This window comes from Spirosoma sp. KCTC 42546, assembly GCF_006965485.1.
In the GTDB taxonomy this organism is placed as follows: Bacteria; Bacteroidota; Bacteroidia; order Cytophagales; family Spirosomataceae; genus Spirosoma.
Map to the genome: position 1 here is coordinate 6,473,056 of NZ_CP041360.1, position 230,686 is coordinate 6,703,741.

168 protein-coding genes, 1 pseudogene and 1 riboswitch (2 of these 170 running past the window's edge) are annotated in these 230,686 nt (G+C 49.1%); of the genes and pseudogenes, 96 read left to right on the forward strand and 73 right to left on the reverse strand.

Annotated elements, in window-relative coordinates:
* A protein-coding gene (locus tag EXU85_RS26595) for an alpha/beta hydrolase (protein WP_142774993.1) crosses the window boundary here: on the forward strand, positions 1-442 show its 3' portion. The gene continues 374 nt to the left of window position 1, outside the view; the window shows 442 of its 816 coding nt (coding positions 375-816); its start codon lies beyond the left edge, outside the window; it ends in the stop codon at positions 440-442.
* 250 nt (positions 443-692) lie between these two features.
* On the opposite strand, the gene EXU85_RS26600 is transcribed toward EXU85_RS26595, so the two are convergent.
* The 6 genes from EXU85_RS26600 to EXU85_RS26630 all read right to left on the reverse strand — a co-directional run bounded on the left by EXU85_RS26600 (position 693) and on the right by EXU85_RS26630 (position 11,388).
* Entirely contained in the window at positions 693-977 is a 285-nt protein-coding gene (locus EXU85_RS26600; protein WP_142774994.1) for a hypothetical protein, read from the reverse strand.
* A 34-nt stretch (positions 978-1,011) separates the two neighbouring features.
* Positions 1,012-3,255 carry a tetratricopeptide repeat protein gene (locus EXU85_RS26610; protein ID WP_246859256.1) on the reverse strand — a complete coding sequence of 748 codons (2,244 nt, stop codon included), beginning with the start codon at positions 3,253-3,255 and terminating at the stop codon, positions 1,012-1,014.
* 155 nt (positions 3,256-3,410) lie between these two features.
* Positions 3,411-3,821, reverse strand: a complete 411-nt coding sequence (locus tag EXU85_RS26615) for an AraC family transcriptional regulator (protein ID WP_142774995.1) — start codon at positions 3,819-3,821, stop codon at positions 3,411-3,413.
* A 14-nt stretch (positions 3,822-3,835) separates the two neighbouring features.
* The gene (locus EXU85_RS26620; protein ID WP_142774996.1) at positions 3,836-4,948 is read right to left on the reverse strand and encodes an FKBP-type peptidyl-prolyl cis-trans isomerase; all 1,113 of its coding nucleotides are present in this window, start codon (positions 4,946-4,948) and stop codon (positions 3,836-3,838) included.
* 113 nt (positions 4,949-5,061) lie between these two features.
* On the reverse strand, positions 5,062-7,164 hold the full coding sequence (locus tag EXU85_RS26625) for a M13 family metallopeptidase (RefSeq protein WP_142774997.1): 2,103 nt from the start codon (positions 7,162-7,164) through the stop codon (positions 5,062-5,064).
* A gap of 135 nt (positions 7,165-7,299) precedes the next feature.
* Positions 7,300-11,388, reverse strand: coding sequence for a two-component regulator propeller domain-containing protein (locus tag EXU85_RS26630; protein ID WP_142774998.1), 4,089 nt, complete (start codon positions 11,386-11,388; stop codon positions 7,300-7,302).
* 395 nt (positions 11,389-11,783) lie between these two features.
* Here EXU85_RS26630 and EXU85_RS26635 point away from each other — a divergent pair, with 395 nt between their 5' ends.
* The 3 genes from EXU85_RS26635 (at position 11,784) to EXU85_RS26645 (ending at position 16,203) form a co-directional block, all read left to right on the forward strand.
* Positions 11,784-13,088 carry an SGNH/GDSL hydrolase family protein gene (locus EXU85_RS26635; protein ID WP_142774999.1) on the forward strand — a complete coding sequence of 435 codons (1,305 nt, stop codon included), beginning with the start codon at positions 11,784-11,786 and terminating at the stop codon, positions 13,086-13,088.
* A 124-nt stretch (positions 13,089-13,212) separates the two neighbouring features.
* Complete coding sequence (locus tag EXU85_RS26640) at positions 13,213-14,937, forward strand: FAD-dependent oxidoreductase (RefSeq protein WP_142775000.1); 1,725 nt, start codon at positions 13,213-13,215, stop codon at positions 14,935-14,937.
* A 327-nt stretch (positions 14,938-15,264) separates the two neighbouring features.
* The gene (locus EXU85_RS26645; RefSeq protein WP_246859257.1) at positions 15,265-16,203 is read left to right on the forward strand and encodes an alpha/beta hydrolase; all 939 of its coding nucleotides are present in this window, start codon (positions 15,265-15,267) and stop codon (positions 16,201-16,203) included.
* A gap of 37 nt (positions 16,204-16,240) precedes the next feature.
* Here EXU85_RS26645 and EXU85_RS26650 read toward each other — a convergent pair whose 3' ends face one another.
* Positions 16,241-19,096, reverse strand: coding sequence for an alpha-L-rhamnosidase (locus EXU85_RS26650; RefSeq protein WP_142775002.1), 2,856 nt, complete (start codon positions 19,094-19,096; stop codon positions 16,241-16,243).
* Between the two features lie 233 nt (positions 19,097-19,329).
* On the opposite strand from EXU85_RS26650, the gene EXU85_RS26655 reads away from it, so the two are divergent.
* The 8 genes from EXU85_RS26655 (at position 19,330) to EXU85_RS26690 (ending at position 33,719) form a co-directional block, all read left to right on the forward strand.
* Entirely contained in the window at positions 19,330-19,935 is a 606-nt protein-coding gene (locus EXU85_RS26655; protein WP_142775003.1) for an RNA polymerase sigma factor, read from the forward strand.
* Positions 19,936-20,044: 109 nt separating this feature from the next.
* On the forward strand, positions 20,045-21,163 hold the full coding sequence (locus tag EXU85_RS26660; protein ID WP_142775004.1) for a FecR family protein: 1,119 nt from the start codon (positions 20,045-20,047) through the stop codon (positions 21,161-21,163).
* A 292-nt stretch (positions 21,164-21,455) separates the two neighbouring features.
* The gene (locus EXU85_RS26665; protein ID WP_142775005.1) at positions 21,456-24,917 is read left to right on the forward strand and encodes a TonB-dependent receptor; all 3,462 of its coding nucleotides are present in this window, start codon (positions 21,456-21,458) and stop codon (positions 24,915-24,917) included.
* A 41-nt stretch (positions 24,918-24,958) separates the two neighbouring features.
* Entirely contained in the window at positions 24,959-26,689 is a 1,731-nt protein-coding gene (locus tag EXU85_RS26670; RefSeq protein ID WP_142775006.1) for a RagB/SusD family nutrient uptake outer membrane protein, read from the forward strand.
* A 152-nt stretch (positions 26,690-26,841) separates the two neighbouring features.
* Positions 26,842-27,828: a hypothetical protein gene (locus EXU85_RS26675; RefSeq protein WP_246859258.1), complete on the forward strand. Its 987-nt coding sequence runs from the start codon at positions 26,842-26,844 to the stop codon at positions 27,826-27,828.
* Positions 27,829-27,966: 138 nt separating this feature from the next.
* A complete protein-coding gene (locus tag EXU85_RS26680; protein ID WP_142775007.1) occupies positions 27,967-30,153 on the forward strand; it encodes a PQQ-binding-like beta-propeller repeat protein in 2,187 nt (728 codons plus the stop codon).
* A 297-nt stretch (positions 30,154-30,450) separates the two neighbouring features.
* Complete coding sequence (locus tag EXU85_RS26685; RefSeq protein WP_210422506.1) at positions 30,451-31,767, forward strand: enolase C-terminal domain-like protein; 1,317 nt, start codon at positions 30,451-30,453, stop codon at positions 31,765-31,767.
* The gene (locus tag EXU85_RS26690) at positions 31,764-33,719 is read left to right on the forward strand and encodes a GDSL-type esterase/lipase family protein (RefSeq protein WP_246859260.1); all 1,956 of its coding nucleotides are present in this window, start codon (positions 31,764-31,766) and stop codon (positions 33,717-33,719) included. Before EXU85_RS26685 ends, EXU85_RS26690 begins: the two co-directional genes overlap by 4 nt.
* 308 nt (positions 33,720-34,027) lie before the next feature.
* Here EXU85_RS26690 and EXU85_RS26695 read toward each other — a convergent pair whose 3' ends face one another.
* Together EXU85_RS26695 and EXU85_RS26700 are read right to left on the reverse strand one after the other, a co-directional pair.
* Positions 34,028-34,225, reverse strand: a complete 198-nt coding sequence (locus EXU85_RS26695; RefSeq protein ID WP_371731954.1) for a response regulator — start codon at positions 34,223-34,225, stop codon at positions 34,028-34,030.
* Positions 34,226-34,388: 163 nt separating this feature from the next.
* A complete protein-coding gene (locus EXU85_RS26700) occupies positions 34,389-34,589 on the reverse strand; it encodes an ATP-binding protein (protein ID WP_246859261.1) in 201 nt (66 codons plus the stop codon).
* Between the two features lie 339 nt (positions 34,590-34,928).
* On the opposite strand from EXU85_RS26700, the gene EXU85_RS26705 reads away from it, so the two are divergent.
* On the forward strand, positions 34,929-38,159 hold the full coding sequence (locus EXU85_RS26705) for a TonB-dependent receptor (RefSeq protein WP_142775010.1): 3,231 nt from the start codon (positions 34,929-34,931) through the stop codon (positions 38,157-38,159).
* A 35-nt stretch (positions 38,160-38,194) separates the two neighbouring features.
* Entirely contained in the window at positions 38,195-39,763 is a 1,569-nt protein-coding gene (locus tag EXU85_RS26710) for a RagB/SusD family nutrient uptake outer membrane protein (RefSeq protein WP_142775011.1), read from the forward strand.
* 61 nt (positions 39,764-39,824) lie between these two features.
* Here the strand turns inward: EXU85_RS26710 and EXU85_RS26715 are convergent, their stop codons facing one another.
* A complete protein-coding gene (locus EXU85_RS26715) occupies positions 39,825-40,673 on the reverse strand; it encodes an AraC family transcriptional regulator (protein ID WP_142775012.1) in 849 nt (282 codons plus the stop codon).
* A gap of 112 nt (positions 40,674-40,785) precedes the next feature.
* Here EXU85_RS26715 and msrA point away from each other — a divergent pair, with 112 nt between their 5' ends.
* Positions 40,786-41,448: a peptide-methionine (S)-S-oxide reductase MsrA gene (gene msrA, locus EXU85_RS26720; protein ID WP_142775013.1), complete on the forward strand. Its 663-nt coding sequence runs from the start codon at positions 40,786-40,788 to the stop codon at positions 41,446-41,448.
* Between the two features lie 85 nt (positions 41,449-41,533).
* Positions 41,534-42,742, forward strand: a complete 1,209-nt coding sequence (locus EXU85_RS26725; protein WP_142775014.1) for an MFS transporter — start codon at positions 41,534-41,536, stop codon at positions 42,740-42,742.
* A 153-nt stretch (positions 42,743-42,895) separates the two neighbouring features.
* On the opposite strand, the gene EXU85_RS26735 is transcribed toward EXU85_RS26725, so the two are convergent.
* The 10 genes from EXU85_RS26735 to EXU85_RS26780 all read right to left on the reverse strand — a co-directional run bounded on the left by EXU85_RS26735 (position 42,896) and on the right by EXU85_RS26780 (position 52,406).
* A complete protein-coding gene (locus tag EXU85_RS26735) occupies positions 42,896-43,699 on the reverse strand; it encodes a ThuA domain-containing protein (protein WP_142775015.1) in 804 nt (267 codons plus the stop codon).
* A gap of 133 nt (positions 43,700-43,832) precedes the next feature.
* A complete protein-coding gene (locus EXU85_RS26740; protein WP_246859262.1) occupies positions 43,833-45,323 on the reverse strand; it encodes a gliding motility-associated C-terminal domain-containing protein in 1,491 nt (496 codons plus the stop codon).
* Positions 45,324-45,512: 189 nt separating this feature from the next.
* The gene (locus EXU85_RS26745; RefSeq protein ID WP_142775017.1) at positions 45,513-46,082 is read right to left on the reverse strand and encodes a YdeI family protein; all 570 of its coding nucleotides are present in this window, start codon (positions 46,080-46,082) and stop codon (positions 45,513-45,515) included.
* Complete coding sequence (locus tag EXU85_RS26750) at positions 46,079-46,633, reverse strand: pyridoxamine 5'-phosphate oxidase family protein (RefSeq protein ID WP_142776846.1); 555 nt, start codon at positions 46,631-46,633, stop codon at positions 46,079-46,081. The genes EXU85_RS26745 and EXU85_RS26750 overlap by 4 nt, the downstream gene beginning before the upstream one ends.
* A 114-nt stretch (positions 46,634-46,747) precedes the next feature.
* Entirely contained in the window at positions 46,748-47,737 is a 990-nt protein-coding gene (locus EXU85_RS26755; protein WP_142775018.1) for a phosphotransferase, read from the reverse strand.
* Positions 47,738-47,801: 64 nt separating this feature from the next.
* Complete coding sequence (locus EXU85_RS26760) at positions 47,802-48,005, reverse strand: hypothetical protein (RefSeq protein ID WP_142775019.1); 204 nt, start codon at positions 48,003-48,005, stop codon at positions 47,802-47,804.
* A 61-nt stretch (positions 48,006-48,066) separates the two neighbouring features.
* Positions 48,067-48,729 carry a hypothetical protein gene (locus tag EXU85_RS26765; RefSeq protein ID WP_142775020.1) on the reverse strand — a complete coding sequence of 221 codons (663 nt, stop codon included), beginning with the start codon at positions 48,727-48,729 and terminating at the stop codon, positions 48,067-48,069.
* A gap of 80 nt (positions 48,730-48,809) precedes the next feature.
* Entirely contained in the window at positions 48,810-49,862 is a 1,053-nt protein-coding gene (locus EXU85_RS26770; RefSeq protein WP_142775021.1) for a sugar phosphate isomerase/epimerase, read from the reverse strand.
* Between the two features lie 122 nt (positions 49,863-49,984).
* Positions 49,985-51,130 carry a Gfo/Idh/MocA family protein gene (locus EXU85_RS26775; protein WP_142775022.1) on the reverse strand — a complete coding sequence of 382 codons (1,146 nt, stop codon included), beginning with the start codon at positions 51,128-51,130 and terminating at the stop codon, positions 49,985-49,987.
* Between the two features lie 142 nt (positions 51,131-51,272).
* Positions 51,273-52,406, reverse strand: a complete 1,134-nt coding sequence (locus EXU85_RS26780) for a Gfo/Idh/MocA family protein (RefSeq protein ID WP_142776847.1) — start codon at positions 52,404-52,406, stop codon at positions 51,273-51,275.
* A gap of 62 nt (positions 52,407-52,468) precedes the next feature.
* On the opposite strand from EXU85_RS26780, the gene EXU85_RS26785 reads away from it, so the two are divergent.
* The 4 genes from EXU85_RS26785 (at position 52,469) to EXU85_RS26800 (ending at position 57,396) form a co-directional block, all read left to right on the forward strand.
* The gene (locus EXU85_RS26785) at positions 52,469-52,744 is read left to right on the forward strand and encodes a hypothetical protein (RefSeq protein ID WP_142775023.1); all 276 of its coding nucleotides are present in this window, start codon (positions 52,469-52,471) and stop codon (positions 52,742-52,744) included.
* Positions 52,741-53,991, forward strand: coding sequence for a sugar MFS transporter (locus EXU85_RS26790; protein WP_142775024.1), 1,251 nt, complete (start codon positions 52,741-52,743; stop codon positions 53,989-53,991). The genes EXU85_RS26785 and EXU85_RS26790 overlap by 4 nt, the downstream gene beginning before the upstream one ends.
* Before the next feature lie 197 nt (positions 53,992-54,188).
* Entirely contained in the window at positions 54,189-55,739 is a 1,551-nt protein-coding gene (locus EXU85_RS26795; protein WP_142775025.1) for a DUF1800 family protein, read from the forward strand.
* Between the two features lie 85 nt (positions 55,740-55,824).
* Positions 55,825-57,396: a DUF1501 domain-containing protein gene (locus EXU85_RS26800; RefSeq protein ID WP_142775026.1), complete on the forward strand. Its 1,572-nt coding sequence runs from the start codon at positions 55,825-55,827 to the stop codon at positions 57,394-57,396.
* Positions 57,397-57,404: 8 nt separating this feature from the next.
* On the opposite strand, the gene EXU85_RS26805 is transcribed toward EXU85_RS26800, so the two are convergent.
* Positions 57,405-58,319 carry an LEA type 2 family protein gene (locus tag EXU85_RS26805; protein WP_142775027.1) on the reverse strand — a complete coding sequence of 305 codons (915 nt, stop codon included), beginning with the start codon at positions 58,317-58,319 and terminating at the stop codon, positions 57,405-57,407.
* 214 nt (positions 58,320-58,533) lie between these two features.
* Here EXU85_RS26805 and EXU85_RS26810 point away from each other — a divergent pair, with 214 nt between their 5' ends.
* The 4 genes from EXU85_RS26810 to EXU85_RS26825 all read left to right on the forward strand — a co-directional run bounded on the left by EXU85_RS26810 (position 58,534) and on the right by EXU85_RS26825 (position 65,570).
* Entirely contained in the window at positions 58,534-59,304 is a 771-nt protein-coding gene (locus EXU85_RS26810; protein WP_142775028.1) for an META domain-containing protein, read from the forward strand.
* 158 nt (positions 59,305-59,462) lie between these two features.
* On the forward strand, positions 59,463-62,894 hold the full coding sequence (locus tag EXU85_RS26815; RefSeq protein WP_142775029.1) for a ThuA domain-containing protein: 3,432 nt from the start codon (positions 59,463-59,465) through the stop codon (positions 62,892-62,894).
* A 116-nt stretch (positions 62,895-63,010) separates the two neighbouring features.
* Entirely contained in the window at positions 63,011-64,648 is a 1,638-nt protein-coding gene (locus tag EXU85_RS26820) for a CotH kinase family protein (protein ID WP_142775030.1), read from the forward strand.
* Between the two features lie 52 nt (positions 64,649-64,700).
* Positions 64,701-65,570: a glycosyltransferase family 2 protein gene (locus tag EXU85_RS26825; protein WP_142775031.1), complete on the forward strand. Its 870-nt coding sequence runs from the start codon at positions 64,701-64,703 to the stop codon at positions 65,568-65,570.
* 85 nt (positions 65,571-65,655) lie between these two features.
* Here the strand turns inward: EXU85_RS26825 and EXU85_RS26830 are convergent, their stop codons facing one another.
* A complete protein-coding gene (locus tag EXU85_RS26830) occupies positions 65,656-66,537 on the reverse strand; it encodes a hydroxypyruvate isomerase family protein (protein WP_142775032.1) in 882 nt (293 codons plus the stop codon).
* Positions 66,538-66,630: 93 nt separating this feature from the next.
* Positions 66,631-67,398, reverse strand: coding sequence for a DUF1080 domain-containing protein (locus EXU85_RS26835; protein WP_142775033.1), 768 nt, complete (start codon positions 67,396-67,398; stop codon positions 66,631-66,633).
* A 165-nt stretch (positions 67,399-67,563) separates the two neighbouring features.
* Here EXU85_RS26835 and moeB point away from each other — a divergent pair, with 165 nt between their 5' ends.
* The 7 genes from moeB (at position 67,564) to EXU85_RS26870 (ending at position 72,483) form a co-directional block, all read left to right on the forward strand.
* Complete coding sequence (gene moeB, locus EXU85_RS26840) at positions 67,564-68,703, forward strand: molybdopterin-synthase adenylyltransferase MoeB (RefSeq protein WP_142775034.1); 1,140 nt, start codon at positions 67,564-67,566, stop codon at positions 68,701-68,703.
* 150 nt (positions 68,704-68,853) lie between these two features.
* Positions 68,854-69,906 carry a lysylphosphatidylglycerol synthase transmembrane domain-containing protein gene (locus EXU85_RS26845; RefSeq protein WP_142775035.1) on the forward strand — a complete coding sequence of 351 codons (1,053 nt, stop codon included), beginning with the start codon at positions 68,854-68,856 and terminating at the stop codon, positions 69,904-69,906.
* A 29-nt stretch (positions 69,907-69,935) separates the two neighbouring features.
* The gene (locus tag EXU85_RS26850; protein ID WP_142775036.1) at positions 69,936-70,187 is read left to right on the forward strand and encodes a hypothetical protein; all 252 of its coding nucleotides are present in this window, start codon (positions 69,936-69,938) and stop codon (positions 70,185-70,187) included.
* On the forward strand, positions 70,171-70,497 hold the full coding sequence (locus EXU85_RS26855) for a type II toxin-antitoxin system RelE/ParE family toxin (protein ID WP_142775037.1): 327 nt from the start codon (positions 70,171-70,173) through the stop codon (positions 70,495-70,497). Before EXU85_RS26850 ends, EXU85_RS26855 begins: the two co-directional genes overlap by 17 nt.
* 9 nt (positions 70,498-70,506) lie before the next feature.
* Positions 70,507-70,986, forward strand: a complete 480-nt coding sequence (gene rfaE2, locus EXU85_RS26860; protein WP_142775038.1) for a D-glycero-beta-D-manno-heptose 1-phosphate adenylyltransferase — start codon at positions 70,507-70,509, stop codon at positions 70,984-70,986.
* Between the two features lie 194 nt (positions 70,987-71,180).
* Positions 71,181-71,603 carry a DUF2147 domain-containing protein gene (locus EXU85_RS26865; protein WP_142775039.1) on the forward strand — a complete coding sequence of 141 codons (423 nt, stop codon included), beginning with the start codon at positions 71,181-71,183 and terminating at the stop codon, positions 71,601-71,603.
* Positions 71,604-71,817: 214 nt separating this feature from the next.
* Positions 71,818-72,483 (forward strand): zinc metallopeptidase, encoded by a 666-nt coding sequence (locus EXU85_RS26870; RefSeq protein WP_111350688.1) that lies wholly within the window; start codon positions 71,818-71,820, stop codon positions 72,481-72,483.
* A gap of 88 nt (positions 72,484-72,571) precedes the next feature.
* Here EXU85_RS26870 and EXU85_RS26875 read toward each other — a convergent pair whose 3' ends face one another.
* The gene (locus EXU85_RS26875; RefSeq protein ID WP_142775040.1) at positions 72,572-72,970 is read right to left on the reverse strand and encodes a phage holin family protein; all 399 of its coding nucleotides are present in this window, start codon (positions 72,968-72,970) and stop codon (positions 72,572-72,574) included.
* 77 nt (positions 72,971-73,047) lie between these two features.
* Here EXU85_RS26875 and EXU85_RS26880 point away from each other — a divergent pair, with 77 nt between their 5' ends.
* Both EXU85_RS26880 and EXU85_RS26885 read left to right on the forward strand, forming a co-directional pair.
* Positions 73,048-73,776, forward strand: a complete 729-nt coding sequence (locus tag EXU85_RS26880; protein ID WP_142775041.1) for a class I SAM-dependent methyltransferase — start codon at positions 73,048-73,050, stop codon at positions 73,774-73,776.
* Between the two features lie 95 nt (positions 73,777-73,871).
* A complete protein-coding gene (locus tag EXU85_RS26885; RefSeq protein ID WP_142775042.1) occupies positions 73,872-74,681 on the forward strand; it encodes a hypothetical protein in 810 nt (269 codons plus the stop codon).
* Between the two features lie 37 nt (positions 74,682-74,718).
* On the opposite strand, the gene EXU85_RS26890 is transcribed toward EXU85_RS26885, so the two are convergent.
* On the reverse strand, positions 74,719-76,383 hold the full coding sequence (locus tag EXU85_RS26890) for an amino acid permease (RefSeq protein ID WP_142775043.1): 1,665 nt from the start codon (positions 76,381-76,383) through the stop codon (positions 74,719-74,721).
* A gap of 144 nt (positions 76,384-76,527) precedes the next feature.
* On the opposite strand from EXU85_RS26890, the gene gldA reads away from it, so the two are divergent.
* Entirely contained in the window at positions 76,528-77,445 is a 918-nt protein-coding gene (gene gldA, locus EXU85_RS26895; RefSeq protein WP_142775044.1) for a gliding motility-associated ABC transporter ATP-binding subunit GldA, read from the forward strand.
* A gap of 79 nt (positions 77,446-77,524) precedes the next feature.
* Here gldA and EXU85_RS26900 read toward each other — a convergent pair whose 3' ends face one another.
* From EXU85_RS26900 to EXU85_RS26915, 4 genes are all read right to left on the reverse strand, one after another.
* On the reverse strand, positions 77,525-78,058 hold the full coding sequence (locus EXU85_RS26900) for a DUF4136 domain-containing protein (protein ID WP_210422410.1): 534 nt from the start codon (positions 78,056-78,058) through the stop codon (positions 77,525-77,527).
* 120 nt (positions 78,059-78,178) lie between these two features.
* Positions 78,179-79,219, reverse strand: a complete 1,041-nt coding sequence (gene aroB, locus EXU85_RS26905; RefSeq protein WP_142775045.1) for a 3-dehydroquinate synthase — start codon at positions 79,217-79,219, stop codon at positions 78,179-78,181.
* 134 nt (positions 79,220-79,353) lie between these two features.
* Positions 79,354-80,163 carry a hypothetical protein gene (locus EXU85_RS26910; protein ID WP_142775046.1) on the reverse strand — a complete coding sequence of 270 codons (810 nt, stop codon included), beginning with the start codon at positions 80,161-80,163 and terminating at the stop codon, positions 79,354-79,356.
* Positions 80,164-80,168: 5 nt separating this feature from the next.
* On the reverse strand, positions 80,169-83,981 hold the full coding sequence (locus EXU85_RS26915; protein ID WP_142775047.1) for a tetratricopeptide repeat protein: 3,813 nt from the start codon (positions 83,979-83,981) through the stop codon (positions 80,169-80,171).
* A 173-nt stretch (positions 83,982-84,154) separates the two neighbouring features.
* Between EXU85_RS26915 and EXU85_RS26920 the strand changes: the two genes are divergently transcribed.
* The 6 genes from EXU85_RS26920 to EXU85_RS26945 all read left to right on the forward strand — a co-directional run bounded on the left by EXU85_RS26920 (position 84,155) and on the right by EXU85_RS26945 (position 92,682).
* A complete protein-coding gene (locus EXU85_RS26920) occupies positions 84,155-85,396 on the forward strand; it encodes an MFS transporter (RefSeq protein ID WP_142775048.1) in 1,242 nt (413 codons plus the stop codon).
* Between the two features lie 39 nt (positions 85,397-85,435).
* Positions 85,436-85,948, forward strand: a complete 513-nt coding sequence (locus tag EXU85_RS26925; protein ID WP_246859263.1) for a hypothetical protein — start codon at positions 85,436-85,438, stop codon at positions 85,946-85,948.
* Between the two features lie 264 nt (positions 85,949-86,212).
* Entirely contained in the window at positions 86,213-86,905 is a 693-nt protein-coding gene (locus tag EXU85_RS26930; RefSeq protein ID WP_142775049.1) for a response regulator transcription factor, read from the forward strand.
* Between the two features lie 106 nt (positions 86,906-87,011).
* A complete protein-coding gene (locus EXU85_RS26935) occupies positions 87,012-88,280 on the forward strand; it encodes a TolC family protein (RefSeq protein WP_142775050.1) in 1,269 nt (422 codons plus the stop codon).
* Between the two features lie 91 nt (positions 88,281-88,371).
* Positions 88,372-89,451 (forward strand): efflux RND transporter periplasmic adaptor subunit, encoded by a 1,080-nt coding sequence (locus tag EXU85_RS26940; protein ID WP_142775051.1) that lies wholly within the window; start codon positions 88,372-88,374, stop codon positions 89,449-89,451.
* A 105-nt stretch (positions 89,452-89,556) separates the two neighbouring features.
* Entirely contained in the window at positions 89,557-92,682 is a 3,126-nt protein-coding gene (locus EXU85_RS26945) for an efflux RND transporter permease subunit (protein WP_142775052.1), read from the forward strand.
* A 97-nt stretch (positions 92,683-92,779) separates the two neighbouring features.
* Here EXU85_RS26945 and EXU85_RS26950 read toward each other — a convergent pair whose 3' ends face one another.
* Positions 92,780-93,922: a histidinol-phosphate transaminase gene (locus EXU85_RS26950; RefSeq protein ID WP_142775053.1), complete on the reverse strand. Its 1,143-nt coding sequence runs from the start codon at positions 93,920-93,922 to the stop codon at positions 92,780-92,782.
* A 403-nt stretch (positions 93,923-94,325) separates the two neighbouring features.
* Here EXU85_RS26950 and EXU85_RS26955 point away from each other — a divergent pair, with 403 nt between their 5' ends.
* On the forward strand, positions 94,326-94,694 hold the full coding sequence (locus EXU85_RS26955; protein WP_142775054.1) for a hypothetical protein: 369 nt from the start codon (positions 94,326-94,328) through the stop codon (positions 94,692-94,694).
* Here the strand turns inward: EXU85_RS26955 and EXU85_RS26960 are convergent.
* Complete coding sequence (locus tag EXU85_RS26960) at positions 94,689-95,699, reverse strand: glycosyltransferase family 9 protein (RefSeq protein ID WP_142775055.1); 1,011 nt, start codon at positions 95,697-95,699, stop codon at positions 94,689-94,691. The two genes, EXU85_RS26955 and EXU85_RS26960, sit on opposite strands and share 6 nt — an antisense overlap.
* A 43-nt stretch (positions 95,700-95,742) precedes the next feature.
* On the opposite strand from EXU85_RS26960, the gene EXU85_RS26965 reads away from it, so the two are divergent.
* Positions 95,743-96,978: a pitrilysin family protein gene (locus EXU85_RS26965; protein WP_142775056.1), complete on the forward strand. Its 1,236-nt coding sequence runs from the start codon at positions 95,743-95,745 to the stop codon at positions 96,976-96,978.
* Positions 96,979-97,093: 115 nt separating this feature from the next.
* Positions 97,094-97,420: a nucleotide pyrophosphohydrolase gene (locus EXU85_RS26970; RefSeq protein ID WP_142775057.1), complete on the forward strand. Its 327-nt coding sequence runs from the start codon at positions 97,094-97,096 to the stop codon at positions 97,418-97,420.
* A gap of 89 nt (positions 97,421-97,509) precedes the next feature.
* Here the strand turns inward: EXU85_RS26970 and EXU85_RS26975 are convergent, their stop codons facing one another.
* The 3 genes from EXU85_RS26975 to bshA form a co-directional block, all read right to left on the reverse strand.
* Complete coding sequence (locus EXU85_RS26975) at positions 97,510-98,157, reverse strand: sterol desaturase family protein (protein ID WP_142775058.1); 648 nt, start codon at positions 98,155-98,157, stop codon at positions 97,510-97,512.
* Between the two features lie 85 nt (positions 98,158-98,242).
* A complete protein-coding gene (locus EXU85_RS26980) occupies positions 98,243-99,580 on the reverse strand; it encodes an NAD(P)/FAD-dependent oxidoreductase (RefSeq protein ID WP_142775059.1) in 1,338 nt (445 codons plus the stop codon).
* Between the two features lie 155 nt (positions 99,581-99,735).
* Entirely contained in the window at positions 99,736-100,875 is a 1,140-nt protein-coding gene (gene bshA / locus EXU85_RS26985; RefSeq protein WP_142775060.1) for an N-acetyl-alpha-D-glucosaminyl L-malate synthase BshA, read from the reverse strand.
* A gap of 181 nt (positions 100,876-101,056) precedes the next feature.
* On the opposite strand from bshA, the gene EXU85_RS26990 reads away from it, so the two are divergent.
* The 3 genes from EXU85_RS26990 (at position 101,057) to EXU85_RS27000 (ending at position 103,347) form a co-directional block, all read left to right on the forward strand.
* Entirely contained in the window at positions 101,057-101,932 is an 876-nt protein-coding gene (locus EXU85_RS26990; protein WP_142775061.1) for a geranylgeranylglycerol-phosphate geranylgeranyltransferase, read from the forward strand.
* Between the two features lie 173 nt (positions 101,933-102,105).
* Positions 102,106-102,810 (forward strand): hypothetical protein, encoded by a 705-nt coding sequence (locus EXU85_RS26995; RefSeq protein WP_142775062.1) that lies wholly within the window; start codon positions 102,106-102,108, stop codon positions 102,808-102,810.
* 156 nt (positions 102,811-102,966) lie between these two features.
* Positions 102,967-103,347: a MerC domain-containing protein gene (locus EXU85_RS27000; protein WP_142775063.1), complete on the forward strand. Its 381-nt coding sequence runs from the start codon at positions 102,967-102,969 to the stop codon at positions 103,345-103,347.
* Here the strand turns inward: EXU85_RS27000 and EXU85_RS27005 are convergent.
* The 3 genes from EXU85_RS27005 to EXU85_RS27015 all read right to left on the reverse strand — a co-directional run bounded on the left by EXU85_RS27005 (position 103,344) and on the right by EXU85_RS27015 (position 106,318).
* Positions 103,344-104,450: a cytochrome-c peroxidase gene (locus EXU85_RS27005; RefSeq protein WP_142775064.1), complete on the reverse strand. Its 1,107-nt coding sequence runs from the start codon at positions 104,448-104,450 to the stop codon at positions 103,344-103,346. The genes EXU85_RS27000 and EXU85_RS27005 overlap by 4 nt on opposite strands.
* Positions 104,447-105,250 (reverse strand): MbnP family protein, encoded by an 804-nt coding sequence (locus EXU85_RS27010; RefSeq protein ID WP_142775065.1) that lies wholly within the window; start codon positions 105,248-105,250, stop codon positions 104,447-104,449. The genes EXU85_RS27005 and EXU85_RS27010 overlap by 4 nt, the downstream gene beginning before the upstream one ends.
* 222 nt (positions 105,251-105,472) lie before the next feature.
* Positions 105,473-106,318 carry a sugar phosphate isomerase/epimerase gene (locus EXU85_RS27015; protein ID WP_142775066.1) on the reverse strand — a complete coding sequence of 282 codons (846 nt, stop codon included), beginning with the start codon at positions 106,316-106,318 and terminating at the stop codon, positions 105,473-105,475.
* Between the two features lie 678 nt (positions 106,319-106,996).
* Here EXU85_RS27015 and EXU85_RS27020 point away from each other — a divergent pair.
* The 3 genes from EXU85_RS27020 to EXU85_RS27030 all read left to right on the forward strand — a co-directional run bounded on the left by EXU85_RS27020 (position 106,997) and on the right by EXU85_RS27030 (position 109,843).
* Positions 106,997-108,007: a ScyD/ScyE family protein gene (locus tag EXU85_RS27020; protein WP_142775067.1), complete on the forward strand. Its 1,011-nt coding sequence runs from the start codon at positions 106,997-106,999 to the stop codon at positions 108,005-108,007.
* A 302-nt stretch (positions 108,008-108,309) separates the two neighbouring features.
* Positions 108,310-109,161 (forward strand): helix-turn-helix domain-containing protein, encoded by an 852-nt coding sequence (locus tag EXU85_RS27025; protein ID WP_142775068.1) that lies wholly within the window; start codon positions 108,310-108,312, stop codon positions 109,159-109,161.
* Positions 109,162-109,231: 70 nt separating this feature from the next.
* Positions 109,232-109,843, forward strand: a complete 612-nt coding sequence (locus EXU85_RS27030) for a hypothetical protein (protein WP_142775069.1) — start codon at positions 109,232-109,234, stop codon at positions 109,841-109,843.
* A 7-nt stretch (positions 109,844-109,850) separates the two neighbouring features.
* Here EXU85_RS27030 and EXU85_RS27035 read toward each other — a convergent pair whose 3' ends face one another.
* Genes EXU85_RS27035 through EXU85_RS27045 form a run of 3 tightly spaced genes read right to left on the reverse strand, consistent with a single transcriptional unit; the run spans position 109,851 to position 113,660 of the window.
* Positions 109,851-111,314, reverse strand: coding sequence for a TolC family protein (locus tag EXU85_RS27035; protein ID WP_142775070.1), 1,464 nt, complete (start codon positions 111,312-111,314; stop codon positions 109,851-109,853).
* The gene (locus EXU85_RS27040) at positions 111,311-112,663 is read right to left on the reverse strand and encodes an HlyD family secretion protein (RefSeq protein ID WP_142775071.1); all 1,353 of its coding nucleotides are present in this window, start codon (positions 112,661-112,663) and stop codon (positions 111,311-111,313) included. Before EXU85_RS27040 ends, EXU85_RS27035 begins: the two co-directional genes overlap by 4 nt.
* On the reverse strand, positions 112,656-113,660 hold the full coding sequence (locus EXU85_RS27045) for an ABC transporter transmembrane domain-containing protein (protein ID WP_142775072.1): 1,005 nt from the start codon (positions 113,658-113,660) through the stop codon (positions 112,656-112,658). Before EXU85_RS27045 ends, EXU85_RS27040 begins: the two co-directional genes overlap by 8 nt.
* A gap of 119 nt (positions 113,661-113,779) precedes the next feature.
* Here EXU85_RS27045 and EXU85_RS27050 point away from each other — a divergent pair, with 119 nt between their 5' ends.
* Positions 113,780-114,490, forward strand: a complete 711-nt coding sequence (locus EXU85_RS27050) for a TetR/AcrR family transcriptional regulator (RefSeq protein ID WP_142775073.1) — start codon at positions 113,780-113,782, stop codon at positions 114,488-114,490.
* Positions 114,491-114,590: 100 nt separating this feature from the next.
* Here EXU85_RS27050 and EXU85_RS27055 read toward each other — a convergent pair whose 3' ends face one another.
* Positions 114,591-115,892 carry an alpha/beta fold hydrolase gene (locus EXU85_RS27055; protein WP_142775074.1) on the reverse strand — a complete coding sequence of 434 codons (1,302 nt, stop codon included), beginning with the start codon at positions 115,890-115,892 and terminating at the stop codon, positions 114,591-114,593.
* Between the two features lie 111 nt (positions 115,893-116,003).
* Positions 116,004-116,106, forward strand: a riboswitch (TPP riboswitch).
* 46 nt (positions 116,107-116,152) lie between these two features.
* Between EXU85_RS27055 and thiM the strand changes: the two genes are divergently transcribed.
* The 4 genes from thiM to tenA all read left to right on the forward strand — a co-directional run bounded on the left by thiM (position 116,153) and on the right by tenA (position 119,185).
* The gene (gene thiM / locus EXU85_RS27060; RefSeq protein WP_142776850.1) at positions 116,153-116,959 is read left to right on the forward strand and encodes a hydroxyethylthiazole kinase; all 807 of its coding nucleotides are present in this window, start codon (positions 116,153-116,155) and stop codon (positions 116,957-116,959) included.
* Positions 116,956-117,597 carry a thiamine phosphate synthase gene (gene thiE, locus EXU85_RS27065; protein WP_142775075.1) on the forward strand — a complete coding sequence of 214 codons (642 nt, stop codon included), beginning with the start codon at positions 116,956-116,958 and terminating at the stop codon, positions 117,595-117,597. The genes thiM and thiE overlap by 4 nt, the downstream gene beginning before the upstream one ends.
* A 123-nt stretch (positions 117,598-117,720) precedes the next feature.
* Entirely contained in the window at positions 117,721-118,527 is an 807-nt protein-coding gene (thiD, locus tag EXU85_RS27070; protein WP_142775076.1) for a bifunctional hydroxymethylpyrimidine kinase/phosphomethylpyrimidine kinase, read from the forward strand.
* Between the two features lie 7 nt (positions 118,528-118,534).
* Positions 118,535-119,185 (forward strand): thiaminase II, encoded by a 651-nt coding sequence (tenA, locus tag EXU85_RS27075; protein ID WP_142775077.1) that lies wholly within the window; start codon positions 118,535-118,537, stop codon positions 119,183-119,185.
* A gap of 40 nt (positions 119,186-119,225) precedes the next feature.
* Here tenA and EXU85_RS27080 read toward each other — a convergent pair whose 3' ends face one another.
* Together EXU85_RS27080 and EXU85_RS27085 are read right to left on the reverse strand one after the other, a co-directional pair.
* The gene (locus EXU85_RS27080; RefSeq protein ID WP_142775078.1) at positions 119,226-119,693 is read right to left on the reverse strand and encodes an RES family NAD+ phosphorylase; all 468 of its coding nucleotides are present in this window, start codon (positions 119,691-119,693) and stop codon (positions 119,226-119,228) included.
* A gap of 4 nt (positions 119,694-119,697) precedes the next feature.
* Positions 119,698-120,222 carry a DUF2384 domain-containing protein gene (locus EXU85_RS27085; RefSeq protein WP_142775079.1) on the reverse strand — a complete coding sequence of 175 codons (525 nt, stop codon included), beginning with the start codon at positions 120,220-120,222 and terminating at the stop codon, positions 119,698-119,700.
* 329 nt (positions 120,223-120,551) lie between these two features.
* Here EXU85_RS27085 and EXU85_RS27090 point away from each other — a divergent pair, with 329 nt between their 5' ends.
* Together EXU85_RS27090 and EXU85_RS27095 are read left to right on the forward strand one after the other, a co-directional pair.
* Entirely contained in the window at positions 120,552-121,148 is a 597-nt protein-coding gene (locus tag EXU85_RS27090) for a cupin domain-containing protein (RefSeq protein WP_142775080.1), read from the forward strand.
* A 122-nt stretch (positions 121,149-121,270) separates the two neighbouring features.
* Positions 121,271-122,113 (forward strand): helix-turn-helix domain-containing protein, encoded by an 843-nt coding sequence (locus tag EXU85_RS27095; RefSeq protein WP_142775081.1) that lies wholly within the window; start codon positions 121,271-121,273, stop codon positions 122,111-122,113.
* Positions 122,114-122,461: 348 nt separating this feature from the next.
* Here EXU85_RS27095 and EXU85_RS27100 read toward each other — a convergent pair whose 3' ends face one another.
* The 4 genes from EXU85_RS27100 to EXU85_RS27115 all read right to left on the reverse strand — a co-directional run bounded on the left by EXU85_RS27100 (position 122,462) and on the right by EXU85_RS27115 (position 127,974).
* Positions 122,462-124,546, reverse strand: coding sequence for an acylase (locus tag EXU85_RS27100; protein ID WP_142775082.1), 2,085 nt, complete (start codon positions 124,544-124,546; stop codon positions 122,462-122,464).
* A 73-nt stretch (positions 124,547-124,619) separates the two neighbouring features.
* Positions 124,620-127,022, reverse strand: coding sequence for an ABC transporter permease (locus EXU85_RS27105; protein WP_142775083.1), 2,403 nt, complete (start codon positions 127,020-127,022; stop codon positions 124,620-124,622).
* Between the two features lie 56 nt (positions 127,023-127,078).
* Positions 127,079-127,576 (reverse strand): hypothetical protein, encoded by a 498-nt coding sequence (locus tag EXU85_RS27110; protein WP_142775084.1) that lies wholly within the window; start codon positions 127,574-127,576, stop codon positions 127,079-127,081.
* Between the two features lie 44 nt (positions 127,577-127,620).
* Complete coding sequence (locus tag EXU85_RS27115; protein ID WP_142775085.1) at positions 127,621-127,974, reverse strand: PadR family transcriptional regulator; 354 nt, start codon at positions 127,972-127,974, stop codon at positions 127,621-127,623.
* A 353-nt stretch (positions 127,975-128,327) separates the two neighbouring features.
* Between EXU85_RS27115 and EXU85_RS27120 the strand changes: the two genes are divergently transcribed.
* From EXU85_RS27120 to EXU85_RS27150, 7 genes are all read left to right on the forward strand, one after another.
* Positions 128,328-129,029 (forward strand): RNA polymerase sigma-70 factor, encoded by a 702-nt coding sequence (locus EXU85_RS27120; RefSeq protein WP_142775086.1) that lies wholly within the window; start codon positions 128,328-128,330, stop codon positions 129,027-129,029.
* A complete protein-coding gene (locus EXU85_RS27125; protein ID WP_142775087.1) occupies positions 129,026-130,027 on the forward strand; it encodes a FecR family protein in 1,002 nt (333 codons plus the stop codon). Before EXU85_RS27120 ends, EXU85_RS27125 begins: the two co-directional genes overlap by 4 nt.
* Before the next feature lie 34 nt (positions 130,028-130,061).
* Positions 130,062-133,562 (forward strand): SusC/RagA family TonB-linked outer membrane protein, encoded by a 3,501-nt coding sequence (locus EXU85_RS27130; protein ID WP_210422411.1) that lies wholly within the window; start codon positions 130,062-130,064, stop codon positions 133,560-133,562.
* Positions 133,563-133,580: 18 nt separating this feature from the next.
* On the forward strand, positions 133,581-135,044 hold the full coding sequence (locus tag EXU85_RS27135) for a RagB/SusD family nutrient uptake outer membrane protein (RefSeq protein WP_142775088.1): 1,464 nt from the start codon (positions 133,581-133,583) through the stop codon (positions 135,042-135,044).
* A gap of 62 nt (positions 135,045-135,106) precedes the next feature.
* The gene (locus EXU85_RS27140) at positions 135,107-136,168 is read left to right on the forward strand and encodes a glycoside hydrolase family 2 TIM barrel-domain containing protein (RefSeq protein WP_142775089.1); all 1,062 of its coding nucleotides are present in this window, start codon (positions 135,107-135,109) and stop codon (positions 136,166-136,168) included.
* Between the two features lie 117 nt (positions 136,169-136,285).
* On the forward strand, positions 136,286-138,001 hold the full coding sequence (locus EXU85_RS27145; RefSeq protein ID WP_142775090.1) for an arylsulfatase: 1,716 nt from the start codon (positions 136,286-136,288) through the stop codon (positions 137,999-138,001).
* Between the two features lie 108 nt (positions 138,002-138,109).
* Positions 138,110-138,646: a pyridoxamine 5'-phosphate oxidase family protein gene (locus EXU85_RS27150; protein ID WP_142775091.1), complete on the forward strand. Its 537-nt coding sequence runs from the start codon at positions 138,110-138,112 to the stop codon at positions 138,644-138,646.
* Positions 138,647-138,698: 52 nt separating this feature from the next.
* Here EXU85_RS27150 and EXU85_RS27155 read toward each other — a convergent pair whose 3' ends face one another.
* Positions 138,699-142,337 carry a M1 family aminopeptidase gene (locus EXU85_RS27155; protein ID WP_142775092.1) on the reverse strand — a complete coding sequence of 1,213 codons (3,639 nt, stop codon included), beginning with the start codon at positions 142,335-142,337 and terminating at the stop codon, positions 138,699-138,701.
* 5 nt (positions 142,338-142,342) lie between these two features.
* A complete protein-coding gene (locus EXU85_RS27160) occupies positions 142,343-143,242 on the reverse strand; it encodes an ABC transporter ATP-binding protein (protein WP_142775093.1) in 900 nt (299 codons plus the stop codon).
* A 508-nt stretch (positions 143,243-143,750) separates the two neighbouring features.
* Between EXU85_RS27160 and EXU85_RS27165 the strand changes: the two genes are divergently transcribed.
* Genes EXU85_RS27165 through EXU85_RS27185 form a run of 5 tightly spaced genes read left to right on the forward strand, consistent with a single transcriptional unit; the run spans position 143,751 to position 148,124 of the window.
* Positions 143,751-144,617 (forward strand): STAS domain-containing protein, encoded by an 867-nt coding sequence (locus EXU85_RS27165; protein WP_142775094.1) that lies wholly within the window; start codon positions 143,751-143,753, stop codon positions 144,615-144,617.
* Positions 144,618-144,629: 12 nt separating this feature from the next.
* The gene (locus EXU85_RS27170; protein ID WP_142775095.1) at positions 144,630-145,031 is read left to right on the forward strand and encodes an STAS domain-containing protein; all 402 of its coding nucleotides are present in this window, start codon (positions 144,630-144,632) and stop codon (positions 145,029-145,031) included.
* Entirely contained in the window at positions 145,012-145,425 is a 414-nt protein-coding gene (locus tag EXU85_RS27175) for an anti-sigma regulatory factor (protein ID WP_142775096.1), read from the forward strand. The genes EXU85_RS27170 and EXU85_RS27175 overlap by 20 nt, the downstream gene beginning before the upstream one ends.
* On the forward strand, positions 145,418-146,458 hold the full coding sequence (locus EXU85_RS27180) for an ATP-binding SpoIIE family protein phosphatase (protein ID WP_142775097.1): 1,041 nt from the start codon (positions 145,418-145,420) through the stop codon (positions 146,456-146,458). Before EXU85_RS27175 ends, EXU85_RS27180 begins: the two co-directional genes overlap by 8 nt.
* A complete protein-coding gene (locus EXU85_RS27185; protein ID WP_142775098.1) occupies positions 146,442-148,124 on the forward strand; it encodes an ATP-binding protein in 1,683 nt (560 codons plus the stop codon). The genes EXU85_RS27180 and EXU85_RS27185 overlap by 17 nt, the downstream gene beginning before the upstream one ends.
* 64 nt (positions 148,125-148,188) lie before the next feature.
* On the opposite strand, the gene EXU85_RS27190 is transcribed toward EXU85_RS27185, so the two are convergent.
* The 4 genes from EXU85_RS27190 to EXU85_RS27205 form a co-directional block, all read right to left on the reverse strand.
* Positions 148,189-149,895 carry a tetratricopeptide repeat protein gene (locus EXU85_RS27190; protein ID WP_142775099.1) on the reverse strand — a complete coding sequence of 569 codons (1,707 nt, stop codon included), beginning with the start codon at positions 149,893-149,895 and terminating at the stop codon, positions 148,189-148,191.
* A 27-nt stretch (positions 149,896-149,922) separates the two neighbouring features.
* Positions 149,923-151,434 carry an alpha/beta hydrolase-fold protein gene (locus EXU85_RS27195; RefSeq protein ID WP_142775100.1) on the reverse strand — a complete coding sequence of 504 codons (1,512 nt, stop codon included), beginning with the start codon at positions 151,432-151,434 and terminating at the stop codon, positions 149,923-149,925.
* 250 nt (positions 151,435-151,684) lie between these two features.
* Positions 151,685-152,560, reverse strand: a complete 876-nt coding sequence (locus EXU85_RS27200; RefSeq protein WP_142775101.1) for a hypothetical protein — start codon at positions 152,558-152,560, stop codon at positions 151,685-151,687.
* Between the two features lie 309 nt (positions 152,561-152,869).
* On the reverse strand, positions 152,870-155,500 hold the full coding sequence (locus tag EXU85_RS27205) for a HEAT repeat domain-containing protein (protein WP_142775102.1): 2,631 nt from the start codon (positions 155,498-155,500) through the stop codon (positions 152,870-152,872).
* A 283-nt stretch (positions 155,501-155,783) separates the two neighbouring features.
* Here EXU85_RS27205 and EXU85_RS27210 point away from each other — a divergent pair, with 283 nt between their 5' ends.
* Positions 155,784-156,338, forward strand: coding sequence for an RNA polymerase sigma factor (locus tag EXU85_RS27210; RefSeq protein ID WP_142775103.1), 555 nt, complete (start codon positions 155,784-155,786; stop codon positions 156,336-156,338).
* Between the two features lie 21 nt (positions 156,339-156,359).
* Here the strand turns inward: EXU85_RS27210 and EXU85_RS27215 are convergent, their stop codons facing one another.
* The 6 genes from EXU85_RS27215 to EXU85_RS27240 all read right to left on the reverse strand — a co-directional run bounded on the left by EXU85_RS27215 (position 156,360) and on the right by EXU85_RS27240 (position 166,395).
* Positions 156,360-157,841, reverse strand: a complete 1,482-nt coding sequence (locus EXU85_RS27215; RefSeq protein ID WP_142775104.1) for an NAD(P)/FAD-dependent oxidoreductase — start codon at positions 157,839-157,841, stop codon at positions 156,360-156,362.
* Positions 157,842-158,061: 220 nt separating this feature from the next.
* Positions 158,062-159,780, reverse strand: coding sequence for a hypothetical protein (locus EXU85_RS27220; protein WP_142775105.1), 1,719 nt, complete (start codon positions 159,778-159,780; stop codon positions 158,062-158,064).
* A 13-nt stretch (positions 159,781-159,793) separates the two neighbouring features.
* A complete protein-coding gene (locus tag EXU85_RS27225; RefSeq protein WP_246859264.1) occupies positions 159,794-161,179 on the reverse strand; it encodes a DoxX family protein in 1,386 nt (461 codons plus the stop codon).
* A 94-nt stretch (positions 161,180-161,273) separates the two neighbouring features.
* Entirely contained in the window at positions 161,274-162,617 is a 1,344-nt protein-coding gene (locus tag EXU85_RS27230; RefSeq protein ID WP_142775106.1) for a RagB/SusD family nutrient uptake outer membrane protein, read from the reverse strand.
* Positions 162,618-162,833: 216 nt separating this feature from the next.
* Positions 162,834-165,902, reverse strand: coding sequence for a TonB-dependent receptor (locus tag EXU85_RS27235; protein WP_142775107.1), 3,069 nt, complete (start codon positions 165,900-165,902; stop codon positions 162,834-162,836).
* A gap of 226 nt (positions 165,903-166,128) precedes the next feature.
* A complete protein-coding gene (locus EXU85_RS27240) occupies positions 166,129-166,395 on the reverse strand; it encodes a hypothetical protein (protein WP_142775108.1) in 267 nt (88 codons plus the stop codon).
* Between the two features lie 512 nt (positions 166,396-166,907).
* Here EXU85_RS27240 and EXU85_RS27245 point away from each other — a divergent pair.
* From EXU85_RS27245 to EXU85_RS27265, 5 genes are all read left to right on the forward strand, one after another.
* On the forward strand, positions 166,908-167,360 hold the full coding sequence (locus EXU85_RS27245; protein WP_142775109.1) for an Rrf2 family transcriptional regulator: 453 nt from the start codon (positions 166,908-166,910) through the stop codon (positions 167,358-167,360).
* Between the two features lie 313 nt (positions 167,361-167,673).
* Positions 167,674-168,012 (forward strand): PadR family transcriptional regulator, encoded by a 339-nt coding sequence (locus EXU85_RS27250; RefSeq protein WP_142775110.1) that lies wholly within the window; start codon positions 167,674-167,676, stop codon positions 168,010-168,012.
* The gene (locus EXU85_RS27255) at positions 168,009-170,681 is read left to right on the forward strand and encodes an ABC transporter permease (RefSeq protein ID WP_246859265.1); all 2,673 of its coding nucleotides are present in this window, start codon (positions 168,009-168,011) and stop codon (positions 170,679-170,681) included. Before EXU85_RS27250 ends, EXU85_RS27255 begins: the two co-directional genes overlap by 4 nt.
* Before the next feature lie 222 nt (positions 170,682-170,903).
* Positions 170,904-172,013 carry a sensor histidine kinase gene (locus tag EXU85_RS27260; protein ID WP_142775111.1) on the forward strand — a complete coding sequence of 370 codons (1,110 nt, stop codon included), beginning with the start codon at positions 170,904-170,906 and terminating at the stop codon, positions 172,011-172,013.
* Entirely contained in the window at positions 172,010-172,768 is a 759-nt protein-coding gene (locus EXU85_RS27265) for a LytTR family DNA-binding domain-containing protein (RefSeq protein ID WP_142775112.1), read from the forward strand. Before EXU85_RS27260 ends, EXU85_RS27265 begins: the two co-directional genes overlap by 4 nt.
* A gap of 165 nt (positions 172,769-172,933) precedes the next feature.
* Here the strand turns inward: EXU85_RS27265 and EXU85_RS27270 are convergent, their stop codons facing one another.
* Positions 172,934-173,503 carry a type 1 glutamine amidotransferase domain-containing protein gene (locus tag EXU85_RS27270; RefSeq protein ID WP_142775113.1) on the reverse strand — a complete coding sequence of 190 codons (570 nt, stop codon included), beginning with the start codon at positions 173,501-173,503 and terminating at the stop codon, positions 172,934-172,936.
* A 170-nt stretch (positions 173,504-173,673) separates the two neighbouring features.
* Positions 173,674-179,550 carry a hypothetical protein gene (locus EXU85_RS27275; protein WP_142775114.1) on the reverse strand — a complete coding sequence of 1,959 codons (5,877 nt, stop codon included), beginning with the start codon at positions 179,548-179,550 and terminating at the stop codon, positions 173,674-173,676.
* Between the two features lie 487 nt (positions 179,551-180,037).
* On the opposite strand from EXU85_RS27275, the gene EXU85_RS27280 reads away from it, so the two are divergent.
* Positions 180,038-180,934, forward strand: a complete 897-nt coding sequence (locus tag EXU85_RS27280; RefSeq protein WP_142775115.1) for a cyanophycinase — start codon at positions 180,038-180,040, stop codon at positions 180,932-180,934.
* 89 nt (positions 180,935-181,023) lie between these two features.
* On the opposite strand, the gene purQ is transcribed toward EXU85_RS27280, so the two are convergent.
* From purQ to EXU85_RS27295, 3 genes are all read right to left on the reverse strand, one after another.
* Positions 181,024-181,725 carry a phosphoribosylformylglycinamidine synthase subunit PurQ gene (purQ, locus tag EXU85_RS27285; RefSeq protein WP_142775116.1) on the reverse strand — a complete coding sequence of 234 codons (702 nt, stop codon included), beginning with the start codon at positions 181,723-181,725 and terminating at the stop codon, positions 181,024-181,026.
* Between the two features lie 110 nt (positions 181,726-181,835).
* On the reverse strand, positions 181,836-182,795 hold the full coding sequence (locus EXU85_RS27290) for a bifunctional UDP-sugar hydrolase/5'-nucleotidase (RefSeq protein ID WP_142775117.1): 960 nt from the start codon (positions 182,793-182,795) through the stop codon (positions 181,836-181,838).
* Positions 182,773-183,513 (reverse strand): 5'-nucleotidase C-terminal domain-containing protein, encoded by a 741-nt coding sequence (locus EXU85_RS27295; RefSeq protein WP_142775118.1) that lies wholly within the window; start codon positions 183,511-183,513, stop codon positions 182,773-182,775. The genes EXU85_RS27290 and EXU85_RS27295 overlap by 23 nt, the downstream gene beginning before the upstream one ends.
* 256 nt (positions 183,514-183,769) lie before the next feature.
* On the opposite strand from EXU85_RS27295, the gene EXU85_RS27300 reads away from it, so the two are divergent.
* The 16 genes from EXU85_RS27300 to EXU85_RS27370 are packed head-to-tail and all read left to right on the forward strand — an operon-like array spanning position 183,770 to position 207,196.
* Positions 183,770-184,393: a DUF4255 domain-containing protein gene (locus tag EXU85_RS27300; RefSeq protein ID WP_142775119.1), complete on the forward strand. Its 624-nt coding sequence runs from the start codon at positions 183,770-183,772 to the stop codon at positions 184,391-184,393.
* Positions 184,394-184,404: 11 nt separating this feature from the next.
* A complete protein-coding gene (locus tag EXU85_RS27305; RefSeq protein ID WP_142775120.1) occupies positions 184,405-185,220 on the forward strand; it encodes a hypothetical protein in 816 nt (271 codons plus the stop codon).
* 24 nt (positions 185,221-185,244) lie between these two features.
* The gene (locus EXU85_RS27310; protein WP_142775121.1) at positions 185,245-187,038 is read left to right on the forward strand and encodes a phage tail sheath C-terminal domain-containing protein; all 1,794 of its coding nucleotides are present in this window, start codon (positions 185,245-185,247) and stop codon (positions 187,036-187,038) included.
* A 13-nt stretch (positions 187,039-187,051) separates the two neighbouring features.
* Positions 187,052-187,486: a phage tail protein gene (locus EXU85_RS27315; RefSeq protein ID WP_142775122.1), complete on the forward strand. Its 435-nt coding sequence runs from the start codon at positions 187,052-187,054 to the stop codon at positions 187,484-187,486.
* 3 nt (positions 187,487-187,489) lie between these two features.
* Positions 187,490-187,939, forward strand: coding sequence for a phage tail protein (locus EXU85_RS27320; RefSeq protein WP_142775123.1), 450 nt, complete (start codon positions 187,490-187,492; stop codon positions 187,937-187,939).
* A gap of 3 nt (positions 187,940-187,942) precedes the next feature.
* Complete coding sequence (locus tag EXU85_RS35510) at positions 187,943-188,107, forward strand: DUF5908 family protein (protein ID WP_168207874.1); 165 nt, start codon at positions 187,943-187,945, stop codon at positions 188,105-188,107.
* Positions 188,108-188,130: 23 nt separating this feature from the next.
* On the forward strand, positions 188,131-188,838 hold the full coding sequence (locus tag EXU85_RS27325) for a LysM peptidoglycan-binding domain-containing protein (RefSeq protein ID WP_142775124.1): 708 nt from the start codon (positions 188,131-188,133) through the stop codon (positions 188,836-188,838).
* 5 nt (positions 188,839-188,843) lie between these two features.
* Positions 188,844-190,646, forward strand: a complete 1,803-nt coding sequence (gene vgrG, locus EXU85_RS27330) for a type VI secretion system tip protein VgrG (RefSeq protein ID WP_142775125.1) — start codon at positions 188,844-188,846, stop codon at positions 190,644-190,646.
* A 22-nt stretch (positions 190,647-190,668) separates the two neighbouring features.
* Positions 190,669-191,112: a GPW/gp25 family protein gene (locus EXU85_RS27335; protein WP_142775126.1), complete on the forward strand. Its 444-nt coding sequence runs from the start codon at positions 190,669-190,671 to the stop codon at positions 191,110-191,112.
* Positions 191,113-191,137: 25 nt separating this feature from the next.
* Positions 191,138-194,311: a baseplate J/gp47 family protein gene (locus tag EXU85_RS27340; protein ID WP_142775127.1), complete on the forward strand. Its 3,174-nt coding sequence runs from the start codon at positions 191,138-191,140 to the stop codon at positions 194,309-194,311.
* Positions 194,312-194,327: 16 nt separating this feature from the next.
* Positions 194,328-197,105, forward strand: coding sequence for a hypothetical protein (locus EXU85_RS27345; RefSeq protein WP_142775128.1), 2,778 nt, complete (start codon positions 194,328-194,330; stop codon positions 197,103-197,105).
* A 4-nt stretch (positions 197,106-197,109) separates the two neighbouring features.
* A complete protein-coding gene (locus tag EXU85_RS27350; protein WP_142775129.1) occupies positions 197,110-200,115 on the forward strand; it encodes a hypothetical protein in 3,006 nt (1,001 codons plus the stop codon).
* An 11-nt stretch (positions 200,116-200,126) separates the two neighbouring features.
* The gene (locus EXU85_RS27355; protein WP_142775130.1) at positions 200,127-201,569 is read left to right on the forward strand and encodes a contractile injection system tape measure protein; all 1,443 of its coding nucleotides are present in this window, start codon (positions 200,127-200,129) and stop codon (positions 201,567-201,569) included.
* Complete coding sequence (locus EXU85_RS27360; protein WP_142775131.1) at positions 201,566-204,928, forward strand: DUF4157 domain-containing protein; 3,363 nt, start codon at positions 201,566-201,568, stop codon at positions 204,926-204,928. Before EXU85_RS27355 ends, EXU85_RS27360 begins: the two co-directional genes overlap by 4 nt.
* 8 nt (positions 204,929-204,936) lie before the next feature.
* Positions 204,937-205,845 carry a WD40 repeat domain-containing protein gene (locus EXU85_RS27365; RefSeq protein WP_142775132.1) on the forward strand — a complete coding sequence of 303 codons (909 nt, stop codon included), beginning with the start codon at positions 204,937-204,939 and terminating at the stop codon, positions 205,843-205,845.
* Positions 205,838-207,196: an ATP-binding protein gene (locus EXU85_RS27370; protein WP_142775133.1), complete on the forward strand. Its 1,359-nt coding sequence runs from the start codon at positions 205,838-205,840 to the stop codon at positions 207,194-207,196. Before EXU85_RS27365 ends, EXU85_RS27370 begins: the two co-directional genes overlap by 8 nt.
* 19 nt (positions 207,197-207,215) lie before the next feature.
* Here EXU85_RS27370 and EXU85_RS27375 read toward each other — a convergent pair whose 3' ends face one another.
* The 5 genes from EXU85_RS27375 to EXU85_RS27395 form a co-directional block, all read right to left on the reverse strand.
* Positions 207,216-208,361, reverse strand: coding sequence for a hypothetical protein (locus EXU85_RS27375; protein ID WP_142775134.1), 1,146 nt, complete (start codon positions 208,359-208,361; stop codon positions 207,216-207,218).
* Positions 208,362-208,403: 42 nt separating this feature from the next.
* Positions 208,404-208,982, reverse strand: coding sequence for a Uma2 family endonuclease (locus EXU85_RS27380; protein WP_142775135.1), 579 nt, complete (start codon positions 208,980-208,982; stop codon positions 208,404-208,406).
* Positions 208,983-209,123: 141 nt separating this feature from the next.
* Positions 209,124-210,434, reverse strand: coding sequence for an adenosylhomocysteinase (ahcY, locus tag EXU85_RS27385; protein ID WP_142775136.1), 1,311 nt, complete (start codon positions 210,432-210,434; stop codon positions 209,124-209,126).
* 227 nt (positions 210,435-210,661) lie between these two features.
* Positions 210,662-212,524, reverse strand: coding sequence for a PQQ-binding-like beta-propeller repeat protein (locus tag EXU85_RS27390; protein WP_142775137.1), 1,863 nt, complete (start codon positions 212,522-212,524; stop codon positions 210,662-210,664).
* A gap of 32 nt (positions 212,525-212,556) precedes the next feature.
* Entirely contained in the window at positions 212,557-213,051 is a 495-nt protein-coding gene (locus EXU85_RS27395) for a RidA family protein (RefSeq protein WP_142775138.1), read from the reverse strand.
* A 140-nt stretch (positions 213,052-213,191) separates the two neighbouring features.
* Here EXU85_RS27395 and EXU85_RS27400 point away from each other — a divergent pair, with 140 nt between their 5' ends.
* Positions 213,192-213,689, forward strand: coding sequence for a MarR family winged helix-turn-helix transcriptional regulator (locus EXU85_RS27400; RefSeq protein ID WP_142775139.1), 498 nt, complete (start codon positions 213,192-213,194; stop codon positions 213,687-213,689).
* Between the two features lie 4 nt (positions 213,690-213,693).
* Entirely contained in the window at positions 213,694-214,170 is a 477-nt protein-coding gene (locus EXU85_RS27405; RefSeq protein ID WP_142775140.1) for a GNAT family N-acetyltransferase, read from the forward strand.
* Positions 214,171-214,256: 86 nt separating this feature from the next.
* On the opposite strand, the gene EXU85_RS27410 is transcribed toward EXU85_RS27405, so the two are convergent.
* The 4 genes from EXU85_RS27410 to murF form a co-directional block, all read right to left on the reverse strand.
* A complete protein-coding gene (locus EXU85_RS27410) occupies positions 214,257-215,924 on the reverse strand; it encodes a beta-N-acetylhexosaminidase (protein WP_142775141.1) in 1,668 nt (555 codons plus the stop codon).
* A gap of 36 nt (positions 215,925-215,960) precedes the next feature.
* Positions 215,961-216,578 (reverse strand): GDSL-type esterase/lipase family protein, encoded by a 618-nt coding sequence (locus EXU85_RS27415; protein ID WP_246859267.1) that lies wholly within the window; start codon positions 216,576-216,578, stop codon positions 215,961-215,963.
* Between the two features lie 46 nt (positions 216,579-216,624).
* Positions 216,625-217,206: a hypothetical protein gene (locus EXU85_RS27420; protein WP_142775143.1), complete on the reverse strand. Its 582-nt coding sequence runs from the start codon at positions 217,204-217,206 to the stop codon at positions 216,625-216,627.
* A 106-nt stretch (positions 217,207-217,312) separates the two neighbouring features.
* Positions 217,313-218,638 (reverse strand): UDP-N-acetylmuramoyl-tripeptide--D-alanyl-D-alanine ligase, encoded by a 1,326-nt coding sequence (murF, locus tag EXU85_RS27425; RefSeq protein WP_142775144.1) that lies wholly within the window; start codon positions 218,636-218,638, stop codon positions 217,313-217,315.
* 144 nt (positions 218,639-218,782) lie between these two features.
* Here murF and EXU85_RS27430 point away from each other — a divergent pair, with 144 nt between their 5' ends.
* The 3 genes and pseudogenes from EXU85_RS27430 to EXU85_RS36255 form a co-directional block, all read left to right on the forward strand.
* Positions 218,783-221,032: an FG-GAP-like repeat-containing protein gene (locus EXU85_RS27430; RefSeq protein ID WP_142775145.1), complete on the forward strand. Its 2,250-nt coding sequence runs from the start codon at positions 218,783-218,785 to the stop codon at positions 221,030-221,032.
* 1,577 nt (positions 221,033-222,609) lie between these two features.
* Positions 222,610-229,443 (forward strand): DUF11 domain-containing protein, encoded by a 6,834-nt coding sequence (locus tag EXU85_RS27435; protein ID WP_142775146.1) that lies wholly within the window; start codon positions 222,610-222,612, stop codon positions 229,441-229,443.
* A 344-nt stretch (positions 229,444-229,787) separates the two neighbouring features.
* Positions 229,788-230,686, forward strand: a pseudogene (locus EXU85_RS36255) (ISAs1 family transposase) (it continues 188 nt past the right edge of the window).

Here is a 230,686-nt window from a genome sequence, read left to right on the forward strand (position 1 = left end):
GGTTGGCCTTACAGCCTGGTGCCAGCACCTGCTAGGCGTAGACTACACGCCCCTGGACGCGCAGGTTTCAGCGGTAATCGATGAATCGGGGCCCATTAACTTTTTGACCATGGATGATCAGAAACTGGACGATGGGTTACCACACAATACGCCGGACTCACCAGAATCTCTATTCATGGGCAACCCAATTCAAGAGATACCCGAATTAGTCAAAACCGCGAATCCGATTCAGTACCTGAATGCCGCCTTTGTGCCCCGGTTTCTGGTGGTTCACGGAAATCAGGACAAACATGTGCCCTACCAGCAAAGTGTGGAACTGGTCGATGCGCTAAACCAATGCGGTGCATCGGTGGCTTGGCAACTGCTCGACGCTGTGGGCCATTTTGATATTGACCGGACTAAGAATACGTCGCTGATCGATTCATTTCTGGGAAAGCGCTGAGTTTTGCTAATGCTGATAGAGTAGTGCATATATCATCAGATTGGGCGTATTATAAAAAAATGGTGTGGATAGAAGTCAAAAGCGTGCAGACTCGCTACTTTTCTAATGCATCAAAGGTGGTCTGTTATCAGTCTATGCGCTTTCATATTCGGGGCAGATGTCGTCGAATTCGGGACAGTTTGGGCGCGGGAAGGGAAAAAGTACAGGAATTAGGCGATTTTCTTCTGGTAGGTAATGAACTCGGGCCAAACTAGTTGTTGGGCTTTATGACCCAATGTCCTAGACCGGGGCTGTTATGGGCGCCTTCCTTTACGATGAAAGCCCATTGGTAGCCCGATCCCACTGAGATGAGCAAACCGTAGACAGCGTCAGTATCCTGTAATGATTCAGGCGGTGCATCAATCACTGGATCGGCAGGTTGCTGGGGGAATGATTTACTCAATCGGCTGGCCTGCAAAACCGATGAACAGGCGACTAAACTGCTGAACGAAGCCAGTAGTAGCGAACGAGACAGTACACTAAAGGATGTTTTCATGGTTGAAAGGGGTACAAAAAGAGGTTGGGTAATACTAAACGTACATCGGAAGGGAAATAACAAATGTCGTCCCTTCTCCTTCCTGACTTTCCACCGTCAGGCTTCCTGCGTGTCCCTTAGTGATAATGTCATAACTCAATGACAAGCCTAGCCCCGTTCCTTCACCCGTGGGCTTGGTGGTAAAAAAGGGCTGAAAAATCTTGGCTTTGACCGATTCGGGCATGCCCATGCCGTTGTCGCTGACACGGATTTCGATCCGGGGGGCGTCCACTCCCGTGACACGTGCGCCTATCACGCCCGTTCCCATCACACGCGCTCCCATGATATTCGTTCCCACGACACCCGCGCCCGTTCCCAGCCCGTTGGACTGGGCTATAGATGTGCCCCCTTCAGGGTGGTTCGACGGTTCGACTTTTTGGCGGATGAGTTGGGTGCTGATGATTAGTGTGGACTGGTAGTCAGGTGGGGCAGCTTTCTGTTTTTCTTTAACGGCGTAAAAGGCGTTGTTGTAGAGGTTCAGCAACACCCGCCCGATCTCTTGTGGCAAAACTTCTATTCGAGGTAAGTCCGGGTCGAAATCCGTTTTCAGTTCGAAGGTCAACTCTTTGTCTTTACCCCGCAAACTCTGGTAGGCAACCTTGAGGTATTCATCGGCCAGGGCGTTGAGGTTGGTGAGTTGCTTATTCCCGGTTTCGGTACGGGCGTGTTCTAACATGCCGCGTACAATGGCCGAGGCACGACCGCCGTGATGCGCGATTTTCTGAAGGTTTTGTTTCAAGTCGACCAGGATTTCAGTTTCCAGTTCGGTGTCTCGGTCGGGTTTTAGTTGTTCCTCTTCGAGTTCAGTGACTAGCTCGGCACTCACTTCCGAGAAGTTGTTAACGAAGTTGAGGGGATTCTGAATCTCGTGGGCGATGCCTGCCGTTAACTCCCCTAGGCTGGCCATCTTCTCTTTTTGGATGAGTTGGGTTTGGGTGGCTCTGAGTTCTGTAAGGGCGTTTTCGGCTTTGGTACGTTGGGTATTGATTTCCTCTTTTTGCCGCTGCAAAACGAGATTGGCTTTTTGTTTCTGAGCATACCCATACACAATGAGGCTCAGCAAAGTCAGCAGCAATCCAACGCCACCCAGCAGATAGGTTCGTTGCTGTTTCTGCTGTTGGAGCTGGACGGCTGATAGCTGCTGCTCATAGCGGAGGGCCGTTTCTTTTTTGTCGAAATCATATTGAAGAGTGGCTGCCGCAATATTGCCGGTGTTTTGCTGGTTGATGATCAGCTCTTTGGTTTTGATAAAGTCCTGATAACTGGCTAAAGCGGCCTGTGGATCACCCAGTGCGTCCTGGATCTGACTCTGGGTTTGATAGGCTCGATATAAGGCTATTAAATCGCCCCGTTCTTTGGCCAGCACTACGGCACTGTCGGCATAGGCGTTGGCTTTTTGTAACGTATGAGCTTTATCATTTCTTAGTAGCGTCGTTAAGAAGGTGGAGTTGCTGTCAATAGCAATTTTTAAATACAGTTTACCAAGGTTGTTATAACTTCTTACTAATATTTGTTTATTTCTATTGGCTTTACTCAGCTTCAGCCCTCTTTGCAGATAGGTGAGCGCTTTGGGATAATCGGCTAAGTTGAGATAGGCCTGTCCCACGTTGTCGAAGTTGTATTCACTGGCCGGACCTTGAACCCTGCTTAGTTTCAACGATTTTAGCTGGTAGTCCAGCGCTTTGGCATACTTACCTTGCTCGCTGTATACTTCACCTATAAGATTTAACCAAAGTACCACTCCGCTTTTATTTCCTAATTCCTCATGACCTTTCAGGGCTTTTTCATAATAGGTTAAGGCCTGCGGATAATTGGCCAGGTTAGAATAAAGGTAACCTATATTGCCTTTTATGCCAACAATCTGGCTTTTATCTTTTATTTCTTCCGCTATTTTCAAGCCACTCAAGTAAGCCGTCAGGGCTGGAGGATTATCAGACTTAATTGCGTAAATATTTCCAAGAACTTTATACGCGACTACCATGCCTTTTTTCCACATCAACTGCCTGGCCAGCGTCAAGGCTTGATTAGCATAGTTGATACTTTCGTTAAAGTTACTGTTACTATAACCATAATAAGCATAGCTTATATCGATGAGGAGATTGACGCGATTGGTGTCGGGTTTGGCACGGGGCAATTCGGCCAGTAGCGAATCCAGCAGAGCTTGGCCTGCTTTGGGTTGGGCAAAGGCGGGAGCTACGGTTATAGTGCATAGCAGGCAAATCAGTTCAAGTCGGGACATGGGTGGAGGTTACGTTACAGGAAGTGATCTGGCCTTTTTGAATCGAGTGCTTTAGTTGGGCAAAGATGGGTTCCTCACGACCGATGCCCTGTCAGATTGGGGGCAGATGTCGTCGGATTTGGGGCATTCTGGCAATGGAAATGAAAAAGTGCGAATCAGGCCTTTGTCACGCAACTGGCCATGAATTCGGTCGGCGTTTGCTGGTAGAATTCATTAAAGACAGTCGTGAAATGAGAAGGTGTGTTGAAACCAACCAGGTAAGCCGTTTCGGCCACGGTATAGCCCGCACCCAGCAACTTGACGGCTTTCTGTAGGCGAAACTGGCGGATCAGCTCGGTTGGCGAGCTTTGAATCCGGTGCTTCAACTGGCGATACAGCGTTTTTCGATTTATACCCAGTTGGTCGGCCAGCCAGGCAACATTGACCGAGGGATCTTCCAGATTTCGCTCAAGCAGGCCATAAATCCGCTTGAGAAAAGCCGTTGGGCTTCGGCTAGGTGGCATACGGCCAGCAGCCATCACCAACGACGGGCGATCGTGATGGCCAGTTTTCAGTCGACGAATCATTTTTGTAAACTGAGTTAGTTGGTGGCCGGTTTTACGTCAAGCAAGTCCACCTCAAAAACAAGGGTACTGTTGGGGTAAAACCAAGAACTATTCGTCGCTATATTGTAGGCGTACAAAGACGGAATAACCAGCTTGATTTTGCTCCCAACCCGGCACAAGGGTAGGCCAAGCTGGAACCCTTTGATTAATTTGGAGAGTGGATACGTGGCAGGCTTGTCGAGTTGCTGCATAAACAAAGCCTTGTTATGAAACAGATACCCATTAAGGAACACGACAATAGAATCTGTCAGGCTGACCTGTTTGCCCGTGCCTTCCCGCATGATGGCGTAATATATACCGTCTTTATAGGTAAGCTTTTCTGATTTACTTTCGGCAACAGCGTTCTCAATCTGCTTCGTTTCCCGCTTGTACTGCTCATCGCTGTCAACGTAAGCATCCTTGAAGGTAATTACGGGTGCTGGCATAGCGGTACTCAACAGATTTTTCCAGCTACGATTGGTCCGCCGGAGCCATACCTCTGTGAATCGGGCTACTGAATCCGTTTCGTCGTTACCTGAAGCAAAGGTGGCTGGTTTTTTAAGGGTAGTGCGTTGTCCGTTAAGCAGGCAACTACCAATTAGTTTCCACTTATTCTCGTCCGGTAGAAACAGGTAGCCTGAGTACAGCATTTTTTTGTCAGTCGTGTCAGAAAGGGCTACTATCAGCATGAGTTGATAGGTAGTATTGGGCTTCCAGGCGAAATTCCAGGATAGTTCTCCCCGGCCTGATTCCTGTACATTGATTCCTTTGGCTACAACCTGCGCGCCAACCGGAAAGCTAAAGGAAACGTTTTTCTGTTGACCGCTGCCCTTTAATGAGAGAGTGCCTAAGGTGGATCGAAGGCCAACTTCAAGAGGTTTGCGACTCTGAAAACCGCCAACTGATACTTTTGCCAGTAAATGGCTAATTTCAACACTGTCTGGCTGGGGATACTCAGTCACTGACGGGTTGGGCTGCGATTGGGCCACCAATTCTGTAGTTAGAAAGGTGAGCAGACAGAGGGTAGCGAGTGTAAATGATTTCATTGGGTTTGTGGCCACAATGGTCAGCACTAAACTGGTCTGCCTGATTAATCGGGGAATGAACATGGTGATTTGGGAATAACTAGTGATTTGAGGGTAAGAGGATGCGAAATGAGCGCCGACGCTATTGATTGGGCTTAACGACCCAATTTCCGAGGCCAGGACAGGCACTTAGTGGCTTACCAGACCTTGATCCGCTGATCGGGGGCCTTATACATGGTCTGGCCCGGTTGCACATTGAAGGCTTTGTACCACGCATCAATGTTGCTCAGCGGGCCATTGCAGCGGTATTGAGTGGGTGCGTGGGGGTCGACCAGTATCTGCTGAGCCTGGGTTTCGGGTAGTATATTTCTACGCCAAACCTGCGCCCATGACAAAAAGAACCGCTGGTCGGGGGTGAATCCGTCAATCTCGGTTTTACCTTGACCCTGTTTGGTTTTCTTAAACGCATCATAGGCAATGGCCAAACCACCAAGGTCGGCGAGGTTTTCGCCCAGTGTCAGTTGCCCATTCACTTTCAGCGAATCCAGTACCTTAAATCCAAAGAACTGCTCTTTCACTTTATCGGCGCGTTGCTTGAAATTGGTCGCATCGTCTGTTGTCCACCAGTCGCGCAGGGTTCCGTCGGCATCATATTGGCGGCCCTGATCGTCGAAGCCGTGGGTCATTTCGTGGCCAATTACAGCACAAATACCGCCGTAGTTAATGGCATCGTCGGCTTCGGCATCGAAGAATGGGAACTGCAAAATAGCCGCCGGGAATGCAATCTCATTTTTTACCGGGTTGTAGTAGGCGTTTACCGTGGGTGGAGTCATGCCCCATTCCGTTCTGTCAACTGCCTTCCCAAATCGGTTAAAATTGTCTTTATACCACCACTTATCGGCGGCCTTCATATTGCCGTAGAAATCGTCGCGCCGGATGGTTACACCGTCGTAGTTTTTCCATTTATCGGGGTAGCCAATCTTGCGTTTGAATGAGGTGAGTTTGGTCAGTGCACGTTTTTTGGTGTCAATGCTCATCCAGTCGAGTGCGTTGATGTGCTCTTTAAATGACGCTTCGAGATTATCGATCAGGACAAGAATTCGTTGTTTGGCTTGCGGCTTAAAGTACTGCTGTACATAGAGTTGGCCTAATAAGTCACCCAATGATCCGTCGATCAGCATACTCATGCGCTGCCAGCGGGGCGTTAGTTCTTTCTGTCCCGACAGCACTTTGTTGAATGCAAAGTTTTGGTTCACAAACGAATTGCTCAGATATGGAGCTGCGTTTTTAAGCAGATTCCAGCGCATATACGTTTTCATATCCTCAACCGACGTAGCGGTCAGCAAACTATCCATAGAGCGGTAGAACGCAGGGTTTTGTACGAGCACCGTGTCTTGTCCATGAATACCCATTTTAGGCATCAAGTCACTCCAGTTTATACCGGGAGTCTGCTTCGAGAAATCGGCCACCGTCAGTTTGTTATACGTTTTGATTGGATCACGCAATTCCACTCGGGCCATTTGCGCGTTGGCCAGTGCCGTTTCAAGCCGCATAATCAGGTCAGCGTTTTGCGAAGCCTTGCTGGGTTGCTCGCCAATCAGGCCAAATAGTTTAGTCAGGTAATCGCGGTAGGCCTCCCGGACTTTCTGGCTACGCGGGTCGTTTTTGAGGTAATAATCACGGTCGGGCAGCGTAGTACCTCCCTGAACAAATTGACCTATATATTTGGTGACGTTTCGGCTATCCTGGTCCACAAAAAAAGGAAATAGCATACTGTTACCCTGAGTGCGCTGGTAGGCAATTTCGTTCAGTACATCCGCTTTGCTATGCACCTGTTCTACGCGGGCAAGATCGGCCTTGATTGGATCGAAGCCTTTTTGCTCAATAGCGATACTATCCATCCCGCTGGCGTAGAAATCGCCTACCATCTGGTATAACCGTCCTTTTTTGGTGTTTTGAGTAGCCTCTTCGAGCAGTGACTTCATGGCATCGAGGCTTTTCTCACGTAAGACGTTGAGGCTACCCCAACTGGTTTTTGAAGCCGGTATGAGGTTTTTCTTTAACCATTCGCCGTTGGCATACTGGTAAAAATCATCGCCGGGTTTCACGGCGAGGTTCATATTCTGCCGGTTGATGAAGGGCGTTTTTGGTACTGGGGGTTTAGGGTCAGGTCGGATTGCGTTTGGCTGGGATACGCTTGGCTGGGGCAGTGGTTTAGCTAGTTTGCCTGGTGGGGGCGTAGCGGCCATCAGGCAACTCATTAACATGACCGAAGTAAGGAACGTAAGTTGTTTGTTCATTGGAAAATCTGGAATGAGTCGGCAAGTTTTGCCAGCTCAAAAGTCTCTCAATATCTGCGGATCCCCTGTCAGATTGGGGGCAGATGTCGTCAGATTCGGGGCATTTTAGGCGCAGAAAGGGGAAAAATGCAGAAATTAGGCGTTTTTCACGCGGCTGGCCATGAATTCGGAAGGCGTTTGCTGGTAGAACTCTTTAAACACAATGGTGAAATGAGAGGGTGAATTGAAGCCGACCAAATCGGCGGTTTCGGCTACATTATTCCCCAATCCCAGCAATTCGGTCGCTTTCCGAAGTCGATACTGACGAATCAGATCGGCGGGGGATAATTGGATGAGTTGCTGCACTTTTCGGTACAGCGTCTTTCGGTTCATGGCCAGTTGGTCGGCCAGCCAGTCGACACTGATCGAGGGATCGTCCAGATGCTGTTCCAACAGGGCATAAATCCGCAACAGAAACGGATCGGCTACCACTTCCTGGGCTTTTACATTGGACACGGGGCTACTGACAGGCAAAGCAAACTGCTGCCGATAGTGCTCACCCAGTTTCTGCTGACGGGAAACCAGATTACGCAGGCGTAGATGCAGTTCGTCCAGACTAAAGGGCTTGGACAGGTAATCATCGGCTCCCTGCTGTAGCCCGTCAATCCGGCTCTGGGGGGCCGTTTTAGCCGTTAACATCACGACCGCAATATGGTCGGTATCGGCATGGCTCTTGATCAGGCGGGTGAGTTCAATCCCATCCCGTCGGGGCATCATCACATCGGTCAGCACCATATCGGGTAGTTCGGTTTGAACGAGCGCCCAGCCAGCTTCTCCATCTACTGCCTGGAGCACATGGTACAACGATGCCAGCTCCCCCATCAGGAATTCCCGCAACTCGTCATTATCTTCTACGATCAGAATACTCGGAAGCGAAGTCCCCGCCACAGAAAGCGAACTACTAAGCCGGGGGGCCAGTGACGTTCGTTGATCGAGGGTCTCAAGTTTAGGGGCTACCAACCTAATTTTAGGGTTCTCGCTCGTTGCTGCCGATACAGGCTGCACAGGAAGTAGCAGGTGAAACGTAGTTCCCACTGTCAACTGACTCTCTACGGTAATGGAGCCACCCAGTAAGCCAACGAGCTCGTGAACCAGTGCCAGCCCAATACCTGTACCTTCATAAGCGCGGGTACTGGAGGTATCGGCCTGATAAAATCGGTCGAAAATATGGGGAAGCGGCTCTGGCGCAATCCCGATCCCCGAATCGACCAGCCGGATAGCCAGCGTATTCATCTCACTGCCTGTCCAAACGGGCGTACCCGTAAGCGTTACCTGGCCACCGTCGTCGGTGAACTTGAGCGCATTCGACAACAGATTGGTCAGAATTTTTTCCCACTTATCGGCATCGAATACGTACTCCTGAGCCGGTAAACCAGCCACCTCACACGTGAGGGTTACCCCTTTTTGCTCCGCCATCCGCTGGAATACGCCAACAATCGGGTCAATAAACTCCGATACGTTCCCCTGCATAAGCGAAACAGCCATGTAGTTCCCTTCCAGCTTAGACAAGTCTAAAAGCTGGTTGATGAGCCGCAGCAGTTGCTCGGCATTACGGTGAACCAGCGTCAGCATCGGTCTATCAAACCGATTTTCCTGAAGCAGTTTTTCCACCGGCGATAGAATCAGGGATAAAGGCGTCCGAAACTCATGGGTAATATTGGAAAAGAAGCGAGTCTTCAGTTCATCGACAGCTTTGAGTTGCTCAGCCTCCCTCCGATTGAGCTCAAGCTCCTGTCGTTGCCGGAGTCGATTGGTATAAAACCGGATGTAGCCCCAAATAGCCCCTCCGGCCAACAACACATACAGCCCATACGCCCACCAGGTAGCCCACCAGGGAGGCATAACGATCACCTGAACCGACGCTTCATTTTTGGTCCAGAATCCACTGCTATTAGCGGCTTTTACCCGAAAAGTGTAGGTGCCTGGCGCCAGACTGGTATAGGTAGCTACGCGCCGGTTTCCATTCTGAACCCAGTTCGGATTGACCCCAACGAGTTGGTAGGCATACTGGTTTTGACCGGGCTGCTCATAGGCCAGAGCCGAAAACCCAATCGACAGCATGGTCTCGTCGTGTTTCAGGCGAATTATGTTGTCAGTGATGACTCGGGGCTTATCCATGACGGTCAGGTCGGTGATATAAACCGGGAACGGGCGGGTATCCGTCAGAATTTGATTGGGATTGAATTGAACGATACCGTTCTCGGTCCCAAAAATCAGTTGGTTGGCTTGCCGAAAGACGGCGTTATGCTTGAAGTCATTACTGGGCAATCCATCCGAAACCTCATAACTATGAATGGCTCGGGTTATGGGGTCAACCTGACAAAGTCCCTCATTGGTACTCAGCCAGAGTTTGCCCGTCCCATCGCTGGTAATACCGACAATGCTGGTTCCCGGTATGCCCTCTTCGCGAGAGATTACCGAAAAGATACCCGTCCGCCAGTTAAACCAGTGCAAACCGCCCAGATGGGTACCAATCCAGATGGCACCTTCCTTGTCTTCGTGAATGGACAGCACGTCGTTGGTGGTCAGTTTGCCTTTACCCCCCGCCATATAGCGAATAAGCTGACCCGTTTTCGGATTCAGCCGACAGATACCCAACCGGTTAACCAATATCCACACCTCTCCGAACTGGCTTACCATAAGCCCATAAATTGCCTTATCGGGAATGCCGCCCGTATCACCGGGCTTGTATTTATAATAGGTGTACTGATGCGTGCGCGTGTTGAACGAGGCCACACCGCCATCCCCCCCGATCCAGAGATTGTCTGCTGGCTTACCATCAAGATACTGAAGATCAATAAATTGGGTCGGGATGTCGGATGGATACCGGGTGTACTGACCAGATGTCTGATTGAGGTGATATAGCCCGTCGTTAGTACCGAACCAGATGCCATCCGTCCCGTCAGACAGGAAACTAGTTACGGGATTTGTATGGGTTCCAACCCATCCCAGCTTGTCCATCTGGATACGGTCGAGCTGCTGCCGATTAGGCGATAGTCGGTAAACAGTGGATAAGTTGCTAAACCAGAGCTGTCCCCGCTTGTCCCTGAATACCGCGTTGGCTCTGTTCTCAGGCATCGTGGCCATGCGCTCATTTGGCCTTACCCGATACGTCTGAAACGGTTTTGTGTTGACCGCCTGCCGGTCAATTCCGTTATCGGTCCCTACCCAGAGCATGCCCGCCCGGTCGTGGTATACAGCCTGCGCGTTGCTGCTGCCAAGTCCCTTCAACAGGTTTGGATCGGTCTGGTACGTAACAACTTTATCCGTAGTGGGATCAATTCCCTGAAGGCCATTGGTGGTACCCACCCACACAATCCCCGACGAATCCCGATGGATTGTATTTCGCCAGATATACGGGTTAAGCTGTCCCCCCGGATTATAGGGAACCGGGTGCCAGGGCTGGTTACGAAGGTCCAGTTTAAACAGACTGTACCCCGCCGTGGCCGCACCAATCCAGAGTACGTCTTCTTTATCGAGGTAAAACGAAAGAAACGAAGGCTGAGGGCCTGCCAGCCCAGGAACCGGCACCAGCGTATAACGCCCGGTTGCCCGATCAAGGAGGTACAGACCCTGATGGGAGGCTACCCAAAACCGATGCTGTCGATCTTCAAATGCCGTTTTAATCGGCATTTCTGTTTTGGGTGAAGGATATAATCTGAAGTTATGGCGTGCAGGATCATAGCTGGCCAGCCCTGCAAACGTCCCGATCCAGAGCAGGTTCCGGCTATCTTTATAAATGGTAATCTGGTTATTCCATTGATTGGCCCTTGCCGCTCTAATAGGATGTGGCGTAACAAGCCCGGTTTTCGTGTTTAGTTCATGCAAGCCTCCCCCTTCCGTAACCGCCCACAACTGGTTGGAATCGCCCTCGCACAAGCTCGTAATGATACTATTTTGGAAACTATGGGCTGGCTGTTGGGGATTGGGTTGAAAGACGGTAAAGGTAGCGCCGTCGTATTTGGTCAGGCCTTCGTGGGTGCCAAACCACATGTAGCCAGCCCGATCCTGAAGAATACAGTTTATTGAATTACTGGGTAACCCATCTTTACTCGACAGGTGCTCAAATTGGTTAGCGATGGGGTATTGAGGTAACTTCTTATAATAGCTATCTGGAGAAGGATAGGACTGAGCAAGTGCCTGCATAAGTGGAATAAGCAGGAACGCAAGAAAGTATGGGCGCATTTTAAATGTTAACGAGTGGGTATGCTCCTCTAAAGCTAAGTATATTTACTCAACTACCATATAGACTTATAGTTATTTATCAATATTCTATAATTTATCCAGTATAGCTTTATATAATATGCGTTCATCGATATATAGTACACTTAATATATAATCCAGTTCGGGACTGGCCTTATGGTAACTACCTGCACCAGACTTGAATGGTTGGCACATCAGATCCTATTAACTACGGTAAACGTTTCCCAAAAAAGTCTTTTCATCAATAAGCATGCGGCATCTGTTCAGGAAAAATCGGCTCCGATGCAGTTGCGAATGCCATTGGCTGAGATTTTGTACGATTCCAGCCTATTCCAGAACCCCGACAACGAAGCCATAGTAGCCTCATAATCAACGAAATGAAAAAATCCGTTCTGCTAGTACAAGCATTCATTATCACAGTAGTAATCAGTTGGGGCTGCCAAAAACCCCTGTCAACGAGCGTTCAATCTTCCTCAAAAAACAGCTCGACGGGGGCTCCCGAATTTCACCAGAGGGGCGGCTTACCGAATTTTTTTCAGAAAATTAATGAAGGGCAGGACGCTAAGGTAGCCTACTTTGGGGGCAGCATCACCGAAGCGGGCGACGGTTGGCGGAGCCTTACCTTTAACTGGCTCCGCATCAACTACCCACATACACCATTCACCGAAATCAACGCAGCTATTGGGGGTACGGGCTCTAACCTGGGCGTCTTCAGACTGGAACGCGACGTGCTGGCCCAGAAGCCCGATCTGGTCTTCGTGGAATTTGCCGTCAATGATTTCGGGCGGACCACTCAGCAAATTCAGCAGTCCATGGAGGGAATCGTTCGGAAAATCTGGAAAGCAAATCCTACTACCGACATCTGTTTTGTGTATACCGTAGCCGAAAACGTATTACCCGATCTGCTGGCGGGCAAATTTCAGGCATCAGCCCAGGCCATGGAAGCCATAGCCGAGCACTACCAAATTCCCTCTATTCACATGGGCGTGGAAGTAGCCCGGCTATATAAAGAAGGCAAGCTGGTGTTTACCGGAAAGCCAGACGAAAATCCCGGAAAAATTGTGTTCACAACGGACAAAACGCACCCCTTGTCCCGGTCAGGCCACCCCATTTACGCGAGTGTGGTACGAGGCCATTTTGAGGAAATGCAACGAGTTTCTGGTGCAAAACCCCATGCGCTACCAACCCCGCTGGTTGCCGATAATTGGGAAGGCGCTCAACTGATTTCGCTCTCTGAACTGCCTTCCTCAGCGCATTGGCAGAAACTCCCGGCGGAGAACGAGCTTGCCCGATCGGTTTCTAAATTCATGCCAGCCCTCTACAAAGCATCGTCGCCAGATGCGGTCCTGCGCATTAAATTCAAGGGAACCACCCTGGGATTTTATGATGTGGTAGGGCCGGGCGTAGGGATTCTGGATGTAACACTGGACGGAGACAAAAAGGAAGTTCAACGCTTCGACCAGTATTCTCACTATTACCGAAAATTTAGCTTTTACCTGGAAGGACTACCGGATACAACCCATGAAGTAACCATCCACGTATCGGGCAAAGCATTCGACAAAGCAAGTATTCTCCAAAAGCGAAACATCAAAATCGACGACCCCAGCCGCTATGCCGAAACGAGCTGGTATCTCAGCAATTTACTACTGGTGGGTACGTTAGAATTCATTCAATGGAATTGAGTGTGGTTCCTTAAACGGCTACATACGCCATATCTTGGAGATATGGCGTATGTAGCCGTTTAAGGAACCACACAATAACTAACTCATTTTTAATAAATTATCACCAAACCCAATACTCCTCCTCATGCTTTCACCTGCACAGCTCTTTCCAGTATCGCTTAGCCGATTTAGCCGAAACTGCTCGGTAATTATCGGGTTGGCAGGCCTTCTTATTGTCCTTCCTGGCTACCGAAAACCCGCAAAATTCCCACAGGCGGTGGTGCAAAATGCCGAGGTGCGGCACTCCGATGTGATCATTTACGGCGGTACATCGGCGGCTGTGATTGCGGCTGTCCAGGTGAAGAAAATGGGTAAATCAGTTATTGTAGTTTCGCCCGATAAACACCTGGGCGGACTGTCGGCGGGTGGGCTTGGATTTACGGATACGGGCAACAAAGAAGTTATTGGCGGCCTATCCCGCGAGTTTTATCAGCGACTCTACCAGCACTACCAAAACGACAAATCCTGGCCGTGGCAGCAACGCAGTGAGTATGGTAACAAAGGTCAGGGAACGCCCGCTATTGACGGCACCAACCGAACCATGTGGATTTTTGAACCCCATGCTGCCGAGCAGGTATTCGAGGACTTTGTGAAGGAAAATAAGCTGACCATTTATCGCGACGAATGGCTGGACCGCTCGGCAACAGGCATTCAGAAACAGGACGGTGCCATTCGTTCGTTCCGAACACTAAGTGGTACGGTATACGAAGGAAGTGTATTCATCGATGCCACCTACGAAGGCGACCTGATGGCGGCTGCGGGTGTTCGTTACCACGTGGGTCGGGAGGCCAACAGCGTGTATAATGAGACCCATAATGGTGTGCAGGTAGGTATTTTTCAGCACGGCCACTTTTTCAAAAAAGATATCAGCCCTTACAAGGTGGCGGGCGATGCAAAAAGTGGACTCCTGCCCGAAGTATCGGCTGATGAACCAGGCCCGAACGGCACGGGCGACCACAAAATTCAGGCCTATTGTTTCCGTATGTGTCTGAGCAATCATCCTGACAATCGGGTTCCATTTGCTAAGCCTGCGGGCTACGACCCCAATCGCTATGAACTGCTGGCGCGTGTTTTTGCCTCGGGCTGGCGCGAAACCTTCGATAAGTACGATCCCATCCCCAATCGTAAAACTGACACCAACAACCACGGCCCGTTCAGTACCGATTACATCGGCAAAAATTACGATTACCCCGATGCTACCTACGAACGCCGGAAGGCGATTATTCGGGATCATGAACTATATCAGAAAGGGTTGCTCTATTTTTTGCAGAACGACACACGCGTACCAGTCGATGTCCACGAAGCCATGCAGCAATGGGGATTACCTAAGGATGAGTTCAAAGACAATGGCGGCTGGCCGCACCAACTCTATATCCGCGAAGCCCGCCGGATGCTGGGTGAGTTTGTCATGACCGAAGCAGACGCACTTGGGAAAACCAATGTACCAAATCCGGTGGGCATGGGCTCCTATGCGCTGGATGCTCATAATTCCCAGCGATTCGTAAAAAAGGACGGCTTTGTCCAGAATGAGGGCGACATCGGCGTTCATCCCGACAAGCCTTATTCCATTGCGTATGGCTCTATTCTGCCGAAGGCAGCGGAATGTACTAACCTGCTGGTACCGGTTTGTGTATCGAGTTCACATATTGCCTACGGTTCCATCCGCATGGAGCCCGTGTTTATGATTCTGGGCCAATCGGCCGCAACAGCCGCAGTGCTGGCCATTGACGGTAAGACTTCCGTTCAACAAGTCCCTTATGATAAATTGAAAGAGGTGTTGCTCAAAGAAGGTCAACGGCTTACTTTGTGAAGAAATCAAGTATTATTAACCACAGAGCGGTCCGCCGGTGCGGCACAGAGTACACAGGGATTGAAAAATTAATAATAAAGAACCTGTTTAAACTTATTTTCTTATAGCTCTAAGCTTTTGCTTAACCGCAGAGAACGCTAAAACAACTCCGCAGAGGTCTCAAAGAAATTCACTCAACTACTTCGCGCACTTTGCGGAGTTACCTTTGCGGTTAAATTGAAAAGTTTAAACAGACTCAACTATTCATATCCGCACTGGTGATCCAGTCTGTGTTCTCTGTGCCGCAACGGCGGACCGCTCTGTGGTTAATAATTTCACCAAACAACTATGCAAATTCACTCCCATTTCTGCCGTACCATGAAATTCAGTTTTTCTATTTTCCTACTGACAGTAGCTGGTACGGTTACAGCTCAACAAATTATCCCCTTGTATTCAGGAGCCATCCCGAACGCTACGTCGTATACGATGAAGGAAATAGCGTCGGAAAAAGACGGTAAAGTTTCCTGGTACCAAAAAGTGTCGAAACCCACAATGACTATCTTTTTGCCTCCTAAAGAAACAGCCAGTGGCGCGGGGGTGGTTATTTTTCCGGGTGGGGGTTATTCGGGGGAAAGCTACGAGGGAGAAGGCATTTTAATCGCTGAAACCTTTGTCAAACATGGGGTTGCTGCCTTTGTGGTAAAATACCGGTTACCCAGTGACTCGATCATGGTCGATAAAAGTATTGGCCCGCTCCAGGATGCCCAGCGAGCCATAAAAGTAGTGCGGGAGCGAGCAACAGAATGGGGCCTTAAACCCGACAAAATAGGGATCATGGGGTTCTCGGCGGGTGGCCATCTGGCGTCTACCGCCGGAACGAAATTCGGTGAACCGCTTATCGACAATACCAACAAAACCAGCTTACGACCCGATTTTATGATTCTCATTTATCCCGTCATTTCCATGAACGAGACCCTAAGTCATAAAGGGTCAAGAACGAATCTGTTAGGGGCCAAACCAACTGCCGGGCAAATAGAACGATTCTCCAATGAACTGCACGTAACCAATCAAACCCCGCCCACCTACCTCACCCATACCGGTGATGACAAAGTTGTGGATGTAGACAATAGCCTAACGTTTTATGAAGCCCTCCGCCACCATAACGTACCCACCGAGCTGCACCTATACCCCACCGGCGACCACGGCTTCATCCTAAAACTCCCCACCGAAGAATGGATGCAACCCCTGTTTGTCTGGATGGTCAAAAACAGCTGGGCAACCCGATGATCTCCCCTAAAAATAAGCAGACCGAACTGACGTCAGCCTAATGCTGGGCCGTGAATTGATACCCTCCCGAACCAGCTTCCAGCTGTAAATACCCGTCTTTAAACTCCTTTACGGTAATACCTGGGCTCATCTTTATTGCTTTCTTGTTGACCAGAACGGTAGCTGGATTTGTGGTCGGGATGAACACGCTGGCAATGGTATTTACGGGTATTTTAACGGTCAGCGTAACCGTTTTTCCGGACTTTTTCCAGGCTGATTCAATCGGCCCGTTGATCGAGTGATAGGTAGCTTTTACGTAAGTCAGGCCCGTGTTGGCTATTTCCGGTCTGATCGTGAATGTTCTATACCCGGCTTCCCCAACTTTGAGGCCTGCCGCATTACCAAACAACCATTCATTTACCGCGCCAAAAGCGTAGTGGTTGAACGAGTTCATACCGGCATTATTTTCAAACCCTTTTCCCTTGATATAGCTGTTCCAGCGCTCCCAGATTGTATTGGCTCCATTAACCACTTCAAATCCCCAGGATGGGTATTCTGTGCTCAGCAGTAATGTATAGGCTTCATTGCTATGTCCCGTACTTGATAACGCTGGCAATAAGGGTTTTACGCCCAGAAAGCCCGTTGAGAGTTTGTTATTGTTTGTCTTAATGAGATCAACCAGCCAATTGCCCGCTTGCTGGTACTGATCAGGTTTGAGCATATGCATGTAAATGGCATTGGCATAAGCCGTTTGAGTATGCCCCTCAAAGCCCATTTCCCCATCTACATAGCCGTTTCCATCGCCGTAGGCCGCGCTATTCGTTTTGAACTTCCCGGTTGCGTCGGTATAGTGGGCTAAACAGGCCTGTTTAACCTTGCTAAAAATGGCTTCGTAATACGCCGATTCCTCCTGCTTACCAATCGCCTTGGCCATGTCGGCCATCATGGAAGCCACATAGCCATAATAGAGAGTTGCCAATAGATCGGGCGGTGTTTTTTTTCCAACAGAGAGCCAGTCGCCAAATCCACCTTTCGGTGAAATATCCTCGAAACTGGCCTCTTTATATACATACTGGCCCTTGCTCTTGTCCTCCATGAACTTCAGATAGGCAACCATATTTGGCCAGAACTCCCGAATCACACGGGTATCTCCATACGTTTTGTAAATCGTATAGGGACAAATGATACCAGCCTCCGACCAGCCCGGCGAGTACGTATCCGTTTTCCGAACGTTGGGTGCGGGCGCATAAATCGGGTACGACTTATCAGCGCGTTGGGCATCATTCAGGTCGACCAGCCATTTTGTAAAAAAGGCCGAGATGTCGTTGTTGAAGGTGGCGGATTGAATATAAGCCTGTGCATCGCCTGTCCAGCCGAGCCGTTCATCCCGCTGTGGGCAATCTGTAGGCACATCGAAATAGTTGGACCGTTGCGTCCAGACAATATTTTGGTAGAGTTTATTCACCAGTTTGTTATCTGTTTCGAAAGCACCGGTTTCGGGGGTGGCCGACGTTAACACGATACCCATTATCGCATCCAGGCTGGGGGCTGTTCTGAACCCGGATACTTCCACGTACTGAAACCCGTGATAGGTGAATTTAGGCGTCCAGGTTTCACCCTGTTTGGCTCCTTTCAGTATGTAGGTGTCGGTGGCTCTGGCTTTCCGAAGGTTCTCCGTCATGATGTCTCCATTCGGGAATAACACCTCGCCAAACCGCAGTCGAATGGTATCGCCTTTGTTTCCTTTTACCTTAAGTTGTACGATGCCAGCAAAATTCTGGCCCAGGTCAAAAAGGTATTTTCCGCCTGATTTTGGCATAACGGATTTGGCTTTTAACGCCTGAAAAACCTGAATTGGATTACCAGGATAAGCGTCAAGCCGACGGTCTGCCTTATCGGGGAAAATGCGGCTCGTCTTCCAGTTCGAATCGTCAAATCCAGCTTTACTCCAATTGTCAAATTCCAGATTGGCGTTATAGGTTTCGCCATTCAGGATATCCGCTTCAATGATCGGTCCGTGATTCGTTTTCCAGCTTTGGTCGGTCGCAATCGTTTGTTTTTCGCCATTGGTATACTCAATGTCCAGTTGAGCTTTCAGCAGGGGAACAGTACCATAGAAATTTTTCACGACCGGGTTCCCCACCAGCAACGCATAACCCAGATAGCCAGCGTACCAGCCATCCGAAATAATGGCTCCAAAGGCATTTTCGCCCGCTTTTACGTCGGCCGTGACATCATACGTCTGGTAATAGACTCGCTTGGTATAATCGGTCCAGCCGGGCGTAAAGTAGTCGTTTCCAATGCGCTTGCCGTTGATCTGAAATTCGTACAAACCTAAGGCCGTCACGTGCAATCTCGCTCGTTTAATGGGGCCTTTTAGTTTCGCTTCTTTCCTGAAAAAAGGGGCAGGTGGCAAGTGATAGGTTTTCCCTTTCCCCAAGGCAGTCAGGTCATTACCTATCCATTCGGCCTGCCAGTCAGCTTTGTTCAGCAGACCCATTTCCCAGCTGGCGGTTGCACTCCATGGGCCAGGCTGGCCGCTTTTATCCCAACTCCGGACTTTCCAATAACACATTGTTCGAGAGGAAAGGGGCTTTCCGGCATAGTCGATTTGATTGGTGGCATTCCCAGGCACTTTCGCTGAATTCCACAGATCGGCCTTGTCGGAAGCCAGCAAGTTCGGTGATGACGCGACCATGATCTGATAGGCCGTTTGTCGTTGACCGCTTACAGTAGAGGTTAGCTCCCAGCTTAAACGTGGCTTCTGGGCGTCAGTTACTGGATTTACTTTATATTCCGTCCGCAGGTTAACTGGTTTTATATCCGCTGAACGGGCAATCGATTGGCAGCAGGTGATGAGCATACTAAAAATTACCAGTGACAGCACTTGGATGGCAAACGGACTAACTTTCATAGAGCAGGTAGTGATTTGAGTAGAAAGACCTTTTCCGGTAAAGTCTAACGGGGCAATGCTCCACGAGCAGGCTATTTCAACATGTTGCTTAAACTTTTGTTACGTATCGTACTACGGTCCACGGTCCGGCAAACGTTTACGATCAAGCCTGTTTTTTCAAGAAATACGTTATCCGATCAATATAAAAATATACTTGTGGTCTTTACCCATTCGTAAACTCATCGTCTAGTCCGTTGGATACGACAACTGGTTATCGGGATTTAGCTCCTCAGGAGCTGTGGCAACGCTTCAAAGCCGGCGACGAACGGGCTCTGGGAGAATTAGCGCGGAAGCACTACCCGAGCCTGTATAACTATGGCCTTCGCTTGACTACGGATTCCGAACTGGTTTGGGACACGATTCAGGATCTGTTTCTGGAATTGTGGGACCGTCGGGAAGCGGTGGGTGACGCTGTTTTCGTAAAAACCTACCTCTTAAAAGCCCTTCGCTACAAATTATTGAAAATTCGGGGGCATCATCCCTCCATTCATCTGGACGAGTCTGAACCGGCGCACATGCCATTTACGGGCTCAATCGAGGAAGAAATTATTGACAATGAGCTGCACTCGGAACAGGAACGCCTGTTACACCAGTTAATGGCAACCCTGACCAAGCGCCAGCAGGAAGTGCTGTATCTGCGCTTCTACCAGAATTTAGATAACCACGAAATTGCCCAGATTATGGGCATGGAGCGACAAAGTGTGGCTAATCTGCTGCACCGAACGTTCAAAGAACTCCGAAGCCAATGGTCGTCTGATTTGCTCCTTTACCTATTGGTCTTTGTTCTGCCGAAACGATAGTTAGCAGAAATTGCACTATAGGCGAAAAAATTTTTCCTTTTTTTTGAGTATTGCCAAACGAAGAATAGCACTATAAGAGTAAAGGTCCTCCTCTGCTAGTTGCTTCGTTATGAATTACAGGATTTACAACGCCGAAGACTTTCTGTTCGACGAGTCATTTCGCCAGTGGGCAAGTGGAAGTTCTCCCCAGTCGGCTGCTTTTTGGGAGCAGTGGCTGATACAAAATCCAGATCGGGCGGAGGTGGTCAAACAGGCCCAGGAGCTTGTCCGTGCCCTGAATGAGCACTACCGTGATGACGCCACCGATGCCCGCTTTACCAGTGAGCTCAACCGGCTGATGCAACTGGCGGCCGAACATCGGGATGCCGAGCTGGAAACCCCAGTCATTCCCCTTCAGCAACAATCCTGGTGGCGATGGGCTGCGGCTGCGTCCATTATTCTGGTGGCAGGTCTGGGGATCTGGCTCTACAGGTATACAACTACCTCAACGTCAAGTCCCGAATCGTATGCTCACCTAACGAAGACGGCCTCCCTGCCACTTCAGGAAAAAGTCAATACCAGCAACCAGCCCATCAATGTCCTGCTCTGCGATGGAAGTCTTATTACGCTACGGCCAAAGAGCCGGGTAAGTTATCCGAAACACTTCGCCAAGACCAGCCGGACAGTTTACCTGAACGGAGAAGCTTTCTTCGACGTGGCTAAAAATCCAGCAAAACCGTTCCTGATCTATGCGAACCAAACCGTAACCAAAGTATTGGGCACCAGCTTTTTGGTTCGGGCTTTTGAAGAAGAAAAGGCGGTAACAGTAACGGTGCGAACCGGGCGTGTATCGGTGTACACGCGACAGGATTTTGAAAAAGCGCAGCAGTCAGGTTTGCGACGGATAGAGGGAATCATTCTGACGCCCAACCAGCAAATGACGTATAATCTGGAGGAGAAACATCTACTGAAGGCACTGGTAGAGAAACCAACCGCACTCATGCCCGAAGCCGTCAGTCGCGAGCAGGTGTTTGAAGATGCTCCTGTTACAAAAGTCTTTGCCACCATTGAACGAACCTATGGTGTGAAATTAATTTACAATGAGGATGATCTGTCGGCTTGCCTGGTCAATCTCACCTTTTTAAATGAAAATCTGCTGGAGCGGCTGGATATAATCTGCCAGACTATCGGGGCCTCGTATGAGGTACTGGATGGGCAGATCGTCATCAGCAGCAAAGGCTGCAAATAACCCATTGCCAAGACAGTGAATAATGAATAATGTAAAATGAACAATGTAATTACCTCTTGGACTCACCATTATCCATTATCCATTATCCATTATCCATTTACTTATTTAATTCCTAAGCCCACTTTTCTACCAATCGCCTATGCCACAATAAACCGCTTTTAATAAAAAAAGTCAGTGATGATTCCGGCATCACTGACTTCACTCGCACCCTTGTTCGATACCCTCATCCAGGATGAGGCAGGGGGTTTTTTGTCCATTTCTAAATCCAAACAGTCAAAAAACAAGTAAAAGTATGAAAGAACTTCGACAACCGCTTAGCCTGTTGCGCAGCCTTATGAAATTTACTGTCTATCAGTTACTAGTGGTGGCTCTTGTAGCCGGTCTGGCAACCGCCCGACCGGTTGACGCGCAGAAAGTCATGGATCAGCGCATTACGCTCCGCGCCGATAACCTGACGTTAAAAACCGTCCTGAATCAACTGGGACGCCAGGCCGACGTACGCTTTGCCTACCGGTCAGCTTTGGTTCAGTTGAATGACCGGGTATCGCTGAGTGCAACGAACCAACCTTTGGTGGCTGTATTGGATAATCTATTAAGAGCCCACCAACTTACGTATCAGGTAAAAGGTCGGCAGATTATTCTCAATCAGGAACCCCCACCACCAATCATTGAATTACCTTATAATACAGACCTAAACTCTACCGACCGGAATCTGTCAGGAACCGTTTCGGACGAAGGTGGAAACCGACTCCCCGGTGTGAGTATTGTGGTGAAAGGCACTAACCGGGGTACCACCACCGATGCCAATGGCCAGTTCCGGATGACCTTACTCACGGGCGATGATGTACTGGTCTTCAGTTTTGTGGGCTACCTATCCCAGGAAATTACGGTAGGTAATCAGACCGCAGTCAATGTCAGTTTAGCCGTCGACACCAAAAACCTCAACGAGGTGGTGGTAGTTGGGTATGGTACGCAGAAACGGTCGGACCTAACCGGGTCTATTTCTTCCGTAAAAGCAGAAGAAGTGAAGAACCTGCCCGTTCGGAGTGTGAATGAAGCCTTACAGGGCCGGGCTGCGGGTGTTCAGGTAACCCGGAATGATGGCTCGCCCGGTGCCAGTTCCGATATTGTGATCCGGGGGGTTGGCTCCATTGGTGGCATGTCCCCGCTGTATATCGTCGATGGCATCCGAATGTCGGCGGGCAACAACTTCAACCTTCAGGATGTCGAGTCCATTGAGATTCTGAAAGATGCCAGCGCTGCTGCCATTTACGGTGCCCAGGCTGCTGGTGGTGTTGTGCTCGTGACCACCAAGCGCGGAACCAGTGTCGATAAAATGAAGATCAACTTCAATGCCTATTATGGCGTTCGGCAGCCCCGTAATCTGTATAAAATGCTGAATACGGCCGATTACATCACGGCAAAAAAAGCCTTTGGCGTGAACACAAGTGGCTGGGGCGACCCCAGCACATTACCCGATAATGACTGGGCAAAGGACTTGTTCACCAACGGATCGGATCAGAGTTATTCCTTATCCTTATCAGGGGCTACAACTAAAACCAATTATTATGTTTCGGCCAATTACCAGCGGGAAGGAGGCACCCTGATCGACAACTGGTTTGAGCGGTACGGAATTCGGTCGAATGCCGACTTCAGGATCAATAAGAAACTGAAAGTAGGCGAAACGCTCTATGCCTGGAAAACCGGAACCAATCCCGTTGTTACCAGTACGTTCCCCTTTCGTTCTGCGCCTGTTGTTCCTATCTACGATCCCACCAATTCGTTTGGGGGCTGGGCTAAAACAGGCACCTTTTTTACCGGTCCCAATCTCGTAGGGCAGGAATACCAGAACCACATGCAGAATGAAACCTACGCATTGGAAGGCAACCTGTATGCCGATTGGGAAATTCTGAAAGGGCTGAATCTTCGTTCCACCTTTGGGGCGTCAATCTATAACGTACACAACTACCGATTTACGGAAGCCTACGACTACGGTACCGTTGCCAATCGCAACGCCTTTTTGAGCCGGGACATCAACAGTCAGCAAAACCTGACGGCCAACTTTGTCCTGACGTACGCCAAAACCGTTGGTGAGCATGAGTTTAAGGTATTGGCAGGTTATGAAGCGTATAAATCCGATTTGAGTACGCTACATGCCGAAGCCCAGAGCTTCCCCTACGTTACCTATAACCTGGCTCTGAGCAGCAACCCAAGCAGCTACGTAGCCGCCGGTGCCGAGTTACCTCAAACCCGGTTGCTTTCCCAATTTGGGCGGATCAACTACACTTATGCCAACAAGTACCTGCTGACGGCCACCGTCCGTCGGGATGGTTCGGACCGATTCGGCCCAGCCAATAAATTCGGCGTTTTCCCGTCGGTGTCGGTCGGCTGGAAACTGAACGAGGAGGCCTTTATCCGGGATAATCTGACCTACGTTTCGAACCTGAAGCTCCGGGCCAGTTACGGAAAGCTGGGAAGCACCAGCAACATTCCCCAATATACATACCAGAATTCCTACGGCGGAACGGGTGGCACAACCAGCATGGGTCTGCCTGATGGTTCCCGTTTCAAAGGCTATGCCCTGACCGCTCAACTGGCGAATCAGGACATCAAATGGGAGTCTGTGCTTCAAACGGATATTGGTCTGGATATTGGCCTGTTGAATAACGCCCTGAATATTACTGCCGACTGGTACAGCCGCCAGACAAACGACATGATTTACCAGGTTCCGGTTGCCATGTCGGCTGGTTTTGGTAGTACCACCGTGTTCACCAATATTGGGCAGATGAGTAATAAAGGGCTTGAGCTGGCGGTCGATTATCGGGGCAAAAAAGGTGCATTCACCTACGGCATTGCCGCCAATGCATCGTTTAACCGAAATCTGGTCAAGAAGCTGGATGGCACCAACAACAACCCGATCAACGACGGTCCCGCCGGCGATTACCTGGAAAGTGTTGTGTCTCGCACCCAGGCAGGACAGCCCTTGGGTCAGTTTTATGGTTACAAAACCGATGGAATTTTCCAGACCAATGCCGAGGTACAAGCCCTGAACCAAAAAGCGCAGGAAGCTGCGGCAGCAACGGGTGGCGCCACCACGGGCGTTTATTATCAGGCAGCTGCCACCGGAGCGGGCGACCTGAAATTCCAGGATTTGAATGGCGACGGCCGGATTACCTCCGCAGATAAAACCTTCATTGGCAATCCCTGGCCCAAAATGACCTACGGGGTTACGCTGAACATGGCCTGGAAAGGACTGGATTTTTCGGCACTGTTTCAGGGCATTGCGGGTGTGGATGTGTTCAATGCCAACAAATACTACACCTCGATTTTCGTGGGTGACTACAACACCACCCGCGACATTTTCAATACGTCTTACTTCAATGGCAATGGGCTTACCAACCTGCCTCGCGTAGGGTACACGGATGCGTCGGGCAACTACGTTCGCGATCCGAATGCCAACTATACGCGCATTTCAGATTACGCCGTCGAAAACGGAGCCTTCCTCAAACTGCGTACCATTCAGATTGGGTACACGCTTCCGGCTTCGCTGATGAAACAGTGGAAAATGTCGGGCATTCGGGTGTATGCGCAAGGGCAAAACCTGCTGACATTCACCAAGTATTCAGGGCTTGACCCGGAAGTAGTAGGACGCAGCAGCGGCTCAAATGCAGCCTCTACCGGCCGGGGAATCGATACAATTTATTCCTATCCGCGCACGACGCTTATCTCCATGGGCATTGATGTGACTTTCTAACCTCATTTACTGGCTTCAGTAATACAAAACGATATTCGATCATGAAAATAGTAGTCAAACTTTCCCTATTTGTCTTACTCCTGAGTCTGGCAGCCTGTAAAGAGAGTTTTGTGAATGTAGACAATCCCGGCGCTATTTCGACCGCCAGTTACCCCGGCACAATCGCTGACCTGGAACAACTCCTGGCAGGTGCTTATTCAACCCAACATGCCCCGAATTTATACGGGCATAACATGCTGGCCAAAAACACCTACCTCTGGGACCATACTACAGATTTAAGCTGGCAGGGAACCACCACCTGGATTCAACTGGCGCAGAATAACTCGCAGGTCAATGATAGTTTCCTGCAAGGGACCTGGCAGGATTTATGGCGGGGTGTCCAACGCTGTAACACCTTGCTGGCGGGTATTGAAACCTTCAGTGCTAAAGCGAATGCTGCGGATGCAGCATCGGCAAACCTGATTAAGGGACAGACACTTTACCTGCGCGCCTGGTACTACTTCTATCTGACTTCTCAGTGGGGAGAAAGCTTCCTAGTTGATGGGCAGGGGGGCGATAAAATGGGCGTACCTATTATCACCAAAACGTCTAGTAGCCTCCCCGAAACACAGGTGGCACGGGCTACGGTCAAACAGTGCTGGGATTTCATTATCTCGGATCTGAAAGCCGCCGAAACGATATTAAACGGAAAAACCTGGACTGGCGCTACGGATAAATACAAAGTGGGCGGCTGGGGCGTAAAAGCGTTTCTGGGTAAAGTGTATGTGTACACGCAGGACTGGGCCAATGCGAAAACGTACCTGGCGGATGTAGTCACCAACAGCGGCAAGTCGCTGGTGCCGTTCGACACTTATAAAACCATGTTCAACGCCCAAAGTGAGTTCAACTCCGAATCATTGATTGAGCTTAATCTGAATATTGACATGACCTACCGGGGTACAGACGATCGATCAATGGGGTCCAGTATCGGGATGGTGATTGCGCCAACCTTTGTTGGGCCAACGGGCGGACAGGCAGCATCGGCCTGGTCCAACGTGTTTCCACATGCCAAAAACATAGCCCGGTTTGGCTTTAATCTGGGGCATTATTTCCCGGCGGGAACCGCCACAGCCAACATCGCCAATGTCGACAAGTCATACATCACGAAATCGGTGGCGGCCCGAACCAACAAAACCGTGGACCCTCGCTTGTGGGTGTCCTGCCTGCAACCCTACGTCGATTCAATGATTGTACTCGGCGTTAAGCAGCCCATTTCGCACTATCTGGACATTTCGGAAATCGATATGGAAGCCTGGAGTTTCCGAAAATACATTAATCTGGCGGGTACAGAAGGCGAGGTAAACATGGCTAATGGCGACAACATTCTGTGGCTCAGGCTGGCGGACATCTACCTGCTCTACGCCGAAACCCTGACCCATACCGGCGACAATGCCACCGCGCTGGAATATGTCAATAAAGTCCGACGGCGAGCGTATGGCTATGCCGTCAATACGGCTTCAGCAGTCGATTATAAAACCCTGACCGATCAGACCAGCGCACCCGACGCGGTGCTCAAAAACGACCCACTCAAGTATGAACGATGGGCCGAACTGTTTGGCGAAGGCCATTGGTGGTTCGATGTCTGTCGATGGAAAATCGGCGATAAAGAAGCCGCCTATTACCAGCGGGTTCGTGGGGGTGCCATTCAATGGGAACCAACGGATTACGCCCAACCCATCCCGATCAATGAGATCACCTCAAACGTTAGTATGAAGCAAAATCCGGGTTATTAAGGTTGATTGTCATTTGGTGGTCATTGACAGTCATTGCTGGTCATTTGTAGTCATTGACAGTCATTAATTGAGAATTTATCACCTGTCAGAATTTTACCGCAAATGACCACCAAGACAATCAATGACCACTAATGACAATCAAATGACCACTAATGACTATACTCCTTATGAAGCAGGCATTCGTAATTCTTGGCGTTCTGCTCGGCCTGACCAGCGCTGTTCGTTTGGCTCCATTTCCTCAGGCAGATATCTCCAATGGGGTGATTCAGGCGAAGCTCTACCTTCCCGATCCGGCGCAGGGCTATTATCAGGGCACTCGGTTTGACTGGTCGGGTGTTTTTGCCAGTCTTGATTACAACGGACATAGCTATTTCGGCCAGTGGTTCGATAAATACGATCCAAAACTACACGACGCCATCAGCGGCCCCGTTGAAGAGTTTACACCGATTGGGTATGAAACTGCTAAACCGGGGGAGGATTTTCTGAAGATTGGAGTGGGTTCACTTCGAAAAGCAGCTGATGCACCTTACCGATTTGCTACGCCTTACGAGACCATAAATCCCGGAAAATGGAGTGTTGCCAAAAAAGGTAAAGATGCCATCGAGTTTACCCACGAGCTGACCGACGCTGCGGGTTACTCATACCGCTATCGCAAAACGGTAAAACTGGTCCCCGGCAAACCAACCCTGGTACTCGAGCATTCGTTAACGAACACCGGCAGCAAACCTATTGAAACAACAGTTTACGATCATAATTTTTATGTGATCGACAAGCAAACAACGGGTCCCGATTTTTTCGTAACGTTTCCCTTTCCGTTGCAGACCAAAGGCACACCCAGAGGCATGGGCACCCTGTTTGAAACACGCACGAATCAGATTACCTACCTGCGCGAACTTGCCAAAGGGGAAACCACGCATTGCTACCTGACCGGTTTCGGCGACACGGCTAAAGACTATGACATACGGATCGAAAACCGAAAAACCGGCGCTGGTGTGCGCATCACGTGTGATCATCCCATCGTACAACTGGCTTACTGGTCAATGCCCATTGCAGTGTGCCCGGAACCTTACATCCAGATCAAAGCCGAACCGGGAAAGGAGTTTAGCTGGAAGATCCAGTATGACTACTATACTAAATAGTGAAGGATGCAGTGATGTCAGGTTCTTAAACCTGACATCACTGAAAGAATTCGACACCACAGAAATTGGTTACGAATGGTCAGTTATAATTAGTGTTTTTGCCATTACTGGAATTACGTACATGACATTTTTTATTCCATGAAGTACATCATCTATCTCGGATCGATTGGGGTATTAGGGTTGCTGTTCGCGGCCATTAGCCCTAATCAAGACGAGACCTATACCGATCAGCCGGGGAATGTCGACTGGGTTCATTATGGGGGCAATAAGGCAGGCAACCGCTATTCGCCCCTTACCCAGATCAATCTCGACAACGTTAACCAATTACAGGTAGCCTGGACGTTTGACGCGGCTGGACTCGACGGAAAAACCGGCCGTCAGCCTGAAATTCAGTGCCAGCCGATTGTGGTCAACGGCGTTCTCTATGGCACCACACCGAAGCTTACGTTATTTGCGGTGAGAGCTAATACGGGTGAGAAACTCTGGGCATTTGACCCCTTCAGCAACAAACAAGCCCGCTTTAACCCAAACCGGGGAGTTCTTTATTGGGCAGATGGACCCGACAGACGGATTCTGTTTACCGCAGGCCCTACCCTCTTCGCCATTAATGCGCTAACGGGCGAACCGGTTGCGCAGTTCGGCAAAAACGGGGAGGTCGACTTACGGGAAGGCATGCTGAATGACCCAGCGTTTGATCTTAAAAAACTATCCGTTACGGTAACCAGTCCGGGCGTTATTCACAAGGATTTGCTGGTCATGGGATGCACGGTTTCCGAATATGGCGATGCGGCACCAGGTCATGTGCGCGCTTTCGATATCCGTACGGGCCAGATTCGCTGGACGTTCCATACCATTCCGCAACCGGGAGAAGCGGGGTATGAAACCTGGCCTAAAGATGTCTACAAAAAAATAGGAGGAGCCAACAACTGGGCGGGTATGGTGCTTGACGAAAAACGAGGCATGGTCTACTTAGGCACTGGTTCGCCAGCAGTCGATTTTTACGGAGGAAGTCGGGCCGGGCAAAATCTGTATGCTGATTGCATCCTCGCCCTGAATGCCGAAACGGGCAAGATGAAGTGGTATTACCAGACCGTGCATCACGACCTCTGGGATCGGGACCTACCCTGCCAACCCAATCTGATTACGGTAAAGCACAACGGCAAATTAGTCGATGCCGTTGAACAATCCACCAAAGATGGCTTGGTGTATGTGCTTGATCGTGATACGGGCGCGTCCCTCTTCCCTGTCGAGGAAAGGTCCGTTCCCACCTCCGGCCTTCCGGGCGAACAGCCCTGGCCCAACCAACGCTTTCCGCTAAAACCCGCACCCTTTGCCCGGCAGGTATTCACCGAAGCCGACATTACCGACCGTACTCCCGAAGCGCATGCCTTCGTGAAAGAGCGATTCCAGAAAACGCGGTCTGGCAGTAAGTTTATGCCGCCGAGCCTGGAAGGTACGCTGTTTTTCGGTATTGGCGGTGGCGCAGAATGGGGTGGCAATGCGGCCGACCCCGATGGCATCCTGTACCAGAATTCCAACGAAATGGTCTGGGATTTAACGATGATGGATCTGGCCGCACGAAACGCCGAGATTGCCTCGAAAGGAAAATCGCTGTACCAGGCTAATTGTGCCGCCTGCCACGGGGTCGACCGGAAAGGGAGCGGTCAGGCCTACCCTAGCCTGGTCGATATTGGCAAACGACTAACGGGACAGGATATTCAGGCTATTCTGAAAACGGGTCGGGGACGGATGCCCTCCTTCGAGCATATTTCCGAGCAGGACCGCAGTACACTTGTCCGCTTTCTGCTCAACACCGAAACTAAAGCCAGTGAAACGGGCGATCAGCATAGCGCCGGGGCGCCTACAGCTGTTGTGCAGAAAGCCGAATTCCCGTACATCCCGCCCTATATCAATAACGGCTGGACGCGCTTCGTAGACCCCGATGGTTACCCTGCCGTGAAACCACCCTGGGGCACGCTCAACGCCATTGACCTGAACACGGGCGAATACCTCTGGAAAGTTCCGCTGGGTGAGTTTCCCGAATTAACCAAAAAGGGAATACCACTTACGGGCACCGAAAACTATGGTGGCCCCATTGTAACAGCCGGTGGACTGGTCTTCATTGCCGCCACCTACGACGAACGGATACGGGCTTTCGACCGAAAAACGGGCAGGGTTGTCTGGGAATATCAGCTTCCGGCAGGCGGTTTTGCTACTCCCATTACGTATCAGGTCAATGGCAAACAGTACGTGGTTATTGCAGCTGGGGGCGTAAAAAACGGCCACAAACCCGGCGGGTCTTACATTGCCTTTGCCTTACCTTAACCCTTCAGTAAATTATGTTTAGGTTTCATGTTCCATGTTTAGGATAGGTTGGTATTGAGTAGTTCGCATAAACATGAAACTTCAAACATAGATAGCCCGCAGATTTTTATGATCTATATGAGTTAAGTATGATTTTAATCCATTGGCAACCTAATACAAAAATCATACTTGTTCTTATTACTCATAAAAATCTGCGGGCTATAAATAAATCAGAAACCCTTCAATCCTCATTTCATGAATACAAACCGTGAACCCCACGAAAAGCAACTCGATCACACTCGCCGTAACGCGCTAAAAATGCTTGGTTTTGGCTCATCAGCTGGAGTGTTAGGGCTGTTTGGCGGCATCTCCACCGCCGAAGCCCGCGAACAGCAGGGTAAGCCTCAGTATGCCGTCGGGATGGCTCCCGTCAAGATCAAAAGTGTAAAGGCCATTGCTACCGCTCCACAAGGTTCCAACCTGATTGTCGTGAAAGTGGAAACCACCGAACCCGGTCTCTATGGGTTAGGCTGCGCTACGTTCACCCAGAGGGCCGCCACCGTGATTGTAGCCATCAACACCTATCTGAACGAGTTCTGTGTAGGCAAAGACGTGGACAATATCGAAGACATGTGGCAGGCGGCTTATGTCAGCTCCTACTGGCGCAATGGGCCCGTGCTTAACAATGCCCTCTCCGGACTAGATCAGGCACTTTGGGACATTAAAGGCAAACGCGCCAACATGTCCGTTTACCAGCTATTGGGCGGAAAAGCCCGCTTCGCCATCCCCTGTTACACCCACGCGGGCGGAAACACTCCCGAAGCCGCTGCCGACAGTGTAAAAAAATTAATGGCCGATGGATTCAAATACATCCGCATTCAGCAGGGCGGCTATGGAGCCGTGGGCGCCACCGCCGATAAACCCGACTTTAAAGTAGCTGGCTTTGGGGGTGAAACCGACAACTACATGAACGAGCGGCTCTACCTGAAATCGGTACCCAAAATGTTTGAAATCGTTCGGAAAGAGTGCGGAGAAGAAATCGAGCTACTTCACGACATTCACGAGCGGGTACAGCCCATCGACGCCATCAACATGATTAAGCGGGTAGAAGAATACCGCCCGTTTTTCATCGAAGACCCTTTCTCGCCCGAGAACATGAAGTGGTTCGCCAATCTCCGCCAGGCAACCTCCGTACCCATTGCCATGGGCGAGTTGTTCAACAACATCAACGAGTTTAAGGAGCCGATGGTCAACCAATGGTTCGATTTCATCCGGATTCACGTCTCGCAGATTGGGGGCATCACGCCAGCCATGAAAGTAGCCCGATTGGGCGAGTGGTTCAACATCCGCACCGCCTGGCATGGTCCGGGCGATGTCTCGCCGGTGGGTCATGCAGCCCATGCACATATCGATCTGGCTGTCTGGAACTTCGGCATTCAGGAAGCGGTGCAGTTTTCGGACAAAACCAAAGAAGTGTTCAGCGGTTGCCCAACCATGAATAAAGGGTATATGTCGGTCAATGAAGTACCCGGGCTGGGCGTTGATATCAACGAAAAAGAAGCGGCCAAGTATCCAATTACGACTAAGTCTAACTGGCAGGTCCGTAAGATGGACGGCACAATTATTAGACCATGAAAAGAACAGTAACGCCCCCTCCACCACGTGTTCAGCCAAAGCCCATCAGCAAAAAGCGGCTGTTGCTGTTTAAAGGAATGGCGTTACTGTTGCCTTTTTTGCTGATGGCCTTAGTAGAAGGGCTTCTCCGACTAGTTGGCTATGGCCATGATCTACGTTTGTTTGTGGAAGATCCGCAGCAGAAGGGGTTTCTGGTCATGAATCAGTACACGTCGGAGAAGTACTTTTCGGAAACGGAGAATGCCACGATTGGCAACTTTGAACCGTTTCCAGCCAAAAAAGCTGAGGGTACGTTTCGAATTTTTGTGCTGGGTGAATCAACCACCATTGGCTATCCATACATGCACAACGGTTCCTTCCATCGCTGGTTGCAATACCGATTGATGCACACCTTCCCGGATAAGGAATTTGAGATCATCAACCTGGCACTCACGGCCATTAACACCTACACTGTCGCCGATTTTGCGAAGCAACTACCCGATTATAGCCCTGATGCAGTGTTGATTTACACCGGCCATAATGAGTACTATGGAGCCCTGGGTGTTGGATCGACAAGTGGCATTGCTCATAACCCATTGTTGATTCAATTGCTGATCAAGCTTCGGAAATTTCGGCTGGTACAATTACTTGCCAACACGATAAATGGGATTCGGAAGGCGGTTTCCGGTCATAAAATTGACCTGCGCGAAAACCTGATGAAACGAATGGCGGCCGACCAGCAGATCGTTTATCGCTCCGAGACTTATCAGGCTGGCATCGATCAATTCAAGACGAATATAACTAGGCTTTGTCGGCAACTGAGTGAGCAGCATATTCCGGTTTTCGTTAGTAATCTGGTCAGTAATGAAAAAGACCTGAAGCCATTTATCAGTAGTCCTGGTAATGGAGAAAGTTCCGCCCAATCCCAGTTTCAGCTGGCAACCGAAGCCTATGCAATGGGTAATTTTGCTAATGCAAAAAAGAAGTATGTACAGGCCAAAGAACTGGATAGGCTTCGGTTTCGGGCACCGGAGGCCATGAACCAACTCATTCAGTATGTCACGGCTACCTATCCTGGCATTACCCTGGTAGACACAAAACGCACGTTTGAAGCAAATTCACCACACGGCATTTTAGGGCAGGAGACCCTCCTGGAGCATGTTCACCCTAATTTATTTGGCTATGCGCTCCTTTCCGATGCGTTTTATGAGGCCTTGAAAAAAAGCCGGCTACTCCCCGATGATCGCACGCGGGAAATCTCGCTCGATGAATTACGCCAACGGATGCCTATAACGACGGTTGATTCACTCAAAGGCGTTTATGAGATGATGATTCTCAAAGAGGGCTGGCCGTTTAATGTGCCAATGCCCCCCGAAGAGAAACGGACCAAAACAACCGAAGAGCAACTGGCAGGGGCATTGGTGGTCAAACAAATTGCGTGGCCCGATGCCATGAATCAGTTAGTCAGCTATTACCTGACGCAGAAGAATTTCAGCAAAGCATTACAAGTAACAGAAGCCCAATTGCTGGAGTACCCGTACAACGTGGCTCTTTATGACCAGGCGGCAAAGCTTAGTGTAGCCCTGTCCAGGAATGAGCAGGCTGTTACATACCTAAAAAAAGCGTTTCGGCTGGAGAACAGTTTTGAGCGGGCCCAACCGCTTTTTATTACGTTACTTAAACTAGACAGGCCCAACGAAGCCCTACCTTACCTTCAGTATGCGGCTGCTCACAATTCATCCGGATTTAGCCTGAATGAATTACAGACGTTCGTTCAACAGTTAATTGCGGTAAAGAATCAGTTTATGAAGGACAGCACCAACATCAATCTGAGCAATCAACTGGCCGCTGGCTACCTCAAATTTGCGAATACCGCTGCTGCCACGAAGTATATAAACAACAGCTTACGGCTCGATGGACGCAACGCCCTTGCCTTACAATTGAAGCAGCAGATTCAGTCTATAAAAAAATAAGCAAATCAGCCGAATTGGGTTTGTCATGCCAACCGTCCCGGTCGGTCGTGACACCAACTTGTTCCTTACCGACCGGGACGGTCGGCACGACAACGACTCCTCCACTGACGACTATTGCCACCAGTGGAGGAGTCTATTTATAAAACCCCTGCCGCGCATAATCTTACCCGAGCTTTAGCGACTAACTCACGGGTTGAGAACAGCTTGGGCAGCTATAGGTCGGCTCCAGGATCAAGACCTTTCTGAATAGCTACCTCTTTGCTTTTGGCACTCAGAAAATCACCTTTGCTAATATTCGGACGATTGCTTCATAAACTGCACACTTCATAGCCATCTACCTGAGGCATCATTACATCCAGCAGCAGCAAATCAGGAAGCTCCTGACGAATGATGCTGAACGCTTCGGCCCCATTGTGGGCAATGAATACCCAATACCCTTCTTTCTTTATCATATACTCCAGCGAGAGTAGACTATCCGGCTCGTCGTCAACAATTAGTACTTCCATAAGTAGCTGAACGGGGAAGGTAGTGCTTTCTCATTCCTGATTCAACACGAAAGCGCTACCTTCCCTTCAACAAATCAATCTAGTTGTATGGGCAACAAGCATACAACTTGTGCGCCCTGTCCGGGTGTACTGATAACGCTAAGTTGCCCATGATGTAAGTCAATTATTTTTTCGAGATCGCCAAACCCAGACCGCTCCCTTTTGGTTTGCGAACGGTTTGACTAGTTGCCTGATAAAATTTTTCAAAAATCAGTTGCTGCACCTCCGGTTCAATGCCAACCCCGTTGTCGGTAGCACGAATATCGGCCCAGGTGTAAACATACCCTGACGTGCCCTGTATTGGCGGGTGAGAACTTGATCGCATCTGACAATGGCACAAGTTAGCACCGATAGATGTTATCATACGGAAAATACTTACAAACCTTACCAATTCCAGTAAGTAATTGGCAGAATATTAACAGGTTAGCCTTTTCTACATCTTACTTCAAGCCTACTATTCTCATAGATTATCCTACTCTTTGCTCTTTTACGTCCCGACTCTCCTGCTTTCTATTATTTTTTAATATCCCGTTAACCATCTTTTAATTATTTTCTAATCTACATGAGTAGTTATTAACTGCTGAGTAGTTTTTCAGTATAATCTGACTGGTGTCTTATTTTTTTTCCGTTCAAACCTAAACGTTCACTCCAAAGTGATCATTTTATGAAAAACAAATTACCTCTCCGAGTCATGTTCGGCAGGTTACTCAGTGTATCGAGTATGCAACTTCTGCTGGCATTCTGTTGTCTTAGCGCTAGTTACGCTAAGAATCCATCGAACTACAATCCGCGAGAAAACAGCCCCGCCCTGACCGCAGACCGAACCCTGACCGGTCGGGTTACTGATGAAAAAAGTGAAGCTTTACCGGGTGTAAGTGTTATTCTGAAAGGAACGCAGCGTGGTACCGTTACGGATGCTGACGGTCGATACAAACTGGACGTACCCAATGGTACATCTACACTCGTATTCTCATTTGTTGGCTATGTTTCGCAGGAAGTGAGCATTGGCAACCAAGCATCTGTCAACGTTAGCCTAAAGGCCGACAGCAAGGTGTTGGATGAGATTGTCGTTATCGGTTATGGTACGTCAAAAAAATCGGATTTGACGGGTGCTGTTTCTGGCGTTAAAGAGGCTGAACTGTTGGAGCGGCCAGCCCCTTCGCTGAACCAGCAACTTTCAGGTCGACTACCGGGCGTACAGGTAAACAACAACTCAGGTCGTCCTGGAGGGCGTACTACCATCCGGATTCGTGGATTCAGTTCGATTAACTCCTCGAACAACCCACTTTATGTAGTCGACGGTGTTATGCTTCCACAGGGTACCGGCGATCAGTTCAGTAATCCAATCGACTACATTAACCCGAACGATATCGTGAATGTTGAAGTATTGAAAGATGCTTCTTCGACGGCTATTTATGGAGCACGGGGCGCGAATGGTGTTATTCTGGTCTCGACCAAAAAAGGGAAAGCCGGTGAAAGCCGCGTTACTTACGACACGCAGTTCAGTGTAAATACCATTGGTCCAAACAAGCCACAGGTGTTAAATGCAAAACAGTATTTAGCTACTGAAGATCTGGCTTATGCTAACATGGCCAAATTCGATCCTGCAGGTTGGGCCGCTGGTAAATATACACAGTACGACCCTATCGTAAGACGGAAAGCATTCAGTGCCGCCCACCCAGGCGTTTTTGATGCCAATCTGAATCCGCTATACGATACCGACTGGTTCAAAGAATCATCACAGAATTCAATTTCCCAAAACCATCAATTGGGTTTCAGTGGTGGTAATGAGCGTACTCAGTATTCGCTCTCGCTTAACTATCGGGACGATCAGGGGCTTATCAAAACATCGTACATGAAACGGTATTCTGGCCGCTTCTCTATTGACGATCAGGTAAAAAGCTGGCTCAAAATCGGTGGTACGCTGAGTTACAACAACCAGTCTGAAAATCTGGTGGATATCAATGACGCCGTTGCCCGGCAAATTGTGGAAGACTTTCCGTTCCTGCCTGTACGCTATCCAGATACAGGTATCTTCGCTGAAAACCGCGATTATCCACTCGCAGAGGGAACAATGAGTTCAGTTCACCGCCTGATGGATCGTAAGTACATTCAGAATACCCAGACGACCCTGGGAAGCTTATACACCAACATTAGCCTGGCTAAAGGACTGGAAATGCGGACCGTTTTAGGTGCAAACGTCCAAACACAGGAAGTCAACCAGTCGCAAACCCGTACGCTAAACATTGGCGGCAACGGTAACGCGTCGACTCAAAACACCCGGACTTCGTTCTGGTCGCTGGAAAACTACCTGACCTATAACAAGCAATTTGGCCAGGATCACTCATTTACCGGCTTGTTGGGTATCTCATGGCAGGAAACGAACGCGTTCAGAATGAATGGTGCCGTTAGCGGCTTCGCTACCGATTACTTTGGCTTCAATAACTTAGGCGCTGGTGCTACCAACCCATCTGTTGGTTCAGATGCATCGCGTTTTGCCTTTAATTCCTACTTCGGTCGGATTAACTACGGCTACAAAAATAAATACCTGTTTACAGCAACAGGTCGTGCCGATGGTTCGTCTAAATTCGGGGAAAACAACAAGTTCGCTTTCTTCCCATCGGCGGCTTTAGCCTGGCGTATTTCGGAAGAAGACTTCCTGAAAGGCAACGCGGTTATCTCGAACCTGAAATTACGTTCCAGCTATGGTCTGACAGGTAACTCGGAGATTCCACCTTACCAGTCTCTGTCATTGCTTAGCTCCACCTACGCGACTATTTATAACGACACACGAGTTAGCGGAACCGGTATCAACCGCCTAGCTAACCCCGATCTGCGCTGGGAAAAAACGGCACAGACGGACGTTGGCTTAGAAATTGGCCTCTTCAAAGGACGGGTTAATGTAGAAATGGATTACTACTACCGTCTAACAACCGACATGCTGCTTGATGCACCTGTTCCACGCACCAGCGGTTATGCCACTATTCGTCGGAACGTGGGATCGATGCAGAATCAGGGCTTCGAGTTTAGTGTGAATTCCGTGAACGTTAACAAGGGGAATTTTACCTGGAACACAACGTTTAATATCTCCCTGAACCGCAACAAAGTGCTGTCATTGGCAACACCATCTGACATCTTCGGCGTGGGTGGTCCTAACTTCACGAACCAGACCAATGTCATTCGGGTTGGCGAGTCTGTTGGAGCGTTCTGGGGTCTGACCCGTTTAGGTACATGGAGTGAAGCCGAGCGCGAAGAAGCAGCTAAATTTACCAGCTATCGGGGTGGATTTACCATTCTGCCAGGCGATATCAAGTACTTAGATGTAAATGGTGACAAAGCGATTACTGATGCTGACCGGAGCATTATTGGTAATGGCAGCCCCAAAGGCTGGGGTGCTTTGACCAACAATTTCAAGTTGGGCAATTTCGACGCTACGCTTGAACTGCAGTATATGTACGGCAATCAGGTGATGCTCATGAACCTGCACCCAAGTGAAGACCGGCAGGCGCTGGCGAACAGCTATACATCTGTACTGAATGCCTGGACGCCAACCAATCAGAATACTATGATTGCTCAAGTTCGGGGTACCCAGGCGGGCTATATTACCAACGTAGATAGCCACTGGGTTAAGGATGGCTCATTCCTGCGGGGTAAAAATCTGCTGCTGGGCTACACCATACCGCCTGCGGTCACAAGTAGGTTGAAGCTGAACCGGCTCCGTGTATATGCCTCGGCGCAGAACTTCTTCCTGTTGGTCGATGATCCAATTATTGGTGATCCAGAAGTAACGCCTACTAACCAGGGGAATGATAGTAGCGCCTTCTCGCAGGGTCAAATCTGGCACAACTATCCAAAACCAACTACCTATCTGGTAGGTCTTCAGATTGGCCTGTAATACAAAAACGCATTTAACTTACTGATTTTCATCGTATGAGACATACACTTGTAAAACATATAAGCCGGGCCTTACTTTGTGGATTTGCCCTTACCGGCCCTATTGGCTGTACGGACTTTCTGAAGGAAAAGGCTCCATCAAACCTGACGCCTGAGAGTTTCTATACCATTCCTGACCATGCCGAATCGGCTCTGGCATCGGTTTACGCCAGCCTGCGATTTATGGGCGACGGGGCAGGTATCTTCTCCAGCAACTGGCAGTTGCTGGAAGCCATAACAGGAACTTCCACAACGGAAACCGCACAAAACTCTGACCTCAATAACCTCTATGGGTTAGTACACGATGGCAATACGGCACACGTGGTTAACTACTGGAATGGCCTGTATCGGGTAATTGCCAATGCGAATCAGGTGATTGAAAAAGTACCTGGAATTACCCCGATGGATGCGGCTCAGAAGACTAAAATTCTGGGTGAGGCACGGTTTCTGCGGGCTTCGGCCTATTTTACGGCCGTTCAATTATGGGGCGATATCCCCCTGATTACGAAGCCGCAAACGGCCGTTTCCACCGATTTTCAACCGGGCCGTACGTCTAAAGAAGATGTGTATAAACTAATCGTCGACGACCTGGTTGCCGCTGAAGCGGCTGGTCTGGCCTGGATGGACGTAAGCGGACGGGCTAACTTAGCCGCGGTCAAAACGCAGTTGGCTAAAGTGTATCTGACGATGGCGGGCTTTCCGCTTAGCAAAGGAGCATCGCACTACAAGCTAGCTGCCGATAAAGCGCTTGAAGTGATTACTTACGCCAATGCGAATCCCGGTACGATCAACCTATTTACGACCTATTACGATGTCCATAGCGAAAGTACCGAGAACCGTATAGAACATCTGTTCCAACTCCAGTATAACACGACTGTAGCTGGTAATCCAATGGACAATTTCTACCCGAACTTTAAACCAGTAACCTATAACGGTCCTGGTGGAACGGGTAGCTCAGTTCCAGTGCCTAGTTTTTACAATTCATATGAACCAGGCGATTTGCGGGCTAAAGATCAGGCTGGCTATTTTTATACCACCTACTATACCAACGGGAACGGGGCACCATTTGCTTTAGGAGCGCCTTATGTGTTCAAGCACTTCAACCGGACCTCAAACGGTACGTCGGGCGTGGCGGGTTCTCGGCAGAACAACCTGAACGTGCCACAGATTCGTTACGCCGAAACGCTGTTAATTTATGCCGAAGCGCAAAACGAAGTAGGTGGACCAACGCAGGCCGCTTATGATGCAATGAAGCGTATTCGTGATCGTGCTACACTGACGACACCTGCTTTGGGTACCTACACCCAGGCTACGTTCCGGGAAGCCGTTTGGCGGGAGCGCTGGCACGAACTGTGCTACGAGCAGATCACCTGGTTTGATATGGTTCGTCTACGGAAAGTGTACAACGATAAAACCAATGGTTTCGATGCTTTCGTTGGACACATAAATCCTAGTTCAAATAATCAGCCTTTGCAGGAAAAGCATCTGCTGCTTCCTATTCCTAGGCAGGAATTGTTAAATAACCCCAATCTGAAAACTCAGAATCCGGGTTACCCAGGTGTTTAATTAAGTTAAGTAAGACAAACACAACTCCCCATCTAGCTTTAGGTGGGGAGTTTTTTTATGATTACCCTACCAACGCTTTCCGATAAGCACTTGGCGTTTGGCCCGTTATGGCGCGAAATGTCTTGTTGAAATGGGATAGGTTGTTGAACCCTACGGCAAATCCCACATCCGCCACTGTCCTGGCTGAATATAACAGTCGACGGGCCTGATTAACCCGGTATTCGTTAACAAAATCTGTAAACGTGAGGTGAGTCATGCGTTTGAAATACCGGCAAAAGGCCGGCACTGTAAGGCTGGCCAGATCAGCTACGGTATTCATATCTATAGGTTCGGCATAATGCAGTTCCACATACTGACAAACCCGATTGATACGGTCCTGCTCCTTCGGGTTCAGATCGAACCGAACACCATTGGCATGCAGGGGTTCCGCGTCGGGAGCATCAGCCAGTTCATGTAATACCCGTAGCAGTGTCAGGAAACGCTCAAAGGGTGGCTGGCCGGGCAATTCCTCCAACCACGGCCCTACCTGCTGTTTAGTACCGGCACCAAATGTCAGACCTGTATGCCCTCGCTCAAACAATCGTTTGACGGCAGCTAATTCTGGTTTTTGCAGAAATGATTCTCCCATAAAATCGTCGCGCATTTGCACCACAATTTCCTCATATTGACCTTCTTTACCATAGCTGAAATTGAGGTGTGGTAAATTAGGGCCGATAAATGCCAGTTCACCTAGTTCATAACAGGATACATTTGTGCCTACCCGTCGTTGGCCGTTACCAAATGGAATGTATACGATTTCATACTCTGGATGATAGTGCCAGTATACACGACAGGTTTCCGGCTCTGTATTATGAATCACCCGAAAGGAACTTCCAGCCTCGGGTTCTATTTTTTCGAATTGAAGTTTCATAAAAGGGTCTTGCCACAACTTCTTTATCACGAATGTATCACATTTCACCAGAAGGAAACCGCGGAAGGTTTTTCATCGTTTATACAGTAACAGTATCCAATCCGAAAATAGCATGAAACGAATTCATTTATATGCGCTTAGTCTGCTCCTGCTGGCAGGTTGCGCACAAGGTCAGTCAAAAGACTATACGCCCGCTAAACTCCCTGCCCTCAAACCCGGTGAGGCCGTTGCTACTTTTGCCGGTGGCTGCTTCTGGGCTTTGGAAGAAGGCATGAACCAACTCAAAGGCGTCCGGGAAGTGATTTCGGGTTATGCCGGTGGTAACGTTAAAAATCCAACCTACGAACAGGTAGGAACCGACGAAACCGGCCATGCCGAATCGGTGCAGGTCTATTACGATCCGAAAGTAATTAGCTATTCTCAATTGCTGGATGCCTTTTTTGCGGGTCACGACCCCACCACGCTAAACCGTCAGGGGCCCGATGTTGGTCGAGATTATCGGTCGGTTGCATTCTACCGAACCCCGGAAGAAAAAGCTGAAATTATGGAAGCGATCAAGCGTACGAATGAATCGAAACATTACGCGAATCGCGTAGTAACAGAAGTGACGCCGATTACTGTTTTCTATCCGGCCGAAAATTATCACCAGAATTATTTCGCGCTGCATCCTAACCAGCCGTACATACAGAGCGTATCCTTACCAAAGGTTGAAAAACTACGAAAAGCTATGGTTGGTCATCTTAAAAATAATACAGCGTTAACTATGATTGATTAGATGCTGACCTAAAAAAGTCAATACAGCATTAATATCAGCTAATAGATTGCAAAAATAGCCGGTCTCGACCGGCTATTTTTGCATTATGAATACAACTGCTTCCTTAAATCGGCTCAACCTGAATCACTTTGTACAGCACCTGCTCGCATTTTTCCAGAATCGACAGGCGCTGGCTGTTGGATTAGTATTCGCTTGCGACAGCATCCTGTTTGGTAGCTGGGTGGCACACATTCCGCATGTAAAAGAAAAACTGCACCTTTCCGATGCTGAGCTGGGCCTGACACTTTTTGCCATGCCCGTTGGATTACTTATTATGAATCCAATGACGGGCTGGATAATTGCCAAGCTTGGTGAAGCACGCGCCTGTTTTTGGTCGGCGGTAGGAATAACGCTGGCCGTTTGTATTCCTATTAATGCGCCCAATACGGTCGTTATGGCTTTTGGCCTATTTTTATTGGGACTATCCAGCGCCCTCATTAACGTAGCCATGAATACCTGTGCTACAAATGTTGAGCGTACACAAGGTATTGCCATCATGTCGTCCTGTCATGGGATGTGGAGTTTGGGAGGCTTGCTCGGTTCTGGTATAGCTGGTGCTGTGATTGCGCTCCATGTATCGCCCCAAGTGCATATGGGGATTATGGCTGGTCTGGTACTGCTCGCTACATTTCTCCTTCAGCCATCTCTAACTGCTATTCCCTCAAGTAGCCGAACCGAATCGGGAGAGAAAGCAGGCTCTTCGTTTGTTCGGCCCAATCTGGATTTATTCCTAATGATTTTAATTGGGCTGGCCGTGGCCATGGGCGAAGGCGTAGCACTGGACTGGAGCGCCGTGTACTTACACGAAACGATTGGTGCCAGCAGCCAGATTGCGGCTTTAGGCTTTGGCGCTTTTTCATTAACAATGACCAGCTTACGCTTTTTTGGTGACGCCATCATTCCCAGAATCGGTGCGAAACGCTGGCTTCAGTTGGGGAGTTTACTGGCTGCATCGGGCCTTGTCTTCGCAATACTTCTGCCCTATCCGCCAACGGCACTGATCGGGTTTGCCTTGCTGGGCGCTGGGTGTTCATTAGGCGCGCCCATTCTCTATAGTGCGTCTATGCGCGTACCGGGTATTCCGCCAGCCGCCGGTCTGGCTACGTTTGCTACGTTTAGTTTTATCGGCTTCCTGGCAGGTCCACCCGTTATTGGGTTCGTATCCGAAGCCTTTGGTCTTTATTATGGGCTGGGATTTGTAGCTATTATTTTACTGATTTCGGCAGGATTATCACGCGTAGTAAAACTGTTTTAAAATGCGTAGTATTGTTAGCCAAACATAAGCCTCAACCCATGACAGTAGCCGTTGCAACAGCACCGAAAAAGCGTACGAAATCTGGGGTGCCTACCTATCTGATTTACAAAATGCTAAACGGACGTTCCCTAGTTCAGCCTTACGTTTACCTGTTTATTGTTTACCTTTCTCTGCTCCCCAGAAAATAGCATTCCGAAAGATTTTCACAAACGCGTCATTCTTAAACAGACCAGGATGATGCCCCATGAAGATGTAGACATTCCGGGCCTTCATGTGTTCGTTTGACCAGATCACGGGGTGATCGCCCCCCATTTTTATCTTTGAATCTGGTTCATAAGTTGCTTCGTCAACAGTAGCCAGCACCTTCACATTCGGGCGTGGACTCTTGTTATAAGTATACCATTCTTCTTTCTCCACTTCAAATGTGGCGGGTACTCCTTTCAGACACTGATGGTTTTTTGCTTCTACCTGAACGGTTGCTTTCGCAAAAGTGGCGATGTAGTTCTTGTAACGAATGCCACCCATAAATTCTGAAAACCAGGGCCACATCTGGTAGCCATCAAACTCACCCAGTAAGGACGCGTGGTGAAAACCAATCCACCCACCTCCTTTTCCTTCTACGATGTATTTCTGAAACGCTTCTTTAGCGGTATCCGTCCACATGTAAGGCGGGTAATTCAGCTGAATAAATAACTGGTAATTCGCCAGAAAAGCATCATTGATCGGTTCGGTATTATCGATATAATCAATCGTAAACTTGTTTTCTAAAGCGAGCTGATCTAACCATTTTTTTGCTTCGGCCACAAAAGGCGCATGAACGCCCCCGTTCTTTTCGGCAATAGCCACAACCCGAAATCGAGGTTTATTTAGTTGCCCAAACGTGGAGTAGCTTAATCCAACGAATAAAAAACTGACTATAAGAACGCGAGGAAAATAGTTTACGAAACGGATTTTCATTTGACTTGGCGATTGGGCTGGAGCGCTTAAGAAGGTTAAAATTGTAGCCTGAAAAGTAATTGGTTTCGTCAACTTACGTCTAATAGACATCAGGTTTTTTCATAAACAGGTTAGTCGTAGTTTCCAGCTATGATCAGCGAATCAGGCTTATAGAACCCTGTTTTTGGTCGGCTTTAACTTTCCGTCCATGATGTAAATCGTATTGAATACTCCAGGCATATACACCAATTTCGCTAAGCTGTCCCTTATAATAGCCGTCCCACTGAAATGGCGGAGTAGTCGTTTTGAAAATCACCTCTCCCCACCGATTAAAAACAGAGAGCGATGTAATAATAAGATCTCCACAGCCATACGCCAGAAAAACATCATTCATTCCATCGCCATTGGGTGTAAAGCTATTTGGTGCATAGAGCAGACATTCGCAGGCTCCATAATCAATCTCAATCGAATCAGTTACGGTGGCACAATCATTCTGAACACTGGCCCAGAACACCCCGGATGTATTCACTGTACGGTCGGTATTGGCAAACTGGTCTTGCCAGGCAAACTTCCCCTCGGCAACCGTGGGTTTTATGGTAAATGTCTCGGCACCACAAAGCTCTTTATCAGGCCCTAACTCCAGTTGAGGAGGCCGAATGAACTTTACCTGAATCGTATCGGTAGCTACGCAACTCGCCTGCGTAACGGTAATACTGTACTGGCCTTGCTGCCTGACGGTGTAGGCCGTTTGTGCTGATCCATCCTGCCAGCGATAGGTAGCTGCGGGAGCAGGCGGAACCGTCAGTAAAATTTCCTTCCCATTACAAAGTGTTGTATCGGCTCCCAGGTCAAAATCAAGTGCATAATCAACTTTAATGGAATCCCGAAGCGTTTTACAGCTTGTAATTACCGTAACGGAGTACTTACCCGGCTTAGTAACCTGGAGAGTAGGCTTAATACTGCCATCATTCCACTTATAATCAGAAGCGCCTGGGGTTGTTGCATCCAGCAGCAAGGTATTTCTACGGCTGCATAGCGTTGTATCGGCTCCTAAGTCAAGATTGATAGGCTTTAGCGCTACATCATCAACAAACAGGTAATAATAACCCAGAAAGGGAGGTGTTTTATAAAAGCTCCCTATGGTCAGGTATTCCTCCCCGCCTTTCGCATTTACAAAGCCGGATATTTTCTGCCATTGCAACTGAGAAACACTTGCTTTAGGCGTCCTGTCAAGAATTTGTGGATTGACAGACAGCATATCTGTTGTAGTACCCGTCAGGGGCTGCTTCGTGAAGGAAGCCCCAATTGTCTCGGTAATGTACTTGGCGGGGGTATCCGTCGCGATATACATCTCGAAGTAATAACATTCGCCAGCATTGAGCGGTTTGGTCAGACGCACCCCCAAATACTCTTCCCAGCCCTGATCAAAGAACAAACGCGCTACTCCCTGACCCGAATGAGGAGGCAAAATTAGCTGGCCAAAATCAAAACATCGGTTATAAAAATCGGGGGTAGCTCTATTGGGATTATACCAGGGCGTGGCTTCTATGAGCAGATTATCCTGATGAGGGCAGTTTCGGTATTGTTCAAAGCTCCCGTTCGGAACAAGATTCTGCCCTATACCAACTCCAGGCAGGCACGTCATGAGCCAGAATAACCTCCAAAGAAGTCCTCTTTGCATAGCCTTGCGTACTACGTATGAGTTTAGGAATTGGTTACTAAAAAAGGGGTATCGAATATACGAACTTTTCAGGCAATACGATTGCTAATCAGGAAAGGTTGCTCCGCTAATACAGTCGTCAATTCGCGACAGGCGATAGCCGCTAGTTTTAAGCTAATAGCGTTGTGACTTGATCTTCTGTCCTTGTGCACTATCACTGATTAATTCATTCAGGCGCTTACTGACGGTTTCTGCTTGTTTGGCACTCATCACCCAGTTGATCGCTACCTTGCGATACGAAGGTGCCTGTTTCTGAAAATACGCCCAGGCCAGTTCATTTGCCTTGAACGCGGCTTCAAATTCGTCAGACAGGCTTACCTGTTGTTGCTCGTAAGCATAAATTTTCGACTTACTCTCTTGCCGTTTGGCAAACGCGGCCAGGCCTGCCGGTTGCATCAATCCCTGCTTCGAGAGTTCATCTATTTTAGCAATATTTACGGCACTCCAGATACTCTTCGACTTTCTGGGTGTGAATCGAATACAATAGCTATCGGGATCGACGGATCTGCGTACCCCGTCGATCCAGCCAAAGCAGAGCGCTTCGTCTACCGATTGCGACCAGGTCATACTCGGTTTTCCCGATCCAACTTTATAAAAGCCGACGAGTAGCTCCGTCGCTTTATCGTGGTTTTCAGTCAGCCAGTCTCGAAAGCCGGCTTGTGTTGCAAAGAAAGTTGGGGTCATTGGGTAAGGCCTACGCTGGTTGGTAAGCCATCGAGGCTCACTAAATTTTTTTCCTGAATATAGGCCTGAAGTCCTGCCTCTCCTTTTTTCTCAGCCCAATCGAAATGAATAGCCCGCTCGCCAACGTACTTGAACAGGGGCACGCCGAATCCGCAGGACGTTTGCACTAAGTCGATCTCGGCCACAATGAGTTGGCGTGTGCTGGGGTAAATGGTAAACTGAGGAGCGTACTCGTTCCACAAGTCGGTACCAGGGAGTACAGTAAACCCTTTCCCATACAACCTGAGTATGTTCGGAGACCCGTCAAATGAGCAGAACATGAGCGTGATCCGCCCGTTTTCAAGTGTATGTGCCGAGGTTTCGTTGCCACTGCTGATCAGGTCCATATAGGCTACTTTGGATTCCGATAAAACCCGGAAACAGTCGAGCCCTTTGGGCGATAAATTAACATGTCCTTCCGCACTCAGTGGAGCTGTACTGACGAAAAAAATATGCTGCTCTTCAATGAATTTCTTGTGAGCAGGCTTAATGGAATCGTGAAACGTCCCCATGGCTTTTATTTTAAGATTAACCACAGAGCGGTGCGACGTTGCGCCACGGGGAACACAGAGTTATTTAAATGATATTTCTCTGTGTTCTCCGTGGCTCTGTGTTTAATAAATTATCTATTTCCCCAAGTTATTAAAATCGAACCAGCGTTTTAGGCGCAGGTTGATAAACCGTTTTAGGTACAGATCATTCAGGAATGTATTGGACCAGTTGTCGAATCGCTCACACTGAACGCCGACGTAAAAGAAGTAAATACTTTCGGCCAGCATCGGCAATAATCGCATTTCCTCATCACTGATTTTCGTGATTGACTCGTAGCCTTGTAGAAAGCTTTCTTTCTTTTTGGTAAACTCCCCCACCTCGGCTTCGGTGCTGTGAATTTGCAAAATGTAGTAGGCGATGTCAAGACATAACAAGCCGTTGCCGCAGAAATCGAAGTCGAACAACGTGATTGTCCCATCGCTGGCAATGTTCAGGTTGTCGAACCAGATATCTAAATGCACGATACCTCGGCGAATTTTGGACTGATCGATACGCGCAAATTCATCCAGCATATACTGCTGTGCCGATAGCATAAACTGGAACTCTGGCGTTTCTTCTGGAAGAAATGGTTTTAGCTTCTCAATGGGATCAACTAAAAGAATCTGGGCTGTATACGTCTCTCGCTCTAGTGTTAAACCCAAGGTAAGCTGATGAAAACGGGCCATAATTTGCCCGAGTTTATAATGTAATTCCTCCGAAAACGTAAGCAGTTTTTCTCCTTCGGCAAATGAGAAGAGTACGCCAAACCGCTTACCTTCAGGTGCATTCAGTTCCTGAATGTATGTCCCGCTGGCATCGGCAACTGGGTAGGAAACAGGCAGTCCATTTTCCTGCAATAGAGTCAACAATCGAATTTCCTCGCCGATCTCAACTTCGGTACGCCAGTCCAGGCTATACAGGCGAAAAATAGATTTTGCCGAGCCATTGGTAACCAGATACGAGTGATTGACACCCGCTTTTAATAACTTACAGCTAGCCTGTTGATTCAAATTATACTTGTCTTGTAAAAACTGGGCAAGGTGGGCTGTCGATAAAATTGACGAAGAAACCGGGAAGGGTTGCATGAATGCATGGTTAAAAGGGCGCAGAGGAGTTTCGCGCCCAACAAGAAAATATCGTAAGTACGTATTATTTAGCCGGATCGTACCGGGCAGCATCAATAATGGACCAGAGGTGAATGATCCACCCCATCAGGAAAAACCAAAGCGCACCAGCCAATACAAACTGTAAAATAGCCATCAGCAACCGGCCCTGTAAGAGTTGCCCTAAACCGGGAATGAAGAAACTACAAAGAGCAGCCAACACGTTGCCACCCGAACCTTGACCTGCCATTAGTTTTGTTAAGTTTTATAAAACTGAGACCTAATCGCAATAATATATAAAAAAGTAATCTTCATTCAGATATAAAGCCCTTCTTTTTCCTAAGTTCTTCTAAATCTATTTTTTTTAGCTCTGACATTTGCCACAGTATAGGATCAATACTCCAGTCTCGAACGTGATCGAACATTGTCTGCCAAAAGAATATTCTAAAACGAATTAAATTATGAATTTTATTCGCAAGTTCAACCAATACTTTCATCTCATCTAATGATACAGATTGGGTTCTAGGGCTATTATCTATGTGGGCGTAAACTTGATCCCTCAAACTAACAACTCGACTAATTAGCTCCTTATGAGTATTTATTAGAATACGTACTTCAGCTACCAGGCTTACAATATCAGATTTTGATTTTACCTCTTCCGTCAATTTATTTTTATTATCTTCCATCAAACTTCTCAAAGTCAATCCATATTCTGATGTTTCTAATTTATTACATAGTTTATAAAAACTTCGTTCTTCATTCTTCTTTGAACTAAATAATTTAGAGAGCTGAATAATAGATATAAATTTCAATTGATAAATGTGATGCTTAAAAAATCCATATTTTTTTATTTGGTCTTCGAAATCATATTTTTCTATCATTAACCTTCTCATATTTCCTAGAGAAATATTTAGGTCAACTATTAAATTACTTTGATCTTCCAAGAAATCTTTTAGCTGCTTAGTTTCTAACATTACCGTATAATTTATTAATATTAAAAAGGTGTCGGGTTTGAGAACCCGACACCACGAATAAAATCACAAATACAGTTCTATTACAACCCTAACACCTTCTTATTAAACGCATCATCAGCACCGGTTCCGGCGAAATCGTCGAAGGCCCGTTCAGTGACGCGGATAATGTGGCTGTCGATGAAAGGGGCTCCTTCCGCAGCGCCTTGTTCTGGATGTTTCAGAGCACACTCCCATTCTAATACAGCCCAGCGATCATAGTCGTACTGTGCCAGTTTAGAGAAGATGCCCGAGAAGTCAACCTGCCCGTCGCCCAATGACCGAAACCGACCGGCCCGTTCGACCCAGCCCTGGTAACCACCATACACGCCCTGCTTACCCGTCGGGTTAAACTCGGCATCTTTCACGTGGTAGGCGTAGATACGATCGTGGTAGAAGTCGATGAATTGCAGGTAATCCAGTTGTTGCAGTACAAAGTGACTTGGATCGTAGTTGATGCCCGCGCGTGGGTGGTTACCCACTTTCTCCAGGAACATCTCGAATGTAATCCCATCGTGTAAGTCTTCGCCGGGGTGCAACTCGTAAGCCAGATCGACACCCGCTTCGTCGTAAGCGTTCAGAATCGGCAACCAGCGGTCGGCGAGTTCTTTAAAGCCCGTTTCGACCAGACCGGCAGGACGCTGCGGCCAGGGGTAAATAAACGGCCAAAGCAACGCACCCGAAAATGTTGGACTGGCGACCAGACCAAGGTTTTTACTGGCTTTGGCAGTCATCAACAATTGATCGACGGCCCAGGCCTGTTGGTCTTTAGGCTTGCCCGCCAATTCTGCAGGACCGAACCCATCGAACATTGGGCCGTAAGCTGGGTGAACGGCTACCAGTTGCCCCTGTAAGTGGGTAGCGAGTTCGGTAATTTCGACGCCGATGTCTTTGAGTTTACCTTTCAGCTCATCGCAGTACGTTAGGCTCTCGGAAGCTTTTTTGAGGTCGATCAAACGCGGGTCCCAGGTAGGAATCTGGACACCTTTATAGCCAAGATCGGCCATGTATTTCGCGATGGACTCAAGGGAATTAAAGGGTTCGGCATCGCCCAGGAACTGAGCAAGGAAAATGCCGGGGCCTTTCATTGTCTTCATAAGTTCTAATTGGTTAAGCGTCTATCAAAAGTTTAAACACAAAGCATACAGAGGTTTTCACAGAGCGCACAAAGTTTCCTCCTTTCTCTGTGAGGAATCTCTGTGCGCTCTGTGTTTAAAAATTAAATCTCCACCCACGCTTGCTTGCGATTCGATTCCAGAATCTTCTCGCAAATTAACAGCTCGCGATAGCCATCAGCGAAGGTTGGGTAAGTTGGGTTCTCCGGCTGCTTTCCGGCTTCAATGGCTGCGTAGACTTCCTTGAACAGCTGTTTCGATGTATCGGGGAAGCCTTCGTTATGACCACCGGGGAATGAAATCACTGAACGCGCTTCTGGGTGCGCTAAGGATGGGTCGCGCATGAACGACTGGTTCGCCCCATCGCGGTTACCGATCCACATTTCGTTCGGTGCTTCTGAATTCCAGGCGTAGGTTTTCTTCGACCCGGCAATCTCCAGTTTCATCTGGTTTTTGCGCCCTGCCGATACCTGCGATACTGTAATGACACCCCGGTTACCATTGTCGAAGCGAAGCAATACGTTCGCATGATCTTCGGTATTGATGGGCACATCCGCGTAATCTTCTGGCTGAAGCATCTTCCCTGAATACGTTTCAACGGGTTTTAGGGGCTTCTTGCGGAGTTTATGAACTGTATTGAAATCAGCCATAACGGCTACTGTTTTCAGGCCGGTGATGTATTCCAGGCTGTCCATTAAGTGCGAACCGATGTCGGCAATGGCACGGGAATCCCCCGATTTATCGGGTTCTAGCCGCCAGTTATAGTCGGTATCGTAGAAGAGCCAATCCTGCAAATACGAGCCAATAATCGAATAGACTTCGCCCAGATCATCCTGCTCCCGCATCACCTTCATCTGACGAACCAATGGATAATAGCGTAGATTAAAATGGACGGCGTTGACCAATCCTGTTTCCTTGGCCAGCTTCACCAGTTCTTCGGCTTCGTGCAGATCTTTTGCCAGTGGCTTTTCGCAGACAACGTGCTTACCGGCTTCCAGAGCCGCTTTTGATTGCGCATAGTGCAGGAAGTTAGGCGTACAGATATGTACCACTTTGATGTCGTCCATCTTCAACAGTTCATCAAACGTACAGGCGCGTTCGATACCCAGTTGATCGGCTTTCTGACGAGCCAGTTCGGTTGTTACTTCGCAAAGGGCGAGGACATTTGTATTCGGCAGGCGACGCAACGCTTCGATGTGCGCAGGGCCGATGAATCCGGTGCCAACGACACCAACATTAATTTTTTGCATTGGTTTGGGTTTTGTAGTATAAATTTTAAACCGCACCAGCGGACCGGCAAAGGACGCAAAGGTATACGCAGAGAGCGCAACGGTAAAAGCAAAAGTTCTTAGCGTTCTTTGCGTGTACCTTTGCGCCCTTTGCGTTTAAATCTTAGGCCACAAACTTCGTCCACTTCTCGTCGCTCTTGTTCGACGCGATGACGGTATCAATGAACGCGAGCCCACGAACACCATCGGCAGCTTTGGGGAAATCGTAAATAGGATCAGGATCACGGCCTTCCATATGCGCTTTTACAGCGTAGGCAAAGTTGCGGTACAGGTTGGCGAAGGCTTCGAAGAACCCTTCGGGGTGACCAGCAGGCATACGCCAGTGAGCGGATGCTGACGCCGACAAGGTGCCTACGTTGGGGCGGATGATGCGCTGGCCTTCCTGAGTCTTGTATTTCAGCGTGTTGGGTTCCATCTGATGCCATTCCAGACCACCGAGTTCACCATAAACGTAGATTTTCAGCGCATTCTCTTCGCCATTGGCAATCTGGCTGGCATGCAAAACTCCTTTGGCACCACCTTCAAAACGTAATAGCACATTGCCATCATCGTCAAGTTGACGACCCGGCACGAAGGCCGTAAGATCAGCACAGAGCTCAGAGATTTGCAAGCCCGTTACATACTCGGCCAGGTTTTCGGCGTGCGTACCAATATCACCCATACAGCCAGCGGCTCCTGATTTAGCTGGATCCGTACGCCAGATCGCCTGTTTGTAATCGGTATCTTCTTCTTTCTTCGATAACCATCCCTGCGGATATTCAACAACAACTTTCCGGATTTTACCCAGCTTCCCGTTACGAATCATATCGCGGGCTTCTTTCACCATTGGGTAACCGGTGTAGTTGTGGGTCAGTCCAAACACTAATCCCGACTTTTCGACGATTTCTGCAAGTTCTTTAGCTTCTTCCAGAGTCAGCGTCATCGGCTTGTCGCACATGACGTGAAAGCCATTTTCAAGCGCCATTTTAGCGGGAGGAAAGTGCATGTGGTTGGGGGTTACGATGGACAAAAAATCCATACGCTCGCCTTCCGGTAAGGCCTTTTCGGCTAAGATCATTTCCTCAAACGAGGTATAAACTCGGTTTTCGGGTAGGTAGAGCGCGTGACCGGCAGCCTTCGATTTATCGGGCGATGAGCTAAAGCAGCCACACACTAATTCGATTTCGCCATCGAACCCAGCGGCCCGACGGTGAACGGCTCCAATGAAGGCATCAAGGCCTCCGCCAACCATACCCATTCGCAATTTTCTGTGCATCAGTGTTTAAGTTGAGTTCCGTAACGGATAATTTACAATTGATTATGAACGTTTTAGTAATAGGTAGTATCATCGGTTTAACAAAATCAGGCCACTCCTGGAAAGGCTTGCCCCTGCTTTATCCGAAGGTTATTTCATCAAGGCGGCTCGTTGCCGAACCTACTCACTTATTTTACGGCTGGAAATTAGTTGTTTTCTCTTATTTTTCGGAAATTTTGCACAAAAACGCTGGTTCAGCGGGGAGTTTATCCCCCTTGCCGCCTTTTGCTTTTTTAATCCAAATAGTAAACTCACTAAATCCCCTCTCTTTCAGAAAATGAATCAAACCGTTAATCCTTCACGGCTATTCCTGGCAAGCTGTCTTGCCATTATTACCACAGCCTTTTCGTTCAGTATACGGGCGGGTATTCTGCCTCAACTAGGCACTGAGTTTGGGTTGACTGCCGAGCAGTTGGGCTTTATCAATTCCATGTTCTTTTTTGGGTTTCCTATTTCGATGATCATTGGTGGTATCGTTTACCATACAGTAGGTCCAAAAATCATTATGCAGGTTGCCGTTGTTGCGCACACACTGGGAATTTTACTGACTATTTATGCAGGTGGCTACACAGGCCTGTTATTCTCGACATTCTTCATCGGTTTTGGGAATGGTTGTACAGAGGCCGCCTGTAACCCAATGATTGCCGATATGTATACCAGCAGCAAGCTGAATAAAATGCTAGGCCGGTTCCATATGTGGTTTCCAGGAGGAATTGTTATTGGTAGCTTAATCTCCAAATTCATGACTGAAGGCGGTTTCTCCTGGCAGGCTCAGATCTGGGTGCTTATGCTTCCTACCGTAGTCTATGCATTCCTGTTTTTCGGGCAGGCTTTCCCAAAGCCAAAAGTGGAAGGCGTTACGTCGTTAGCGAAAAACTTCCAGGCTATGCTAACTCCTTTATACATTGCCCTGTTCTGCTGCATGGCGCTGACCGCTATCACCGAATTTGGTCCTAACCAGTGGGTAGCTGTTGTGTTAAGCAGTAGCGGAGCAGATGCCATGCTGGTATTAGCGTTGACATTTGGTGTCATGACGGTTGGGCGGCTTTTCACCGGGCCGGTTGTGGCACAATTTGGTCAGACAGGCGTATTACTTGGCGGTGCAGTCTTAGCCACCATCGGTATTTATATGTTTAGTACGGTTACTGGTCCAATCGCTTATTTAGCTGCTGTCATATTTGGTCTTGGCGTATGCTTTAACTGGCCAACCATGATTGGCTTTGTTGCGCAGCGGGTTCCCTTAAGCGGAGCACTGGGCATGTCTATTATTGGTGGTGTAGGTATGCTATCAACGTCTATCTTCCAGCCTATCATCGGCCGGTGGATCGATTCAGACCATGCAGCAGCAGCAGCCAAAGGCCTTAGCGGATCAGCCCTGGAGTTAGCCGCCGGTCAAGCTACCCTGTCTACCATGATGACGTTTCCGATTATCCTGATTTTTGCCTTCACAGCCCTTTGGTTTTGGTTACGCAATAGCAAATCTGGGCTTGTCGATGAAACCGTTGTGCTGGAACAACCTCAATTGTAAGCTCGATCAACTCCCGAAACGTTAAGCGTTTCGAGAAGTTTTTTAATTTCAAGACGCCCCATAGTCATCTGGCTATGGGGCGTTTTTGTATGTAAACAAATTAAATATCAATTAATTAAGCTATATTGATTAAACCCTACTGTGCTGTTTATTGTCAGTCTTCAATAAACCTCTGAACCCGTAAAATTACTTATGCCGTGGCTCTACTCGATGCGTATACAAAACCTCTGACGGCAGACCAGGTAGCTTACCTGCTCCGAAGGGCTACGTTCGGCCCTACTTCTGGCCAAATCAAGACGTTTACTGGGCAAACTGCGGCTCAGGTCGTACCGAAACTCCTGGCCGATCAGCCTGCTCCTGCCCTTCCACTCGATCTAAAAACGAGCAGGACATTTACGGATCAGCCATTCGACACAACGAATCAGGGCACATTTGAAGCGTATGTAAAAATGTGGTGGGCCAATCTGATGCTCAACCAGCCAGTATCGCTGATCGAAAAAATGACCTTGTTCTGGTCCAACCATTTCGTCACTAACGATTCAACCGTGAATGACTACCGGTATATGTATCGGTACAATACGTTGCTTCGGCAATACGCACTGGGGAATTTTAAAGCATTTACAATAGCTATTACCCAGGACCCGGCTATGCTTCGGTTTCTGAACGGCAATCAGAATGTGGTGGGTACAGCCAATGAAAATTACGCCCGTGAGCTACAGGAACTCTTTACCATCGGGCGCAATGGTGGGTATACCGAAGCAGATGTCCGGGCTGCGGCTAAGGTGCTAACGGGTTGGGCCGATACGGGTTATCGTGATGTGACTACCGCCACTATTGGTAATACTTTTAGGGCGAATCGGCATGACACGACCGACAAAACGTTCTCGTCAACGTATCAGAATACGGTAATTAAAGGCCGTTCAGGGGCTAACGCGGGGCTGGATGAACTGACCGATCTGGTGGATATGATCCTGAAGAACGTGGAAACGCCCCGGTACATCTGCCGAAAACTGTATCGCTGGTTTATCAACTCCGATATTCCAGACGCCGTTGAAACGAATTTTATTCAGCCACTCGCTGATTTATTTCGCAAAGCTAACTTCGAAATCAAACCCGTATTGACGGCCCTTTTCCAAAGCCAGCATTTCTTCGATGAAGCCCTAAGAGGAGCGGTCATTAAGTCGCCTACCGATTTAGTGGTGGGAACTTTACGTTTTTGGGGACTACAGTCGCCTGACCCAACCCAGAACATAACTGCCTACTACCAAATTGGAAACTACATAAATGCCCGAATTAAAGAAGAACAGCAGGATTTACTGAACCCGCCCACAGTTTTCGGCTGGACGGCCTACTACCAAACGGGCTATTACCAGCAATGGATTAATTCCACTACGCTGGGATTACGGGGCAATTTTGGGGATGTACTTACCAATGGTGCTCAGAAATTGAATGGCAGAGTGGTCGTTGACGGACTGACGTACGCAAAAACAATGTCGGACCCGACTGACCCTGCGAAGTTGGTTACGGAGATGACAGCGCAACTGCTTTCCATTCCACTGGATCAGGTGCAGAAAGATTTCCTGACCGATACGGTTTTACTCGGCTCCATTCCACGCTATGAGTGGACCAGCGAGTGGAACGACTATGTGAAGAACCCGAACGATGCTGCCAAGAAACAGGCGGTTCAGCTAAAGTTAACTACGCTCCTGCAATACATTTTCCGCATGGCCGAGTACCAGGTAATTTAAAACTAAAGAGCGAAAGAGTGAAAGAGTGGCTAGCGCGTCTTTCCTTCACTCATTCGCTCTTTCACTCTTTCGCTCTTTAAACGCCATGAAGCGTCGTAATTTCCTCCGCTATGCGGCTTCCTCGCTGGTGCTGCCAGTTCTGATTGATGGGTACGGGGCTAAGGCCTTTGCTCGTCCATCGTCGTTCATTCAATCGCTGATTAGCCTGGCCGACCAAAGCGATCGGGTGCTGGTAATTATCCAGTTGCAGGGTGGCAATGATGGACTGAACATGGTCATTCCGCTCGATCAAATGAGCGTGTATACAGCACCGAACTTTCGGGGCAACATTGCTATACCGGAAGCGAAAGCCCTTAAGTTAAAAAACTACGCCGGAACCGGTCTGCACCCCGCCATGACGGGTATGCAGCAACTGTTCAACGAAGGCAAGCTGAGTATTGTGCAGGGGGTATCCTACCCAACACCGAACTTCTCCCACTTCCGCGCCAGCGACATCTGGATGACTGCCGTCGACTCCAACCAAACAGCCACTTCAGGCTGGACAGGCCGGTACCTTGACCAACGTTTTCCTGGCTTTCCAGATAAGTACCCCACAGCCCAAATGCCTGATCCGCCAGCTATTCAGATCGGCTATGTAACGGCAACCTCTTTGCTTGGGCCAACGAATTCAATGGCAGTTGTACTACAAGACCCTGAAACCTTCGCCCGCTTAGTGGGGGATAAACCGAACGCGCCCGCCACCAACCTGACGGGTTATGCCGGTCAGCAAATTGACTACATTCGGCAGCAGCAGGCCAGTTCGGTGAGTTATGCGGGGCAGATTAAAACGGCGGCTGGTAAAGGAAAAAATCTGGCAACCTATCCCACCGCAAATGCCCTCGGTGACCAACTGAAAATCATTGCCCGGCTCATTTCGGGTGGGCTGCAAACCAAAGTTTATTACGTAACGCTTGGCGGTTTCGACAACCATGCCGCTCAGGTAGTTGCTACTGATACCACCACAGGCACTCATGCCAACCTGCTCAAAACGCTCTCCGACGCCGTGTCGGCTTTCCAGAACGACCTGACGCAGTTGAAAGTAGACGACCGGGTGGTAGGCATGACCTTCTCGGAGTTTGGTCGACGGGCAATTTCAAACGGCAGCTACGGAACCGACCACGGTACTTCAGCTCCGATGTTTGTCTTTGGCACAGCTATTAAATCGCCAATGGTGGGTAAGAATCCAAACCTGAGCGATCTGGACAACAACAACCTGAAAATGCAGACCGATTTCCGGCAAGTCTACGCAGCCATCCTAACCGATTGGTTTGGTACCGACGCCAGTACTGAAACAGCTACCTTGTTTAAAGACTTTCCAGTTGCTACCGTGTTCCGCGCACCAGCGGTGGTTACCGCAATTGATCCCGGCGCAACCGAAGCAAAGCTCTTTCCAAATCCCGCTTCTGCAGAAGTCGTACTGGAATCAGACTGGCTGGTACAGGGGGTAAAATCTGTGCAGGTGGCCAACATGCAGGGGCGGTTTTTATCGATAGATAGCTCGCGTCCAACGCCAACATCCGTGTTGTTAAATGTAGGAAGTTTACCAACCGGCGATTATGTATTACGGGTTGAAACGGCGCAGGGATTACTGACAAAACGGATGGTTATAGCGCGTTGAGGGTTCGTTCACTTCTTTAGCTTCTTAAAATCGTCCAGCGTGCCGGTTATCGTCGACACGAACTTGCTGTGCTGAATCATGGGGTTGTTTTTTGGATCGATGAGTTTGCTTCGGAACTTAACCTCATAAGGGGTGTCCTTTTTATCGAACAGCATTTTGGGTAGCACACTCAATGTTTTACCGGGCCGGGCTGTCACAGGAAAAATAACGGGCGTAGTAGACTGGGCTTTTATCAGGATCGGCTCCGGCTGATAGCCATCCGCAATGGTCTTCCCTGCAATAGTGACGGTATAGTGCGCATCCGTAATATTGAATGGAAATTTATTCCTGTTCGTAATACTAACTTTAGCTGCGATATCAGTTCGTTTTAACCCCAATTTTCCGAAGTCAATATCATCGATTTTAACCTTTGGTAAATAAAAAGTCGGCATTCGCTTGTCAACGGTTGTCTCGAATGTTTTTTGTCCCAGAATGGGGATATCCAGGGCAAATTTTGTCCGCATTTTATAGTTGGTACTATCAATATCCTTTCGGTCAAGTGTTTCAAGGACTTTTGTTAGCTTCTTCAGCAGCAATTTAGCTGGCAACATCACGACTGTACTATCACCAGCTTTCACCTCAATGGGCTTTTTATACGCATCAACCATCACTGGCGTATTAGCGATATAGAATGTATAATCCATATTGGGCGACTTAAAGCCAACTGGCAAAGGATTATCAATCAGCATATACAGATTCATTCGGACGGTATCCTCACTAATATCTGTAATCGCAAAGCGGGTCATCTCTAACCTGGGTTTCAGCGTATTATCGTACGCACCACCTTCGGCAGCAGCCTCATGCTTTAAACGACTATACCATATATACGCTCCCAGTGCCCCTAGTAACAACAGAGCCAGTGCAATAATCCATCCTTTTTTCATAACGTTCTGTCTATAAGACAATGTAACTTAGGGTAGAATCAGACTGTTCATAAAACCGTTTTATACTGAGAATCAGGACTTATTCCATCAACAAGTCGAAAGTCTGTGACCAAACAGCTTTTCTGATCGTATTCACGACAAAGTATGCTTTTATGAAACTAAACTTTTTCAGGCAACGGGTGTCTTATTGAAAAGAACTCTGATATAAATAGCCATGCGAACGCTCCTGGTTGGCCTATTATTCCTGACAGTAGCCTGTCGCCGTCCTTCTACGCAGTTGGCAGCAATGATGACCCCTGTCAATCAACCCTCCGACTTCAGCCAATACCTGAAAGCAGGCGATGAACTCATTGCCCAGGGTAATGATCCCTCCTGGTCACTCACGATCAATTCCTCTAAAGGTATTTTACGCTTTAAAACATTGGCGGGGGATAGCCTGGTAACCTCCGTGCCGGAACGTCAGACAGACTCGGATGGTACTTTCCGATACAATTCCGCAGGGGGTACCGAAAAAATCAGTGCGTTGTTCCGGTCGGAAAGTTGCGTCGATAAACTATCGGGGCAGCGGTTTGATTACCGGGTTGAAGTCAATTTCAACCGAAAGAGCTATACGGGCTGTGGGGCTTCCTTACAGCAACTTGCTTTACTCAACGACATATGGGTATTAGCGAGTTTTCAGGGAAATCCAATTGCCGCTGGTGGTCCTCGCAACGAACTGCCCCGCCTGGAAATATCCCTTTCCGAAGGTCGCGTTACGGGTACAACAGGCTGCAACCGGCTGAGCGGAACCATTAAAGCCGATACCCAAAAAATATTGTTCGGCCCACTGGTTACAACCAAAATGGCTTGTATGGGCGAAGTGGGTCAGTTTGAAAGTAAGTTTCTACAGGAATTTACAGAACCGCTTGCGTATCAGGTAAATGAGGGTAAGCTAACCTTACTGCGCGGAGGTAAATCTATCATGGTATTCAGGAAAGTAGATTAGTGTCAATTTAACCTTTATTTTAAGCGAACGGCTACAGTGTAGCGTTCGCTTTTTCGTTACTTTTGTTTCCCAATAAAAGTCTATTGAATCATCAAATAAGTTAAGCGGCTAATTGGCTTGTAGCCGTAAAAAAACCAATCTGCATAAATCCCAATCCTATGAAAAACTTACGGCTTCACTCCCAGGCATTGTTGCTGATGGGCGTGCTGGCAACTGCCGTGTCTACGCCGACAAATACGGTCTGGGCACAAACAACGGCCAAACGAACAGCCAGTAAACCGGCTATGGCTTCGGCAGACAACCCTATGGCCCTGAACCGGGTATTGGTCTTTTCGAGAACGAAAGGGTTTCGGCATGCCTCTATCCCTGTTGGAAAGATGGCCATTATGAAACTCGGCCAGGAAAACGGGTTCGGCGTTGATACCACCGAAGATGCCACGAAAATTAATGAAGCAAACCTTAAACGCTACAGTGCGGTTATCTTCCTAAGCACTACGGGCAATATCCTCGACGATGTCCAGCAAGCCGCTTTTGAACGATACATTCAGGCAGGCGGTGGCTTTGTCGGTATTCACGCAGCCGCAGACACCGAATATGACTGGCCCTGGTACAACCAGTTGGTGGGTGCTTATTTCTTAAATCACCCGAAGCAGCAAAACGCCGAAATTGACATCATCGACAAAAGTCACCCATCAACTAAAATGCTGCCGGACGTATGGAAGCGCTGGGATGAGTGGTATAGCTACAAGAGTATCCAGCCTGATCTGAAAGTCCTGGGTAAACTGGATGAGAAAACCTACGAAGGAGGCAAAAACGGCGACAATCACCCCTTTATCTGGCATCACGATTTTGATGGTGGGAAGGCTTTTTACACCGGTGGTGGCCATACGGATGAGTCATACAGCGACCCACTCTTTTTGCAGCATATTCTGGGTGGTATCAAATCCGTAATGGCAACCAGCCTGAAATTTGGCCAGGCTAAAACGCAACCCTTTCCTGAGGAAAACCGCTTTGAGCAACAGGTGTTGATTCAGGGGATGGATGAACCAACGGAATTGGTTGTATTAGACAATGGCAAAGTACTGTATACGCAGCGCAAAGGTGAGCTGACGGTGTATGACCCCAAGAAGAAATCGAAAAAAGTAGTCGCTAATTTCCCGGTTTTCAGCAAGTTTGAATACGGCCTGATGGGTCTCAACATCGACCCAAACTTCAAGCAGAATAAGTGGATCTACGTCTATTACTCCCCATCAACCGGAAAAACCGTTGCCGATACAGCCCAACACTTATCGCGCTTTGTATATGATGATGTGAAGGATACCGTTCTGCTCAATACCGAAAAAGTACTGCTCACCATTCCTGTAAAGCGTGACGGTTGCTGCCATACAGGCGGTTCGATTGCCTGGGATCGGAAAGGCAATTTGTACCTCTCGGCAGGTGACGATACCAACCCATTTAACTCCGATGGCTATGCGCCTATCGACGAGCGGGCCGGTCGCGGTGGTTGGGATGCCCGGTTGACCTCAAGTAACACGAATGATTTGCGAGGTAAAATTATGCGGATTCATCCCGAAGCTGATGGCACATACACCATTCCCGAAGGAAACCTTTTCCCCAAAGGAACGCCAAAAACCCGGCCCGAGATTTACGTAATGGGTAACCGCAATCCGTATCGTATTTCGGTGGATCAGCGCACGGGGTTCCTGTACTGGGGCGAAGTTGGCCCGGATGCCGGTAACAACAGCACTAAATACGGCCCACGTGGTCACGACGAAATGAACCAGGCCCGCAAGGCAGGCTATTTTGGCTGGCCGTTGTTTGTGGCTGATAACCGTCCTTATAATCAGCGCACCTTTGCCGATAGCACAACGGGCCCTCTGTTTGATCCGATGAAACCGATCAACAATTCGCCCCACAATACCGGCCTGACCGAGTTGCCACCCGCTCAAAAAGCGTTTATCTATTACCCCTACGCAGAATCGCCGGAGTTTGGCGAAATTGTTGGCAAAGGCGGTCGTAATGCGATGGGTGGCCCCGTGTATTACTACGACGATTATCCGGAAACTGCGGTAAAATTTCCCCGTCATTTCGATGGCAAATTCTTTGCTTACGACTGGATTCGCGACTGGATTCATCCGGTTACGATGAAAGAGAACGGCGATTTCGTGAAGATGGAGAACTTCATGCCCAGCACAAAGTTTTCACACATCATCGATATGCAGTTTGCCAATGACGGCTCACTCTATACGATTGAATACGGCCAGAAATGGTTCGGCGCCAATGCCGACGCCCGCCTGTCTCGCATTACCTACAACGCCGGTAACCGTAAGCCGGTTGCGGTGGCTAGCTCGAACAAAACAGTTGGTGCTGCTCCGTTAGTGGTGAAGTTCGATTCGAAAGGATCCATGGATTATGACGGCGATGCGCTGAAATATGAGTGGTCATTTGGAAATGGTGCGCCAAAGCAAATGACGGCTAACCCAACGGTTACGTTTAGCAAACCCGGAACCTATCCGGCTACCCTGAAAGTGACCGATGCTGCTGGAAACGTAGCCACGAAGTCAATGGAAATAAAGGTCGGAAACGACGAACCTAAAGTAGAAGTCGCCGTTGCCGGAAACAAGACCTTCTATTTCGCTGACAAACCGGTGAAGTATGCAGTAAAAGTGGTTGATAAAGAAGACGGAACCCTTCAAAAAGGAATCAATGCCGACGATGTTACGATGACAATTGACTACCTGGAAGGCTTCGATAAAACGATGCTGGCACAGGGGCACCAGGCTAATCTGGGCACGTCTACAGGCAAGCGGCTGATGGAGTTAAGCGACTGCAAAGCCTGCCATGCTATTGACCAGAAGTCGATTGGACCCGCTTACATCGAAGTGGCCAGGAAATACAAAGGTGCTCAGGTTGAAGGAAAACTGGCGCGGAAGATTATTTCTGGTGGTGGCGGTGTTTGGGGCGAACAAGCCATGAGCGCTCACCCACAGTTGAAAGAAAGCGAAGCCACGGATATGGTTCGCTACATCCTCTCCCTGGCCGATGAGAAAAAGGCAAATCGTCAACCTATTGCAGGCGATTACGTACCCGCACAGCAGAAAAAAGACGGTTCCTACATCCTGACGGCCAGCTATACCGATCGGGGTAACGGTATTATCGGGCCCCTCACAGGCTCAACGTCGTTGGCATTGCGGTCGCCAATGGTAAAAGCGATTTCAGCAGATGGTAAGCAGGATATTTTCCAGTACGATATTCCAACGCTGGGCCCAGCGGCTATCGGTACCAAATCGGGTAGTTTTCTGGAATTTAACGACATTGACTTAACTGGTATTCAGGCGCTTACACCTTCCGTATTTGCCTCAAATGATCAGGTTGCTGGCGGTAAACTCGAAGCAAGACTTGACTCCCCTACGGGCACGTTACTAGGCGAAGCCGATGTAAAACAAGGAACAGCGGGCCAGGTTAAACTTCCCTTCCGGCAGCCGGTTCAGGGAGTACATAAACTATACCTCGTATTTGTAAACCCAAGTGCCGGCCCAAAAGCACTGTTTGCGGTCGATAAAGTACAGTTCAGCACGCAGGGTATGTAAATTGTGTATGCTTGATAGATAGATAAAAAGCCCCAGCCGAAATCGGCTGGGGCTTTTTATTGTCGAAAGTCCAAGAAAATAGCCGTATTTTTATACACAAAAGCGACTCCACTCTTATGCGATTTTACTGTCTGGTTTTACTTCTCAGCGTTAGTTTACTCAACCGTCCCGCATCTGCGCAAACGCTCACCTCATCCAACCTGCCTATTTTGATCATTAATACGAACGGGCAAACTATTCTGGACGAACCAAAGATTGTAGCCAGTCTTCAGATTATTGATAATGGCCTTGGTAAACGAAATAACGTGACCGACAAACCAGCATTCATCAGTAAGATTGGTATTGAAACGCGGGGAGCTACGTCGCAACAGTTGTTTCCTAAAAAGCCATACGGGATTGAATTGCGTGATACATCGGGGCTGAACTCAGTAAACGCGTCCATCCTGGGCATGCCCTCCGAATCAGATTGGGTTCTCAATGCCACCTATAACGACAAAACGCTGATTCGGGAAACGCTCACCTACGATCTGAATCGGCAACTCACTAAGTACTACACTCCTCGTTATCGCTACTGTGAGGTAATCCTGAACGGTAGCTACAACGGCATTTACATTCTGTTCGAGAAAATAAAGCGTGACAAAAACCGCGTTGACGTTTCCAATATCAAGAAAACCGATGTATCTGGCGATGCATTGACGGGTGGCTATATTTTCAAAATCGATAAAACAGAAGGCTCTGCTTCACGTACCTGGAATTCGCCCTACAAAAGCAGTGGAAAAACAATTCCGATTCAGATTGACCGACCCAAGATAGAAGACCTCGCCGAGGAGCAATTCCAGTATGCTAAAAAATTCGTAACAGATTTTGAGAATACACTTGCCGGGCCTCAGTACCAGGATTCCACGGCTGGTTATCGAAAATACATTAACGACGATTCTTTTGTAGACTACTTGTTGCTGACTGAAGTTTGTAAAAATGTGGATGGCTACCGACTTAGCTCGTTTTTCTACAAAGACAAGGATTCAAAGGGAGGCAAGTTAGTAATGGGTCCCATCTGGGATTATAACCTAACCTACGGCAATGCGAACTATTGCAACGGCAATTCGTATCAGGACTGGGCCTATAATTTCAACCGCGTCTGCTCGGACGATGGGTATCAGATACCCTTCTGGTGGGATCGTCTCCTCACCGACCGTCGATTTGCCAATAATGTGCGTATCAAATACCAGGCGCTTCGCAAGACAGTTCTGAAAACGGAGCGAATTCAAGCTTACGTCGATTCAGTAGCAAACGTGCTCACCGAAGCCCGCACCCGAAATTTCCAGCGCTGGCCGGTTATCGGTGTGTACGTCTGGCCAAATGGCTACGTAGGGCAAACCTACCAGCAGGAGGTCGACTATTTGAAAACGTGGGTTAAAAATCGTCTGGAGTGGATGGACACCGCCATTATACCTTTCGGCTCCGAAATCCTGGCCACCGAACCAACCGATCCGTTTAAACTGACTATTAGCCCAAATCCGTCATCGGGAGGTGACATCCTGGTACAATACCAATTACAACAACGCGCCAACGTTCGCCTAACCATAACTGATGCCACCGGACGAGCTGTGCATGCACTCGCCTGGCCAAACCAATCAGCAGGCGACCATCAGGAACTACTACCAGCCCGTTCGTTACCTAGCGCGTCGGGCGTATATTACCTCCAATTGGATGCGGATGGGAAACCCGTTAGCCGCAAGATCATACGATTTTAAGGACGAAATCTACCTTATCTTTACCGGCTCGTAGTCAACTCGACCCGTTTCCATGAAAGTAGCCGGATTCAGCTTTATCCGAAATGCCATTCAGTTCGATTACCCCATTGTAGAGGCTATTACATCAGTCTTGCCACTTTGTGATGAGTTTGTGATTGCCGTTGGCGATTCGGACGACGACACGCTGGGGTTAATTAAGGCCATTCCGTCTGATAAAATCCGAATTATACGTTCGACCTGGGATGATAACGCCAAAGCGGGTGGACGAGTCTTAGCCCTAGAAACCGACAAAGCTCTGGCGGCAATTTCACCAGACGCCGACTGGGCGTTTTATATTCAGGGAGATGAAGTATTGCATGAGCAATATATTCCGGTTGTGAAGGAAGCCATGCAGCAGTATTTAACCGACAAAAACGTTGACGGTTTACTGTTCAAGTACCTGCATTTTTACGGTTCATACAGCTACATCGGCGACTCCCGGCGGTGGTATCGGCGAGAAATTCGGGTGATTCGCAATACAGGGAATGTGGTTTCTTACAAAGATGCGCAGGGATTTCGGACAAAGGATAATCGTAAGTTGAAGGTCAAATTGATAGATGCCTACATCTACCATTACGGCTGGGTAAAGCCTCCCGAAACGCAGAAAAAACGGCTTCGAAACGCCAATCATTTCTGGAACAGCAGCGAAACCATTGCCCAGGCCAATGCCGGTGTCGACACATTTGAGTACAGCCACATCGACTCACTGGCCCACTTCACGGGTACGCACCCTGCCGTTATGCAAGCCCGCGTTGATCGGCTCAACTGGCCATTCACCTTCGATACCAGCCAGAAACGCTACTCGCCAAGAGTCCGGTTTCTAACATTCATCGAAAAGCTAATCGGCTGGCGGATTGGAGAATACAGGAATTACAAACTATAAAAGGAGTAAAGGGGAGAGGGAGTAAAGGAAATGCAGTATTAATCCCTTTACTCCCTCTCCTCCTTCCTCCCCCTACTCCCTCTTTTTAAACATCACACAAAACCACCGCTTCTTTCAGGCTTGTTAGTGGATCACGTTTGGGAATGAACTCCTGGGCGACAAAGCCTTTGAAACCCGTGTCGACAATGGCTTTCATAATGGCTGGGTAATAGAGTTCCTGGGTTTCGTCGATTTCATTCCGCCCCGGATTGCCGCCTGTATGGTAGTGGCCAAAGTATTTATTATCGGCACGGATCGTACGGATAATGTCGCCCTCCATGATCTGCATGTGATAGATATCGTACAGCAGTTTGAAGTTATCAGAGCCTACTTTTTTGCAAAGCTCTACACCCCAGGCGGAGTGATCGCACATGTAATCTTTATGATCTACTTTGCTGTTGAGCAGTTCCATAATCATCGTGATACCGTACTTTTCGGCACTAGGCATCAGGCGTTTTAGGCCAACCGCACAATTTTCCATGCCCTGCTCGTTGCTCATGCCCCGGCGGTTACCCGAAAAACAGATAACTTGCGTCAGGCCCGCTTCTTTCATTTTCGGAAAGATAGCCTCGTAACTGGCAACCAGTTCGTCGTGAAACTTCGGGTCGTTAAACCCATCAGGAATACCTTTCCCGGCACCCTGGGCCATCGAACAGGTCAGGCCATATTTTTTCAGGGTAGGCCACTCGGCTGGACCGGTCAAGTCAATGCCTGTGATACCCATGTCCTTAGCAGCTTTGCATAGGTCATCCAGCGAAATTTTACTGTAACACCACCGGCAAACCGCGTGATTGATACGTCCTTTTAATAGTGAGGCAGCTTGTTCAGATTGAGTCATAGAGCTGGCAAAGGAATTAGTCAGAGCAGGGAGTGCCAATGCACTGCCTGTTAACGTTTTAAGGGCCGTTCGGCGGGAGGATGATTTCATACAATTTTGACTAACAGAACGATGGAATGAGTGAATGATAGAGCAATGAACCGACAATCGTATTCGATCATTCACTCAGTCTATCACTCAAAATTATAACTCACGAATCCGAATATTACGATACCAGACTTTGTTGCCGTGATCTTGCAGGGCAATGTGCCCAGTCGAATATTTACCAAAGCCTTCCCACCCCTTAAATTTACTCTCGGATACCATTTTATCCCATTCGGGTCCGCTGGTTGGATACTCGGCTGTCTTCTTGCCATTCAGGTATTGCTCCGCTTTACCGTCTTTGATAACCAAACGGGCTTTGTTCCATTCACCAGCGGGTTTGGCGGCTCCCAGGTTAACCGGCTTTTGTAAATCATATAGCGCGCCAGCTGTCCGGTTATTATCCCGACCTTGCTTTGCATCGGGATGCCGCTCATTGTCAAGAACCTGCATTTCGGGGCCCGTCTGATAAGTCGCCTTGTATTTAGGATCTTCGTGGACGTGATAGATAATACCGCTATTGCCACCTTCCGCAATTTTCCACTCCAGTTCCAGCTCAAAATCACCGTACTCTTTATCCGTTACCAGATCACCTGCCCCACCGGCTGTCAGGTGGATGGCACCATCATTAACGGTCCATTTTTCTGGAATGGGTTGTCCCGCTTTTAAATAGGTATGCCAACCCGTTAATGTTTTGCCATCGAACAAGGTCTCCCATTTCCCTTTTTTCGGCATAAGCTCATGCAATTGTGTAGCAGGAGTGTTACCGGGATTGTCAGATGCCAGTGTAAAATTGTAAGTACAGGTCATAGCCAGTGCCAAAAGACCAACAGTCAGGGGTTTGCTGACCGTAACATGCGCATTGTTCATAGTTGAGAAACGTTTGGATTTTGCCGGGGCAATAGTACTAAAAAAAAGTACATATCGAGCGTTTACTAAATATTTACGTTTGATCTTAGTTTAACGCAATTTTAGTGATGAAAAATCTGTTTGTTTATAGCGCTATAACCTCACCCAACTCAATCAACTAAGTTTATGGAAGCAACAACGCTGGTACCTTCCGAAAAGCAACGCTATCAGAAGCACCTGAATCTCCCTGAAATTGGCTCTGTAGGCCAATTAAGGCTCAAAAACGCCCGTGTACTGGTTGTGGGCGCAGGTGGGCTGGGGTGCCCGGTATTGCTTTATCTGACAGCCGCTGGCGTTGGTACCATTGGCGTTATTGACCCCGATGTTGTTGATCTAAGCAATCTGCAACGTCAGGTACTTTATACAACCGATGAGATTGGCAAACCCAAGGCAAAAATCGCTGTTAATCACTTAAACCGGCTCAACTCCGATATCACCTTCGATACCTACACCATGTCGCTGGATATTAGCAACGCCCGCGCCATCATCGAAGCTTACGATATTGTCGTTGACTGCACCGACAATTTTAAGGTACGCTATTTAGTGAATGACATATGTGTCACGTTGGGAAAACCGTTTGTGTACGGTGCCATTCATCGTTTTGAAGGTCAGGTAGCAGTGCTGAACGCCGATCTCGGCGACGGCCGACGCGGCCCAACCTATCGGTGCCTGTTCCCTGAATATCCGAATGAAATTGAAATTCCGAATTGTAACGATACCGGCGTATTAGGCGTACTACCTGGCGTTATTGGTACCTATCAGGCCAATGAAGTCATCAAGCTCATTACAGGCATTGGCCAGTCGCTAAATGAACACCTGCTGATGGTTGATCTATTAACGATGGTCCAGCAGAAAATCAAAAACAAACGTCGGGCTGATGCCCTCGAACTTGCTAAACAAGGTTTAGCAGCAGCAGGATTGCGTCCTACACTCAGCGAATCAGGCCCACAGAAAATGTCGGTTCAGGAATTAGCAGAACGAATGGCGCTGGGTAACGATATTTTCCTGCTGGATGTTCGCGAACGGCCAGAATATGACCTATGCCACCTTGAAGGTGCGGTGTTGATTCCTGTCGGTATGATTCCGAACAACCGGAAGCGTATTCCAACCGATCGGCCGGTGGTTATTTATTGCCATCATGGTATCCGCTCAGCCAACGTGGCGCAGTATCTGTATGCACAGGGCGGCCTGACCAATCTGTATAACCTCGACGGTGGTATTAACGCCTGGGCACGCGACATTGAACCTGAAATGGCCATCTATTAGCTTATAACGCAAAGCTGTTACATCCATATCAACGAAACTCCGTTACTTTGTAGCGGAGTTTTTTTGTTAACGCTGCCCAAAGGCTGCAATTTTTAGTACTCTCAGCGCGGCTTTCCATCGGAACGCCGAACCGACCGCATTACACGCTATATGAATATCAAGAATATTCTCAAATACCTTGTTTCCCTATCTATTGCCGGGGGATTACTTTGGTTTACATTTCAGCAAAGCCACCTTGATGCTGCCGGTTTGTGGCAAAAAATCAAAGCCGCCGATTATAGATGGGTGCTACTGTCGGCCGTTTTTACAATTATCGCCCACTGGAGTCGGGCCGAACGCTGGCGTATACTACTGGAACCTGTTGTTCCACAACGGCCTACTTCGCTCGATACAACGGTTAGCGTTCTAACCGGTTATCTGGCTAATATGGCCTTGCCCCGAGCTGGTGAATTTGTTCGCTGTGGTACACTTTACCGCCTGTCAGGCGTACCCGTCAATGTCAGTTTCGGTGCTGTAGTAGCCGAACGACTCTTCGATTTACTTATGCTGGTGTTGCTTCTGGCGGCCACATTCATACTGGAGTTTGATCGTATCAGTCAATTCTTTCTGGACTTTTTAGGCGGCAAGATGCCCAAAGGCTCCAGTGGCTCAGGGGTATTAGTACTGGTAGGCGCTGTACTGCTAGGGCTAGCGCTATTGAGTTGGTTTCTATTCAATCGTTACCGTGAAGCATTAGGTCGCCATCCATTGTATCAAAAGGTCAGCGGCTTTCTAAAAGGGCTACTGGATGGACTGCTTAGCGTTCGAAAAATATACAGACCAGGGGCATTTGTGTTTCACACGCTGCTTATCTGGACAATGTATTACCTGATGTCGTATACCTTGTTTTTTGCTATGCCCGCTACGGAAAACCTCGGCCCACTGGCTGGACTAACGATTCTAATGGTTGGCACATTGGGTATGGCAGCTCCTACGCCGGGCGGTATCGGTTCGTTTCACTTGCTGGTTGGGCAGGTCGCGTTGCTGTATGGTCTTACCAGCCAGGATGGGCAGATTCTGGCCACATTCATTCACGGTGTTTCTACAATTATGATTATCATTCTGGGAATTCTGGCTTTACTATTCGTGCTGCTCCGGCGCAATAAGACAACCAATTTACCCGATGTACTGGACGATCCTAAAGCCGTAAAACTGGAACCGTAATCACGTATATTTGTAAAAACAGAACAGCTATGAGCGTCGCTGAAGAATTACATAAAACGATAGACGAACTTTCTGAAGAGCAGCAGCAGGAATTACTGGAAACGGTTCGTCAATTTCTACAGGAACAATCGGTGGTTAAAGAAGATAATTCTACTTATCAGACATTGCTCAAAGAGCTATTGACAAAGCGGTATGAACAATACAAAGCCCATCCTGAAACGGGTATTTCAGCAGAGGATGCCTCTCAACGTATCCGCCTAAAGTATGGATGGTCCAAATAAATTTTCAGTTGTGTTAACTGAACAAGCCGACTTTGACCGTGACCGAATTATTGATGAATTAATCGCTCGTAAACCTACCCTAGGGCTTCAATGGCTGGATGCTTACGAGTATACGGAGTCTCTACTTGCCAATAATCCCTACATATATCAGGAGCATTTTCTGTTTGTCAGGAGAGCACATTTGCGAAAATTTCCTTACACAATTTACTATGTGATCGATGAAATTAACGCCATCATTTTAATAACGGCAGTCCTTCATCAGAAACAAGACCCTGCCATCATTCTTGAGCGGCTCAATATTGAGTTTTGATTGCATTACATGACTGAATCCAAAATCCTCACCCGTGAAGAGGCCATCCGTCAGGCCAGCCAATGGCGCGCCGAAGGGCAGCAAATCGTTTTCACCAACGGTTGCTTCGATATCGTTCACCTAGGCCATATCGACTACCTCGAAAAAGCGCATGCCCTCGGCGATCGCTTGATTCTGGGCCTTAATACCGATGCGTCGGTGAGTTGTATCAAAGGTCCACTACGTCCTGTTGTGAACGAATACGCACGGGCGCGGCTTATGGCAGCCCTCGAATTCATCGATGCCGTTGTCTTATTCGGGGAACCCACCCCTCTCGAACTAATCGAAGCCGTGCAGCCAGATATTCTTGTCAAAGGAAATGATTATAGCGTCGCAACCATTGTCGGCGCTGATTTTGTGCTAGGCCGGGGTGGCCGTGTCGAAACGGTCGAACTTGTGCCGGGCTACTCCACAACCAAACTGATTGAACGAATCAAACAAAGTTACTAGGCTCTATACTACTAAGGGACTCTAAACCTGATTACCAAGTAATCAGGTTTATTACTTGATCATTTAATCTACTATGTTTATGGATTTAGAAATATATTCATTAGATTTAGATTCTGTTACGAAACAACGTTAGCCACTACCTGGATTGCCGGAGTCGTTTCAGTTGATTTTCACCTTATAAATCAGCGTCCTTAATGACTTTATTACGCAGCCAACGTTATTTTGGGGGCTTAAGCCTAGTAGTACTCCTCTTATGGCCTATCGCGGTCAAGTCATCGGCAGATCATACCGGAGACCAGATTCTAGGACGTTGGCTGTTTCCGGCCAGAGGCTCGAGCGTAGAAGTATACAAGTCTGGTGATCGTTATTTTGGTCGCATATTCGCGGTTAGTCCCACCGGTAAACATCAGTTTGGCGTGGCCAAAAATCAATTATTAATGCAAAATTTATCATTCGACGGAAAAGGCTGGTCGGGTGGCGAATTGATTCATCCGAAAACGGGGAATCATTTTGATATTGAACTTCAACTCCTCGATTCGCAGACGCTCACTGCCCGAGTTTATAAAGGATTCAGATGGCTGCATAAGGAATATGTGCTAACCCGGGCTCCCCAATAACCGTCTTCTTTTTTAAGTTTTACATTCGGCTCTACCCATTGAAGGAGTAGAGCCGAATGCATATTGGGCGTTTAAATGGCTCGCAGGGTTGATAAATGGTCAACGTGCGGGGATACTTTTTTGGGCTAACTGTTGTTTTACTACTAACGACCGAATACATTGGCCGTTTAATTGAAACCACAAACCTGACTAATTGACGATGATCTGGTTAATTATGATTCTCATCTTCGGCGCTAGCGCATTCGTGAGCTGGCGACTACGAAGTAAATTCAATGAATATTCTCAAATTGGCCTTAGTAATGGCTTAAGCGGTGCAGAAGTGGCCCAGAAGATGCTAAACGAAAATGGCATTTACGACGTCCGCGTTGTTTCCGTTGAAGGTATGCTCACTGACCACTATAACCCGGAAGAAAAAACCGTGAATCTCAGTGCCGATGTCTATTATGGCCGGAGTGTGGCAGCTGCAGCTGTTGCTTCTCACGAATGTGGACACGCTGTTCAGCATAAATTAGCCTATGCACCCCTGAAATTCCGGTCGGCCATGGTACCTGTTCTGACGGTTTCGTCGCAGTACATGCAGTGGATATTGCTGGCTGGTGTTTTGCTCCTCCGGACAACGCCAATTCCACTGGCTATTGGGGTCGCTTTATTTGCGCTGACAACGCTGTTTAGCTTTGTAACCCTACCCGTAGAATTCGACGCCAGCCGCAGGGCACTGGCCTGGATTCAGACACGAGGCATCGTGAACCAGCGTGAATACGGTTTCGCAAAAGATGCGCTCTGGTGGGCCGCTATGACCTATGTAGTTGCAGCTCTAGGCTCTTTAGCTACCTTGCTTTATTACGCCAGTCTCTTGCTGGGTGGTCGCCGTAGCGACTAATCAGTAAACAGTTTTTACAATTAAAAAGCCGGATCGTAACTGATCCGGCTTTTTTTGTAACGCCGACCGTTCCGGTCGGTGCTACACATCAAACTAATCTCAAATACGAAAGTGCCATAACTACATGCCCGGATTCAACCATTTCTGGCGTTGGGGCTGAACGGTCAATCAACATACCTGCTACAGCGACAGACACGGCAATCACGAGCGCGGGCCAGAAACCAACGATGGTAAAACTGTCCATAAAATTGTCGATCAGTTTCAGTAACAGCGCCGTCACCACGATCCGAACGAGGCCTGTCAGCAGAAAAAACGTGACCAGATTGAGTGGAAAGCGAATCAACCAGCCAACAAAGAAGTTCAGTAAACCCAGCAGCAGCGCGATTAGAACGGCTGTTCCAAAATTTTTGACATCAACCTGTGGCATGAGGTAAGCCAAGCCGAAAATGACGGCCGCATCAAGTAATACGTGTAAGATAAGATTCATAAAGTGATCTAATTGGTTAAATTGAACAACCGTTTGGGTTTGAGATGGTTTAGAGACTGTACCCAATTAACGTAGCTATGCAACGGCTCTGGATTTTATGTTTCGTATTAATTTTGGGTGGTGGTCCTGGCTTTTCTCAACAACCAGCTACCTCCTCTCCAGCCTCTTCAGCAAAGGTATATAACCTCAGGAAACCTAGTCGAGACGGGACCGGCAAAATTTATCAGGGCCGAGAAATTGCGCAGGTCATGGGGCACCTTGGTGCGTCGTGGCTTGAACGGCCCGAACGGGAACAGGAAGAACGTACCGATCTATTATTAAAAGCATTACAGTTAAAACCCACCGATGTGGTGGCCGATATTGGCGCTGGAACAGGCTATTTCACATTCCTGATGGCCCCTAAACTTTCCAAAGGGAAAGTGCTGGCGGTTGATATACAACCGGAAATGATAACTTACCTAACCGAAGGGAAAGCAAAACACAAAGTCAGTAATGTAGAGCCCGTGCTTGGCACTGAATCCAATCCTAAATTAATGGCGAGCAGTATCGATATAGCCATTCTGATTGATGCCTATCATGAGTTTTCGTATCCACGCGAAATGATGGAGCACATTACATCCGCACTAAAACCAGGCGGACGGGTAGTACTGGTCGAATACCGCGCCGAGGACCCATCCGTACCGATCAAAGAACTCCACAAACTAAGTGTAGCTCAGGCAACAAAAGAAATGAAAGCCGCTGGCCTGAAACTATTAAAAAACGACGATCGGCTACCCCAACAGCATATCATGTTTTTTGGGAAGTGATTAGGTTGTACCACCAGTCAATTTTCTTCAATAAATTACAACCATTTGACCTGTATTAGAATCTCTCAGGAAACTGCTATTCATTATTGGTTCGTATGCGCACTTTCTACCTTTTTGCTGGAGCGATCATATTTCTGCTAGGTTGCCAGGATGGCAATAAAGTTGACCCCTTTAATGCGCCAGTGCAATCCCTGGCGGATTTACCTGCCGATTATCAGCCAATACAGAATGGCAGTTCGGTTGCTGGCCGACTAAAAAGTGAGGTTCATGCCGGACAATTAAGTGGTGAATGGCTATACAATCAGCAGGGCAAGTTAGTTGAAGGGAGACGATATCTATCCGGACAAATCACGACAGCCGATCAATATCGATATGATGCCGCTGGACAGTTACGGTATGTGCAACACTTTACGAATGGCTGTGCCTTTTCAAGCCTTTCCACTTGCAGTGGACCTATTACCTGGATAAGTTATGATGACATCAATACAGACAATCTTGGCCGTATTCGGGAGAGTCATACATTTTTGAAGCAGTCGGGCCAATGGGAATTACAAAGTATAACTGCCTATGAGTACGATAACCAAAACAAGCCACTGAAGATATTGCGTTACGATAGCTCGCGCAAATTAGGCTCAACTCAGGAATTCACCTATGACAATAAAGGCAACATCATTTCGCTACGGGAGCTAAATACGACAGGAACACCCGATCTCGCTGACCGTACATTTACCTACGACTACGATCAGGGACTAAACCCATATGCGGGTACAGTCCACTATATCTCTCCTTTTTTCTCAAGCCGACACATGCTACGTACCGCTGGTGCAACCTACGAATACGCACCGAACGGGTACCCCGTCCGAATTCAGCAAAACAATCTGGTAACGGAGTTGTCATACTATTGATTGTCGAACCAGCTACTAGAAACGCGTCTATAGGGTTCTATTTACCGGCCAATTTACTTTTCCTGAACCCGTATGAGAAATAAATCACAAGCCCAATAACCAGCCAGATACCAAAAATTTTCCAGTTGCTGGCACCTAATTCCGTCATGAGATAGAGGTTGGTGAGTACGCCGATTACGGGTAACAGGGAGAAGTTATACCGAAAACCTTGTACGGCTAATAGTACCCATACGCCCCAGAATACAATTAACAGCGGCTTATCCTCAAGCGTTTGGATCAGGTTAGCACCCGTCAGCGCATAAGCCACTACAGCTAATAGAACAGCCCCAATAATGTATTTTCCATTGATGTAAGGCACCTTGAACTTCGATTGTGCCGTCAATCCCTGGGCATCTAAATACAAAATTCCGGCACAGACGAGAATAAATGCAAAAAATGTCCCTACGCTGGTCAGATCTACGAAGAATTTCAAGTCCATAAACAATGAGGGAACGGCCACCAGAAAACCCGTAACTATTGTAGCAAATGAAGGCGTTTTATAGGTAGGATGAATTCTCGAAAATCGCTTCCAGAGCAACCCATCCCGGCTCATGGTCATCCAGATACGCGGCTGCCCAAGTTGGTAAACCAGCAACGCACTTGTAATGGCAACTACCGCACTGACAGAAATCACACCAGCCACAAAATCAAGGTTTACTTTCTGAAACACATAGGCCAGCGGATCACTCACGCCCAGCTCTTTATAATTAACCATTCCCGTTAGCACGAGTGTGATCAGAACATACAGAACTGTGCAAATTCCCAGACAGTAGAGCATGGCGCGCGGCAAATCGCGCTGGGGGTTTTTACATTCTTCGGCCGTAGTTGAGATAGAATCGAACCCAATGAAGGCAAAAAAGACAGAAGCCACTCCGCTCAACACGCCCGATACCCCATTTGGTGCAAACGGCGACCAGTTGGCAGGTTTGACATAAAAAGCACCTACGCCAATCACCAGGCCTATTACGGCTAACTTTAACACAACCAGAATATTACTCGCCGTACGTGATTCTTTTATACCGATATAGACCAAGGCCGTAATCAGTACCGTAATGGCACCTGCGGGCAGGTTGGCAATTAGTTTGAGATCGCCAAGCATGGGAGCATTGGCAAACGCATCGGCTAGTACGCGTGTGTTTTCGGGTAACGTAGTCAGGCTCGTTCCGGCTTGCTTCGTCTGTTGAACCAGATCAAAAGCGCGAGACGCTGAACCGTAATCAGTAGCAAAATATTTGGGAAACGTGATGCCAAAGCCACTGAGCATAGACGTGAAATACTCCGACCACGAAATAGCAACGACCATATTACTAACGGCATATTCGAGAATAAGCGCCCAACCAATGACCCACGCAAATATCTCCCCAAAGGCCACATACGCGTACGTATAGGCACTGCCACTCACAGGAACCGTGCTCGCAAACTGTGCGTAACTTAGTGCCGTGAACACGCAGGCAATGGCCGTAAACACAAACAATAAGGACACAGCCGGACCACCGTTATAACTCGCCAGACCAATCGTACTGAAAATACCGGCACCAATGATAGCGGCAATGCCAAACGAGGTGAGGTCACGAACACCCAGCGTCTTGACCAGCTTGCTGGATTCACCCTCGGCAGCATCACTTAAAATTTGAGTTACGGTCTTTTTGCGTAAAAGGGACATAAGTTGGCGGAAGAAAAACAGTGTCTATTGATGTTAAACAGCTAAAATAGAAATTCTTTCCGGTTTTTAATCTCTTAGGTTTACATTCGCCTTATGCCAATTAGCCATCGGCTGTCGTTCATTGTTCAGTATTACCTGTAAACTATGTCCATTCGGGTTCAGAATCTTACGAAAGTATATAATCAGCAACGAGCTGTCAATCAGATTTCACTCCAGGTAAAACCGGGCGAAATTGTTGGATTTCTTGGCCCCAACGGTGCAGGAAAATCGACAACCATGAAAATTGCTACGGGCTACCTCACTCCTACCGAAGGCACCGTAGAAGTGAATGGCTTTGATGTCAGAACCCATTCCATGGATGTTCGCCGGAGCGTTGGTTATTTGCCGGAGCACAATCCGCTTTATCTGGACTTATACGTGAAAGAATACCTGCGCTTTGCGGGTTCGCTACACGGCCTGCGTGGGTCTGACCTGAGTCGGCGTATTACAGATATAATTGAATTGGTAGGTCTGGGACGTGAGCAGCAAAAACGAATCGGGCAATTGTCCAAAGGATATCGGCAACGGGTTGGTTTGGCTCAGGCACTGTTGCATAACCCGCCAGTATTGATTCTCGACGAACCAACAACCGGCCTGGACCCCAATCAGTTAGCTGAAATCAGGCAAGTCATTCGAAATGCCGGGCGCGACAAAACGGTCTTGTTCTCCACGCACATTATGCAGGAAGTTGAAGCCATCTGCGACCGCGTTGTCATTATCAATCGGGGGCAGATTGTTGCTGATGGGCCACTAAGTCAGTTGAGAAGTACGTCTTCGGGAGAAAACGTAGTGGTTATTGCCGAATTTGAAGGTGAATTAGCCAACCCTGATGTGCTCACGGCTATACCCGGTGTGGAGCACGTCGAACCTATAGAACGCGGTCAGTACCGAATTACAGCCAAGCCAAACACAGACTTACGAGCCACTATCTTCCGCCTTGCCGCCGATCAGAATTTAACGCTGGTGGGACTGCGCCAACAGGAAAATTCACTGGAAACGATTTTTAAGGAGTTGACCAGGTAATGTAAAATGAATAATGGGTAATGTATAATGACCGTCTAGGCCGTTATACATTACCCATTATTCATTTTACATTACCTGGCTATTTCGCTGTAGCCATCAAAGGGTACTGGTCAAAAATAGACCGGACAATCCCTTTAAAGTAGTTGTTCTTAAAGTTCTGATTACGCATCATTTTTGACGCATACCCTTTCCAGATCACCTGATACGACTCTGCATCGATGAGTGAGATCATCAGCGTGCCTTCATCGAGGTTATAGTCGATACGTTTGTAGGTAGCATCGTCATCTTCCCGTACCACCCAGTCTTTGATAACGGGTTGCTGATACCCCCGAAAACGAAGGTCAGACCGGAAGATATTATAAGAGATTAGCAGATTCGGACTGCGGTTACTAACCCGATACCCCCGGGCTTCCATTTGGTGCCGAATTGCATCCTGAATATCGGAGCAAAGAAGCGTCGAATCGACGAATTCACACTCCAGAAAATTGAAAGATTCGTAGTTTTTAAAATGGCCTTCGTAGCTATAATCATGCTCGACAAATAGCCTGCTCGACGAACAGCCTGCCATAACAACCGCGGATAGCACAAACAAAATACCAATGCACTTTTTCATACTCCAGTTTGTAAAAGTTTTTAATGATATACCAGGATGCGTTAGTAGTGAGATCAATCTTTGGGGTTGAACCCAAATATAACCGTAATTGTTTGGCAAACAATAGCGTATGGCAAATTTTTAATTCTTATTGAGCCCCCGGTAAAACTCCAGTCCCCGGCGCATTTCGGAAGGTGTAACGAGTACATCAAAGGCACAGCTACCCGGCCCATCGAGCAGGGACATCCGCACCTCCCGGCCACGATTCTTTTTGTCTTGTAAGGTTAATGCCAGAATGGGTTCAATGTCGTCATCTACTAGTCGCACATTACCATATACGGAAAATATGTACTCTTCGGTTGCGTTCAGCAGTTCCTGATCGATCTTTTTTTTCTGAAAGGCAATAAACGCTTCAGCTACCATGCCTACCGCAATTGCTTCGCCATGCAAAAGCCGCTTCCGATGCTGGGTTAAAAAGTACGTTTCGACGGCGTGGCCCAACGTATGACCAAAATTCAGGATCTTACGTAATCCTTTCTCGGTCGGGTCTTCGGCCACCACCCGTTGTTTAATGGCTACGGAATGCGCTACCAAAGCTGGCCAGTCCTGCTCATCCAGGTCACGCCGACGGATTTCATCCCACATACCGGCATCGGCAATCAAACAATGCTTAATGATTTCGGCAAACCCGGACCGGAGTTCACGCTCGGGTAGTGTTGTCAGAAAAGAAGGGTCGATCAGCACCGTGTTGGGCTGTTGAAATACGCCTATATGGTTTTTGTAGCCTCGGAAGTCAATACCCAGTTTACCACCTACGCTGGCATCTACCTGAGCGAGTAGTGTAGTTGGCAGCTGTGCAAAGGCAATACCACGCTTGTAGGTAGCTGCACAAAAGCCCCCCATATCGCCAATAACACCACCACCAAGATTCAGCACTAGTGAATGTCGATCAAAGTTAGCCCGAGTCAGCGCATCCCAGATCAACTCACAGGTGGCAATGTGTTTTTGCTCCTCACCCGCCTTAATCCGAACAAGTGTATGCTTCGGCAACATGGGTTTTAATTCCGGATAGCAAAACCGGAAGGTGTGATTATCGGCGATGACGGCGATGGCCGAGAAGTCGTAAGAATCCAGAAAAGCAGGTAGGCTTTCGGTAATAGGGGCGATGGTTACTGTTGACATACTGTAAAAGTACGGCAGGGGCGGCTTGGGATAACGAGAGAACCAGAAGATTTTTTTCTGACCCGTACTACAGCATCGAACGTTGCCAAACTGGACTGACAACACAGTTTAGCAACGTTCGATGCTGGCGTTCGCTACCAATCCAGATCGAGTAACGTTACGCCTTCTGAAAGGGATTCTTTTTCATACTCGGCGGGGGCTGTACTGAACATGGGCAACTTGCAGGCGGGTGGCATACCCACAATACGACCCGCTTCGTCAAGCTCAAACTTGAGGCAGGTGAAGGCAAAGGGCAGCGGAATTTCTCGCTTAAAACTAATCGTAGATTGGGCAATTTCTTCCACCTTGAGGGTGGCACTGGCCTTGAACAGTTTTTCGATCTCGGCGGCTTTGCCCGAAAAATTGACCTTGTCTTCATCGGCTACGTGTATCCTGAAATTGTCGCTGGTAATGATGCTATCGACCACCAGCAAATCGGAGTTTTTAAAGAAACCGGCTGTAGCTGGGTTCCCTTTATCGATAGTTTGGTATTTCAGAGCATTTCCCAACAGGCCATTATCGAACGTGCATTTGTAAACGTTGCTGAAGCTAAACGATAGCGCAGTGGCTCCCTTCATGATGCTTTCGATGCCGCTGTTTACGCCAAATCCTTTCAGGAAATTATTAGCGATTTTGATACCCACATCCAACCCCGCGCTCCGACTCCGTACCCCCGACAAATCGGCCAGATACTCTTTTTTAACCTCCTCATCACCCACCAGAAACCGATCTGGGTGTGTTAGTAGCCTACGCAGTGTGCCGCGTGGGTGTAATTGTTTGTTCGTACGCTCAATGACCAGTAAGGGTTTAACCTCGCCATTGGGTATGCGTAGGATTTCGGCTCGCAGCCAGTCTTTCAATACCGATACCAACGGGTCAACTTCTTTACAAAATAAGCGTTCCATCGAATTTATTGGGGTTGGTCTTCCTGGTCTTCTTGTAATCGCGCCAAACTACGCAGAACAATCTGCTGGTTATGCTCATCCTCAAACTCCATCAAAATAGCCAGCGATTTCTGGTAATACTCTTTGGCCTGACTCCACTCCCGCTCCTCTTGAGCCACCATGCCCAACTGATGATAGGTACTCGCCTGACCGTATCGGTCATTAAACTCCATCAAAATAGCCAGCGATTTCTGGTAATACTCTTTGGCCTGACTCCACTCCCGCTCCTCTTCAGCCACCCGGCCCAACTGATGATAGGTACTCGCCTGACCGTATCGGTCATTAAACTCCATCAAAATAGCCAGCGATTTCTGGTAATACTCTTTGGCCTGACTCCACTCCCGCTCCTCTTGAGCCACCCGGCCCAACTGATGATAGGTACTCGCCTGACCGTATCGGTCATTAAACTCCATCTTAATAGCCAGCGATTTCTGGTAATACTCTTTGGCCTGACTCCACTCCCGCTCCTCTTGAGCCACCCGGCCCAACTGATGATAGGTTCTCGCCTGACCGTATCGGTCATTAAACTCCATCAAAATAGCCAGCGATTTCTGGTAATACTCTTTGGCCTGACTCCACTCCCGCTCCTCTTGAGCCACCATGCCCAACTGATGATAGGTACTCTCCTGACTATATCGGTCATTAAACTCCATCTTAATAGCCAGCGATTTCTGGTAATACTCTTTGGCCTGACTCCACTCCCGCTCCTCTTCAGCCACCCGGCCCAACTGATGATAGGTACTCGCCTGACCGTATCGGTCATTAAACTCCATCAAAATAGCCAGCGATTTCTGGTAATACTCTTTGGCCTGACTCCACTCCCGCTCCTCTTGAGCCACCCGGCCCAACTGATGATAGGTACTCGCCTGACCGTATCGGTCATTAAACTCCATCAAAATAGCCAGCGATTTCTGGTAATACTCTTTGGCCTGACTCCACTCCCGCTCCTCTTGAGCCACCCGGCCCAACTGATGATAAAGGGGGGCAGAATACTTTTTAAGAGTTTCTGGAGAAAAACCTTGTAGATTATTATTGATAAGTAGAGCTTTTTTATAGGCTTCCTTAGCTTCAGCAACCCTTTTAATCAGTAAAAGTCTCGTTCCAACCTTATCCATTACTCCCGCAAACTCGTAGCCAATTTGGCCAACCAACATTTCTTTTGGATAACTTTCTATTTGAGCTAATATAGTTTGAGCTATTTGTAATCCTGATTGCTGGTCATTGTTGCTATCAGCGTACCTAGATAAGCATAAGAATGAGTAGAAAATACTCACGTGGTTTTTTAACGAAATTTGTAAGGCGTTAAAAATATTCGCGTATTCCATCTGAACCAGTATAATGCCCATTTGTCTTTCGTTGGCTTGTTTTGAATCAAGTAATTCATAGATTGCTTTGGCAAAGCCATCATAATAATTGCGGAAGGCAATGTCTAATTCCTGTTTCCTGGCGGCATCGGCACCGGTCTGTAGTTTTTGCTGCAAAAAATAAGGAAATACAGGTTGTAGACTGAGGATAGGCGAACCAGCACTAACAGGCTCCAGTAATCCCCACTTTACAGCTTCCCCAATAATGTCGGCCCAATGCTCAAACGAGTGCTGCTGGTAGGCAGGTTGTTGCTTTAGCTCCGTAAAGTAATTTTCAAGAAGGGTTAGGTTTATATAGCCCGAAAACGGGGCCAGGCATACCAGCAACTGCTGGGCATCAGCCGATAAGTTACTGTGGGAATACTCGATGCAGCGCAGAATTACTTCCTGCGGATCGATCCCTTTATCGCCAAGGCGTAGGTTCGCCATAATTTCCCCGGCTGTCTGGCGAGCCAGATTGGGCAGGATTACTTCCATCGCCAACGGATAGCCAGCCAGCAGGGCCATTAACTTGCCAAAGTCGGCGTCTTTGGCAATAATCCCCAGCAAACCGATTGGTTCCAGAATAAGACGGGCCAGGTCGGTTCGGGCTTCCTGATCCAAACCGGTCAGTTTATATACGTTTTTATCGAACGTAGCAGAAGCCAGCCAGCTTTCATCGCTTCTCGATCCGAAGATGACAAAGGACTTGATCGACTTCCCGGACTTTTTCCGGAGTCGGCTCAGGAAATCGCCCAAATCGGTTCGATCCGCTTCCGAAAGCGTATTCGGGATGGCCAGCGAAGTGCCTGTAATGGATTCAAAGTTGTCCAGAATCAGGCAATAGGCTTCCGTGGTTAATTTATCTTCGATTTTGCTGCGTTGTGTAACAAGGCTACTGGCCTGAAACTGTGCAAACTCCCATTTATTTAGCAATTGTCGGCCCAGCTCGTTCAGGATTTGTTCGAGTGTGTAGGCGCGTTTGTCGTAGCCAAAATAGAAAGTTTTTTTGACCCAGCCGGTTCGCTCCCACCAACGGGCCAGGTATTCGAGCAGCGTGGTTTTACCGGTACCGCCCATGCCCCGAACCAGCAGCATATTGTGTTTAAGCAGGTGTTTCTCAATGGATAGAATATCCAGGTCACGGCCCACAAACCCATACACGGGTTCGGCCGAGGGGTGGTAGGCCGCTTCCCGGCGTAGGTAATACTGTTCTTCCTCATCGGGTGTAAGTGCCTGCAACGTAAAGCTGACCGGCTGGTTTTGGTACAATACGGGCAGCAGCCAGTCTTCGAGTTCGATGGTTTGATCGAAATAAGCCTGGCGATTTTTGTTCATCGCCAGCTCGCGCCGACCACTGGCTATCGCCCGATTCAGGTTAGCATGATCGAACAGGGCTTCGTAGAGGTGTTGCATTAGCACCCGAGCGGCTGATACAGTTATAGAATAGCTTTGGCCTAGGACGGCCTGCACACCCGCTTCCATCAGTTTAGCGGCCAGACTGGTTTGATAGGGACCTTCCTCTTCTTTCGCCGACTGGCAGGCATTGAGCAGACAAACCGGAATGTTTCGGGCCTTTAATAGTTTCGCCAGATCTTCGGCACTGACCGGAACAGCCTGCCCTTTTTCGGCCCCTTCAAAGAGTAAAAAGGCTTTTTTGCCCTCATAAGTGGCCAGGTCGGATAAGCCCCAATTGGCCTGCATCTGATAGCGACTGCGGGATACCCCCTGTTGTATGTGTGTATACTCAAGTAACGCGCCGTGCGTATCGAAATGAACCAAATGGTAAAAACCGGCTGGTTTGGCATCTAAATGCTCCACCAACGATTGATACGTACCGGGGCGGAGAATATGGGCATCGACTCGGAGTTGAGCCGATTCAATTAATTCGATAACGGGGCGGATAATGGTTCGGTAGTTAACATCATCTTCCCAATCGGGCCGGGCCGTCACAAGTAGCAGATTCAGGACCGTCGACGGACTGATTGGAGCAAGAAAGCTGACGGGCTGGTTATTTTTGCGAAACACATTAGCCCGGCCAGCCGCAAAAGCTTCCGGAAGTTCCGGATCTTTTAATGCTTCCCAATGAATGGTATGAAATCCCGTACTTTTCCCAACAATCGCAAATTCAAGCTGGTCTAACCCCTGGTTTCTACAGGTTCTGTACTCAAAAGCGATGTTAGGTGTCTGAAAAAGAGCCGTGAACAGAGCCTCGCCGTACTGGCGAATTTCCTCTACAACACGTTTGACCCGTTCCCGGTCCAGAAATGGATTGCGAAGTTGCTGTTCAAAGTACCACTCAAATCGTCTTTCCTGATCCCGGTCAACAGGATTGGGCAATATTACTTCATACTGAGAACCATTGTTGAAAGAAATGCGTAAGGAGAAGCGCTGATCAGTGAAATGATCTTCCTGAATCATTATGACATTTGGCATGGTGTTGGAGGCAAGGTATGGCACCGAAATATAAGAATTTATACGCTGTGTGCTATTCCTGATAATCGACAGGGAATCAAAATAATGGCCAATTTATTTTTCCTGTTGTTTGCATCTTTTCATTCCCTTTCTTTGCTTCATCTAATCTTCCTGATTTCCCCTTCCTTCACTCTATGAAAGTCCGTTACCGTGTTCTCTCCGGTTTATTTCTGCTCTCAACCATTACCTACCTCGACCGCGTTTGCATGAACGTAGTGAGCAAATACGTTAAAGCGGACTTACATCTCGACAATCAGCAATTCGGCTGGATTCTGGGCGCGTTCTCCCTGTCGTACGCGTTGTTTGAAATACCAACGGGTTCACTCGGCGATAGCATTGGCCCCCGGCGGGTACTTACGCGGGTGGTGCTGTGGTGGTCGGGGTTTACGGCACTTACGGGCACGGCCTTTAATTTTTTGTACCTCCTGATTGTACGCTTTCTATTCGGTATTGGCGAGGCCGGTGCTTACCCAAATGCATCCATCGTTATTGCCCGCTGGTTTCCGGCCGTTGAAGTAGGCCGGGCGCAATCCGTAATCTGGGCTGCCGGTCGACTGGGTGGTGCCTTAACGCCTTTGCTGGTCATTCCGTTAGTACACTGGGCTGGCTGGCGCTGGGCGTTTGGATTGCTGGGCCTATTAGGTGTATTGTGGGCTATAATCTGGTACATCTGGTTTCGCGATGAACCCGCAGAAAAAGCAGGCATCAGTGAGGCCGAAGTGCAGGAAATTGAGCAGGGCCGACGGATCAAACAATCCGACCATCGAATTCCCTGGACAACCATTATCCGCAACCCCGATTTATGGGCCCTGATGCTGATGTGCCACCTGTTTTTCTATGGCTCGTACTTCTTCACGAACTGGTCGTCGGTTTATTTTCAGGAAGGGCGTGGTTTGAGCGAAGATCAAACCAAAAACTTCATCTCCTTCTCCTACTTCCTCGGCGCGGTAGGTTGCCTGGTCGGTGGTATACTCAGCGATTCGCTGACGAAACGATATGGGCTCAAAATTGGCCGTCGGGCGGTGGGCGTTGGTGGACTGGGGCTGTCGAGCCTGTTTTTCCTGCTGGCGGGGTTAACGACTGATAACGAGCTAGCGGGTTACCTGCTCGCCATATGCGTGCTCACGAAAGATCTGGCCTTGCCCGTGGCCTTTGCCGTGTGTGTCGACATTGGTCAGCGCAACGCGGGTACCGTAACGGGCTCCATGAATTTCGCAGGGCAGTTGGGAGGCTTTTTCATTACCATTCTGTTTGGTATTATTGTTGAGCAAACCAAGAACTTCAACTATCCCCTGTTCATGATTGCAGGCTGTTTGCTGGTGAGTGCGCTGCTGTGGTTGCGTATTGATCCCACAAAGCCGGTAACGATCAAGTAGTACAGCAAGGCTATCTGTTTAAACCATAGTGACATAAGCTTGACTTCTATAAATCAACTACTTCTACTTTTTGCTTTCATTGGCCTACTAGGTTGTGAGCCAGACGACAAGTTTACGGGTGTGGCCGCCGGAGCCAGGGGCCGCTATGTGGTTACAGCATACATTGTATCTGGTGATACCTTATTCTCATTATTGCCCGGTTCTACGGGTTATAAGCCTGGCATCAATAAGATTGGCATTACTAATTTCACGATAGCGATTGATGTTATTGAGTCAGATCAGCTAAGCATAAAAACCGTTTATTGGCGAAAGGGCTTACAATCTACATTCAGCAAAAAGGTAGTTGTCAGGCTAACCAACTACAACTACCAGTTTTCCCTTATCGAAACCAATCCTCCTTCCGCTTACGAAGGAAGTGTAGGTAGATTTTCAGGGTTCTTCTACGAGCGTACACTAGGTGGTGGGCTCTTGATACCCCTTGCCGATTCCTTAACGAATTCCAGTCAGTCACCTTCACAGGATGTTGTTATCATTGCGCAGCCAGTTAGGTGATCCATAAGCTGACTATTTTCAAGAAAGGACATGCGTTCATTAGTGTGCAGGCATAGTAAGATCACATTGACTCGGTATCTGTGCAGGTCTAAATGGTCTACTTTCCCTATTAGAAAATCCTTAAAAAGTCATTAGAAATCTTTAATCTGATTGTACCTGCCTGAATGATTAAGTAACTAGCGTTGAGTTAAGCGAGTAATCGCCTAACTAACTGTCTCATTTGTTAATCATTATTCCACTCGTGGATGCTGTTTCATAGCCTGCATGGAGAACATAGTAATCGTTGAAGACGACCGACGCATTGCACAGACTATTAGCCGGGGTCTCCAGGAAGAAGGCTATTCCACCGAAGTCGTTTACGAAGGTCACAATGGCCGGCAGGCTGCTCTGAAGGCTGGTGTTGACTTACTGATTTTAGACCTTAATCTGCCGGGCATCAATGGTTTCGAGGTATGCCGAAGCGTACGAATCGCTAAACCCCGCTTACCGATTATTATACTGTCGGCGCTGGGCGAAATAGAGGATAAGGAAGAAGGACTGGCCTTAGGCGCCGATGATTTCCTGGTGAAGCCGTTTGATTTTCGGGAGCTGATTGCTCGTGTAAAGACCTGTTTACGGCGATCAGCCATTATGGGCGGCACAATCATCGAAACAGAAAAGGTGTGGCAGGCCGCCAATTTAACAGTGAACACGGTCACCAAAGTTGTTCGGCGGGGCGAAGCCATAATCAATCTCACTGCTCGTGAATTTACCCTGCTGGAGTACTTAATACGCAACCAGGGGCGGGTTCTGAATAAATTAGACATCGCGGAGCAGGTGTGGTCCAGCAACTACGATTCAAATTCTACAGTTGTAGAAGTCTATATTAATTACCTCCGCAAAAAGATAGACCGTGACTTTACCCCCAAACTGATTCATACCCGACTTGGGTTGGGATACGTACTAAAGGAGGAGTAAGCCCTCTCTAATCTATTTCTAATTATTTTCTATAGGTATTATAAGTTTTCATTAAGCCTCCTGTAACCTGCCCAGCAGACCTTTGTAGCCGTACATCATTTAACGCATGCGGCTGCTTTTTTCACTGTTTTTTCTCGTAGTAGGTTTCCATTCTGTACTGGCGCAATCCGTTGCCAGCCAGGATTCCCTCCTGCTTACCCTTCAACAGGCCGACAGTCTGTTCGTAAAAAATAACGTACTTCTGTTAGCCGAACGATTTCGGGTCGACGCCAGTCAGGCGCAGATTTTACAAGCCAGCTTATATGATAACCCAACCGTAACGCTGGAGGTTAGTAGCTATAATAATGAAACCCGGCGGGTCCTGGATGTGGGTGGGCAAGGCCAGAAAACCGTTGCCATCCAGCAATTGCTGTACACGGCTGGCAAACGCAACAAACGAATCGCCTTAGCCTCAGAAGCTGCTCAACTGACTCAATTCGAATTATTGGATTTATTGAGGGGGCTTCGCTTTGACCTGCGCAGCCGCTTCTACTCCATTTATTTCCAGCAAAAAACACTGGCCCGATTTGATCAGCAACTGGCTACACTTCAAACCACTGTCGCGGCTTATGAAGTACAATATAACCGAAATAACGTATCGCTTCGTGAGTTGCTTCGGCTAAAAGCTCTGCTGTTTCAACTAAGCAATGACCGAACGGCTATACTGTTTCAACTGGCCGATGACCAACGTGCCTTACGAACGTTACTGTCAATTGATCAACCAATTAAACCAGTGGTGGCGGATGAAACGCTGGCGCGTTATCGTTTGCCCACCCAGACAGAAGACACACTCCAGCAACTGGCGGTTCGCAACCGTCCCGACCTGAAGGCCATAGAATCCCTCACCCGCCAGGCCGAACTGAATTACAATCTACAGAAAGCGTTAGCGGTGCCGGACATGCGCGTAGGCGGTACCTACGACCAGGCCGGAAGCTACATTCAGAATTACGTGGGTCTGTCCGTCTCAGCCGATATCCCTGTCTTCAACCGGAACCAGGGTGCTATTCGGGCGGCCCGCAGTCAGATTCAGCATCAGGGTCAGCTACAGCGGCAAAAAGCGATTCAGGTAGGCAATGAAGTGGCCACCGCCCTGCAAAAAGTACGGGAAGTGGAACGCCGGGTACAGTCTGTTGAACAGCCGTTTACCGACCAGTTCGACCAGTTGAACCGGGGTGTAGTTACCAGTTTTCAAAAGGGTAACATCACCCTCCTGGAGTTTGTCGATCTGATCGAAGCCTATAACGACAGCATCAGTCAACTCAATCGACTGAAAGCTGACCGCGTGAGCGCCTACGAGGAGCTCAATTACCTGGTTGGCGAAGACCTGTTTAGGTAGCCCCCGTTTGGTACCGGACGTCCTCGTCCGGGTGAATCAGCACTTAGTCTAACTCACACTTACAAAGCCGGGCGGCCCGCTCGCCACCAAAATGAAAATCAACATCTTAGCATTACTCAGCATCATAACGGCCGTTACCTCCTGCGGCCCTAAACCTACCCCGGAAGTAGCCGGGGCCTTTATGCTCTCCGATACGATGATGCACCGCATCCGGCTGGATAGTGCCACCATCCAGCCCATTCGAAGCGAGCTAACGCTGGTGGGCAAGGTGGTAGCCGACGAAAATCGGGTCATCAAGGTGTTCCCGCTGGTAGGTGGTAACGTGGAGGACGTGAAGGTGGAGTTGGGCGATTATGTCCACAAAGGGCAAACGCTGGCGTCTATCCGGTCGGGGGAGGTAGCGGATCTGGAACGCCAGGCGATTCAGGCGCAATCGGATCTGTTACTGGCCGAAAAAAACCTACGGGTAGCCCAGGATTTGTTTGAGACTAAACTTACCTCCCAACGCGAAGTAGTAGCCGCTCAGAAAGAGGTGGAAAAAGCGCAGGCAGAAGCCAACCGGGTAAAGGAGGTATCACAGATTTACGGTATTGGCAAATCGTCCATGTACACCGTAAAAGCGCCCATTGACGGCTATGTAATCGAAAAAAACATCAACCGCGATATGCAACTCCGCTCCGATAATGCAGATAATCTCTTTACCATTGGCCAGATCAGCCAGGTGTGGGTGCTGGCCAACGTCAACGAAAGCGATATCGGCCAGGTACGCACGGGTATGGAAGCCAGCGTGCAAACGCTGAGCTACCCCGACGAGAATTTCAGTGGGAAAGTCGATAAAATCTATACGGTACTGGACCCCAATACAAAGGCAATGACCATCCGGATTCGGCTCAACAACCAGGGCCTGAAACTCCGGCCAGAGATGCACGCTACCGTAACCCTGCGCTATGAAGACGGCGGTCAACTGGCTACTGTGCCCTCAGATGCGGTCATCTTCGATCGCTCCAAGCAGTACGTCATGGTCTTCCGAAGCCGATCAGATATTGAAACCCGCGAAGTGGATATCCTCAAATCGCTGGGCGACCGGGCCTACATCAAGCAGGGCATTAAAGCCGGCGAAAAAGTCATTTCCAAAAATCAGTTGCTGGTTTACAACGCACTTAATAATTAAAAAAGGAGAAAGGAGGAAAGGGAAGAGGGAAGAAAGGGATACAATACCAAAACTGTTTTCTCTTTTCCCTCCTCCCTTTCCTCCCTCCTCCCTTTCCTCCTTCTCATGAATAAATTCATCCGTAACCTGGTCGGCTTTTCGCTCAAGAACCGCTTCTTCATTTTCTTCATGACGGCGGTGCTGATCATTGCTGGTATTTTCAGCTATTTACGTACCCCGCTGGAAGCATTTCCTGATGTAACGAATACCCAGATTATTGTCGTGACGGAATGGAGTGGCCGTTCGGCCGAAGAAGTCGAGCGTTTCGTAACTGTACCGATTGAGGTGGCCATGAACTCTGTACAGCGGAAAAGTAACGTCCGCTCAACCACCATGTTCGGGCTATCGGTCATGAAAATTATCTTCGAGGATGGCGTCGAGGATTTTTTTGCCCGCCAGCAGGTAAATAACCTGTTGCGTAATGTGTCATTACCCGAGGGTGTCGATCCTGAAATACAGCCTCCTTATGGTCCAACGGGTGAAATTTTTCGCTACACACTCGAAAGCAAAAAACGCGATAGTCGAGAACTTCTTACGCTGCAAAACTGGGTTGTTGACCGCCAGTTACGGAGCGTACCGGGCGTGGCCGATGTTGTTGCCTTTGGGGGGCGCGATAAAATGTACGAGTTACGCGTTAACCCGACGCAGCTGACCAAATACGACATTACACCGTTGGAAGTGTATCAGGCCGTTACCCGCAGCAACATTAATGTGGGGGGGGATGTCATCGAGCGTAACGCGCAGGCTTACGTTGTTCGCGGGATTGGTCTATTAACATCCATTCAGGATATTGAGAACATTCTCATCGAGGAAGTGGGCGGTAATCCGGTACTGGTTAAAAACGTAGCGGAGGTCGCTGAATCGAACCTGCCGCGTGTTGGCCAGGTAGGCCTGGACACAAACGACGATGTGGTTGAAGGCATCGTGGTTATGCGGAAGGGCGAAAACCCCAGCGAAATTCTAGGCCGGGTAAAGGCTAAAATTGAGGAATTGAACACTCAGGTTCTCCCATCGGATGTCAAGATGGTCACCTTCTACGACCGGGATAACCTCATCGAATTCTGTACGCAGACTGTCCTGCATAACCTTACGGAGGGAATTGTACTGGTAACGGTCATCGTGTTTCTGTTCATGGCCGACTGGCGAACCACGCTGATCGTATCAATCATCATTCCCCTGGCACTCCTGTTTGCATTCATGTGCCTGAAACTACGGGGCATGTCGGCCAATTTGCTGTCCATGGGCGCGGTTGATTTTGGTATTATCATTGACGGGGCCGTAGTCATGGTCGAAGGCATCTTTGTCTCGCTGGATCATCTGGCGCATCGCGTCGGGATGGAACGTTACAACCGCATGGCCAAACTCGGGCTAATTCGGAAAACGGGTGGCGAGCTGGGGAAAGCCGTCTTTTTCTCCAAGCTGATAATTATTACCGCCTTGCTCCCCATTTTTTCCTTCGAGAAAGTAGAAGGGAAAATGTTCTCGCCCCTGGCCTGGACGCTAGGGTTCGCCTTGTTGGGAGCGCTCTTATTCACCCTCACGCTGGTGCCGGTATTGTGTTCAATGCTTCTTCGGAAAAACGTTCGGGAGAAAAATAACCCTATCGTCAATTTCTTTAACTGGATTGTCATGGCTGGTTTTGGCTGGTGCTATCGTCACCGTCGGATTAGTCTGGTTGGAGCCATTGCCTTCATGATGGCTACGTTTTTCTCTTCCAGCATGCTGGGAACCGAGTTTCTGCCTCAGCTAAACGAAGGGGCGCTTTGGGTAACCGCCGAATTGCCCATGAGTATGTCGCTACCCGAAAGCGTTGATATGGCCAAAACCATTCGCCGGGACCTAAACACCTTTCCTGAGGTCAAACAAGTGCTTTCGCAAGTGGGGCGCTCCAACGATGGTACAGACCCGAATGGTTTCTATTTCTGCCAGTTTCAGGTCGATCTGAAGCCTAAAGAAGAATGGCCCGAACGTCGGGCCGGGCGCAAGTTTACCACCGAGCAGTTGACTGATGAGATGGACGCCAAACTCAAGAACTACGCGGGTGTCCTGTACAACTACTCACAACCGATCATCGACAATGTAGCCGAAGCCGTAGCGGGGTACAAGGCCAGTAATGGCATCAAGATTTTTGGGCCGGATGTCTATGAACTGGAAAAGTACGCCAACCAGGCTATGGACGCCGTTCGGGACGTTGACGGAATTAAAGACTTAGGCATTATTCGAAATGTGGGCCAGCCTGAAATAAGTGTGCTGTTTCACGATCATAAAATGGCACTTTATGGCGTTTCGACCGCCGATGCCCAGGCGGTGATTGAGATGGCCATCGGCGGTAAAACGGCGTCGGTCCTGTACGAAGGCGAACGAAAGTTCGACATTCGGGTTCGGTTCCTGCCTGAGTATCGAAAAAGCGAAAACGACATTATGCGGTTGATGGTACCGACGATGAGTGGCGGAAAAATTCCACTAAAAGAGATCGCCACCATCCGGCAGATTACCGGCCCAGCATTCATTTACCGCGACTTAAACAAACGCTTCATTGGGGTAAAGTTTTCGGTACGTGGCCGTGATTTGGGCGGTACCATTGCCGAAGCACAGCAACGGGTCCTTCAAAAGCTTCAGACAGCCAAAGGGTATTCGGTGGAGTGGGTCGGCGAGTTTGAGAATCAGGTACGGGCCACCGAGCGGCTGGGCCAGGTTGTACCGATCAGTATTGCCGCTATTTTCGTTATCCTGTTTATCACGTTCGGCAACGCCAAAGATGCGGGTCTGGTCTTGTTTAATGTACCTTTTGCGCTCATTGGTGGTATTCTGGCGTTGCACGTAACGGGTATGAACTTCGGTATCTCGGCGGGTGTGGGCTTCATTGCCTTGTTTGGCATCTGCGTCCAGAATGGCGTTATCCTGATTTCGGTCTTTAACCAGAATCGAAAAGATCGAATGCCACTCGACGAGGCTATTCGAGAGGGTGTTCGATCCCGCATTCGGCCCGTGGTTATGACAGCGCTCATGGCGGCTATCGGCCTCCTGCCAGCCGCCGTCTCGACCGGCATTGGCTCCGAAACCCAAAAACCTCTGGCTATAGTCGTTATTGGCGGATTGATTACCGCAACCGTATTAACCCTGCTGATCTTCCCGATTATTTACCGGCTATTTAACCGGCACCACATACACCGGCTTAGCGACTTGGATTAAGCGGGATTAGCAAAAAATAAGTGGTGACATAGCATGTCACCACTTATTTTTTGCCTGTTAACCTACCTTCGTGGCTAGAAACCCACGCGACAAGGGCTTACGAAACCAATTTCAGGCCATCGGCAAATGCCTGCATCTGGGGCATGGTACCCAGCGACACGCGGCACCAGTACTGACCGTCGAATTTCCACTGCCGGATGCTTACCCCCTGCTCCATCATACGGGCTACGAAATCTTCGCCCTTCATCCGGATCGGGAACATCACGAAGTTAGCGCCCGATGGCAGCGGCTCGTAGTTATGCTGTTTCAGAACACCCAACAGATAATCTTTCGATTCCTGCGCCTTACCGAGCGAGTATTTGATAAAGTCTTTATCCTGCAAACTAACACTAGCAGCACGTAGGGTCGTTACACTGATACAGCCTCCACCCGTTGAGAATTTAGTGATCTGCTCCAGCAACTCAGGTTTTGCAATCATATAACCCGTCCGCAAACCAGCAAAGCCGTGTACTTTCGAGAACGTCTTGGTAATGATGACGTTGTAGCCCTTCTTCACCATATCCACCATCGTGTAAGCTTTCGGATCAGGCGTGTAGTCGATATACGCTTCATCGACCAGGATCGGGGTCTTGGTACCAACAGCTTCGCAGAAAGCACGAAGTTTAGCCGGATCGACCGTGATAGCTGTTGGGTTATTGGGATTACACATATAAACCATACCCGTCTGGCTACCTATGCGCTCGTTGAGCTTATTCAGGTTTATGTCGTACCCATCAGCCGCTACCAGTGGAACACGATCCATAGTGATACCATGTTTGATAGCTGCCCGTGGCAGTTGGTCAAAAGTTGGATCGGGAGCAACAATAGTACGGCCAGCGTTTGGCCGATAGGCAGCCCACAGGGAAGCGGCCGTCAGCAACTCGCCTGAACCGGCACCTAACAATACATAGTCTTCAGGAACACCTTCAGTATCGGCAACTAATTTGCGAAACTTTCGGGCCGACTCCATGGCGTAGAGATAGCCATCGGGAGCAGCCTCCGTAATGGTTTTAATCGCCTTGGGCGAAGGACCATACGGGTTTTCGTTCGCCGATAAACGAGCCTTCAGCACACCGTCTTTCGGCAGTTTGAAGCCTACTGGCATTTCGGGTTCTGGTTCACAGAATGCAGCAGGCGCAGCTGCCAAACTTAAGCCTGATAACACACTGGCCCGAAGCCAGTCACGACGATTGAGAGACATAAGCGAAGGTTATTTTTATCGCATGAACAAATGAACTGACGACTAGAATTTAAAGGAAGGAACGGCTTCCAGAAGCACTAGACAGGAAGTCGTAAATGATTATTTTGTTGTACTCTATCGAGTAGACCAAATATATGGCCCAAAATAACGTTTTCAAATTATATTTTAATATAATTGAGTAACTAGTAAAGAAAATTTTAATAAATATAAAATTCACCAAATAAAACTAAACTATTCAAAGTCAGATTAATCCTGTTGAACAATTTGCGTCAATTCCTTCACTTACATATTCCAGGCGCTTTAAAAATAGCCTTATGGAGCCGCAAAATCCATACCATGCCTTTCTCACAAAAAATAGTAACCAATTTTTCATTTTCCGTGAAATAGCCAGTAGATTTGGGGTATGAAAAATGAAGACCGGATTATAGAATTGTTAGCTGAAACGCTTCAGCGAATAGACCGTCATAATGAAGAAATTGCTCGCCTTAACAAAAAATTTGATCGGCATGCTGAGCAGTTTGACCAGCACAACGAGCTATTAGAATTGTATAGCGAGCGACTTGAACGTCAGCAGGAAGAAATAGGGGCCATAATAAGCCAAATTCAGAAGCATCAGGAACGCCTGGACAGACACGGGGAGGCATTCGGCTCCTTACGTGAGCGTACTGAATCCATTCATCAAAGTGCACTTGAACAGCAGAAAGCATATCAGGCAATGACCGAATTATTAATGCACCACAATCGCGCTCTGGTAGCCAAAGGAATTCTATAAATCCAGTTGCGCCAATTCCTCTACCCGAATACCCCAGGCGCACTTAAAATGACCGAGCGGGCACGCCTTCCGCCCATGCAGGTTACAGGGTTTACAGTCGAGCAGTTCCGGCGTTTGCACCACCCGCGATACATCAGCCAAAGGACCAAACCCAAACTCAGGTACCGTCGAACAGAAAATAGCCGTTGTCGGTGCGTTCATAGCTGAGCACAAATGTAAAGGGGCTGAATCGTTGACGTAGTTCATGACAGCGCCCTGCTGCAAAGCCGCCGATTTCAGTAAACTCAATTTACCCGCCAGATTAACCACCTCCGCTCGTTCACTCAACGTTTTTAGTATTTCACAGGCGGCCATATCGGTTGGTGCCCCCAATAAATAGATCGTGAGGTTTTTGGGTAAAGACTTTATCAATTCTACCCATCGCTCAGTCGGGTATTGTTTGGTAAACCAGACCGACATTGGGGCCATGCACACATAGGACTGACTTTGGTAGCCTTTCACAGCTGTATAATCGGCAACGGACGGGTAGAGCTTAGGTCGATGCCGGGGAGGCTCTGCTATTCCTAGTACTGGTAACATTCCGGCATTGCGATCAACCTCATGAACACCCGGCTCAAACCGGTGATCAACCTGATGCGTAAAAAATCGTGCGAATGGATTTTTAGTAAAACCAATGGTAACCTTCGCTCCCGAAAAAGCCGTCAGTAGCCCCATGGTGCCATAGCGTTGCAGATTCAGAACCGCATCGTATTTCCGTTCGCGCACGGTTCGTAATAACCGCCATAAATCCCGATATTTGGTACCCTTTTTCTGCCAAACCAGCACGTCGGTCAAAAACGGATGATTAGCGAGCAGACTCTCATTTCCCTGACGAACCAGCACATCCAGTATAGCATCGGGCCGGGCTTCGTGAAGTTGTTCAAGCAATGCCGTAGCCAGAATCACGTCGCCGATGAAAGCGGTTTGGATAATCAGGAACCGGGGCGGTTTGGTTGCGGTTATCATGAGTACGCTCAATACGTCGTTACGACTGCGTAAATAAATAAGAATGGAAGATTACGAAGTTTATACTCTGCCCAACGGAATTCGGATTGCGCACAAACAAATACCCCATACGCAGATTGCCCATTGTGGCATTATGCTCGACATCGGTAGCCGCGACGAACAGCCTCACCAGCAGGGACTAGCCCATTTCTGGGAGCATATGGCTTTCAAAGGTACGGAGAAACGAAAATCGTACCACATTATCACTCGACTGGAAAATATTGGTGGCGAATTAAATGCCTATACCACAAAAGAGAAGGTTTGCTTTCACGCATCTGTTTTAGACGCTCATTTTGACAAAGCGGCTGAACTACTGGCCGATATTACCTTTCACTCGGTCTTTCCCGAAAAGCAGATCGAGCGGGAACGTGGGGTTATTCTGGAAGAAATGGCGATGTATTATGACTCGCCCGAAGATGCTATTCAGGACGATTTCGATGAATTAGTCTTCCCGAACCATGCACTGGGTGGAAATATACTCGGTACCGCCGAAACGGTTGGCTCCTTTGGACGCGAAGATCTGCAACGATTTATTGCCGAGAATTACGACACCAGCCGGATTGTGTTTGCCTCCGTCAGCAAATTGCCGTTTAAGCAAGTGGTGAAAGTGGCCGAAAAATATTTCCAGGACGTTCCTGCGCAGCACTCGGCCCGGCAGCGCAAAAAACCAACGGATTACGTGCCACGCCAAACGCGTGTCGAGCGCCCCATTACGCAGGCGCAATGTGCCCTCGGTCGTCCTGCTTACGGATTGACCGACCCCAGACGGCTTCCTTTTTTTATGCTCATCAATCTACTGGGTGGACCGGGCATGAACTCCCGACTGAACCTAAATCTGCGCGAAAAATATGGTCTGGTGTATTCAATTGATGCCAGCTATACGCCTTATTTAGACACCGGTTTTCTGGGTATCTACTTTGGCACCGATCCTAAAAAAGTAGATAAGGCACAGTCGTTAATTATGAAGGAGTTGAAACGCCTGCGCGAACAGCCGCTGACAACCCTGCAACTTCACCAAACGAAAGAGCAATTGATTGGTCAATTGGCGATGGCCGAGGAGAGTAACAACAGCTTTATGCTAATGATGGCCAAAAGCTTGCTGGATATTAATCGCGTTGAATCGTTAAATGACATTTTCAACGACATTAAAGCTGTCACAGCAGAACAACTGCAAACGCTGGCTCAGGAGTCGTTTGATGAGAGCCAGTTCAGTACATTGACGTTTATACCTGAAAAATAGTTTGTAGTTTGAGGTTTGATGTCTGAAGTTGGCTGGCTCGTCTGTATTCACGAGCCAGCCAACTTCAGACATCAAACCTCAAACTACAAACCGCACCGGCGGACCAGCTCTACTTATGACTATAAAAGACGCCCAAACCACTGTTGACGACTGGATCAAAACTGTTGGGGTCCGGTATTTCAACGAACTGACCAATATGGCCCAGCTAACAGAGGAAGTTGGTGAGGTAGCCCGCATCATTGCTCGGCGTTATGGCGAACAGTCCGAAAAAGAATCAGATAAAAACAAAGATCTGGGCGATGAACTGGCTGATGTACTTTGGGTGCTTATCTGCCTGGCTAACCAGACCGGCGTTGACCTGACGGACGCGTTTCAGAAAAATCTGGATAAGAAGAATGGGCGGGATGCCACCCGGCATTTGAACAATGAGAAATTGAAGTAACCTGTACCCGCGGACTCAAGCCCGTGGGTATACCAAAAATCCCCGCTGAAACCAGTTTCAGCGGGGATTTTTGTTGGAAGGAAAGTCAATTATTTCTGAAACGATCCAAAGATATAATCCCAGAACGGCGACGATACACCGTAATTGCTTTCTGGATTCTTATAGTGGTGAACACTGTGGTTTACCCAAAGCTGCTTGAAAAAGTTCTTCGGTGGCGCATACGCATGCACAATGAAGTGCGTCGCTAAATAGCCCGAATAACCGACTAAAAAGCCCGGAAAGAACGCATAGGCCGATTCTCCCATCAGTAAAAAGAAAACGCCAAAGAAGAAAGCAGCTACGAAAATAGCCAGTGCGGGCGGCATAGCTAAGCGCGTTTTGTCTTTTGGATACTCATGGTGAATACCGTGAAACGTGTACTGGATTTTGGCACGCTGAGGAGTGCTCGGCGTCAAATGATACAGGTAACGGTGCAGAATGTATTCAAACAACGTGAATCCAAACAAACCCGCTACAAATAATAACCCAATGGTTCCATTGCTCATATTGGTATACGTAAAGGCATACCAACCCAAAAACGCCGACAAAATAAGCCACATGGAAATAGGAACCATGATGTGTGTCCGCGACAAAGCCTCTAGAATCGGGTTATCAAATAATTTTTTGGTGCCGCTATTTTTAGGCCGGGTTTTGCCATGACCGGCCATAGTATGCAGCTTTTCAGTAGTAGATTCCATAAGTTGTACTCAATTAGTAGTGCGAAATTACAACGAAAATTAATTCTATAGACGTAGATAGTAAATTCAGTTTACTATATTTTACTTACGTCTTACTAACCTCTAGCTGATCAGAAAGTTTCTCCTGCATCGCTTTCACATCACCTTTAGGCAGTTTTGGTCGGATAATCAACCGAAGTGAGTTACTATAGGTTACGTAATTAGCCATCCAGTTCAGGAAAATTGCTAATCTATTTTTAACGCCAACAATAGACATCAAGTGAACAAATAACCACGTAAGCCAGGCAAAAAATCCCTGAAACTTCAAAAATGGCAGATCAACTACGGCCAACCCACGGCCAATGGTAGCCATTGTGCCTAAATCCCGATACGTAAACTCCTCTGGCTGTTCGTTACGCACCCAGTGGATGAAATTTTTGGCTAGTTGGCCTCCCTGTTGAATAGCAGGCTGTGCTACCTGAGGGTGTCCGTTCGGCCATTTTTCTTCTGCCATCATTGCTACATCGCCAATAGCAAATATATCCGTAAAGCCCTGCACCTGGCTGTAACGATTTACGATTATGCGTCCTCCACGACCAATTACTTCCGCTGGCAAACCCGCTAATGGATTAGCCTTCACACCAGCCGCCCAGATCAGGTTGTTCGTACGAAGTGTCGATCCGTCATTCATGGTAACCAGGCGTCCGTCAAAATCCTTCACCCTGGTATTCAACCGAACAGTAACACCTAGCTTCTGCAAATAGGCCAATGAATGCTCCTGCGACTGAACCGACATAGGACCCAGCAGTTCAGCGCCCGATTCGATGAGGTAAATGTCCATCATCTTGAAATCCAGCTCAGGATAATCTTTTGGCAGAACGGTTTTGCGCATCTCGGCCAGCGTACCACAAAGTTCAACGCCCGTTGGTCCTCCCCCAACAACAACCACATCCATTAATCCCTCGCGCTCATCCTGTGTTTCAACACTCAGGGCATCTTCAAAATTCTGAAGCATCCGATTTCGCAAAGCGATGGCTTCTGAGACCGATTTCATCGGCAGTGCTTTTTCAATGATGTTTTGCTGGTTGAAAAAATTGGTATCGGCACCAGTAGCCATCACTAAATAATCGTACGTAATCGGTCCTAACTCCGTATCAACTGCTTTATCAGCCGTGCGAACACCCGTAACGTTGGTTACACGAATGTGTACATTTTTGCAATCGCCAAATACGGCCCGTAACGGAAACAGAATAGAGTTTGCCTCTAATCCAGCAGTAGCAACCTGATAATAAAGCGGTTGAAACTCATGGTAATTCTGCTTATTGATCAGGACTACCTGAAACTCCTTTCGACGCGATAGCTTACGGGCCAGTTTCAGGCCACCAAAACCAGCTCCGACAATAACTACGCGTTTGCGGTCGGTTTGAGGTATGTTTGGGTTCATTCAACTTTATGATTTACACCGGGCCGTTGATGATCGGCCGTTGTTGCGCGGTGTGCATTTTTAGTAATGAGCCTTTCCCCGACAAGATTCGGCAAAAACTGACTGTAAAAGGCTGACAATTGTAACATTAAAGACTGATATTTGTTAGGATCAGGTTATGAGACTACCGGTTGCGCGGCTTGCAGCACCCGCTCATAATGGGCTTCGTAGAGGGGCAAGATACGCGATAACTCGAATTCTTTAGCCCTTGCCAGTGCATTTTCTTTGAACGTAGGCAAGTTAGCGTCATCTAACACATAGAGTGCGTTTTTGACCATATCGTCAACATCGCCCACTGGACTCAGGAAGCCCGTAACCCCCTGAATGTTCAACTCAGGCAGTCCACCCGCATTTGATGTAATAAGTGGCACCTCACAGGCGAGTGCTTCAAGTGCTGCCAGGCCAAAGCTCTCATTTTCGGATGGCATAATAAACAGGTCGGCAACCGACAGCACTTCTTCAACCGCATCCAGCTTACCAAGAAACCGGACCTGATCGTAGATAGCCAGATCGCGAACGAGCCGCTCGATACGGGCCCGTTCGGGACCATCTCCTACCAGCAGAAGTTTGGCAGGTGTTTGCTGCTGAATATGATAAAAAGCCATTACGGCATCGTCGATGCGTTTTACCCGCCGGAAGTTTGATGTATGTACAATCAACTTTTCGCCGTTAGGACAAATGGCTTTTTTGAAATGTTCCTTCTGCTGACGTTTGAAACGGCTCAGATCAATGAAGTTCGGAATCACTTCAATTTCGCGATGAACCTTAAAATGCTTATAGGTATCCTGGCGCAAATTCTCGGATACGGCCGTAACTCCATCCGACTCGTTGATACTGAACGTAACAACCGGTTCGTAGGAGGCATCTTTGCCTACCAGCGTTATATCGGTACCATGCAAGGTTGTTACAACGGGTACATTTCTGCCCTGCGAACGCAAGATCATCTTTGCCATATACGCAGCCGATGCGTGCGGAATAGCATAGTGAACATGCAGTAAATCAACGTCTTCATTCAATACCACATTGACCATTGCACTGGCCAGGGCCGATTCATAGGGAGCGTACTGAAAGAGTGGATACGAAGGTATATTTACTTCATGGTAAAAGACATTTTCATTAAAAAAATCGAGTCGGGGAGGCTGCTGATAAGTAATAAAATGAATTTGATGGCCATTTTTGGCCAAGCCCTTACCGAGTTCGGTAGCCACTACACCACTGCCCCCAAAAGTCGGGTAGCACACAATGCCAATTTTCATGCGTGAGAGAACGAGTTTGTACCTCAACAACAAAAGGGAGTAAAAAGAATCCCGAAGCACGTGCAGTAAGTAAAGTATGTGGAGTAAGTTGACCGGTTCTACTCACGCTATATACTTCACCGACTACACACACTTCACTTACTGCACTTATTACACTATTTTTACAGAAAATTCCACCCCAATGGTTGCACGCCAGTCAATGACTTTTTCGGCATTTACATCCGGTTTCCTGCGGCTTATTCGGGTGCAGAATCTGCTGATTGTAGTGCTGACCCTATTACTGGCACGGCTATTTTTAGTAGGACCGCGGCAGGACAGTCTGCGCCTTTTAGTTGATAATGGTATCTGGCTCCTTGCCTTCTCAACAGTCTGTATCGCAGCTGCCGGTTATATCATTAATGACTATTTCGATGTAAAGATCGACCTGATTAATAAACCCGAACGAGTCATTATTGGGCGCTACCTGAAACGTAGGGTTGCCATGGGTATACATCAAGCCTTAAATGTAATAGGCTGTCTAATTGGACTTTACTTGAGTAAGTGGGTCTTTTTAGCCGATGTGCTGGCGGTGTCGTTATTGTGGTTTTATTCGGCCAATTTCAAACGACAACCGCTTATTGGCAATATTGTCGTTTCGCTGCTAACGGCGCTCTCATTTATTGTGCTGGCTATTTATTACCGGCACAACACTACTATGCTGCTCATCTATGCCCTGTTCTCGTTTGGCATTTCGCTCATTCGCGAGATCATCAAAGATATGCAGGATATTCGGGGCGATGCCCGTTTTGGTTGTCGGACAATACCTATTGTGTGGGGATTACGTCGGACTAAATATCTACTCTACGTTTTGATCGGGGTATTTGTCTGTACGCTTTTCTTTTTTGCTGGTTCATTACACAATAGCCGACTCATTAGTATCTTCCTGTTACTCCTTCTACCTATCGGGTGGCTCATTTACCGGCTCGTACTGGCCGACACCCGACGCGAATTCGGTTATCTTAGCAACCTCTGTAAACTCATCATGCTGTTAGGGGTAATGAGTATGATATGGACGTAAGGGGAAGGGGATGTAGGATATATGATGTATGAATTATAGCCAGAAATACATCCTACATCCTACATCCTACATCCTACATCCTATATCCCCTTCCCGTTCCCTCAAGAATTTAGACGCTGACATAAATTAAAATTTACCTTTAGTTTCATATAAACCACTTATCGTTTGTTCGTATGAAAACGTTTGTTTTTTCGTTGCTCGCTGCTGTGTTCACAATCAGCCACACTCAGGCTCAGGATTGTCTGGGTATGACGTTTAAAACGGGTATGAACTTTGAACTTACTCACTTTAATGCGAAAGAAAAGCCCATTGGGAAGGTGCTTTATCAGGTCAAAGATGTTCATAAAGAAGGGAGTTCAACCGTAATGGACATTTCGGCACAGTTCGAGAATGATAAAGGCAAACAACAACCTCCTTATCTTATTCATTACACCTGCACAGGTACCGAACTGGTTGCGGATATGGCAGGGATGATGCAGGCTATGCAGGCAGGGGCCATGAAAGACATGGAAATGAAGCTGAAAGCCAATAAGCTCGTTTATCCAGGTAAATTAAGCGTAGGACAGAAACTAAGTGATGGACAGATGGAGGCCGAAATGAGCAGTGGTGGTGGAGGCCCCATGGCGACTATGAACATGACAATGGCGAATCGGCAGGTAGAAGGCAAGGAGTCAATTACAACACCCGCTGGCACCTTCGATACCTACAAAATCTCGTCGGATGTTAATTTCGAGAATCGGGTTATGGGCATACCTATTCGAAATACGATGCGTGTTGTTACGTACCGAACCGATAACCAGCTGTTTGATATAAAATCGGAATCCTACAACAAGAATGGCAAGCTTATGGGCTACTCGCTGCTGACAAAAGCGAACTGACAAAAAGATATATGATATAGGATGTATGCTATATGCAATCAACTCTACACCCTATATCATATATCATACATCCTATATCAATTCGCAACTTTGTTGCAAAAAAGTGGGTTAACCTAAAGAATCAATGCCCAAGGCATTGTACTTTTGCGCTTGCTCATGAAAACAGATAGTCTCTCTCGTAAAGCGGATTATATTGGTATTACCGGTTCGGTGTTGTGTATTATCCACTGCCTTATTACACCGGTTTTACTGTTAACGACCTCTGTACTACAGGATTCAACCCTTCGTATTGGCTATCTGAGCCTCGATTACGTCTTTATTGGAGTCAACATGGTAGCCGTCTATTTCGCTACCCGGCACTACGCTCCAAAAGCGATCAAGATGGCTCTTTGGGGATTTCTGAGCCTATTCAGTATCGCATTGCTTCTGGAAGAAACCGCTCCCGTTTTTGAATACCTCGCCTACGCATCATCGGCGGGTTTAGTAATCACTCACTTGCTCAACATCCGGCAACATAGAGTGAGTCACACGCATTAGTTCGCGCTAAACGCCCGATTAGTCATAAACGTGTTGTCTGTTAAGGTTAGCAGAAAGGCGATTACCTGCTTCTTTTCCGTATCAGTCAGGACAATACCGGGCTGCCCATTCGCTTTAAGGGCAGGGTCGAGCGTTGGGCTGTCTTTAACCCCAGTTCGGTAATGGTCAATCACCTGTTCCAGCGTTGCGAAACGTCCATCGTGCATATACGGAAACGTTTTCTCTACATTTCGCAGACTCGGCACCCTGAATTTCAGACGATCAGCGTCATTAAGGGTTATGGTGTAGCGCCCCTGATCGTTAATAGCACCAACAGGAAGACCGTTATTCCGGTAACTCTTATCCGTAAATAAATCGGTTGCATGGCAGGTTGTGCACTTCTGCTGGAATAGGGCTAAGCCCGCCAGTTCATCAGATGACAAATCGCCCCCGCTCTCTTTCCGAACGTATTTATCATAGCGCGAATCGGCAGAGACGAGCGTCAGTAAAAATTGCGAGATCGCTTTCAGGAAACGAGCTGTTGTTACGGTGTCGGAACCGAAAGCAGCTTTAAACATGGGCGTATATTTGGGGCTTTTCTGAATGCGATTGAGCGCATCCGAAAATTTCAAATCCATCTCAACGACATTTTGAATGGGTGAAATAGCCAATTCGTCCAGATTCGTTACGCCCCCGTCCCAGAAAAACTCACGATCCCACCCTAAGTTTTGCAATCCCGGCACGTTACGCGTCCCGAATTTACCGCCAATCCCATGACTCAACGGATGATCGGAATGCCCGAAGCCAGCAAACTGCTGATGACAGAACCCGCAGCTAATGGTGGTGTCGCGCGACAGCATCGGCTCATAAAACAACGCTTTCCCTAACGCAACTCCCTCGACTGTGAGCGGATTTTGGGTCAAATCGTAAAGTTTAGTTGGGAAATTAGCGGGTTGCCGAAGGGTGACCGGCGTTGTTTGGTAGTCAATGCCACCACCCGGATTTGTTGGACCAGGATCCGGGTCAGGATCTTTCTGCGTTTGGCAGGCAATGACCAACGCAAGCAGAAGTCCGCTGACCACCAGCCCAATACGCTTTGCCGATATGGTAGTTTGTGGCATCATGGATTGGCGAGAACCCGGTCGTAACTAAACATCTGGACATAATTGTCGGCAATGCTGGTTGAAAAGGGCTCAAACATAACCGACGGATTTTGGGCAATACTCAATTTCGTTGGGCCATCGAATATCTTCATTACGTCTGTAGCAATCCGAATTGATGGTGTAGAGCCTGTCTGTACAGTAGCAACGCTGTTCGTAAATGGTAGCGTTACATTGCGCAGGTTATTAATCTTAACGTTGGATCGGCCAAAGCCACCAATATGATAAAAGAAGGCATTATTTTGTAAGACTGGTGCTACGGTTGATGTGCCTTCCAGTTTCATAAAAATATAGCCTGAATTCCAATCCCAATACATTCCATTATTGAGTGCAGGATCAAGCACCCCGGTTCGCTTACTAATATCGGCCATGCTGCGTAGGCTGTCTACTCCAATCAGAAAGGTCATGGCCGTGTAATCTCCCGTAGGCACGTTCGATAAAGTGATCGTTTGCGATGCTGGCTTTTCTTCCTGAATCAGAAAATAGCTGCTATCCTGCGGCACCACATAGTCACTACCGTCTTGTTTGCGGAGACGGATATTGCTCACAAAATAATTGAATTTCGTCACGGCAAAGGACTCACCGGATGCATTCTGATACGAGCCCGTTCCCAGTTTTAGATCTGAGGCACCCACTGTATTATCGAATACGATACGCATCTTGCCGGTAGAGACCGGGTCAGTGTCTGGGTCTTTTGTATCGCAGGAAAGAACAAGGAAGCCTATAAACAGTACGGCCAATAATCCAACAGTAGTCGTTTTCATAGTGCAGTCGGTATCACTATTACAGAAAGATACACTACTCTGTAACGAAAACAGAGCCTAAAATCATCTAGGCTCTGGATTAAATCTGTATTATGAAGACTACTTTTCCAAAATGGATTCTATTGATTCGAATAGATTCTCTTGAGTTTATTCTGATTAAATCAGTAGTTGATCAGGCAACAAACGCTAGCGAATCAATAGGATCTGGATTTGCCACTTACTTTACAAACTCTTTAAATAGGCAATGCTCTTTGGCACTTGTTGTTCAACTGCTTTACTCTCATCTTCAATATAGAAGTGGTCGATAGACGTCTTACGAGCGGCTTTCAGGACGGCGGGCCAGTCGATTTGCCCCGTTCCTAATACAACCGAATTCTCGTTAGGCATACCGCCTTTATCGCTATGCGGAACGCCTTTCTCCACATCTTTCAGGTGAATAAGCCGGAAGCGCTTGGGGTATTTGGTCAGCAAAGCGGCTGGGTCCTGCCCTGGTAAGAACGTCCAGGTTACGTCCATTTCATAGCCCACGTATTCTGGGTTGGTTTCCTTCACCAGATAGTCGAACAGGGTGCCGTTCTCATAGGGTTGAAACTCAAACCCATGATTATGGTAGCAGAACATCATGCCTTTAGCGTGCGCCAGTTTTCCGAAGCGGTTAAATACTTCGGCTGCTTTCTGCATCATTTCCAACGTGGCTGCGCTCTTATGCGGAATTGAACCAATGCGTATGTATTTAACTCCCAGAGCCTGGGCATTTTGCAGAATTGAATCCGGTTTTTGATCAATGGCATCATAACTAACGCCATAACTGCTGCAATGCAAGCCGCGCTGATCGAGGAGAGCCCGTAATTCGGGAGCTGTTTTCCCAAACAGGCTTGAAAATTCGATATCCGTAATTCCCCAGGCTTTAATCTTATCCAAGGTTCTCGGAACATCTTTACTGAAACTATCCCGCATTGTATACGAGACAATACCAGGTGTTTTCTGAACCAGTTTACCAAAAGGCTGCGCCTGTACAGCCGATGTTCCGGCCAGAAGCGCTATCAAAAATAAGGTTGTACGTTTCATGCTGAAAATAAATTAATGAACTCTTGTTAACGACAATGTAAGTTGATTGTGTTTCGCGAAAAAGCAAAGCGGACACTCGCCAAAAGAAACTGATGTGCTTATTAGTTCACGACCATAAACGCCACAATCCGCAACTTGATACATCCATAAGGAGTGAATGTTAGAGTTTCTACTTTATTGGGCACGCCGACTCTATCAGATGTTCGTTCCATGGGACCAAAGGAGCGCGACTGACGATATAGAGCATGGAGTGGCTTTTGTTGTTCCTGAACTGAAGCAGCTGTCACGGTCCGTAATCAACCCTACTATATAGCCGTGAAGCGCCCTTTATTCGTAGCCTCCTATCTAGCTATGATCGTTTACTACTCCACAAAAAAATCAGCCGCTTACTCAGTAAATCAAGCCGTTAACTCAATATCATCCCTATTTTTCTGTTCAATCTTGTACGTTTGAAACCTTAATAAAGAGCAAGGCAATCCTGGCCCATGAGTAGTCATTTTCGCCATTTTCGAACGAAACAACCTGTGCACGTTTACTTGATTGACCCCCATAAATTTTCCTGACTCTCTGGACAAATCCAGTAACCGACTATCCACTCCACTCTTAAGATTCATCATACATCGACGCTACTATCCTCCCTTTCCATTTATCTATTAGTTCCATCAAAAAACAATGATTATGAATTACAAACTACCTCTTTTAAGCTGTGTATTAACGGGATTGCTGGTTACTAGCTGCCAGGATCACCGAATCCCAGTTCCAGAATCAATCAAAGTAACCACATTGGCTACGGGTTTAGCTTCCCCAATTGGAGTCGATCTGGATGCCAGTGGCCGCGCCTGGGTAACGGAGGCCGGGACAGGAAACAACGACGGAAAGGTATCCATGATTACGTCGGATGGCAAAGTATACCCGGTTATTACAGGTTTTGATTCGCAGGTGTTTCAGCCAGGCGAACTGGATGGCTTGAACCATCTACTGTTTGCCGATGGTGTGCTGTACATACTCGGTTCGCAAAGCCGCTTGTATATTGCCAATGTAGCCTCGTTTAAACCCGGCGATGCTCCCCTGCTGGCAAAAAATCTTACGCTGGAAGACAAGAAGCAGTTTATCCTCGACTACGTGTTTCCAACTGGTCAGGATACGGAAGACACGCACTTATATAACATGAGCGTTGGCCCAAATGGCGATCTCTATTTTGCCGATGCCGCTGCCAATGCCATTGTCCGCCGAACCAAAGCGGGTGTATGGAGTATATTTGCCAATATCCCAAGACTGCCCAATCCAACCCCGGTGGGCCCTCCGTTTATTGACTCGGTACCAACGGGCGTTGTGTTCGACGGGCAGAAATTCCTGGTCAGTACGCTGGTTGGCTTTCCTTTCCCAGTAGGTGCCTCAACCATTTATCAAATCACTCAGGCTGGTGTTGTTTCTGTTTATAAGCCCGGCTTTACCAGTTTAGTCGATATCAATCTGGATACAAACCTGGGCGGTCTTGTACTACAACATGGTGTATTTGGTCCTCAGGGATTCGGAGCTAAAACGGGTGTGTTAACGCAGGTAACCAGCGCTGGAAATTCAATACTAGCCTCTGGGTTAAACCTGCCTACCGACGCTAAATCAGTAGACGCTCACACGATCTATGTCACTAGTTTAGGGGATGGGGCTTTATTGAAAATTACGTACTAATTAGTTTCTGGAACTCTACCCTGTTCATCAAACAGGTATTTCAGCGTAACCCTTCTTTTCTGCCAGGTTTAGTCATCGACTTACCAGGCTGAAAAGAAGGGTTACTCTTTATTATAGTCTAACAGACAGGTGGTTTTTGCACGACCTACACCTAGGCCCGTATATATTTACTGGTTACTAAACGGGTTTCGCCCACTAAAGTGACAATCGCTACAGTCAGGCAAGCTTGCTCAATCTTAGTTGCCTATCAAAAAATAAGTATATTCATTTTTAGAAAGTTGAGAAATTAGCTCGCCATTCCTATGGTCTTCTTTCGTGAATACGCTCCGCATCCGGCCCTGAAGTCTTTTGTCCGGCATTACTGGATCATCCATATCCAGCTTGACCCAAGAATTCCAGGCGAGCAATTACCCAAAAAGCCCTACCCACCCAGCACAGAGCAGTGCCTGTACTTTTACCCCTATGATTTACCACACAGCGTAAAAGCAGGCAATCAGAATCCTGAGGGTGCTACATCGGGTATCATAGTTGGCCAGGCACTTACCCGAATGAATATTACCATCAATCCAAACTATCTGATGCTGAAAGTCAGCTTTCAGCCGGGTAGCCTGTTTCGGTTACTGGGCGTACCAATGAATCTATTAGTCGACGACCACGCCGATCTGGAAGCGATTACGGGCAAAGCGATAAAGGAACTCTATGAACGATTACCACAGGCAACAGACTACACAACGATGATTCGGCTTGTCGAAGAATTTCTCTTAAAAAAAGCCGCTCAATGCCGTCAGCCAGTGTTACCAATTGATAGAGTTGCCCAACAGATGCTTACTCCGGCAGCTTACCACCAACTCGACCAGTTGGCTCACGATGCCTGCCTGAGTATGCGCCAGTTCGAGCGCAAGTTTCGCGAACGGGTTGGCGTTAGTCCTAAGCTCTTCACCCGCATTGCCCGGTTCAGGCAAGCCTATAAACTCCGCGAAGTCGACCCAACCCGCTCCTGGCTCGACATTGCCTATGGCTGTCATTACTACGACCCAAATCATTTAGTCAAAGACTTTCAGCAGTTTGCAGGCACAAGTCCAGGCCAATTATTTGAGGAGGAGTTGGCTCATCAGCAACGAATCGAGCGCTTTCATAAGCGCGGGCACCGATAGTAAAGTTGTCGTTTTTTTACTATGCTCTTCGTATACGCTTTGCTCAATTTTGCTCATAAATCACACGATTATGAAAAATACGAGTAGTCACCTCCGCCGGGCAGCTTTCGCTTATTTATTAGCTGGAATAGGCCTTTTAGCCTTTGGATTCCAATTTTGGTTTTTAGGTGCCGTTGAAACAGAAGCGAAAGGTCGTTTGCTGGCACCATTCATTTTTTTGGCTGATGACGCCTTTGTTCCAACCGAACAGGGAGGCTGGATGGGGCTTATTTCTAAGGTGGCGATGTTCATTGGTGCCCTTTCTCTCTGGGAAGCAGGTGAACCTACCGGCTTCGGCAAAAAACGATCCTTGTTATTCATTCCCATGGCCGGAGCCATTGCGTATGTGCTGGGTCAGTGGATGCCGTTGCCCTTTGCGCCAATGGGTGCTTTCCTGAGCGGGGTTGGCATGATTGTAGTCGGAATTGCCACCCTGAAAGCCAACATCTGGATGGGTTGGAAACGCTACGTACCCCTAGTAGTGGGTAGTTTTCCATTTGTTTTTATGTTCCCAATACTTCTCCTTTCAGGTTCAAGACCGGCAGAATTGATCGGTCTCTGGGGCTTCCCCTGGATAACGCTAGGACTAGCAGCATGGCAACGGGGCAATGAAATCGCGAGGACAACACCTAGGCTTTCATAGCCCAGCTCTACCCAAGCCGTGTACCGGCTATGTACCATAACGCTGCAATAGCTTTCTGATGTTTGGTTCGCAACTCCTCCAATTTAAGTTGTAAGTCGATCAGCTTTGACTCGCGACTGTTCACGAGGAATAATGAACTTTCACCCAATTCAAACTTTTGCTGCTCAGCCTGTAATAAGGTTCGCTGATTGACAACGGTCTGCTGTTGCACAGCCAGTTGCTTTTCCAGTGCTTTTACCTCATTCCAGGCCGCCTGCACATCATTGGCGATCATCCGTCCCGTCTGCTGTTGCTCCAAAGCGAGCTGTTGGGTTTTAACCTGAATTTGTCGAAGCTTTCCCCGCTCTTTCCTCAAAAACAACGGGAAGTTCAGCTCCAGACTGATCTTGTGATTATCAGGCCGAAACGCATAGTAGCTTGTCCAGTCATAGCCCACACCAGCCTGGGGAGTTCGGCTCAGTAAACTCGCCTGTAAGGCAATTTGGGGTTGTACTAATGATCGTTGGAATCGTTCTTCAAGGGCTAATTGACGTCCTTTTGTGGTCAGTTTGAGCAATTCGGGGTGTTGTTCGGACGCCCTTTGCAGCAATTGCTGAAGAACTGATTCATGAACCAAATCAAGCGAAACCACCTGAGGTACTACGGTGTGAGGGATATCCAGTGGTTGTGGTGTTCCTGTTCGTTCATCGCTTTTCCAGACAAATACCGTTAAGCGTAATCGGGCATTTTGTAAATCAACTTGAGCCTGTTGGAATTGCACTAGCCGATCCTGAACCGTAATCAGCGCTTCGGTCGTATCAATGGTGGCCACATCCCCTAATAATGCCCGCTGACGGAGTCCCTGAAACCGGACATCGGCAACGAGATACCCCTCCCGAATCAGCCGATACTGCTGGTGCGCCAGGTACCACTCCCAATAGGTTTTAGCCGCATCATAGAGGGTTTTATTAATCAGCTTCAACCGATCAGCCTCGGCCAGATTAATGGCTAACTGGGCCTGCCGCAAGGCATTCCGCCGGGCATCGATCAGCAGCCCCTGCCCAATGGGTACCCGTACCCCCAGTGCGGCAAGTCCCGATGAAGGTACGTTATCTTCCGGATTTAGGTACTGTCCATAGTTCTGATCATAGGTCATCTTTAGGTCAATACCACCGGGCAACACGGGTATAGTTACCCCCGATTGCCACTTGCTATAATACAGGCTCTGCCCAAATTCCTTCCGATCATAAGCGGAAAACAGTTTCGGATCAAAAGCCCCCCGAGCCTGTAGTACAGCCTGCTTTGCTTCGTCGGTTAGCAAAGAGGCCTGCCGAACAATCGGATGATGCTCAGAAACAGCTTGGTAAAAATCGGCCGCCGAAAAAACTATAGTAGCCGTGTCGGTGCCGGGGGCTTGTTTAGGCTGAGCACCCAGCATCAAGGAAAAAAGGCAACCCATCAACACGCCTATTCCTACAATCAACGCTCTCATTTTGCTTTGGTTTCGGTTGGTTCCTGTTGTAAACTTGGTGGGAAGCCATTCAACTGTCGCCACAATTCATACCAGATCGGGACGTCATCAAGCATTACCCATCCAAACACCCCTGAGCCAACCCGTAGTTGCTTTGGCCATGGCTGATCACCTGTCAACAGCTTCGGCTTAACGAGCAACCGGTATTTGCCATTTACACCGCCTACGGCATCAATCACGGCAACCTCACCCCCAAACGTGCCGACAGCTACCGCTGGCCAGCCCGAAAACTGGATAGCGGGCCACCCATCGAATTGAAGCCGAACTGTTCGCCCAGGCTGAATTAAAGGCACGTCCATGGCTTTAACGTATAACTCAATGGCGACAGTTGGATTTACCGGCTGCAAGGTGGTAATGGTTTCACCCTCTTTGATCAACTCGCCAATACCCGCCTTAAACGTCCGGACTACATAGCCATCCTGCGGAGCCCGCACAACATACAGGCCGCGCCGTACATCCACGCTACTAATCTTGTTCTGTAGTTTGGAAATTTCACCCGTTGCATCGGCCTGATAGGAAACTGCCGAACTACGATCCGAAAGCACTTTGGCTAGTTTTTCCTGATAATCGGCCTGGATGGTGCTCAGATCGAGCCGGGTATTGATCAGTTCCTGTCGGGATACATTCAATTTGTTTTCCTGCGCAATTACTTTCGCATAATCCTCCTGCAACTTCAGCCGACGGGTTTCCAGGTCGGTTAAGGAGAACAGCCCATTCTTGTGCCCTTTCTCAAATCGCTCCAACCGGTCCACAGCGATCTGGTAGTTTTTTCGGACAGCAATCAGGTCGGTACTATCACTAATAACCTTAAATTCACTCTGCCGAACTTTGTTTCGGGCCGATGCTAACTTAACCTGTAAGCCAGTCCTGAGGGCAGCGACTTGTTCATCCAGTGCCGAAATTTTAGCTCCTGTTGCCTGTAAACTACCGCGCTTAGCCCCCAGTTGTTCATTGAGCCGAAGGGGAAGCTTAGGGTCAAAATAGTCGTCTTTGATATCGGAGATAATCAGGAGGGTATCTCCTTTTTTCACCAACTGACCTTCCTGAACGGCCCATCGCTCAATGCGGCCAGCCACGGCATTTTGCACCGTTTGTGGGCGGTCCTGTGGGGTTAAAGCCGTTACGCTGCCCTCTCCATTGATATTTTGCTGCCAGGGCAGAAACAACACAAGGATGCTAATGAGTAAAATGGCCTGCATCCAGCGGCCCAGTCGCCGACCTGCATCGGGTTTAGGCAGGGCGTGGAGTGTTTTAAGGGGGTAGTGACTAAAAAGCTGTCCGTCTACCCGTTGATTTGACAGATTAAGCATGGGTTTCAGTGTCGGTTTCTAAGGGTAAATCCGTTACAGTTGCAATTTTCTCAACCGCCGTCAGCAGATCAAACACCGTATCGATTCCGGAGATCAGCTTTTCTACGGAACTCGTAATCAGGACAATAACCAGTTCAGCCGCAACGAATTGACCTAGCGTCATTTCGCGCCCAACCACCAGGGTTGTACCCAGAATGAGCAACCCACCCGTAACGAGCACTTTGAACGCAACAGCACTGTAAAACAGTCGTTTCAATACCCGAAAGTGATCGGTACGATGCGCTACATAACTAGCCACCAGCTCGTCCATCCGGTCAATAGGCTCCAGAGCGTCTTCACGCTGGCGATAGATCGGCAGATCGCGGGCCATGTCTTCCAGCCAGGCTACCACCTTGTATTTATACTTCGATTCATTCAGGCTAGTTCGTAATCCACGTGGGCCGTAAAACCAGCTGATAGCCACGACGGTGAGTAAAGTAAACAAGCCAAATCCCAGAAAAATAGGGTGGTAAAACGAGAGCAGAATAATTCCGAACAAAATCTGCACGGCTGCCGCCGTCAGGTCTATCAGTAGCTTGGGAAGCCCTTTCTGAATCGTCAATACATCGAAGAAGCGGTTCATCAGCTCAGGCGCATCGCGGACGGGCAGGGCTTTCGGCTCAATTCGGGGAAGTCGGTAGGTGAATTCAAAAGCGGCTTTGGCAAAAATCCGTTGCTGAATAATTTCGACCAATGTCGTTTGACCGACCAATAGCATACCCGAAATAAACACGCCAAGAATAATAAGGCCTATCAGCACATACACAGAGCTAAAAACCAACCCGCCCGATACCAGATTGAAAACAGCCTGAATACCAAGCGGTAAAGACAGGCTTATCAACCCGGTTACCAGCGCATACAGGTAGATGTAGCCAATATCTTTTTTCTCGGTTCCCAGTAACCGGAATAGCCGTTGACTAGGCGATGGTTGTGGTTGTTGATATACAGATGAATTCATAAGTGTATTACTTAATATTTTGATAGTATTACTATCATTATTGCAAACATAACTTTTATCCACGAAAGTTTGTTTCTTCGTTAAGCGATTTTTACAGAAACGGACAAACTAGTCAATAGATGGAATATAGTGTACTTGTACGGATGAACGAGAAGTTATTTCTGCGTGATCCGGAAAGCTCAGACCTGGGGCGTCGAATTGTTCGGCAGGGCGTTTTATTGTTAGCAGAAATCGGCTTTGAAGATATGACGTTTCGGAAGCTGGCAGATCGGATTGGTACGAAGGAAGCCAGTATCTACCGCTATTTTGAAAACAAACACCGGCTGCTGGTATACATGGTAGCCTGGTACTGGCAATGGCTTGAATACCAGTTAATTTTCCAGACCAATAACTTAACTGATCCGAAGGAGAAATTAGAGCGTGTTCTACACATATTGCTTTTAAAGGGTGCTTCGCTACCCACTGGACAGGCGCCTACCGATGCTATTGACATTATAGCGCTGCACAGCATCGTTATCCGGGAAGCCAGCAAAGCGTATCTGACCCACCACATTACGGAAGACAATCGCCAGCAGCTTTTCAAGCCGTACAAAGACTTATGTGGCCGCATCGCCGGTATCATTCTCGAATACCGGCCTGATTACCCCTACGCCCGGTCGCGCGCCAGTTCCATTATTGAAACGGCTCATTACCAGTCTTTCTTTATGCAATATCTTCCCTCACTAACCGACTTTGGGAACCAACCGAACGGCCTGCCGGAAAGCGAAGATCGTTTGGTAAGCTTTCTTCATCATCTTCTTTTTTCCTCATTGGAATCGGGAATGGCATAAATACGCTATGTATGAGAACCAGCCTATCGTGTCAGTTTTAAGAAACTGACACCACAATCTAGCGGATGATGGGCTATCCTTACTTCAGCTTATACAGTTCCTACGGCTTCGCGTGCCGCATTTCCAGCCCAACCGACATGCGGGGTTTGAAGCCGGTCCACGTTCCAGCAGCGCCTGTTTCGGGTAGATCCAGGTACTTCGTATACTCCATTTTCTTGAGATGAATACCCAGAAATGCCGTAACGAAGTGCTGGTTGATGTTATTGATCCGGCGTTCATTCCAGGCTGGTTCGGCATAATGCATGTACTCATCAACAGACACGCCGGGCTGGAGTGAGGCTACGGGTGGTGGGTTGGGTGCTACATTGTGCCGGGCATTTACGTAGGTCAGCAGGTAGCGGTCCGCATTGATGGCTCCGTCATAAATAGCTTTGATGCCTTTTTCGTAACCCGATACATCATCTTTACTCCCCGCCACAAACAGCGTCGGCAAGGTCAAACCCGCCAGCCCTTTAGCATCCCAGACACCGCGCTCCATGCCCCAGGGCGCAAAGGCAACAACGGCCTTAATTCGCGGATCGAGCGAAGCTTTAAAGGTTGGCGAATCCATTGAGCGGCCTTCAAGGGCCGTACTGCCCTGCGCCAGTTGACCGAACAGCTTAACGGCCTGAGGACTGTACCCCGCCCCAACGGCATTGAGTGCACCGTAGCCTCCCATCGAATAACCAACCAACGCCGTATTGTCAGCATTGAGCAGGCCAGCCAGAAAAGTAGTACTGGACTTGGCACTCAGTCGGGCCATTTCGTTCAGTACAAACAGATCATCGAGCGCACGGTTCAGCAGTGTACTTGGAAAACCAGCCGCATCACTGTAGGTCGATTCGGTATGATCAATCGCGACAACAACATAGCCTTTCGACGCCAGATTTTCGGTTAGGTAGGTGAGCAGCAGCCGAGAACCGAGGTAGCCGTGCGACACGATAACCAATGGGTACGCGCCACCGCTGGCATCTGGCTCAGCATCGCGAGCAGCCCGGCCAGCAAACGTGAACGGAATAAGGGGTCGTTTAGGGTCGTTGGCCCGACCAAGCACCGACTCATAAGTAACGGTGGCTGGCTTATTGGCCGAAATACGAGCCGGGTACCAGATTTCAACCGTCAGCGGACGATCATACAGTGGGCTATTTCCCTCTTTCTGGTGCAGCACATCAACCTGATCTTTGTGAACTAGTTTAAGGGTTCGCACGCCAACACCGTAGGTTCCACGAGCTGCGAGTTCGGGGGCATTAGGTAACAGATCGCCATTTATGAAGGTATTGTCAGGGGTTTGGGCGATGGTCTGCCAAGTGGCTACCAGCGTAAAGAGCAGGAGCAGCAGGTAACGAATAGCGGTCGATTTCACAGATTTTAAGGAGTAGGAATATTGCCCGTAAAGCTATCTTAAACTTTCTAAAGTCAAGAGACAGACTTATTTTTTTGTCATTCTATAATTCATTATCCCCTACCTTTGCCAACACAACTTTAGGGGTGTCAGTACCAAATCTGGACTGACTGAGAGAATACCCTCACTACCTGATGCAGCTCGTACTGCCGTAGGGAAAAGTTACCGAGATGCGCTCCGCTCTCCTAAAGTTGCTGTTTACCGAACTCATTAGCAGCAACATGACTCAATCTCCTCAATCCATCTGGACCGATATCGAGCGTATCCGCACGCAGGCTCCGCTAGTCCATAACATTACCAACTTCGTGGTCATGAACAACACGGCCAATGCGCTATTGGCACTGGGGGCTTCGCCCGCGATGGTCCATGCTCCCGACGAAGTTGAAGAGTTTGTTTCGATTTCCAGTGCGCTGGTTGTCAACATTGGTACGCTCGACGCCACGTTTGTGGCCGGTATGAAGCTCGCGATGCGGCAGGCTAAAACCCTTGGGAAGCCTATTGTTTTTGACCCCGTTGGCGTTGGCGCAACAACCTTCCGAAATCGGGTTAGTGAAGAATTGCTGGCCCTGGCCCCACCCGATATCATCCGGGGAAATGCCTCCGAAATTATGGCACTGGCGGGATTGAATGCCCAAACCAAAGGTGTCGACAGTTTATACGGTTCCGAAGCCGCCGTCGACGCAGCAAAGCGGTTGAGTTCTGTATGGGGCAGTGTGGTCGTGATTAGTGGCGCAACCGATTACATCATCCAGGGCGAACAGACGGCCGTTGTAGCCAATGGTCATCCCCTGATGACTAAGGTAACGGGCATGGGCTGCACGGCTACTGCGCTGACGGGTGCTTTCGCTGCCGTTAATACCAATTACTTTCAGGCGGCAACACACGCCATGGCCGTTATGGGCATTGCGGGTGAACTGGCCGCGGAGAAAAAGCTGGCCCCCGGTAGCTTGCAGGTTAACTTCCTGGATGCCTTGTATGAACTGACCGAATCGGAGATTGACGAACGACTTAAGCTGACATGGGCATGAGTCAGTTGTATTTAGTAACCGATAGCGCTATTGCCCAACAGGCGGGCCATACGCTGGCATACGTAGTGGAAGAGGCCTGTCGGGCGGGGGTTCGCTGGGTCCAACTCCGGGAGAAAGAGCTATCGACCCGCGCCTTTCTGGACCTCGGACTAGATTTAAAACGCATTACACAAGCCTACGGAGCCCAACTAATCATCAACGACCGGGTCGATATAGCCATGGCGATCGATGCCGATGGCGTGCATGTGGGACAGGACGACATGCCTTGCGCGTTAGTGCGTTCGCTCATCGGCCCCGACAAGATTATTGGTCTGTCGATTAACAATTTGACCGAACTGGAAGCTGCTCGTGACGCCGATGTGGATTATCTGGGCATCGCCACTATCTTTCCGACGGGTACCAAGCAGGATACATCCAGTCTTTTGGGATTAGCTGGGTTACGGGCCATTTGCCAACAAACCAGCCTACCCACCTTTGCTATTGGCGGCATCAACGCAACCAACATACAGTCCATTCGACAGACCGGAGCTTTGGGTACTGCAGTGGTGTCGGCCATTTGCGGACAACCCTCACCGTATGAGGCTAGCCGGGAACTCATTCGGTTGATGGATGATGCACAAGTGGGGTCGGTTTCTTAAAACCGACACGCGTTAGGTTTCTCAAAACCTAGTGAAATCATACCAACGGTTTTGAGAAACCTAACGCGTGTCAGGTTTAGAACCTGACACCACTCACAATTGAACCTTCATTCTCAATTAAGCATGAAAACCTACACACGAGTATTAACGATTGCCGGTTCGGATAGTGGTGGAGGGGCTGGCATTCAGGCCGATCTTAAAACATTTGCCGCGCTTGGCTGCTACGGCATGTCGGTGATAACGGCTTTAACAGCTCAAAATACTAAAGCCGTTACAGGCATTCTGCCAATATCTCCGGCCTTTATTGCCGAACAGATGAAGGCTGTACTAAGCGATATTGGGGTCGATGCCGTTAAGATCGGGATGCTTCACTCGCCCGAAGTTATTGTGCAAGTGGCTAAAACATTAACCGAATTCGGGGTAACGACTATTGTGCTTGATCCGGTTATGGTGGCCAAAAGCGGGGATAAACTCTTGCAAGACGAAGCCGTCGACGCGCTTAAGTCCTATTTACTACCTCTGTCCTCCGTCATTACGCCTAACCTACCCGAAGCAAGTGTATTATTGGGTCGATCTGTTGAAACACTGGCCGATATGGAACCAGCAGCGGAAGAGTTAGCCAAACTATGCCTAGGGGCCATTCTGGTAAAAGGCGGCCACCTGACTGCCGACGAAAGCACGGATCTCCTGTACCTCTCGGAACATGAACAGCATTTCTTTCCAACCGCCCGCATAACAACAGGAAACTCGCACGGCACAGGTTGCACGCTCTCCTCCGCCATTGCCGCTGGGCTGGCAAGAGGATTATCCGTGATCGATGCCGTTGCTGCAGCCAAAGACTATGTCACACAGGCACTTCAGATGGGGGCTGTCTACAAGCTAGGGCACGGACACGGGCCTGTTCACCACTTTTTTAACTGCTGGCAATAGAGCTACTATGAAATTCACCGACCAACTCTGGCAGGACATCAGTCCTGTTTATGAAGCTATACTCGATCATGGTTTTGTGGGAAACTTACTGGATGGGAGCCTTCCGGGGGCTACATTCCAGTATTACATTCAGCAGGACGCGCTGTATTTAACGGACTTCAGTCGGGCATTGAACCAGTTAGCGGCACGGGCCGCAACGCCCAACGACATGCTTCAGTTTACGCAGTTCGCGCAGAATGCCATTCTTGTTGAACGGGCTCTGCACGAAACGTACTTCACCTTGTACAACATCCAGCCAGAAACCCGGAAAATGCCCGCCTGTTTTGCCTACACCAACTACTTGCTGGCCACCACATCCCTTCAAGCCATTGCCGTAGGTGCCGCTGCCGTGTTGCCGTGTTTCTGGATTTATCGGCAGGTGGGTAAGTACATCTACCAGCAGGCCATTCAGGAAAATCCGTATCGGGCCTGGATCGACACCTACGCGGGCGATGCATTCGACCAGTCGGTAAACCAGATGCTCGCTCTCACGGATGCCTATGCCGAAACTGCCGGACCAATTGAGCTAGACCAAATGCGGGAAGCTTTCCGTATATCAAGCCGACTGGAATGGTATTTCTGGAACGATGCCTATACCCAAAATCGCTGGCTGGTGTGAGTAATCTGGCACGTTACGAATTGGTCGATCAAAAAATGGCTCATTTACGCAACCGGCTATCTAGTGATATGGACGATTGACTGACTACTTCCACCTCCGCAAAGGCAGCATGTTGGGGGTGCAACAACAGATTGTAAGATATCTCTAAGATGACCGAAGGCACCGCCATGGCTAAGCAAAAAGGCGCTTGCAACCAGTCGGTTAGTATCGTTTGGGTTTCGCTCAAGGTGCCCCTCTTCCAATAAGCGGGTAGCTTCGTAGGATCAAGCCAAAAAATGTTGTCGGCTTCGTCAGGTAAACGTAGGGTTGTTAACCACAGTTGAGGGAGTTCAGCTAAGGTTAAGGGAGGCAAATGAACCAACGTTTCCAGCAAGGCCAGTTCTGGTGTACGACTGGTGTAAAGGATACCAATACCTTTTGGATTCCAACGGCCACCATGTCGATGGCTTCCCACCACGGATAAAGGCTCCCGATGATAGGGCTCTTTATGGATACGATATACGTCCATTCACTTACCCGGCTATACCCCATTCAATGCGGCCCAGTACATCTTCGGCCAGTGAGAAACCCGATACCGTATCCAATACAGCTAAGGGTGATTGGGCTACTACGGCGAGCTCATCATTCGACAAAGTAGGGGTCGTTGCTTTAGAAGCTGGCTGAACTGGTTGAGTAAAGCTACCCATATCTCGAAGAGAGCCAAGGGTGATTTCCTGAAGGCTTAGGTCCGTATCTGGCCGGTAAGCCAATTCAGCCAGTGGTGTGCGTAGCCAACGTGCCAACAGCTCAACTCGCCCGTCAAAAACGGCAAGTCCTCGTTGAACGAGTCGCTCCAGCAACAACAGCCGTTCGCTAGCGGCCAGACTCAATCGTGCCGCGTTGGCTTTCCCATGCAGTCCCCTGATGGACATATTCAGGATACGGGCCATTTCTTTATCGGTGAGACCTACCAAGCGAGCGACTTCATCAACGCGTCGGCGCAAAACCCCTTGTCGGGCTTGACTGATAATGCTAGTAACTGGCAGAACCGCTTGCATAAGCTAGGCATGAATGTATAGTGCAAAATTACAAACTATAAATGGCAAATTTGCACTAAAAGTTTCTCCTCCTGTGCACAAACCAAACATAGTAAGCTATCTGTTTCAATCATCTTCTTTTTACCGTTACAATGTGGGTGTTTGACTACCTAGCGGAAAGCCAGCACAACATAGATTCAGTAGCAAGAGCAAAAGCTATATAGGGAAGGGACTAGTTTTACTACGTTAAAATTGAAGGAAGTTAGTGACTATGAACATGGCTGATTTTTACCACTAAACAACCTGGCTTACGAGAAACCTTTGCAGAACAGTCTTAACTAGAACTCGTTATGCAACGCAGACAATTCCTGATCACATCTACGGTGGCCATATCCACGGCGGCCGCATCCACGGTGGCCGCATCCACACGAACAGCGTCGGCCTTTGTAGCTCAGGCTACCCCTAACAGCCAACTTGCTCCGCCCAAGCCCTTTATGGTCAAAGCAGGCGACGCCCGTTTTGGGGTTCATACGCCCTATCGGGGGCGAAACGTCAACGACGTAAAAATATCTGGCAAAGACACCAATGGACAATTAGCTGTTTTTGAGTACATTGGTAAAGAAAAGATCGGTCCTTCACTCCATGTACACCACGATCAGGATGAGCTATTTTCAATTATCGAAGGAGAATACATCTTTCAGGTAGGTACCGATCAGTTTACAGCCAAAGCAGGAGACACTGTGTTTGCCCCCCGTGGCATACCCCACACCTGGATTCAATTGTCAGATCACGGCAAGCAGGTATACATGGTGCAGCCAGCGGGACAGCTGGAAGATTTTTTCCTGAAAATGAATGAATTGAAAGGACCACCAACGGAGGAGTTAAGCCAGAAAATGCACAAGGAACATGGGATGACCATTCTGGGACCACCCCTGGCGTTGAAATAAGCGAATGAATAATGGGGAATGTACAATGGATAATGAGTAATGAATAATAACCAGCCTTTTATCCATTACTCATTATCCATTATTCATTGTACATTACCCATTATCCATTATCCATCACTACTATGGACGCCATATTCGACTACCGACTTCCTAGTCCTGCCCTGCGTGACTACGTGCGAACGTTACAGATCGTAGGTTGTTTATTTCCGGCGTCGATGCCCATTTTACCCGTTAAATCGTATTGGCCACGGGCTGAAAATTCGCTGGCATTTTATCCGAAAGACCCCGAAAAACAAGCCTATGGATTTGATGGTAACTTGCTTGAAAAAACACGCTCAACACTTAACGGCCAATATTCAATTGTGACTAACCGACACGTTGGGCGTAATTTCATGGTGTTTCAGGTTCAGTTTCAACCAGGAGCCTTGTTTCGACTAACGGGGATTCCTTCGCACGAACTGACCAATACGTTTGTGGATGCCGAATCCGTATTCTCCACCGAAATCCGCCGGGTAAATGAGCGGTTGAGTTATACGAAGCACTATCTGGACATGATTCCCATTGTGGAAACCTTTCTGTTCTATTTGATCAACCGAGCCAAGAGCAGGCATCCTCGTCCGATCGACAACGTGAGTCGATTTATACTACAAAACCCCATGACGGTTTCGCTCGATTGGATGGCCAATCAGGCCTGTTTGTCCCAGCGGCAGTTTTATCGGCAGTTTATGGAACGGGAGGGTGTCAGTCCCAAATTGTACGCCCGCATTGCTCGCTTTGAAAACGCTATGAAACTAAAAAACGCACGTCCGTCTCTCGATTGGCTAAGCGTTGCCATCCAACTGGGTTATTACGACTACCAGCACCTGGTCCGGGACTTTAAAGAGTTCACCCAACTGACGCCCAATGCCTTTTTTATAGCCGACACCAAATCGCCCGAGCGGGTTTTTGGTGTGGCAGAGACCTAGGAGACCCTTGCGGTCGCCGATTTTACTCGTCATCCGATAAAGTCCTCTTCAGGGCAGAGCCGTTAAGTTCTAGCGTTCCCTTTACTTAATCAGTCTCTTTTATTGGCTTATTTTACCCCCCACCCCCCTAAAGGGGGAGAAAATCCACTTCGGAGTATTCCCCCTTTAGGGGGGTGGGGGGTAAAGACGATAGAACTTAACAGCCCTGCTCTTCAGGGAATTTAGTCGGGCGGCCGGTGCCGGGTTTTCGGGTTTTCAGGCAACCTCTTAGATTAAATCAGGTCTACCACGGAACCGGATTATCAGCAAAATGGGCGTGTACCAGCAGATAATCCGGTTCCGTAATGATTATGGAGTTAACATTTCCCTTTTTTCCAACTGACGCAGAATTGCCGGTTTATCCAGTAGAGCCTCCCGGAGTTTCTTCTCAGACAGGCGCTGCCAACTATCGCCATTGTGCTTATGGCCCGGCTGGCTCGCGTTTCCGTAGCTGAGTGATACCTGCGCGCGTGGCTTCTCGCCAAATTCGGTCACTGCTACGTAGGAATCTCCGGCAACCGCCCGATTTACCTGAGGCTTTCTGGGGTCCGGCGCAAACTGAATGGTCCGGTAAATACCGTATTGTTCAGAGCCCCCATTTGCAGGGTAGTCCTGTCCAGCCGGGCCAAATCGGTTTACGTCTCCCCAAGCAATGTCCAGTCGACCATACCGATCACGCACCTGTGTGGCTGCTTTTCGCAGTAACTCAACCGCCTTTTTGGGATCCCTGAGGCCATCTGGGGTACTGACGGGGCGTTGCGGGTCCCAGCCAACTGCCACCATTCCGGGATTGAACTGGTCGAACCAGGCCGTAAACAAAACGGCTCCCTTACTATCCCGGTTAGTTGTTTTGTCCCAGGCACTGAGCACGGAAGCCGCCTGTTGCGACAGCGAGTCCGGATAGTTCCCGACAGCCGCCAATAGGTCATCCAGAAATCGGTCGGCGGCTTCCAGGCCTGTATTCTGCTTATACCCGGCTAATTCGTCAAAACGAATCGACTGGTCATCTTTAACCAGATTAATCGACCGCTGGGGGCGTAACCGAAGCGGCATACCCACGGGCGACATGTAAGCCGGAAACGTTTTCGGGTTTAGCACGGCTGGATACGTACAGCTCCAGGGTGCGTCATTGGCGTTCTGCACAAACCCAGACGGTGGATTAAGCACGCGGGGTAAATCCCGGTACGGGTGGGTTTGCGTCCAGATGTACTTCGAGCTGGACCCGTCAATAGCTCCTTGCCAGAAGGACCAGTCGCCTTCGCTACGAACAGGTACGTTTCCGTTAAATACGTATAGAATATTGCCCGCATCATCTGCGTAGATAACGTTGAACATTGGCAGTTGCATTCGCTGGAGCGCTGCCTCAAACTCCGCCAGATTGTTGGCTTTCGCCATCGCATGGTGCTGAGCGGCCGTGGCAGACTTGGTCAGCCCGGCAAACCGGAAGGCAAAGGATTTCCCATCTTTGGTTTCCATCACCGGCCCCTGTTTGCTGTAGCGATAGGTAAGCGTCTGCGGCTTAAGCTGCCCATCTGGTTGTCTGATCTGAAGGGTAACATTTTTCTTCTCGAAGGTCTGTTTAACGCCATCCAGCACATAGCCATCGTCTTGTAGCGTTAGTGCATATCGGTCAGCCGCGTCGATCGTGTTCACGGTATGGGTCCAGCCCAGATGCTGATTGAAGGCAATGTTAAGCACTGGCTGACCAACCAGGGATGCTCCGTAAGCCATGAAACCGGGACCGTTCAGGTGGGCCTCAAAAAATAGGAAGAAGCTTTCCCAGGGTAAATGCGGATTCGCCAGTAGCAGTGCTTTTTTCGAGGCTGAGCGAGTGGGGGCAATGGCGTAGGCATTCGAACCGGGTAACATGACCCGAGCGGCTCCGGCTTCATTTCCCCCAATAAATTCCAGACAAATCACTCGGCTGATATGGGCCAGCACATCCTGGGGGGTAATGGGCAATACCTGGTTGAATTCCGCCCCGATAGCCTCCGGGTGAGCTTTTGCATACGCATTTAGTCCACGAACGAAACTATCTAAACATGGTTTGTAATCGGCGGGCTGTTGGGTATACTGCTTCTGGGACTGCTCGGGTAATCCAAATAGAGTCACGATCTTGTCCGAATCCAGATAGTTGGGGCCCCAGTACTCGGCCGCCCGTCCTCTGGCCTGTCCATATAACCGAAGCAGCAGATCGGCATGGTTATGCATCTGGGCATAGCCAAAGCCGTAGTACATCGCTTCCAGCGTTTGCCCATAAATGTGGGGCACTCCAGCCGTATCCCATAAAATCTCAACAGGGGCTGACTTCCCCGCTATTAAACGCTGACGCGTAGTGGGCTGAGCGCTGGTCGTCAACGTCAATAGGAAAAGACAAATAGGTAGCAGCTTCATAAGCAAGTGAACGAATTAGGTAAAGGAGAGTACGATGCAGGGTGTCAGAACGACACACGAAAGATCGAGCCTGTTATTCGCTTTTTAGATAGTGAATCGGATTGGTACGGACGGCTTTTAGGGCCTGTCGAGAGATGGTCAGGGCAGTTATTAGCCCAGTTATCAGGAGCGTACCCCCTATTAACCAGCCGTTTACCGAAATTCGGTACGTATACTGCTGCAACCAACCCGATAATATCCATCCCCCTAACGGTGCCGCCACTAAAAAGCCCAGACCGAGTAGTTTGCCAAATTCCCGGCCAAGCAACCAGAGCAGTTGTTCCGTTCGGGCACCCAATACCCGACGAACCCCAATCTCTTTGGCTTGGGTCTCACTCAGGAACGTAACCAGCCCGTATAGCCCCAGGCAACTCAATCCGATGGCCACCAGCGCAAATGCCTGAGCCAGCCCTGCCACCAATCGCTCTAGTTCGTCAAAGCTTTTCATGATATCCGGTAACGGCTCGGCGCGGTAAACCTCATCGGGCAACAGTTCATCCCAAACATGCTGAATGGCCTGACGAGTCTGGAGTGAATTCGTCGGGGTCAGGCGTAACATGGCCATTCGGCTGTGCGGACGATCATGAACCAACGTTACCGGCAAAATGGGCTGGTGTAGGTCCCCACTTCGAAAATCCCGCACAACACCAACAATAACCCGGTCGGCATCTTTTACCCGAATGGGTTTACCGACTACGGCGGATGGGGCGGAGATACCCAGTTGTTTCACCAGCGTTTCATTGACCAGCACTTCGCGACCGGTCGTATCGGTGGATCGAATGTTCCGGCCCGCCACCAGCGATATGTCGAAAACAGAAAGGTAGTGTTCATCAGCCGCCCGCAGCCGGGTATCAAAAGGTTCTGGCTCGTTCATTTTATGGTAACTGAACGGACTTGGCCGGTTGTAGGGAGACGCGGGTGGATCACTACCAAAAGCCACCTGCTCAACACCCGGCACCTGCAGCCACCGCTCACGCAATGTAGCCAGGGGTACGGCATCCCGTTGCAGCAGGAAAACAACCAGTGTCGATTCGTGGCGAAAACCCCACTCGGCTCGCTGCATGTGATGAAGCTGAGTCGTGATCACCAAGACACTCAGAATAAACAACTGCATCAGTACGAACTGGCCCAGAATAAGTCCCTGTCGCACAGTTAGCCCGCCAATGAGTCGCGTTGTGGGTTTATTCGCGAGTGCTGTTGCAGGCCTGAAACGCGCCAGCACAAACGCAGGATATAAACCAGAGAGGACAATAACGCCGATGATCAAGCTGAGAAACCAACCCACCGCCCGGGGTTGAACCACATCCCGAATGGACAGATCCGGGCGTAGCATGTCAACCTGAGCCGCCAGCGTTCGGTTAACTAGCGGCAAACTCAACTGAGTCAGCACTACCGCAACGAGCAAGGCCAGTAGTACCACCAAGGTTGTTTCCAGCATAAACTGGCCAATTAACTGGCCCCGCGTACTACCCATCACTTTGCGCACACCAACTTCTTTGGCCCGTTTAATTGCCTGGGCCGTTGCCAGATTAATAAAGTTGACGCAGCCCGCCATGACCAGCAACACGCCCACCGCAATCAGGGCATAGAGAATTGGCCGCGGGGCCATACCGCTTCGCTGGTGATTGAGTTCGGCCAGGGGCAAGACATGGTACTCAAACTGAGCGGCTTGCCGGGAAGGTAGATACTTACGCCGAATTGCGGGTAAGCTTTGGCCCAGCAGGTCAGGGTCGACGCCTTCCCGCAGCCGCACAAAGCACATGGCCTGGAGCCCCTGCCAGTCAGCTAGCGCCGTTGGCCCTTCCAGTACGGGAATTGTCGCATAGGACACGAAGGCATCGTACCGAAGCTGCGTATTGGCCGGTGGATCTTTAACAATACCTGTAACTGTCAGGTCGGTTCGGTTATCTAAGCGCAGCGTCTTACCCAGGGCATCTGCCGTATCGAAATACTTGTGGGCGTAGCGCTCGCTTAACACAATTGTGTTGGGAGCCGCGAGGGCCGTCTTGGGGTTGCCACTCACCCACTCCACCCCAAACAGGTCGAAGTACTGGGGCTCGGTATAGCAGACGGTACGGGCTTCGGCAAACTTTTTTATCCAGCCACCTTTCCCGTTCGAGACACTCAGGGTACGCCCAAAGAAGGTTTCCAACCGGACAGCACTCTCCACAAACGCATAGTTGCGCCGGAGTACTTCAGCTAATGGCCGCGGTGCCGCATCGGTCGGCAGCGTTGTTTCATGCTTGACGTCGGTCACTAGCCAGTAAGTCCGATCCAGGTGTGGATGGTACCGGTCAAAGCTAAACATGTAATTGACAACCAAAAAGAGGATCAAACCACTAGCTAACCCGACTGATAGTCCTAGTAGGCTAATTAGATTGACAGACCAATTTTGCCACAAGTGGCGCCGGGCCACGCTGAGGTAGTGACTAACCATCGGGAAGAGGATTTAGGTTGAAACAGTACGTAGCCCGCTTAGCAGCAAAGCCGGATTTAGACCATCTGTGGGCGTTTTGGGTTACGGAACCTTCGAACCAGCCACCATTGAACGACGAGTATACCCATTAATCCAGCTGCCCCCCAGGCGGTTTGGAACGCATCAATTGGCACGGCCAGGGGTCTGCTGACCACAACGAGAAAACCCATCAGGATCAGGAAAGTAAGCACACTGGAGAGTAGCATGTACTGAAAAGGTTTGGTTTCCGGACGCCGTTTGTACCGTCGTTTAGTCTGGGAAGCTCTAGGCAAAGCTGGCGAAGGCCGACTACTGAACTCCTGAAGATAGAGTTGTTTCAACTGATCTAATGCTTGTGGATTAGCCTGCTGCAAAACCTGATCAAAAGCGTCAGAAAAAGCCTGCCCCTGGTCCATACGTTGCTCAATCAGAGAGGCAATATGGTCTACCAATTCGGCATGTAATGCCTGATGTGGCTTGTTTTTCTGGATTTGCTGCTCCAGGCGGTTGAGTTGGGTAGGAGATAATTTGTTCATAAACGTGTGAAAGGGCAAAGGAGTAAACAGGAGGCAGTCATAATTTATTGTCCGAAAGCAACATCCGGTGAAGGCCTGATGATCAGCCGCATCAGTTGAATAAAGCGATCGAACTCACCAGCTTTCCGAACTGCCGTCTCACTACCTGTTGGGGTAAGCAGGTAATATTTACGCAGGCGCCCATCAACCTCCTGGCTTTGTGTAATCAGTAAGCCTTCATCTTCGAGTTTGTGGAGCAACGGATAGAGCGCCCCAAAGGTGAGGGTTAGTTCACCACCCGTGCGTTGGTCAACGGCCTGGGTAATTTCGTATCCGTACATTCGCCCCTGTTGAGCCAGCAATTGAAGAACAATCGTCTTCAGTGTGCCTCGTAAGAATTCCTGGTTGGCTGAATCCATTGATCTAGTTAACGGTTAATTTTCAAACAAAAATATATAAGAAAATTATATATACAAGAAAAGTCAAAAATTTCTCTACCAGCTACCAGGCAAATAGGAAGCCTTTTACTGTTGCCTGCACTGGCTGGTCTGTAACAAGCAAGCAATAGCCTCCCGGTTCTTCCCGATAAACCACTGATAAGTCAATTGACTCCATCACCAGAAATTCAATGGAAGCCACTCATGGCAAAAACCAGTGGATAAGTGTCTACAGCAGACAACCTATCAGAATAATTAAAATAAATCTGTGAATCGACTAAGGGATAAACTGAATTTTGCGGACTTAGTAGTAAACACGTTCTGTTTGCCTACGAATGGCCGAAAATCTACCCAACAACCCTACGCCTACCAATCCCTTCCGGAAACCGGATGCTGAACCGATTGTGGTGGATGCCGAATTTCTGATCCGGCAAACGTTCGCGGAGGACGCCCGACGGGGCTATGAATTACTGTTTCGGCGCTATTATCGGACGCTGTGCAGCCAGGCCGTACGTTTTGTGCATTCGCGGACAGTAGCTGAGGACCTGGTTAGTGATGTATTTTTCAGCTTCTGGAAAAATCAGGTGCACCAACAGATTACCAGCTCGTATCAGGCCTATCTATACATGGCCGTACGGAAGCGTGCTTATACGCATATGCGGCTGGAATTCCAGCAGAACCCATCACCGTTGCAGGCAGAAACAGAACCCATTGAGTTCGACGGTTCGCCAGATCCCGAGCAATTACTTCAGTATACAGAGCTCTATCAACGGATTGAAGAAACCGTACGCACCCTCCCACCCCAATGCCAGCGGGTGTTTGTGATGAGTCGGTTTGAAGGCAAAAAGCACCGCGAAATTGCCGACGAACTCCAGATCTCCCCAAAAACAATTGAAGCTCATTTAAGTCGGGCGCTCACGCAGCTACGTCAGACGCTTCGAATGGGCTTATTTTTCTGGCTAGCCCTACTTGTTTTTACCAATCCCACTACTCAACCGATCCTCCCAGCATCGGCGAAAACTTCTGCTGCCGAATGAACCAGACCATTACAAAAGGAACCCTGTTCGAGCACTTTGCGGGTCGCTCAACAGCACTGCAACGAGCCATGATTGCCGATTGGCTACAGCAACCGGCAAACCAGTTGCAGTACGTAGCCTGGCTCGATGAATGGGAACGCCAGCACCTTCAGTACGTTGCAGATGATGAAAAAGGCCTCCAAACCGTCCTGAACCGGATTGAGGTCTGGGAACAACAGCAATCTCCACTGGCAGCCGTTCCTGACACGCGTGTACGTCCTTTACCCATTAGCCCGCGCTGGCTAGTTGCGGCCAGTCTTGCGCTCTGTCTGTTAGCCGGACTATATGCCAGTCGGCAACAGCTACTGTACAAAACGCAGGAAACAGCCTACGGTGAAACCCGTCAACTGACGCTGCCCGATGGCTCGCAGGTAACCCTCAATGCACACTCGACGCTTCGGATTCCGCGTTTCGGTTTTGGGGCTAAAACACGGGCGGTCTGGTTAACGGGCGAAGCTGCTTTTTCCATCCAGCACACACCCTCCCATCAGCGGTTTGTTGTTCACACCAATCGGGGGGTAGACGTGGTTGTCTTAGGCACCGAATTTAACGTATATGATCGACCGGGGGGCACCAAAGTCGTGCTGAGTAAAGGGGCCATCCAGCTAACGTACGCCAGCCCTACCAAGCCTGTCCGCCAGCTTCGACTGAAACCCGGCGATGCGGTTAGTGTAGATTCATCCGGACAGCTTACGCAAAGTCACACCACACAGCCCGCCATCAGTACAGCCTGGCGCGATCATCGGTTTGTGTTTAAAAGCACGACCGTTCGCGAAATCGCGGAGCTTCTCCGGGACACCTACAACCTGCGTGTCATCCTGAAAAACAAGGAGTTAGGCAACCGTACCGTTACGGGCTCCTTCCAGGCCAACAATGCCGATGAATTCCTGCAGGTGGTGGCCGAGTTACTGGAAATCAACTACAAACAGAAAGACAACACCGTCACTTTTTTCGAATAACTCCTGACTTTCCTACCCTTACCGCAGCTACTTTATGTGTTCACGTTTTACCCCAACTGCGTTGCCCATTCTGCTCGCTGGAACGTTACTCAGCGGTTTCCAGCCTGCCAGCAGCCAAACCATTGCCATGGCACGGCAACAACGTACCAGTGTTGTTGCGCCGGTCGTGGTTACGCACCGACTGGCCGATGTACTGAACGATCTGAAAGTCCGCTACCAGACCGACATTCTGTTTGAAGACCGAACGGTTGCCAATCTGACCGTTCCGGCCGATGCACTGGCCGGAAGCTCGTCGCTGGAGAATGCGTTGAGTCGACTGCTCAAGCCGTTCAACCTGCGTTACAAGCAGGTTAAACCAGGCACCTGGGTTGTGTTAACCCGGAAGCCAACCCCATCAAGCCGCGATGCTCAGCCTCCGGCAAACCCGGCCTCTGAATCAAGTTCGCCGGAAACGAATCAGCTGAATACGGGCCTGCTATCTACAACAACGTCGGTAGCGCCAGCGCCCGAAGATATTCCGATTAGTGGCACGGTGCGAGCCGCCGACAATGGCCGTACTGGCTCCTCCGGTCCACTACCGGGCGTGAGTGTGGTGGTGAAAGGGACCAACCGGGGAACCACTACCGATGCCAACGGTCGGTATCAGATCAACATCCCGGAACCGGCTACTGGCCCCACATCACTGACGCTGGTTTTTTCGTACGTGGGTTATGTAGCCCAGGAGGTGGTCGTCAATAAGCAATCGGAGATCAACGTCCAGCTTCAGGAGGATAATCAGTCGCTGAACGAGGTGGTGGTTGTGGGGTACGGTAGCGTCCGTAAAAGTGATCTGACCGGTTCGGTAACGTCGCTCAAAGCGCAGGATTTAACCCGAGGGACCAATATCAACCTACAGCAAACATTAACGGGTAGATCGCCGGGTGTGCAGATTTACCAGAAAAGCGGTGAACCTGGCGCCACCATGAGCGTTCAGATTCGGGGAATTACGTCCATAACCGGTAACAATGACCCGCTGTACGTGGTTGATGGGTTACCCGTAAACGATGGTACAGCTATTGGCTCCGCCAGCGCAGGCGGCACAACCAGTAACCCCAATAATAGAACGCCACTGAATAGCCTAAACCCGGCTGATATTGAATCGATTGAGATTTTAAAAGATGCATCGGCTTCCGCCATTTATGGATCGCGCGGGGCTAATGGGGTCGTAATTATTACAACCAAAAAAGGAAAAGATGGCAAGCTAAAGGTGGAATACAATGGCACCTACGGCGTTCAGAAAGTAGCCCACACCCAGCGGTTCATGACGGGGGATGAGTACACCAATGTGATCAATTCCATCATTGATCTGGGCAAGTTAACTACCCCCAAAGTAACCGGCCCCAACGCCAACACCGACTGGCAGCAACTGTTGTTCGAGAATGCCCCCATCCAGTCGCACGATCTTTCGTTCAGTGGAGCCGGGGGAAACACCCGCTACTACATATCCGCCGGGTATTTTAATCAGGATGGTATCATGCTCAAATCGGGTACCCGCCGGTACAACGCCCGCGTCAACCTGGAAAATGGTGTTGCCAACAAATACAATGTGGGTATCAGTCTGACTACGTCCTACACACGGGATTACTACAACGCTACAGGTTTGGGCCTGAATGATAACGCCAGCGCCCTGTATATGGCGCAGAACTACGATCCGACTGCCCCACCCTATAACGCCGACGGCTCGTACTATCGCTCCCCCCTGATGGCCCCGATGGATAATCCGCTTGCCGTTATCAATGGGCAGTACGGCATGGGCGATACCTACCGCACCTTCGGGAACATGTACGCCGAGTACTTCCTGATGCCATCCCTGTCGGCCAAGGTTCGGGTGGGAGTCGATTTAAACGATAACCAGCGTTATTTCTGGATCGACCCAACCACCTTAACGGGTTTATCCTACAACGGTTATGCCGATGTACGCGACGGGAAACGGGGCTATTATCTGGCCGAGGGTACGCTGAACTTTAACAAAACGATCAACGATCACCGGATTTCGGCGGTTGTAGGCTCAACTTACGAACGCTATACATCCAGCGCTTTAATTGCCAGTTCCCGCTCCTTTGCCCTGTCGGACCTCACTTTCGATGCGCTGGGTACCGGCGATAATACCTTGAATGGCGTTGGCAGCGGTCGTCAGGAAAACAAGCTGGTCTCCTTTCTGGGCCGGGTGAACTATGCGTTCAAAGGAAAATACCTGCTTACGGGCGCTTTACGGGCCGATGGGTCGGCGCGATTCGGTCCTAACAAACGATTCGGTTATTTCCCCTCGGCAGCGCTGGCCTGGCGAATTCATGACGAAGATTTTCTAAAATCCAGCCGATCGGTCAGTGAATTGAAACTGCGGGCCAGCTACGGCGTAACGGGTAACCAGCCAACAGCAAACTATCTGTATTTCTCCACCTACTCTGCCGGACGCAATGCCGTTTTCAATGAGAGCAAAGTAAGCTCGTTGCAACCTACCCGCAGTGCCAACCCCGACCTGCAATGGGAGTCAGCGGTACAGGCGGACCTGGGGATCGACTTTGGTTTCTTTAGCGGTCGATTAACGGGTAGCGCAGATTATTACAATCGTAAAACCTCCAACCTATTGTACGACATCCCGCAGCCGTCCAGCACGGGTTTTGGCAGCCGTACCGAGAACGTGGGCAGCATGCGCAATACGGGTTTCGAATTTTCGCTGAAGGGCATTGTTTTGGATAAGAAAGATTTCCGAATCGACGCCGGGTTCAACATCACAACCCTTAAGAACCGGGTGCTGAGTCTGGGCAATGTAACCCAGTCCATCGGCTCGGGTCCGGGGAGTATTGGCCAGGTAAGTATTCTTAAAACCGGCGAGTCCATCGGCTCCTTCTACGGTTACATCGTTGACGGCGTTTGGCAAACGGGCGACGATTTCGGGAAGGCCCAAACCGGTGTTCGACCCGGCGACCTGAAATACCGGGATCTGGATGGCAACAACATCATCAATGCCAGCGACCGCGTTATTCTTGGTAAATCGCTGCCCGACTTTTACTACGGTTTCAACACCAATGTCTCGTTTAAGGGGCTCGCTCTGGATGTGTTCTTTGAAGGATCGCAAGGGGCAAAAATGCTAAACAGCAGCTTGGTCGATGCCTATTACCCTGTTGATTATCGGCGTAATAAACTGGCCACTCCCTACCTGAATCGCTGGACGCCCAACAACCCAACCAACGACTATCCGTCTTTTCTGCCGAATGATGTGCAGGGTCAACGGCAGATTACCAACAAAACGGTTGAAGATGCCTCGTACCTGCGTCTTCAGGCTATCCGATTGTCGTACAAGCTGCCCGTGCCCAAAAATCGCTACATCAGTTCGGCTTCGGTGTTCGTCAACGGCCAGAATCTGTACACGTTCACGAAGTATAGCGGCACCGATCCAGCCGCTAATGCCCTCGGTGATAATATCTTACGAATCGACTACAATACCTATCCGCTCACCCGAACCTTCACAACCGGCCTTAACCTCCAGTTCTGACTTTAGCTTGTATTTCACATGAAAAAGGCATTTATATATCTTTTCTTCAGCGGTTTTCTGCTTATATTTTCGTCCTGCGAACAGGCACTGGAGGTAACGCCCAAGTCTGAATTTTCGCCCAGCAATGTGTTGACGTCCGAAAGCGGGATTAAATCGCTGCTGTTCTCGTCCTACGCCCAGCAACAAACCCAGTCGAACTCGCGCTACGTGATCAATGACTCCGAAGTGTCCACCGATATAGGCTTCAATACGGGTGGTGCCGAAAATGGCCAGTTGATCACCCTCGTCAATTTCACCTGGGACCCGTCCATCGGCACATTCAACGACGATATGTGGACGCCCAATTACCGGACGATCCGTGATGCCAACGGCGTTATTGAGAACATCGCCAATGTTAACACCTCCGACGCCAACAAAAAGCTCTATAAAGCCGAAGCCCGCGTGTTACGAGCTCAGGCCTATGCACTGTTGTATAACTTCTTCGGACCCGTTCCACTCCGTACATCGACTACCCAGGCCGCGGATCTGGCACGGGCCACGGATGCCGAACTGAAGACGTTTATCGAAACAGAGATCACCCAATCGCTGGCCGATTTGCCTGATCCGGGGAAAGAAGAAGCGTTTGGTCGCTTGAACAAGGGCAATGCAAACGGGATTCTGGCCAAGTTTTACCTGAATACGAAACAGTGGCAAAAAGCAGCCGATGCCGCCAAGGCCGTGATTGACCTCAACTATTATGCGCTGAACCCAAGTTTTGTGGACCTGTTTCGGGTAGAGAATGAAGGAGGAAATAACCGCGAAATGCTTCTGGTGTTACAGTGCCGTACCGAAGACCCCTTTGGAAACTGGTATCAGGCAGGGGCGTTACCGCCTTCGTACAAAAGCAGTCCGCAGTTTCCGAACTACGTGTACAAGTCAACCATGTCTAATTTTGCAACCCAGTACCGGCTGCGCACAGCCTTTACCAGCACCTTTGCGCCAACCGACAAACGGCTGCAACTGATTTGTACCAGCTACGTGAACAGCAGCAACCAGACTGTCGATCTATCGACGGGAGATAATGCCCGGAGCTTTAAATACTGGGACAACAATACCGTTGGCAACAACAGCGGCACCGACGTTCCGGTTATCCGCTATGCCGATATCCTGCTCACCCGCGCCGAGGCCTTAAACGAACTCAACGGGCCAACCGCCGAAGCGTTCGCACTGATCAATCAGGTTCGGACAAGAGCTGGAATTCCCAATCTCACGGACACGGATGCCCCAACAAAAGAGGCCTTCCGTACAGCTATTTTCAGAGAACGCGGCTGGGAATTTGTATCGGAAGGGAAGCGACGGGAAGACCTGATTCGGCAGGGCACCTTTATTTCACTGGCTCAGGCCCGGGGAGTAACCAATGCGAAACCGGAACGGGTATTATTCCCCATTCCTCAGTCGGAAATTGACGCCAACAAGTTATGCGTTCAAAATCCGGGGTATTGATTTATTTTTTGAAGCTGTCAAAAACTCACTCGTATACAATTTATCGTTGTCAATTACAATTCATGAAACACGTACTAATCCTAATCATTCTCCTACTCCTTACCCTATCAGGCGTACAGGCACAAAGCACAATCTGGTCTACCGAAAAGGCCAATGCCTGGTATAAAAAACAGGGTTGGGTGAGGGGCTCTAATTTCCAACCCAGCACGGCCATCAACCAGCTCGAAATGTTTCAGGCCGCTACGTTTGATCCAAAAACTATTGACAAGGAGCTAGGTTGGGCCGAAGGGCTAGGGCTGAACGCCATGCGGGTTTATCTGCACCATATGGCCTGGACAACCGATAAAGCGGGGTTCAAAAATCGTCTGGGACAGTACCTCCAGATTGCCAATAAACACGGTATCAAAACCATACTCGTATTTTTTGACGATTGCTGGAATGACGAATACCATCCCGGCAAGCAGCCTGCCCCCAAACCCGGCATTCATAACAGCGGCTGGGTGCGTGACCCCGGCACCATGATCCTGACTCACCCCGACAGTCTGAAGGTGCTGGAAAGCTACGTAAAGGACGTGATGACCACCTTTAAAAACGATGATCGAATCCTACTCTGGGACCTCTATAACGAGCCGGGTAACAATCAGTACTTCGACAAGAGTTTACCGCTGTTGAAGTCCGTATTTGGCTGGGCCAGGGCCGTTAACCCATCGCAACCGATCAGCGCGGGCGTTTGGAACTGGGACGACAAATTTACGGAGCTAAACAAGTTTCAGGAAGAAAACTCGGACGTGATCACCTACCACAATTACCGATACATTGATAATCACCAGCAGCGCATCAATTCCTTACGCAAATACAACCGGCCCCTCATCTGTACGGAATACATGGCCCGCAGAAACGGTAGCCTCTTCCAGACCATTATGCCCATGTTGAAGCAGGAAAATGTTGGTGCCATCAACTGGGGATTTGTATCGGGCAAAACGAATACGATTTATGCCTGGGGAACACCTATGCCGGATGGCAAAGAACCAGAATTGTGGTTCCACGACATCTACAGAACAGACGGAACGCCCTTCAGTGAAGACGAGGTCAGCAAGATTAAGGCATTAACAGGTAAAAAATAGAAAAATAGTGTCCACAGAGGCACAGAGAACACAGAGAAAAATAATGAAAACTCAGTTATTAATCTTCTCCGTGTTCTCTGTGCCTCTGTGGACAATCAATTTTACGAAGTGGAATTTATGAAAAAGGTCTTGTTCGTTGGGTTATTGCCGGTAATGGCCGTCTTATCCATCCTGCTTTTGGGTGGTTTTGAGAAGAAACAAACTGACACAGTACAGCCAAAAGCAGCTCAAAAACCCAACATCATTGTGATCATGGCCGATGATATGGGCTTCTCGGATTTAGGCTGCTACGGTGGCGAAATTCACACACCCAATATCGACTTTCTGGCCGCTAACGGCATTCGCTATACGCAGTTTTACAACACTTCCCGTTGCTGTCCTACACGGGCATCGTTGCTCACGGGCCTTTATAACCATCAGGCTGGTATTGGCAAGATGACCGACGCGGAAGATGAACCGGGCTACCGGGGGCACATGACCGAAAACACCGTTACGCTGGCCGAAGTACTCAAATCAGCAGGCTACCAAACGGCTATGACCGGCAAGTGGCACGTATCGAACACCAACGTACAAAAAAGCCCCCAGGAGCAACTCGACTGGCTGAATCATAAAAAAGACTACGGCGATTTTGCCCCTATCTCCCAATACCCAACCAGCCGGGGCTTCGATAGGTATTTCGGCAACATCTGGGGAGTAGTCGACTTCTTCGATCCCTTTAGCCTTGTCAGCGGAACAAAGCCCATCAGGGAGGTTCCCAAAAACTATTACCATACCGACGCCATCAGCGATACAACCGTAGCTTACATTAAATCCTTTGCGAAAGAATCATCTCCATTCTTTATCTACGTCGCCGAAACCGCCCCGCACTGGCCGCTGATGGCGCTACCCGAAGACATCGCCAAGTACAAGGATACCTATAAATCGGGCTGGGATGCTATACGGAAAGCCCGGTACGAGAAAATGAGCAAACTGGGCCTGATTGACCCAGCTAAAACCAAACTATCCAAACGCTGGCAGGATGATCAGTCGTGGGAAAGCAACCCAGACAAGGAGTGGGATGCTCAGGCAATGGCTGTTCATGCCGCCATGATCGACCGGATGGATCAGGGCATTGGTCGCATGATCAACGCCCTTCGCGAAACGGGCCAACTGGATAATACCCTGATTCTATTTTTGTCGGATAACGGAGCGAGCCCTGAGAACTGCGCTGCCTATGGCCCCGGTTTTGACCGGCCCAACGAAACCCGCGATGGCCGTAAAATCGTGTACGACCTGAAAAAGCAGATACTGCCCGGTGCCGAAACTTCCTATGCGTCGATTGGTCAACGCTGGGCTAATGTAGCGAATACACCCTACCAATTCTGGAAAGCGGAATCCTATGAAGGGGGTGTCCATACCCCGCTGGTGGCTTTCTGGCCTAAAGGTATCACCGCAAAAAAGGGCTCCTACAGTGCGCAGGTAGGCCACGTTATGGATTTCATGAGCACCTTTACTGAGCTGACTGGTGCTACCTATCCCAAAACGTACAAAGGCCATACCATCACACCCACAACGGGAGTCAGTCTGGTTCCTTCCTTTGCGGGTAAGGCATCCGCTGGCCATGAAACCTTGTTCAACGAACATTTTGGTGCCCGCTACGCCCGCCAGGGCAACTGGAAACTGGTTTCGGCTAGCCGCGATACCACCTGGAGCCTGTTTAATCTGGCAACCGATAAATCCGAAACCCAGGACGTAGCGGCTCAATATCCTGATAAAGTTCAGCAATTGGCCAGCTTATGGCGACAGTGGGCTAACTCGCACGAGGTGTTTCCGAAACCGGGCCGGAAAAAGTAAGCCAGGCCATTCAATAAGGAAAGAGCAAATTCATGATTTCGTAAAAGAGAGTTGATTGAACAAAACGTTAGGGGTTGAGTAAGGATGTATCAAATAAACTCAACCGTTATGGATAGTATCAATCAACAGCAGCCCGAAAAGAATCACGAAGATTTGGCAGGCACTGAAGCCGGCAAAAAAATCAGCGAACTGGTTAGTAAAGGCAGCACCTGTTATTTCTGCACAAAGATCACAACCGGCGAACCGCTACGCACAAGGCCGATGTCGGTACAAAAGGTAGATGACGATGGCAACTTCTGGTTTTTAAGTGCTAACGACAGCCATAAAAATGCAGAAATTCAGACCGACGACCATGTTCAACTCCTGTTCCAGGGCTCGGATTATTCCGATTTCCTAAGTGTATACGGCGTAGCTACGCTCTCTACAGACAAGCAACTCATTAAGGAACTTTGGGAACCGATCTTAAAAACGTGGTTTACGGAGGGCGTCGATGATCCGCGTATTACGGCGATAAAAGTGGATACGCAGGAAGGCTATTACTGGGATAATAAACACGGCAATGCCGTGGCGTTTGTTAAGACGATTGCGGGTGCGATTCTGGGCAAAACGCTGGACGACTCGATCGAAGGAAAGCTAAGCGTATAATAATTGTTCATGGGCACGAGCAATTGGTTCGTGCCCATGAACATCAGGCCTACTAGTCCAGCTTATTCACCCGCTTCAGGTTATCGTCGGGCACCCGATCAACGAGGAAGTTGATGGGGTCGATACCGGCTTCAAAGGGTTCTTCCTTCACCACAAAGGTGTATTTCCCCACTTTCTGCTTCATACGCTCGCGACGAACAGCTAAGAGCTTACCCTGCTTTTTACCTTCGGCTGGTTTGCCATATACCCCAACGTCGATCAGATCGTTGAGCGTCGTGGGTGTTTCGCGGCCCAGCGAATCGGCGTAGAACTTCTCGGCCTGCACGTCAATCGTTACCTCATACTGACCGTCCGGGCGCTTTTTAGACGAAGCGGCTGTAGCCCGGTTGTTGAACACGGTGATGCGCTCAAACTGATCGGTAATCACTGATTGCAGGGAATCAGGGGTTTGTTGTCGGAACAGGTCCACCAGAGTATAGGAAACCGGGTAAGGTGGTTGCCGGTAAGCATATTGATCAATCAGTGTATGAAGTGCCTTATTCACGGCGCGTTCCCCAATCAATTCTTTCAGGTAATACATCACCGCGCTCCCCTTGTTGTAATGAATATAGCCCTGATTTTCGACTCGTTCCAAGGGCACTTCCTTGAGTGATTCCGTTCCTCGGGCGGAGAGATAGCGATCCATTTCGTATTTCAGGAACCGCTTCATCCGGCCTTTATCGTAGGCTTTTTCCATGACCATCAGCGCCGAATACTGAGCCTGCGTTTCCGAAAGCAGTGTAGCACCCTGCATATAAGCCCCAATAACCTGGTGCGCCCACCACTGATGCCCCATCTCGTGCGCAACCACATACTTCACCATGTCGATGTCTTCTTCGGGATCAATTCGGGAAATGAAGCCAATGCTTTCTGAGTACGGCATGGTACCGGGGAACGCCTGCGCAAAGCTGGCATAGCGCGGGAACTCGATGATCCGCGCCTGCCTATGACGGTACGGTCCAAAATGTTCAGTATAGTACGCCAGCGAACCCTTGATCGACTCCAGCATATCCCGAACGTTGTAGGGGTGCTTTTTATCGTAATATACTTCAACGTCAATGCCGTTCCATTTCTCACGGGCCACCTCGTACCGGGCAGAAATAAACGAATAGAAGTTAAGCGAGGGGTGATCGAGTTTGTAGTGGAAATAGCGCCGGGGTTGCCCATCGGAACCGGTCTGTCGCCATTCTTTCAACAAGGAACCGGGTGCCACAGCGATCTGGTCAGGTGAGGTACTGATGGTTGTTTCGACCATCACCCAATCGGAGTTGTTACTGATGTAATGATCCATACAATCGCCGGTGCAGTTGCGCTCCAGCTTTGGCATGCGGGCTTTTTCGGGCAGGTCGTATTTCTTGCGGTCGTTTTTGTCGGAAATTTCGCCCTGCTCCTGATAGCCGATCTGCGGGGCAATATCGAAATTATCGAAAAACGAACCATTCTGGCTGATCTGCTTCGTGAACTGCACCTCATTCTCGAAACCGGGCGTTCGCTTCCGGGTCGTAAAACGAAGGTGCAGCGAATCGCCGGGAGCCAGGGCGGGACTAAGTTTGTAAATACGATAGTTCAACAGCGAATCGTCCAGTACCTGTTTTGCCCGCTCCAGATCAATCCTGTACTCCAGCCGGTTAGCAAACACCATATGCACCGAATCAATAGGTGCCGTACTCCGATTCACCAGCACATAATCGCCATTTACGACCAGATTTCGCTCTTCGGGATAGACGTCGATGGTGTACTTTACATTCGCGATCCGGGGTTGTGGACGATGTTCGTATCGTTTGTATTTCTGTTCGTAAGCGACCTGTTGCTTTTCGCGCACTTTGCCTGTAACATAGTGGTTCAGGATATTCGTGTTATAAAAAATGAAGCCCCCCACCAGCAATAGTGCTACGGCCAGCCCGCCAAACACCAGCCGATTCGTGCCATTCAGCGCCTGCCTTGCCGACCGCAATCGGCTTTTCCACGACATATCCTTGCCCCGCGCCCAGAACAGAATAGCGACCATTGCCAGCACGGCGGCCCACAGCGACCAATATACCCGGAACCAGGCAAACGATTTAACATACGGCCCCCAGCCATTCATGTCGGAATATTGGTAATTGGGCGAGGCATTGTATTGAATCAGATTGCTCTGCACATCCAGTGGGGTCCAGACATAGGCGTTGGCAATGAGCAAGGCGATGACAATAAAAAACGCGACGTACTTATTGTTCACCAGCGTATGCGTCAGCATCGACAGCATGATGATTGGAGCATACCGCAACAGGTCGATCAGCAGAAACTCAACCGCATACTGACCTAACTCTACATTCGGGTAACTCATCAGGAGTTGTGCGGTTACCCCGGCAAGGATGCACAGCACCTGAATAATGGCTACAATGCCCATCATAGCCAGAAACTTCCCTACAAACACCGACCAATTACGGTGCGGCATGGTATCGTAAATCTGGTCGAGGTCGGCGTCACGCTCCTTCCAGATAATGGCACCGGAGTAGAAAATGATGATAGCAAACAGAAACAAGGAGATTGTACCCCGAATAAGCTGAATGACCTGATAGGTAACGGGATACGAACTCAGGCCATAAAATTTCCCGGCATATTGCAGGGAGAAACCCATGTTGAGCAGCCCCGCGAATAGAATCACAATAAACGCCGTGCCTTTCACCGTTCCCAGGAAATCGGTTCGGAATACGCGCGTCATCTGTACCCACTGCGCCGACCAGCCGTAGCTCAGGGTTACGCGCGGCAGCGATTGCAACGGGCGAACAACTACTTTCCCTGCCGCAGCGGCATCCTCCACCAGTTGTTCGCGCCGTTTTTTACGAACTTTCTTTATTTTCTCTTCAAACGAAAACCGGACGTACGTAATGACCAGCAACACCATCCCAACACCTATCCAGATAACTCTGTTGATCAGTTCCTGCACGTCACCCAGGCCCACCGAGCGAGTGTTTTTGTCGCTGACGGTCCAGTATTTCGTAATGAGCTGGAATGGGCCGTAACCGAGGGCATCGAAATAGACTGCGAGGTGTTCGTTCTCCACGTCGCCCAGAAATGTACCCGCTATCAGTTGCGCTACCAGCAACACAATAGCCCCGATAAAAGCCGTAATCGAGGAGCGCGTCAGAGCCGCCAGCATGAAAATAAACGCTCCGGCCAGAAAGGTATTGGGAATGGCAAAAATCAGGAAGCTGTTCAGGTGCGCTGACCACACAATCGGACCATACCGCTCGGCGTCGGTAGCACCCGTTACCTGGCCCACCCAGGTCCCGAAAATAATCCCGATCGAGATACCCAGAAACGGAATGAGTGAGACCAGGAACGAGCCAAAAAATCGCCCGGCCAGGTAATCGACTTTGCGGATAGGCGACGAGAAGACTATCTGGCTGGTTTTGTACGTGAAGTCGCGGACGGCGGCACTCTGAACAAAAGCCGTGGTCATGAGCAGGGCAAAAACGCACCAGATACCATAATGGTTCTGAACAACATAGGGCGCGTTTTTATAAATATTCCCAAATGTTCCGCCAATGGTCAGGTCATCGGAAGCCCCTGCCCAGGTAAACATCAGCACATTAACAAGCAGGAAAACATACACCATTGGCTGCCGAAGCCAATAGCGGATTTCAAACGTAAATATGTGTAGAAACATGGTGGTTAGCTGAGTTGGAGTGTATCGGCCTGAATGGTTGAAAAGAAGACGTCTTCCAGATCAGGCTGGGCAGGTACAAACCCTTCGCCCAGCGTGGACTCGCCCGGCGTGGATTCGCTGTAGATGTGTATTAGTGGCTTACCGGCTACCAGTTTACTGGAAATAACGTTGTAATTCTGCTGGTAGGTTAGCAAGTCACTTTTAGCAATCGACTTCTCCCAGATTTTACCGGTCAACCCCGCCACCGAATCCGTTGGCGAACCACTATACAACACGCGGCCCTGATGAATAATGGCCATGTTATTACAGAGCTCCATTACGTCCTGCACAATGTGCGTCGACAGGATCACAATCACATTCTCACCAATTTCCGACAGCAGATTATAAAAGCGGTTGCGTTCGCCGGGGTCCAGGCCCGCCGTTGGCTCATCAACAATAATCAGTTTGGGGTTCCCTATGAGTGCCTGCGCAATACCAAAGCGTTGCTTCATCCCACCCGAATAGCTGCTAACGGCTTTTTTACGATGCTCGTACAGGTTCACCCGGTGTAATAAGGCCTCCACCAGCTCTTTTCGTTCTTTTCCATTGGTAATGCCTTTCAAGACGATGAAGTGATCCAGCAGGTCAGTAGCTGCCACTTTAGGATACACCCCAAACTCCTGCGGTAAATAACCCAGCACCCGCCGAACAGCATCCTTCTGATTCAGAATATCGAGAGTATCCAGCATTGCCGTGCCCGTGTCGGCGTCCTGCAAGGTAGCGAGTGTCCGCATCAGCGTCGATTTACCGGCTCCATTCTGCCCCAGCAGGCCGTACATGCCCATTGGAATCGTGAGTGATACATCATCTAATGCCTTGACGCCATTAGGATAGGTCTTGGATAAGTGCTGGATAATCAGTTGCATAGCGAAGGGAGTTTACGAGTTTAACCAAATATAAGAACCGGTCTGTAAACCGATGCCTTTTTAGGTTAAATGGTTGTAAACCCATCCAACTGGTTTCGAGGCACGCTATTAAGCCGTATTCGTACAGTCTTCAGTTGAACCCCTTGACCCGTAAATCTTCATCCCGAACGTTGACGAGAGCCCAACTTTTAGTTACTAAAAAATAAATAAGTTATGTAATTTCTATTTTAGAGAGACAGCCTATAGGCATCAAATCATATCCTACTTGCCTGTATAAGTGTGTAGACTGCTTTATATGACTACCTCTTATGAATGGCACTTGTATACACCATTAGGGTAAAAAACTTACTATAACACTACTTTTTTTATTATCTTTCAACAGAAATACGCGTTATAGACCCAGTCAGGTCAAGTAATAAAGCATGGGTTAACGCCCATCACATTATTTAATTTTAATCTAATCATCTGTTGTCTATTTTTGCCTGTTTTCTCCTTCCCATCTTTACCAATGGCTACAACAATAACGGAGTTACTAAAAAAGAACAAAGCCCAGTTACTTGACAACTGGCTTCAGAAACAATTAGTGAGTGAAAGTCTTCGGGACGATTTGATGACGAATGACGAATTGCGGGCGCAATCGGAGGAGTTGATCAGTGCATTGGCCAAGGCCATTACAGATGAAAATATAACCCAGGTCGATTCGACAGATTTCGATGAAGTGTTCGAAATTCTGTCGGCCGTTTCAATGTCACGCGCCAGACAGGGGTTTTCTCCCCGCGAAACAGGTCTGTATATCTTCGGTTTAAAAGAGGCCATTATCGACTTGCTCCAGCAGCATATACCCGATAATCCGATGCAGCTATTTACCGAGAGCCAGAAACTAAACAGGCTTCTGGATAATTTCGGCGTCATTACGTTCGAGACGTTTATTAAAGGCCGTGAGGAAGTTATTTTCCGACAGACCGAAGAAATCAGTGATATCTCTACGCCAGTTATTCAGATATGGGAAGGCATTCTGGCACTCCCCATTATTGGCACGCTAGACAGTTCCCGCACACAGGTTGTGATGGAAAACCTGCTGCAGAAGATTGTGGATACCGGGAGTAGTATTGCCATTCTCGATATATCTGGGGTACCCGCCGTCGATTCGCTGGTAGCGCAGCATTTGATCAAGACAGTTAGTGCCACGCGTTTAATGGGAGCCGATTGTATCATCAGTGGCATCCGGCCCGAGATCGCACAAACGGTGGTTCACCTGGGTATCGACCTATCCAACATCATTACCAAAGCGTCGTTGGCCAGCGCCCTCAAGCATGCCTTTAGCATGCACCGGCTGCTGGTTAAGCGGGCAGATACGGATAAGTCTATACGTTAACGCGCGCTACCTATGGAAAAAATACCTATCCTCCGAATGGGTCCCTTTCTGCTGGTCACCATTCAGGTTGATTTATATGACCGGCTGGCGTTAAACCTGGAGACTGATTTGATCGGTATGGTCCACAAAACAGGAGCACGGGGTGTACTGATCGATATTTCGGCCGTATCAATTGTCGACTCGTTCATGGGTCGGATTTTAGGCAATATTGCCAGTATGACTCGGGTGCTGGATGCCGAAACCGTTGTGGTTGGTATGCAGCCAGCCGTAGCTATTACCCTGATCGAATTAGGATTATCACTCAGTGGCGTGTACACCGCACTCGACGTAGAACGAGGGATGAGTCTGTTGCAAACAAAGCTTGGCCCAACTGACGAACTAGCGGATGACGACGATGCTGACGATACTGAATAAAGACAGTATGGCCATTACCCGGGAGCAGGATGTTGTTCCGTGTCGTAATCGCGTAAAAGAAGTAGCCGTAAAAATTGGAATGGGCCTTGTTAACCAAACGAAGCTCATTACAGCCGCCAGTGAGTTAGCCCGAAACATGCTTCGTTACGCCAATGGTGGCGAGGTACTGATTGAAGTGGTTAGCAAAGGGCGCGAGTCGGGCGTACGCTTGACCTTCACAGATAAGGGACCCGGTATTGCCGATATTAGCCTGGCCATGCAGGATGGCTATTCTACCGGAAAAAGCCTGGGTTTAGGGTTACCCGGTACCAAACGGCTGGTGAACGAGTTTGACCTTAAAAGTACGCTTGGACAGGGAACAACAATTACCATTTTAAAATGGAAGAATGGATAACTCCGCATACGTACGATTTCAGGCCCCCGACCGGAGTTATTTAGCTCTATTAAAAAAAGGAATCAATCAAATTGCAATACAGGCTGGTTTTCAGCACCAGCGACTTAGTGAAATAGACTTAATTGTGGCCGAAATGGCGTCAAACCTGATCAAACATGGTGGAGGGGGTGATCTGTTTGTGCAACATTTTCAATCCACTACGCAGTCGGGTATTGAACTCATCAGCATAGATAACGGTCCTGGTATGGCCGACGCCACCAAAATGGTCAGGGATGGCGTATCTACTACCAGCACGCTGGGTCATGGATTAGGGTCTATTAATCGCCTGGCCGATCAGGTGCAGATTTATTCAATGAAAGGCTGGGGCACGATCCTTCTGGCTCGTATTTTCCTGAACCCGACTAATGCGCCTATTCCTGAACGGGCTTCCGGGTTTGATTTTCGCTCGTTGCTGGTTGCCAAACCGGGTGAGACGTTGTGTGGCGATGGCTGTTATTTAAAAATGACGCCCAGCCACATCAAGTTGTTTCTGGGCGACGGCTTAGGCCACGGTCCTGAAGCCTATGCGGCCGTACAAACCGCTATTACGGCCTTCCGCCATTGTCCAGATCACCGCCCAGTCGATATTATACGGTATATGCACCGTTCAGTAACTAAAACCCGCGGATTGGTTGGTTCTGTTGTTGTTTACGATGTAGCTAGCCAGCGATGGAATTGGTGTGGTGTCGGCAATATTTCAACCCGGCTCAGTGGGGCAATGGCCTCCAAAAATTTTCTGTCTTATAACGGAATTATTGGTATGAATTTGCCGGCTACCATGAACGACCACACCCTGCCTTTTGAACGGGGTCAGTTGTTAATTATGTGTTCGGATGGGTTGCAATCGCGCTGGGACCACACCCGGTATCCGTTCATTCATCGGTATGATTTAACGATCCTGGCTGCCGCTTTATATAAAGATTATTCCCGACAAACGGACGACACCTCCGTATTTGTTGGGCGTGCTCATGGAGATCATGGAGGAATTAGTTAGGATTTCGCTCGATAATGAGATGGACCTGATTCTGGCCCACAAACGGGCCATGAAACTGGTGGAACTGGTTGGTTTATCTCTAGCGGCTCAAACTACGTTTGCTACGGCTGTCTCGGAGGTTGCCCGCTATGCCATTGAGCAGGGTACGGGTCCTCTGTTAACCCTATGTACCGACCGATCGCGTGGTCATCAGTACTTAGTGGCCATTATTGAGGATAAGAATCTTCCTGTAGCCAATCCACTCAATCAGAGCCTGTTATATGCTCAGCGATTGGTGGAGAAGATGGAAATAACCAATACAGGCAAAGGGGGTAAAATCATACTATACTACAGCCTGCCAACGTCACGGAAATTAAGCGGAGAGCAAATTGACCAGTGGCGCGCTCAATTCGATGCCAATCAACCGCTATCCGCTTATGATGAGATTAAGCGGAAAAATGAGCAGTTACAGGAGTTGGCTTTACGCCTACAGGCAAGTGAGCAGCATTACCAGCGGGTAACCAACTCGTTGCCACTACTCATTTTTACGGCTAATCAGGCAGGCCAGTTGCTCTACGCCAATACCTGGCTGACCGACCTTACCGGGCATTCGCTCCAATCCATCAATCAGACCAAATGGGCTAAAATTATTCATCCAGACGACTATGATGACTTCTGGGCATTATGGGCTAAGCAGGCGGCCAACTATTTGCCATTTCAGTATGAATGTAGGCTGCGAGATGCCACGACTCAATCATACCTGTGGCATCTTTTTACAGCCCAACCCGTAAAAAGTGAGGCCGATAAAGTAGCGGCCTGGACGGGCTTTGTGGTCAATATAGACGCACAGAAGCTTGTGGAGCAAACCATTCGGCACAATGAGGAGTTGGCCCAGGCAAAAGCAAAATTGGAGCAATCGCAACATGAATTAGAATCGACCGTTCGCGAATTGAACCGGAGCAATGAAGACCTAAGCCAGTTTGCCTACATTGCCAGTCATGATTTGCAGGAGCCACTGCGCAAAATTCAGCAGTTTGGCGATCTCCTCCAGAGCCGTGACAGTGATTTATCGGGCGAATCCCGAACCTATTTAAGCCGAATGCAATCGGCCGCCAGCCGTATGTCGGTGCTGATCAAAGATTTATTGAGTTTCTCCCGCCTTTCTACCCGTCGTGAAACGCCTACGTTTGTAACCCTTACAAGTCTGGTGAACAATTGCCTGGAGAACTTATCCTTTGTTATCGAAGAAACACAAGCCCAAATCCAAGTGCATGCCCTGCCCACCATTGAGGGAGAAGCGTCACAGCTTGGTCAATTATTTCAAAACTTACTGAGCAATGCCCTAAAGTTCCACCGAGCGGGTATTCCTCCTCACATCTATATTAAGTCAGAGGAAATAACAGCTGACCAGTTGCCACACGCGGTAAAACCAGCCAGACAATCGGCGGTCTATCATAAAATTGAAATCAGCGACAATGGAATTGGTTTCGATGAAAAATACCTGGACCGCATTTTTCAGGTTTTCCAGCGATTGCATGGCAAAAATGAGTTTGCAGGAACAGGAGTTGGCCTAGCCATTTGCCAAAAAGTAGCCACGAACCACGGGGGAGCGATTACAGCCATCAGCCAACTCGGCGAAGGAGCCACCTTTCAGGTTTATTTGCCCGTAGCCAGTACTATTAACTAAGGGACTTAGGCAGTATGGCTATCATCAGCCCAGCGTAAACTGGGTAGATGCCCGTTCTGTATTCTCACTTCTGCTTCGTTAAGGCGTATAGCCCTTTATCACCATACTGGCTAACATCTTTCAGCTTTGTTTCGAAGTCACGGGTCTTTTCGGCGTCCCCTTTTTGGGTGTATAGGTTCACTAACCCATAATAAACATAACCACTCTTCGGAAAGCGCTTTAATAAGCTCTGATACGTATCGGCAGCCTTATCCCAGTTACCAGCTTTCTCATAGGTCCGCGCCAGACTTATCGCTACCGGTCGTGAATAAAGCGGAGGCTCTCCGTAGCCTAATTCCAGTTCCTGTTTCTGAGCTTTCTCCAAAAATGGTATCGCCTGATTATATTTTCCCTGATCACGTTTAATACAGCCTTGTAATTCCAGCGATGCCGTGTTCAACGCATTTTGGTAGAATTTATTGAGCGTACTGTCCTTTCCACTCTGATGTTCATTCCGCCATAAAAATGCATCCAGGCTGTTCGAATAGGCAATCGCATCCGGGAGCTTGTTCTTGGCCAGTGCATCCATGCCTTTCACAAAAAATAATAGCCCGTTTTTATAATCCATATTCGCAATACTGTACATCGTGTCTTTGTCCTGCACCATTTCTAACTGCGCAGCCGCCCGATCCCAATAGCCAAACGCCATCTCCATTTTGGCGGGTGCCAGAATTCCCTGACTAAAAAATGTGCCATCATAAATCTTTTTACGGCTTTTGGATATGGGCATATTTTTTAGTTTCTCGGCATAATACAGCCCCTCCTTGTGCCGACCATCGTGCGCACAGTTCGCAATCAGGTAATTGATATTGTGGATGTAATTCCAGTTATCGACCTCTTGAATACCTTCCCTTTTCATATAAGCCGAGTCGGTTTTTACAGCGGCTACGAAGGTATCGTGCGCTTTTTTGTAATCGCCAACCCGGTTGTAAATATGGCCCGGCATGTGCACAATATGCCCTGAGGTGGGCGCGAGCGATGTTAGTACGTCGGCACTTTTGAGCGCCTGCTCAGGGCAACAATGCTCCATCAGGTGAATCCAGTAATGATGGAACGCATGATTTTGAGGCTCCGTTCGCTGCACATCCCGCAACAGAAATTCGCTGTAGAGCTGCCCTTCGTTGGGCTTTAACTCTGTATCGAAACCACTCATCTTAGCCAGGGCCAGAAACAGTTTGGCGTCAATATCATCGGGAAATTTATGGACGATCAACTCATATTTTTTGATGATTTCCGGGTAGGCTTTTTCCTTAAGCGAATCGCCTAAAATGGCCATTTCGGCGTACAGTTTCTCGTGTTCTGTTGCCTTCTTTACCAGTGTTTTTAGCTTTTTGGCCGCTATCTTTTTGTTGGCGGCATAGATACTATCCTCGTCCGCGCCCGCCGTTTGCAGCAATCCCCAATACGGCATAATAGCGGTTGAGTCCTGGTGAATGGCTTCTTTAAACGCCCGGTAAGCCTCTAGATCCCAGAAATCGTGCAGCAAGGAAAGTCCTTGATTGAAGTATTGCTGGGCTTTTTCGGACTTGGTTTCAATCGTCAGTTTCGATTGCCCAACACCGGTCATCAGCTTAGGGGGTGGCAAGTTATGAATGTACACATTCTGCGCCCTCGACGCCTGCATATGGGCGAGGTGATTGTGATTCGTTTTGGTGTCATCCACGTGATGATCATGCTGGGCATAACTCACAATGGATGTAAATAAACAGAAGAGGAAGGATAGATTCTTCATGTTGGTCTCGGTTTGGTGTAGATCAACTCACTTTTTCGCCATCGCTTTAAACGTTCCCTCCGGAACAACGATATGGAGAACGGTCGGTTTATCGCTGTCCATCTCGAAGCGAAAGCTATAGCCTGTTGCATTTTTGATTCTGAACTCAGGCAATTTGGTTGAATAGAGTTCCCCTTCGGGACGGCCCGGAGCGGAAATTTTCAATACCCCATTGCTGACGAACGTTTTCAGGGTCATGCCCACCCCTGCTATTTCGAATTCTCCCGCATATTTCTGCAACTCATCGGCGGTGAGTTTGAGGGCTTTCTGTCCTTGTAGTTCGTCTAGTTTCCCCCTCGTTTCCGGATTCTCTTTCAGGGACAAGGCTTTGGTAAAATTAGCGATGGCATTGGCGGTGTCTTTTTTCGCAAGGAAGAAATCGCCGTACGAGTCATAGACATTGTAGCTACCGGGGTAGTTAGCCACATTGAGCTTAAAAAATCGTTCAGCTTTTTTAAAATTCTTATTCGCCAAAGCCCCGTAGCCATGACCATTAATCAAACTTTCAACGGGGCTTACCTTATAACCCAGTTGCTTTGATACGTTGGCAAAATGCCGTTCGTATTTATCGGCCAACGCTGTAGTTGTATCAGTGTAGTCTTTTTGAGTCAGCTTTAAGTTGTAGTAATTGAAAATAAAATGGAGGGCATCGTATTCGGTAATGAGTGGAACCGAGCCGTGGGAATCATCGCCGTAGTAGTTACTTTGATAACGTAAGCCGTTCTGTTTGCTGGCTTTTACGTGTTTGTCCAGATCAAAAATAGACCGGATATGCCGGGTCGCTGCGGTTGTATCTTTTTGCAGTTTTAACAGCGTCATGCCTTCATTCATGGTATTGGCAATACCCAGAAACAAAGAAACTCCTTCGTATTTTTTAGTAGTTAAGGCTTTCTTCGTATCGGCTAAAAACCGTTGTTTATCATACCACATGCTCGGATCAATAGCCACATAGGCATTAAATAAACCAGTGTGCCTGGTTAAGGCCTGCATGACCAACAAACCGCCAAATGAATGTCCAATGAGCATTTTATACGGTTGGGTTGGATACAGGGAATCAATGTGCGGCATCAATTCTTTCTCGATAAACGAAAGGAATTTTTCGCCCCCGCCCGAGTTTTTCGAAAAATCACGATCCATAAACGGTGGGTCACTCTCCACGTGGGTTGGCGTTAAATCCCGCGTTCGGTCGGTGTTGGGAATTGCCACTACAATCATTTCGGGGCAGATCACATTGCCATTTACAGAACTCAATTGTTCGATCATGCCCACCACCGACGAAAAATGGGCATCGCCATCTAACAAATAAACAACTGGATACCGTTGTTTGGCATAAAAACCAGCAGGACCGCTATCTGGAACATGGACCCATATTTTTCGTTTCTCATTCAGTAGTTTCGACTGGATGCTGTCAATCTCCCCAATCACAATCTTGTTATTTATTTGTGCAGGGGCCACAAAGGCAAAGGCCGAAAAAAGAGTGAGCAAGAGAAATTTCTTCATATAGTTTTGGCTTTAGGAAAAGGACGTACTATTGCTATAACAAACTCATAGCCAGCAGTTTTTTGTGATATAAAAATAAAGAAATCTTTCAACGTTCCTACAGATTTACTGGTCTAAATATTGCTGCAATACCGACCGTCCCGGTCGGGCGAGAAACCAGTTAATCCGCGCCCGACCGGGACGGTCGGTACTACAAAAAAATGCCTGACTAAATAGCCAGGCACCTTCCCCAATTTGCGTTACCGTTAGGCTATTGAAGAAAGCCAATATTTGTAACCAGATAGTTGTACGATTTCGTAGACATCGGTGCAGCATTGAACAGGTTAAACTGTTTCTCTTCAGTTATATAGCCATCCGGGTTGATCGTATAGGAATAGTAGTAGGTCAATGGGGCCTGATTGCCATAGTAGTTTTTCTGCGTAATGAGTTTCACCAGGTGTTTGCTGGGTTTACCGAAAATTTTCAGGTAGGAATCGGGCAGAGAAGTCCACTCGGAGTTGAGTTGATTCCGATCCGTCAGAATCGGGTCGCCAACGGGCTGATCATAGGCGAAGGTGATGTCTTTTAAGGGATTCCCATCGATTCCGGTTGAGCTTGCCTTACTCATATCACCGTCGGCATTGAAGGTGTAGGTTGTTTTCACGCCATTGTTTTTGCTCGTTCGTGTTTTCAACTGACCCAGAGCATTGTATTGATAAACCCAGCCTTGCTCAAGTTCAACGGTGCCGAAGCTGTAAAAGACGAATGTTTTCTCCTTTGATTCAAGGCATCGCCCGTTGGCATCCAGGAGGTAATTTTCTTCCAGCACCACCGTGTTCCCCGAATAGGCGGTTGTTTTGATGGACTGAGCCCCGTAGGCGTAAATCACCGAACTGTAGGGATAGGAAATTGGCCCTGGGCCGTAAGCTGCTTTTTGCAACCGACCATCCCCCATATACGTCAAGGTAACCTGTCCGTGTTTGATCAGTGTGTACTTCTTGGGGACACCCACCACAATGAGATCATTGACGGCCTCGGCCGATGTAGCGACCGGCTTTTCAGGAGCCACCAAACTATTCTCCTGACAGGCGCTTACCGATACGGCTAAACCAACGACTGCAATCAGTCTTTTATACAAAGTGTTCATTAGTAATTTGTTGTTAGGGATTTGCTTTCCGATGCAAAGGTGACAGTAAGACCAACGGCTCTCAACGCTCAACTGGCAGTGAGCTGCTTTGACTAAACAACAAGCGAAACAAGACCGACAACGGGTTAAAACAAGTCGGGATAAAACTCGTTTCTCACAAACAAAAACAGGTAGAAATACGCCCTGCATGCAGGAATGGCGTATTTCTACCTGTTTTTTATTATGAAATGGTGTCGGTTTTGAGAAACCTCCCTATGTCAGCTATAAGTAGCTGACACCACACTCTAACTCACTAGACCACTATCACAGCTACTTCTTCTGTTGCGACAGAAACGTAATAAGTGACGCAAACTCTTCGTAGGACAAGGCGTTGGCCAGACCATCGGGCATCATGGATGTTTCCATTTCCTTGCGGGAAAGAATGTCGCTGGCTTTAATCGTGAACACTTCGCCCGTAATCGTTCGCAGAACGACCCTGTTAGCCGATTCTTCGGTAATGAACCCCGTATAGCTCTTATTGCCTTTGGCTGTGATGAGTACGGTAGCAAACCCCTGCGAGATGGACGCATTGGGTTTGAGAATTGACTCGGCAATCTGCTCCCGGTTCATGATCGAACCAATCTGTCCCATAAACGGCCCTTTCATGGTTTCGCCTTTTGTGATGCTGTGGCAGGCAATACAGCCTTGCTGGGTAAAGAGGGCTTTCCCTTTTACAGCATCACCGGGTAGCTTCGCCATGGCCAGCATGATGTCTTCGATAGACGATTTTCCGATCTGACCCTTCTGATTTCTGATTTTCTCCAGGTCCACTTTGGCTTCTTCCTTAACGGCAACAACTTCTTCAGCGCCAAATTCAGGGATATCCATCCGGTGGCGGCTGTTCAGGTCGATGAAGAACTGTTTTCCGGTCGCATCGGCCTTCGCCCATTCTGTCTTCAGTAGTTTTTCAATAGCGGGCGATGACTCCCATACGATTCCTTTGTAATACGGGCCATGCGTATCAGGGCGGGTACCCCACCACCAGGACCCATCATAGTCGGCTTCTTTTTTGTAAAGTCGTGCCAGGGTAGTCAGAATCTGCTTTTTCAGGGCTTCGTCCTGGGTACGCTGGTAGGCTGAGAGCAAGCCATCTACGGCTTTCGGGTCGTGCATGTAGCGCAGTGCCCAAAGTGCAAGCGTAGAGTTACCCGTTCCTATAGCGCCCAGGCAGGCATCTACGGCGTGCAGACTCACTAAGGTTCGCACAGCAATATGCGCCGGAACAAGGGCCGAATTGGGCGTTGCGTGAGGACCTTCGGTACCTTTAGCCGGTGCCACAAACGAAGATGGAACTGCAACCTGCAACAAAGCCGGAGCCGCTTCTACTTTACCAAGTCGTCCCAGACCAATCATAGCCGCCAGCCGAACCCGATCAGACGGGTCTTTCAGTGCCTGCATAAATGGTTCGATGGGTACTGAAGTTAGGCGCGTTTTTCGGTCGCTGAGCGCCCGTAAGGCGTACTCCCTAAACTCAGGCTCTGCGGTCAGGTTGACCAGATTAGCCGTTCCCGCTTCGCCTGCCGCTTGAGCGTAGGTGTACATACCCGCTATACGTACGTATAGCGGCAAACCCTTGTCGGCGGTGATTTTCCAGGCGGCTTTGGCTACCTTATCGGCGGGGCGGGTGAGCAATTCCTGCTGGGCATACAGGCGGGCCGCAGCACTTCCGGATTTAAGAACCCCAATCAGTTGCTTTATAGATGCCTTTTCAAGCGACTTAAACGCTTTATAGGTCCACTCTGCCGGTACAGCCCGCATTACATATCCTTTAGCTGGATTGCCTGAATACCCGGCCCCATCCCAGGCCGCCAGATACATCCTGCCCGATGCATCTACATCCACATCGGTGATCTGGGGGAGCTTGATAAACTCTTCTTCTTTCTGGGTATAACTAGGGCCATCGGGTGTAACACGGTGAATATACAACTGACTCCGTCCCCAGTCGGCCATCATAGGTACGTGGTTGTACTTCTCCGGCCAGGTGGCATCGTCCATGAACAACGAACCCGTACCGGAGCCCCCGCCCACATCGACCAGAGCCGGAATAATTTCATCCGTAAACTGCTTGAACAGAACGGGATAGCCATACTCGCCCGATTGAATCTGATGGCTGAATCGAATGTTCCAGCCCCCTCCGTCATTGGTGTTATCCCGCGTAAAAATGTTCATGTAGGGATCAATGGCCACATCGTAGATATTGCGCATGCCATGGGAGTAAATTTCCATTTCGGTGCCATCGGGCCGTACCCGAACAATACCACCGCCCAGCATCGTTAGTTTTTTTCCGCTTCGATCTACGGCATCATGGAAACCAAAATCACCCACGGCAATGTAGATCCAGCCGTCGATTCCCATTCGGATACCATTGGTTGCATGATCAGTACCCCGGCTCTGTAGAAAGTTAGGATTGCTTAGATGTTGAATGAGTGGCCTGGACGGTCCATCAGCAACTCCGTCCTTATTGGCATCAGCAAACACCACCAGATCCATATTGCTGGCTTTTCCGGTTTCTTTCGAAAAGGTCGTATGCAGTACAAAAACCTGGTCCCGGAGCGCGATAATACCGCGTGGATTATCGACCATGGCAAATTTGGTGTGCTGGTCTACTTTGCCGTCATTATCCTGATCAATGAGTTTAATGATGTATCCCTTGCCGGGTGTTTTACCCAGCGACCCGATCATGTCCACTCCCACGAACACTTCGCCGGTTGGGGCAACGGCCAGGCAAGCTGGACTCGGTGTCAGATCCGGACCTGCAAAATTAGTCAGTCGAATATCGGCAGGTCCATCGGCCAGCAACGCAGGTCGGTGGCTCGTTTGGGGTTCTGAACTGCCCAATTTTCCAATAAAGCCAATCAGGGCCAGCGCAACATAAATCAAACTCAGTGAAATTCTCAGCATCGGTACTATTTGTTTGATGAAGAAAGCAGCGTTGCCGGATAATTTAACTAGTTGTTCGCAGTTAGGGGGTGTAATTGATAGGTGCAATCACAGCTATAGCTACTAAAAACAGCTCTAAGAATCCATCCTCAACCATATAAGAATTCAGTAGTCAAACTACTTGTTTCATGGCATTTTCTAAACTGTTCGCTAGTTATCAATCGGATCGAGTTAAGCGGCCAGAGGTAGACCATCCAGCCGATTTATATTTGTAGAACCGTAACAACTTACCTGAAACTTCTCCATGAATCGCCTATCCGACCAAGTGCTAATCTCCCTGTATGTAACGACAAAAAATGACCTCTGCTTTGCTCAGCTCTACACACGGCACCGCTATCGAGTCTATCAACGTTGCCTGTTTTTCTGCGACGATCCAGATGAAGCCAATGATTTTACCCAGGAGATTTTTATCCGGCTTACGAGTAAGCTGACGGGTTTCAAGGGCGAGTCCGGTTTTACAGCCTGGCTACAGGTCGTAACCACGAATTACTGTATTGATCAGGTGCGCAAACGGCAACAATATCAATTGAAATACCAGCAGTACCTCAATGAAAACTATCTATCAAACCAGAATTTCGACGATTCTGACGAAAAACCGTTCCGTATTCTAGAGCAAACCATGCAGGAATTGAGCGATTATCAGCGCGATCTGCTTCGAATGAAATATCAGGAAGGGGTAGAAATCAAGACCATAGCCCGGCAACAAAAAGCAACGCTCAGCGCGGTGAAGATGCGTATCAAGCGGGCCCGGGAGCAGGCGAAGTCCCGATATATCAACCTCTACGCGGAGGCCGAATAAACGCTTCAGTTCATATTCCACCTACCCATCGGACAGCTCAACCGGTACAGATTTGCCGAATCCTTCCCGTAAAGCCACTCGGGCTGCGTGGTAGCCGCACATGCCATGAACACCCCCGCCGGGTGGGGTGGCCGAGGAACAAATAAAAACGCCGGGCACCGATGTCTGGTAAGGTGTTAGCCCAATGGTTGGCCGGGTGTACAACTGGCCAATGTCGATGATACCGCCATTGATGTCGCCACCAACATAATTGGGATTCCAGGCTTCTACCTGCGCCGTGTTCATGGTGTGACGGGCCAGAATCCGGTCGCGGAAGCCGGGGGCAAACCGCTCAACCTGTTTCTCAATCGCGTCGGTACGATCTAGTGTTGAGCCGTTTGGCACGTGGCAATAGGCCCAGGCCGTGTGCTTTCCCGCTGGAGCGCGGGTAGGATCAAATAAGCTTTGTTGGGCCAGTAAGATGTAGGGGCGGTCGGGGTGCTGACCGTCGTAGGTTCGTTGTTCCGCTTCAACGATCTCTTCGAGCGTGCCACCGAGGTGAATGGTTCCGGCTCGCTGGCAGTCAGGATTTGTGAAGGGAATTGGGCCATCCAGTGCCCAGTCAATCTTGAAAATGCCCGGTCCGTAGCGGTAGTGCTCCAGTTGTTTCCGATACATCTGATTCGCCAGCCCGCTCGAAAACCGGTCGCCAACAATCGTTAGTAATTGCTTCGGGGTCAGGTCGAACAGTACGACGCGTGATTTGGGCAACTCATTCAGGGAGCGAACAGGTCGGTCAACCTCAATTTCGCCACCCAGGCTTTTAAAATAGGAAGCCAACGCATTGGCAATGGACTGTGAACCGCCTTTGGGCATCGGCCAGCCGCGCAGATGCCCGGCCGTCATCAGCACCAGCGCAATGGCCGAGGTGGTCAGGTTTGTGAGTGGCTGAATGGCATGAGCGGCCATGCCTGCCCACAGCCCTCTGGCTTCGGTCGTTTTAAATCGGTTAGCCACCACAGTGGATGGAAGTAGAGCATCCAGACCGAACTGCGCCAGATCGAGCGGGTGTTTAGGAAAGCGTAACGGTCCCAGCACATCGGCCGCCATGGTAGGCCAGTGCTTCACAACAGAATCGAACAGTTTATGGTAGGCTGGTCCATCAACCCCAAGCGTCCGGGCTGTTTCTTCCACTGAGCCAACAAGCGTGGCTGCTTTCCCTCCATCAAAAGGGTGCGCGGCAGAAATGGGTGGGTAGATAAACTCCAGACCGTGTTCGGTAAGAGGCAAACTCTGAAACAGCGGAGAGCCAGCCGCCAACGGGTGAATGGCCGACCCAATATCGTGTATGAAACCGGGTAAGGTCAGTTCCGCGGAACGTGTGCCTCCGCCAATGGTCGATTTGGCTTCCAGCACTACCACCGACAGGCCCGCCCGCGCCAGCACGATAGCCGCACTCAGGCCATTCGGCCCGGAACCCACAACGACGGCATCATACGCTTGCCCACCTCCTGAATTTACCATTGGTATGCTATTGCCAGTTTCCGGTTGTCGATCAATTCAGCGAGATACGCCATATCTCCAAGATATGGCGTATCTCGCTGAATTGATCGACAACCGGACTAAGCTTTATTGATTTATTGAGTCTCCCTGGTACCAAAGATACCGAAAGCTGAGTTACTACACGTTCCCTGTCATCAACGGGAAACCCGTAACAACTGTTATGGATAGCAAACCAGATAGCTTATTCGTACGTACCCGCCTTCAACGTACTTTCCGAAAGGGCGTATTTTCGGTTTGCCCGGTCCAGCACGACGTAAATCGAGTCTTTGTTTTCGTTGATACCAGTCAGAATCACCCGCTTTCCATCGGTAGTCTGGTAGTGGAGAATCATTCGGTTACGTTTGACCGGCTTCGACTCCGCTTCAATCCCTTTGGTACGTCGGGTCGAGCGGGCGATGGCTGCAATTTTCGGATCTTCGGGACCTATGTTGGCCAGTGCGTCTTTCGGTATCCAATTGTCTGGCACACTCGGTTTCTCAGACGTAGTGCTCTCCCCTCTCTCTCGGCGTCGCCCCCCCGATTGGTTGTTCCGATTACCGCCCAGATCACTGTTATTGGCCAGAAACTCCCGGTTCTCCTGGTTTCGAGCCCCCCGGTTTTTATCCTGCAAATACAGCACATGATTTTTGGGATCGGCTTCATAATAGAACACCCGTTGGCCACCTGCTACACCCGTTAGTTCGAACGTCCGGTTAATATCACGCATTGGCGCACCACCCCCATTCGAGAGATCCAGTTCAACGGGTTTGGCCGTCTTGAAGGTTAAGGTGGTCCATTTTTCGAAGGTTGCTTCCTGCCAGCGTACCGAATCCAATGGAGAATAAGGAAGTGGTTTTCCATTGAGTCTGAACTCCGTGACAGTATAATTCCCCCGCAATTCCTTAATACCCTTCTGTGCAGGTTGCTTGTACGGATCGTACACGAAGTTGACGTATTGCAGCCAGTAGAGCAGCACCAGGAAGATGCCGATAGTGGCCGTTTTCAGGCCGATACGCACGTATTGCTGCCAGCCCGTTAGTGCAGGATAAAAATAATTGGGGATAGTCGGCCGCTCCCGAATCAGGAGATTATAGATGTCCTTAACGTAATAAATCAGCAAAAAGCCCGATAGTAATACGAAATAGGAGCTGTAGCCATGTACCCCGCCGTCGTAAGCCAGATTGACATAAACGATGTCGGCCAGAGCACCAAACAACAGTACTGATCCCCAGAACGTTGTGGCTCTAAAAAACAGCAAAGCCCCGGCCAAAACCTCAACCACCCCGGTAAAGGCCTCATACCAGGGAGCAATTCCGATGGAGAGCCAATAGATTTTCTGAGCTGTCAGATCACCAAAATTCGTATTCAGTACACCCAGCGACGGATAAGGCAACTGCGTGGGCATCAGCTTCGTAAACCCAAACCCGATAATGCCAATACCCGCCCGGTAGCGTACAATTACCCGTAGCCAGTAGTACAGCCAGTTGTACTCACGCGCTTCTTTCCGGCGGAAGCGGGCAATACCTGTCCAGATCAGCCCAACGACCGTAGCGAACAGCAGGGTGATGATCCAGGTTGCGTAGCCGTTCAGCGTACTGCCGAACATTTTGTTACCAAAAAGCGTCAGTCCAGACCCGAAACGGGCCACATCATATAAATCGCGGTAGTGCAGATGCAGCCAGTCTAAGGCAATAACTTCCTTATACCAGTCCACGTTGTTGGGTAGCGACATACTGACAAAAAACACAAACGCGATTCGGAACAAAATCTTCTGGCCTTCCGTCCAGGTATAGCGTTGTTCAGTAGCAGGCACCGGAGCCGTCACAGCCGATTGTTTGCCAGATGGTTGCGTGTCCAGCAGTTCTTCGGGCGATATCAGGCCTAAGTCTGCCCGTTCGGGAGAAATGTTTGGGATTGCCATTGGGTAGAGGAAGTTAGAGTTTGAGGGCACCCCGGCGACCCGCTTTGGCAGCTTCGTCGATAAGGTACTTTTTGTTGACTTTATCCAGTACAGCATACACGGAATCCTGCGTACCAGCTACGCCCGGCGCGGCAACACCCGACAGAATAATCTGCCCGTTACCCACCTGTGTATATGCCAGTTTCAGGGTTTCGGCAGCCTCGTTCGGATTCGCGTTTTTAAGCGTCAGAAGTCGGTTGGTCGAGTCGATGGTATAACGGTAGTAGTGCCGCCCCTGTGAGCCAGCTAGTTCGTAATCACGCTCGCTATCCGCGCCCGCCAGTTGTTCAACATTCGTCGTCACCAGCCTGACCGGTTGATTGGATTTTATACTGATGGTATTCCAGGCCTCAAAAACCACGTCCTGCCAGCGTGTGGGGTCGGTTTTGGAATATGGAAGGGTTTTGCCCCCTATTCTGAATTCACTGACGTTATAGAGTCCGGCCACGCCCGGCAATCCTGGTGTTTGAGGGAAGCGAACCGAGCCTTTTCGGTAGGCGGCATAGGTGCTATATCCATACAGAACCACAGCAAAAAACACAAATGCGACTTTAAACGTCCACCGACCGTACCGCTGCCACTGTTCCGAAAAAATGGGCTGGAACCGATTTGGTGTCGTAGGTAATTCGAGCGACAACAGTCTGAAGAGTCGGATGGCATCAAAGGCAAACAACACCAGTGCAAACGTGATGAGTAAGCCACTATACACGTACTCTCCGCCCTCGTATGCCAGATTCGAGAAAAACACATTCCCCAGAAACGGCAGGATGATCAGCGTGCCAATAGTTGCTGTTTTACGATGCAGAAGCAATAGCCCGCCCAACAGTTCAACCCCACCCAGAAACGACTGATACGACGGAACAATACCCAGTGTGAGTGAAAACAACTTCCAGGCTGAGTGATCGCCGTAGGCTGTATTCAAATTGCTGATTGAAGGCAGTGGGGCCTGCAACGGAAAGAGTTTAATAAACCCATAGGCAATCAGGCCAATAGCCAGTCGGTACCGAAGTGCCACGCGTAGCCAGTAATACAGGCTATCATAGTTCGTAGATGGGTTTGCCCGAAGGGACCATACAATCGTGCCAACAAGGGCGACAAGTGCCACCACCAACCAGTTCAGGAAACTATCCTGAGGACCGAAAAAATGCGGTGCATAACGCGACAGATTGAACACATACCGTGAATATCCGCCTTCCGTAGCTACCAGATTCCGAACGAATTGCCCATCGAGCGGCAGAAGCTGAACAGCAAAATACAGGAAAACAAACCGAAATAAAGTCTTTTCATAAGGTTGCCAATCGGCAACCTGGCTCACCGCTTTTGCGTCGCTACGGGACCGGGGTACATCTAAAACAGCCATGATTTTAGGGGATCGTTAGTCGTGGTTTTTAGGTTGTCATTAGGTTGTCATAATGACTATCAATGACAACCTAATGACCATGAATGACCATGAGTTAATAGCCAGGATTTTGCTCAAGTACAGGGTCCGACAGCAGTTGCTGCACCGGAATCGGCAGTAGGTACCGTTTAGGGTCGGTCACGTTCAGTACGTCTTTTGCCCGGTCAGTCCGGACGAGGTCGAACCAGCGGTGGGGTTCCAGCGCAAACTCGACCCGCCGTTCATTTTCGATGGCCAGTAAAATATCCTCTTTTGTCGTGACAGTGCTGGCAGTGAGTCCGGCCCGGTCACGTACGGCGTTCAGATCGACAAGTGCATCGGACAGCCTGGCCAGTTGCGCACGGGCTTCGGCCCGAATCAGATAGGCTTCAGCAATGCGGAAGATGTAGGATGGATCGGAAGCCGGATTGCGGTAATAGAGGTTTCCGTACCAGCGATTCTGGTTGTCTTTCGCTATGAGCGTACTGCGTGTACCTCCAACAGCCGGATTGTTCAATAAGGCAACCAGCGCATCGTTCGGTGCCCATTGGCGGGTACCGCCGTTCGTCTGCGACTGCCACTGGTTCCGGTGTCCATTGACTTCGGTGGTACCATTGTAGAAAATCTCAAATACCGATTCTGGCGTACCCCGTGCATCACTGGCAAAAAACGCGCTATAAGGCTTCAGAAGCTTGTAATTCGTGGCATCGCTGATCAGCCGGGTCGCATAATCCTCCGCTTTGGCGTAGTCCTTTTGGTAGAGATAATAGCGGGCTTTCAGGGCAAACACAGTCCGTTGGGTTACCCGATAGCGATCAACGGTAGTGGGCAGAAGTGGTTCAGCCGCTTCGAGATCGCGCAAAACCTGGGCATAGGTATCGGCCTGACTACTGCGTTTGATGCCCACATTATCCGTTGGCTTAACGGTTGGATTGGTAATCAGCGGCACCCCACCGAAGGTTCGGGCCAGATCGAAATACGCCAATGCCCGAATGGCGTAAGCTTCGCCCAGATACTGATTTTTCAGGGCCGTGGTCAAAGCCGGATCAGTAACTGCCGGTACCTTCGCCAGCACATTATTGGCTCGGTTTATCGTCCGATAAATCGCAACCCAGACGCTGGCAATCGTCGAGTTGTCGGCGTTCACTTTGTGATTGATAAACTCCTGCACCTGCGACTGTGAGCCCGTCCACTGCACGTTATCGCCCGACAGGTAGCCTACAGATTGAAAACTGGTTCCGTAGTAGTCGCTACTGGCCAGCGCACTGTACACCCCTCGAAGGGCCGTCAGGGCAGAGTTCTGGTCGGTAATAGTTTCCGTATCGGAGATGGATTCCAGCGGTTTCACATCCAGAAACTGCTGGCACCCGCTGACTCCCAGGATCAGGAGCAGCGAAAAAATGGTTTTTATACGATTCATATTTTTTGAGGTTATTAGACCTGTGGTGGTGATGGCGTGAACGTCTACGTTCGTGCCGACTATTCCCTGGCCGATCGACTTGACGTGGTGTCGGGTTCTCAAACCCGACACAGCGAGGTTTCTCAAAACCGAGTGTATTTTCTAATTGTAAGGAGGTTTTGAGAAACCTCACGAGTCAGGTTTAGAACCTGACACCACCTTAAAACTCGGCTTGGATTACAATGTCAAACTTATTCCACCTTGAAGACCAACGGGTTGCGGGGGTGTACCCAGGTCGATACCCTGTGAATTAGGGTCGCTGCTGGCGCTCGACTCGGGGTCAAGACCGGTGTATTTGGTTAGCAGCCAGAGGTTGGTGCCCACTGCATATACCCGAAGTCCCTGAATACCCACTTTACTCGTTACGGATTTGGGCAGCGTGTAACCGATCGTGATCGACTTCAGGCGCACAAACGAGCCATCTTCCAGCCAGCGACTCCCCCCATCGCGATAGTTGTTGACATTGATCCCGTCGGGACGCGGTACATCGGTAATATCGCCCGGCTTCTGCCAGCGGGCCAGGTTCGAGGCAAAAATGATTCGAGCCGCATCACGGGCGCCACCGCCTTCACCAAAGAATTTGTTGTGGTTGTAAATCTTATTGCCGTACTGGTAGGCGAAAAACAGATTCACATCGAAGCCCCGATAGGTCAGGGTGTTGGTCAGGCCACCGAAGAATTTAGGCCAGATGCTGCCGACCAATTGCCGATCGGCCACGGTAATCTGCCCATCTTTATTGACATCTTCATACACAACATTCCCGGTCTGCGGATCGACATAAAGCTGCTTGTATACCCAGAATGAATAGAGCGGTGTGCCCTGTTGTTGCAGAATCAGGTCGCGGCTACCGTAGCGCAGGGGTGTCGCCAGTTTTTCAATGCGATTGACGTTCTGAGCGATATTAAAACTGGTGCTCCAGGTTAATCCACCCCGCTGAATATTCACCGTGTTGATTCCAAATTCGAAGCCTTTGTTACTGATCTCGGCGGCATTACTCCAGTAATTATTGAAGCCAGTTGTACCGGGCAGTGCCAGTTGTAGAAGTCCATTGGAGGTGTATTTGCTATAAACGTTGGCCTCGAAACTGATCCGGTCGTTCAACAGCGATACGTCCACGCCCAGGTTAACCTGCCGGGTGCGCTCCCACTGTAAATCCGGATTGCCCAGTTGCTGGGGCGAAATGCCCGGATTCCCCTGATAGCCGGTGCCGCCCATCCACAGCCCCTGAGCCGCAAAGTTGCCGATGCCGTTCTGGTTCCCCGTAATGCCCCAGCTCGCCCGTAGTTTCAGGTCGCTGATAATCGTATTGTTCCGCAGAAAATCCTCCTGTTTGATCCGCCAGGCGGCACCCACTGATGGGAAATAGCCCCATTTCCGGGAAGAGCCAAAGCGCGACGATCCATCGGCCCGGACACTGGCATCAATGAGGTATTTACCCGCAAAGTTGTAATCGACCTTGCCAAAGAACGAAGCCAGCGTACTCTTCGACCAGTTTTGCGAACTGGCCGTTGTCGACGCCGACGAAATCTGGGTGAACGAGTTATTCGGGAAGCCACGACCCTCGGCATAGGTCCGGGTCAGGTTATCACTTTGCAGCGTATTGCCTACCAACACCCCGAAGGAGTGGCTCGACCCGATCCGTTTCCGATAGGTCAGCGTTTGCTCATTCAGCCAGGTTGTGTACTGACTCACACTTGACGTAGCAAAGCCATTTGGGCTACCCGAAATGAGCAGGGAATTCCAGTACTCTGATTCGTTGTAGTTGTTGTAATCAATCCCGAAACTAGTCCGGAATTTCAGGCCTGGCAGCAGTTGCGCATCGGCGTACAAATTACCAATATAACGCAGGCTGGTTGTATTTACAGCGTAGTTATTGAGCAGCAGCGTTAGGTTATCGAAGCCAGCCCGGCCCACCAGCACACCCTGTTCATTAACCGGCGACAAGTACGTAGGCGTATGCAAAGCCGCCTGTAGCAAGCCTCCGGCAGGCCCATCCCCCGCCCGCGCCTGATTCCGGTACGTTCGGGTAAAGGTATTACTTACGCCTACCTGAATGTTGTCATTTACCTGCTGATCGAGGTTGACCTTGAAACTGGCCCGGTTAAACGTAACCGGCTTAATAATAGCTTCCTGTGAATTGTAGCCACCGCCAATGTAGTATTTGGTTGTTTGCGTGCCGCCCGTCAGCGACAGATCATAATTACGAAGCTGGGCCGTGCGAAACAGTTCACTCAACCGATCATAGGTTTGCTGCTCTTCGGGCAAGCCACGCCCTCCTTCCGCAACAGGGCGGAAAGGCCGATTTTCGAAGGTGCGTTTCAAGGTCGGGTCATCTTTACCCGTGTTGATCCACCATTCATTAACCAGGGTAGCGTGCTCAGGGCCAGTGGTCAGGTCCCACAGTTTAGCCGCTTTGGCAGCCCCAGCCGAAGCATTGACATTGATGGTCGGTTTTTGCCCGAAATTGCCGCGTTTGGTGGTAATTAGCACCACCCCATTCGCTCCGCGTGAGCCGTACAAGGCCGTTGCCTCGGCATCTTTCAGTACGTCGATGCGTTCGATGTCGGATGGATTGATGTCGGCAATGGGCGACGTTGCCTTGCCACCCGTACCGATGGTTTGCAGGCTGTTGTTGTTGATAAATACCCCATCGACTACGTAGAGCGGATCGTTGCTCGCGTTGATAGAGGTGGCACCCCGTACCCGGATATTCACCCGCTCGCCCGGCACGCCCGTTGCACTGGATATCTGAACACCAGGCACTTTACCCTGCAACTGTGCATCGACACTACCTACCGGAATTACTTTGGTGTCGCTGGGATCAATTTTATTCAGCGAGCCAATCAGGTTCTTGCGTTCGATGGTACCGTAGCCTACAACAGCTACTTCGGACAGTTGCTTAGCATCGGCAGCCAGATCAATATTGATCGTGCTACCCTCCACAACGACTTCTTTGGATTGGTAACCGATGAAACTCACAACGACTGTAAAGGGGAGTTTCTGACCGGTTTTCAGGACAAATCGACCTTTCGTATCGGCCGTTCCGCCATTGGTGGTGCCTTTAATCAGCACCGTAGCGCCTATGAGTGGCTCTTTGGTACGCTGGTCGGTTATTCGGCCATTGATGGTGGCATTAATGGTTGGAGCAATAGGCTGTGCCTGTACGACAACAGAAATTAGTAGGCTTAATCCCCACAGGAGCCAAGCCGGTGCGCCGGAGCGATGGCCCGATAGAGCTTTTTTCATTACTTTGCAATGGTTACGTGAGAAATGAGACAGGCCAGCGGGTGTTGGTAGCACTCAAAGGCCCTGGAAATTGCTTCGGCGAATTCTGTCTTGTTGTAACTGGCCGGGACGGTTGGCGCCGTTCCGGTTTTTTTATGCGCCGATGCATTTACGGCTACTGCCGTTGGTAAGCAGGTTTGTTAGCAAATCATAGGCATGCCTGGTTAGTTGAAAATTTGTCAGAGTATTAAATCAGATCGGCCTGAACACTAACCATTCCCTGCACCGATCGTAAGCGGTCCTGTATGGTCGTAAACCACTTCTGCTGGCGCACCCGGATAATGAGCCATCCACGTGCCTGCACTCCATCTGCTTCAAAATCCAGGCGCGCTATCTGACAGGCATCGTCCTGCGGGATGGCATTGGTAATGTCGCTCACAAAATTCATCCGGTCGAATCCAGCGACCCGGTAACTTATCTGGTGCCAGTTAAGCGCATTGATAGTAGCATTCATGGGTTTCGGTAGTCAATGAATTTTTCATAAAACATATAATCCACATACTAAGTAGAATAATAAATAGAACCGTTACGTTGATGTACTAGGTTATAGAGCATATACGATTAGAATTCGTTCTGGCCAGGTAAACCAGTGTGGCAGAGCACTACAGATTACTTAAGCGAATGCTTGCCGAAGTCTATCAGCCACAACAGCGCATATAAAGTAGTGTGGGCCTGCTCAAAGAAAAATCGGAGGTAACAGTCGCCCTAAAATGGTCGATTACGTTCATAACTTTTTAACCTGATAACTGGAACCTTTTTATAAGTCCTGTAGATTGATGGGCAAAGGTGAATAGGTATTTTTCTTTTTCCAAGTATTTTTACAAAAATCTGATAAACAGCATATTACCTAATAGTCTATCGAGATATACGGTTATAGACTACTATTCCTACAGAATAGCATTTATTCAATCTAAGCTGTAGTTTTACCCCGAAATTGAGCGATACAATCCGTAATTACCTGATACCATGATTTCCAAAAAAGCGAAATACGCCATTAAAGCCCTGAAGGTACTAGCCGAAGAATTCGGGAATGGCCCTATGCTCATTGCCACAATCTCGGCTCAGGAGAACATTCCAAAAAAGTTTCTGGAGAGTATCCTTCTCGAACTTCGCAATCACGGCCTGTTGCAAAGTCAGAAAGGGAAAGGGGGCGGCTATAGCTTACGACTCGAACCGGAACGTATTAATCTGGCTCAGGTAATCCGGGTAATCGATGGTCCCATTGCTCCTACTCCCTGCGTATCCCTCAACTTCTACGTTCGTTGCGACGACTGTGAGGATGAAGAGACCTGCTCAATCCGACCCATCATGCTACGGGTACGTGACGCCAATCTATCCGTTTACGAGAAGACAACCCTCCGCTCACTCATTGAGGGAGCCGTTCCGGTTGGGTTAGGGAGCGTGATGTCGGTTTCTTAAAACCGACATCACATTACCCTGTTCCTTGTTCTCGCTTGGCTTTGCCGAGTGAGAACAAGGAACGTCAATACTAGATCAAATTGAGCTTTTAGTAAGCTTTTATACTTCTCTACAGGGTTAGCTCCTACAACAGGAGAATCCCCCTGGCCTATGTCCTGAATCGTACAGGATTTGTCCGTTTCTGGACAATCGCCAGCAACTCTACTTCACAAAAAACCATCCCCGTACGGCCTAAACGGCCTTTCCCTGAGTTGGCAACCTATTTGCTATACAAACGAGTAGCATATAGGTAAGCACATAATCTACTCCAGCCATGAAGGGAACTCAGTTAGGAGAATTTGAAGAGTTGGTACTACTAACCATCGCGCTGCTCTACGACGACGCCTATAGCGCGGCTGTTGTTGACGAACTCAGCCAGCGACTCGAACGCTCTATGAGTCTGGGAGCCGTTCATCGAACCATGCAACGACTCGAAGAAAAAGGGCTCGTGAATTCCCGATTTGGGGAAGCTACCGCCGAACGTGGAGGTCGGCGGAAACGCCTGTTTACTGTAACGGCATCTGGAGAGCAGGTCTTGCTGGAAGCCCGTAAAATCCGCAACGAACTCTGGGCCGCTATTCCTAAAGCTGCTTTTGGAGGAGGGGTTGTATGAGTCAGCAACAAACACCGAACCACGCGCCCCGCTGGGCACAGCGCCTGCTGGAACGAATCACGGCCCCGCACCTGCGCGAAGAGATTCAGGGCGATATGGATGAGCTGTTCCATAAACGAGGTCAGCGCCACGGCTACGCCAAAGCACGGCTAATGTATATAGTGGATCTGATCCTGCTACTCCACCCCCGGCTCTGGCGACGGGAACCCACGCCTACCTTCAAGCCCCGGTATACGAAATACAATGACGTTTCTCAACCCTTATTCTTCCATCCTGCTATGATCCGCAATTATTTGAAAATCGCCTTTCGGAATCTAGTCAAAAATAAGTCGTATTCGGCCATCAATATTGGTGGACTAGCTGTAGGTATGGCAGTGGCCATGCTGATTGGCATCTGGATCGACGACGAAGTTTCGGCTAACAAACACCACAAAAACTACCCGACCCTTTACCAGGTCAAAATGCACCAAACCTTCGACGGGCACCGGGGCACACAAGATGCGTTACCCTTCCCGATGGGTGACGAACTACGATCCAAATACCCGGACTTCAAGGCCGTAGCGATGTGCGATTGGGGAAGCAATCGGTCGCTGGTGTTTGGGAATCAAAAATTCCTGAAAGATGGGCATTTCATTGGTGAGGACGCCATCGATATGTTTTCGCTGAACGTCCTGAATGGGGATAAAAACCCTTTAAAGGAACCCTATTCCATTGTGCTTACAGATGAAACGGCAAAAGCTATTTTCGGCAACCAGGACCCTATTGGTAAGATCCTGAAAATGGATAATACAGTGGATTTGAAGGTAACGGCTGTGGTGGCCAAACAACCCAAAAATGCCACCCTCCAATTTGATTATTTGCTCCCCTGGAACTTGCAGGAGGCTATGTATGATTGGATCAAGAAATTCCACAAACCGAATTGGGGCAATAACTCCTGGGCAACGTATGTACAGCTCAAAGAGGGTATCGATCCCGCACAAACCAACGCCAAAATAAAAGATGTGGTCTTATCCCATTTGTCCAATGACGTCAATACGGTAAAACTTGTCAAGCCCGAGGTGTTTATCCACCCCATGGAAAAATGGCGGCTTTACTCCGACTTCACGGAAGGGAAAAACACGGGTGGGTTCATCAAATACGTGCGATTGTTCGGCATTTTCGGCTTGTTTATTTTAGTGATTGCCTGCATCAACTTCATGAACCTGAGCACCGCCCGATCCGAAAAACGAGCCAAAGAAGTGGGGGTTCGCAAAGCCGTGGGCTCGGCTCGCGAGCAGCTCATCGGCCAGTTTCTGAGTGAGTCCATTCTGATTGCCGCTATGGCCCTGGTGCTGGCCCTGGTCATCGTGTTGGTTTCGCTGCCTTACTTCAATACACTCACCGAGAAGCTAATGAGTGTCCAGTTCGGCAATCCCGTTTTCTGGGGCATCACTCTGCTGTTCACCCTGTTCACTGGATTACTGGCGGGCAGTTATCCCGCGCTGTATCTGTCGTCGTTCAACCCGGTGAAGATTCTCAAAGGGGGCGTTCATGTCGGGAAAAGCGCGTCGTTGCCCCGTAAGATCCTGGTCGTGGTTCAATTCACCTTTTCCATTGTGCTGATGATTGGCACCATTATCATTTATCAGCAGATCCAGCATGGTAAAAACCGACCAATTGGCTTTAATAATAGTGGGCTTATTTCGGTCAATTCGTCCAAAGATCTAATTGACCATTTTGACGCCCTTCGTAATGAACTGCTGGCCTCCGGCGTGGTGACGTCTATTTGTAAGTCCAACTCGCCACCTACCCAAATCTGGAGTAACAACAATGGCTGGGAATGGAAAGGCTCAACTCCTGATGAGAAGTCCGTCATTTTCAGCACCATCGCCACCAATTTCGATTACATTAAAACAATCGGGATTAAACTGAAAGAAGGCCGGGATTTTTCGAGGGATTTTACGACCGATTCGTCGGGCGTAATTTTAAATGAAGCGGCCGTTAAACGCATGCGCCTGAAGAATCCAGTTGGCGAAATACTTAAATGGAATGGTAAAGACCGGAAGGTGGTGGGGGTCATTCCTAATATCATGATGCAATCACCCTACCAGGCTATTTCGCCCTTGACCATTGTGTTTGAAAAAGATTGGGTAAGTGTTGTTTGTGTACGCATAAACCCGAACGTAGCAGCTTCAGTAGCGATTAAAAAAATTGCACCCATTTTCGATAAGTACAACCCAGGGTTTCCCTTCGATTATAAGTTTTCCGATACGGAGTACGCCAAAAAATTCAGCTACGAAGAGCTGATTGGCAACTTGTCGGCCATTGTTTCCCTGCTGGCCATCTTCATTTCGTGCCTGGGCTTATTTGGTTTGGCCTCCTTCATGGCCGAGCAACGTACCAAAGAAATTGGTATTCGTAAAGTGCTGGGTGCCAGCATAGCCAATGTGTGGGGGCTGCTTTCGAAAGACTTCGTGCTACTCGTTATTATTTCGTGTTTAGTGGCTTCGCCCATTGCCTGGTATGCCATGAGTCGATGGCTGGACGATTACACTTACAAAATCAATATTGGCGTTGGCGTCTTCCTGATCGTGCTTATTGTGGCCCTGGCCATCACCTTATTGACAATTAGTTACCAGGCCATCAAAGCGGCTTTATTAAACCCCGTAAAAAGCCTGAGAAGCGAGTAATTTTTTAACCACAGAGGCACAGAGGACACAGAGATTTATCCACATGGTATATCTCTGTGTCCTCTGTGCCTCTGTGGTTAAAAAATTGTTTCTTTTACTTTCATCCGCATATTCTTCCCGCCATTTCTAACCCTCATCGGTATAAATGGCGCGATTGTCTGCTTTCGTTTGGGTTATCCGACGCTCCACTGCAACTTTAGTGGATTCCTATTCTGATTGACCATGTCCAAGCGGTTAACTTCCAGGCAAAAATGGCAACTGGCCATCCGACTGCTGCTACTTTACTCTCCGTTACTACTGTATGTCAATTTACCCGAATCGGTTCGCAATCCGGCCAAACTACTGGAGATATCACCGTTTATACTGGTCTTTGTCCTGATCGCCCTGGGCTTATACTTTGTCTGGATTACTGCTACCGACTGGATTCAGAATCAATTATTTCGCTGGTTTGGTGAGGATTTCCTACTGGATTTCAATTGGCTGGCTCTGGTGCTGACTATGCTCATTTCACTTGGGTTGGCCCTACTTTATACCAAGGTTTTTCAATTGATCATCATGGGGCTGTTTACGCTGATTATGCAGAGTGGGCTGTTACCTCCTCCTAAACAACACGACCTCCCCTTTACCCCCGATGTATTCGCCTACTTGCAACGGGTAAACAACGTTTTTAATCTGGTCATTATCCTGTCGGCGTTCTATCTAACAATTATTTCCCGCTCGTATCAGCAGCTAAAAGATGTGCAGTTCCGGGCCGAACGATTAGAAAAAGAAGCGGCTGTCAGCCAGTTTGAAGCCCTTAAAAATCAACTGAGCCCCCATTTTTTATTCAACAGCCTGAGTATTCTCACCTCCATGGTTCACGAAGATGCGGACCTTTCGGAGCAGTATGTGAAGCAGCTCGCTAAAGTGTATCGGTACATTCTGGAGCAGCGGGATCAGGCAAGTGTACCTCTTAAAACAGAGCTGGATTTTATTCAATCCTACACCTTTCTGCTCCAGATTCGCTTCGAGAATAAGTTTGAGGTCGTACTGAATGTGCCGCCCGATGTGCAGCAACAGTATCGCATTGCCCCATTATCGCTGCAACTGCTGGTAGAAAACGCAGTCAAGCACAACCGCATGTCGGTACGGGAACCTCTGCGCGTGCAAATTTATGTGCAGGATGAGTACCTGTGGATCGTGAACCCACTCCAAACCCGCGACCAGCCCGACGAATCGACCGGAATTGGGCTCAGTAACATTGCAAATCGCTATAAACTGCTCACCACCCGACCGGTATGGTATGGCGAGCAGGCTGGTAATTTTCTGGTAAAACTCCCCCTATTAGCATGAACGTCGTTCTGATTGAAGATGAAGATCGCACCGCCCGCCAACTTGAGCGGCTGTTGAAAAAGTATGATCCAACGATCCATATTCTGGCACAGCTCCCCTCGGTCAGCGAAACAGTGGCCTGGTTTCGTAGCAATCCCTTACCGGATCTGGCCTTTATGGATATTCACCTGGAAGATGGGCTGGTGTTTAAAGTATTTGAACAACAGCAGCTTACCCTACCCATTATTTTCACGACAGCTTATGACGAGTACATGTTAAAAGCGTTCAAGGTCAATAGCATCGACTATTTGCTTAAACCCGTTGACTACGATGAACTGGCGGCTGCCCTGGATAAATTCAAATCGATTCGCAACCAGCCAGCAACGCCCGATCTTAGTACGATTCTCCAGCTTTTACAGAAGCCCCAAACCGCTAGTTATCGAGAGCGATTTATGATTAGCCTGGGCACGAAAATCCATAGTGTAGAAGTGGCCGACATTGCCTATTTCTATACTGAAGAAAAAGCGACGTTTCTGGTCAACAGGGTCGGCCAGTTCATGCCCCTCGAATACAGCCTGGATCAATTAATGGGGTTGCTGAATCCAGCGAATTTTTTCCGGGTAAACCGGCAGTTTCTGGTGGCCCGATCGGCCATTCAGGCCATCCACACGTACTCAGCGGGGAAGCTTAAACTGAATTTACTACCCACTCCTCGTGAAGAAATATTCGTCAGCCTAAGCCGTTTGTCAGAGTTCAAAGACTGGCTGGGCCGTTAACTCGTCTTTGGTATCGGTAGGCCATTACCGTAAAGAAGATATCTGACAACTGCTTGATTACTTAAAACGTTAAAAAGCCATAGCGTATCAGTTTCTGAAATCTGATACGCTATGGCAACGAAAAGATTAACTTTCCGGGTACCTATCTGTTTATGTGGTCATGCGCTACGCATGTTGCCGGTCGTGTTTCCCTTCCCGGATTTCTTCAATCATCTTCCGATTGAAAGCGGGGATATCGTCGGGTTTACGGCTGGTTACTAAGCCCTGATCGGTTACGACTTCTTCATCGACCCAGTTTGCTCCGGCATTTTTAAGATCGGTCTGGATAGATGGATATGATGTTAGTTTACGTCCCTTAACCACACCGGCTTCGATCAACATAATTGGGGCATGGCAAATGGCCGCTACTGGCTTTTTAGACTCGAAGAAGTGTCGAACAAATTGTACCGCTTTGGGATCAGTACGCAGTTTATCCGGGTTCATAACCCCACCCGGCAATAACAGTGCATCGTACTGATTTGGATCGGCTCCGGCAATAGGTAAGTCAACCGGAAAGGTATCGCCCCATTCGGTTTCATCCCATCCTTTCACGTCGCCCCCTTTTGGTGCAATTAGGTGCGTGGTAGCCCCCGCATCCTGTAACGCTTTACGAGGTTCAGTCATTTCGACCTGTTCAAATCCATCGGTTAGCAGAATCGCCACCTTCTTTCCTGTCAATTGTTGCTGCGTTTCCATAGTACGTTGAGAAATTTATTACCCTAGTATAACTATGGAAAAAGAAGAAGGTTGGCATAAATTTAAAACACAGAGTTCATGGAGTAAAAACGAAGATTTACCAAGAGATGTTAATTTTCTCTGTGTATCTCCGTTTTCACTCCGTCAACTCTGTGTTTCAGTCGTTAATCTTACTTTATTTTTCTAATCACTATAGGTATACAAACGCTGGGGGGACAAGCACAGGTGGTTGCTGTTAATTGTACCGTCACATCAGTATAACAACCCGAACTGCTAAACACCCGAACCGTATAGTCTTGAGTCGTTACCGGGTTTGTAAGGTTACTCACGATTACTCCATTGGCTGGAATAGCCTGCGCTGGTCCTGACAAAGAAGCGGCTTCAGTAAACGTATTACCTGCCGAGAACTGATAGGTGTTACCAGGCGCAAATCCACTCAGTACGAGTTGGCCATTAGCTTGTGGGACATTACCTAGACAGCTAACTGGCACGGCATTGGCCTGAAAGCTGGGTTTAATACAGCAATTGGAAGGCTGAACCGTCACTTGCTGCTCCGCATAACAATCCGGCGCTGCGGGGTTGAATACCCGAACCGTAAAGGTTTTAGGCAGTACAGCATCATCCAGACCGCTAATAATTACCTGCGACGAGGTCCCTAACAGAGTAGGTGTAGCAGGCATTTTGGTACCGGCCGAGAAATCCGTTCCTTCTACATACTGATAGAAACTACCAGCCGTATAATTCGATAAGGTGACACTCCCCTTCACTAACACGCCGGTTCCGTTGGTACTACAAACGGGCGACGTTGCGACTGAAACAAAATTAGCATAGGCCGTGAATGAAACGCTAACGGGCTTAATGGTAGAGCAGAAACCATCCGCTGAAATCGACTTAATGTAATAGGTAGTTGGAAGAGAAACCGGGTTGGCAACTGGAATGGTAGCGGCAGCATCTGCATAATAACCAACACTAGCTCCTGTAGTCCCAACAATCGCATTGGCCAGATCAAACGTAGCCGTTCCATCAAACGTCTGGCAGGTCGTATTCAGGTCATTAACGGTCAGTACCGGACTTTGTGGGGTTACCTGAACGGTCATCTCATTGCCAAAACTACAGCCTGCATTCGCGTCGAAATAGGTCAGCTTATACACGGTTGACGAAGTAGGGCAAACGCTGGGCTGCGACGAAGACAGGTTTGAAATCTGGGCTACTTTAGTAGCGTCGTAGGGTATAGTGCTCCAGCTATAACTAATTCCTGCCTGTACAGGCTTGCCAATCTGGACACAACTACCCAGGCAAATGGCTTTGTCATCGCCCGCCAGGTTTGTGTGTTGTTTACCAATCTTCACATTTACCGAAGCTACGGATACGCAGCCGCTACCATACGTTACGGTTGCAATGTACGTATACGTTCCGGCAACAGCCGCCGTAATATCCAGTATAGGCTGGCTAACCGATGTTGAACTTAAATAGGCCGTCGCACTGCTTGGGCTGGCTGTCCAGACAACCGTACTTCCCGCAGGTGGGTTGTTGAGTGGCAGGGCCGTTGAAGCGCCATCCCCTTCGCAGAAATTAAGTGATGCAGGCAGGCTGGCAACATAAGCCGCTGGAGGAACTGGAAAAACAAACTGTTTTACACAACCCGTTGCATGAGTGGCCGTTAGCGTATATGAAGTTGGAACATCGGGGTAAACCTGTAAAGTCGAGAGGTTATCCGACGACGAAACAACGCCCGTAAACGGACTCCATGAATAGCTCCAGCCACCATCGGGCGAGTTATTGACGCCAATCGTAACCGGGCCATTACAGGGAGGATCAATCGGATTATTACCCAGGTTGACCGTGGGATCAGTTGCCGTATTAACATTAATTGTAGCCGTAGCCGAACAGGAACCCTGCCCAACGGTCAGGTTGTAAGGGCCGGTTGCCGACACGCTGATCTGGGCCGTTGTTTCTCCAGTCGACCATAGATAGGTTAAGTTTGGATCGGGTACTGGCCCGATGGTTATGGAACCACCTCCCCCAGCGCACAAGCTTCCCGGCGCGTGAATGTTCAGGGCTGGAGACGTAAAGGACGTGTATTGAACCGTATCGGCATATGAACAGTTTGCCGCCGTATTTCCATTCGTGGCATTCCGAATGAAAAGTACCGGACTATCCGTATTGGGCGGAATCGAAACCGTTGATGTGGCGCTGGCTGGAGAACCAAAAACAACCCCAGGAGTTGGCGAAGACCAGGCATAGGTATAACCTGCTTTAGCAGCTGAGCCCACCGTAAAACTTCCCCCCGATGTTAAGCAATAGGTACCATCAAGTCCCGCATTATTATCTACCGGTGTCACCTGTATTTTCACGGTGTCCTGAACCGAGCAGCCTGTTGCCTCATCCGTCACCTTGACATAGAGTGTTTTATCGGTGAGTAAAGCCACCGTGGTTGGATTAGCAATTGTTGAATCCGAAACCAGCGTTCCTGCTGTCCAGTTATACCGATAGCCGGGAATTTCATTCTGCTGAATCTGTACGGTACCTCCCTTACAGGCTGCCACCGGCGATGAATAATTGGCAACTGGCAATGACGATTGACCAGGAAATACTTTTACGAGAATCTGGCAGGTGTCTGGTATGCCTGGCAAGGTAAGCGACAGCGTATAGGTTACAGCCACCAGGCCAGATGGATTCGCAATCACCCTGGCCGGATGAGGAACACCCGCAACTAAAGGTAGTCCAGTAGCAGGGTCTGATAGCCCGGTAACCGGCGACCAGGTATAGGTACCATTACTGGCCGCGCTGATTGGCCCAATCGTATTGGTCGAGCCACCACATTGCCCCTGGGATCCTCCCTGTTGATCTAGTCTACAGAAATCAGTACCGCCAACTCCGCAACCTACGATATACCTGATTTCGGCGGTATCAACCCGTGCACAAGCCGGATTTGTAGCATTCTGGCTGGTTCGAATGTATAAGATCGTGTAGGGACCATCGGCCAATCCACCATTTGGAATGGTTGTACCAGGCATGTGCATAGATACCTGTGCAGCAGTTGTACTACTCAGGAACGTAATAGCCTGAGCGGGTGAGGGAACACCCTGCGTAGCTGACACACTTGTAATAACCGCCTGCCAACTGTAACTGATACCGGTTTCCGATGGGGTACCGAAACTAGCCGTTGCCAAAAATCCGGATGTAGGACAAAAGACGTAGGGTTGCTTTTGGTTAAAAGCATTGTTGGGGGTTTTGTAAACTGTAACCTGTTGGGTGGCCGTTTGTACACAGCCCGATGTACCGTTTGACGCGATTACGGTAAACGCAATTGTATTTACGCCCTGAGGTGCGTAGGTAGCCGTGAATACGGGACGTATCGCGGTAGGCTCACCAATGCCGAGACCCGGCACCCACCCATAACTAACGCCTGCCTGTTCTGTAAGCCCCTGCCCCAGCCGAACCGTGTCGCCCTGGCATAACGTTAAGCTAGGCAAAGCAGGCAAAGGCGTAATACTCTGATTCATAACCGTTACCGTATCAACCCGACACCCATTAAAATCCAGATAATAATCCTGTGATGCTCCCGCTGGCGGTAGAGTCGAAACGGTCGGATTTACACCGTTGGGGTTGTCTAAGCCTAGTGTTGGTGTCCAGCTGTATGTGTTCGTTGATACATTGGCGTAGGCCTGTGGTAAGGAAACAGGTCCAAGTTTCACCGTCGGATTACCGCACGTAAACACGGTTCGGGAAGGGAGTGATACACCGAAATAAACAGTTTTCAGGGTATCGTAACTGGTACATCCCCGGCTATCTGTCACACTCAGCAGAAAGTTACCCTGCTCCGTCGTCGTTAGCGAAATAGGCATTGCCGCCGTAGCGACCGTACCCGAAAGCACAGGAGCACCACCCGCCAGCAAACCAAGTGTATAGACATAGGCTCCCTGATCGCCATCAGCACCGGTTGTAATGGCAGCAGTTACGGTAAGCGTCGACTCGTTGCAAAAACCGTAGGGTTTACTTGCCAGATCTGTTGAATGAGCTTTATTAGCCGATACCGTGTATTCAATGCTATTACTGTAGTTCGTCACATCACAGCCCGCGACGGGCGAACAGCTTGCATCAAAAGGCGTCAACTGAACGGCCCTCCGGAAAAAAGTTGATCCCCCACCCGATAAGGAAGCCGGTGTATAGTCTTTCGAGTTTGCGCCGGGAATATTGGTCCATGGTCCAGCCGCAGAAGCACTGCTTTGCCATTGGTAATACAGAGAAACAGGGGCAGGATTCGCATCGAAGCCTCCTCTTACGAACGGAGTTGTATACGTTGGCTTAGACCCTGTTATGGGAAACAAGCCAGCTCCCTCACAGTACGAAGTAATCGTTGCGGCAATCGTATTCGTGTTGTCTACATACTTCGCATAGGTAAACGCGGTCAGATAAACGGTGGTGGCCTGCGGATTGGCAACCAGATTATAACCACTCAGGCTGGAGGTTCCATTGTCGGCCAGGCCAGTTGGTGTCACCGGATACAAGGTATGCGAACCAGCCGTAGCCAGGATCGTTGCCCGGCAACCCTTTAGCTCAACATCGTAAGCACCAGTGGTACTCCCATTCTCCCCAGTATTTAAGTAGGTTGCATAAAGGACTTTATCAAAATCACAGTCAATAACCTGGTACATGGCATTGCCAGCACCAAAAATGGAGTACAATGCGCCCGGCGTTGGGCTGACACTGGAGGCCGCATTGGCTTTTCCACTGATATGCACCCGCCCCTGAGCATCAAGTTCCATATCCGACGCTTCCACACTTCCGTTACCAACCACTACGCTCCGAATAACCGAGGTTAGGGTCGGGTTAAATTCCGTCAGGGTAAGCTGGCCCGGCGTCCATGCTCTATTGGGAGATGAACCGACCGTTACGAATTCTGAGGGAGTCGTAATAACTCCCATCACCACCAGATTCCCGTTAGGCCGCTTGCGAATACCCTGAATCTGGGTACCGGGTAAGGCCGTTGATTGCAATAGTTGTCCCGAAGCTCCATAATGCGCGATATATCCCACCTGATTGGTAAGCGAAACGTTCGAATAAGCAGCTCCCGGCGTTATGGGCAATATTGCCCCGTTGCCATTGCGGTAGGTGGCGTAAAAACTACCATCACTATCAGGCGTAATATCAGTAGCGTATTGAACAGGTACAGAAGCGCTTGTCGAATAATAAGACGCGTAACGGAGTGTGCCATCAGCGTTAAAAATGGCCATATATGGATCATCATCGCCACCTTTCGGAGCCGACTGATAAGCACCAGGGGTAGTCGGTAAAACGCCGGATCCGCTGTTTTGCAACATTAGAATCATGGAGCCATCAGCCGTGACAATCAGATTCTGAAAATAGGGCGCTTCGTTCCAAAGGCGCACACGTACATTGGAGGAGCCGCCAACCGCACCCAGATATGTACCATAAGTAATGGTCTTTCCGTCGGGCGATAGCTTCATTAACACGGCTAAATTTCCACCCGCCGTATTAGGCCGACTCGTTTGAAAACCGTTTGGTGTAATAAGGGCAGAAGCAGGTGCCCCTCCATTTGTTACGCACAGGAGGACTAGTTCACCTGATGGAGAAAACTCAAAGGCCAGGGGGGTGAAACTACTATTCTCTCCATTAAAAATCCGTACCCATTCGAGGGTATTTCCATCGGGCGAATACTTTGACAAAACGGCGTTATAGCCATCACCCGGCCCAGATAAAGGAGGACCAAACTCTTTGATATCGGCTACAGAATAGCCCGAAGCGTTGTTCCGTCCCTCTGTTAATACATAAATAGACCCACCTGGCCCAATTTTTTGGATAGCTCCCTGATTGGAAGATTTATTAGAAATAGCCGTACTCCATTGAAGTGATTGAGCTTGTGTTACGCTACAAAAAAGGCAGAGCAGGCCAAAAATGCAGATTGATACAACTCGAATGCCCAACTGAACAAACTGGGTTGGCGCATGTTCCCAAAAAGCATCTTTGTTATTTTTCTTATTGTAATGAAGTTGGTGGAACCTAGAATCAGTAAAGTTGAACATAGAGAGGTGTAGTCAATATATAGATGTAAAATCACCAAATGGAGATAGCCTTTGTACTCCTCAAATGGATACAAAGGCTGTGCCAAATGGACAATTGACCATATGGGCGCATTATTAATCTATACCTCTATGCCTATTGGGTTATCCTGATTTCTAATCCGTATACTTAGTGTTTTAACTTTCCACTCCTATTCACTCCAATTGTAGAGTTACAAATAGCGTACCAATTATAAAACTACGTCACAGAAAACTGTAAAGGAAAGCCAGTAAAGCGGCTAAACACCGTTACTTGAGGTACTTTACGCTACTAATTTGTCACAAAATAGACATAGTGGACTACTTGCAGCAATGTAAAATTGGAAGTAGATTGAGTTTGTATTGCCCTGTCAGCAGAAAACTTGTCTTACAACGAGTTAGGGCAACATCAGGCTATTCGTTAACTTTGGATACTGTGGATCCGACACAGTAAACCAAACGACAATCTGACATGAAAAAGCGTTTCACATTACCCATCCTCTTGCTGGTTCTTCTGGCTAGTCTAAGTCGCGCTCAGACGGCGTCAACACCCAAATTAGTAGGGCCCGAGAAGGGCGCATTGATTATTGTTGGGGGTGGTAGCATGGGGCCAGACCTCTGGAACCGCTTCGTTGAACTGGCAGGCGGTCCCGCCGTAGCGGACATCGTCATTATTCCAACCGCAGGTGAAGATTCGTCGGCCAACACGGCCCCCCGCGAGAAAGAAAAGCTACTCAGTCTGGGCGTAAAAAACATCACCATAATGCACACCCGCGATCCGAAAGTAGCTAACCAGGAATCATTTGTTGCGCCCCTGAAGAAAGCTACCGGAATCTGGTTTGTGGGCGGACGGCACTGGCGGCTGGCCGATTCGTATCTGAATACACTGGCCCATAAAGAATTTAACGCCGTACTGAGCCGAGGTGGTGTCATTGGCGGTACATCGGCGGGCGCTACAATTCAGGGATCATTTATGGTGCGGGGGGATACCAAAGGCAATTCCATTATGGTGGGCGATCACACCCAGGGGCTAGACTTCATTCACAACGTCGCCATCGACCAGCATTTTTTGCGTCGGAACCGTCAGTTCGATTTAATTGAGGTCATTAAAGCACGCCCTGAACTACTTGGCATAGCTATTGATGAGGGCACGGCCATTGTGGTTCAGCAAAATACCTTCGAGGTAATTGGCAGCTCCTACATAGCCATCTACGAAGCCAATCAGATTGCCAATAGCACGAAATATCCATCCGGGCAAAACAGCACCGGCGGCCCTTTCTATTTCCTGAGCAAGGGCCAGAAGTTTGATTTACAGACCCGGAAAGTTATGGATACCCGCCCGCAACGGCCAAACGAGCCAGCGAAGTAAATAGAACGCAGATGACGCGGATTAAACTGATTTTCGCGGATATAAATCCATTTAAATCAGTTTAATCCGCGTCATCTGCGTTCTACAATTTATACCAACACCGCTTTGAGAATCTGGTCCATGATCAGCCGTCCATCCGTATTGCCCAGCGCTGGATCAGCGGCTCGTTCGGGGTGCGGCATCATACCAAACACGTTTTTGCCCAGGTTAGTCACCCCTGCAATATTTTCCAGGCTACCGTTTGGATTGGCGGCATCCGTGATGGCACCCGTTTCGTCGCAGTAACGGAACAGTACCTGACCGTTATCGTTAAGGGATTTCAGCGTATCGGCATCCGCAAAATAACGACCCTCTCCATGCGCCATCGGAATCTTGTAAGCCGGACGAGGGTTCGGCCCTCCGACAAGGCCCGCCGTTAACAAGGCATCGGACGATTGGGGAGTCAGATAGATATTTTTGCAGACATATTGCTGGTTGGCGTTGCGGAGTAATACACCCGGTACTAAGCGGGCTTCGGCCAGCACCTGAAAGCCGTTGCAGATACCCATCAGGTAGCCACCTCGGTTGGCGTGGGCAATGACCTCGTTCATGATCGGCGAAAACCGGGCTACAGCTCCTGTACGAAGATAATCGCCATACGAAAATCCACCAGGCAGGATAATAAAATCACAACCTTGCAGATCGTGGTCTTTGTGCCAGAGTTTAACAACTTCCTGGTCCATCAGTTCCAGCGTATCTACTGCATCCTGATCACAGTTAGAACCGGGGAAAACAACAACACCAAATTTCATAAGATTAAAAGAGCGAAAGAGTGAAAGAGTGAATGAATGTTTAGCGCTCCAGCCTTTCGCTCTTTCGCTCATTCACCCTTTCACTCTTTAGATACACAAAGATACTGACTTTACTTTACTTCAACGGACTTTCCGGTGCTGGAAACGGCTTTACCTTTCTCAAATGCCAGATCAATTCGACCCAGATTAATACCCGCAAAACCGACCTGGTTGATCCATACAGGCTGGCCATCGAGGTTATTGACAGCTACCGGCGCATCAAGAAATGTATGTGTATGACCACCGATAATGAGATCAATATTCCTGGTTTTTGCCGCCAGTACATTGTCGGATATTGTTGGCTCGTTGGTATACTTAAAGCCCAGGTGCGACAGGCAAATGACATAGTCACACTTTTTGTCTGTGCGCAACTGAGCGGCCATGTCAGTCCCAATTTCTACGGGATCGAGGTACTTCGTTTCCTTATAAGCCTCTTTCGGAATCAGCCCAGCCGGTTGAATACCCAACCCGAAAACCCCCACCCGAACACCATCTTTTTCAAAGAGTTTGTAGGGCATGGTTTTTCCGTCCATTACGGTGTTCTTAAAATCATAATTGGCAATCAGAACCGGAAAACTGGCCTTACCAAATTGGGTTACCATATTGTCGATGCCACCGTCGAAATCGTGGTTACCAATGGTTCCGGCATCGTAGCCCAGACGATTCATCGCCAGAATTTCGGGTTCGCCTTTGTATAAATTAAAATAGGGCGTTCCCTGAAAAATATCGCCCGCATCGAACAGCAGTACATTGGCCTGCTCCTGCCGGATTTTTCGGATCAATGTGGCTCTACGGGCTACGCCACCTTTACCCGCATTACGACTACCATCCATTGGGAACGGGTCCAGTCGGCTGTGTACATCGTTGGTATGCAGAATAGTCAGCGATGTAGTTTTAGCGAGACCGATATGAGCCACCCCAAGTCCGGTCTGGACTGGCCGGGCAAATAGCTCTGGGGCAACCGAGCCAATTACGGCAGTTGTGCCGAGTAGCTTTAGAAACTGGCGTCTATTCGATGCTAACGCGTCCATCAGAAACAGGATTAATAGGTTGACCGGTTTTACCCTGCTGTCGGAAATAATCGATTAGGGCATCCCGCATGAGATAGTTGATATTTTCGCTCTTAATGGGATTTTTCAGGAATCCGGCATCATCGCCCCCATTTGCTACGTAATCGCTCAGGACAACGGTATAGGTTTCGTTCGGCTGGAGAGTCCGTCCATTTGTGAACGTAACTGACTGCACTTGTTTATCGTGAATTTTAGCCCGAATTCCGCCCACTACCAGCCCACTACCCCGTACAAAATGATTGAGCAGTTGCTGGAGCATATCCCCTTTAACGGTTAGCACAATCAGTTGGTTATCGAAAGGCATCACCTCAAAAACAGATCCGATCGTGATGTTGCCTTCGGGCAAATTACTCCGGATACCGCCATAATTCAGGTGTGAGCAGTCGATGGGTTTGCCATATTTCTGGATAGCCTGCTTCAGCAAGGCGTCGGTGAGCAGGTCGTTAAGTGGCGCATCAGGAAGGCCTTTCTCGATACGTCCGGTTGAGCGAGCCAGCACCTCATTCATCGTCTGGTCCATCTTCTGCCGATAGGGTTGCAGAAAGTTGGCAAGGCTGGTATCGGAGGAAGCAGCCAGCGAATCGACCCCAATCCGATTGGCGGTTCGCTGGGTAAGGTGGTAGCCGGAGTTACAGGCCGACAAACCAGCCAACGCCAACAGCAGGAGGTATTTTTTCATACGTATCCGCAAGTTCGGAAACTCTTTGCAATCCTGCGTTAACAAATCGTTAGAAAGCACCATACAAGATTCTAATGAACTGATAATTGGGCAGTTAATCCACGTACCCAAACCGCTAAAAACAAAAGCACCTACCGTTTAATAAAAGATTCCTCTATCTCTGTTTCCAAATCGCATACCTTTTGCGACTAATAAACCGTACCTCTTCCGGGGTTTATTAATCGGAATTCTGCACACCACTTAACGATAGTTTGTCATGGTATTTGAAGCCCTGGAACTTATCCGTTCTGAGTTAGAGGCCTATCTTAAGCCGCTCGTAGACCCAATAACTGTTAAGTTGGGAAACATAGCTACCGTAGCAGGTACACAGGCTAACTCCATCCTGATTACGCTGGTCAATATAGAAGAAGAGGCTACGCTTAAAAATTCCAGCTCTTACCAACGAAATGCCGCCGGTGGATTCGACATCCAGAACCCGCCTGTTTTTTTGAATCTATACGTACTGATCAGCGCGAATCATGTCAATATTGACGATTACGAAAGCGCACTGAAAATGCTCTCCTGGATAATCCAGTGTTTCCAGAAGAAAAATCAGTATACCCTTGCCAATACACCTGCCGCTACGGCACTAAACGATGCAGGGCCGGGGGCCTCGCCAATTGATCCAAGAGTGATGCTGCTGTGTATCGTTGCTGATTTTTACAGCCTGTCGTTCGAGAGACTCAATCAACTCTGGGGAACGCTGGGAGGCAAACAAGTACCAGCCGTCATGTATAAAATACGGGTTGTTGAGGAGCAGGCTGGTGGGCAGCTTGGCGCAGGGCCAGCTATTCAGGGAATTGAAGGGCGTGTGAAACGGACGACTAGTACCCCTAATTAACGACACTAGCTATGGCACTAAGTCAACCTGAAGTCATTGGTATCAGCTACCAGATCCTTTTCAGGATACGGGTACTTCACCGCTATTTTCTGAATTATAGCACAACTGAGTTCGACGCAGCCGGATCAAACGGTTTAAAGAAAAAAATTGAGTTGGTTCGGAATACGTATACGGTTGATCAGTACTGGGATATTATACCCGATTCCGATACGAGTCAGACCTTGCGCGATTTGCAAATGCTGGTAAAAAAACAACCCGATGGATTTGTTATAATGGCTACCACCAAAGGTAACGGTAGCCTCACGCCTTTCTCGCCCCTGTCCGACAAACTGAAGCTGGTCTTTGCCGTTTATCCCACCGATCCATTTTTTATGCTCTACACCGACATAGCTATGAATGTGATGGATGAACTGAAGAAAACGAATCGTGTCTTTCGCCTAAAAAACCAGAATTCAACCAACGACCCGACAAAAAACCAACTCAACGCCAACGAAACCATTCGCTTGGAGGATATAGAAGATCGGCCGGAGCAACCACCATCGGTCACTCGATTGCAACCTCCGGTGGGATTCATCGAGATCGAACATGATCCACCCAACCGAACATTGCTCGATGGCGGCAACAATATTCAGCCAACACTTACCTACACAGTCACCTTACGCAACCGCACTACGCACTGGCGCTACAAAACCAACGATCTCGGCCAGTTTAAGCTTGTTCAGCATGGCCTGATTGATGTCATCTCTGATACCGTCAAGCTCCCAAACCCTACTCCGGCGACCACCGCCGTTGGCAATGATGGCCTGTTTTATTCTACGATCTACTAAACCGCATCCAAATCTCCATTGCTCATGGCAAGCACACTCAATTTAGCGACGCTCAAAACGCCGGGCGTGTACATCGACGAAGTGTCGTTGTTTCCGCCTTCGGTGGCCCAGGTCGAAACGGCCATCCCAGCCTTTATCGGCTACACACGAATAGCGCTTAAAGAGGGCAAAGATATTACTGGCCAACCCACTCGAATTAAATCGATGGTGGAGTACCGGAAATACTTTGGCACTGCCCCCGACCGTACCTTCGCTGTCCACCTCGATTCGCAGAACATGGTCGATCAGGTTACCATAGCGCCCGATCAGTTTCTATACGACAGTCTGACGATGTTTTTTGCCAATGGCGGAGAAAAATGCTATATCGTTTCGGTGGGTAACTATACGGTAGCGCCAACAGCAGCCCATTTTACGGATGCCCTGGATAGACTGAAAAAATACGACGAGCCAACCCTCATTGTCATGCCGGATGCCTTGCGAATTTCCAATGATGGCCAGCTTGCAGCCGTCCAGCAGGCAGCTCTAACTCATTGCGGAGACATGCAGGATCGATTTGCCATTCTGGATGTAAAAGTTAAGGACATCACCAATCCAGACGTAGATGACACCGACATTACCAGGTTCCGGGGGGCAGTCGGAACATTTCTCAAATACGGAGCGGCTTATTATCCGTACCTTAAAACAGCCCTGCCAGTCACAGTTAGTTTCTCTAGCCTGACCATCCGCAAAGGCGTTGCTGCAGCACCAATATCGTTCGACAGTCTGCTTGATCCTGGTACCGCTAAATCGTTGGCCCAGGCCACAATTAGTCTGGCAACGGATGTGAAGAAAATAAAGGACAGCCTGCTACCCGATAGCACCGCCTATTACGCCATACTGACAAAAGGAGATAAAATAAAGGCCATTAAAGATGCCATTAAAGCCTTTGCTGAAGCCCCCGATGCAACATTCAAAAACGCAGATGCACTGGCAGCGTTCAAACTGTACATCGATGAAGCTACGCCTACGGCCAATGGACAAAAATTAATAGACTTAAAAGGTACGGCAAATGCACTGGTGGCAACGGGGGCAGGCCAATCAGCCATGATCGATATCGACAAAACGTTTGAGCAGGTAGTCACGTATGTCTCCGGCTTTTTAACGGATATTGATGCTCGGCTAACGGCTAAAGAAGCGGATATGAAATCCCAGATTCCGCTATACTCCGCCATTGTGTCGGCCGCCGAAGCCCAGAATATCATTCTGCCACCCAGTGGTGCCGTGGCTGGCGTTTACGCTAGCGTCGACGAAACCCGGGGTGTCTGGAAAGCGCCCGCGAATGTCAGCATAACGAATGTAGTTGGTCCAACAGTGCTGATTACCGATGATGATCAGGAAGGTCTGAACGTAGACTCCGATGCAGGCAAGTCGATCAATGCCATCCGGTTTTTCACCAACAAGGGCACACTCATCTGGGGAGCACGTACCCTGGCGGGTAATGACAATGAGTGGCGATACGTATCGGTTCGCCGTTTTTTCATCATGGTCGAAGAATCGGTCAAGAAAGCCTCCATCCCCTTTGTATTCGAACCGAATGATGCCAATACCTGGATAAAGGTACGAGCCATGATCGAAAATTTCCTGACGTTGCAATGGCGGGCAGGCGCCCTGGCTGGTATTAAGGCAGAACATGCGTTCTATGTTCGGGTTGGGTTGGGGCAGACCATGACTGCTCAGGATATATTAAATGGATTTTTGATCGTCGAAACTGGGCTGGCCGCCGTTCGTCCGGCCGAATTTATTGTGCATCGCTTTGCTCACAAAATGCAGGAATCTTAACTCATAACCGATCATGGCAGCAGTTTATGCATTACCCAAATTTCATTTTCAGGTTGAGTGGGGCGGAGCCCGCATTGGCTTTTCTGAAGTAACCGGCCTGAACCTGGAGACCGATGTGATTGAATATCGCGACGGTGCTTCGCCCGAGTTTCATAAAATCAAAATGCCCGGTCTACAGAAATTCTCCAACATCACTCTAAAACGGGGGACGTTCAAAGCCGACAACGATTTCTTCAATTGGTGGAACACTGTAGCCCTGAATACCATCCAGCGTCGCGATCTGACCATCAGTTTGCTCAATGAAGCACACCAGCCGGTGGTGGTCTGGAAAATCAAACAAGCCTGGCCATCGAAAGTAATGTCGGGCGATTTAAAAGCCGATGCCAGCGAAGTGCTGATCGAGAGCATCGAACTGGTACATGAGGGGCTAACTATTCAAAATGAATAAGCTATGGCGGGGTTGTTGTATCCACCGGTCGGATTTCATTTCCTGGTAGCCTTTGAATTGTTCCCGCAAACAATTCAGGATGGCCGGTTCCAGGAAATTTCGGGGCTAAACGTGGAGATGCAGATGGAAAGCATCCGAGAAGGAGGAGAAAATCGATTCGAGCATCAGTTGCCAGTTCGTACCAAATACAGCGATCTCGTGCTGAAGCGAGGATTGTTTGTTGGATCGGGCGTATACCAGTGGGCCAAAAACGCGTTCGAAGATTTTCAGTTTCAACCCGTTAACCTGCTGATCTCGCTGCTCAACGAACAACATGCTCCACTGATGTCGTGGCATGTGGTGCATGCGTTACCAAAGAAGTGGGACATTTCTGCTTTCAACGCCGAACAGAACACCATTGCTATCGAGACCCTGACGCTGACGTACCGGTATTACACCACGATCCGAATCTGAGCCATGCCCATTGTTATTCGAGAACTAGTTATTACGGCTACAGTCGACACGAATACTACTCCGTCGGCTACCTCAACGGCCCCACCGGCCGCCGATGCGCAAAAGCAATTGATTCAGGCGTGTGTTGAGCAGGTACTGGCCGTATTGCGCGAGAAAAACGAACGATAAAATGGTGTTTTACCGCCTGGACTATGCTGGGAGAATTAGCCAAAATGAAACTAACCGGCTACCAAGATGTCGGTTTCACCAAACGAACCGGCGATGAATACACGGCTCTGGTCAACCCGGAAACCTATACCCTGAACTACGAAATTCAGAGCAATCAGGAGCAGGCCAGTGGGACCAGCGCAAACCAGCCGACGTTCAATCGAATAAGCCCTCGTAAGCTGGATTTCGAGTTCCTGTTCGATTCGACCGGTGCATTGACTCAGGACGTTATTGTCAACCCATTCGCAGCGGCAGCCAATCAAGGGGTTTGGGAGCAGGTAGAGCAGTTAAAAAAAACGGTCTTCAACTTCATTGGTCAAACGCACCAGCCGCCTTATGTAGAGCTGGCCTGGGGGAAACTGATTTTTAAGTGTAAGGCCGAAAAAGTTAGTATTACCTACAAACTCTTCAAACCCGACGGCACGCCCATCCGGGCCGTCGCTAAAGTTAGCTTTATAGAGGTCATACCCGATGATACCAGGGTTCGCAAAGAAAAGACAGAATCACCAGATTTAACGCACGTACGCACAGTACAGGAGGGCGACACACTCCCGATGATGTGCTACCGGATCTACGGCGATTCTGCACTTTACTGGGAAGTCGCCCATGTAAATAAACTCCTGAATTTCAGAAAATTAACTACTGGACAACGCTTGTTTTTTCCACCGATTGACAAAGAAAGTAAACTGTAGTACCCATGCCTGATAATCCCCGCACCCTCGAAACACCCGCACCCCGCGATCTGCCCACCTACACTATTTTTGTAGAGGGTACAGCGCTGGAAAAATCGTATCAGGTGCTCATTGTACGGGTGCAGAAAGAGGTTAATCGGGTACCAACAGCCTACATTACGCTGAAAGACGGCGAACCCGCTCCGGGCGGCAGCAGCTCCGGGCGTGGAGCTGCTGCCGCTAAGCCCCAGAACTTTGCCATCAGTAACGGGGCTCAGTTCATCCCTGGCAACAAGCTGGAGATCAAAGCAGGCTATCATGGCAAGGAGAAGACCATCTTCAACGGTATTGTTGTCCGGCACGGTATTGAAGCCCGGACTTCGGGAGGAAGCCGACTGAACTTACTCTGTAAAGATGCCTATGTAAAAACGACTATTGTTCCTCGACGCCGGTATTTCACCGACAAAAAGGATTCTGATATTGCGGAGGAAATTGTGCAGACCTACCCCGGTTTGCAAATTGATGCCGACACCACTACCACAACCCATAAAGAGCTGATTCAATACGATGCAACGGACTGGGATTACCTGGTCATGCGGGCCGAAACAAACGGTATGCTTTGCCTGGCAGATGATGGCACCTTAAAAATTACCAAACCCGATTTCACGCAGAAACCAATTGTGGCCCTGCAATACGGGGCAACTATGCTGGATTTTGAAGCCGAAATGGATGCCCGTAATCAGTTTAGCGCCGTAAAGACAACCACCTGGAATTATACGGACCAGGAACTTACCGAAGCCGAAGCCAATGAACCCACCGTTGGCGCTCAGGGAAATTTATCGGGACCGGACATTGCTAAAGCGCTGGACGCGGAACTAACCCTTCAGCACGGAGGGAAACTAAAAACGGAGGAGTTGCAGACCTGGGCTGATGCGGCTTTGCTGAAGCGCCGAATGGCGAAAATTCAGGGTCGGGTTCGTCTATTTGGAACTGCTGACATCAAGCCAGGGACAGTCATTAATTTAGGTGGACTGGGGGAGCGTTTTAATGGCGATGCCTTCGTAACGGGCGTTAGTCATCGGCTCGAAGACGGTGGCTGGCAAAGCGATATTCAGTTTGGCCTGAATCCACGCTGGTTTGTAACCGAAGTGGATGTTCGGCAACCGCCCGCCAGTGGGGTAGTTCCGGCCATCAGCGGCTTACAAATCGGGGTCGTTACCGGGTTGGAAGGTGACGAAACGAGTGAAGAACGGATTCTGGTTCGGCTACCAGTCATCGATCCGGCAGCCGAAGGCACTCGCGCCCGTATCGTGAGTCTGGACGCAGGTGATGAACGGGGTTTCTTTTTCCGCCCTCAAATTGGCGATGAAGTGGTCGTTGGTTTTCTGAACAATGACCCGCGCGATGCCATCGTCCTGGGCTCGTTGCATGGCAGCCAGAAAAAACTCCCCGACCCATTCGTCACGAAAGATGATAACCACCTAAAGGGGTATGTTTCGCGCAGTAAAATGAAACTGATTTTCGATGATGAGAAGACCATTCTAACCATCAAAACACCCGCTGGCAATCAGTTGCTCCTGGATGAGGATGCGAAAAACATAACCCTAAAGGATCAGCACGGCAACAAGCTGGTTATGAATGATCAGGGTATTCAGATCGAAAGCAGTAAAGATATTACTCTGAAAGCAGCCAGCGGCAATGTAAATGTGGAAGGCCTTGGGGTAGAACTGAAAGCAAATGCTCAGTTCAAAGCCAGTGGATCGGCCGGGGTCGATATAAGCAGTGCCGCACGGACAGTCGTGAAGGGGTCAATAGTTCAGATCAATTAAGGAACGGGTCAACGTCTAGGTAATGATAGCTGAAAACAATTTTTTAGGGCGCGGCTGGAGCTTTCCACCAACATTCAACCAGGTGGCTGCTCCGGCAGGCATAGAGATGACGGCTGGACTGGCTGATATTGAGCGTAGTCTGCATATTCTGCTGACTACGCAACCTGGTGAACGGCTCATGATACCTGATTTTGGCTGCGACATGCAGGACAGTATGTTCGAGCCGATTAGCACGGCTTTACAAACACGGGTAAAAGATCGGGTTGAAACAGCCATCCTGCTGTACGAACCTCGCATCGATCCGATAGATGTAACGGTTGAGGAATCGCCAGAGCAGCAGGGGCTCTTGCTGATCACGGTAAACTACGTGGTCCGTAGTACTAATACCCGATACAATTTCGTGTACCCATTTTATACAAATGAAGGAACTGAGATTCGAAATCCCACTGATGCCTTAAGCCAGTAGTTGTTTATCTAATCTTCTCAAATCCATGCCGCAACCCTGCCCCGATAAAAATCCTCTCCAACGCGATGGACTCAGCCAGCCGCAACGCAGGCTATTAGCCCTGCAACCAGAGAGTATCCTTCTGGATGAGCGCAGGCCGGAAGATCTGCTGCAATTCTTGGCTCTATATGCAAAAAAGGCCAGGATTCGCTTTTTCGACCAGTTGAACACGCCCGATAAGGGTGAAGCCTGGAGCTCGCTAATGGACTACGCGCGCTACTTTAAACTTGAAGACCTTGGCGACTGGAACGATCCCCAATCTTCTTCCCGAAGTGATATTGAACCACATTTCGCGCTAGTACTCAGCTTTCTGCATCTATTTCAGCAACTACAGAATCAACAGAATACCCTAACAAAAAAACACCTCGATTTTTATTACCACAACGTCCTGCAACTGACTAATCGGGCACCCGCTCCAGACCATGTTCATGTGCTGTTCGAATTAGCGAAAAATGCAGCCGACCAGATAGTTGCCAAAGAAACCGAACTCGACGCCGGAAAAGACCCGCAGAAAAGACCATTGACCTACAAGACAGCCAACAATCTGACGGTCAATCGGGCAAAAATCAACTACCTGCGAACAGTTTATAGACCAACTGACCCAGTAACAAACAAGTCAGCCGTATATTATGCACCGGTGGCTAACACTTGGGATGGTGTAGCGGAACCGCTCCCTCCCGATAACCCAACCTGGAGTGCATTCGGTCGAAGCGTTCGTTCAGAGATCAACTGTGGGGAGAGTATCACCTCGGGCGTTAGTCTCCCCACAGCGCAGTTGGGTTTTGGGCTAGCCTCTCCCGTGCTATTATTAGCCGAAGGCGAACGAACCATTACCGTCACGATCAACACCAACGTATCGCCGGTGGGGGTACATGGGCTTATGCTACGCGTGCAACTCAGTGGAGCCAAAACATGGCTTGACGCTAAGACAACAACGGCAGTTGTCAGTGGTAATACAGTTACCCTAGCCATTACTCTACATAAGGATAGTAAAGAAGCCGTAGTGGCTTACGATGCGACAAAACTCGATGGCGGCTATGCAACCAACGCCCCTATGCTGCGCTGTTGGCTAACCAAAACAGAGGATTATGCCGCCTGGAAAGCCCTGGATGTAAGATCAATTCGAATCGATGTTACGGTTACGGGCTTAAAAAAGACGCTGATTCTGGAAAACGACCTCGGCCAGGTTAGTCCGGAAAAACCATTCATGCCGTTTGGATCATCGCCTGTGACTGGGTCAACACTGTATGTAGGTAGTGAAGAAGCCGTTGCCAAAACACTTACGTCCGTAGCCGTGCATTTCAACGAGTGGATTGGTTTACCTGAGAACTGGCAGACGCATTACGAGGCTTATGCATCATCCTATGCCGATCGGAATACGTTTAAGGCAAAGCAGGAAATTCTGAATGGAAATCTGAAAACATCGCCCGTTGCCACCCTCGACTTATTTCCACCTATTGCCGCACCGCCTTCTTCAACAAACTTTGTTTTTCTCTCGCTGGACTATTTGCCAATCAGAACCTTCGAGTCCGTCTATGCCGGCCCAACCCTGTACGTGCGGCAAGGTCTGGAAATGACGAAGGTATACGATAGCACCTACACGCCCCCCAAACCCGAGGCCAGTACGAAAAGTGTCAGCGACAGCCTGCTAAAAATTACACTCAACAAGGATTTTGGGGCCAGCAGTTATCCAAAGCTACTGACGCAGGGGGTAATTGATCAGTCGAAAAAAGATCCTGGCCCCCAGAAGATTCCGAACTCACCTTACCTACCCATTTTAAACGAGTTTACGCTGGATTATCAGGCAACAACAGACACTATTTCGTTGGCTCCCGCCGATATTAATTCGTTCGCCAATCGCTCATTGCAATTGTTTCATTTGGGCGCATTTGGGCAGGCTGAAGAAAATGGGTTTCTGAAACAGGCACAGTCTTTTCTAGGGAGCACGGATAAAAACGCCTGGCTGGTTCCGCAATACAACCCAAACGGGACTTTTTTCATGGGTCTGAAGGAGGTTGGTCCACTCGAAGCCGTGGCTATTTTGGTTCAGGTAGACGAAGGGAGCGCCAATCCCGACCGAATAGCTGCCAACGTAGCCTGGAGTGTGCTGGTTGAAAATCAGTGGCGCCCGCTTTTGGCCGAAGACATTTTATCGGATACAACCAATAACCTACTGACCTCTGGCATCATCAAATTTTATCTGCCTAAAGAAACATCGATCAACAATACGATTCTGGAGGCAGGCTTCGTCTGGTTACGGGCTGAACTAAAACAGGCCGATGGCCCCCCCGCTCCTATCGATAGCGTTTGCAACTTTGTGGCGCTTCACCCTCAGGCTGTACTGGCTGATTTCATTGATCAACGCAATGATCCCGTTCATTACAACCTTCCCTTGCCTGCCGAAACCATTCAGAAATCGCGGCAGAGTCTGGCTTCGGTGAAAAGCATCAAACAGCCCTACGCATCGTTTGGGGGCAAGCCGAAAGAGTCCGACGAGGCTTTCTATAGTCGGGTAAGTGAGCGGTTACGGCACAAACAACGTGCCGTCAGCATCTGGGATTATGAACACCTGGTTTTGCAAACCTTTCCGAGCATTTACAAAGCTAAATGCCTGAATCATACAAAGTTAATCCTAGCCAGCCAAACTCTAAAAGAACTATCGCCGGGCTATGTAACGGTCGTGGTCGTGCCCGATCTACGTAATTTAAAAGACGTGAATCGTTTTGCGCCCAAGGTCGACCTGAATACCCTCGATCAGGTTACCCGTTTTCTGCAACGCCGGGCGGGCAGGCAGGTTGTTATTCAGGCTGTAAATCCGAATTACGAACGAATCAAGCTCGATTTTAACGTTTCGTTTCAGAAGGGTTACGAAGCCGCAGTCTATAAAAAAGTGCTTCAGCAGGATTTATTTGCCTACTTAACCCCCTGGGCATTCGATGTAAAATCGGATATACCCTTTGGCGGAACCTTATCCAAAAGCACCCTGATCAACTTCATGGAGCGACTGAGCTATGTCAATTTTGTGACCGAAGTAAAGATGATGCAATACGTTGGCGGGATCACAACGGGCGAAGACAAAGAGGTTGTAACGGCCTCCGACGCCCGCGCCGTGCTAACCTCCTGCACAAAACACGAAATACGGGATTTTGATGGGTGTTAACGCGACGGGAAACACAATGGCAAACGCTTCTATTACCATATCGACTAAACCGCCAGAGCAAACAGCTTCCAATTTCGCAGCCCTGCGCGAGTTGGGAATCGCTTATATCGAGAAATACGCACACGCCCTCTGGACGGACTACAATACCCACGACCCTGGTATTACGCTACTGGAGCATCTATGCTATGCTATCACGGATCTAAGCCTGCGAACATCGCTGGACATGAGTGATTTGCTAACATCGTCATTCGGCAATGAAGCCGCCATGCAGAAGAGTTTCCTGACGGCTGGGAAAGTACTGCCTACCTGCCCCGTTTCGGAACTGGACTACCGGAAGTTATTTATTGACATCAATGGCGTTCGAAACGCATGGCTCGAACCTGCGAATCAGTCGGTTTTTGTCAATTGCCGGGAAAGCGATACTGCCAGACGACTGAGTTATACAGCGCCCCAGCCGCTCCCTGCCAATTTTTTATCCTTCGAGTTAAAGGGGCTTTATACCATATTGGTTGATTACGATCAGGCTTATATCAATCAGTCTATAAAAGACAAAGGGGGCGACTCATTAACCCAGGCACAACAGGAAACAATCCAGATACAGCTCCATAATTCCATTAAACAGCAACTGCGCGAAGCCTACGAAGCCAACCGAAACCTGTGCGAAGATATCGTTGACGTTACCGAAGTTCCCATTCAGTATGTGATGTTCTGCGCCGACATCGGCCTGCAAAACGACGCAAAGGTGAGTGATGTGTATGCCCAGATTCTGTTTCAGGTGCAGCAATACCTGACGCCCTTAGTAAAGCGCTACTCGCTCCCAGAAATGCTGGCCCATACCGACACGGACAAGAACCCGCTCACTATCGATCAGATTTTTGAAGGCCCATTGTTAACGAACGGATTCATTATTGATGATGAGTTGGAAGCCGCAGCCCTACGGGAAGTAGTTTATACATCGGATCTCATTAATATTATTATGGGCATTGAGGGTGTCAAGGATGTTAAAAAAGTATTGTTGAACACCTTTGAACCAGCAGCACCCAATACACCCTGTAGTCAACAAATACCCAAACCCAATGGCGAGCAACGCTGGTGTCTGCACATCAACCATGGGCATCAACCCCAGCTCTGTGCAGAAAATGTGGCCCTGGCCTTTTATAAGGACATTATCCCCGTTGGCAACCTGAGCGATAAAACAAAGGCTCTGGCAAAATTTGCGGAACTCCTGGCGCAGGCGCACTCCGATAATCAAAAGCAGGTAGACGACCTGCCCGTGCCAGTCGGCACTGTGTATGATCTGAACGATTATCGATCGGTGGCTAATGATCTTCCATTCAATTATGGCGTTGGTCGGTTTGGGTTACCGGCTTCAGCCACAAATGAACGAAAAGCACAGGCTAAGCAACTGAAAGGCTATCTGCTGTTCTTTGACCAGTTACTGGCCAATTATCTGGCGCAATTAGCGAACCTGAAATCACTTTTCAGTGCAGAGATCACTCCTGCTGGGCCCGATTTACTGGCAAATCCGCCATTCGCACAAACCTACTTCGGTCAGGTAGTTACGGATATGCCAGGTGTTAAGGACTTATACGATAACTATCCTGACCTGTCTACAACAATACTGCCGGATGTGCTGGCTGAATTGGAAGGCTATGCTGAAAATCCCGTGCGAAAAAACCGTTTCCTGGATCACCAGCTGGCCCGTTTTGCTGAAAATTTCAGTGATTATGCACTCCTGATGCACTCTCTTTTCGGGGAACGGGGGAACGAAGAAATGTTGGAAGATAAGGCTAGTTTCCTCCGTGAATACGGGCAAATATGCCGTTCAAAAGCCTATAACTACTGCCAACCCGCCTGGCAAACAGACAACGTAGCGGGTATTACGCGTCGTCTGGCTCGGTTAACGGGCATCCGCGACACCAATTACCAGGCACACGATGCATCGGCGGTAAGGGTAATGAGCACGTTCCCTTCCGATGAAGGAACAGCTCCTCAATTTAAATTTCACCTCCACGAACTACAAGCCAGTACCCATCGACGAATTTACCTGACCTCAACGCACACGTATGCCAGTCAGACGGAGGCTGAGGATGCCATGCAACGAGCGTTTCTGACCGTTCCATCAACAGATCGGTTTACCATTCACGCCGTGCAGGGCGGCTTTACCTATGTTTTGAAGGACAAAAACAACCGAACGATTGCGCGTTGCCCACGAACGTTTCCAACGTATGAAGAAGCAGATGCCGATGTTGCAGAAGCTATTGAAACATTGATTTACAGCGGAGAGGCTCTGTTTCTGGTCGAGCATATGCTGCTCCGACCCAACGAAGGAGAACAGTGGATGTCGGTTTGCGTGGAACCTGATTGCGAGCATTGCGAACCGCTCGATCCCTACAGCTACCGAGTGAGTGTGATCCTTCCCGGCTATACGACCCGATTCCGCAACGTTGATTACCGACGCTACCTCGAAAACATTATTCGATCCGAACTTCCGGCGCATGTACTGGCGCGAATCTGCTGGGTAAGCCAGGAACAACTGGCCGATTTTGAGAAGAAATACAAGCAATGGCTAAAAGCGCGGGCAGGCATCTGTACCAAACCACGAACAGCCACCTATGCCACCGCCCTAAAGGAACTTATAGATAAACTGGAAGATGATGATTTCCATACCATCTATGAGAAGGGGGTCCTGCATGATTGCGACAACGAAGACGAAGAAAGCCCGATTATCCTCAACCGCACGGCATTGGGAACTCTAAAGCCGACCGAACCTGACGACCACCCAAATCCCTAACGCCATGGCTAATCCATATTTTGATGAAGTATATCCTGTAACTGGAAATCAACACTTCGACTTCAGCAATTACGGGCTCACCATTTTCCGACCAGATTCCATCCTGACCGCAGATCAGTTGAACCTACTGTTTGGTTTTCTGCTCAATCAGGAGCAGCTTACCCGAACCCGGCTCATTGGGGTAGGGATTGTATGCGGACTCAAACCCGTGCTGAACGCCAATAACACCATTACGATATCGGCAGGCTGTGGAGTGCCTTCAGAAGGTGATTTACTGAGCCTGGATGCCGATACAACTTATGATCGTTTCGCCGATTACACCTTTGCCGATCATCCATACAAGCCCTTTACCGACATAAACGGGCTCAAACTCTGGGAACTACTCCCGCAGGCGTTTAAGCAGGAAGCCAGCAGCACGCGGGTTCTGAAAACGCTCGACCAGTTTTCGGCAACGACAGCCCAGGTATTGGCCAACATGGTGGTAATGGTGTATCTGGAGAGCGATGTTAAATCGGCTGATAAATGCACTGGTGTCGCCTGCGATGCCAAAGGAAAAGCATTCCAGAATCAGCTACGTATCCTGCTCGTTGGAAAAGCTGATGCGAGTGCCTTAATTTCAACTAGCCTTCGTCAGGCAGCGGCCGCCAGTACTCGATTACCGGTTCTGACTATGGCGCGGGTGCGGCTCGATGATCGTCCTTATGATCAGTCCCTACAACGGTTTCGGCAGTTCCTACTCAGTAAAGCCGGGTTGTTGAGTGCAAACCTGCGTGATGCCTACGAACTGATTAAGGACGTCGATGCGACTAGTCTCACTGCTATGACGGTGCCGACCAATGCCCTACAGAGCATGGTGCGTACGATTAGTCAAAATTTTAATAGCCAGTATGTATATGACTGGCTGAAAGATCTGCACGATGCGTATAACGAGTTTCGAGAAGCCACCTGCCAATGGTTAGTGCAGTGTATGCCTCCCGCTGATGCATTTCCGAAACACCTGCTGGTAGGGGAACTCGTTTCTGATCCTGGCCTTTGCCGACCCGACTTCCGGCATGCCTGGGTGAAATCGCCAGCAGTAGCATCGGCTACCGACGCCCGCCAGAAAGCCATTTGGTTTTATCAGCGGATTCTAAAACTCATTGATCTATTCGAGGTTCCAGCCACTCAGTTCGATACATTTACCATTAAAGGCCGAGGCACCGTATCAACCCTTTCTTCCCTAAAAATCACCCCCGATCGCTATCGAAAATTAAGCATCGATCAGCGGTCCATGCCCTTTTATTATAAACCAGAAATGAGGAATTTCTGGAGTCACGAACTCGCAAAGTACTGTCGTACAGCCTATATCCACTCCTATCATCCATCTCCATCGGCTCCTGCGGAGGTTAAACGGCCATTCGACTATCAGATCGAAACCTATCCATTTTACCGGATTGAAGGTTTTCTGGGAGCGGGAATTCTAACTACGCTGAGCGAAATTCTGGCACAGCAACGAACCTACAATTTGGCCTTCGACGTGTTGGCACTTCGGGCCGACACCGATCAACTACTCATTACTCAGGGACAGTCGTTCGACTTTGCCGATCTGGCTGTTGATTTCGATGATATCATGAGTCAGATTCATTGTCACGAAGCAGAGCTTAACGGAAAAATAAATCCTCTAAAGGTCGTTCTGCCAATGACTCCAGTGGTATTTGTGAGGGTATTAGCGGCTTATGCAGGTGAAGTAAAAAAACTTGGCGCTCAGTTACCGGCCAACTGTATATTGGCCAAACTTCCACTTTTGCAGAAACTGAAGGATACCTACGAAAAGCGTAAAGCCGATTTTGAAGCGAATCTGACATTTGGGCCGTTTCTACTAAATCATCAGGGACTGGAACACGGTGCAGGTGTCCCGCCAGGGGGTACGTTTGTACTGGTGTACAAAGATCCAGTTGCGTTGCCGAAGGCCGGTCTGCAAAAAAAGGGGGGAGAGTCTATTGTAATTGCCGACTTTTACCTTCCTTATCGATGCTGCGGATCAGGCAATGGTATTCAGTTTATGCTACCAGAACCTCCACCAACCCTGGAGATGCAGGAAACGTTCTGCCTTAACGCAGCGAAGGGAAAAATCGACGTTTCGCCGGATACAGGTTCGTTCGATAGTCCGCTGGTAACGAAAGAAAGTCGTACATTTTTCTTTAACCCAACTCAGGTTGGTACCCATACATTGACCTACACCGTTCCGGGTCGGCCACCGGTTTTGATAGATGTACAAGTCGTTCCGCTACCGGCCGCATCGTTTAACGTAGAGCAGGTTAATGAAACACGCAAAGCAACATTTAGGTATACCTACACTGATGCAAAGCAACTCACGCTAGATTTTGGGGATGGATCACCCATACTGACCATTCCAGTCAACGGCCACGGAAATGCGCAGGAAATACACTCATTCCCGGTCGATGAAGATAGCGCTGGCGATTTTCTGGTGAAATTAACCGCCACGAATGGCAATTGTGACCAGGCAGAGCCATTCTCGCAGGAAATTAGTTTTACACCCCTCGAACCTATTGCATTCCCAGGTGCATCCGTCGTTTGTTTCAGTAAAGTGAAGACTAGAATAACGGCTACTCCTGAAGGAGGGAAATTCAGTTCCAAGACGATAGCTATCAAAGCCGATACAGGTGAATATACACCAATTGTTGCCGGAGCCCATGTCATTACATACACCCTTGAGAATCGGGCACCAAAATCGATGCCTCTATTTATTCTGCCGGCAACATTTAAGGTTGAAAATGTAATACCGCAAAAAACAGCTGATGCGCTGGTGCTTACACCAATACCAGAAATCAAGTATATCTGGAAATTAAACGGCCAGGCCATTAACCCAGAACAGATAAAAGATGAAAGCCCTACAGTACAACGCTACACGTTTAAGCTGGATGGTCGCCAGGAAAACTCCAATCTGGAGCTAACCTTCCAGTACAACAACAAACCTATCTGCAACGCAATCACAGAGAAAGTTCTCTAACCATCAGCCCGATGACCAACAGCCAGCCACATATCATCCAGCGTCAAACCGTTCGGCTTCACCTCCGCGAACAGTCGGATAGCTGGTCTATGCAGGAACGGATCGGGCAGGCGCTTCAGCAAAGCCGTTTACTGACTTCGCTGGATAAGGTGTTATCTGATTTCTGTTTGGCAGATGAATGGATTGAACTGGAACGGCTGGATGTGGATCTGGGTGCAATAGCACCAGATGATCTTGAGGAAGAAATAACCCGTCGATTACCCGACCTACTTCGTCGGCAACTGATCGACGCGATTCCGGAGAAGCGTTATCAGCCAGAAACCTCCGTCAGAAACGTTTACGAGGCCGTTTTTGAATCCTTTATCTATTTCCTGGAACATGGTCTACTTCCCCCCTCTCAACTCTGGCCCGAATCCAGGCAGGCGTTTGACACACAGATACAGCACATCTTAACCCGAGTAACACACACCCAGCAAGCAACGCTGAAAGCTATTTTAACAAAATCTGACGCTCGATCCAGACTGTTACGTGAGTTCTCGGAAGCGCTGCTTACGGTGGTGATCAACGCCCTGGGTACACATCCTGAATCGGCGGGATCAGGGTTGCTACGACACGTGGGAACCTGGCGAGATCAATTAACGCCGGGCCAGTATACACTAATACTTAACCTGCTGATCAAAAGCGCAGTACAGGAATCTGAAGCAGTGCTCCAAACGATCAGAAATTACTGGGCAGCTATTAACCCTGCTGAATTTACAACTAGTTCGTCACTCGAATCAGTACTTTTTATCAACGCAGAAAAGAGTAATTTAAAGTCGGTTAAAACGGCTGACATTGTCTCGAATCATCAACCAAAAGTACAGCCTGAACCCGATTCAGCGTTACCTTCCGACTCGGTGTTCTACGTTCGAAATGCAGGTGTTGTTCTGCTTCATGATCCATTTCTACCTGCTTGTTTTGACGCATGTGGATGGGTGAAAAAGGGGGTATTTATTGACGATATCTGTCGGGAAAAAGCGCTTTTGATGATTCATTTTCTGGCAACGGGTGAGCTATCGGCTGCTGAATATGACTTATTGCTGCCCAAAGTGCTTTGCAACCTACCCTGGAACTGGCCCATTACGGGTCAACACAGACTCACAGACGAAGAACAGCTAGAAGGAAAGGAGTTGCTCACCGAGGTGATTCGGCGGTGGGAAGCCTTGAAAAACACCTCACCAGATGGCCTGCGCGTAGGTTTTCTGCAACGGGAAGGCAAACTGGAGCTTTTGTCAGGCAACCAGTGGCAATTAACGGTTGAGGTGAAAGCGCAGGATTATCTGTTGAATAAACTAACGCATAACGTTGACATAAATGGTAAAAAAGAAAAAGTAGGTTGGCGAATTAGTCCCGTGATTTTGCCCTGGTTGAAAAAATGGATAGTCGTTAACTGGCAATACCCGTCAATGTCGTGAACGTATCACATCAATATCAACCGCTTATTCAGTCGAAACCGGCCACCACGTCGTCGACTCAGCACACTGCTGCCCACACCCACTCGACCCAACCGTTTTTTGCCAAACAGGGAGCACCAACATTAGGTCAGCCCCATACGTCGCCATTTTTTAAACCGTTTGTCCAAACCAAACTAAGCGTCGGTCAGGCAAATGACCGTTTCGAGCGGGAAGCCGATAGTACGGCCGACCACGTGATGCGCATGCCTGCTCCGGCCGTTCATTCGGGTTCGTTTTCCCCGACAACAGGGTTGCTTCAGCCGAAAATCGACGAAAAAGAGAAGAAAGATATTGGCCGTAAGGAAGACAGTATAGACCCTCCAATTATTCGGCTGAAAACGGAGGACGACGATCGGAAAAAACTTCGCAAAAAAGGCGAAACCAGTGCTCCTCCTATAACCAGTCACTTTGAGTCACAGCTTTCAGCTAGTCAGTCGGGCGGACAACCGCTGAGTGCTGATACCCGGCAGTTTATGGAACCCCGTTTTGGCGCTGATTTCTCATCGGTTCGGGTTCATACCGACGCGCCAGCCGTACAGATGAGCCAGAACATAGGTGCACAAGCTTTTGCCTATCAGAATCATGTTTATTTCAACGAAGGCAAATACAGTCCAGGCTCCAATTCCGGGCAGCATCTGCTGGCCCACGAACTAACTCACGTTGTGCAACAAGGGGGAGCCATCCAGCGAAAACCTACCGTTTCAACAGCTACACCTTCTGTACAACGCCTGTTCGGAATCGATGTGGCCGGAACCATTGATGGCTGGCTGGCTAATTTGCCCGGCTGGCGCCTGATGACAGTATTGATTGGTTACAATCCGGTTCTCCAACGAGAAGTCCCTCGCACCACCGTGAATCTGATCGAAGGTTTTCTAACGCTGGGTGGACCTCTGGGCGTTCTGCTCTTTAATAAGCTTCGTTCGGAAGGGGTAATCGACCGGGCAGCCGCCTGGATTGATACGCAGATAGCCTCACTGGGAATTTCTTTTTCCTATATCCGGGGCCTGTTCAGTCAGGCCTGGGATGAAATGGGCATCACACTCGGTATCAATGGCAATCTGGATATAATTCGCCGAATATTTGGTCCGCCATTCAGTCGAATACTGGCGTTTGTCGGGCGGGTAGTCAGCCAGGTCGTTGCCTTTATCAAAGAAACGATTATTCGGCCGTTGAGTAATCGAGCGCGTCAATTGCGAGGATTCCCGCTGCTAACAGTTATCATCGGAAAAGATCCATTTACCGATGAGGTGGTGGAACGCAGTCCAGCTAATCTGGTACGCGGTTTTATGAGCCTGATGGAAAACGGCGAAGAACGATTCCAGCAAATGCAGCAGTCGGGTGCTTTGCAACGAGCCTTCAACTGGTTTAACCAGGAAACCACCCGGCGGAACCTCACTTGGGAGCGCATTAAGGGGATGTTTACAGCCGTCTGGAACGCGCTCACGCCCGAAGCCATACTCCATCCGCTGGAAACCATCGGTCAGATTGTCGGGCTGTTCTTGGGATTAGCTGCCGACATCGTTGGCTTTGCCGGTGCTGCGCTGATGCAGATGCTCGAGTTTATTTTCGAAGCGGTTATGGGCGCGGGCGGAGCCAGGGTATTGGCCGTTCTGAAACGGGCGCAGGCTACCTTCCGCATTATTATCAACGATCCGGTACGGTTCGTTGGTAATCTGGTGCGCGCTGGTGTCCAGGGCTTCCGGCAGTTTATGCAGAATGCGCTCTCTCATTTGCAGCGTGGCTTAGTGAGCTGGCTACTGGGTGCCCTGGAAGGAGCTGGACTCCAGTTACCTCAGACATTCAATTTGCAGGGTATTCTCTCGTTGGTATTACAGATTCTGGGGCTTACCTATCAAACTATTCGGGCCAAACTGGTTCGGGCTACGAGTGAGCAATTTGTGAACCGGCTGGAGCAAGTGTTTGATTTTCTGCGGATTCTCATCACGCAGGGCCCAGCAGCTGCCTGGCAAAAAATACTGGAATATCTTGGCAATCTGCGTGATATGGTGCTCGACGGCGTTATCGCCTGGGTTCGACAGACAATTATCGGCCAGGCAATTATCCGGATTGCCAGTATGTTAAATCCGGCAGGGGCTGTTATTCAGGCCATCATAGCTACCTATAATACGGTGATGTTCTTCATTGAACGAATCAACCAGATTGCCGCAGTGGTTGAATCGTATGTCGATTCAATTGCAGCCATCGCTGCCGGGAACATCGCTGCGGCCGCCAATCGGGTTGAGGAAACCATGGGCCGTATGGTACCCGTTATCATTAGTTTTCTGGCCCGTTTGCTGGGTTTGGGTGGTATTTCCGATACCATTCGGAATACCATAGCTCGTATTCGCCAGCCGGTTGATCGGGCAATGGACCGGGTCGTTGATTGGGTGGTAGCGCAGGGAAGACGGATAGTGGGGACAGTAGTAGGAGCAGGACAACGCGTGGCCGGAGCTGTATTAGGTTGGCTGGGTGTACGCAAGCCCTATACAGATGCTACTAACCAAACCCATACCCTTTATTTTGAAGGACGTGACCAGAATGCTGAACTGATTGTAGCCTCGCGTCCGCGTCCGGTACTGGACTTCCTGAACGAAGTGGTCACCGCCGATTCATCAAAACGCCCGATTGCCGAGCAGGCCCGCGAAAAAATACGGAATGTAAATCGAATTAAGCGGGACACAACCTTAACAGATGCCCAGAAACAAACACAAGTTGATGCTGAATTAACCGCCCTAGGGGCAATTCTACACGGGCTGAGCGATAGTTCTGATTTCTTCGCCCCACCCCTACCGAACCGAAGGAACCTCCCACCTGATTTCGACGTGCGTAATGACTTATACATTAATGGTAGTGGATTCGGCAGCGCTCGAACCAGCGTGGCTACGCAGGGAAAAGCGGCCATCATTAATAGCATCAAAGTAGTGCGGGACAATGGCTCCGAAGCTATTTGGCAACGTCTGGTGCGCGATGGGCAGGTAATGGAAGTATCAGGAGAAAAAGCTCGATACCGGGCAATGACCGATGCTCAAATTGCCACTGATATTAATGGGCGAGCCTATGATGTGGATCATACTGAGCCACTGGCCAAGCATTGGAAAGATACTGGTTTCAACACCGATGATGGAGCGCGGCAACGTACGGCAGGGAATTCGTCAAATTTGAAACTAATGCTTGCCTTCTATAACAGACAGGCAGGTGCAGATGGCCATCATTATGCCGACAAGTTTTATGTCGGGCCCAATTTTACCAGTCAATACAACAACAGTGGTGTAGGCGCGAAGAAACTAAAAGGGCAGCTTTTTGCCGGAGCGACGACCTAGCATAAGGTATGAAAAAAGACGCTATTTTACACTATCAATCGGTGTCACGCACACCGGTCAACGCACTTGCCCTGACTACCAAAGGGCAATGGCTGGCGATGGCGCAGGATTATCGGAAAGAAGGAAACCCTACCCTAACGATCTTTTCACAGAAAACTCCCGATAAACCGCAGTGGATAGTAACGGAGGAGCAGAAAGTGAATAGCGTCCCGGCTGTTTACATATCAGGAACCAGTCAATTGATTTATCTGGTAAATGCCCCCGATACTTCCTGGCAGCTCGTCGTTAGCTCAATTGAACATCCGTCGCAACAGCTGGCAGCCCAATTGCCTGTTTCGCAGAAAGTACCATTTTTGTTTATAGACAATAATCAAATCTGGGTGATCGTATCGAACGAGGTTATGGCTTACAACATAGCAACTTTACAACTTACTACTACATATTCATTTTCAGTAGCTTCTGGTTTAACGGTTACCGATGGTAGGCAGCTATGGCGCGCGGATAAAGACGGCCTACAGGTAGCGCTCCTTACCAATGGTAAATTTACACCTGTTGCATCTGGGTTAGTTCTGAGTCAGCTCCGCGTATCGGCAAGCTTTATTTGGGGTGTTGGCGAGTTTGGCCAGGGCCTGTTTGGATGGCAGAAAACGGGCCAACCGCTGCCCACCAGTAACGTGGTCAATAATCATGAAGCTACTGTTACCACCTTTGCCGTCAGTCCCGATGAGCGCAGGATTGCATTTGGAAATGCATCCGGTTACGTCACGGTAGTGGAGCGTAAGACGGGCAAACAACACTGGGGCCGTCGGTTGCACAAAGGTCACGTATCCGCTATTACATTTAGTCCCGATGGAAATTGGCTAGCCACGGGTGGTAGTGCGGGCGATGCAACGATAATTCAACTAGATCATGACTGAACTGATTGCGCCACATATGACAACCATGCCAGAGCAGTCCGATCCACTCCATCTTGGTATTGGCTTTCTGCGGGCGTTTGTTCGCTGGCGACTATGTCGACATAAGGGTTCGATCGAAACCCGACCGGTACTTCCCGATCTTCAGCGGGAAGTACCAACTGTATTATCGCAGCTTATTGCAGCAGCACAGCTTGATGAAGCAGAATTGATTATTCTGCTCCTTACGCTTATTCCTCACCTGCAACCCGGTTTTTTCGATACCATCATTCGTGAGCACCTGCCCGATGGTGGGGAGTTTCCGGAATTCGGTGGGGTGCGTGGCACTAGCCACCGGGGACTGCTGCCCACCGGCGAAACCGCTCTGTTCATTCTGGCCGGTAACGATCTTGAAAAACGATTGATGCTGTATGATCTGTTCAGTTCCGATCATTTTTTTGCCCGCGAACGGATTCTGTATCTCGAAGACGTAAAACCTGGCGAACCACGCCTGAGTGGTCGGCTTATTCTCGACCCCGATTATGTGGAGTTGTTTACCACCGGACGTGTGTCTGCCCCGGCCATGAGCATGCACTTCCCGGCGCAACGAATCAGCACCGATATGGAATGGAATGACCTGGTATTACCCACACCGATCTTCACCCAAATTCGCGATATCGAACACTGGATTCATCATTACGACACATTACGCACAGAGTGGCAGATGAGCCATCGGCTGAAACCCGGTTATCGCGTGCTCTTTTACGGCCCACCCGGCACGGGCAAAACGCTGACGGCCACTTTACTAGGCAAATACACCAATCGGGATGTCTATCGGGTAGATCTGTCGCTGGTAGTTTCCAAATACATCGGCGAAACGGAGAAGAATCTGGCCAATCTTTTCGATAAAGCCCACGCTAAAAACTGGATTCTATTCTTCGATGAAGCCGATGCCCTTTTTGGTAAACGAACTGAGACCCGCGATGCCCACGACCGCTATGCGAATCAGGAAGTGGCATTTTTATTACAGAAGATTGAAGAGTTCGATGGGCTGGTTATTCTGGCTTCTAACCTAAAAAATAATATCGACCCGGCGTTTGCCCGGCGGTTTCAGGCCATGATTCATTTCCCGCTGCCCAATGCAACCGAACGCCTGGTGCTCTGGCAAAAAAGTATACCAAGCGCTGTTAGATTAGACCCGGAACTCCCTGTCGAGCATCTGTCAGGACGTTACGAACTTTCGGGTGCTGCTATTTTGAATATTGTTCAATTTTGCTCCTTGCGGGCTTTGAGTCGGCAGGAGGACATATTGACTGCGACTGATGTTATTGAAGGAATCCGGCTGGAATTTCAAAAGGAAGGGAAGCTGGTCTAGCTCTTCCAGCAGCATGAAATTAAAGCATCTTACCCGGTAAAGAAATCAATGTGTGCTCCGGTTTATAATGCACTTTACGCGTCCGGCCAAAGCCGCCCAGGCCAATTTGTAGATTGAAGAGGCCACCCGAAAAGGGTTTCGCATCCAGGATAGGGCTGTAGGATAGTTTTGTCCGCACAAACCAGAAGCTATTTTCTGATAGATCAGGTTTTCGGGTATTATCGCCCAGTTTAATATCGAATACAAGCCCGAGTATGGGTGAATGTGTCAGTAAAGACAGGCCTTTGTAGCGTTCATCCTTCCGATCGCGGGGCGACATATCGAACAGCAGGTAGCCAACGTACGGAATTACACGGCTTCGTGGTCCATCGTAGACAACCCGGCCCAGCCCCAGCTCGAACAACATAGGGCTTATGGGCATGTCCTTTTCCCACTTTTGATTATTATGCCAAAACTCCTCCCGAATCGTACCGTTATAGAGGGTTGGATGCAACATCAGCATCGTTCGCTGAAAGGCAATATCAATGCCGAATACAACGCCTGCCGATGGATTCAGCGTTTGCCCAAGTGACCCCGTTGGCAAAATACCTCCCCCACCGAAAAATACGCCATAGCCAATTTTCGATGCGCTGAAGGTAGTTACTAAATCAGGTGTATCATACAGGCGAATAGCAATCTGTTTTTCCCATTTTTGCAGAGCCTCTAAGTCATCGCCCCCGCCCGTTTCGGACCGAAACCGATTGACCTCCGCCCCCAACTCAGAGTTGGTCAGGTATTCAATCTGCCGGGCTTGCTGCTTAAATCGGCGGTCGGCCCCAAGAGCAATTAATTTGGCCTGCATTAGGCGGGTATGCACCTCTACCAGATCAAACAATATTTGATTATAGGCCAGTGTTCGCTCATTCCGGGCAGTTTCCGACACCCACGACAGGTTACGAAACATCAGACAAAACGACTCAATTGCGGGCTGGCTCCAGATAGAGGTTGGGCGGACTTCGTAGCCTATTTGATAATAAAATTCGGAGCCGCCTAAACCGGGTTGAGTAGGCGAATGGAAATCGGCCAATTGTAAACGTCTAGTCGCGCTCCAGTGCAGCGTGTCGATAGTTACCTGCGCTGAACCGAGCAGGGGAGACAGTAACAATAGCAGGAGCAGGCGTTTCATAGGCGTACGTGCAAATGAAGCATAAAGGTATTAATAAGTACCTTATAACAAGTCACTTAGTATTAATTCAAAACCAGGTAGAACAATCTCTCCATCTAGTATATCCGCAAAATTCACTACTTCAGGATCACGTTCAGGTCGATAAATGGTTGTTTGTTGACTAAACGGATCAATTACCCAACCCAATCGAACACCATTCTGCAGGTATTTTTCCATTTTAGCGGGTAGGGTGTACTTTTCACTTACGTCCGACATAAGCTCAATGACAAAGTCAGGGCAAACCTGAGCAAAATTATCTTTCTCAATTTCAGAAAGAGCGTTCCATCGCTCATTACTCACCCAAGCGACATAAGGTACTCGTACTGAGGTATCAGGCAAGGTAAAACCACCATTTGACTCTGTAACAATACCTGCTTTATGTTGACGGTTCCACAGATACACTTCTGCCGCAAGATCAAGATTTCTAATACTGGTTCGGCTTCCGGTAGGCATTTCAATGTAAATTTGTCCGTTCTCATCGCGTTCTAACCGCAAATCAGGATTTGCCTGACAGAAAGCGTAAAATTCATTGTCAGTCAGGCGGTCATCCCGGCGGATTGTGGGATTTAGCGGGAATATCATGGTCGAGCGTCGTTTCCTTGTGTCAATACTAACAAATTTAATGCAAAAAAGCGCGGCCTCGTTTCCGAAGCCGCGCGTAGTGATGTTTGCTATAAGATAGTTAATGTAGGATATACCATACATCTTACATCCTATATTCTTTTAGTACCGATACATTTCTGACTTGAACGGACCTGACATGGGTACACCAATATAGTCGGCCTGCTCCTGCGCGAGTGGCTCCAGTTTAGCACCCACGTGAGCCAGGTGTAAGGCAGCTACTTTCTCATCAAGAATTTTTGGCAATACGTATACTTTATTCTCGTATTTATCCGAGTTAGCCCACAGCTCCAATTGCGCCAGTGTCTGGTTCGAGAACGAGCACGACATCACAAACGAAGGGTGGCCCATTGCACAGCCCAGATTCACCAACCGGCCTTCGGCCAGTACGATGATTTCTTTGCCATCGACTTCGTACATATCAACCTGTGGCTTGATCTGGCTCTTCGAGTGACCGTAGTTTTCATTCAACCAGGCCATATCAATTTCGTTGTCGAAGTGGCCAATGTTACACACAATGGCTTTGTCGCGCATGGCTTTGAAATGCCGGTCTTTAATAATCCGAACGTTACCAGTAGCCGTTACAAAAATCTGCGCACGGGGAACTGCTTCATCCATCGGAATTACTTCAAAGCCATCCATAGCAGCCTGTAGCGCACAGATTGGGTCAATTTCCGTTACCAGAACCCGGCAACCTGCACCCCGTAGTGACTCAGCCGAACCCTTACCTACATCGCCATAACCAGCCACAACAGCCACTTTACCAGCCAGCATCAAATCGGTAGCCCGACGGATCGCATCAACCAGTGACTCACGGCAACCGTATTTGTTATCAAATTTCGATTTCGTAACGGAATCATTTACGTTGATAGCAGGCAGGTGCAGCGTCCCATTCTTCATCCGCTCGTATAGGCGGTGAACACCCGTTGTCGTTTCTTCCGACAGGCCTTTGATGTTCTGAATCAACTCAGGATATACATCGAACACCATGTTGGTCAGGTCACCACCATCGTCAAGAATCATGTTGAGTGGCTGACGATCTTCGCCGAAGAACAATGTTTGCTCGATGCACCAGTTGAATTCTTCTTCGTTCATTCCTTTCCAGGCATACACTGGAATCCCGGCAGCCGCAATGGCAGCAGCAGCATGGTCCTGTGTCGAAAAAATGTTACAGGACGACCAGGTTACATCGGCACCCAATTCCACCAAGGTTTCGATAAGAACGGCGGTCTGGATAGTCATGTGGAGGCATCCGGCAATCCGGGCACCTTTGAGTGGCTGCGATGGGCCATATTCAGCACGAAGGGCCATCAGGCCGGGCATTTCGGCTTCGGCAAGTTTGATTTCCTTGCGGCCCCACTCGGCCAGCGCGATGTCCTTAACCTTGTAAGGAACGTAGGTTGATGTTTCCATATGGATTTTTAGCCGTGCGGGCGGCCCTGTTACGAAGGAATGGATATTCGTGATATCAGTATTACTTCGCGGCTTTTGGTTTCTTAGTAAAGTGCAAAAATAAGTAGTAGACAGCAGAATCCCTACTTGAAATCAAACAGTTTAGCTTTTGGCGAACACAGCAACTTTCCCTGATTACAAAACCAGGAATTTACCAAGTCGGCGGTCTGTACATTTAGTTAATGGTATCACTTAACGGTAACTTGAAGCCGAGCCACTTTCCCATCCATCGTTGTTATAAGTACCTCCCGGTTTCCCAATGGGAAAATACGGTTCACCATGGCATTAGAAAGTTTATGCGCCCAGTTTACCCGGCGGGTCTGGCGGTCAACCGCATACAGTACCCCATCGTCTGTAGGAATAAAAATAATCCCATCCCGTTCGATGATAGGAGATGGACTGATTTCATAACCGTAGTTGCAGTTGACAAACCAGGCTGGTTGGGGACTGTCTGACCGGGTCGATAAGGCCCAGATCGTATCGGTCATGCACTTCACATAAACCAGCGATCCATCTTCGGAGAGTCCACTGGCCTCAAATCCTTTATGCTGATTCGTTTTCCAGATTTCCCGGCCATTGGTAGCATCAAGTGCGGTAACGGTCCGATCAGGTGTCTGTAGGAAAATCCGACCGTTCGTTAACAGGGGAATGCCAGCAGCTGGTGAGAAGTTTCGGCTTTTCCCATTGGTCCAGGTCCAGGCTGGCTGCCCTGTTTTCTTGTCAAGCGCGTAGAACGTTGACCCCCAGGAGCCGAAATAAATTTTCTGTTTATCGGCAATAGGAACAGATTCAACAAAGCCATGTACATCGCCAAACGTCCACTGCTCCGATCCGTCTTTCAGCGACAAGGCTCTGAACTTACCTTCAGAACTACCCATGTATACAACATTCCCATCAATGAGCGGGCAGGCAACAATGGGTTTGCCCGTTTCAACCTTCCAGTTAAGTTTCCCATTTCGCTTATCGAGGCAATAGATAGTGCCATCGGTAGAGGCAACAACCAGTCGGTTTTTCAGTATGGCGGGCGTCGAATAAATCTTGCCTTCTGTTGCCAATCGCCATTTTACAGAGCCATCGGTTAACGACAGCGCCACCAGTTGACCTCTGGTATTGGGGTAAAAACAAGTCGTTTTATCGGCAATGATACCCGCGCCTATATCACTGCTATCCTGCTTTTCCCAGACGGCTTGTACGTTTGCATACCGCTCATTAAGCTGGTACGATGGCCGCGGATAGTGTTTTGAGTCCTGACGGAATCGGTGGTTCTGGAGTAAGACCGTTCGCCAGGGGGCTTCGGTTCGTCCTTCTACAGGGCCAACGCTTGGTGTCCGAACGGAAAAGGTCATTGTGTCATTCCGAATCGTGACCAGATTGTACCCGCCAACTGCATCTTTTGCCCGTAAGTTTGAGCGGCCCATGGTAGCCGGAATACCCTCGGCATCCATCGCCTGATTGGCATGACCATGGCCGCACAGCGTGGCCTGTATGTTCGTCTTTTTCAGGTCGTCAATGAGAAGGTACCAGTTAGCGAGGGCATCATCGAGCGGGTAATGGTTCATGAAAATCACCGGTCGGTCGGAGCCTTTCAGTTTTTCAACTTCAGACCGGAGCCACAGCACATCTTCCCGGGCAACCAGCCCCGGCGACATCCGCATATTAGGGCCACTGCCACAACCAATGAAACGATAGTTGCCAAAATCGAAGGCAAACCGTTCACTCCCAAACACCTTCCGAAAACTGTTACAGCCATTCTCCGACCACTTTGTATCGTGATTGCCCGGAAAAATGTACCATTTCTTCGTCAGGCCATCCAGAATTCGTTTAGCTGTGTTGAGCTCCTGTTCAGTACCAAAATCAGTAACATCCCCGGTGACAACGACAAAATCAATACCGGGTAGTGCGTTTATATCATTGACCGTTCGTTGCAGGTCTTCGGCGGCCGTTTCGGGAGCACCAACGTGTGTATCGGTCACGAATGCGAACCGAATGGATTGGGCCACACTGCGGCTATCGATAAGAAAGAATAAAGCCAGAAAAAATAGTTGTTTCATGAATGCTGAGTTCGTGGGTGTAGAAGCTGCCGTTACTTCAGGGCAACTATCGCTTCAATTTCAATCAATACATCTTTATCGTATAAGCCCTGTACCCCTACATACGTACTCGCAGGCGGATTTGGCGAATCCACCGCACTGGCGGACCGGCCAGCGCTGGTAAAATACTGGCTTCGTATATCCCGTACAATACCGATCTTCTCGGCATCTGTGTTGACAACATAGGTCGTCGTTTTAATGACATCGGCAAAGGTAGCACCTACAGCTTCCAGTGCTATTTTGAGGTTTTCGAGTACTTGCTTTGTTTGTCCCCGAAAATCGCCTTTGTTTATGATTTCGCCTTTGGCATTCGCTGACACTTGCCCCGATATGTAGGCAATTCGACTCCCCTGTGTGACTACAATTTGGGTGTAATTTTTAGAAGTAGGCAGGCCGGGCGGGTTACTATACTGGAGCTGTTGAGCAACTGCCGCTTGGGTACCCAGCAGCGCACTTAAGAGGAGAATAAATTGGCGGACGGAGTTCATGAGGCTTCTTTTTTATGGCAAAGCTATCCAATGAGCCTGGAACGTCCTTGTATCGATGATCAGAAATAATTGAACGGTAGCTTGACTCGACTAAACGTTTTTCATAACTATGTAAGTTCTTACGTAACCCCTTACATAGTATGGATTTTATGGCCGAAATGGCCGAGTTAGCGCTTGCCAGCCGACTCAGGCGATTAAGTGATGTGTATTGGCAGGGTGTAACCGCAACCTACCGGCAGTCGGGTCTGGATTTCGATGTACGATGGGCCACCATTTTTGTGCTCATTGCCCGGCAAGGACCCGTGGCTGTTATGGAGATCGCCGAGCGATTAGGCATAACGCACCCTGCTGTGATTCAGGTAATTAACGAACTGGAAAAGAATAATCTGATTACCTCCGCCAAGTCGGAGCAGGATGGGCGAAAACGCTTGCTGACACTGAGCGAAACCGGCCAGGAGATGCTTCCAAAACTCCAGCCTTTGTGGGATGCCTTTATTGCGGTCAATCAGGAAATGCTGGGCAAACAGGCGCACAACCTGCTAACCTCACTTCAGGAAATGGAAACACAACTGGCCGAACGCACCTTCTTCGACCGTATTCAGGATCAATTAAACCGAAACAAAACTAACTACTGTTAAGACGATGAACGACGTTTCCATCATTCCTTACTCACCAGAGTATCAGCCTGATTTCAAACGCCTGAATATTGACTGGATTTCCCATTACTTTACGGTTGAACCGCACGACCTGGAGCAATTAGATCAGCCTGAAACGTATATCCTGCCAAACAATGGCCAAATCCTTCTGGCTCGGATTGGCGATAAAATCGTTGGTTGCGTAGCCATGGTCAACACCGGAATACCGGACCAGGAAGAGACCAGCTTCGAATTAGCAAAAATGGCGGTTTCGCCAGATACACAGGGCAAGGGAATTGGTAAAAAGCTATGTGTAGCCGCCATTGACTACGCCCGGCAACTAGGGGTTAAAACCGTCTGGCTCGAATCAAATCGAATCTTAACTCCTGCCCTGACCATGTACGCCAGCGTAGGCTTCCGGGAAGTGCCCAGCGTGCCCACCCCCTACAGCCGGGCTGATATTCGAATGGAGATGATGTTATAAATGGCATTAACCACAGAGGCACAGAGAACACAGAGTTTTTAGGCACTATTTTTTCTCTGTGTTTTCTGTGCCTCTGTGGTTAAACCTTATTTCTTCGCGGTTTCTTTCGGCCAGACATACTCGAAGTTCTTATTGATCGGAGCTTCAAAGTAATTGACATTCAGGTAGTCTAATCGTTTTTTATGTACTTCCAGACGCTGCTTGAAATCGTCAATGTTCTTACCCTCGGCGGGTGTCCAGGCCGTTTCGGCAACGGCAATCAGGCGTGGGTAGGTCATATACTCAACGTATTGTGTCGTTGGCAGATATTCCGACCAAATGTTAGCCTGCACACCTAGTACGTGCTTTGCCTGTTCAGAAGTCAGACTATCCGACACTGATGGGTTAAAACTATACACTTTTTCGAGGGGCAAAAAACCGCCAATTGCGACTGGTTGAGGCTGCGTTTTCGGATCGACCTGGTAGTAATCGAGGTAGCAGTAAGTGGTTGGACTCATCACAACATCATGATTCTGACGAGCAGCAGCAATGCCTCCCTTTATACCCCGCCAGCTCATTACCGTAGCATTTGGCGATAGTCCCCCCTCCAGAATTTCGTCCCAGCCAATGATCCGGCGGCCTTTGGACATAACAAATTTGTCGATGCGACGGATAAAATAGCTTTGCAGTTCGTGTTCATCTTTCAGGCCTTCTTTCTTCATCAATTCCTGACAGAACCGGCTCTGTTTCCATTCCGTTTTCGGGCATTCATCACCGCCAATGTGGATGTATTGACTCGGAAACAAATCCATTACTTCGGTAAGCACATTTTCCAGAAACGTAAACGTTTCCTCGCGCGGAAAAAGCACTTGATCATGGACACCCCAGGTGCTGCTTACGGGCAGCATACGGTCGATGTTACCACCTAGTTCGGGGTAGGCAGCCAGCACCGCAACGGAGTGACCAGGCATTTCAATTTCGGGAATAACCGTTATAAAACGCGCCTGCGCATATTTAACCACGTCCCGTATGTCGTCCTGCGTATAGAAACCACCGTAAGGCTTGTTGTCGTATTTATGATCCCGGTAATGGCCCACCATGGTTGCTGGTCGGATAGAAGCCACTTCTGTCAATTTAGGGTATTTTTTGATTTCGATCCGCCAGCCCTGGTCCTCCGTTAAATGCCAGTGAAATGTATTCATTTTGTGCAGAGCCAGTAGGTCGATGTATTTTTTTATAAATGGCACTGGGTAGAAATAACGACCTACATCGAGCATCGAGCCCCGATAGCCATATCGTGGCTGGTCTTCGATCATGCAGGCAGGTATTGACCAGGTCACTCCACCTACTTTTGTGGAGCTGAACACAGCCGCTGGCATCAGTTGCATGAGCGATTGGACACCATAGAAAAAACCCTGAGGTTGCTCAGCGGATATACTAATTTGTTTCGGCGAAACAGTAAGCGTGTATCCCTCAGCCCCTAACTTCGATCCTTGAGCAGGTACAAACGCAATTCCTTTTGCTACTTTACCAACCGTAACCGTTGGGGTTGTGCCTGTAGATTTTGCCAATTGATCGGCCAGCATCTGCGCAATTCGGCGAACCTCCGCATGAGTTGACTGTACTGTAATAACCGGTTTTGCCGGTAGGATATAGCTCCCACTATTCGTTTCCAATCGGGTGGGTTTGGGCATAATGGCGTACGTAGCCGTTTGCGCATATAATCCCCCTGCCGAAACCAATAGAGTAATCAGGCAGACTAGTCGTTTTTTCATAGAGGAATAGGGTTTGTTAGAGACTAGCGGATGGATTTACTTCAAATAAGGACGCAACACCGTAGCCCACCGCTGATAGCCTTCGGGCAGCATGTGCAAGCTGTCGGGCTTAAATAGTTCGGGGACAGGCTGTCCGGCTTTTGTAAGCATCACAGGCCGAATATCCACGAATTGAGTATTCTTTCGTTTCGCCAGATACTGTTTAATGAGGTCATTAGCGATATCGTTTTCGGGGAAAAACTTCCGACGCGAGGGGCTGGGCTTGATCGAGATAAAGGTAAACAGCACATTAGGCAATTTCTGGCGAACATGCACAAATAAGGCTACAAAACGGTCAAAGGTCTGTTGCCCGGTTTGGTTGCCGGAAGCAATGTCATTTTCGCCTGCGTACAGAACAATTTGCTTTGGGTGATACGGAACAATAACCCGATCCGCATAGCGTACTACATCACTTAGCTGAGATCCACCAAATCCACGCTGGAGTATAGTATGTTTAGGAAAATAATCGGTTAAATTATCCCACATCCGAATGGATGAACTGCCCGTAAACACAATCGGATTTCGGGGTGGTGGCGAGGTTTTGTCCGCTTTTTCAAACGCAAGGATTTCATTTTCGAAGGGCGCATTTTGTGCTATCGAGTAGAATGGGATCAAGAGTAAAAAAAAGAATCTCATCATTGAGCCAGCAAAATTTACAAGGTTATGCAATCCAGAATCTAAATGTATCAACGAGTATCCAGGCTTTATCAACTTTTTCTAACATAATCAACTCTCCTCGTCCACAAGTACCACCACAGGAAAAACTACCGAAAAAAAGAGCTTTCGTTTTATCCGTACTATATGCAATCCTCGACACTCCAAAAATATAATGAGGCAATGAGTCAGCAGCTGGTTCTGAATCAGGGTGCAGCTTTCGAAATTGAGAGAGTAACTGTAGAGGATAGCGAACCTTTAATTTCGATGGTAGTAAAAAGGCTTGCCGTTGGTGGACAGATTGCTTAACGTTTTCAAATAGCGAGGCCCAGGCAGAGTCTCGTGCCTTATTGCACCTTGTAGTATCATTTAAATACTTACAGCGGTCACCTAAATTGCTGGTTACCCATGACCAAGTTGTTTTGGGGTGAATATTAAGTGCCGTACTCGTGGTTGAGTCAGTTAGGATAATTGGCGTTACCGCTGGAACATGTTTGTAAAACGAGAACCCATTCAGATAACTTGAATATATTCCATAATCATCATCTGTAAGAAGAGCCGATTCATTTACCGGTTTACAGAATGACATACCCAGGCACAAGCAAATTAGGAGTTTATTAAGGTACATCATCTACGAACAAGCAGGGTTTTCTTGCCAATAGATTCAGGAAAGCGTAATTTCCATACCCTACTTGTCAAATAAAAGGCACGACGGTCTCTAAACTCATGCCCCGAGAGCCTTTCACCAATACGTGCGTATCGCTCATAGGATTGTCCATGAGCCAGTTGTGTAACGAAAATTTATCAGGAAAATAGTAGGCTTTCGGCAGATAGCCCAGGGCGTAGTGCATGTCTTTGCCGGCCAGAATGACCAGGTCAAACTGGCTGTCGGCAATGAGTTTACCCAGTGCCGCATGTTCCGCTTCACTTTCGTCGCCGAGTTCGTACATATCACCTAAAATCACCACTTTGCGTTTGGCCGGAGTAGCGGCAAACTGGCGAATGGCCGCCGACATTGAACTGGGGTTGGCATTATACGCATCGAGCAACACCGTATTGGTGCCTTTGGTAATGACCTGCGAGCGGTTATTGGTTGGATTGTAATCCGCAATAGCGCGATTGGCCTCTTCGGGCGATATACCGAAATAATCGCCGATTGCCAGTGCCGCCATCATGTTCTCGAAATTATATCGCCCCGGCAGATGGGTTGTTATTTCCTGACCGTTTGAATCACGGTAAACAACAACGGGCGACTCCTGCACTAATTCAATTGGCTCGTTGGGTGAATCCACAGCGGGATAGAAGATAGCTTCGGCAAAGACAGCCTCCGGGCGGTGATGTTTCAGTCGTTCGCGGTACATGGCGGTCAGGGTTTTATCGCGCGAATTGATAAAGACCGTTTGGCCGTTCTGAATCAGGTAATCATACAATTCGCCTTTGCCTTTTCGAACACCCTCAATTCCCCCGAAACCTTCCAGATGTGCTTTGCCAACATTGGTAATCAAACCGTGCGTAGGTTGGGTAATGGAACAAAGGAGTTCAATTTCCTTCTGATGGTTCGCGCCCATCTCAACAACCGCCATTTCATACTGCTCAGTAATAGCGAGCAAGGTTAGTGGCACACCAATATGATTGTTCAGATTGCCGATAGTGGCATAGGTTTGGTAATTTTTCGACAATACAGCCGCTATTAACTCTTTTGTAGTCGTCTTGCCATTGGAGCCGGTTAGACCAATAACGGGGAAGCTAAACGTTTTTCGGTGGTGGCGAGCCAGGTCCTGCAAGGCCGTTAACCCGTCAGTAACGAGCAAACAGCGTTCCTGATCGCGGGCGGCAACGGCGGGGTCATCAACCAGTGCATAGCGGGCACCCGCTGCCAGAGCCTGCCCGGCAAATTGATTCCCATCAAACTTATCCCCTTTGAGGGCAACAAACAGGCAATCGGGGGTAATTCGGCGTGTATCGGTCGAAACACCCGTGCATTCCTGAAATTTATGGTATAGTTGTTCGATGGTATTCATCACATTCGGAACAGTTTCTTCGTTTTCAATGAAAGATTTAAACGCAAGGGACGCAAAGGTTGCACAAAGGGCGCAACTAAAATTTTGCTTTGCGCCCTTCGCGTAACCTTTGCGCTCTTTGCGTTTAAAATCGCCCAAAATTAGATGAAAAAGCTGTTTACGCTTTGTTTTTTGCTCAGCCCATTGCTCAACTATGGGCAATCTGCCGGAGCCATTGCCTTTCGGTACGATCAAAGTCCAACAATTAGTGTAAGTAACAAAGTATTAATAAACCCCTGGGCGGGTGGGTTAAACACAACCCAGTACTCGACCATTCGTTTAAATGACGATGCCCGGGACGACCTCGTGGTGTTTGACCGATCCACAAACAAGGTCAGTACATTCCTGGCAATTGACAACCCAACCGGCAGCGGAATCGCCTGGAAATATGCCCCAGAATACGAAACGGCGTTCCCCAGGATCCTATACAGTTGGTTATTGCTGGTCGATTATGATCTCGACGGCAGAAAAGATCTGTTTACCTACGGAGCTGGGAATGTCCGGGTGTTTCACAATGAATCGCAGAATGGGCAGGTTGTGTTCAAAGTAGCCGCCGATCCGTTGATGACGCTGGGCCTGAGCGGAAGCCGAATTCAATTGTACGTTGGCGGCACCGATATCCCCGCCATTACCGACTATGACGATGATGGCGATGTGGACATTATCACCTTCGATGCAGACGGCAACATATTAGCCTACCAGCAAAACATGAGTTTTGAACGGACAGGCCTAAAAGGTGGCCTGGACTTTCAACGCACCGGTGATTTATGCTGGGGCCACTTTCGGAAGGAGTTCTGTAATGATTTTACCTTTGGCTTTACGTGCGATGGATCGGGACGGGTAGCTGCCAGTCCCGTTAAACCGAGCGGGGCACGGCCCATGCATACAGGTAACACACTCACGGTGGTCGATACGGATGGCGATGGGAATAAAGATCTGTTGTTCGGTTTTGTAAGTTGCGAAAACATAGCCCGGCTGCGTAATGCAGGCCCCAACAGCGACAAAGCGAATTTCACGAGTTATGACAGCCTGTTTCCTGCCAGCACGCCGATTCTGTTTCCGGCTTTCCCTGCTACTTTTTTCGAGGATGTAGATGGCGATGGTCAGAAGGACTTACTGGCATCGCCCAATGTGAATGCAAACGACAATTATGCCTTCGATTTTCGGGCATCGGGCTGGTTCTATAAAAACACGGGAACAACCCAAAAACCGAACTTCGAGTTAGTTCAGAAAGATTTCCTGCAAAGCGATATGCTTGATCTGGGTGAGCGAGCTGCTCCAGCGCTGGCGGATCTGGATGGCGATGGTGATATAGACATGCTCGTTGGGTATGGCGGAACTGGCCTGGGCTCCGCTTACCGAGCTGGCATCTGGCAATTCGAGAATAAGGGTACGACCCAGAATCCAGCGTTTGTGCTTGTTACAACGGATTATCTAGGCATTGCCAAATCACTTGCGCTGATTAATACCGTTCCTTCATTTGTTGATGTTGATGCCAATGGCAGTATGGATCTTGTTTTAACGGGAACATCTGCGCAGGCGGTTGAAATTCGGGTATTGATCAACTCGGCTGCTAAAGGTGCGCCAGCCCAATATAACCTTAGCAGTGCTATACGATGGCCTACACCGGATCTGATGGCCCCGCTTGATCTACTTACCGTAACGGATGTTGATCGGGATGGTAAGCCGGACCTTTTGATTGGCCGGTATAACTATGGTACAATTCTTTACTACCGAAATGCCGGAACAGCAACCAGCCCCAGCTTTCAGCTGCAAAACCAGACGTTCGGCGGTATTACTACCGACGATTATATTTACGCAAAGGCCCGTTCTATTGTGGTAGCCGACTTAAACGGCGATCAGAAAAATGAACTGGTCCTGGCGGCTGCGAATGGTACCGTTCGGGTTTATCAATTCCCCGACCCGGTCAACCAGTCCCTTACGCTGATCGACTCCTTGTCTTCCATCGGCTTACCGGGTATGGGCCTTGTTGCCGCTGCCGCCGACCTGGATGGTGATCAACTGCCTGATCTGATGCTGGGTAGTATTGCGGGTGGACTTCGCTACCTAAAAAATACGTCCAAGAAAGTAGTTGTCACAGGAGTACCTGAAGAACCAACGGGTCCCTGGGCGTTTCCAAATCCAACCGATCGCTACCTGACTGTACGCCCGCCCTTCACAGGTCGCGCAGAAGTACTTTCCTTATCAGGCCAAAGCATGCTGCCAACCCAACCCGTTTCGACTGATACCGACACGATAATTGATCTCGGCAGTCTACCCGATGGCACGTATCTGTTGCGACTCATGGGCGATAATCGGCCGGTGCAGGTACAGAAAGTGGTTGTCTGGAAATGACAACCGCGATACAACCCTTAAAAAACGGAAGCTGTACCAGTGTACACTGGTACAGCTTTTACCTTGAAATACACTAAAGTTATAAATCAAAAAAGGCGCATTAACTAACCCATTTGACGAAGAAGGGCACACACTAAGTCATGAGCAACCGCAATTAGTCTGAAACATATTCTCACAGCAACCCAACCCATTCGTGATGTGAACCTTGTATGACTGTTGTCTACCGAGTTTGAATAAGCCTGATTGCCACACAATGGAACTATTGTTGGTCAAACGTAACGTACCACTTACACTATAGATGTTGGTAGCGAAACTACATTGGCTGAGAATGGCCACAACTCTCAGCAAGCCGATCAGAGCCAGTTCGATACGGATCACCGAGAACCAAACTTTGCCTGAAGTAACATCCTTACCAACTGCACAAGTACTCAAAATTGTTCTTTAGGATTTTATTTAGTTGTTTAAGATATTATTTTTTGCCCGATTATTGACAGTTTCCATAAATACGCTTCTCTCGTCATTCCAGGCGCACTAGATGAGTAGCTGGTTCAGCTTTGTAAAGCATTCCTTACCCAATAACTTTTTTTGTCACTCTATAGAGAGATATTGATGCCGCTTTGACGGTATAGGATTTCATTTTGTTGTACAGGATTCTACTTGTCGCATTGTTCTTGTTTGCTTTCATTTAACAAAGCCACAAGAACTTATGCAATGGACCCTTTATATACCACTACTAGTCGGATTTCCCTTAAGTTGCAGAGCTAAATTAGATACCCCGCCGACTATCAGCACAGCCCTTCAAGAAGCCGCCAATGTACTGTTGTATACCGGTATGGCTTCAACCCACAACAGGGGCGTATTCATATGCCAGTCAGAATTAGGTGGACCGGATAACAGGGTATGTATACAGACCGTAGACAAGGCCAATGCCCTTAAAGCCAATAGCCCACCTTTTTATAAAACCCAAATCGAAGCCAGAACAACACTTCACCAATTCCCAATCAACGTCGCGGTTTTGATGCTACTCTACGAGAAGCAACCTTCACTAACGTTTATACATATACGTTATAGGAAATTTGTGCAAGTAAATGAAACGTTGCATTTCTGGCGCAACAGACTCGATGCGTCCTTGGCTACTTCTCTGGCAAATACATACCTCTAGTAAAGGCTTATTGCCCCCTTTATTCTCGCCATACAGGGTAGATATAGTAGCCTACAAGCGATCTCTCCTGCGAATTAACACCTTATTCCAACTAACGCAGATCCCAAAACAATCATGAAACAAGTACCAGGTTCTTAAAAACCGCACACGTATGGAGTAATCTATACCTGCTTAACTGGGAGGCATAGACTCATTTTCCTATAATATCACGACGACAGCCGTAGCGGTGCTACTGCTGTGAAGCTACTATGTCAACCTAGTAACTGTCTGGCATTCTAATTAAGATACATATGAGTAATTAACCCGAGTCCATACCTCAGTACGATTGGTTATGCGGCTTTTGGCTTTCGACTACTTGCTATGTAATAAACAAACTACGTGCCAAAAAAATGATTTCAGTTAAATTATTACTATTATGAACGTACTTTTTACCCATAATAGCCCACATTTTATGTGGAGATACGACAGGCATATAGCCTGTAAAGTAAGTGCCCCCAATAATTTCAGCTATCAACTCATTATTAGGGTGATTTTCTTGCTTTTGTGTAGCAATCTTGCACAGGCACAAGTGGTAAATGGTCGCACTTGTGGCGAAATTTATTGTGATAATGGCGTACAATATACCTGGCATTGTGAAAGCGGTACAGCCTGGGGTGTACAAACAGGCAACAATAGTTCCTGTCAAACGGGTGGATGTACCTCAGCAGGTGGCCGCGCCTGTGGCGAAATCTATTGTGATAATGGCGTACAATACACCTGGACCTGTGCCTCAGACTGCTCGTCGGGCTGGGGTGTACAGACGGGCAACAATAGTTCCTGTCAGTCGTTTTGCGTGGCCGGAACCTGGGATGGTAGTTCCTACCTTTGTAATGGCACCAGTAAATACAGAAGAGTCTGCGATGGGTCGGGTGGGTATACGCAGGGAGCGTTACTCGAAGCCAACAGTACAGATTGTGGCTATGTATCACCTTGTACCTCAGCAGGTGGCCGCGCCTGTGGCGAAATCTATTGTGATAATGGCGTGCAGTACACCTGGACCTGTGCCTCAGACTGCTCTTCGGGCTGGGGTGTACAGACGGGCAACAATAGTTCCTGTCAGTCGTTTTGCGTGGCCGGAACCTGGGATGGTAGTTCCTACCTTTGTAATGGCACCAGTAAATACAGAAGAGTCTGCGATGGGTCGGGTGGGTATACGCAGGGAGCGTTACTCGAAGCCAATAGTAAAGATTGTGGCTATATTCCCGCTACTTGCCCGCAGGGTGGTAGCTATACAATTGCCCGGTGCCCTGCTGAATCTGTAACACTGGATGCCACTACAGCAGGGGCTACAGGGTATAGCTGGACAAACGGCGGCACGGGCCCAACTACCACGTGGAACTCAATGGGTGGTGTGAATTGTAATATCACCTTTGGTAATGGATGTCAGTCCATTACCAAATTGTTTACCTTTAGTCAGAAAACGGATTGTCCAAATAACTGTGTAACCGGTACTACTACCGAATTGACGATTTGTGCTGGACAAAGTATTCAATTGAGCTCGCCTATCTCCGGCGCAGGTTTCATGTATGGATGGAATGGCAATGAGCCGAGTGCAGGTCAGGGGTCTACTTTTACGGCAACAGGGCCTGGAACCTATAGTGTATTAGTCTGGTATTCGACAGATTGCCCAGATGCCTATTATCAGTGGAATGTGAGAGCGTGTACGACAAGCTGTACACTCTCGGCTAACGCATCGAGCGTAAATGTTTGCCCTGGCGAAACTGTCAATCTGAGTTATTCCGTAAATGGTACGCCACCGTCGGGATCAATTTTCACGTGGTCAGGCTCAGGAGTTAATGGTTCAAGTGTAACGATTCCGAGTACTGCCGCTGGTCAGCAGCTCGCTTACACCGTTTCGGGAGGAGGGTGTACTCAGGGGACAGTAACTGTGAACGTGAGGTCCAACTGTTCAACGCCCTGTACTAATCCAAGCTTGGCGACGAATGCACCGGTTTGCTCGGCCAATGGGCAGACTTACTCGGTAAACGTTACCACCAACGGAACTATCACCTCAACGGCGGGAACCGTAAATGGCAGCACCATCAGTAATATTCCGGTGGGTACCAACATCACTATTACCGCCAGTCTGAATGGCTGTACCACTACAACTAATGTTACTTCACCGAACTGTTCAGCGCCCTGTACCAATCCAAGTCTGACACCAGGTTCGCCCGTTTGCTCGGCCAATGGCCAGACCTACAGCGTGAACGTTACCACCAATGGAACCCTCACCTCAACGGCAGGAACCGTCAATGGCAGCACCATCAGCAACATTCCGGTGGGTACCAACATCACTATTACCGCCAGTCTGAATGGCTGTACCTCCACCGCCACGGTTAACTCGCCCAACTGTTCAACGCCCTGTACCAACCCAAGCCTGGCGACGAATGCACCGGTTTGCTCGGCCAATGGGCAGACTTACTCGGTAAACGTTACCACCAACGGAACTATCACCTCAACGGCGGGAACCGTAAATGGCAGCACCATCAGCAACATTCCGGTGGGTACCAACATCACTATTACCGCCAGTCTGAATGGCTGTACCACTACAACTAATGTTACTTCACCGAACTGTTCAGCGCCCTGTACCAATCCAAGTCTGACACCAGGTTCGCCCGTTTGCTCGGCCAATGGCCAGACCTACAGCGTGAACGTTACCACCAATGGAGCCATTACCTCAACGGCGGGAACCGTCAATGGCAGCACCATCAGCAACATTCCGGTGGGTACCAACATCACTATTACCGCCAGTCTGAATGGCTGTACCTCCACCGCCACGGTTAACTCGCCCAACTGTTCAACGCCCTGTACCAACCCAAGCCTGGCGACGAATGCACCGGTTTGCTCGGCCAATGGGCAGACTTACTCGGTAAACGTTACCACCAACGGAACTATCACCTCAACGGCGGGAACCGTAAATGGCAACACCATCAGTAATATTCCGGTGGGTACCAACATCACTATTACCGCCAGTCTGAATGGCTGTACCACTACAACTAATGTTACTTCACCGAACTGTTCAGCGCCCTGTACCAATCCAAGTCTGACACCAGGTTCGCCCGTTTGCTCGGCCAATGGCCAGACCTACAGCGTGAACGTTACCACCAACGGAACCCTCACCTCAACGGCAGGAACCGTCAATGGCAGCACCATCAGCAACATTCCGGTGGGTACCAACATCACCCTAACCGCCAGTCTGAACGGATGTACCGCCACCGCCACGGTTAACTCGCCCAACTGTTCAACGCCCGTCTTTGACCTGGCCCTGAAGAAAACGCTGGCCAGCGGTCAAAGCTCGACGGTAGTGGCAGGTAGCAATGTGACCTTCACCATCACCGTCTACAACCAGGGGAATGTGAATGCCACCAACGTGCAGTTGAGTGATTACATCCCCGCGGGGCTGACCCTCAACGATGCCAACTGGACCACCAACGCCGGCAAAGCCACCCTCAACACCCCCATCGCCAGTCTGGCAGCGGGGGCTTCCACCACCCGCAACATCGTCTTCACGGTGGGTGCCGGGGTGACGGGGGTGCTCACCAACACCGCCGAGATCAGCTCAGCCACCGGTGGCACCGATGTGGACTCCACCCCCGACAATGATCCGACCAACGATGGAACAGCTCAGAACGATGTGACAACGGGTAACCACAAGATTAACCCCAACGACGATGAAGACGACGCTGACCCCGAACCCATCACCGTCACCCCGGCCTGTACACCACCCACCCCAACCGCAACTGCAGCCAGTCGATGCGGCAGTGGACGTATTATCATAGCTGCCCTTGGCTGTACGGCTGCTTACCCTGCCGTCTGGTACAGCGATGCGGCTCTGACCGCCCAGGTCGGCACCGGTAACAGCTTCACCACTCCGGTTATCACGGCCACCACCACTTATTATGCGGCTTGTGTGAGGGATGCCACTTGCAAAAGTGCAGGAGTGAGTGTGGTCGCCACGGTCAATCCGCTGCCCAACGCCAGTGTGGGGGCTACCGCTGCCTCCTGTAATGCCGCAGGAACAGCCGCCAACACCGATGCGAAACTGACACTTTCGGGTTTTGCTGCCAGCGACAAATACGCCTATAATGTAGGGGCTACCTACACGGGCAGTGCTACCTACGCTTCGGCCACGGCCATTCCAGTGGGTGGGGTGATCGTGAATAATCTAGCCAATCCTGTAACGGCCACTGTTTATACTGTCCGCGTGTTTAATGCAGCGGGGTGTTTTATTGATGTGCAAGCTACGTTACAACCAACCACCTGTACACCAACCTGTACACCCCCTTCTCCAACAGGTACGCCAGCTGCTCGTTGCGGAACGGGTACGGTTACCCTGACGGCCAGTGGCTGTAATGCCACCTACCCAGCGGTCTGGTTCAGCAATGCGGCTCTGACTACTCAAGTGGGTACCGGTAACAGCTTCACCACCCCAACCATCACCGCGACTACCACTTACTATGTAGCCTGCGTGAAAGATGCCACTTGTAAAAGTGCGGGCGCTAGTGTTGTGGCAACGGTAAACCCGGCACCAAGCCTGACACCAGGTTCGCCCGTTTGCTCAGCCAATGGCCAGACCTACTCCGTGAACGTTACCACCAACGGAACCCTCACCTCAACGGCGGGAACCGTCAATGGCAGCACCATCAGTAATATTCCGGTGGGTACCAACATCACCCTAACCGCCAGTCTGAACGGATGTACCGCCACCGCCACGGTTACCTCGCCCAACTGTACGGTGCCCGTCTTTGACCTGGCCCTGAAGAAAACACTGGCCAGCGGTCAAAGCTCGACGGTAGTGGCAGGTAGCAGTGTGACCTTCACCATCACCGTCTATAACCAGGGTAACGTGAACGCCACCAATGTGCAGCTGACTGATTACATCCCAGCGGGCCTGACCCTCAACGATGCCAACTGGACCGCCAACGCCGGCAAAGCCACCCTCAACATCCCCATCGCCACGCTGGCAGCGGGGGCTTCCACCACCCGCAACATCGTCTTCACGGTGGGGGCCGGGGTGACGGGGGTGCTCACCAACACCGCCGAGATCAGCTCAGCCACGGGCGGTACCGACAAGGACTCCACCCCTGACAATGATCCGACCAACGATGGAACGGCTCAGAACGATGTGACAACGGGTAACCACAAGACTAACCCCAACGACGATGAGGACGACGCTGACCCCGAACCCATCACCGTCACCCCGGCCTGTACACCACCCACCCCAACCGCAACTGCAGCCAGTCGTTGTGGCACGGGAACCGTTACCCTAACGGCAACGGGGTGTAATGCGACCTACCCCGCCCGCTGGTTCAGCAATGCGGCTCTGAACGCCCAGGTCGGAACCGGCAACAGCTTTACCACCCCAGCCATCACCGCCACCACCACCTATTACGTGGCCTGCGTGAAAGATGCTACCTGCAAAAGTGCGGGGGCGAGCGTGGTTGCCACGGTTAACCCCGCTCCTACCCTCACCGTTAGCAATGTGGTCTGTGCCGCCAACCTGCTCACCTACTCACTCAGCTTTGCCAGCACCGGTACGGTCACCTCGACGGCGGGCACCCTCAGTGGCAACACCGTCACGGGCATCACCGCCGGCACCAGCATCACCCTGACGGCTACGCTCAACGGCTGTACCACCGTACTGCCCGTCACGGCACCCAACTGCGCCTGTCCAACAGTCAACCCACCCACGGGAAACAGCGCCAGCATCTGTGCGGGCACAACGATTCCAGCCCTGAGCGTCACCCTAGGCGCAGGTTTGCAGGCCAACTGGTACAGTGCAGCCACGGGGGGCACCCTGCTCCAGGCCAACAGCCTGAGCTACACCCCAACGGCAGCGGGCACCTTCTACGTGGAAGCGCTGGATGCGGCTACCGGTTGTAAATCAGCTACCCGCACGGCGGTCGTGCTGACCATAAAGCCCAACCCTAGCCTGACACCAGGTTCGCCCGTTTGTTCAGCCAATGGCCAGACCTACTCCGTGAACGTTACCACCAATGGAACCCTCACCTCAACGGCGGGAACCGTCAATGGCAGCACCATCAGCAACATTCCGGTGGGTACCAACATCACCCTAACCGCCAGTCTGAATGGCTGTACCGCCACCGCCACGGTTAACTCGCCCAACTGTTCAACGCCCGTCTTTGACCTGGCCCTGAAGAAAACGCTGGCCAGCGGTCAAAGCTCGACGGTAGTGGCAGGTAGCAGTGTGACCTTCACCATCACCGTCTACAACCAGGGCAACGTGGATGCCACCAACGTGCAGTTGAGTGATTACATCCCAGCGGGGCTGACCCTCAACGATGCCAACTGGACCGCCAACGCCGGCAAAGCCACCCTCAACACCCCCATCGCCAGTCTGGCAGCGGGGGCTTCCACCACCCGCAACATCGTCTTCACGGTGGGATCGGGCGTGACGGGGGTGCTCACCAACACCGCCGAGATCAGCTCAGCCACCGGTGGCACCGATGTGGACTCCACCCCCGACAATGATCCAACCAACGATGGAACAGCTCAGAACGATGTGACAACGGGTAACCATAAGACCAACCCCAACGACGATGAGGATGATTCGGACCCTGAACCTATCACCATAGCGCCCTATGTTTGTCCGCCACCGATTCATGCCTGCAAAGGTTCCGGCTATGCCTTTGAACTAACTACAACGTCGGGTCTGGGTATTTACCAGTGGTATCGGAATGGCAGCGCCATTTCAGGTGCTACTACCAGCTCCTTCACCGCAACCCAGGCCGGTAGCTACTCGGTGGTGGCGAATGGAAATGCGATAGGTCAATGTCCTGGTGGATCCTGCTGCCCGGTGGTGATTGTGGAGGATGAGGTACCCCTCTATCAGGCCAACGTGCAAACGCCAACCTGTAGTGGCAACGTGCCTAATGCGGATGGGCGGATTCTGGTCAGTGGCTGGAAGCTGAGCAACAACGATGCGACGACCTATACCTACTCGATCTCCTTGGGCAGCAGTTTCAATGCCAGCCAAATCGTAGCGGGTGGTGCCAATCAGGTGGTGCCTGCCAGCGGAGTGCTGGTCACTACCCTGCCTAACCCCAGCACATCGGCGGGTCAGTCCTACACGATCCGGATTCAGACGGGGGCGGGTTGTTATCGGGATGTGGTAGTGAACTTGCCACAGACCCAGTGTGCCTGCCCACCCGCCAGGTGTGTTCCAGTTGTTGTAGCGAAAATAAGATAAGCGCTTTTAACGTATACAGTCAGCAAAGGCATCCTCTGGTAGAGGGTGCCTTTCTGGTTTTATGCCCTAATCACCATTCTTTTTTTGTTTCCCTCTCCTATGACCTACTCTTGTAGGGTTTCAGGTGAATGCTGTAAATCGTTTATTGGGAAGGCTTTTTACCCCCACCCCATTTTGGGCAGGGTTGTTAAGTTCTGAATTCCCTTTACTTAACCAGCCTCTTTTATTGGCTTATTTTTACCCGTCCTAAAGGGAGCTTTGTTCGCGCATGAGCAATGCCCCCTTTAGGGCAGGGCTGTTAAGTTCTTTAATTTCTTTACATTAGTGCCAAATTTTATTTGGATATGACTCTGTATGAAGCCTTTGCTGGCCTGGCCGATCCTCGGCGAGCCGAAGGACGGCGCATCCAATTGGAACAACTCCTGGCCCTAGTTGTCCTGGCTAATCTGTGTGGCCACCATGGCTACCGACCCGTGGCCCGCTTTTGCCAGAGCCACCAAGAGGTGCTCAGCCAGCAACTCGACCTTAAGCATGGGGTACCCTCCTATGTTACCTTTCGCACCGTGCTCACCAAGCTAGACGAGCAGACCTTGATCGACTGCTTCAACACCTGGGCTGACGCCCTGGGTTCGCTTTCAGCAGGCGATTGGCTGAGTGGCGATGGCAAAGCCTTAGCTTCTACGCTTACCCACATGCAGGATGCGGGGCAGGATTTCCAACTGATGGTCAGTTTGTGGAGCCATCAAACGGGACTGGTCCATCGGTTGGCTACCTATGCTAACGCCACTGGCGATGAGCGGGTACGTGTGCGAGAGTTGTTAAGCCATTTTCAAGACAAAGGCCTGCTGGTGCGCTTGGATGCGATTCACACCCAAAAAAACACTTGAGGTGATCGTCAAAAACCAGAACCACTATGTAGCCCAGGTCAAAGCGAATCAACGCAAGCTGTTGGCTCATATCCAGCAGACGGTAGCCACCCAGCCTGCTCTAAGCCAATTTGCCACGCATCAACAAGCCCATGGCCGACAAAGTAGCTGGCAAGTGGCGGTGTATGCCGCCCTGCCCACGACACTAACTCAACCCTGGCTGGGCTTAAGCCACTTTGTGCATGTGCACCGCCACCGGTTGGTGAAGGGTCAACTGAGCCAGGCGGATGCCTATTTTATGAGCGATTTAGGCCTAGATGCGGCTGCTTTTGCTCAGGGTATTCGGGGTCACTGGGGCATTGAGAACAAGCTTCACT

Coding starts and splice junctions, on each gene's coding strand:
- EXU85_RS27300 (WP_142775119.1), top strand. CDS start 183,770: ATGGTATTTGAAGCCCTGGAACTTATCCGTTCTGAGTTAGAGGCCTAT.
- EXU85_RS27140 (WP_142775089.1), top strand. CDS start 135,107: ATGAAACACGTACTAATCCTAATCATTCTCCTACTCCTTACCCTATCA.
- EXU85_RS26620 (WP_142774996.1), bottom strand. CDS start 4,948: ATGTTCATTCCCCGATTAATCAGGCAGACCAGTTTAGTGCTGACCATT.
- EXU85_RS27435 (WP_142775146.1), top strand. CDS start 222,610: ATGAACGTACTTTTTACCCATAATAGCCCACATTTTATGTGGAGATAC.
- EXU85_RS27320 (WP_142775123.1), top strand. CDS start 187,490: ATGGCGGGGTTGTTGTATCCACCGGTCGGATTTCATTTCCTGGTAGCC.
- vgrG (WP_142775125.1), top strand. CDS start 188,844: ATGCCTGATAATCCCCGCACCCTCGAAACACCCGCACCCCGCGATCTG.
- EXU85_RS26780 (WP_142776847.1), bottom strand. CDS start 52,406: ATGGGTATGGTTGGCGGAGGCCTTGATGCCTTCATTGGAGCCGTTCAC.
- EXU85_RS26845 (WP_142775035.1), top strand. CDS start 68,854: ATGAATATCAAGAATATTCTCAAATACCTTGTTTCCCTATCTATTGCC.
- EXU85_RS27040 (WP_142775071.1), bottom strand. CDS start 112,663: ATGCTTAATCTGTCAAATCAACGGGTAGACGGACAGCTTTTTAGTCAC.
- EXU85_RS26800 (WP_142775026.1), top strand. CDS start 55,825: ATGAAGCGTCGTAATTTCCTCCGCTATGCGGCTTCCTCGCTGGTGCTG.
- EXU85_RS27000 (WP_142775063.1), top strand. CDS start 102,967: ATGAAAACAGATAGTCTCTCTCGTAAAGCGGATTATATTGGTATTACC.
- purQ (WP_142775116.1), bottom strand. CDS start 181,725: ATGAAATTTGGTGTTGTTGTTTTCCCCGGTTCTAACTGTGATCAGGAT.
- EXU85_RS26965 (WP_142775056.1), top strand. CDS start 95,743: ATGGAAGATTACGAAGTTTATACTCTGCCCAACGGAATTCGGATTGCG.
- EXU85_RS27010 (WP_142775065.1), bottom strand. CDS start 105,250: ATGAAAACGACTACTGTTGGATTATTGGCCGTACTGTTTATAGGCTTC.
- EXU85_RS27255 (WP_246859265.1), top strand. CDS start 168,009: ATGAGTCAGCAACAAACACCGAACCACGCGCCCCGCTGGGCACAGCGC.
- EXU85_RS27305 (WP_142775120.1), top strand. CDS start 184,405: ATGGCACTAAGTCAACCTGAAGTCATTGGTATCAGCTACCAGATCCTT.
- EXU85_RS26910 (WP_142775046.1), bottom strand. CDS start 80,163: ATGGAACGCTTATTTTGTAAAGAAGTTGACCCGTTGGTATCGGTATTG.
- EXU85_RS26750 (WP_142776846.1), bottom strand. CDS start 46,633: ATGGGGACGTTTCACGATTCCATTAAGCCTGCTCACAAGAAATTCATT.
- EXU85_RS26775 (WP_142775022.1), bottom strand. CDS start 51,130: ATGCAAAAAATTAATGTTGGTGTCGTTGGCACCGGATTCATCGGCCCT.
- EXU85_RS27230 (WP_142775106.1), bottom strand. CDS start 162,617: ATGAATCGTATAAAAACCATTTTTTCGCTGCTCCTGATCCTGGGAGTC.
- EXU85_RS27325 (WP_142775124.1), top strand. CDS start 188,131: ATGCTGGGAGAATTAGCCAAAATGAAACTAACCGGCTACCAAGATGTC.
- thiM (WP_142776850.1), top strand. CDS start 116,153: ATGACTCAATCTCCTCAATCCATCTGGACCGATATCGAGCGTATCCGC.
- EXU85_RS27175 (WP_142775096.1), top strand. CDS start 145,012: ATGCTGACGATACTGAATAAAGACAGTATGGCCATTACCCGGGAGCAG.
- EXU85_RS27375 (WP_142775134.1), bottom strand. CDS start 208,361: ATGAAACGCCTGCTCCTGCTATTGTTACTGTCTCCCCTGCTCGGTTCA.
- msrA (WP_142775013.1), top strand. CDS start 40,786: ATGAAACGAATTCATTTATATGCGCTTAGTCTGCTCCTGCTGGCAGGT.
- EXU85_RS27355 (WP_142775130.1), top strand. CDS start 200,127: ATGACCAACAGCCAGCCACATATCATCCAGCGTCAAACCGTTCGGCTT.
- EXU85_RS27275 (WP_142775114.1), bottom strand. CDS start 179,550: ATGTTCAACTTTACTGATTCTAGGTTCCACCAACTTCATTACAATAAG.
- EXU85_RS26705 (WP_142775010.1), top strand. CDS start 34,929: ATGAAAAACAAATTACCTCTCCGAGTCATGTTCGGCAGGTTACTCAGT.
- EXU85_RS26855 (WP_142775037.1), top strand. CDS start 70,171: ATGGATGGTCCAAATAAATTTTCAGTTGTGTTAACTGAACAAGCCGAC.
- EXU85_RS26975 (WP_142775058.1), bottom strand. CDS start 98,157: ATGGAATCTACTACTGAAAAGCTGCATACTATGGCCGGTCATGGCAAA.
- EXU85_RS27095 (WP_142775081.1), top strand. CDS start 121,271: ATGGACGCCATATTCGACTACCGACTTCCTAGTCCTGCCCTGCGTGAC.
- EXU85_RS26960 (WP_142775055.1), bottom strand. CDS start 95,699: ATGATAACCGCAACCAAACCGCCCCGGTTCCTGATTATCCAAACCGCT.
- EXU85_RS26615 (WP_142774995.1), bottom strand. CDS start 3,821: ATGATTCGTCGACTGAAAACTGGCCATCACGATCGCCCGTCGTTGGTG.
- EXU85_RS27205 (WP_142775102.1), bottom strand. CDS start 155,500: ATGCTGAGAATTTCACTGAGTTTGATTTATGTTGCGCTGGCCCTGATT.
- EXU85_RS27295 (WP_142775118.1), bottom strand. CDS start 183,513: ATGAAAAAATACCTCCTGCTGTTGGCGTTGGCTGGTTTGTCGGCCTGT.
- EXU85_RS27085 (WP_142775079.1), bottom strand. CDS start 120,222: ATGCAAGCGGTTCTGCCAGTTACTAGCATTATCAGTCAAGCCCGACAA.
- EXU85_RS26735 (WP_142775015.1), bottom strand. CDS start 43,699: ATGAAAATCCGTTTCGTAAACTATTTTCCTCGCGTTCTTATAGTCAGT.
- EXU85_RS27350 (WP_142775129.1), top strand. CDS start 197,110: ATGGCTAATCCATATTTTGATGAAGTATATCCTGTAACTGGAAATCAA.
- EXU85_RS26600 (WP_142774994.1), bottom strand. CDS start 977: ATGAAAACATCCTTTAGTGTACTGTCTCGTTCGCTACTACTGGCTTCG.
- bshA (WP_142775060.1), bottom strand. CDS start 100,875: ATGAAAATTGGCATTGTGTGCTACCCGACTTTTGGGGGCAGTGGTGTA.
- EXU85_RS26625 (WP_142774997.1), bottom strand. CDS start 7,164: ATGAACAAACAACTTACGTTCCTTACTTCGGTCATGTTAATGAGTTGC.
- EXU85_RS26995 (WP_142775062.1), top strand. CDS start 102,106: ATGAAAACGTTTGTTTTTTCGTTGCTCGCTGCTGTGTTCACAATCAGC.
- EXU85_RS26755 (WP_142775018.1), bottom strand. CDS start 47,737: ATGCAACCCTTCCCGGTTTCTTCGTCAATTTTATCGACAGCCCACCTT.
- EXU85_RS27025 (WP_142775068.1), top strand. CDS start 108,310: ATGGTCTTCTTTCGTGAATACGCTCCGCATCCGGCCCTGAAGTCTTTT.
- EXU85_RS26955 (WP_142775054.1), top strand. CDS start 94,326: ATGAAAAATGAAGACCGGATTATAGAATTGTTAGCTGAAACGCTTCAG.
- EXU85_RS26665 (WP_142775005.1), top strand. CDS start 21,456: ATGAAAGAACTTCGACAACCGCTTAGCCTGTTGCGCAGCCTTATGAAA.
- EXU85_RS27050 (WP_142775073.1), top strand. CDS start 113,780: ATGGAATATAGTGTACTTGTACGGATGAACGAGAAGTTATTTCTGCGT.
- EXU85_RS26815 (WP_142775029.1), top strand. CDS start 59,463: ATGAAAAACTTACGGCTTCACTCCCAGGCATTGTTGCTGATGGGCGTG.
- EXU85_RS27260 (WP_142775111.1), top strand. CDS start 170,904: ATGTCCAAGCGGTTAACTTCCAGGCAAAAATGGCAACTGGCCATCCGA.
- EXU85_RS27020 (WP_142775067.1), top strand. CDS start 106,997: ATGAATTACAAACTACCTCTTTTAAGCTGTGTATTAACGGGATTGCTG.
- EXU85_RS26805 (WP_142775027.1), bottom strand. CDS start 58,319: ATGAAAAAAGGATGGATTATTGCACTGGCTCTGTTGTTACTAGGGGCA.
- EXU85_RS27005 (WP_142775064.1), bottom strand. CDS start 104,450: ATGATGCCACAAACTACCATATCGGCAAAGCGTATTGGGCTGGTGGTC.
- EXU85_RS27405 (WP_142775140.1), top strand. CDS start 213,694: ATGAACGACGTTTCCATCATTCCTTACTCACCAGAGTATCAGCCTGAT.
- EXU85_RS27180 (WP_142775097.1), top strand. CDS start 145,418: ATGGATAACTCCGCATACGTACGATTTCAGGCCCCCGACCGGAGTTAT.
- EXU85_RS27380 (WP_142775135.1), bottom strand. CDS start 208,982: ATGATATTCCCGCTAAATCCCACAATCCGCCGGGATGACCGCCTGACT.
- EXU85_RS26645 (WP_246859257.1), top strand. CDS start 15,265: ATGCAAATTCACTCCCATTTCTGCCGTACCATGAAATTCAGTTTTTCT.
- EXU85_RS26685 (WP_210422506.1), top strand. CDS start 30,451: ATGCTTGGTTTTGGCTCATCAGCTGGAGTGTTAGGGCTGTTTGGCGGC.
- EXU85_RS27155 (WP_142775092.1), bottom strand. CDS start 142,337: ATGTTTCTACACATATTTACGTTTGAAATCCGCTATTGGCTTCGGCAG.
- EXU85_RS27270 (WP_142775113.1), bottom strand. CDS start 173,503: ATGGAAACGCAGCAACAATTGACAGGAAAGAAGGTGGCGATTCTGCTA.
- EXU85_RS27280 (WP_142775115.1), top strand. CDS start 180,038: ATGAAAAAGCGTTTCACATTACCCATCCTCTTGCTGGTTCTTCTGGCT.
- EXU85_RS26870 (WP_111350688.1), top strand. CDS start 71,818: ATGATTCTCATCTTCGGCGCTAGCGCATTCGTGAGCTGGCGACTACGA.
- EXU85_RS27015 (WP_142775066.1), bottom strand. CDS start 106,318: ATGAAACGTACAACCTTATTTTTGATAGCGCTTCTGGCCGGAACATCG.
- EXU85_RS27160 (WP_142775093.1), bottom strand. CDS start 143,242: ATGCAACTGATTATCCAGCACTTATCCAAGACCTATCCTAATGGCGTC.
- EXU85_RS26740 (WP_246859262.1), bottom strand. CDS start 45,323: ATGACGTGCCTGCCTGGAGTTGGTATAGGGCAGAATCTTGTTCCGAAC.
- EXU85_RS27045 (WP_142775072.1), bottom strand. CDS start 113,660: ATGAATTCATCTGTATATCAACAACCACAACCATCGCCTAGTCAACGG.
- EXU85_RS27105 (WP_142775083.1), bottom strand. CDS start 127,022: ATGGTTAGTCACTACCTCAGCGTGGCCCGGCGCCACTTGTGGCAAAAT.
- EXU85_RS35510 (WP_168207874.1), top strand. CDS start 187,943: ATGCCCATTGTTATTCGAGAACTAGTTATTACGGCTACAGTCGACACG.
- EXU85_RS26635 (WP_142774999.1), top strand. CDS start 11,784: ATGAAAAAATCCGTTCTGCTAGTACAAGCATTCATTATCACAGTAGTA.
- EXU85_RS26670 (WP_142775006.1), top strand. CDS start 24,959: ATGAAAATAGTAGTCAAACTTTCCCTATTTGTCTTACTCCTGAGTCTG.
- EXU85_RS27250 (WP_142775110.1), top strand. CDS start 167,674: ATGAAGGGAACTCAGTTAGGAGAATTTGAAGAGTTGGTACTACTAACC.
- EXU85_RS26820 (WP_142775030.1), top strand. CDS start 63,011: ATGCGATTTTACTGTCTGGTTTTACTTCTCAGCGTTAGTTTACTCAAC.
- EXU85_RS26810 (WP_142775028.1), top strand. CDS start 58,534: ATGCGAACGCTCCTGGTTGGCCTATTATTCCTGACAGTAGCCTGTCGC.
- EXU85_RS26725 (WP_142775014.1), top strand. CDS start 41,534: ATGAATACAACTGCTTCCTTAAATCGGCTCAACCTGAATCACTTTGTA.
- EXU85_RS26660 (WP_142775004.1), top strand. CDS start 20,045: ATGAATTACAGGATTTACAACGCCGAAGACTTTCTGTTCGACGAGTCA.
- EXU85_RS26715 (WP_142775012.1), bottom strand. CDS start 40,673: ATGAAACTTCAATTCGAAAAAATAGAACCCGAGGCTGGAAGTTCCTTT.
- EXU85_RS26945 (WP_142775052.1), top strand. CDS start 89,557: ATGAATAAATTCATCCGTAACCTGGTCGGCTTTTCGCTCAAGAACCGC.
- EXU85_RS26950 (WP_142775053.1), bottom strand. CDS start 93,922: ATGTCTCTCAATCGTCGTGACTGGCTTCGGGCCAGTGTGTTATCAGGC.
- EXU85_RS27290 (WP_142775117.1), bottom strand. CDS start 182,795: ATGGACGCGTTAGCATCGAATAGACGCCAGTTTCTAAAGCTACTCGGC.
- aroB (WP_142775045.1), bottom strand. CDS start 79,219: ATGTCAACAGTAACCATCGCCCCTATTACCGAAAGCCTACCTGCTTTT.
- EXU85_RS26835 (WP_142775033.1), bottom strand. CDS start 67,398: ATGAACAATGCGCATGTTACGGTCAGCAAACCCCTGACTGTTGGTCTT.
- EXU85_RS26690 (WP_246859260.1), top strand. CDS start 31,764: ATGAAAAGAACAGTAACGCCCCCTCCACCACGTGTTCAGCCAAAGCCC.
- EXU85_RS27030 (WP_142775069.1), top strand. CDS start 109,232: ATGAAAAATACGAGTAGTCACCTCCGCCGGGCAGCTTTCGCTTATTTA.
- EXU85_RS27110 (WP_142775084.1), bottom strand. CDS start 127,576: ATGAACAAATTATCTCCTACCCAACTCAACCGCCTGGAGCAGCAAATC.
- EXU85_RS26850 (WP_142775036.1), top strand. CDS start 69,936: ATGAGCGTCGCTGAAGAATTACATAAAACGATAGACGAACTTTCTGAA.
- moeB (WP_142775034.1), top strand. CDS start 67,564: ATGGAAGCAACAACGCTGGTACCTTCCGAAAAGCAACGCTATCAGAAG.
- EXU85_RS27150 (WP_142775091.1), top strand. CDS start 138,110: ATGGATAGTATCAATCAACAGCAGCCCGAAAAGAATCACGAAGATTTG.
- EXU85_RS27125 (WP_142775087.1), top strand. CDS start 129,026: ATGAACCAGACCATTACAAAAGGAACCCTGTTCGAGCACTTTGCGGGT.
- EXU85_RS27220 (WP_142775105.1), bottom strand. CDS start 159,780: ATGGCAATCCCAAACATTTCTCCCGAACGGGCAGACTTAGGCCTGATA.
- EXU85_RS27185 (WP_142775098.1), top strand. CDS start 146,442: ATGGAGGAATTAGTTAGGATTTCGCTCGATAATGAGATGGACCTGATT.
- EXU85_RS27400 (WP_142775139.1), top strand. CDS start 213,192: ATGGATTTTATGGCCGAAATGGCCGAGTTAGCGCTTGCCAGCCGACTC.
- EXU85_RS26675 (WP_246859258.1), top strand. CDS start 26,842: ATGACTATACTCCTTATGAAGCAGGCATTCGTAATTCTTGGCGTTCTG.
- EXU85_RS26940 (WP_142775051.1), top strand. CDS start 88,372: ATGAAAATCAACATCTTAGCATTACTCAGCATCATAACGGCCGTTACC.
- ahcY (WP_142775136.1), bottom strand. CDS start 210,434: ATGGAAACATCAACCTACGTTCCTTACAAGGTTAAGGACATCGCGCTG.
- EXU85_RS26920 (WP_142775048.1), top strand. CDS start 84,155: ATGAAAGTCCGTTACCGTGTTCTCTCCGGTTTATTTCTGCTCTCAACC.
- EXU85_RS26630 (WP_142774998.1), bottom strand. CDS start 11,388: ATGCGCCCATACTTTCTTGCGTTCCTGCTTATTCCACTTATGCAGGCA.
- EXU85_RS26875 (WP_142775040.1), bottom strand. CDS start 72,970: ATGAATCTTATCTTACACGTATTACTTGATGCGGCCGTCATTTTCGGC.
- EXU85_RS26865 (WP_142775039.1), top strand. CDS start 71,181: ATGACTTTATTACGCAGCCAACGTTATTTTGGGGGCTTAAGCCTAGTA.
- EXU85_RS26990 (WP_142775061.1), top strand. CDS start 101,057: ATGGTTGCACGCCAGTCAATGACTTTTTCGGCATTTACATCCGGTTTC.
- EXU85_RS26700 (WP_246859261.1), bottom strand. CDS start 34,589: ATGCGATCAAGTTCTCACCCGCCAATACAGGGCACGTCAGGGTATGTT.
- EXU85_RS26915 (WP_142775047.1), bottom strand. CDS start 83,981: ATGCCAAATGTCATAATGATTCAGGAAGATCATTTCACTGATCAGCGC.
- murF (WP_142775144.1), bottom strand. CDS start 218,638: ATGAATACCATCGAACAACTATACCATAAATTTCAGGAATGCACGGGT.
- EXU85_RS27035 (WP_142775070.1), bottom strand. CDS start 111,314: ATGAGAGCGTTGATTGTAGGAATAGGCGTGTTGATGGGTTGCCTTTTT.
- EXU85_RS27390 (WP_142775137.1), bottom strand. CDS start 212,524: ATGAAACAACTATTTTTTCTGGCTTTATTCTTTCTTATCGATAGCCGC.
- EXU85_RS27315 (WP_142775122.1), top strand. CDS start 187,052: ATGGCAGCAGTTTATGCATTACCCAAATTTCATTTTCAGGTTGAGTGG.
- EXU85_RS26890 (WP_142775043.1), bottom strand. CDS start 76,383: ATGTCCCTTTTACGCAAAAAGACCGTAACTCAAATTTTAAGTGATGCT.
- EXU85_RS27190 (WP_142775099.1), bottom strand. CDS start 149,895: ATGAAGAATCTATCCTTCCTCTTCTGTTTATTTACATCCATTGTGAGT.
- EXU85_RS26640 (WP_142775000.1), top strand. CDS start 13,213: ATGCTTTCACCTGCACAGCTCTTTCCAGTATCGCTTAGCCGATTTAGC.
- EXU85_RS27130 (WP_210422411.1), top strand. CDS start 130,062: ATGTGTTCACGTTTTACCCCAACTGCGTTGCCCATTCTGCTCGCTGGA.
- EXU85_RS27265 (WP_142775112.1), top strand. CDS start 172,010: ATGAACGTCGTTCTGATTGAAGATGAAGATCGCACCGCCCGCCAACTT.
- EXU85_RS27195 (WP_142775100.1), bottom strand. CDS start 151,434: ATGAAGAAATTTCTCTTGCTCACTCTTTTTTCGGCCTTTGCCTTTGTG.
- EXU85_RS27235 (WP_142775107.1), bottom strand. CDS start 165,902: ATGAAAAAAGCTCTATCGGGCCATCGCTCCGGCGCACCGGCTTGGCTC.
- EXU85_RS27090 (WP_142775080.1), top strand. CDS start 120,552: ATGCAACGCAGACAATTCCTGATCACATCTACGGTGGCCATATCCACG.
- EXU85_RS26935 (WP_142775050.1), top strand. CDS start 87,012: ATGCGGCTGCTTTTTTCACTGTTTTTTCTCGTAGTAGGTTTCCATTCT.
- EXU85_RS26770 (WP_142775021.1), bottom strand. CDS start 49,862: ATGAAGACAATGAAAGGCCCCGGCATTTTCCTTGCTCAGTTCCTGGGC.
- gldA (WP_142775044.1), top strand. CDS start 76,528: ATGTCCATTCGGGTTCAGAATCTTACGAAAGTATATAATCAGCAACGA.
- EXU85_RS27120 (WP_142775086.1), top strand. CDS start 128,328: ATGGCCGAAAATCTACCCAACAACCCTACGCCTACCAATCCCTTCCGG.
- EXU85_RS27335 (WP_142775126.1), top strand. CDS start 190,669: ATGATAGCTGAAAACAATTTTTTAGGGCGCGGCTGGAGCTTTCCACCA.
- EXU85_RS26880 (WP_142775041.1), top strand. CDS start 73,048: ATGCAACGGCTCTGGATTTTATGTTTCGTATTAATTTTGGGTGGTGGT.
- EXU85_RS26980 (WP_142775059.1), bottom strand. CDS start 99,580: ATGAACCCAAACATACCTCAAACCGACCGCAAACGCGTAGTTATTGTC.
- EXU85_RS26710 (WP_142775011.1), top strand. CDS start 38,195: ATGAGACATACACTTGTAAAACATATAAGCCGGGCCTTACTTTGTGGA.
- EXU85_RS26765 (WP_142775020.1), bottom strand. CDS start 48,729: ATGTTAGAAACTAAGCAGCTAAAAGATTTCTTGGAAGATCAAAGTAAT.
- EXU85_RS26610 (WP_246859256.1), bottom strand. CDS start 3,255: ATGTCCCGACTTGAACTGATTTGCCTGCTATGCACTATAACCGTAGCT.
- thiD (WP_142775076.1), top strand. CDS start 117,721: ATGAAAACCTACACACGAGTATTAACGATTGCCGGTTCGGATAGTGGT.
- EXU85_RS27080 (WP_142775078.1), bottom strand. CDS start 119,693: ATGGACGTATATCGTATCCATAAAGAGCCCTATCATCGGGAGCCTTTA.
- EXU85_RS26900 (WP_210422410.1), bottom strand. CDS start 78,058: ATGAAAAAGTGCATTGGTATTTTGTTTGTGCTATCCGCGGTTGTTATG.
- EXU85_RS27145 (WP_142775090.1), top strand. CDS start 136,286: ATGAAAAAGGTCTTGTTCGTTGGGTTATTGCCGGTAATGGCCGTCTTA.
- EXU85_RS27165 (WP_142775094.1), top strand. CDS start 143,751: ATGGCTACAACAATAACGGAGTTACTAAAAAAGAACAAAGCCCAGTTA.
- EXU85_RS27215 (WP_142775104.1), bottom strand. CDS start 157,841: ATGGTAAATTCAGGAGGTGGGCAAGCGTATGATGCCGTCGTTGTGGGT.
- EXU85_RS27345 (WP_142775128.1), top strand. CDS start 194,328: ATGGCAAACGCTTCTATTACCATATCGACTAAACCGCCAGAGCAAACA.
- EXU85_RS27365 (WP_142775132.1), top strand. CDS start 204,937: ATGAAAAAAGACGCTATTTTACACTATCAATCGGTGTCACGCACACCG.
- thiE (WP_142775075.1), top strand. CDS start 116,956: ATGAGTCAGTTGTATTTAGTAACCGATAGCGCTATTGCCCAACAGGCG.
- EXU85_RS26930 (WP_142775049.1), top strand. CDS start 86,213: ATGGAGAACATAGTAATCGTTGAAGACGACCGACGCATTGCACAGACT.
- EXU85_RS26885 (WP_142775042.1), top strand. CDS start 73,872: ATGCGCACTTTCTACCTTTTTGCTGGAGCGATCATATTTCTGCTAGGT.
- EXU85_RS26790 (WP_142775024.1), top strand. CDS start 52,741: ATGAATCAAACCGTTAATCCTTCACGGCTATTCCTGGCAAGCTGTCTT.
- EXU85_RS27340 (WP_142775127.1), top strand. CDS start 191,138: ATGCCGCAACCCTGCCCCGATAAAAATCCTCTCCAACGCGATGGACTC.
- EXU85_RS26650 (WP_142775002.1), bottom strand. CDS start 19,096: ATGAAAGTTAGTCCGTTTGCCATCCAAGTGCTGTCACTGGTAATTTTT.
- EXU85_RS27170 (WP_142775095.1), top strand. CDS start 144,630: ATGGAAAAAATACCTATCCTCCGAATGGGTCCCTTTCTGCTGGTCACC.
- rfaE2 (WP_142775038.1), top strand. CDS start 70,507: ATGACTGAATCCAAAATCCTCACCCGTGAAGAGGCCATCCGTCAGGCC.
- EXU85_RS26830 (WP_142775032.1), bottom strand. CDS start 66,537: ATGAAATCATCCTCCCGCCGAACGGCCCTTAAAACGTTAACAGGCAGT.
- tenA (WP_142775077.1), top strand. CDS start 118,535: ATGAAATTCACCGACCAACTCTGGCAGGACATCAGTCCTGTTTATGAA.
- EXU85_RS27245 (WP_142775109.1), top strand. CDS start 166,908: ATGATTTCCAAAAAAGCGAAATACGCCATTAAAGCCCTGAAGGTACTA.
- EXU85_RS27115 (WP_142775085.1), bottom strand. CDS start 127,974: ATGGATTCAGCCAACCAGGAATTCTTACGAGGCACACTGAAGACGATT.
- EXU85_RS26825 (WP_142775031.1), top strand. CDS start 64,701: ATGAAAGTAGCCGGATTCAGCTTTATCCGAAATGCCATTCAGTTCGAT.
- EXU85_RS27135 (WP_142775088.1), top strand. CDS start 133,581: ATGAAAAAGGCATTTATATATCTTTTCTTCAGCGGTTTTCTGCTTATA.
- EXU85_RS27225 (WP_246859264.1), bottom strand. CDS start 161,179: ATGGCTGTTTTAGATGTACCCCGGTCCCGTAGCGACGCAAAAGCGGTG.
- EXU85_RS27395 (WP_142775138.1), bottom strand. CDS start 213,051: ATGAACTCCGTCCGCCAATTTATTCTCCTCTTAAGTGCGCTGCTGGGT.
- EXU85_RS27430 (WP_142775145.1), top strand. CDS start 218,783: ATGAAAAAGCTGTTTACGCTTTGTTTTTTGCTCAGCCCATTGCTCAAC.
- EXU85_RS26760 (WP_142775019.1), bottom strand. CDS start 48,005: ATGGCAGGTCAAGGTTCGGGTGGCAACGTGTTGGCTGCTCTTTGTAGT.
- EXU85_RS27200 (WP_142775101.1), bottom strand. CDS start 152,560: ATGAACACTTTGTATAAAAGACTGATTGCAGTCGTTGGTTTAGCCGTA.
- EXU85_RS27240 (WP_142775108.1), bottom strand. CDS start 166,395: ATGAATGCTACTATCAATGCGCTTAACTGGCACCAGATAAGTTACCGG.
- EXU85_RS27410 (WP_142775141.1), bottom strand. CDS start 215,924: ATGAAAAAACGACTAGTCTGCCTGATTACTCTATTGGTTTCGGCAGGG.
- EXU85_RS26785 (WP_142775023.1), top strand. CDS start 52,469: ATGAACGTTTTAGTAATAGGTAGTATCATCGGTTTAACAAAATCAGGC.
- EXU85_RS27370 (WP_142775133.1), top strand. CDS start 205,838: ATGACTGAACTGATTGCGCCACATATGACAACCATGCCAGAGCAGTCC.
- EXU85_RS26970 (WP_142775057.1), top strand. CDS start 97,094: ATGACTATAAAAGACGCCCAAACCACTGTTGACGACTGGATCAAAACT.
- EXU85_RS26680 (WP_142775007.1), top strand. CDS start 27,967: ATGAAGTACATCATCTATCTCGGATCGATTGGGGTATTAGGGTTGCTG.
- EXU85_RS26695 (WP_371731954.1), bottom strand. CDS start 34,225: ATGGAAGTACTAATTGTTGACGACGAGCCGGATAGTCTACTCTCGCTG.
- EXU85_RS27100 (WP_142775082.1), bottom strand. CDS start 124,546: ATGAAGCTGCTACCTATTTGTCTTTTCCTATTGACGTTGACGACCAGC.
- EXU85_RS27210 (WP_142775103.1), top strand. CDS start 155,784: ATGAATCGCCTATCCGACCAAGTGCTAATCTCCCTGTATGTAACGACA.
- EXU85_RS27310 (WP_142775121.1), top strand. CDS start 185,245: ATGGCAAGCACACTCAATTTAGCGACGCTCAAAACGCCGGGCGTGTAC.
- EXU85_RS27420 (WP_142775143.1), bottom strand. CDS start 217,206: ATGTCATTCTGTAAACCGGTAAATGAATCGGCTCTTCTTACAGATGAT.
- EXU85_RS26745 (WP_142775017.1), bottom strand. CDS start 46,082: ATGACCCCAACTTTCTTTGCAACACAAGCCGGCTTTCGAGACTGGCTG.